The 227,435-nt window shown below is 61.7% G+C and carries 217 protein-coding genes, 1 tRNA gene, 2 pseudogenes and 1 riboswitch (1 of these 221 running past the window's edge); of the genes and pseudogenes, 99 read left to right on the top strand and 121 right to left on the bottom strand.

Annotated features, from left to right (window positions below):
* Positions 1-536 precede the first annotated feature (536 nt).
* From dxs to XH88_RS19935, 4 genes and pseudogenes are all read left to right on the top strand, one after another.
* Complete coding sequence (dxs, locus tag XH88_RS19950) at positions 537-2,465, top strand: 1-deoxy-D-xylulose-5-phosphate synthase (RefSeq protein WP_271669951.1); 1,929 nt, start codon at positions 537-539, stop codon at positions 2,463-2,465.
* Positions 2,466-2,590: 125 nt separating this feature from the next.
* Positions 2,591-3,146, top strand: a pseudogene (locus XH88_RS19945) (nucleoside 2-deoxyribosyltransferase).
* Positions 3,147-3,173: 27 nt separating this feature from the next.
* Positions 3,174-3,908 (top strand): TlyA family RNA methyltransferase, encoded by a 735-nt coding sequence (locus tag XH88_RS19940; protein ID WP_271669950.1) that lies wholly within the window; start codon positions 3,174-3,176, stop codon positions 3,906-3,908.
* A complete protein-coding gene (locus XH88_RS19935) occupies positions 3,901-5,148 on the top strand; it encodes a class I SAM-dependent RNA methyltransferase (RefSeq protein WP_271669949.1) in 1,248 nt (415 codons plus the stop codon). Before XH88_RS19940 ends, XH88_RS19935 begins: the two co-directional genes overlap by 8 nt.
* On the opposite strand, the gene XH88_RS19930 is transcribed toward XH88_RS19935, so the two are convergent.
* Complete coding sequence (locus tag XH88_RS19930) at positions 5,149-5,739, bottom strand: hypothetical protein (protein WP_271669948.1); 591 nt, start codon at positions 5,737-5,739, stop codon at positions 5,149-5,151. It abuts the gene before it with no gap.
* Positions 5,740-6,066: 327 nt separating this feature from the next.
* Here XH88_RS19930 and XH88_RS19925 point away from each other — a divergent pair, with 327 nt between their 5' ends.
* Positions 6,067-6,891, top strand: coding sequence for a nucleotidyltransferase domain-containing protein (locus XH88_RS19925; protein ID WP_271669947.1), 825 nt, complete (start codon positions 6,067-6,069; stop codon positions 6,889-6,891).
* A 4-nt stretch (positions 6,892-6,895) separates the two neighbouring features.
* On the opposite strand, the gene XH88_RS19920 is transcribed toward XH88_RS19925, so the two are convergent.
* Both XH88_RS19920 and XH88_RS19915 read right to left on the bottom strand, forming a co-directional pair.
* Positions 6,896-7,531, bottom strand: coding sequence for a hypothetical protein (locus XH88_RS19920; protein ID WP_271669946.1), 636 nt, complete (start codon positions 7,529-7,531; stop codon positions 6,896-6,898).
* A 173-nt stretch (positions 7,532-7,704) separates the two neighbouring features.
* Positions 7,705-8,580, bottom strand: coding sequence for a DUF1194 domain-containing protein (locus XH88_RS19915; RefSeq protein WP_271669945.1), 876 nt, complete (start codon positions 8,578-8,580; stop codon positions 7,705-7,707).
* Between the two features lie 222 nt (positions 8,581-8,802).
* Positions 8,803-8,881, top strand: a riboswitch (Fluoride riboswitch).
* Between the two features lie 88 nt (positions 8,882-8,969).
* On the opposite strand from XH88_RS19915, the gene XH88_RS19910 reads away from it, so the two are divergent.
* Genes XH88_RS19910 through clpS form a run of 5 tightly spaced genes read left to right on the top strand, consistent with a single transcriptional unit; the run spans position 8,970 to position 11,710 of the window.
* A complete protein-coding gene (locus XH88_RS19910; protein WP_271669944.1) occupies positions 8,970-10,178 on the top strand; it encodes an MFS transporter in 1,209 nt (402 codons plus the stop codon).
* Between the two features lie 16 nt (positions 10,179-10,194).
* A complete protein-coding gene (gene crcB / locus XH88_RS19905) occupies positions 10,195-10,584 on the top strand; it encodes a fluoride efflux transporter CrcB (protein WP_271669943.1) in 390 nt (129 codons plus the stop codon).
* A gap of 6 nt (positions 10,585-10,590) precedes the next feature.
* Positions 10,591-11,016, top strand: a complete 426-nt coding sequence (gene crcB, locus XH88_RS19900) for a fluoride efflux transporter CrcB (RefSeq protein WP_271669942.1) — start codon at positions 10,591-10,593, stop codon at positions 11,014-11,016.
* Between the two features lie 2 nt (positions 11,017-11,018).
* Positions 11,019-11,360, top strand: coding sequence for a DUF190 domain-containing protein (locus XH88_RS19895; RefSeq protein ID WP_271669941.1), 342 nt, complete (start codon positions 11,019-11,021; stop codon positions 11,358-11,360).
* A gap of 44 nt (positions 11,361-11,404) precedes the next feature.
* Positions 11,405-11,710, top strand: a complete 306-nt coding sequence (gene clpS, locus XH88_RS19890) for an ATP-dependent Clp protease adapter ClpS (protein ID WP_271669940.1) — start codon at positions 11,405-11,407, stop codon at positions 11,708-11,710.
* A gap of 31 nt (positions 11,711-11,741) precedes the next feature.
* On the opposite strand, the gene XH88_RS19885 is transcribed toward clpS, so the two are convergent.
* Genes XH88_RS19885 through XH88_RS19875 form a run of 3 tightly spaced genes read right to left on the bottom strand, consistent with a single transcriptional unit; the run spans position 11,742 to position 13,845 of the window.
* Entirely contained in the window at positions 11,742-12,932 is a 1,191-nt protein-coding gene (locus tag XH88_RS19885; protein WP_271669939.1) for an adenylate/guanylate cyclase domain-containing protein, read from the bottom strand.
* Positions 12,893-13,402, bottom strand: coding sequence for a hypothetical protein (locus XH88_RS19880; RefSeq protein ID WP_271669938.1), 510 nt, complete (start codon positions 13,400-13,402; stop codon positions 12,893-12,895). Before XH88_RS19880 ends, XH88_RS19885 begins: the two co-directional genes overlap by 40 nt.
* Before the next feature lie 8 nt (positions 13,403-13,410).
* Positions 13,411-13,845 (bottom strand): nuclear transport factor 2 family protein, encoded by a 435-nt coding sequence (locus tag XH88_RS19875; protein WP_271669937.1) that lies wholly within the window; start codon positions 13,843-13,845, stop codon positions 13,411-13,413.
* A gap of 161 nt (positions 13,846-14,006) precedes the next feature.
* Between XH88_RS19875 and XH88_RS19870 the strand changes: the two genes are divergently transcribed.
* Entirely contained in the window at positions 14,007-14,567 is a 561-nt protein-coding gene (locus XH88_RS19870) for a TetR family transcriptional regulator (protein ID WP_271669936.1), read from the top strand.
* Between the two features lie 38 nt (positions 14,568-14,605).
* On the opposite strand, the gene aroC is transcribed toward XH88_RS19870, so the two are convergent.
* The 3 genes from aroC to fabI form a co-directional block, all read right to left on the bottom strand.
* Positions 14,606-15,694: a chorismate synthase gene (aroC, locus tag XH88_RS19865; RefSeq protein ID WP_271669935.1), complete on the bottom strand. Its 1,089-nt coding sequence runs from the start codon at positions 15,692-15,694 to the stop codon at positions 14,606-14,608.
* A gap of 86 nt (positions 15,695-15,780) precedes the next feature.
* On the bottom strand, positions 15,781-16,380 hold the full coding sequence (locus XH88_RS19860) for a histidine phosphatase family protein (protein ID WP_271669934.1): 600 nt from the start codon (positions 16,378-16,380) through the stop codon (positions 15,781-15,783).
* Positions 16,381-16,392: 12 nt separating this feature from the next.
* On the bottom strand, positions 16,393-17,214 hold the full coding sequence (gene fabI / locus XH88_RS19855) for an enoyl-ACP reductase FabI (RefSeq protein WP_271669933.1): 822 nt from the start codon (positions 17,212-17,214) through the stop codon (positions 16,393-16,395).
* 172 nt (positions 17,215-17,386) lie between these two features.
* Here fabI and XH88_RS19850 point away from each other — a divergent pair, with 172 nt between their 5' ends.
* Both XH88_RS19850 and XH88_RS19845 read left to right on the top strand, forming a co-directional pair.
* Positions 17,387-17,875 carry a sigma-70 family RNA polymerase sigma factor gene (locus XH88_RS19850; RefSeq protein ID WP_271669932.1) on the top strand — a complete coding sequence of 163 codons (489 nt, stop codon included), beginning with the start codon at positions 17,387-17,389 and terminating at the stop codon, positions 17,873-17,875.
* A gap of 106 nt (positions 17,876-17,981) precedes the next feature.
* The gene (locus XH88_RS19845; protein ID WP_271669931.1) at positions 17,982-18,752 is read left to right on the top strand and encodes an anti-sigma factor family protein; all 771 of its coding nucleotides are present in this window, start codon (positions 17,982-17,984) and stop codon (positions 18,750-18,752) included.
* Between the two features lie 425 nt (positions 18,753-19,177).
* On the opposite strand, the gene XH88_RS19840 is transcribed toward XH88_RS19845, so the two are convergent.
* Positions 19,178-20,140 carry a J domain-containing protein gene (locus tag XH88_RS19840; protein ID WP_271669930.1) on the bottom strand — a complete coding sequence of 321 codons (963 nt, stop codon included), beginning with the start codon at positions 20,138-20,140 and terminating at the stop codon, positions 19,178-19,180.
* Between the two features lie 109 nt (positions 20,141-20,249).
* Positions 20,250-20,651 carry an RT0821/Lpp0805 family surface protein gene (locus XH88_RS19835; RefSeq protein ID WP_271669929.1) on the bottom strand — a complete coding sequence of 134 codons (402 nt, stop codon included), beginning with the start codon at positions 20,649-20,651 and terminating at the stop codon, positions 20,250-20,252.
* 113 nt (positions 20,652-20,764) lie between these two features.
* On the opposite strand from XH88_RS19835, the gene pdxH reads away from it, so the two are divergent.
* Together pdxH and XH88_RS19825 are read left to right on the top strand one after the other, a co-directional pair.
* Positions 20,765-21,406: a pyridoxamine 5'-phosphate oxidase gene (gene pdxH, locus XH88_RS19830; protein ID WP_271669928.1), complete on the top strand. Its 642-nt coding sequence runs from the start codon at positions 20,765-20,767 to the stop codon at positions 21,404-21,406.
* A 39-nt stretch (positions 21,407-21,445) separates the two neighbouring features.
* Positions 21,446-22,198 carry an SDR family NAD(P)-dependent oxidoreductase gene (locus tag XH88_RS19825; protein ID WP_271669927.1) on the top strand — a complete coding sequence of 251 codons (753 nt, stop codon included), beginning with the start codon at positions 21,446-21,448 and terminating at the stop codon, positions 22,196-22,198.
* Positions 22,199-23,618: 1,420 nt separating this feature from the next.
* On the opposite strand, the gene XH88_RS19820 is transcribed toward XH88_RS19825, so the two are convergent.
* Positions 23,619-24,596 carry a magnesium transporter CorA family protein gene (locus tag XH88_RS19820; protein WP_271669926.1) on the bottom strand — a complete coding sequence of 326 codons (978 nt, stop codon included), beginning with the start codon at positions 24,594-24,596 and terminating at the stop codon, positions 23,619-23,621.
* Positions 24,597-24,935: 339 nt separating this feature from the next.
* Here XH88_RS19820 and XH88_RS19815 point away from each other — a divergent pair, with 339 nt between their 5' ends.
* The gene (locus XH88_RS19815) at positions 24,936-25,622 is read left to right on the top strand and encodes a L,D-transpeptidase (protein ID WP_271669925.1); all 687 of its coding nucleotides are present in this window, start codon (positions 24,936-24,938) and stop codon (positions 25,620-25,622) included.
* Positions 25,623-25,656: 34 nt separating this feature from the next.
* Here the strand turns inward: XH88_RS19815 and XH88_RS19810 are convergent, their stop codons facing one another.
* Positions 25,657-26,787, bottom strand: coding sequence for an extensin family protein (locus tag XH88_RS19810; protein WP_271669924.1), 1,131 nt, complete (start codon positions 26,785-26,787; stop codon positions 25,657-25,659).
* A gap of 65 nt (positions 26,788-26,852) precedes the next feature.
* On the opposite strand from XH88_RS19810, the gene XH88_RS19805 reads away from it, so the two are divergent.
* From XH88_RS19805 to XH88_RS19795, 3 genes are all read left to right on the top strand, one after another.
* On the top strand, positions 26,853-28,481 hold the full coding sequence (locus XH88_RS19805; RefSeq protein WP_271669923.1) for a fatty-acid--CoA ligase: 1,629 nt from the start codon (positions 26,853-26,855) through the stop codon (positions 28,479-28,481).
* A gap of 151 nt (positions 28,482-28,632) precedes the next feature.
* A complete protein-coding gene (locus XH88_RS19800) occupies positions 28,633-29,841 on the top strand; it encodes an ABC transporter substrate-binding protein (RefSeq protein ID WP_442868456.1) in 1,209 nt (402 codons plus the stop codon).
* Between the two features lie 196 nt (positions 29,842-30,037).
* Positions 30,038-30,892: a DUF1499 domain-containing protein gene (locus XH88_RS19795; protein WP_271669922.1), complete on the top strand. Its 855-nt coding sequence runs from the start codon at positions 30,038-30,040 to the stop codon at positions 30,890-30,892.
* A gap of 7 nt (positions 30,893-30,899) precedes the next feature.
* On the opposite strand, the gene XH88_RS19790 is transcribed toward XH88_RS19795, so the two are convergent.
* The 4 genes from XH88_RS19790 to XH88_RS19775 form a co-directional block, all read right to left on the bottom strand.
* Positions 30,900-31,823 carry an MBL fold metallo-hydrolase gene (locus XH88_RS19790; protein ID WP_271669921.1) on the bottom strand — a complete coding sequence of 308 codons (924 nt, stop codon included), beginning with the start codon at positions 31,821-31,823 and terminating at the stop codon, positions 30,900-30,902.
* 149 nt (positions 31,824-31,972) lie between these two features.
* Positions 31,973-33,187, bottom strand: coding sequence for an acyl-CoA dehydrogenase (locus tag XH88_RS19785; protein WP_092298263.1), 1,215 nt, complete (start codon positions 33,185-33,187; stop codon positions 31,973-31,975).
* Between the two features lie 135 nt (positions 33,188-33,322).
* A complete protein-coding gene (gene ribB, locus XH88_RS19780; RefSeq protein WP_271669920.1) occupies positions 33,323-34,399 on the bottom strand; it encodes a 3,4-dihydroxy-2-butanone-4-phosphate synthase in 1,077 nt (358 codons plus the stop codon).
* Positions 34,400-34,602: 203 nt separating this feature from the next.
* Positions 34,603-36,333 (bottom strand): cation:proton antiporter, encoded by a 1,731-nt coding sequence (locus XH88_RS19775; protein WP_271669919.1) that lies wholly within the window; start codon positions 36,331-36,333, stop codon positions 34,603-34,605.
* Between the two features lie 67 nt (positions 36,334-36,400).
* Between XH88_RS19775 and XH88_RS19770 the strand changes: the two genes are divergently transcribed.
* Together XH88_RS19770 and XH88_RS19765 are read left to right on the top strand one after the other, a co-directional pair.
* Positions 36,401-36,928, top strand: coding sequence for a DUF3124 domain-containing protein (locus XH88_RS19770; protein WP_271669918.1), 528 nt, complete (start codon positions 36,401-36,403; stop codon positions 36,926-36,928).
* A gap of 68 nt (positions 36,929-36,996) precedes the next feature.
* Entirely contained in the window at positions 36,997-38,229 is a 1,233-nt protein-coding gene (locus XH88_RS19765; RefSeq protein WP_271669917.1) for an aminotransferase-like domain-containing protein, read from the top strand.
* Here XH88_RS19765 and XH88_RS19760 read toward each other — a convergent pair.
* On the bottom strand, positions 38,226-38,498 hold the full coding sequence (locus XH88_RS19760; RefSeq protein WP_092298948.1) for a helix-turn-helix domain-containing protein: 273 nt from the start codon (positions 38,496-38,498) through the stop codon (positions 38,226-38,228). The genes XH88_RS19765 and XH88_RS19760 overlap by 4 nt on opposite strands.
* Positions 38,499-38,655: 157 nt before the next feature.
* On the opposite strand from XH88_RS19760, the gene XH88_RS19755 reads away from it, so the two are divergent.
* Positions 38,656-39,120, top strand: coding sequence for a hypothetical protein (locus XH88_RS19755; protein ID WP_271669916.1), 465 nt, complete (start codon positions 38,656-38,658; stop codon positions 39,118-39,120).
* A gap of 194 nt (positions 39,121-39,314) precedes the next feature.
* Here the strand turns inward: XH88_RS19755 and XH88_RS19750 are convergent, their stop codons facing one another.
* A complete protein-coding gene (locus XH88_RS19750) occupies positions 39,315-39,509 on the bottom strand; it encodes a hypothetical protein (RefSeq protein WP_271669915.1) in 195 nt (64 codons plus the stop codon).
* Positions 39,510-39,878: 369 nt separating this feature from the next.
* Here XH88_RS19750 and XH88_RS19745 point away from each other — a divergent pair, with 369 nt between their 5' ends.
* Together XH88_RS19745 and XH88_RS19740 are read left to right on the top strand one after the other, a co-directional pair.
* A complete protein-coding gene (locus tag XH88_RS19745) occupies positions 39,879-40,754 on the top strand; it encodes a tyrosine-type recombinase/integrase (RefSeq protein WP_271669914.1) in 876 nt (291 codons plus the stop codon).
* Positions 40,755-40,761: 7 nt separating this feature from the next.
* On the top strand, positions 40,762-41,961 hold the full coding sequence (locus XH88_RS19740; RefSeq protein ID WP_271669913.1) for an IS91 family transposase: 1,200 nt from the start codon (positions 40,762-40,764) through the stop codon (positions 41,959-41,961).
* A 374-nt stretch (positions 41,962-42,335) separates the two neighbouring features.
* Here the strand turns inward: XH88_RS19740 and XH88_RS19735 are convergent, their stop codons facing one another.
* The gene (locus XH88_RS19735; RefSeq protein WP_271669912.1) at positions 42,336-43,328 is read right to left on the bottom strand and encodes an ABC transporter substrate-binding protein; all 993 of its coding nucleotides are present in this window, start codon (positions 43,326-43,328) and stop codon (positions 42,336-42,338) included.
* 537 nt (positions 43,329-43,865) lie between these two features.
* Between XH88_RS19735 and XH88_RS19730 the strand changes: the two genes are divergently transcribed.
* On the top strand, positions 43,866-44,249 hold the full coding sequence (locus tag XH88_RS19730) for a COG4315 family predicted lipoprotein (RefSeq protein ID WP_271669911.1): 384 nt from the start codon (positions 43,866-43,868) through the stop codon (positions 44,247-44,249).
* 183 nt (positions 44,250-44,432) lie between these two features.
* Here XH88_RS19730 and XH88_RS19725 read toward each other — a convergent pair whose 3' ends face one another.
* From XH88_RS19725 to XH88_RS19700, 6 genes are all read right to left on the bottom strand, one after another.
* Positions 44,433-45,887, bottom strand: coding sequence for a tetratricopeptide repeat protein (locus tag XH88_RS19725; protein WP_271669910.1), 1,455 nt, complete (start codon positions 45,885-45,887; stop codon positions 44,433-44,435).
* Between the two features lie 228 nt (positions 45,888-46,115).
* Positions 46,116-46,934 carry an aldo/keto reductase gene (locus XH88_RS19720; protein WP_271669909.1) on the bottom strand — a complete coding sequence of 273 codons (819 nt, stop codon included), beginning with the start codon at positions 46,932-46,934 and terminating at the stop codon, positions 46,116-46,118.
* Positions 46,935-47,206: 272 nt separating this feature from the next.
* Positions 47,207-48,772 carry an alkaline phosphatase D family protein gene (locus XH88_RS19715; protein ID WP_271669908.1) on the bottom strand — a complete coding sequence of 522 codons (1,566 nt, stop codon included), beginning with the start codon at positions 48,770-48,772 and terminating at the stop codon, positions 47,207-47,209.
* Between the two features lie 118 nt (positions 48,773-48,890).
* The gene (locus XH88_RS19710; protein WP_271669907.1) at positions 48,891-49,310 is read right to left on the bottom strand and encodes a hypothetical protein; all 420 of its coding nucleotides are present in this window, start codon (positions 49,308-49,310) and stop codon (positions 48,891-48,893) included.
* 107 nt (positions 49,311-49,417) lie between these two features.
* Positions 49,418-50,419 carry an NAD(P)H-dependent flavin oxidoreductase gene (locus tag XH88_RS19705; protein WP_271669906.1) on the bottom strand — a complete coding sequence of 334 codons (1,002 nt, stop codon included), beginning with the start codon at positions 50,417-50,419 and terminating at the stop codon, positions 49,418-49,420.
* Positions 50,420-50,475: 56 nt separating this feature from the next.
* On the bottom strand, positions 50,476-51,213 hold the full coding sequence (locus XH88_RS19700; protein ID WP_271669905.1) for an SDR family oxidoreductase: 738 nt from the start codon (positions 51,211-51,213) through the stop codon (positions 50,476-50,478).
* Between the two features lie 150 nt (positions 51,214-51,363).
* Here XH88_RS19700 and XH88_RS19695 point away from each other — a divergent pair, with 150 nt between their 5' ends.
* A complete protein-coding gene (locus tag XH88_RS19695) occupies positions 51,364-51,828 on the top strand; it encodes a winged helix-turn-helix transcriptional regulator (RefSeq protein ID WP_271669904.1) in 465 nt (154 codons plus the stop codon).
* 160 nt (positions 51,829-51,988) lie between these two features.
* On the opposite strand, the gene XH88_RS19690 is transcribed toward XH88_RS19695, so the two are convergent.
* The 4 genes from XH88_RS19690 to XH88_RS19675 form a co-directional block, all read right to left on the bottom strand.
* Positions 51,989-53,608 (bottom strand): DHA2 family efflux MFS transporter permease subunit, encoded by a 1,620-nt coding sequence (locus XH88_RS19690; RefSeq protein WP_271669903.1) that lies wholly within the window; start codon positions 53,606-53,608, stop codon positions 51,989-51,991.
* Complete coding sequence (locus XH88_RS19685; RefSeq protein WP_271670397.1) at positions 53,605-54,762, bottom strand: HlyD family secretion protein; 1,158 nt, start codon at positions 54,760-54,762, stop codon at positions 53,605-53,607. Before XH88_RS19685 ends, XH88_RS19690 begins: the two co-directional genes overlap by 4 nt.
* Positions 54,763-54,947: 185 nt before the next feature.
* On the bottom strand, positions 54,948-55,106 hold the full coding sequence (locus tag XH88_RS19680) for a hypothetical protein (RefSeq protein ID WP_271669902.1): 159 nt from the start codon (positions 55,104-55,106) through the stop codon (positions 54,948-54,950).
* A 39-nt stretch (positions 55,107-55,145) separates the two neighbouring features.
* Positions 55,146-55,520: a PRC-barrel domain-containing protein gene (locus XH88_RS19675; protein WP_271669901.1), complete on the bottom strand. Its 375-nt coding sequence runs from the start codon at positions 55,518-55,520 to the stop codon at positions 55,146-55,148.
* A 153-nt stretch (positions 55,521-55,673) separates the two neighbouring features.
* On the opposite strand from XH88_RS19675, the gene XH88_RS19670 reads away from it, so the two are divergent.
* The 6 genes from XH88_RS19670 (at position 55,674) to XH88_RS19645 (ending at position 59,086) form a co-directional block, all read left to right on the top strand.
* Entirely contained in the window at positions 55,674-55,901 is a 228-nt protein-coding gene (locus XH88_RS19670) for a hypothetical protein (protein ID WP_271669900.1), read from the top strand.
* A gap of 80 nt (positions 55,902-55,981) precedes the next feature.
* On the top strand, positions 55,982-56,533 hold the full coding sequence (locus XH88_RS19665; RefSeq protein ID WP_271669899.1) for a DUF4142 domain-containing protein: 552 nt from the start codon (positions 55,982-55,984) through the stop codon (positions 56,531-56,533).
* 193 nt (positions 56,534-56,726) lie between these two features.
* Complete coding sequence (locus XH88_RS19660; RefSeq protein ID WP_271669898.1) at positions 56,727-57,617, top strand: SDR family oxidoreductase; 891 nt, start codon at positions 56,727-56,729, stop codon at positions 57,615-57,617.
* Positions 57,618-57,717: 100 nt separating this feature from the next.
* Entirely contained in the window at positions 57,718-58,293 is a 576-nt protein-coding gene (locus XH88_RS19655) for a phosphatase PAP2 family protein (RefSeq protein ID WP_271669897.1), read from the top strand.
* On the top strand, positions 58,290-58,637 hold the full coding sequence (locus XH88_RS19650) for a DUF3147 family protein (RefSeq protein WP_271669896.1): 348 nt from the start codon (positions 58,290-58,292) through the stop codon (positions 58,635-58,637). Before XH88_RS19655 ends, XH88_RS19650 begins: the two co-directional genes overlap by 4 nt.
* Complete coding sequence (locus tag XH88_RS19645) at positions 58,637-59,086, top strand: hypothetical protein (protein WP_271670396.1); 450 nt, start codon at positions 58,637-58,639, stop codon at positions 59,084-59,086. The genes XH88_RS19650 and XH88_RS19645 overlap by 1 nt, the downstream gene beginning before the upstream one ends.
* Positions 59,087-59,092: 6 nt before the next feature.
* On the opposite strand, the gene XH88_RS19640 is transcribed toward XH88_RS19645, so the two are convergent.
* Positions 59,093-59,242, bottom strand: coding sequence for a hypothetical protein (locus XH88_RS19640; RefSeq protein ID WP_271669895.1), 150 nt, complete (start codon positions 59,240-59,242; stop codon positions 59,093-59,095).
* Between the two features lie 25 nt (positions 59,243-59,267).
* Positions 59,268-59,426: a hypothetical protein gene (locus XH88_RS19635; RefSeq protein WP_164938826.1), complete on the bottom strand. Its 159-nt coding sequence runs from the start codon at positions 59,424-59,426 to the stop codon at positions 59,268-59,270.
* 173 nt (positions 59,427-59,599) lie between these two features.
* Between XH88_RS19635 and XH88_RS19630 the strand changes: the two genes are divergently transcribed.
* Positions 59,600-59,848, top strand: a complete 249-nt coding sequence (locus XH88_RS19630) for a hypothetical protein (protein ID WP_271669894.1) — start codon at positions 59,600-59,602, stop codon at positions 59,846-59,848.
* Positions 59,849-59,990: 142 nt separating this feature from the next.
* Here XH88_RS19630 and XH88_RS19625 read toward each other — a convergent pair whose 3' ends face one another.
* Positions 59,991-60,197, bottom strand: coding sequence for a hypothetical protein (locus tag XH88_RS19625; RefSeq protein ID WP_271669893.1), 207 nt, complete (start codon positions 60,195-60,197; stop codon positions 59,991-59,993).
* A gap of 336 nt (positions 60,198-60,533) precedes the next feature.
* Positions 60,534-60,728 (bottom strand): hypothetical protein, encoded by a 195-nt coding sequence (locus XH88_RS19620; protein ID WP_271669892.1) that lies wholly within the window; start codon positions 60,726-60,728, stop codon positions 60,534-60,536.
* A 97-nt stretch (positions 60,729-60,825) separates the two neighbouring features.
* On the opposite strand from XH88_RS19620, the gene XH88_RS19615 reads away from it, so the two are divergent.
* Complete coding sequence (locus XH88_RS19615; RefSeq protein WP_271669891.1) at positions 60,826-61,338, top strand: DUF4142 domain-containing protein; 513 nt, start codon at positions 60,826-60,828, stop codon at positions 61,336-61,338.
* A gap of 5 nt (positions 61,339-61,343) precedes the next feature.
* Here XH88_RS19615 and XH88_RS19610 read toward each other — a convergent pair whose 3' ends face one another.
* The gene (locus XH88_RS19610) at positions 61,344-61,637 is read right to left on the bottom strand and encodes a hypothetical protein (protein WP_271669890.1); all 294 of its coding nucleotides are present in this window, start codon (positions 61,635-61,637) and stop codon (positions 61,344-61,346) included.
* Positions 61,638-61,932: 295 nt separating this feature from the next.
* On the opposite strand from XH88_RS19610, the gene XH88_RS19605 reads away from it, so the two are divergent.
* Both XH88_RS19605 and XH88_RS19600 read left to right on the top strand, forming a co-directional pair.
* Entirely contained in the window at positions 61,933-68,223 is a 6,291-nt protein-coding gene (locus tag XH88_RS19605) for a HAMP domain-containing protein (RefSeq protein WP_271669889.1), read from the top strand.
* 13 nt (positions 68,224-68,236) lie between these two features.
* Entirely contained in the window at positions 68,237-69,730 is a 1,494-nt protein-coding gene (locus XH88_RS19600; protein ID WP_271669888.1) for a sensor histidine kinase, read from the top strand.
* Here XH88_RS19600 and XH88_RS19595 read toward each other — a convergent pair.
* Positions 69,727-69,948 carry a hypothetical protein gene (locus XH88_RS19595; RefSeq protein WP_271669887.1) on the bottom strand — a complete coding sequence of 74 codons (222 nt, stop codon included), beginning with the start codon at positions 69,946-69,948 and terminating at the stop codon, positions 69,727-69,729. The two genes, XH88_RS19600 and XH88_RS19595, sit on opposite strands and share 4 nt — an antisense overlap.
* Before the next feature lie 141 nt (positions 69,949-70,089).
* Here XH88_RS19595 and XH88_RS19590 point away from each other — a divergent pair, with 141 nt between their 5' ends.
* Both XH88_RS19590 and XH88_RS19585 read left to right on the top strand, forming a co-directional pair.
* Positions 70,090-70,359 (top strand): hypothetical protein, encoded by a 270-nt coding sequence (locus tag XH88_RS19590; RefSeq protein ID WP_271670395.1) that lies wholly within the window; start codon positions 70,090-70,092, stop codon positions 70,357-70,359.
* Positions 70,360-70,452: 93 nt separating this feature from the next.
* Positions 70,453-70,692, top strand: a complete 240-nt coding sequence (locus tag XH88_RS19585; RefSeq protein WP_271669886.1) for a hypothetical protein — start codon at positions 70,453-70,455, stop codon at positions 70,690-70,692.
* A 38-nt stretch (positions 70,693-70,730) separates the two neighbouring features.
* Here the strand turns inward: XH88_RS19585 and XH88_RS19580 are convergent, their stop codons facing one another.
* From XH88_RS19580 to XH88_RS19570, 3 genes are read right to left on the bottom strand one after another with little or no spacing between them, the layout of a single operon-like run.
* Complete coding sequence (locus XH88_RS19580; protein ID WP_271669885.1) at positions 70,731-70,952, bottom strand: hypothetical protein; 222 nt, start codon at positions 70,950-70,952, stop codon at positions 70,731-70,733.
* 35 nt (positions 70,953-70,987) lie between these two features.
* Entirely contained in the window at positions 70,988-71,197 is a 210-nt protein-coding gene (locus XH88_RS19575) for a hypothetical protein (RefSeq protein ID WP_271670394.1), read from the bottom strand.
* Between the two features lie 33 nt (positions 71,198-71,230).
* Positions 71,231-71,440: a hypothetical protein gene (locus XH88_RS19570; protein WP_271669884.1), complete on the bottom strand. Its 210-nt coding sequence runs from the start codon at positions 71,438-71,440 to the stop codon at positions 71,231-71,233.
* A gap of 115 nt (positions 71,441-71,555) precedes the next feature.
* Between XH88_RS19570 and XH88_RS19565 the strand changes: the two genes are divergently transcribed.
* Positions 71,556-71,750 carry a DUF3072 domain-containing protein gene (locus tag XH88_RS19565; protein ID WP_271669883.1) on the top strand — a complete coding sequence of 65 codons (195 nt, stop codon included), beginning with the start codon at positions 71,556-71,558 and terminating at the stop codon, positions 71,748-71,750.
* Positions 71,751-71,824: 74 nt separating this feature from the next.
* The gene (locus tag XH88_RS19560) at positions 71,825-72,091 is read left to right on the top strand and encodes a DUF6496 domain-containing protein (RefSeq protein ID WP_271669882.1); all 267 of its coding nucleotides are present in this window, start codon (positions 71,825-71,827) and stop codon (positions 72,089-72,091) included.
* 18 nt (positions 72,092-72,109) lie between these two features.
* Here XH88_RS19560 and XH88_RS19555 read toward each other — a convergent pair whose 3' ends face one another.
* Positions 72,110-72,472 carry a hypothetical protein gene (locus XH88_RS19555; RefSeq protein ID WP_271669881.1) on the bottom strand — a complete coding sequence of 121 codons (363 nt, stop codon included), beginning with the start codon at positions 72,470-72,472 and terminating at the stop codon, positions 72,110-72,112.
* A 271-nt stretch (positions 72,473-72,743) separates the two neighbouring features.
* Positions 72,744-74,279 carry a Do family serine endopeptidase gene (locus XH88_RS19550; protein ID WP_271669880.1) on the bottom strand — a complete coding sequence of 512 codons (1,536 nt, stop codon included), beginning with the start codon at positions 74,277-74,279 and terminating at the stop codon, positions 72,744-72,746.
* Positions 74,280-74,489: 210 nt separating this feature from the next.
* Here XH88_RS19550 and XH88_RS19545 point away from each other — a divergent pair, with 210 nt between their 5' ends.
* Positions 74,490-75,326, top strand: coding sequence for a universal stress protein (locus tag XH88_RS19545; protein WP_271669879.1), 837 nt, complete (start codon positions 74,490-74,492; stop codon positions 75,324-75,326).
* Positions 75,327-75,347: 21 nt separating this feature from the next.
* Here the strand turns inward: XH88_RS19545 and XH88_RS19540 are convergent, their stop codons facing one another.
* The 10 genes from XH88_RS19540 to XH88_RS19495 all read right to left on the bottom strand — a co-directional run bounded on the left by XH88_RS19540 (position 75,348) and on the right by XH88_RS19495 (position 86,591).
* A complete protein-coding gene (locus XH88_RS19540) occupies positions 75,348-75,560 on the bottom strand; it encodes a hypothetical protein (protein ID WP_271669878.1) in 213 nt (70 codons plus the stop codon).
* A gap of 169 nt (positions 75,561-75,729) precedes the next feature.
* A complete protein-coding gene (locus XH88_RS19535) occupies positions 75,730-77,583 on the bottom strand; it encodes a putative bifunctional diguanylate cyclase/phosphodiesterase (RefSeq protein WP_271669877.1) in 1,854 nt (617 codons plus the stop codon).
* A 266-nt stretch (positions 77,584-77,849) separates the two neighbouring features.
* Positions 77,850-78,590 carry a ribulose-phosphate 3-epimerase gene (gene rpe / locus XH88_RS19530; RefSeq protein WP_271669876.1) on the bottom strand — a complete coding sequence of 247 codons (741 nt, stop codon included), beginning with the start codon at positions 78,588-78,590 and terminating at the stop codon, positions 77,850-77,852.
* The gene (gene cbbX / locus XH88_RS19525) at positions 78,587-79,516 is read right to left on the bottom strand and encodes a CbbX protein (RefSeq protein WP_271669875.1); all 930 of its coding nucleotides are present in this window, start codon (positions 79,514-79,516) and stop codon (positions 78,587-78,589) included. Before cbbX ends, rpe begins: the two co-directional genes overlap by 4 nt.
* A gap of 99 nt (positions 79,517-79,615) precedes the next feature.
* The gene (locus XH88_RS19520) at positions 79,616-80,023 is read right to left on the bottom strand and encodes a ribulose bisphosphate carboxylase small subunit (RefSeq protein ID WP_271669874.1); all 408 of its coding nucleotides are present in this window, start codon (positions 80,021-80,023) and stop codon (positions 79,616-79,618) included.
* An 11-nt stretch (positions 80,024-80,034) separates the two neighbouring features.
* On the bottom strand, positions 80,035-81,495 hold the full coding sequence (locus XH88_RS19515; protein WP_271669873.1) for a form I ribulose bisphosphate carboxylase large subunit: 1,461 nt from the start codon (positions 81,493-81,495) through the stop codon (positions 80,035-80,037).
* A 32-nt stretch (positions 81,496-81,527) separates the two neighbouring features.
* Complete coding sequence (gene fba / locus XH88_RS19510) at positions 81,528-82,613, bottom strand: class II fructose-bisphosphate aldolase (RefSeq protein ID WP_271669872.1); 1,086 nt, start codon at positions 82,611-82,613, stop codon at positions 81,528-81,530.
* A 14-nt stretch (positions 82,614-82,627) separates the two neighbouring features.
* Positions 82,628-84,649, bottom strand: a complete 2,022-nt coding sequence (gene tkt, locus XH88_RS19505; RefSeq protein WP_271669871.1) for a transketolase — start codon at positions 84,647-84,649, stop codon at positions 82,628-82,630.
* Between the two features lie 16 nt (positions 84,650-84,665).
* Positions 84,666-85,541: a phosphoribulokinase gene (locus tag XH88_RS19500; protein ID WP_271669870.1), complete on the bottom strand. Its 876-nt coding sequence runs from the start codon at positions 85,539-85,541 to the stop codon at positions 84,666-84,668.
* 12 nt (positions 85,542-85,553) lie between these two features.
* Complete coding sequence (locus XH88_RS19495; RefSeq protein ID WP_271669869.1) at positions 85,554-86,591, bottom strand: class 1 fructose-bisphosphatase; 1,038 nt, start codon at positions 86,589-86,591, stop codon at positions 85,554-85,556.
* Between the two features lie 119 nt (positions 86,592-86,710).
* Between XH88_RS19495 and XH88_RS19490 the strand changes: the two genes are divergently transcribed.
* Positions 86,711-87,688 carry a LysR family transcriptional regulator gene (locus XH88_RS19490; protein ID WP_271669868.1) on the top strand — a complete coding sequence of 326 codons (978 nt, stop codon included), beginning with the start codon at positions 86,711-86,713 and terminating at the stop codon, positions 87,686-87,688.
* A 206-nt stretch (positions 87,689-87,894) separates the two neighbouring features.
* Here the strand turns inward: XH88_RS19490 and XH88_RS19485 are convergent, their stop codons facing one another.
* The 5 genes from XH88_RS19485 to XH88_RS19465 all read right to left on the bottom strand — a co-directional run bounded on the left by XH88_RS19485 (position 87,895) and on the right by XH88_RS19465 (position 91,821).
* Complete coding sequence (locus tag XH88_RS19485) at positions 87,895-88,104, bottom strand: hypothetical protein (RefSeq protein WP_271669867.1); 210 nt, start codon at positions 88,102-88,104, stop codon at positions 87,895-87,897.
* Between the two features lie 137 nt (positions 88,105-88,241).
* Positions 88,242-88,661 (bottom strand): DUF4118 domain-containing protein, encoded by a 420-nt coding sequence (locus XH88_RS19480; protein WP_271669866.1) that lies wholly within the window; start codon positions 88,659-88,661, stop codon positions 88,242-88,244.
* A gap of 139 nt (positions 88,662-88,800) precedes the next feature.
* On the bottom strand, positions 88,801-89,994 hold the full coding sequence (locus XH88_RS19475; protein WP_271669865.1) for an MFS transporter: 1,194 nt from the start codon (positions 89,992-89,994) through the stop codon (positions 88,801-88,803).
* Positions 89,995-90,062: 68 nt separating this feature from the next.
* Complete coding sequence (locus tag XH88_RS19470) at positions 90,063-90,683, bottom strand: TetR/AcrR family transcriptional regulator (protein ID WP_271669864.1); 621 nt, start codon at positions 90,681-90,683, stop codon at positions 90,063-90,065.
* 178 nt (positions 90,684-90,861) lie between these two features.
* Positions 90,862-91,821, bottom strand: a complete 960-nt coding sequence (locus XH88_RS19465) for an N-carbamoyl-D-amino-acid hydrolase (protein WP_271669863.1) — start codon at positions 91,819-91,821, stop codon at positions 90,862-90,864.
* Positions 91,822-92,048: 227 nt separating this feature from the next.
* Between XH88_RS19465 and XH88_RS19460 the strand changes: the two genes are divergently transcribed.
* Both XH88_RS19460 and XH88_RS19455 read left to right on the top strand, forming a co-directional pair.
* Complete coding sequence (locus XH88_RS19460) at positions 92,049-92,273, top strand: hypothetical protein (protein WP_271669862.1); 225 nt, start codon at positions 92,049-92,051, stop codon at positions 92,271-92,273.
* 214 nt (positions 92,274-92,487) lie between these two features.
* The gene (locus XH88_RS19455) at positions 92,488-92,814 is read left to right on the top strand and encodes a hypothetical protein (protein WP_271669861.1); all 327 of its coding nucleotides are present in this window, start codon (positions 92,488-92,490) and stop codon (positions 92,812-92,814) included.
* A gap of 356 nt (positions 92,815-93,170) precedes the next feature.
* Here the strand turns inward: XH88_RS19455 and XH88_RS19450 are convergent.
* Positions 93,171-93,239 (bottom strand) — tRNA-OTHER (locus tag XH88_RS19450).
* A gap of 166 nt (positions 93,240-93,405) precedes the next feature.
* Between XH88_RS19450 and XH88_RS19445 the strand changes: the two genes are divergently transcribed.
* From XH88_RS19445 to XH88_RS19430, 4 genes are read left to right on the top strand one after another with little or no spacing between them, the layout of a single operon-like run.
* Entirely contained in the window at positions 93,406-94,023 is a 618-nt protein-coding gene (locus tag XH88_RS19445; RefSeq protein ID WP_271669860.1) for a hypothetical protein, read from the top strand.
* Positions 94,024-94,893, top strand: coding sequence for a hypothetical protein (locus tag XH88_RS19440; RefSeq protein ID WP_271669859.1), 870 nt, complete (start codon positions 94,024-94,026; stop codon positions 94,891-94,893).
* Positions 94,874-95,152: a hypothetical protein gene (locus XH88_RS19435; protein ID WP_271669858.1), complete on the top strand. Its 279-nt coding sequence runs from the start codon at positions 94,874-94,876 to the stop codon at positions 95,150-95,152. Before XH88_RS19440 ends, XH88_RS19435 begins: the two co-directional genes overlap by 20 nt.
* Positions 95,153-95,158: 6 nt before the next feature.
* A complete protein-coding gene (locus XH88_RS19430) occupies positions 95,159-96,211 on the top strand; it encodes a hypothetical protein (protein ID WP_271669857.1) in 1,053 nt (350 codons plus the stop codon).
* 12 nt (positions 96,212-96,223) lie between these two features.
* On the opposite strand, the gene XH88_RS19425 is transcribed toward XH88_RS19430, so the two are convergent.
* A complete protein-coding gene (locus XH88_RS19425) occupies positions 96,224-96,478 on the bottom strand; it encodes a helix-turn-helix transcriptional regulator (protein ID WP_271669856.1) in 255 nt (84 codons plus the stop codon).
* A 182-nt stretch (positions 96,479-96,660) separates the two neighbouring features.
* On the opposite strand from XH88_RS19425, the gene XH88_RS19420 reads away from it, so the two are divergent.
* From XH88_RS19420 to XH88_RS19400, 5 genes are all read left to right on the top strand, one after another.
* The gene (locus tag XH88_RS19420; protein WP_271669855.1) at positions 96,661-97,668 is read left to right on the top strand and encodes a hypothetical protein; all 1,008 of its coding nucleotides are present in this window, start codon (positions 96,661-96,663) and stop codon (positions 97,666-97,668) included.
* Positions 97,665-99,812, top strand: a complete 2,148-nt coding sequence (locus XH88_RS39075; RefSeq protein ID WP_333909258.1) for an AAA family ATPase — start codon at positions 97,665-97,667, stop codon at positions 99,810-99,812. The genes XH88_RS19420 and XH88_RS39075 overlap by 4 nt, the downstream gene beginning before the upstream one ends.
* Positions 99,813-99,819: 7 nt before the next feature.
* Complete coding sequence (locus XH88_RS19410; protein WP_271670392.1) at positions 99,820-100,731, top strand: 3'-5' exonuclease; 912 nt, start codon at positions 99,820-99,822, stop codon at positions 100,729-100,731.
* A 755-nt stretch (positions 100,732-101,486) separates the two neighbouring features.
* Positions 101,487-102,806 carry a hypothetical protein gene (locus tag XH88_RS19405; RefSeq protein ID WP_271669854.1) on the top strand — a complete coding sequence of 440 codons (1,320 nt, stop codon included), beginning with the start codon at positions 101,487-101,489 and terminating at the stop codon, positions 102,804-102,806.
* Positions 102,806-102,982, top strand: coding sequence for a hypothetical protein (locus tag XH88_RS19400; protein WP_271669853.1), 177 nt, complete (start codon positions 102,806-102,808; stop codon positions 102,980-102,982). The genes XH88_RS19405 and XH88_RS19400 overlap by 1 nt, the downstream gene beginning before the upstream one ends.
* A 590-nt stretch (positions 102,983-103,572) precedes the next feature.
* Here the strand turns inward: XH88_RS19400 and XH88_RS19395 are convergent.
* Both XH88_RS19395 and XH88_RS19390 read right to left on the bottom strand, forming a co-directional pair.
* The gene (locus XH88_RS19395) at positions 103,573-104,469 is read right to left on the bottom strand and encodes an NAD(P)-dependent oxidoreductase (RefSeq protein ID WP_271669852.1); all 897 of its coding nucleotides are present in this window, start codon (positions 104,467-104,469) and stop codon (positions 103,573-103,575) included.
* Positions 104,469-104,900 (bottom strand): carboxymuconolactone decarboxylase family protein, encoded by a 432-nt coding sequence (locus XH88_RS19390; protein WP_271669851.1) that lies wholly within the window; start codon positions 104,898-104,900, stop codon positions 104,469-104,471. The genes XH88_RS19395 and XH88_RS19390 overlap by 1 nt, the downstream gene beginning before the upstream one ends.
* 112 nt (positions 104,901-105,012) lie before the next feature.
* Between XH88_RS19390 and XH88_RS19385 the strand changes: the two genes are divergently transcribed.
* Entirely contained in the window at positions 105,013-105,789 is a 777-nt protein-coding gene (locus XH88_RS19385; protein WP_271669850.1) for a GntR family transcriptional regulator, read from the top strand.
* 29 nt (positions 105,790-105,818) lie between these two features.
* Here the strand turns inward: XH88_RS19385 and XH88_RS19380 are convergent, their stop codons facing one another.
* Entirely contained in the window at positions 105,819-106,571 is a 753-nt protein-coding gene (locus XH88_RS19380) for an SDR family NAD(P)-dependent oxidoreductase (RefSeq protein WP_271669849.1), read from the bottom strand.
* A 90-nt stretch (positions 106,572-106,661) separates the two neighbouring features.
* Between XH88_RS19380 and XH88_RS19375 the strand changes: the two genes are divergently transcribed.
* The 6 genes from XH88_RS19375 to XH88_RS19350 all read left to right on the top strand — a co-directional run bounded on the left by XH88_RS19375 (position 106,662) and on the right by XH88_RS19350 (position 113,239).
* Entirely contained in the window at positions 106,662-107,888 is a 1,227-nt protein-coding gene (locus tag XH88_RS19375; RefSeq protein WP_271669848.1) for an ABC transporter substrate-binding protein, read from the top strand.
* A 68-nt stretch (positions 107,889-107,956) separates the two neighbouring features.
* A complete protein-coding gene (locus tag XH88_RS19370) occupies positions 107,957-108,829 on the top strand; it encodes a branched-chain amino acid ABC transporter permease (RefSeq protein ID WP_271669847.1) in 873 nt (290 codons plus the stop codon).
* 18 nt (positions 108,830-108,847) lie between these two features.
* The gene (locus XH88_RS19365) at positions 108,848-109,792 is read left to right on the top strand and encodes a branched-chain amino acid ABC transporter permease (protein ID WP_271669846.1); all 945 of its coding nucleotides are present in this window, start codon (positions 108,848-108,850) and stop codon (positions 109,790-109,792) included.
* Positions 109,792-111,243 carry an ATP-binding cassette domain-containing protein gene (locus XH88_RS19360; protein WP_271669845.1) on the top strand — a complete coding sequence of 484 codons (1,452 nt, stop codon included), beginning with the start codon at positions 109,792-109,794 and terminating at the stop codon, positions 111,241-111,243. Before XH88_RS19365 ends, XH88_RS19360 begins: the two co-directional genes overlap by 1 nt.
* 1 nt (position 111,244) lies before the next feature.
* On the top strand, positions 111,245-112,450 hold the full coding sequence (locus XH88_RS19355) for a serine hydrolase domain-containing protein (protein ID WP_271669844.1): 1,206 nt from the start codon (positions 111,245-111,247) through the stop codon (positions 112,448-112,450).
* Positions 112,451-112,462: 12 nt separating this feature from the next.
* Complete coding sequence (locus tag XH88_RS19350; protein WP_271669843.1) at positions 112,463-113,239, top strand: SDR family NAD(P)-dependent oxidoreductase; 777 nt, start codon at positions 112,463-112,465, stop codon at positions 113,237-113,239.
* A 566-nt stretch (positions 113,240-113,805) separates the two neighbouring features.
* Here the strand turns inward: XH88_RS19350 and XH88_RS19345 are convergent.
* Complete coding sequence (locus XH88_RS19345) at positions 113,806-115,476, bottom strand: tannase/feruloyl esterase family alpha/beta hydrolase (RefSeq protein WP_271669842.1); 1,671 nt, start codon at positions 115,474-115,476, stop codon at positions 113,806-113,808.
* Between the two features lie 308 nt (positions 115,477-115,784).
* On the opposite strand from XH88_RS19345, the gene XH88_RS19340 reads away from it, so the two are divergent.
* The 7 genes from XH88_RS19340 to XH88_RS19310 all read left to right on the top strand — a co-directional run bounded on the left by XH88_RS19340 (position 115,785) and on the right by XH88_RS19310 (position 120,107).
* Positions 115,785-115,985 (top strand): hypothetical protein, encoded by a 201-nt coding sequence (locus XH88_RS19340; RefSeq protein WP_271669841.1) that lies wholly within the window; start codon positions 115,785-115,787, stop codon positions 115,983-115,985.
* 17 nt (positions 115,986-116,002) lie between these two features.
* A complete protein-coding gene (locus XH88_RS19335) occupies positions 116,003-116,425 on the top strand; it encodes a hypothetical protein (protein ID WP_271669840.1) in 423 nt (140 codons plus the stop codon).
* A 77-nt stretch (positions 116,426-116,502) separates the two neighbouring features.
* Positions 116,503-116,823 carry a hypothetical protein gene (locus XH88_RS39260; protein ID WP_271669839.1) on the top strand — a complete coding sequence of 107 codons (321 nt, stop codon included), beginning with the start codon at positions 116,503-116,505 and terminating at the stop codon, positions 116,821-116,823.
* A gap of 24 nt (positions 116,824-116,847) precedes the next feature.
* Positions 116,848-117,696 carry an AlbA family DNA-binding domain-containing protein gene (locus XH88_RS19325; RefSeq protein ID WP_271669838.1) on the top strand — a complete coding sequence of 283 codons (849 nt, stop codon included), beginning with the start codon at positions 116,848-116,850 and terminating at the stop codon, positions 117,694-117,696.
* A 276-nt stretch (positions 117,697-117,972) separates the two neighbouring features.
* A complete protein-coding gene (locus tag XH88_RS19320; protein ID WP_271669837.1) occupies positions 117,973-118,221 on the top strand; it encodes a hypothetical protein in 249 nt (82 codons plus the stop codon).
* An 84-nt stretch (positions 118,222-118,305) separates the two neighbouring features.
* A complete protein-coding gene (locus XH88_RS19315; protein ID WP_271669836.1) occupies positions 118,306-118,818 on the top strand; it encodes a hypothetical protein in 513 nt (170 codons plus the stop codon).
* 260 nt (positions 118,819-119,078) lie between these two features.
* Positions 119,079-120,107 (top strand): LacI family DNA-binding transcriptional regulator, encoded by a 1,029-nt coding sequence (locus tag XH88_RS19310; RefSeq protein WP_271669835.1) that lies wholly within the window; start codon positions 119,079-119,081, stop codon positions 120,105-120,107.
* Here XH88_RS19310 and XH88_RS19305 read toward each other — a convergent pair.
* Genes XH88_RS19305 through XH88_RS19295 form a run of 3 tightly spaced genes read right to left on the bottom strand, consistent with a single transcriptional unit; the run spans position 120,104 to position 124,235 of the window.
* Complete coding sequence (locus tag XH88_RS19305) at positions 120,104-121,546, bottom strand: NAD-dependent succinate-semialdehyde dehydrogenase (RefSeq protein WP_271669834.1); 1,443 nt, start codon at positions 121,544-121,546, stop codon at positions 120,104-120,106. The genes XH88_RS19310 and XH88_RS19305 overlap by 4 nt on opposite strands.
* Positions 121,543-123,135: a GMC family oxidoreductase gene (locus tag XH88_RS19300; protein WP_271669833.1), complete on the bottom strand. Its 1,593-nt coding sequence runs from the start codon at positions 123,133-123,135 to the stop codon at positions 121,543-121,545. Before XH88_RS19300 ends, XH88_RS19305 begins: the two co-directional genes overlap by 4 nt.
* Positions 123,132-124,235, bottom strand: a complete 1,104-nt coding sequence (locus tag XH88_RS19295; protein WP_271670391.1) for an NAD(P)/FAD-dependent oxidoreductase — start codon at positions 124,233-124,235, stop codon at positions 123,132-123,134. Before XH88_RS19295 ends, XH88_RS19300 begins: the two co-directional genes overlap by 4 nt.
* A gap of 83 nt (positions 124,236-124,318) precedes the next feature.
* On the opposite strand from XH88_RS19295, the gene XH88_RS19290 reads away from it, so the two are divergent.
* On the top strand, positions 124,319-124,762 hold the full coding sequence (locus XH88_RS19290) for an acyl-CoA thioesterase (RefSeq protein ID WP_271669832.1): 444 nt from the start codon (positions 124,319-124,321) through the stop codon (positions 124,760-124,762).
* 22 nt (positions 124,763-124,784) lie between these two features.
* On the opposite strand, the gene acpS is transcribed toward XH88_RS19290, so the two are convergent.
* From acpS to XH88_RS19195, 19 genes and pseudogenes are all read right to left on the bottom strand, one after another.
* Positions 124,785-125,225, bottom strand: coding sequence for a holo-ACP synthase (gene acpS, locus XH88_RS19285; protein WP_271669831.1), 441 nt, complete (start codon positions 125,223-125,225; stop codon positions 124,785-124,787).
* Positions 125,226-125,697: 472 nt separating this feature from the next.
* The gene (locus tag XH88_RS19280; protein WP_271669830.1) at positions 125,698-128,724 is read right to left on the bottom strand and encodes an EAL domain-containing protein; all 3,027 of its coding nucleotides are present in this window, start codon (positions 128,722-128,724) and stop codon (positions 125,698-125,700) included.
* Positions 128,725-129,052: 328 nt separating this feature from the next.
* A complete protein-coding gene (locus XH88_RS19275; RefSeq protein WP_271669829.1) occupies positions 129,053-131,146 on the bottom strand; it encodes a methyl-accepting chemotaxis protein in 2,094 nt (697 codons plus the stop codon).
* 176 nt (positions 131,147-131,322) lie between these two features.
* Positions 131,323-131,622 carry a putative quinol monooxygenase gene (locus XH88_RS19270; RefSeq protein WP_271669828.1) on the bottom strand — a complete coding sequence of 100 codons (300 nt, stop codon included), beginning with the start codon at positions 131,620-131,622 and terminating at the stop codon, positions 131,323-131,325.
* Positions 131,623-132,280: 658 nt separating this feature from the next.
* Positions 132,281-132,472 (bottom strand): annotated as a pseudogene (locus tag XH88_RS19265) (MaoC/PaaZ C-terminal domain-containing protein); the annotation flags it as partial.
* Between the two features lie 175 nt (positions 132,473-132,647).
* Positions 132,648-133,508, bottom strand: a complete 861-nt coding sequence (locus XH88_RS19260) for a 3-hydroxyacyl-CoA dehydrogenase family protein (protein ID WP_271669827.1) — start codon at positions 133,506-133,508, stop codon at positions 132,648-132,650.
* A gap of 221 nt (positions 133,509-133,729) precedes the next feature.
* Positions 133,730-133,873, bottom strand: a complete 144-nt coding sequence (locus XH88_RS19255) for a hypothetical protein (RefSeq protein WP_271669826.1) — start codon at positions 133,871-133,873, stop codon at positions 133,730-133,732.
* A gap of 25 nt (positions 133,874-133,898) precedes the next feature.
* The gene (locus XH88_RS19250; protein ID WP_271669825.1) at positions 133,899-135,539 is read right to left on the bottom strand and encodes a long-chain-fatty-acid--CoA ligase; all 1,641 of its coding nucleotides are present in this window, start codon (positions 135,537-135,539) and stop codon (positions 133,899-133,901) included.
* A 788-nt stretch (positions 135,540-136,327) separates the two neighbouring features.
* Positions 136,328-137,527: an IS256 family transposase gene (locus XH88_RS19245; RefSeq protein WP_271669824.1), complete on the bottom strand. Its 1,200-nt coding sequence runs from the start codon at positions 137,525-137,527 to the stop codon at positions 136,328-136,330.
* 448 nt (positions 137,528-137,975) lie between these two features.
* Entirely contained in the window at positions 137,976-139,121 is a 1,146-nt protein-coding gene (locus XH88_RS19240; protein WP_442868455.1) for an IS630 family transposase, read from the bottom strand.
* Between the two features lie 382 nt (positions 139,122-139,503).
* Complete coding sequence (locus tag XH88_RS19235; protein ID WP_271669822.1) at positions 139,504-140,364, bottom strand: alpha/beta fold hydrolase; 861 nt, start codon at positions 140,362-140,364, stop codon at positions 139,504-139,506.
* 437 nt (positions 140,365-140,801) lie between these two features.
* Positions 140,802-142,403, bottom strand: a complete 1,602-nt coding sequence (locus XH88_RS19230) for a sensor histidine kinase (RefSeq protein WP_271669821.1) — start codon at positions 142,401-142,403, stop codon at positions 140,802-140,804.
* Positions 142,404-143,218: 815 nt separating this feature from the next.
* Positions 143,219-144,238: a branched-chain amino acid ABC transporter permease gene (locus tag XH88_RS19225; RefSeq protein WP_271669820.1), complete on the bottom strand. Its 1,020-nt coding sequence runs from the start codon at positions 144,236-144,238 to the stop codon at positions 143,219-143,221.
* A gap of 2 nt (positions 144,239-144,240) precedes the next feature.
* Entirely contained in the window at positions 144,241-145,119 is an 879-nt protein-coding gene (locus XH88_RS19220; RefSeq protein ID WP_271669819.1) for a branched-chain amino acid ABC transporter permease, read from the bottom strand.
* 13 nt (positions 145,120-145,132) lie between these two features.
* Positions 145,133-145,846, bottom strand: coding sequence for an ABC transporter ATP-binding protein (locus XH88_RS19215; protein ID WP_271669818.1), 714 nt, complete (start codon positions 145,844-145,846; stop codon positions 145,133-145,135).
* A complete protein-coding gene (locus XH88_RS19210) occupies positions 145,843-146,640 on the bottom strand; it encodes an ABC transporter ATP-binding protein (protein WP_271669817.1) in 798 nt (265 codons plus the stop codon). The genes XH88_RS19215 and XH88_RS19210 overlap by 4 nt, the downstream gene beginning before the upstream one ends.
* Before the next feature lie 272 nt (positions 146,641-146,912).
* Complete coding sequence (locus XH88_RS19205) at positions 146,913-148,013, bottom strand: NADH:flavin oxidoreductase (protein WP_271669816.1); 1,101 nt, start codon at positions 148,011-148,013, stop codon at positions 146,913-146,915.
* A 343-nt stretch (positions 148,014-148,356) separates the two neighbouring features.
* On the bottom strand, positions 148,357-149,553 hold the full coding sequence (locus XH88_RS19200) for a multidrug effflux MFS transporter (protein WP_271669815.1): 1,197 nt from the start codon (positions 149,551-149,553) through the stop codon (positions 148,357-148,359).
* Complete coding sequence (locus tag XH88_RS19195) at positions 149,553-150,155, bottom strand: TetR/AcrR family transcriptional regulator (protein WP_271669814.1); 603 nt, start codon at positions 150,153-150,155, stop codon at positions 149,553-149,555. Before XH88_RS19195 ends, XH88_RS19200 begins: the two co-directional genes overlap by 1 nt.
* Before the next feature lie 214 nt (positions 150,156-150,369).
* On the opposite strand from XH88_RS19195, the gene XH88_RS19190 reads away from it, so the two are divergent.
* The 4 genes from XH88_RS19190 (at position 150,370) to XH88_RS19180 (ending at position 156,329) form a co-directional block, all read left to right on the top strand.
* Positions 150,370-151,479, top strand: coding sequence for an efflux RND transporter periplasmic adaptor subunit (locus XH88_RS19190; RefSeq protein ID WP_271669813.1), 1,110 nt, complete (start codon positions 150,370-150,372; stop codon positions 151,477-151,479).
* Positions 151,479-154,592, top strand: a complete 3,114-nt coding sequence (locus tag XH88_RS19185) for an efflux RND transporter permease subunit (protein ID WP_271669812.1) — start codon at positions 151,479-151,481, stop codon at positions 154,590-154,592. Before XH88_RS19190 ends, XH88_RS19185 begins: the two co-directional genes overlap by 1 nt.
* Before the next feature lie 192 nt (positions 154,593-154,784).
* On the top strand, positions 154,785-154,994 hold the full coding sequence (locus XH88_RS39255) for a DUF3551 domain-containing protein (RefSeq protein ID WP_442868454.1): 210 nt from the start codon (positions 154,785-154,787) through the stop codon (positions 154,992-154,994).
* Positions 154,995-155,168: 174 nt separating this feature from the next.
* A complete protein-coding gene (locus tag XH88_RS19180; RefSeq protein WP_271669811.1) occupies positions 155,169-156,329 on the top strand; it encodes an iron-containing alcohol dehydrogenase in 1,161 nt (386 codons plus the stop codon).
* Positions 156,330-156,435: 106 nt separating this feature from the next.
* On the opposite strand, the gene XH88_RS19175 is transcribed toward XH88_RS19180, so the two are convergent.
* The 5 genes from XH88_RS19175 to XH88_RS19155 form a co-directional block, all read right to left on the bottom strand.
* Entirely contained in the window at positions 156,436-157,599 is a 1,164-nt protein-coding gene (locus XH88_RS19175; RefSeq protein WP_271669810.1) for a lactate 2-monooxygenase, read from the bottom strand.
* A 234-nt stretch (positions 157,600-157,833) separates the two neighbouring features.
* A complete protein-coding gene (panE, locus tag XH88_RS19170) occupies positions 157,834-158,763 on the bottom strand; it encodes a 2-dehydropantoate 2-reductase (protein WP_271669809.1) in 930 nt (309 codons plus the stop codon).
* 98 nt (positions 158,764-158,861) lie between these two features.
* Positions 158,862-160,070 carry an ABC transporter substrate-binding protein gene (locus tag XH88_RS19165; protein WP_271669808.1) on the bottom strand — a complete coding sequence of 403 codons (1,209 nt, stop codon included), beginning with the start codon at positions 160,068-160,070 and terminating at the stop codon, positions 158,862-158,864.
* A 65-nt stretch (positions 160,071-160,135) separates the two neighbouring features.
* Complete coding sequence (locus tag XH88_RS19160; protein ID WP_271669807.1) at positions 160,136-160,924, bottom strand: class II aldolase/adducin family protein; 789 nt, start codon at positions 160,922-160,924, stop codon at positions 160,136-160,138.
* A gap of 28 nt (positions 160,925-160,952) precedes the next feature.
* Positions 160,953-161,774, bottom strand: a complete 822-nt coding sequence (locus XH88_RS19155; RefSeq protein WP_271669806.1) for a class II aldolase/adducin family protein — start codon at positions 161,772-161,774, stop codon at positions 160,953-160,955.
* 172 nt (positions 161,775-161,946) lie between these two features.
* Here XH88_RS19155 and XH88_RS19150 point away from each other — a divergent pair, with 172 nt between their 5' ends.
* The 4 genes from XH88_RS19150 to XH88_RS19135 all read left to right on the top strand — a co-directional run bounded on the left by XH88_RS19150 (position 161,947) and on the right by XH88_RS19135 (position 165,809).
* The gene (locus tag XH88_RS19150) at positions 161,947-162,879 is read left to right on the top strand and encodes a LysR substrate-binding domain-containing protein (RefSeq protein ID WP_271669805.1); all 933 of its coding nucleotides are present in this window, start codon (positions 161,947-161,949) and stop codon (positions 162,877-162,879) included.
* A gap of 392 nt (positions 162,880-163,271) precedes the next feature.
* A complete protein-coding gene (locus tag XH88_RS19145; RefSeq protein WP_271670412.1) occupies positions 163,272-163,460 on the top strand; it encodes a hypothetical protein in 189 nt (62 codons plus the stop codon).
* A gap of 342 nt (positions 163,461-163,802) precedes the next feature.
* Entirely contained in the window at positions 163,803-164,744 is a 942-nt protein-coding gene (locus tag XH88_RS19140; protein ID WP_271669804.1) for an alpha/beta fold hydrolase, read from the top strand.
* A gap of 81 nt (positions 164,745-164,825) precedes the next feature.
* A complete protein-coding gene (locus tag XH88_RS19135; protein ID WP_271669803.1) occupies positions 164,826-165,809 on the top strand; it encodes an NAD(P)H-binding protein in 984 nt (327 codons plus the stop codon).
* 25 nt (positions 165,810-165,834) lie between these two features.
* Here the strand turns inward: XH88_RS19135 and XH88_RS19130 are convergent, their stop codons facing one another.
* The 4 genes from XH88_RS19130 to XH88_RS19115 all read right to left on the bottom strand — a co-directional run bounded on the left by XH88_RS19130 (position 165,835) and on the right by XH88_RS19115 (position 169,774).
* The gene (locus XH88_RS19130) at positions 165,835-166,206 is read right to left on the bottom strand and encodes a winged helix-turn-helix transcriptional regulator (RefSeq protein WP_271670390.1); all 372 of its coding nucleotides are present in this window, start codon (positions 166,204-166,206) and stop codon (positions 165,835-165,837) included.
* A 309-nt stretch (positions 166,207-166,515) separates the two neighbouring features.
* Positions 166,516-167,253, bottom strand: a complete 738-nt coding sequence (locus XH88_RS19125; protein ID WP_271669802.1) for an NADPH-dependent F420 reductase — start codon at positions 167,251-167,253, stop codon at positions 166,516-166,518.
* A gap of 112 nt (positions 167,254-167,365) precedes the next feature.
* The gene (locus tag XH88_RS19120) at positions 167,366-169,039 is read right to left on the bottom strand and encodes a long-chain-fatty-acid--CoA ligase (protein WP_271669801.1); all 1,674 of its coding nucleotides are present in this window, start codon (positions 169,037-169,039) and stop codon (positions 167,366-167,368) included.
* Positions 169,040-169,180: 141 nt separating this feature from the next.
* Positions 169,181-169,774: a TetR/AcrR family transcriptional regulator gene (locus XH88_RS19115; protein WP_271669800.1), complete on the bottom strand. Its 594-nt coding sequence runs from the start codon at positions 169,772-169,774 to the stop codon at positions 169,181-169,183.
* 116 nt (positions 169,775-169,890) lie between these two features.
* Here XH88_RS19115 and XH88_RS19110 point away from each other — a divergent pair, with 116 nt between their 5' ends.
* Positions 169,891-170,331 carry a tautomerase family protein gene (locus tag XH88_RS19110; protein WP_271669799.1) on the top strand — a complete coding sequence of 147 codons (441 nt, stop codon included), beginning with the start codon at positions 169,891-169,893 and terminating at the stop codon, positions 170,329-170,331.
* Between the two features lie 30 nt (positions 170,332-170,361).
* Positions 170,362-171,168, top strand: a complete 807-nt coding sequence (locus tag XH88_RS19105; protein ID WP_271669798.1) for an SDR family NAD(P)-dependent oxidoreductase — start codon at positions 170,362-170,364, stop codon at positions 171,166-171,168.
* Between the two features lie 127 nt (positions 171,169-171,295).
* Here the strand turns inward: XH88_RS19105 and XH88_RS19100 are convergent, their stop codons facing one another.
* Positions 171,296-173,221 (bottom strand): AMP-binding protein, encoded by a 1,926-nt coding sequence (locus XH88_RS19100; protein WP_271669797.1) that lies wholly within the window; start codon positions 173,219-173,221, stop codon positions 171,296-171,298.
* A 377-nt stretch (positions 173,222-173,598) separates the two neighbouring features.
* On the opposite strand from XH88_RS19100, the gene XH88_RS19095 reads away from it, so the two are divergent.
* The 3 genes from XH88_RS19095 to grxD all read left to right on the top strand — a co-directional run bounded on the left by XH88_RS19095 (position 173,599) and on the right by grxD (position 176,583).
* Positions 173,599-175,281, top strand: coding sequence for a tannase/feruloyl esterase family alpha/beta hydrolase (locus XH88_RS19095; RefSeq protein ID WP_271669796.1), 1,683 nt, complete (start codon positions 173,599-173,601; stop codon positions 175,279-175,281).
* A 96-nt stretch (positions 175,282-175,377) separates the two neighbouring features.
* On the top strand, positions 175,378-175,875 hold the full coding sequence (locus tag XH88_RS19090) for a hypothetical protein (protein WP_271669795.1): 498 nt from the start codon (positions 175,378-175,380) through the stop codon (positions 175,873-175,875).
* Positions 175,876-176,262: 387 nt separating this feature from the next.
* Positions 176,263-176,583, top strand: coding sequence for a Grx4 family monothiol glutaredoxin (gene grxD / locus XH88_RS19085; protein WP_271669794.1), 321 nt, complete (start codon positions 176,263-176,265; stop codon positions 176,581-176,583).
* A 15-nt stretch (positions 176,584-176,598) separates the two neighbouring features.
* Here the strand turns inward: grxD and XH88_RS19080 are convergent, their stop codons facing one another.
* Positions 176,599-177,753: a serine hydrolase domain-containing protein gene (locus XH88_RS19080; RefSeq protein WP_271669793.1), complete on the bottom strand. Its 1,155-nt coding sequence runs from the start codon at positions 177,751-177,753 to the stop codon at positions 176,599-176,601.
* Positions 177,754-178,016: 263 nt separating this feature from the next.
* A complete protein-coding gene (locus tag XH88_RS19075; RefSeq protein ID WP_271669792.1) occupies positions 178,017-178,508 on the bottom strand; it encodes a winged helix-turn-helix transcriptional regulator in 492 nt (163 codons plus the stop codon).
* 149 nt (positions 178,509-178,657) lie between these two features.
* Between XH88_RS19075 and XH88_RS19070 the strand changes: the two genes are divergently transcribed.
* The 3 genes from XH88_RS19070 to XH88_RS19060 are packed head-to-tail and all read left to right on the top strand — an operon-like array spanning position 178,658 to position 182,369.
* Complete coding sequence (locus XH88_RS19070) at positions 178,658-179,149, top strand: (2Fe-2S)-binding protein (protein ID WP_271669791.1); 492 nt, start codon at positions 178,658-178,660, stop codon at positions 179,147-179,149.
* A complete protein-coding gene (locus XH88_RS19065; protein ID WP_271669790.1) occupies positions 179,146-181,518 on the top strand; it encodes a xanthine dehydrogenase family protein molybdopterin-binding subunit in 2,373 nt (790 codons plus the stop codon). The genes XH88_RS19070 and XH88_RS19065 overlap by 4 nt, the downstream gene beginning before the upstream one ends.
* Positions 181,515-182,369 carry an FAD binding domain-containing protein gene (locus tag XH88_RS19060; RefSeq protein ID WP_271669789.1) on the top strand — a complete coding sequence of 285 codons (855 nt, stop codon included), beginning with the start codon at positions 181,515-181,517 and terminating at the stop codon, positions 182,367-182,369. Before XH88_RS19065 ends, XH88_RS19060 begins: the two co-directional genes overlap by 4 nt.
* A gap of 38 nt (positions 182,370-182,407) precedes the next feature.
* Here XH88_RS19060 and XH88_RS19055 read toward each other — a convergent pair whose 3' ends face one another.
* The 4 genes from XH88_RS19055 to XH88_RS19040 all read right to left on the bottom strand — a co-directional run bounded on the left by XH88_RS19055 (position 182,408) and on the right by XH88_RS19040 (position 186,216).
* Positions 182,408-182,980: a winged helix-turn-helix transcriptional regulator gene (locus XH88_RS19055; protein ID WP_271669788.1), complete on the bottom strand. Its 573-nt coding sequence runs from the start codon at positions 182,978-182,980 to the stop codon at positions 182,408-182,410.
* Between the two features lie 79 nt (positions 182,981-183,059).
* Positions 183,060-184,325 carry a CaiB/BaiF CoA transferase family protein gene (locus XH88_RS19050; protein ID WP_271669787.1) on the bottom strand — a complete coding sequence of 422 codons (1,266 nt, stop codon included), beginning with the start codon at positions 184,323-184,325 and terminating at the stop codon, positions 183,060-183,062.
* A 1-nt stretch (position 184,326) separates the two neighbouring features.
* Positions 184,327-185,124 (bottom strand): enoyl-CoA hydratase/isomerase family protein, encoded by a 798-nt coding sequence (locus XH88_RS19045; RefSeq protein WP_271669786.1) that lies wholly within the window; start codon positions 185,122-185,124, stop codon positions 184,327-184,329.
* 90 nt (positions 185,125-185,214) lie between these two features.
* Positions 185,215-186,216, bottom strand: a complete 1,002-nt coding sequence (locus XH88_RS19040; protein WP_271669785.1) for a fumarylacetoacetate hydrolase family protein — start codon at positions 186,214-186,216, stop codon at positions 185,215-185,217.
* A gap of 411 nt (positions 186,217-186,627) precedes the next feature.
* On the opposite strand from XH88_RS19040, the gene XH88_RS19035 reads away from it, so the two are divergent.
* Together XH88_RS19035 and XH88_RS19030 are read left to right on the top strand one after the other, a co-directional pair.
* Positions 186,628-187,530, top strand: a complete 903-nt coding sequence (locus XH88_RS19035; RefSeq protein ID WP_271669784.1) for an NAD(P)H-binding protein — start codon at positions 186,628-186,630, stop codon at positions 187,528-187,530.
* Positions 187,531-187,747: 217 nt separating this feature from the next.
* Positions 187,748-188,044 carry a YciI family protein gene (locus XH88_RS19030; RefSeq protein ID WP_271669783.1) on the top strand — a complete coding sequence of 99 codons (297 nt, stop codon included), beginning with the start codon at positions 187,748-187,750 and terminating at the stop codon, positions 188,042-188,044.
* A gap of 113 nt (positions 188,045-188,157) precedes the next feature.
* On the opposite strand, the gene XH88_RS19025 is transcribed toward XH88_RS19030, so the two are convergent.
* The 6 genes from XH88_RS19025 to XH88_RS19000 form a co-directional block, all read right to left on the bottom strand.
* The gene (locus XH88_RS19025) at positions 188,158-189,171 is read right to left on the bottom strand and encodes an NAD(P)H-dependent flavin oxidoreductase (protein ID WP_271669782.1); all 1,014 of its coding nucleotides are present in this window, start codon (positions 189,169-189,171) and stop codon (positions 188,158-188,160) included.
* A gap of 21 nt (positions 189,172-189,192) precedes the next feature.
* Positions 189,193-190,380: an acetyl-CoA C-acyltransferase gene (locus XH88_RS19020; protein ID WP_271669781.1), complete on the bottom strand. Its 1,188-nt coding sequence runs from the start codon at positions 190,378-190,380 to the stop codon at positions 189,193-189,195.
* A 14-nt stretch (positions 190,381-190,394) separates the two neighbouring features.
* A complete protein-coding gene (locus XH88_RS19015) occupies positions 190,395-191,525 on the bottom strand; it encodes an acyl-CoA dehydrogenase family protein (protein WP_271669780.1) in 1,131 nt (376 codons plus the stop codon).
* A gap of 23 nt (positions 191,526-191,548) precedes the next feature.
* The gene (locus XH88_RS19010) at positions 191,549-192,730 is read right to left on the bottom strand and encodes an acyl-CoA dehydrogenase family protein (protein ID WP_271669779.1); all 1,182 of its coding nucleotides are present in this window, start codon (positions 192,728-192,730) and stop codon (positions 191,549-191,551) included.
* Between the two features lie 12 nt (positions 192,731-192,742).
* Positions 192,743-193,480 (bottom strand): SDR family oxidoreductase, encoded by a 738-nt coding sequence (locus XH88_RS19005; RefSeq protein ID WP_271669778.1) that lies wholly within the window; start codon positions 193,478-193,480, stop codon positions 192,743-192,745.
* 481 nt (positions 193,481-193,961) lie between these two features.
* A complete protein-coding gene (locus XH88_RS19000) occupies positions 193,962-194,594 on the bottom strand; it encodes a 2-hydroxychromene-2-carboxylate isomerase (RefSeq protein WP_271670389.1) in 633 nt (210 codons plus the stop codon).
* Positions 194,595-194,812: 218 nt separating this feature from the next.
* On the opposite strand from XH88_RS19000, the gene XH88_RS18995 reads away from it, so the two are divergent.
* Positions 194,813-195,331 (top strand): winged helix-turn-helix transcriptional regulator, encoded by a 519-nt coding sequence (locus XH88_RS18995; RefSeq protein WP_271669777.1) that lies wholly within the window; start codon positions 194,813-194,815, stop codon positions 195,329-195,331.
* A gap of 105 nt (positions 195,332-195,436) precedes the next feature.
* On the opposite strand, the gene XH88_RS18990 is transcribed toward XH88_RS18995, so the two are convergent.
* From XH88_RS18990 to XH88_RS18970, 5 genes are all read right to left on the bottom strand, one after another.
* A complete protein-coding gene (locus XH88_RS18990; RefSeq protein WP_271669776.1) occupies positions 195,437-197,242 on the bottom strand; it encodes an AMP-binding protein in 1,806 nt (601 codons plus the stop codon).
* A 153-nt stretch (positions 197,243-197,395) separates the two neighbouring features.
* Entirely contained in the window at positions 197,396-198,595 is a 1,200-nt protein-coding gene (locus XH88_RS18985) for an ABC transporter substrate-binding protein (protein WP_271669775.1), read from the bottom strand.
* A gap of 352 nt (positions 198,596-198,947) precedes the next feature.
* Positions 198,948-199,844, bottom strand: a complete 897-nt coding sequence (locus XH88_RS18980; RefSeq protein WP_271669774.1) for an alpha/beta fold hydrolase — start codon at positions 199,842-199,844, stop codon at positions 198,948-198,950.
* A gap of 59 nt (positions 199,845-199,903) precedes the next feature.
* Complete coding sequence (locus tag XH88_RS18975; RefSeq protein WP_271669773.1) at positions 199,904-200,695, bottom strand: crotonase/enoyl-CoA hydratase family protein; 792 nt, start codon at positions 200,693-200,695, stop codon at positions 199,904-199,906.
* Positions 200,696-200,952: 257 nt separating this feature from the next.
* A complete protein-coding gene (locus XH88_RS18970) occupies positions 200,953-203,073 on the bottom strand; it encodes a PQQ-dependent dehydrogenase, methanol/ethanol family (protein ID WP_271669772.1) in 2,121 nt (706 codons plus the stop codon).
* A 1,225-nt stretch (positions 203,074-204,298) separates the two neighbouring features.
* On the opposite strand from XH88_RS18970, the gene XH88_RS18965 reads away from it, so the two are divergent.
* Positions 204,299-205,495: an acetyl-CoA C-acyltransferase gene (locus tag XH88_RS18965; protein WP_271669771.1), complete on the top strand. Its 1,197-nt coding sequence runs from the start codon at positions 204,299-204,301 to the stop codon at positions 205,493-205,495.
* A 310-nt stretch (positions 205,496-205,805) separates the two neighbouring features.
* Positions 205,806-206,189, top strand: a complete 384-nt coding sequence (locus XH88_RS18960; RefSeq protein ID WP_442868453.1) for a hypothetical protein — start codon at positions 205,806-205,808, stop codon at positions 206,187-206,189.
* Positions 206,190-206,317: 128 nt separating this feature from the next.
* On the opposite strand, the gene XH88_RS18955 is transcribed toward XH88_RS18960, so the two are convergent.
* From XH88_RS18955 to XH88_RS18935, 5 genes are all read right to left on the bottom strand, one after another.
* A complete protein-coding gene (locus XH88_RS18955; protein WP_271669770.1) occupies positions 206,318-208,567 on the bottom strand; it encodes a xanthine dehydrogenase family protein molybdopterin-binding subunit in 2,250 nt (749 codons plus the stop codon).
* 1 nt (position 208,568) lies between these two features.
* Complete coding sequence (locus tag XH88_RS18950) at positions 208,569-209,027, bottom strand: (2Fe-2S)-binding protein (protein ID WP_271669769.1); 459 nt, start codon at positions 209,025-209,027, stop codon at positions 208,569-208,571.
* 181 nt (positions 209,028-209,208) lie between these two features.
* Entirely contained in the window at positions 209,209-209,517 is a 309-nt protein-coding gene (locus XH88_RS18945; protein WP_271669768.1) for a hypothetical protein, read from the bottom strand.
* A 148-nt stretch (positions 209,518-209,665) separates the two neighbouring features.
* Positions 209,666-209,830: a rubredoxin gene (gene rd / locus XH88_RS18940; RefSeq protein WP_271669767.1), complete on the bottom strand. Its 165-nt coding sequence runs from the start codon at positions 209,828-209,830 to the stop codon at positions 209,666-209,668.
* Positions 209,831-209,855: 25 nt separating this feature from the next.
* Complete coding sequence (locus tag XH88_RS18935; RefSeq protein ID WP_271669766.1) at positions 209,856-210,815, bottom strand: fatty acid desaturase; 960 nt, start codon at positions 210,813-210,815, stop codon at positions 209,856-209,858.
* 190 nt (positions 210,816-211,005) lie between these two features.
* On the opposite strand from XH88_RS18935, the gene XH88_RS18930 reads away from it, so the two are divergent.
* Positions 211,006-212,028: a helix-turn-helix transcriptional regulator gene (locus XH88_RS18930; RefSeq protein ID WP_271669765.1), complete on the top strand. Its 1,023-nt coding sequence runs from the start codon at positions 211,006-211,008 to the stop codon at positions 212,026-212,028.
* A 69-nt stretch (positions 212,029-212,097) separates the two neighbouring features.
* Here XH88_RS18930 and XH88_RS18925 read toward each other — a convergent pair whose 3' ends face one another.
* Positions 212,098-213,330, bottom strand: coding sequence for an NAD(P)/FAD-dependent oxidoreductase (locus XH88_RS18925; RefSeq protein WP_271669764.1), 1,233 nt, complete (start codon positions 213,328-213,330; stop codon positions 212,098-212,100).
* Positions 213,331-213,555: 225 nt separating this feature from the next.
* Entirely contained in the window at positions 213,556-214,062 is a 507-nt protein-coding gene (locus XH88_RS18920; protein WP_271669763.1) for a MarR family winged helix-turn-helix transcriptional regulator, read from the bottom strand.
* Between the two features lie 499 nt (positions 214,063-214,561).
* Between XH88_RS18920 and XH88_RS18915 the strand changes: the two genes are divergently transcribed.
* The 4 genes from XH88_RS18915 (at position 214,562) to XH88_RS18900 (ending at position 218,620) form a co-directional block, all read left to right on the top strand.
* Positions 214,562-215,584 carry an NmrA family NAD(P)-binding protein gene (locus tag XH88_RS18915; protein ID WP_271669762.1) on the top strand — a complete coding sequence of 341 codons (1,023 nt, stop codon included), beginning with the start codon at positions 214,562-214,564 and terminating at the stop codon, positions 215,582-215,584.
* Between the two features lie 86 nt (positions 215,585-215,670).
* Positions 215,671-215,988 (top strand): 2Fe-2S iron-sulfur cluster-binding protein, encoded by a 318-nt coding sequence (locus XH88_RS18910; protein WP_271669761.1) that lies wholly within the window; start codon positions 215,671-215,673, stop codon positions 215,986-215,988.
* A gap of 48 nt (positions 215,989-216,036) precedes the next feature.
* Complete coding sequence (locus XH88_RS18905; RefSeq protein WP_271669760.1) at positions 216,037-217,365, top strand: SCP2 sterol-binding domain-containing protein; 1,329 nt, start codon at positions 216,037-216,039, stop codon at positions 217,363-217,365.
* Between the two features lie 109 nt (positions 217,366-217,474).
* Positions 217,475-218,620, top strand: a complete 1,146-nt coding sequence (locus tag XH88_RS18900) for an alpha/beta fold hydrolase (protein ID WP_271669759.1) — start codon at positions 217,475-217,477, stop codon at positions 218,618-218,620.
* A gap of 268 nt (positions 218,621-218,888) precedes the next feature.
* On the opposite strand, the gene XH88_RS18895 is transcribed toward XH88_RS18900, so the two are convergent.
* Positions 218,889-220,055 carry a hypothetical protein gene (locus XH88_RS18895; RefSeq protein WP_271669758.1) on the bottom strand — a complete coding sequence of 389 codons (1,167 nt, stop codon included), beginning with the start codon at positions 220,053-220,055 and terminating at the stop codon, positions 218,889-218,891.
* A 407-nt stretch (positions 220,056-220,462) separates the two neighbouring features.
* Here XH88_RS18895 and XH88_RS18890 point away from each other — a divergent pair, with 407 nt between their 5' ends.
* The 3 genes from XH88_RS18890 (at position 220,463) to XH88_RS18880 (ending at position 224,325) form a co-directional block, all read left to right on the top strand.
* Entirely contained in the window at positions 220,463-221,212 is a 750-nt protein-coding gene (locus tag XH88_RS18890; protein WP_271669757.1) for an electron transfer flavoprotein subunit beta/FixA family protein, read from the top strand.
* Entirely contained in the window at positions 221,212-222,147 is a 936-nt protein-coding gene (locus XH88_RS18885) for an electron transfer flavoprotein subunit alpha/FixB family protein (RefSeq protein WP_271669756.1), read from the top strand. Before XH88_RS18890 ends, XH88_RS18885 begins: the two co-directional genes overlap by 1 nt.
* 108 nt (positions 222,148-222,255) lie before the next feature.
* Complete coding sequence (locus tag XH88_RS18880) at positions 222,256-224,325, top strand: 3-hydroxyacyl-CoA dehydrogenase NAD-binding domain-containing protein (protein ID WP_271669755.1); 2,070 nt, start codon at positions 222,256-222,258, stop codon at positions 224,323-224,325.
* Between the two features lie 187 nt (positions 224,326-224,512).
* Here XH88_RS18880 and XH88_RS18875 read toward each other — a convergent pair whose 3' ends face one another.
* On the bottom strand, positions 224,513-225,451 hold the full coding sequence (locus XH88_RS18875; RefSeq protein WP_271669754.1) for a LysR family transcriptional regulator: 939 nt from the start codon (positions 225,449-225,451) through the stop codon (positions 224,513-224,515).
* Positions 225,452-225,609: 158 nt separating this feature from the next.
* On the opposite strand from XH88_RS18875, the gene XH88_RS18870 reads away from it, so the two are divergent.
* The gene (locus XH88_RS18870; RefSeq protein WP_271669753.1) at positions 225,610-226,206 is read left to right on the top strand and encodes a hypothetical protein; all 597 of its coding nucleotides are present in this window, start codon (positions 225,610-225,612) and stop codon (positions 226,204-226,206) included.
* Between the two features lie 125 nt (positions 226,207-226,331).
* Here XH88_RS18870 and XH88_RS18865 read toward each other — a convergent pair whose 3' ends face one another.
* Positions 226,332-226,904 carry a TetR/AcrR family transcriptional regulator gene (locus XH88_RS18865; RefSeq protein ID WP_271669752.1) on the bottom strand — a complete coding sequence of 191 codons (573 nt, stop codon included), beginning with the start codon at positions 226,902-226,904 and terminating at the stop codon, positions 226,332-226,334.
* 138 nt (positions 226,905-227,042) lie between these two features.
* Here XH88_RS18865 and XH88_RS18860 point away from each other — a divergent pair, with 138 nt between their 5' ends.
* On the top strand, positions 227,043-227,435 hold the 5' portion of the coding sequence (locus XH88_RS18860) for an SDR family NAD(P)-dependent oxidoreductase (protein ID WP_271669751.1). Its footprint extends 345 nt past the window's final position; only the first 393 of its 738 coding nucleotides appear in the window; it begins with the start codon at positions 227,043-227,045; its stop codon lies beyond the right edge, outside the window.

Below are 227,435 nucleotides of genomic sequence, written 5' to 3'. Positions count from 1 at the left end.
CAAGATCGCACCCGACCGTCTGCCCTCTTGGAGGCCGGGTGGCGGCACCAGAATTGAAATCGCGTCGACGGCGCCTTCCGGAGCCGCGAATCCGCTAAAATATCTGTTCTTTCACCCGGAATCCTGCCAAGGAACCGGGCAAAAATTGGAACCTCCGCTCCGGGGCCGCGATTAACCAAATTGGCCCGCCGGTTGCACCTGCATACCCCTAATCAGCCCGGCGGGTTGGCTTTGGCCCAAGCTTTGGTGTAAAGCTGCGCGGAGTGTGGCTTTTTGTTAGCCTTGACGTGGGGACCGATTACCAACGACAAGCGCTTCGAATCGCTAATGAAATTGGCTTGGACGGACGAAGCCGATCTACGTGACAGGGATCACAGAGACTGAACCGGAGCGCACTTTGGCTCACCTAAGCTTGAAGACGGGGCATTGCCCCATGCAGGTGGCTCCGACGGTTTAAGGACTCGCGCTGCGCCGATATTGTGCAAACCCATCGCGCACCGGAATGACTTTCCGGCGCTGAAAAATTGGAAATCGCCGTGAACGCATACAGCAAGACGCCGCTTCTCGACACCATCCGGACGCCGGAAGACCTGCGCAAGCTCAAGATCGAGCAGGTTCGCCAGGTCGCTGACGAGCTGCGTCAAGAGACCATCGATGCCGTCTCCGTCACCGGCGGTCACTTCGGTGCGGGTCTTGGCGTGGTCGAGCTCACCACCGCGATCCACTACGTCTTCGATACGCCGCGTGACCGGCTGATCTGGGATGTCGGCCATCAGGCCTATCCGCACAAGATCCTCACGGGACGACGCGACCGCATCCGCACACTGCGCACCGGCGGCGGCCTGTCCGGCTTCACCAAGCGCAGCGAAAGCGATTACGATCCGTTCGGCGCCGCGCACTCGTCGACCTCGATCTCGGCCGGCCTCGGCATGGCCGTGGCGCGCGACCTTTCCGGCGGCAAGAACAATGTGATCGCGGTGATCGGCGACGGCTCGATGTCGGCGGGCATGGCCTATGAGGCGATGAACAATGCCGGCGCGATGAACTCCCGCCTCATCGTCATCCTCAACGACAACGACATGTCGATCGCTCCGCCGGTCGGCGCCATGAGCGCCTATCTGTCGCGGCTCTACTCCGGCAAGACCTACCGCACGCTGCGCGAGGCGGCCAAGCAGATCAACAAGCGCCTGCCCAAGATCATCGCCAACCGCGCCAACCGCGTCGAGGAATATTCCCGCGGCTTCATGATGGACGGTGGCACGCTGTTCGAGGAACTCGGCTTCTACTATGTCGGCCCGATCGACGGCCACAATCTCGACCATCTGCTGCCCGTGCTGAAGAACGTGCGCGACATGGAGACCGGCCCGATCCTGGTCCACGTCGTGACGCAGAAGGGCAAGGGCTACGGCCCGGCGGAGGCCTCCGCCGACAAGTACCACGCCGTCGTCAAGTTCGACGTCGCCACCGGCACCCAGGCCAAGGCCAAGCCGAATGCGCCGGCCTACCAGAACGTGTTCGGCCAGAGCCTCGTCAAGGAAGCCCAGAAGGACGACAAGATCGTCGCCATCACGGCGGCGATGCCGTCGGGCACCGGCGTCGACATCTTCAACAAGGCTTTCCCTGACCGCACCTTCGACGTCGGCATCGCGGAGCAGCACGCCGTGACCTTCGCCGCCGGTCTTGCGACCGAGGGCTACAAGCCGTTCTGCGCGATCTACTCGACTTTCCTGCAGCGCGGCTACGACCAGATCGTGCATGACGTCGCGATCCAGAACCTCCCCGTCCGCTTCGCCATCGACCGTGCCGGCCTCGTCGGCGCCGACGGCGCGACGCATGCCGGCTCGTTCGACAATGCCTATCTCGGCTGTCTGCCGAACATGGTGATCATGGCGGCGGCCGACGAGGCCGAGCTTGTGCACATGGTCGCGACCCAGGTCGCGATCAACGATCGTCCGAGCTCGGTGCGTTATCCGCGCGGCGAAGGCCGCGGCGTCGAGATGCCCGAGGTCGGCATTCCGCTCGAGATCGGAAAAGGCCGCATGATCCGCCAGGGCAACAAGATCGCCCTGCTCTCGTTCGGCACGCGTCTGGCCGAATGCGAGAAGGCGGCCGACGAGCTCGCCGCCCATGGCCTGTCGACCTCGATTGCGGATGCGCGCTTCATGAAGCCGCTCGACACCGAGCTGGTGCTCAAGCTTGCCCGCGACCACGACGTCCTGATCACCATCGAGGAAGGTTCGATCGGCGGCTTCGGCTCGCATGTCGCCCAGTACCTGGCCGATCAGGGCGTGCTCGACACCGGCATGGTCAAGTTCCGTTCCATGGTGCTGCCCGACGTGTTCCTGGACCACGACACGCCCGCTGCGATGTATGCGCGCGCCGGTCTCGACGCCAAGGGCATCGTCGCCAAGGTGTTCGAGGCGCTCGGCAAGGACGTCAAGACCGAGACGGTCAAGCTGGCTTGAAATGTGTTCACCTCTCCTGCTTGCTTGCGGGAGAGGTCGGATCGCCCCTGGCGATGCGAAGCATCGTCCAGGCAGCTCGCCTGAATTTCTCCGAAGCAGTCATCCATGAAAAGAAGCAGTCATCCATGAAAATCTATCTGGCAGGCCCTGACGTGTTCCTGCCGGATGCCATTGAGATCGGCCGGCAGAAGGCCGCGATCTGTGTCGCACACGGCTTGACCGGTCTCTATCCTCTCGACAACGCGGTCGACCTCACGGCGCCCGACGCCTCGCGCCGGATCTTCTGCGGCAACGAGGCGATGATGGATGCGGCCGATGCCATCATCGCCAATCTCACCCCGTTCCGCGGCGCCGGCGCCGATCCCGGCACCGTCTACGAGTTCGGCTACATGGCCGGCCGCCGCAAGTTCTGTCTGGCCTATTCCAACGATGGCACCACTTATGCCGACCGTCTCCGCCGCTTTGTGGCCGTCACCTCCGAAGATGGGGCGGCTGGTCGATGCCCAGGGGCTGACGGTCGAGGATTTCGGCCTTGTCGACAACCTCATGATGATCCATGCGCTGGAACTGCACGGCTGTCCGCTGGTGACGCCGGCAGAGCAGCCGGTCGACGTCTGGCATGATCTCGCCGCGTTCGAGACTTGCGTCCGGATGGCAGCCGCGCGATGGATCGCTACATAAGCACTTCTATCCTCTTTCGGAGATCCGATGTCCCCAGCCCGCAAGCGCGCGGATGTTCTGCTGGTCGAGCGTGGCCTGTTCGAGAGCCGGGCGCGGGCGCGCGCGGCGATCGAAGCCGGGCTCGTCACGGCCGACGAGAAGCGGGTCGCAAAGCCCTCAGAGACAATCGCCGAGGACGCGGTGATCCAGGCCGAGCCGGCGCATCCCTACGTCTCGCGCGGCGGCGTCAAGCTTGCCGGGGCACTCGAGCATTATCCCATCGAGGTTGAGGATCATGTCTGCCTCGACGTCGGCTCGTCCACCGGCGGTTTCACCGAGGTGCTGCTGGCCAATGGGGCGAGCCTGGTGTTCGCGGTCGATGTCGGCACCAGCCAGTTGCACGCCTCGTTACGCGGCCATCCGAAAATCGTGTCGATGGAGGAGACCGACATCCGCAGCTATGAGGGCAAGCGGCTGCCGGCCCGGCCCGATGTCGTCGTCATTGACGTCAGCTTCATCTCGCTCAAGACGGTGCTTCCCGTGGCCCTGTCGCTGGCCGCGGCGCCGATGAGCCTGCTGGCGCTGATCAAGCCGCAATTCGAAGCCGATCGGAAGCACAACAAGAAGGGCATCATCCGCGATGCCGCCGTGCATCAGGAGATCTGCGACGACATCGCGGCGTTCGCGGCATCGCTCGGCTGCACCGACATCGAGGTCTTTCCATCCTCGATCGCCGGGGGCGACGGCAACGTCGAATTCTTCCTGGGCGCGCGCCGTGGTTGAGCGCATCACAATCGATCACGTCGGCCATCGCGGCGATGGCGTCTCGCTCACGACGGACGGTGCGGTCTACGTGCCCTACACGCTTGGCGGCGAGAGCGTCGAGGTTGATCATGTCGCCGGCCATCATCCCGACCGCCGCAAGCTGTTGGCGGTCGACGTCGCCAGTCCCGAACGCATCGAACCGTTCTGTCCGCATTTCGGCGTCTGCGGGGGCTGTGCGATCCAGCACTGGGCAGCGGAGCCGTATCATGCCTGGAAGCGCAACATCGTGGTCGAGACACTGGCGCAGGCGGGCATCGAGTGCGAGGTGGCGCCGCTGGTCGATGCTCACGGCGCAGGTCGCCGGCGCGTCACGCTCCACGGCCGCTTCGGCACGCATGATATTCTGAAGGTCGGCTTCTCGGCCACGAGCTCGCACGACGTCATCCCGATCCATCGCTGCCCGATCCTCGATCCTGCCCTTGAAGGCGCACTCGACGCCGCCTGGGCACTCGCCGAACTCCTGACGTCCAAAATGCCGGTGACGAAGCCGCTCGACATCCAGGTCACCGCGACCGCCAACGGCCTTGACATCGACGTGCGTGGCTCCGGCCCGCTGCCGACACCGCTGGTCACGGCGCTGTCGCGTGTTGCCGAGCAGCACCGTCTGGCGCGGCTGACGCGACATGGCGAGCTCGTGCTGCAACGCCTGCCGTCGACGGTGAAGATGGGCCGTGCCGAAGTGACGCTGCCGCCGGGCTCGTTCCTGCAGGCAACCGTGTCGGGCGAGGAGACGCTGGCCGCCCTGGTTGGCGAACGCGTCGGCAAGGCCAAAGAGGTTGTCGACCTCTTCTGCGGCGTCGGTCCGTTTGCGCTCAGGCTCGCAGAGAAGGCGCGCGTCACCGCCTACGACAACGACTCCGGCGCCATCGCCGCACTGGCAAGGGCTGCGCGCACACCGGGACTGAAGCCGATCAAGGCCGAGCCGCGCGACCTATTCCGCCGTCCGCTGGTCCCCACGGAGCTGCGCGACTTCGACGCAGCGGTGTTCGATCCGCCGCGCCAGGGCGCCCAGGCGCAGGCGCTGAAACTCGCTGCGAGCAAGGTGCCGGTCGTGATCGCAGTGTCCTGCAACGTCGCGACATTTGCCCGCGACGCGCGATTGCTGATCGACGGTGGTTACAAGATCGATGCGGTGGTTCCGGTCGATCAATTCCGCCACACCCCACATGTCGAGCTGGTGGCGAAGTTCACGCGCTAGCTACCGCCGCAGCGCCCCGAGTGCCGGTGACTCGCCGGGCAGCATGTTCGATCGGATATCGCTGTCCATCCGGCCCGAGTCCAGCTGGGTGAAGCCGGCCCCGAAAGAGAGGCTGAGGTTGGACGTCGGCTTGACCTCGACGCCGGCAAACGCGCCGTAGCCGGGCGCGGCGGCGGAGGTCAACGGCGCAACCGAGCTGCCGATCCCGTTGCCGTATTTCAGCGTGTCGAAGCCGGCAAAGAACGTCACAGGCGAGCCGCCCGCCGTCTTCATGTTGTAGCCGAATTGGGTGCTGTCGAAGGACAGCGCGCTGAAACTGCTCGCGGGTCCCGCCTGGGTGAAACCGCTCGGACCGAGACTGCCGCTCTGGCTTCCGACAAAGAAACCGGAGCGAAAGTCGTAGCCACTATTGGCATCACCGGCATTGAAGCCTGGAAAATTGCCGTAGCTGTCGGCGCGGCCGCCATAGCCAAAAGCCCCGCCGGGGATCCAATACCGCAGGGGGGCGACTTGTGCACGAGCCGGCGTTCCACTGACGCAGAGCACAGCCACGAGAGCTGCAAGACCGCTGAAACGAGTAAGGCTGGGCATTCGGGTAACCGTCGGAATGATCGATAGATTATACGCGACGAAGGCGGCAAATTCCAGCCGGTCGGCATGCGCTTCACCCGGTTCCCGAGCCACTCATCCGGAATGTGACCTGGTTGCCGTCGGATGCTCGACGGCCATGGGTTTCTCAATTGGCCAGCGACCTGGTTTCGGCAGCATGATGGATATGATCGGTTTGGTCGGCTATTGAGACCCGGTCTCGATGACATTGGTCGCGAGAGCGCCGAACGAGAGCGTGGCGCCGCTGCCGCCGCGCCCGGCAAACATAGAAGACAACAGACACAGTTCATGCCGCCCGATCCCTTGCTCATGCGCCTGACTTCCGCCTTTGCTGAGGTGCCGGGCATCGAGGCCATCGTGCTAGGCGGCTCACGTGCGCGGGGCAGCGCGCGTCCGGCCTCCGACTACGATATCGGACTCTATTTTACGGCGGCCGTGCCGCTCGATACGGATCGGCTGCTCGCGGCCGCGCGGGCGATTGCCGACAATCCCGCGGCCACTTCGGTGACGCCAATCGGGGAATGGGGGCCTTGGATCGTCGGCGGTGCGTGGCTCTCCGTCGAGGGGCACAAGGTCGATCTACTCTACCGCGACGCCGATGCCGTCAAGGCCGCGATGGACTCCTGCCAGGCCGGCATCGTTACGATGGACTACCAGCCCGGCCATCCGCACGGCTTCTGCTCGGCGATCTGGATGGGCGAGATTGCTTATTGCCAGGCGCTGCACGATCCGCGGGCCCTGATCGCCGGGCTAAAATCGATCGCGCAGCCCTATCCGCGACCGCTGCGCGATGCCTTGATACGGCGCTTTCAATGGGAGGTGCTGTTTAGCATCGAGAACGCCGAGCTTGCGATCACGCGCGGCGAGCAGGCCCATGTCGCCGGATGCATCTACCGATCTCTCGCCTGCACCGCTCAAGTCCTGTTCGCGCTGAACGAGCGCTATCTCATCAACGAAAAGGGAGGGCTGCAGGAAGCGGCGCACTTGCCGCTGACGATTCCGCGTCTGGTAGAGCAGGCAAAACGGGCCTGGCAATTATTGGGCAAGGGCGACCTTGTATCTGCCTGCGGCGCGTTGCGGGAGATCGATCGGAAGCTGCTGAGGCTGACGCAGTCGAGCGGGAAGCAGCCGTAACCGGCTATGCCGTCCGGTCCACCGAAGATGACGAATCCGCCGGCGGATATTTCGTCACAGGCACCATGAAGGATTTGGTTCCGACCTGGTAGATGATCTTGCCGTTCTGCCCGTCGTCCGTCGCAATCTGCGATTGCCCGAACATGATGACGTTCTTGTAAACGATCCCGGTGCCCTGGCGGGTGATGCCGTCGGTGGTGACCACGACCTGCGCTTCATTGCCGCTGACGGAGACCACCTTGAAGCTTGCGCTCTTGCCGATGTCAGCCGCATAGCCGCCCCAGCTTCCCACCAATCGACTGTCGGAAGCCGGCGGAGCCTGCTTTGTCAGCGTCGCGGTCTGCTTGCCGGCACCGCCCACCGAGAACACCAGCGCCAGGTTCTTGCCATCCTTGGTACCGACCGAGACCCCGCCAAAGCTAATGACCCCGCCCTGGACCTCGCCAATGCCCCGCTCGGTGTGGCCGTTATGAGTGTACTCGACCTGCGCGCGGGGACCGCGGATATTCACCACCTTGAATTCGACGGCCTGGTTGTTGCCGACCCAACTGCCTTTCCAATCACCGACAAGGGCGCTCTGGTGATACAGTCGCTCGTTGGCCGGCGAGATCTGGTTGGTACTGGATGGGAGGATGGCCATCGGGCTGCTCGTGAACGGGTGCGACAAACCCCGCTTTCGTTTGCTGGCCAGCGATTCCGAGGCGCCGGACGGAAACAAAGAGAAACGGTCGGATTAGGGCCATGCGTCGGTTAACAGGCGGTTAAGTTCATCATCGGCCGAAACGAGGCGAAAAATCTCGGCTGACGCGCGCCTCAGCGACCCCAGCGGTCCGACCAGATCTTCTCGCCGATCGTGCAACTCACGCGCGGCTCCTTGTCTTTGTCGGCAACGTGCACCACCGGACGATCGGGCGTGCGGCCGGCGACCTCCATCAGCAGCTTGGTGCGAATGGCCTCCTTGAACTTCTCGCGATCCTTGATCGCAATCACGAAGGAGCCGGGACCGCCGATGACGCAATCCTCGTAGTAGTAATCGAGATTGTCGATATCCATGGTCGAATAGGATGGTTCCTTGACCATGATTGGCAGGCCGTTGATGACGATGCCCTTCTCGAGCGCGGCATCGCGCGCCAGGGTGACCGGGCCGCCATTGTTGTTGGGACCGTCGCCGGAAATGTCGATGACGCGACGGAGGCCGTGATAGGGATCCTCGTCAAACAGCGGCATCGCGAATCCGATCGCACCCGATATCGAGGTACGCGAGGCGCGGCGGATCGGCGTCTTCATGATCTCGCCCGCGACCGCATCCGCTGTCTCCGGTCCGTCGATGAGGCGCCAGGGGATGATGATCTTCTGGTCGTTGGACGCCGCCCATTCGAAATAGGTCACCGCGATCCTGCCGGAGGGGCCGGCCTTCAGCGCTTGCAAGAACTCCTTGGATTGGATCGCCAGCGCATAGCCCTCGCGCTGGATTGCGAGTTCGTCCATGTCCATGGAATAGGAGACGTCGACTGCGAGGATCAGCTCGACGTCGACCGACTGGGCATCGCCGTCCGCCGCCTGCCGCTGCCGCGACGATTCAAACTTCGGCGGTCCAGATTTGGGACTTGGTGCCGCGATGCTCGCGACGTCCCCTCCGGCAAGTATACCGGTCACCAGCACAGCCCCGATCGAGAAAAGCAAGCGCATCGCAGCCTCCCGTCGTATGACGCGATGGTGACATGCAAACGTCTTGCCGGAAAGCGCGAAGATCGCTTGTGCTTCACATTCAGGTTAGGGATTTGCAGACTCGAGTTTTCGCGCACCAGCGCGATATCGCCGCCATGTCGCCACGCTTGCGCCGCGACCCCTTCGCGACGAGGAACAGCGTGCCGCCCCACTTGTTCCCTGTGATTTCCATGCTAGGCTGACGACACAGATGGGGATGGAGTCCCCCGACAACCGCCCGGCGGTCGAACAACCGTAGTGGGCTGATGACTCCTGCTCGAGGTGAGGCAATGAGCCTCTGCCTTTGGTGGGAGCATGGAGAGGCCCGCCGATGGCGGGTTTTTTGTTGCCTGAAACACAAGGCCAGGACGTTGACCACGACGACACATCATGAGCGCGCCAAGCTGCCCAGCGGAATCTGGGTGCTCGGCTTCGTCTCGATGCTGATGGACGTCTCCTCCGAGATGATCCACGCGCTGCTGCCGGTCTATCTCGTCACCGTGCTCGGCGCCTCCACGCTCGAGGTCGGCTTCATCGAGGGCATCGCGGAGGCAACCGCCGCGATCACGAAGATCTTCTCCGGAGTGCTGTCGGATTGGCTAGGCCGCCGGAAGCTGCTTGCGGCCCTCGGCTATGGGCTGGCCGCGGTGACCAAGCCGTTGTTCCCGCTCGCGCCCAGCGTCGGCTGGCTGGTCGCGGCGCGCTTCATCGATCGCGTCGGCAAGGGCATTCGCGGCGCGCCCCGCGACGCGCTGATTGCCGATATCGCGCCCGCTGGCCTGCGCGGCGCGAGCTTCGGCCTGCGGCAGTCGCTCGACACGGTCGGCGCCTTCGTCGGACCGCTCGTCGCGATCGGCCTGATGTGGTGGACATCAGATCATTTTGTCGCCGTGTTCTGGGTGGCCGTGGTGCCGGCGTTTCTGTCCTTCGGACTGATCACCTTCGCCGTCGACGAACCAGAGCCGGACCCGAGTCGGGAGCCCGCGAAGAACCCGCTCAGCATCGCCGCGATGCGGCAGCTCGGTCCGGTTTATTGGCGCGTCGTCGCGGTTGGCGTCGTCTTCACGCTTGCCCGTTTCAGCGAGGCCTTTCTGATCCTTCGCGCCCAGAACATCGGGCTCAATGCAATGTGGGTTCCGGCAGTGCTGGTGCTGATGAACATCATCTACGCGCTCTCGGCCTATCCGGCCGGGGCGCTGTCGGACCGGATCAACCGGACCGCCCTGCTCGCGATCGGACTCGTCGTTCTCGCCGGCGCCGACCTCGCCCTCGCGCTGCTGCCGAACCTGGCCGGCCTCGCCCTCGGCGTCGTGCTGTGGGGACTGCATATGGGACTGACCCAAGGCTCACTATCGGCGCTTGTCGCCGATACCGCACCGCCAAGCCTGCGCGGCACCGCATTCGGCTATTTCAATCTGTTCACGGGGCTTGCGATGCTGGCCGCGAGCGTCATCGCCGGTGCGCTTTGGGACGCCTATGGTCCGACAGGGACGTTCCTCGCGGGACTCGGCTTTGCATTGGCCGCACTGGTGGGACTGCTCGCCATCGGCAACGGTCTGGCGGCGGAGGACAAGGGATGACCGGGAGCTATTCATCGTGCTGAGCGGAGTGATCGCAATCGTGGCCGGCAGCGCGCTGGGTGGCTGCGCTCGGTATTTCGTCTCCGGCGCGATCGCGCGGCGACTGGGCGAGACGTTTCCCTGGGGCACAATGACCATCAACGTCACCGGCGCCTTCCTGATCGGCACCTTGGGCGCGCTGGCGACTCATCCCGGCTCGGTGTTCGCGACGCCCAATCCGTGGCTGTTCGCGGTGACCGGCTTCCTCGGCTGTTACACCACGGTGTCCTCGTTCAGCCTGCAAACGCTGACCTTGGCACGCAACGGCGAGCCGCTGCACGCTCTCGGCAATGTCGTGGTCTCTGTCGGGCTGTGCCTCGCGGCAGTGAGCTGCGGCTTCCTGCTTGCGGACAGTCTGGGAGGCTAGCGGCAGATGAAGCCCTCCTCCGCGGACCGCCGGCGCACGGCGCTGCTTTACGCCTGGGTTTCTGCCGGCAGCATGGTCGGCGGACTCACGCGTTATCTGGTCGGGCTCGCTCTCGATACCGGCCCCGGCTTTCCCTTCGCGACGTTGTTCATCAACGCGACAGGCTCGCTCATCATCGGCTTCTACGCCACACTGACCGGCCCCGACGGCCGCATGCTGGCGCGGCCGGAGCACCGGCAGTTCGTGATGACCGGCTTCTGCGGCGGCTACACCACCTTCTCGACCTTCAGTCTCGAGACCTTCCGCCTGATCCATGCCGGCATGAAATATGCCGCGCTCGCCTATATCGCTACGTCCGTCGTCTGCTGGCTGGCATCCGTATGGGCAGGGCATATGATCGCGAGCCGCTACAACCGCTTGACCAGGAGTTGACCATGCAAATCCCCAATCAGGCTGTCTTGCTCCGGATCTTCATCGGCGAAAGCGACCATTACGACGGCAAGCCGCTGTACGAAGCCATCGTGCTGGCAGCGCGCGAGCGACATCTCGCCGGTGCCACCGTACTGCGCGGCCCGATGGGGTTTGGCAAGTCGAGCCGGCTGCACACTTCGAAGATCCTGCGGCTCTCGGAAGACCTGCCGCTGCTGATCGAGATCGTCGACAGCGAGGACAACATCAACGCATTCCTGCCCATCCTGGATGGCATGATGTCGAGCGGCCTGATCACCTTGGAGAAGGTACAGGTCCTGCAATATGGTGCGAAGGCCGCGAGCTGATCGCTCCGGCCGGGAACCCAAGCCCGCCGTGCCCAGGAGGCGGAATGAGCGACACCGTCACCACGCCGAAAACCAGGACCAAGACCAAAGTCGAGCGGCCCAAGCTGCACAAGGTCATCCTGATCAACGATGACTACACGCCGCGCGAATTCGTCACCATGGTCCTCAAGGCCGAATTCCGCATGACCGAGGATCAGGCCTACAAGGTCATGATCACGGCGCACAAGCTGGGCGCCTGCGTCGTCGCCGTATTCACCAAGGACGTCGCCGAAACCAAGGCCACCCGCGCCACCGACGCCGGCCGCGCCAAGGGCTATCCGCTGCTGTTCACAACCGAGCCGGAGGAATAAGGCTCATCTTGCGAAAATAAACTTCAGCTCATCACGCCATCACCACCGGCGTCTCCTCCGCCAGCCCGTACACGCGCTGCGTCTTGGATAATCCCGCGATCGGAAAATCGCCGAGCTCGCGCCAGTCGTGCTGGCAGGCTTTGGCAAAGCCCTCCGACACCACCACTGTCCGCCCCAGGCGGCCCGCGATCTTTTCCATCCGCGCCGCGAGATTGACGGCGGGACCGATACAGGTGAAGTCGAGCCGGTTGCCGCCGCCGATGTTGCCGTAGAGGATGTTACCGACATGCAGCGCGACGCCGAAGCGGAAGCGCTCGATGACATCGCCGACCGGAAACGCCAGCGCCTCGACGCTGGCGCGGGATTCGCGGGCGGCCTCCAGCACGCGCGTGCAGACATGCGCGGCATCGCCGATATATTCATCGATCGGAAACACCGCGAGCAGACCATCGCCCATGAATTTCAAGACCTCACCGCCGTGGCCGCGGATCGCGGCGACCTGGCAATCGAAATAATCGTTGAGGATCTCGACCACGGTCTCGGCCGGTAGCCGGTCCGACAATGCGGTGAAGCCGCGCAGATCCGACAGCCAGATCGCAGCCTGCATGGTATCGTTGTGGCCGCGGCGGATCTGGCCGCCGAGGATGCGTGCGCCGGCGCGGTTGCCGACATAAGTGTCCAGCAGCATCTCGGCGGTGCGGCGCAGGCTGATGATCTCGCTGACGCGGGCGAGCGGAGTCACGATCGAGCGGATCGCCGCGATGTGAGCATCGGTGAAACCGCCGGGATGGCGCGTCGTCCAGCTCGTGGCGTGGACCGAGCCGTCGAGAAACGGCATCGGGACGGCGACGTAGTCGGTCGCGCCTTCGGCACGCAGATCGTCGATGAACGGAAAGCGCTTGCTGTTGGGATCGTCGATGCGACCGCGGACCTCGACGCCCTGCTCGAACACGATCCGAAGGGGACTCTTGGCGAATTCGGGCGAGTCCAGGATTTCGAAATCGACCGTACCGATCTCGACTTCCTGGCCTTGCCGCCAGATGAAGTTGCGTCCGAAAATCTCCGGATGCAACGTGCGGATGAAGATACCGAAGCGCCACAGCGGCAGGCCGGCCTCGACCAGATACTCGCAAACGTCCGCGATCATCTCGGCCGGGTTCCCCGACGACCGCGCACCGTCGATCAGCCAGTTGGTGATGCGCTGGAACTCGGAGCTTTGCATGAGTCCATTTGGGGATGGACGACGGGCCTCGTCAAGCCGGTCGAACGGTGTGCTCGCGCATCGCGGCTATCCTCGCCGATCCGAGTTATGACGAGCCATGCAAACAGCAGCACGCTCGAGCCGACGACAATTGATGCGATACCGAGTACCGGCTCGGCGGCCTCGACACCACGGAGCTTGAGCAGCAGGGCGCCAAACATGACCGGGACACCGATATTGTGCATCCAGAATTGAGCGCCAGCGATGCGCCCCGCGGCGACCGAGGGATAGGCCGTGGCGGTCAGCCCGAACAACGCCATCGAGACCCAGCCGAGCAGGTTGATATGGGCGTGGAGCGGGAACAGCGAATGGTCGCCAGATGCGCCCATCATCACGCCGAGAAGCACTCCGGCGGCGAAATAGAGGGCGGCCAGCCGAAGCCAGATGCGGGCGCGTGGATTGTCCTTCATGACGTTCTCCTCGACGATCAATGGCGTGTTCACGCGTCATGCGGGGCGTTGAGTTGGCCGAGGATCGCCGGGAAATCGAGCCAGACGTTTTCGCGCTTGATCTGGCCGTCGGGCGCCATGTCGAACACGTGCAGCAGACGAAAGCTCAGCTTGCGTCCATGGCCTGGAATCCCGAAGGGCGCGCCAGGCGCCGTCCCTTCCCACATGCTCTCGTCCACCACGAAATCCGGCCCGTAGTAGCGCCGCAACGTGGTGACCTTCTCGCCCGAGAGGTCTGCGAACAGGGCGTCGTAGAAGCCGCGCGCCGCCGCCTTCCCCTGGACCGGGCCGGTGGGATACCCGACGACATCGTGCTCGACGTCGTCGACCATCGTGCTCAACACACCGTCTACGTCGTCCTCGGCTTCGAAACGGAAGTGGCGGTCGATCATGCGATCAAAGGTTTTCTTCAATTCGGCGTTCATGGGTTTCCCTTTGCTGGACAATTGTCTATAATGGGACACAGTCCCTTAATAAGACACGTGTCTCACATATGCCCGACAGAAAGTCAAGCCGAAGCGCGGATCGGAATCCGATCGAGACCGATGGCCGCGCAAACCAGAAGCGCCGCACGCGCCAAGCCCTGATGGACGCTGCAATTGCGCTTCGGGATGAAGGACGCAACCCGACCTTTGCCGAGGTGGCCGAGCGCGCGCTGGTCTCGCGCGCCACCGCATATCGCTATTTTTCCTCGCTCGAAGCTTTGATCAGCGAAACGGCGACCGAGCGCGGCCTTGTGCCCCTGGAGCACATCTGGCGGCCCGGCGATGATCCGGCCGACGGCATCTCGCGGGCCTCACGTGAAATGATGAAGCTGATGCTCGCTGACGAGGTCGGCCTGCATGTGATGGAACGCTCGTTCATGGCCGTATGGCTCGACAACGATCCAGGCGCGCGGCCACCGCGGCCCGGCCGGCGCATGAAGTTCATCTTGCCGATGGTCGAAGCGCTGAAGGGGGAACTGTCATCCGCCGCACGCCGACGCCTCGCGCACGCGCTGTCGATGGTGATGGGCAGCGAGGCCGCCCTGGCGATACGCGACATCGGGGGCGCCAGCATCGACGAGGCACTTGCTGCCGCCGGCTGGGCGGCGAGGGCCCTTGTCAACCAGGCGCGAAGCGACGCTGCGGAGGCGCGGCGCAAGTAGCGGGATGCGCGCCTTGGCGAGAGCCGCCCTAACCTAAATCAGCGCCCGACCTGGCCGCGATCGCGCAGGAAATGATCGGCCAGCACGCAGGCCATCATGGCTTCGCCGACCGGGACGGCGCGGATTCCGACGCAAGGGTCGTGGCGGCCTTTCGTGAAAATCTCGGTGTCGGCGCCTTGGCGATCGACGGTCAGGCGCGGCTGGAGGATCGACGAGGTCGGCTTCACCGCGAAACGCACCACGATCGGCTGCCCGGTGGAGATGCCGCCCAGAATGCCGCCGGCATGGTTGGAGAGAAAGCGTGTGCCGTCATTGCCGGTGCGCATCTCGTCGGCGTTCTCCTCGCCGGTCAATTCGGCTGCACCGAAGCCGGCGCCGATCTCGACGCCCTTCACCGCATTGATGGTCATCATCGCGCCGGCGAGATCGGAATCCAGCTTGGCGTAGATCGGTGCACCGAAGCCTGCCGGCACGCCTTCGGCGACGATCTCGAGCACCGCGCCGATCGACGAGCCGCTCTTGCGGATGCCGTCCAGATAGGTCTCGAAGAACGCCGCCTTGTCCTTGTCAGGACAGAAGAACGGATTTTTGGCGATCTCGTCCCAGTCCCACTTCTCGCGGTCGATCTTGTGCGGCCCGATCTGCACCAACGCGCCGCGCACCCTGACGTCAGGCAGCACCTTTCGCGCGATCGCACCGGCGGCGACGCGCATCGCAGTCTCGCGCGCCGACGAACGGCCGCCGCCGCGATAGTCGCGCAGGCCATACTTTGCTTCATAGGTGAAGTCGGCATGGCCCGGGCGAAACTTGTCCTTGATCTCCGAATAGTCCTTCGAGCGCTGGTCGGTGTTCTCGATCAGGAGCCCGATCGGCGTGCCCGTCGTCACCTGCACGCCGGTCTCCGGATGCGCCATCACGCCGGACAGGATCTTCACCTGGTCCGGCTCCTGGCGCTGGGTGGTGAAGCGCGACTGGCCCGGCTTGCGGCGATCGAGGTCCCGCTGAATGTCGGCCTCGGTGAGCGGGATCATCGGCGGGCAACCGTCGACCACGCAGCCAATCGCCACGCCGTGGCTTTCGCCGAAGGTGGTGACGCGGAACATGTGGCCGAAGGTGTTGAAGGACATTGTTGCTCGCTGGCTCGGTTCCGGCGTGTGGTAACGCGCGGGGGCCCGGGGGTCAAACCCCCGCCGCCACCCGGAGGCCTCGAGGCTTAGCCATACTTGTCTAGGCGGCCGTCGCGGAACACGTAGACGGCGCCCTGCTCGATATAGAGTTCGGCGGCGCTCACCGGCGTCTCCAGGCCGAGCGAGACCATCAGGGCCCGGCAGGTGCCGCCATGGGCAACCGCGACCGTGTCGGTCCGGAGCTGGTCGTACCAGGCACGCACGCGGACCTGGACGTCGGCATAGGTCTCGCCGCCCGCAGGCCCCACGGTCCATTTGTCGGCGAGGCGCCTGGCATAGATCTCCGGATCTTTCGCCTGGCTCTCGGCCAGCGTCAGCCCTTCCCAGACGCCATAACCGATCTCGCGCAGGCGATCATCCAGCGCGTAATCCATAACAGGCAATTCGAGCTTGCCGCGCGCGAGTTCCATGGTCTGGCGCGCCCGGCCCAGCGGGCTCGACACATAGGGCAGCGCCGCCTTGTCGCGGCCGTCGCGCCTGAGCAGGTCGGCGAGAATGAGGCCTGCCTGCACGGCCTGGTCGCGGCCGCGCGCATTCAGCGGAATGTCCTTCGTGCCCTGAAGCCTGCCGAGCGCATTCCACTCGGTCTCGCCGTGGCGGAGATAATAGATCGTGGGCACGGACATTGCGGGTGGTGATCAGTCCTTCGGCGCCGCGCCGGATGTCTCGGGCCGGCCCATCCCCAACACGTTGTAACCGGAATCGACGTGATGGATTTCGCCGGTGACGCCGCGCGACATGTCCGACAGGAAATAAACCGCGCTGTCGCCGACCTCCTCGATCGTGACGTTGCGCCGCAGCGGCGCGTTGACCTCGTTGTACTTCAGCAGCAGGCGGGAGTCCGAGATGCCGGCGAAGGCCAGCGTCTTGATTGGACCGGCGGAAATCGCATTGACGCGGATCGCCTTCTCGCCGAGATCGGCGGCGAGGTAGCGCACGCTCGCTTCGAGCGCCGCCTTGGCCACGCCCATCACGTTATAGCGCGGCATCCATTTCTCGGCGCCGTAATAGCTGAGCGTGAGGATCGAGCCCCCATCGGCCATCAGCTTCTCGGCGCGCTGCGCGAGCGCAGTGAGCGAGTAGCAGGAGATCAGCATCGACTTGGAGAAGTTTTCCGCCGTGGTGTCGACGTAGCGGCCGTCGAGCTGCTCGCCATAAGCGATCGCGTGCACGACGAAATCGATCTTGCCCCACTTTTCCTTGAGGGCGTCGAAGGCCGCATCGATCGTCGCGGCGTCGGTGACGTCGCAATGACCGAGGACAAGCGCGCCGACTTCGGCGGCGAGCGGTTCGACGCGCTTCTTCAACGCATCGCCCTGATAGGTGAAGGCGAGCTCGGCACCGGCGGCCTGGCATGCCTTGGCGATGCCCCAGGCGATCGAGCGGTTGTTGGCAACGCCGAGGATGACCCCGCGCTTGCCTTGCATCAGTCCTTGCATCAGAGCTGAATTCTGCGCCATTTCTTCACGTCCCGTCGAACTGGATCAAGGTCTGGAGGTACACCAGCCCTCCCCGTCGGTACAGTCCTAATACGCGGCGTTAACGCTGTTTGCAGCGCCGGAATAGCCGTTCCGTTCGGGTGTTATGATGGCTATAGGCGCTCGCGCCTGATGTGAAGGACGTCAAGACGGCATGAGCGCGTTTCGCCAGAGCGTGGAAGCCATGATCCCGGCGTTGCGCCGCTACGCCCGCGCGCTCACGCGCGATGCTGATGCGGCCGACGACCTGGTGCAGGACACACTGGTGCGTGCGTTGCGTTCGGAGCGATTGTTTCTGGGAGGCGATGTCAGGAGCTGGCTCTATACGATCCTGACCAACCTCAACAAGAACCGGCGGCGCTCGCTGGCAAGGCGCCCGCAATTCATGCAACTGACGGAGAACAATCCGGATGCCAGCGGGACGGAGGCTGAGGGGCGCGACATCGAGAAGGCGCTCTCGACGCTGGTCGAGGAGCAACGTTCGGTGCTGCTGCTGGTGATGCTGGAGGGCATGAGCTACCGCGAGGTCGCCGACATCCAGAGCGTGCCGATCGGCACCGTGATGTCGCGCCTGGCGCGTGCCCGCGCACACGTCAAAGCGTCGCTGGAGGGTGAGCGGCCGGCGCTCAGGCGGGTAAAATGATGGCAGGATTGATGCATCGCGCGTGCCGCGCCTCCTGCACGGAGCGAGAAGCAGCGCAGTTGAACCGCGTGAGATATTTTGGGCCGCAGAGCCAGAGACGACCGATATGAACGACCGTAAGATTCCAGTCACCGAAGACGAGTTGCACGCCTTTGTCGATGGCGAGCTGCCGCCCGAGCGCCGCGTCGACGTCGAGGCCTGGCTTGCCGCGCACCCAGAGGATGCCGAGCGGGTGCAGTCCTGGCGCATCATGGCCGAGATGCTGCATGCCCGCTACGACGGCGTCGCCCAGGAGGCGGTGCCGGCCCGGCTCGAGCTCGAGCGGCTGGAGCGCCGTCCGCGGCAATGGCTCTACGGGGCGGTGGCGGCCACGCTGGTTGCCTTCGTCGCCGGCGGCACGGCCGGCTGGGTCGCGCATGGCGCCGCCAATGCGCCCTCGACCTTCCAGAGCTTTACAGCGGACGCGCTCGACGCGCACCGCCTTTATGTTGTCGAGGTCCGCCACCCCGTCGAGGTCCCGGGCAATGAGCGTGACCATCTCCAGGCGTGGCTGACCCGTCGCTGCGGCTGGACCGTGTTCGCGCCGAACCTGGAGGCGAGCGGGCTGAAGCTGGTCGGCGGACGGCTGCTGCCGGGACCCAGCGGCCCGGCTTCATTCCTGATGTATGAGGGCACCTCGGGCGAGCGCTACACGATCTACACCGCCAAGACCGAGACCGGCGAAACGCAGATGCGGTACGCGAGGACGAACAAGGACGAGGCGCTGTTCTGGGCCGAGCGTGGCGTTGGCTACGTCGTCAGCGGCGGCACCGACCGCGATCGCCTGACCAAGGTGGCGCAGGCCGTGTACGACCAGACCGAGAAAAACGGCGGCTAAGCAGCCGCGCAACTGCGGTGCCTCGATTCCGTCATTGAAAATCTGGAATCAGGACATCGGCGCGTCTCATTATCGCACCGGGTGTTCACGCGATTATGAGTAGCGTTCGATCCGCCGATCGACGCGGGCGGCCTCGATTGGGGTTTTTGGTACCGCGCTGGTCCCCCTCTCGAGGCCGCACCTTTTTATCGGCTGCCCCGCCGGACAGTCGATACGACAGGCACTTGAAGCGCTACCACGCTTCAGGCGTATGATGGGCATCATCTCCTCGACGACGCCCTAGGCTTTTAGGAGGCCCCCTTCAGTTCCAATCTCTCGCCCTAAAGCGCGATGGCTCGCGCTTTAGCCTGTCACTCGCGCATGATCTCGCCGCAAAACTGCTCCGCACTTTGCGCTAACGCGGTCCTCCGGGTCCGGCTCATGCTTTAGCCAAGCCCGCTACGTGGATTGTAGGGGTGTTGGTCCCGCCACTTCTCCATCAATGCCTCAAGCTCGGCGTCGTTCCCGTCCGGTAGCATAATCCTGATGGTCACGAAGAGATCCCCGGTTCCACCCGATTTCGGCAGACCCTTTCCTTTGAGGCGGAAGGTCCGGCCGCTGGAGGTGTTTTTCGGGACCGATAGTTCCACGGCGTTGCCGAGCGTGGGCACGCGGACCTTGCCGCCGAGCACAGCTTCATAAAGCGTGACCGGCAGGTCGATCCTGAGGTCGGCCCCCTCGATCTTGAAGAACGGGTGCGGCGCGATGTTGATCGTGATCAGGAGATCGCCGGGCGGGTGACCTTGGGCAGTCTCGCCCTGCCCCCGGAGACGAATCTGCTGACCCTCGATGACACCGGCCGGAATCTTGACATTGAGTTCCTTGCCATTCGGCAGCCGGACGCGCTTCTCGCCACCCTTGACGGATTCCTCCAACGAGACGGACATGGCGACGTTGACGTCGAGATCGAGCCCAATCCCGCCGGTGTCGAATTCGAACTGGGCGCCACCGCCGGCACCGGGCCGCGCGCCGCGCATCCCACCGCCGAACATGCTGTTGAGGATGTCCTCGAACGCGCCCGCGCCCTGGCCGGGACCTGCACCGCCGCGGAAGCTATAGCTCTCGAAACCGCCGGGACCGGCGCGACCGCGCGGCCCGCCGCCGCCAGGAAAGCCCTGGAAGCGCGGCTTGCCCTCGGCGTCGATCTCGCCGCGATCGAACTGCTTGCGCTTGTCCTCGTCGCCGATGATCTCGTTGGCCGAATTGATCTCGGAGAAGCGCTCGGCGGCCTTGGGATCACCCTTGTTGCTATCTGGATGATGCTTCTTGGCCAGCTTGCGATAGGCGCTCTTGATCGCGGCAGCGGTAGCGCTCCGCGGCACCCCCAAGACCTCATAGGGGTCGCGCATCCGTCACGTCTCCTCTCGAGAAATCGAAATGTTCAAAGGGCACCCCGCCCCACCTGAGCCTCATGTGGGGGCGAGTGGCATTTTTGCAACTAGTCAGTTCAGCCGAATCCTAGCGACGCCACGGCTTTAGCGTATGAATCTCCCAACGGCCACGGCTGCTTTGGCAACCGGCACCCTGGAGCCAGCTTTCGGTAGCGCCGTTGACGTAGCTCGCCAGGAAGTCGCGGCACTTGCGGCCATCCTCGGCGGCGTAGGATTGCGCGATCGGCGTCACCGAGCCGCGCGCACCGGTCTCCGGATTTTCCCAGTGCTGGCTGGCGTCCTTGTCACCCATGCTCAGCACGTCGGAGGCGGCGTTGCGGGCGAAGGCCAGATCGGTCTCGGTCGGCGGCGCGTCCTTTGCCGGCCGTGTGATCGACCCGGTGAGGTCATTGTCGTCGGCCTTGGCGTAGGCGTCTGGGCGGGACAGGCTGCAGCCGCCAGCGCCCAGTCCGATCAGAATCATTGTCATGGCAAGGCCCGACGGCCGCATCGCCGATAGGCCAACGCGTCCCCATGCCCTATATAGGGCAAGAGCAGACAACAGCGCGCTTTGGGCCGCGGGACGCAATTCGGACTCCAGACATGACCGACACGACCTCGATGAAACACCAGACACCCTTAACATCCGGTGATTTCACCGCCGCCGATGAGCCATTTGCGCTGTTCGAGGCCTGGTTGAACGAGGCGATCAAGAGCGAGCCGAACGATCCGAACGCCATGGCGCTCGCAACGGTCGATCCTGACGGCCTGCCCGACGTGCGCATGGTGCTGATGAAAGGCTTCGATACCGAGGGGTTTGTCTTCTACAGCCACATCGCCAGCCAGAAGGGCCGCGAACTCGCCGCAAATCCTAAGGCAGCGTTACTTTTTCACTGGAAGTCGCTGCGCCGTCAGGTCCGCATCCGCGGCAACGTGACGCCGGTGACCGACGCCGAAGCCGACGCGTATTTCGCCACGCGGCCGAAGCAGGCGCAGATCGGCGCCTGGGCGAGCAAGCAGTCGCAGCCGCTCGAGAGCCGCTTCGCCTTCGAGCAGGCCATCGCCAAGGTCGCCGCCAAGCACGTGATCGGCGAGGTGCCGCGGCCGCCCGGCTGGAGCGGCTGGCGCATCACACCCATACGTATCGAGTTCTGGCACGACCGCCCGTTCCGTTTGCACGACCGCATCGAATTTCGCCGTGACGCGACCGGCCAACCATGGTCCAAGACGCGGATGTATCCCTAGAGTCTTTTCTCGATCTTTGGGCCGACCTGAAAGATGTCCATGCCGCATTCGTCCAATGCGCCGCGCCGCACGCTGCTCCTGACCGGAGCGAGCCGCGGCATTGGCCACGCCACCGTGATCCGCTTCTCCTCGGCGGGCTGGCGCGTCATCACCTGCTCGCGGCATCCCTTCCCCGAGGATTGCCCGTGGGACGCAGGGCCTGAGGATCACATCCAGGTCGACCTCGGCGACCCCGAGGACACCGCGCGCGCCATCACCGAGATCCGCAACCGGCTCGAAGGCGGCACGCTGCATGCGCTCGTCAACAACGCAGCGATCTCGCCGAAGGGCCCCGGCGGTGCCAGGCTCGGCTCCGTCGACACCGACCTCGACACCTGGACCCACGTCTTCAACGTCAACTTCTTTGCACCGATCATGATGGCGCGCGGATTGATCGAGGAGTTGAAGGCGGCCAAGGGCTCCGTCGTGAACGTCACCTCGATCGCGGGCTCGCGGGTGCACCCCTTTGCGGGTGCGGCCTACGCCACCTCGAAAGCGGCGCTCGCCGCGCTGACGCGCGAGATGGCCTCCGATTTCGGCCGCGTCGGCGTCCGCGTCAACGCGATCGCACCGGGCGAGATCGACACCTCGATCCTGTCGCCCGGCACCGAGAAGATCGTCGAGCAGCAGATTCCGATGCATCGGCTCGGCACGCCCGACGAAGTCGCCAAGATCATCTACGTGCTGTGCACGGACACAAGTTCGTACGTGAACGGCGCCGAGATCCATATCAACGGCGGCCAGCACGTCTGATCCGATGCTTCGCATCGCTCGGGGCGCTGCCTCCGCGGCACGAGCGAAGTTTTGACGCACGACCCTTCCGCATCGTCGTTGCGAGCGCAGCGAAGCAATCCAGAGTCTTTCTGTTGAGGGATTCTGGATTGCTTCGCTGCGCAATGACGGAGTAAGGGGTGACGGCATCACTCCTCCAGTGCACATTTTGAATCGCAAGACACACTTTCGCAGCCTCGCGGCGCGTTTCGCCCGAGCTGTGCGTTGTCGTTCCGCCCTCTCGGACCGAGAGGGCGCAGGGAAGACCGGGTGCTGACCTCGCACCCGCGGTCTGCTGCGCAAAAATGTAGCGCAAAAAGACCGCACAGCAGCATACAGGTGTGGCCAAACACTCGGCCTTCCCTGCGCGATGGTTTGACGGCTTATGCCGCGCTCTCCCGGGAGCCGAATTCCTTCTGGCCTCCCTCGCCCCGCGAATTGACGATGCGCTTCACCCGGTTGGGCTCCCCGCACCTCCGCGACAGGCTTGACCGTAGCAACGACGGCCGGGACCACACGGTTTTGCCGTACGCACGGTTCGCTTGATCGCCGCATGATCGTCCGGCTTCGTCGACGTTGCCGGACGCATGATGGCGAGAACGAACCTGACAGCGCCGCTCGTCTGCACGCGGTTTTCGGGCTCACAGGGACTACCCGCCCTGCCCGCTACCCTCTCGTGCCGACGCTGCCGCGTCCACCGCAAACCCGGCTCGCAATCAAGACGACTCGAGACCGCCCCTCAAGGATGAGCCGGGATGGGCGAAACATACGCGATTTCCGAATTTCGGTAAAGTGGAATATTTTCGTCAAGGCCGCTTGACGCCCATGCAGGTGTTTTGCCTGTCGGGCACCCCTCAGCTTTGATGAAGCCATCGGCTTCGCGGAGACAGCGACTGAATTTGAAAGAATGCCGGGAAGCAAGGCGATCCAGACAACGCCGCCGCAAGACTGGATCGCCCGCTCTTCCTTCCGCTCCTTAGTCCAGCCGAATCCGACGCGACCTCTTGCGTGACCGCGGAGCGGCCGTGCTGAACGCAGTCGAGCAGTCGTCGTCGTTCTCGCCATCGAGCAGCGGAGCACCACAGTGCCGGCACATGCGTGCGGACAACGCCGGCGCCTTTCCGCTCGCCACGATCCGACGATAACTCGTCAGGTCGATGACGTTGCGGGGCGTCGTTATGTGTTTTTCAACCATGGTTGTTCCTCGCGGCTAACCCGCTGCTTATCGCAGAGAAGTTTCGCGCAAACGTTCAGCCCACCGCTCAAATTTTACCGGAGGAATTGCAGCACGGCACACGCATCACAGCACAGCCGCAATGGCGATCTATTCTGCGACACCATCAGCCTTGTCTTTGCGACCGGCGTAAGGTCTCGGTCACTATTTCGGAAAGCGCAGGCCGGCTCAGAGCCACTTCTTCCACTTGAAGATCCAGTAAGGGACGATCGCCGCGAACAGCATCATCACGATCGCCATCGGATAGCCGTGCGTCCATTCGAGTTCCGGCATCACCTTGAAATTCATGCCGTAGATCGAGGCGATCAGCGTCGGCGGCATCAGGACAACGGCCATGACCGAAAACAGCTTGATGATGTTGTTCTGCTCGAGATTGACGACGCCGAGCATGGCGTCGAGCACGAAGGTGATCTTGCTGGAGAGATAAGAGGCGTGGTCGGTCAGTGAGGCGACGTCACGCTGCATGGTCTTGAGCTGCTCGCGCATGTCCTTGGACCATTTCACGCCTTCGACCACCGCCGAGAGGAACGTGACGACGCGGCCGATCGACACCAGACTCTCGCGGACCTTGGAGGTCAAGTCGCCCTTGCGGCCGATCGAGATCAGAATCTGCGAGTATTGCTTGGCGTGGCCGTGGCGCTCGCTCTCGGGCTCGAAGATGTCGTGGCTGACCTGGTCGATCTCCATGCCGCAGCGCTCCAGAATATCGGCGCAGCGGTCGATCACGGCGTCCAGGAGCTCCATCAGCACCATCTCGCCGGTGACGGCGGGGGTGCAGGACCGGGCCAGCTTGGCTTCGACCAGCACGAACGGCTTGGGCTGGTCGTAGCGCACCGTCACAAGGCGATGGTCGCCGAGGATGAAAGTCACCGCCGTGGTCCGGGGCATATCGGTATCGGAGTGGCACATCAGCGTTGCGGTCATGTAACGCGCGCCATTCTCGATATAGAGGCGGCTGGAAATCTCGATCTCCTGCATGTCCTCCCGGGTCGGGATCGCGATCCCCAGCAGCCGTTCCACCGCCTTGTCCTCGGCCGCGGTCGGATTGACCAGGTCGACCCACACCGCGTGCTCCGGCACCGCCGCGAGATCGTCGACAACGGCCTTCTTCAGCGAGGAGTCGGAAGGAACGAACACAGAAAACATGAACAACTCCAGCAGGGGCCTGCGACAGAATGACAGCCCCTTAGCGCGATTCTGACAAGTTCATGATGACAACCACATTAACGGACAGTTCGCATTTGTGGCGGCTGCGTGTCACAACTGTGGCGCGAAATCGACAACTGTGCTTTTCGCGCCAAAACACCGGCCGAATGACGCAAAACTTGCGGCAAAAAAGCCACAGGTCAGGTCTCGCAGCGCGGGATAAGCCCCTAAATGCTGGAATTGTGGCAGATTTCAACGATAATGAAATCAACGGAGTCGAAGGCCTCGGGTGCTACGCTTTGAGGACCTGCGCGGTATTGTTTTGATTGGAACCAAACCATGTCGTCGCTGAAAGTTATGTTGGGAGTTTTGGCCGCCGGTTTCATGCTGTCGGGCTGCATGCAGGCCACGCATTACGAAGCCACCAACACTCAGAATTTCAAGCCGAAGGACAAGGAACTGCTTGCCAAGATCCGGTACGAGAATACCCCGGTGGCGGAACCGTTCCGTCGCGCCATCGTCGACTATCACCGCAAGGAGTCGCCGGGCACCATCGTGGTCGATTCCGACAATCACTACCTTTACTACGTGATGGATGGCGGCAAGGCGATCCGCTACGGCATCACTGTCGGCGAAGAGGCCATGGCCTGGTCCGGCATCGCCAAGGTCGGCAGCATGACCGAATGGCCGGCTTGGCACCCGACCCCCGGCGAGATCTCGCGTCTGGGCGTGCCGACCTACGTCGCACCCGGTCCGGACAATCCGATGGGCTCGCGCGCGATGTATCTCTATTCGGGCGGCAAGGACACGCTGTTCCGCATTCACGGCACCAACCAGCCGGAATATATCGGCGCCTCGATCTCCTCGGGCTGCATCCGCCTGACCAACGAGGACGCCATCGACCTCTACAACCGCGTCAAGGTCGGCACCATCGTCGTGGTGCTCGAGCCGAAGCACGGCGACTCGCCCTACAATTCGCGCCTCGCGCTCCAGGGCGGCGGCACCGGCCAGGCCGGCAGCTACTGAACACTGCCGATCTGCTATTTCAAAAGCGCCGATTTCACCGGCGCTTTTTTGTTGCAGGCTTCCGTATCCGGATCTTATCCGTCGACTTGTCCTCAGGCGCGGCCGGCTTCTCTGCCCCTTGCTGATCGGCCTCTTCTTTCGATTCCGGCTCGGCCGCGACATCGCGCGGCGGCGCCTCCTCGGGGCGCTGGGCCGGCAGCAGAGGCGCAACCTGGGGCAAAGGGTCCCAGACGTTCCACTGGCAGATCCGGTAGTCGTTGCGTCGTTGCGCCAGGTCGAGATGGACGTGGTCCTCATGGTACCAGTCCGAGCCCGGGCCGAGCACGGTGGAAAAGCGCGAGCAGACCGAATGCAGCACGCGTTCGCGCACGTCGCGCGCGATGGTGCGGTCGGTCAGGCCGATCGATTGCCCGTTGGCGAGCTTGAGCGCGCGGACGTCGAGTGCGTTGGCCTTGCCGTGCTCGGACAGCATTGCGCCGGCGACGCGGTTGCGGCCGCGGCACTCAAAACTGTCGAAATTGTCGAGGTCGGTGATGGTCGAGCCGAGGCTTGCGGCCAGCGGCACCATGTCGGTGCGGACCCAGTCGGCGATTGCAGTCGCCATGGTGCAGCGGAGAATCGCCGCCGGCTTGACCGCGACCTTGCGCTTGTCCGGCAGCACGATCGCTTCCAGCCGCACCAGATCGACGCCGCCGCAATCCCCTGGGCCGCGGATATCGGGGATGGACGGCGCGATCGCGATCTCCTCGGTCAGCGCGAGACGGCACGCCGAGAGCTGCTTCTCGGGCGGCGGCGCAGCCTCGGCCGGCTTCTCGGGCTTGTCCGGGGAAGCCTTGTCAAGGGAAGGCTTCTCAAGGGAAGGCTTCTCAAGGGAAGGCTTCTCCAGGGAAGGCTTGCCTTCGGCCTGCGGCGCGGCCTCGTCCGTCGCCTTCGGAGCCTCCTGGGGACGCGGCTTTGGTAGCGGTATCTTGGTGGCGTGGACGCTCCGGTGTGGCCGTGGCGCGCCAAAACCAAAGATATCGAACGGCGCACCATGGGTTCGTGCCTCCGCCCGATCCGCGAGAACAAACGCAAGCCCCACCGCAGCGGTAACCATTGCCGCGCCCGCGGACATATTGCCGCGACAAGACCATTTGCGGCGAAAGTCCGGCAGGCTAAAACTCATGACAATTCTTTGGCCCTGCGCTGAGAGCGACAATGCGCCCAGCGACTTCTCGGAGGAACGTCTGAATGCTCGGTTTGATGCAAGATTGGCCCCTGCTCTGCCACCGGATCATCGAACACGCCGCCAAGATTCACGGCAGGCAGGAGGTTGTCACGCGATCGGTCGAGGGACCGATCCATCGCACCACCTACGCCGAAATCCACAAGCGCGCACTCAAGGTCTCGCAGATGCTGGAGCGCGACGGCATCAAGCTCGGCGACCGCGTTGCCACGATCGCCTGGAACACCTGGCGCCACCTCGAAGTCTGGTACGGCATCATGGGCATCGGTGCCATCTGCCACACCGTCAATCCTCGGCTTTTCCCCGAACAGATCGCCTGGATCATCAACCATGCGCAGGATCGCATCGTGATGGTCGACCTCACCTTCGTCCCCGTGCTGGAGAAGCTCGCCGACAAGCTGCCGAGCGTCGAACGGTACGTCATCCTCACCGACAAGGCGCATATGCCCGAGACCGCGTTGAAGAACGTCGTCGCCTACGAGGACTGGATCGCCGAGGCCGACGGCAAATTCAAATGGAAGGACTTTGACGAGAACACGGCGGCCGCGATGTGCTACACGTCGGGCACGACGGGCGATCCGAAGGGTGTGCTGTATTCGCATCGTTCCAACGTGCTGCACGCGCTGATGGCCAACAATGTCGATGCGCTCGGCACCAGCGCCTCCGAGACAATGCTGCCGGTGGTGCCGCTGTTCCATGCCAACAGCTGGGGTATCGCCTTCTCCGCGCCCTCGCAGGGCACCAAGCTGGTGATGCCCGGACCCAAGCTCGACGGCGCCTCGGTCTATGAGCTGCTCGCCACCGAGAAGGTGACGCACACCGCCGGCGTGCCCACGGTGTGGCTGATGCTGCTCCAGCACATGAGCGCCAACAATCTGAAGCTGCCTCACCTGAAGATGGTGATCTGCGGCGGCTCGGCGATGCCGCGCTCCATGATCAAGGCCTTCCTCGATATGGGCTCGAACGTCCGCCATGCCTGGGGCATGACCGAGATGAGCCCGATCGGCAGCGTCTCGGCGCTGAAGCCGCCGTTCAACGACGCGACCGGCGATGCCAGGCTCGACGTGCTCCAGATGCAGGGCTACGCGCCCTTCGGCGTCGAAATGAAGATCACGGACGATGCCGGAGCGGAGCTGCCCTGGGACGGCAAGACTTTTGGCCGCCTCAAGGTCTCCGGCCCCGCGGTCGCCAAAGCCTATTACCAGATCGACACTAACATCCTCGACGAGGACGGCTTCTTCGACACCGGCGATGTCGCGACCATCGACGAGGGCGGCTATATGCGTATCACCGACCGCTCCAAGGACGTGATCAAGTCCGGCGGCGAATGGATCTCCTCGATCGACCTCGAGAACCTCGCGGTCGGCCATCCGGCCGTCGCGGAGGCCGCCGTGATCGGCGTCTTCCATCCCAAATGGGACGAGCGTCCGCTGCTGATCGTGCAGCTCAAGCAGGGTCAGCAGGCCACGCGCGAGGACATCCTGAAATACATGGACGGCAAGATCGCCAAATGGTGGATGCCCGACGACGTGGCCTTTGTCGAAGGCATCCCGCACACCGCGACAGGCAAGATCCTGAAGACCGCACTACGCGACCAGTTCAAGGAATATCGTTTCCCGAACGCGGCGGCGTAAAGCCCACGGCCAGCCCGGTTGACATCGGCCCCTGCCCGATCGCGCAGGGGCCTTTTTCGTTTGCCCTCACGCGACCAAAGACCAATTGGAGCCGACCCGGCGGCTCCCTAACGTCGCGCCGCACTTCAAGCCAATAGAGGGAACGCTCAAAATGAAAATGTCTGCGCTGCGAATGCTGCCGTGGCTGCTGGCCGCGTCGATGGCGGCCACCACAGCCGCAAAGGCGTCTGATAACAAGGTCGTGATCGGCGATATCGATGACATGTCCGGCCTCTACGCCGACGTGATCGGCCCTGGCGGCGTCGAAGCAGCCAAGATGGCGATCGACGATTTCGGCGGCAGCGTCCTCGGCAACAAGATCGAATTCATGGTCTCGGACCATCAGAACAAGCCCGACGTCGGTGCGCAGAAATTCCGGGAATGGGCCGACCGCGATGGTGTCACCATGATCCTCGGCGGCTCGAACACCGGCGTCAGCCTGGCGATGAACAATGTCGCCAAGGAGAAGAAGATCCCCTTCATCGCGATCGGCGCCGCCGGTGCATCGCTGACCGGCAAGGACTGCACACCCTACACCGTGCACTACGTCTACGACACCACGGCGCTGGGCAACGGTACCGCCAAGACGATGGTGAAGCAGGGCGGCAAGACCTGGTTCTTCCTTACGGCAGACTATGCCTTCGGCACGCAGTTGCAGGATTCCGCCTCGAAGGTCGTCGAGGCCAATGGCGGCAAGGTGGTCGGTGCAGTGCGCGTGCCGCTTTCGACCTCCGACTTCTCCAGCTATCTACTTCAGGCCCAGAACTCGGGTGCGCAAGTACTGGGCCTCGCCAATGCCGGCAACGACTTTACCAACTCGATCAAGTCCGCCGACGAATTCGGCATCGGCAAGACGATGAAGCCGGCCGCGCTGCTCGCCTTCGTCAGCGACATCCACAGCCTCGGGCTGAAGACCGCGCAAGGCCTCTATCTCACCACCGGCTGGTACTGGGATCTCAACGACAAGACCCGCGCCTTCGCCAAGCGTTACTATGAGAAGACCAAGCGCGAGCCCACCATGAACCAGGCGGGCTACTATTCGGCCACCATGACCTATCTCAACGCGGTCAAGGCGGCCGGCACGACCAACGCCGACAAGGTGATGGCCGAGCTCAAGAAGATGAAGATCGACGACATGTTCACCAGCAACGGCAAGATCCGCGCCGACGGCCTGATGGAGCATGAGATGTACATCATGCAGGTGAAGAAGCCCGACGAATCCAAGCAGCCCTGGGACTATTACAAGCTGGTGCAGGCCATGTCCGGCGAGGAGGCCTTCGGGAAGCTGTCGGACTCGGCCTGCCCGCTGGTCACGCACTGAGCCTGCCCCCGAAATCAGGCGTCACATGAGAGGCGCACCCACCGGGGCGCCTCTTTCTGCTGGCAGGCTGCCCCGGCCTTTCACGTGTTCAGAACGGGGGATAAACCGCTTTCCAGCCAAGCGGAAAATGCGCTAGGTCAGCTTGCTGCCGTCGGCCCCTGCCCTTGCCGGCGACTCATATCGGTGATGGAACGACATGGCCCGCAGGTTTTCCGCTCCCTATCAGTCGGAGCCCGTGTCCAGCCTCGCGACCTGGGCGCGCAATCTGGCCGTGTTCGCGGTGGTGGCGGTGGTGGTGTCGGTCATCATCGTCCGCTTCGACTTCCTGGAGATGAAACCGGCGCTGGCCACCTTCTTCGGCGGGCTCGCGATCGCTGGACTGTCCATCCTGTTCGGCCTCGCCGGCTTTGCCGCGATCTGGCAGAACGGCTCGCGCGGCATGGCGCGCATCCTGCTCGCCTTCCTGATCGACGGGGCGATCCTCGCCTATCCTGCCTATCAGGCCCTGCTGTACCGCACGCTGCCGCATATCTACGACGTCACCACCGACCCGATCGACCCGCCGCGCTTCGATGCGCTGTCGCGCCTGCGCACCGGGGACGGCACCAACACCGCCGTTTATGCCGGTCTCTATTCGGCCGAGCAGCAGCGCCGGTTCTATCCTGACATCGAGCCGATCGAGCTCGAGATCTCAGTCGACCGCGCTTATGCGATCGCGCGCCAGCTGGTCATCAAGCGCAAATGGACCGTCATCGACGAACGCGAGCCGCAGCCGCCGCGCCGCATCGGCCGCATCGAGGCGGTGGCGCGCACGCCGATCATGGGCTTTCGCGAGGACGTTTCGATCCGGGTCGTGCCCGACGGCGACGATTCCCGCGTCGATATCCGTTCCGCCTCGCGCTATTTCGACAGCGATCTCGGCAGCAATGCCGCGCGCGTGACCAAATTCATCGATGATCTCAACACCGCAGCCGACGCCGATGCCCTCAAACCGGCGAAGAAGACCCCGGTGGCGCCGCCGAAGGCGCCGGCAAAGACGGTGAAGAAGTAGCGGCGCACTAGGCGCTTGCCATCCGGTAGGTCCCGCCGATCACCGGATCGCCGTCCGTCGCGACAACGCCGCGCGCGACGAGGTCTTCCAGATGGGCCAGCACGGAATAACCGGCGGCCTTGGTCAGCCTGGGATCGATGCCGATATAGATGGCGCGCACCATGGTCGGGATGTCGGTCTCGCCCTTGGCGAGGCGGTGCAGGATCGAGGCCTCGCGTGCCTTGCGGTGGCGGATCAGGAAGCGCACGAAGCGCTGGCCCTCCGGAATTTCAGGGCCGTGACCGGAGAAATACAGATCTTCCTCGCGTGCGGCGAGCCGATCGAGCGAGTCCATGTAGTCGATCATCGAGCCGTCGGGTGGGGCCACGATCGAGGTCGACCAGCCCATCACGTGGTCGCCGACGAAGTTGAACTTTCGCTCGGGCCAGGCAAAGGCAAGGTGGTTTGCGGTATGGCCGGGCGTCGCCACGGCCTCGAGCCGCCAGCCTGCGCCTTCGACGACATCGCCATGGGCGATCCTGATGTCGGGTACGAAGTCACGATCAGAACCCGATTCCGGACTGTGCTTCTCGCTCTCGAAGCGCGGCCGCGAGGCGCGATGCGGGCCCTCGGCGTAGACGGCCGCCCCGGTCGCCTGCTTGATGCGCGCCGTGTTGGGCGAGTGATCGCGATGGGTGTGGGTGACGAAGATATGGCTCACCGTCTCGCCGCGGACGGCATCGAGCAGCGCCGCCGCATGGGCCTCGTCATCCGGACCGGGATCGATGATCGCGACGTTGCCCTTGCCGACGATGTAGCTGACCGTGCCGGTGAAGGTGAACGGGCTCGGATTGTTGCAGAGCACGCGTCGCACGCCGGGGCGGACTTCCTCGACAAGGCCGGCCTTCAGCGGAAAGTTGCGGTTGAACGGGACATCGTCGTTGTCGGACATGGCTTGCTCATACCTTGCTGACTTCGTCATGCCCGGCCTTGTGCCGGGCATCCACGTTCTTTCTGGTGGCCAGACGTGGATGGCCGGGACAGAGCCCGGCCATGACGCACTTGGAAAGTTCAGTCGCAACCCGCGCGGCGGTCAGTCACTTAGAAAAACGCCTGAATGCCCGTGATTGCGCGGCCCAGGATCAGGGCGTGGACGTCGTGGGTGCCCTCGTAAGTGTTGACCGTCTCGAGGTTATGGACGTGGCGCATCACGTGGTACTCGATCGAGATGCCGTTGCCGCCATGCATGTCGCGCGCGGTGCGGGCGATGTCGAGCGCCTTGCCGCAATTGTTGCGCTTCATGATCGAGATCATCTCGGGGGCGAACTTGCCCTCATCCATCAGGCGGCCGACGCGAAGCGAGCCCTGCAGGCCGAGCGCGATCTCGGTCTCCATGTCGGCGAGCTTCTTCTGCACCAGCTGGGTCGCCGCGAGCGGCTTGCCGAACTGCTTGCGATCGAGCGTGTACTGGCGGGCGCGATGCATGCAGTCCTCGGCGGCCCCGAGCGCACCCCAGGAGATGCCGTAGCGGGCGCGGTTGAGGCAGCCGAACGGGCCCTTGAGGCCGGAGACGTTGGGCAGCAGCGCGCTTTCGGGCACCACGACGCCGTCCATCACGACCTCTCCGGTGATCGAGGCGCGAAGGGAGAGCTTGCCGCCGATCTTCGGCGCCGAGAGGCCCTTCATGCCCTTCTCCAGCACGAAGCCGCGGATCTGGTTGTCGTGCTCGGCCGACTTGGCCCAAACCACGAACACGTCGGCAATCGGCGCGTTGGAAATCCACATCTTGCTGCCGGTGAGGCGATAGCCGTCCGACACCTTTTCAGCGCGGGTCTTCATCCCGGCCGGATCGGATCCGGCATCGGGCTCGGTCAGGCCGAAGCAGCCGACCCACTCGCCGCTGGCAAGCTTCGGCAGGTATTTCTTGCGCTGGTTTTCGTCGCCATAAGCGTAGATCGGATACATCACCAGCGAGGACTGCACCGAGTTCATCGAACGATAGCCGGAATCGACCCGCTCGATCTCGCGCGCGACGAGGCCATAGGCGACGTAGCTCGCATTGGCGCAGCCATATTCCTCCGGCAGCGTGATGCCGATCAGACCAAGCTCGCCCATCTCGTTGAAGATCTCGCGGTCGGTCTTCTCTTCCAGATAGGCCTTGGTGACGCGCGGCAGCAGCTTGTCCTGGGCGTAGGCGCGCGCCGTGTCGCGCACCATGCGCTCGTCCTCGGTCAGCTGCTCGTCGAGCAGGAACGGATCGTCCCACTGGAAGGATGCCGCAGCCGGCTTGTCCTTGGTCTGAGGGCGCACGCTCATGAAACGTCCTTTCGCGTCTGGTTCCGTCTAAAAATTGCCGGACAAATTAATGCGCCGCGGCAACAAGTGCAATTGCGTCCTGGTTTCGGTCATTCCGGGGCGCGCAAAAGCGCGAACCCGGAATGACACTGCGTGTCAGCTTTCGAGCTGCTCGTTGGCGACGATCTCGATGCCGAAGCCCGACAGGCCCTTGTAGTCGTGCACCGACGAGGTGAGATGGCGGATCGAGGTGACGCCGAGATCGCGCAAGATCTGCGCACCAACACCGACCTCGCGCCACTGGCGGTTGCGGTCCGCTTCCGTCGCGGTCTCATCCGGCAGCGGCGACACGGGAACGCCGGCCGCGCCATCGCGCAAGTACACCAATACACCCCGGCCGGACTTCTTGAAGTGCTCGAGCACGGCCGCCATGCGCTTGTGGCCGGTGAAGGTGTCCTTGACGATGTTCGGCTTGTGGAAGCGCGTCAGCACGTTCTTGCCGTCGCCGACGCCGTTGTAGACGAAAGCGACGTGGGCGATGGAATCGAACGGCGAGCGGTAGGCATAGCCCTGAAGCGGACCGATCGGGCTGTCGGTCGTGAAGGTCGAGACCCGCTCGATCAGCTTCTCGCGGGCCTGCCGGTAGGCGATCATGTCGGCGATGGTGACGTGCTTGAGCTTGTGCCTGGCGGCGAACTGAGAGACCTGCTCGCCCTTCATCACGCTGCCGTCGTCGTTCATGAGCTCGCTGATGACGCCGACCGGCGGCAGGCCGGAGAGCTTGCAGAGATCGACCGCGGCTTCGGTATGGCCGGAGCGCAGCAGCACGCCGCCGTCCTTGGCGATCAGCGGGAAGATGTGGCCGGGCCGGGCGAAGTCGTTGGCGCCCACATTGGGATTGGACAGCGCCCGGCAGCAAGAGGCGCGCTCTTCGGCCGAGATGCCGGTGCCGCCATCGGGCTTGTAGTCGATCGACACCGTAAACGCGGTGGTGTGGGCGGAATCGTTGTGGGCGACCATCGGATCGAGCCGCAGCCGGCGCGCATCCTCGGTCGTGATCGGCGCGCAGACGATGCCGGAGGTGTGGCGGATGATGAAGGCCATCTTTTCCGCCGTGCAGAATGAGGCGGCGACGATCAGATCGCCCTCCCCCTCGCGATCCTCGTCGTCGGTCACTACGACGAGTTCGCCCCGGGCAAAGGCCTGCAAGACTTCCTGGACGGTATCGGGCATGTCCCAATCTCTATCAATTATGGGCCGGAGGCTTCGCCGGACGCCTTAGCCGGACGCCTTAGCCGGACTTGGACCCCAGCGCTAGTGTCCTTGATGCAATCGCATATGCCCGGAGGCCGCTTCCAGGCGAGCTTTCAGGCTTGCACCGAAGATACCAGCGATATAGGCGCGCCTTACCCGGACGGAAGCCGGCTGCACGCCAGTCAGGGCAGCACCTCGCGCCGTTCGCTCAGCCGCAGATCGAGCTCGGCGCGCTTGTCGGCCAACAGGCCCGCCTGGGCGGCCTCGATCACCGTAAACAATTCATGAGCGTCGCTGAGCCGGGTCACGGTGACATAGCTGGCACCAGCCGCATAGAGCTCGCCGACGTCGGACAGGAGATCGGCCGTGGCCACGATCAGGGCCTTGGGGTTGAGGGTTCGGACGTGGCGGACCAGCTTCTCATTGCTGGCGCCCTTCAACAGCGCGTCCGGCACGCTGAGGATGATCATCTCGGATTTGCCGATCCCGGCATGGAGCAGCGTATCGACATTGCTGATGTCGCCATAGATCACGTGCAGGCCGCGCGAAAGCAGGGTCTGGTACACATTGGGGTTGAAGTCGACCACCGTGATCTGCTCCAGCAACACCGGGGTTTGGCGCTCGATCTCGGCGAGCAGCGCGCTCGCCGCACGGAAAAAGCCGAGGATGACGATGCGGCGCGCCTCGCCATGTCCGCCCTCATGCCCCTCATCGGTGTGGCCGTTGTCATGGTCGAGATCGCGCAGGCCGATCCGCTTGAGGGGGCCGATCGCCCAGCGGGTGATCTCGTCGCTTCGGGTCATGACGAAGGTCGAGAGCACCGCCAGGACCACGAAGGCGAAGGAAGCCGCATTCGCCGTCTCCGGCGCGATATGATTGTCGGTGACGCCGGTCTGGATCACCACCAGCGAGAACTCGGATATCTGCGCCAGGTTGATCGCGGGCAGCAGGCTCGCACGCAGGCCCTGCTTCATCAGATAGAGCGGCGTGAAGGTGGTGACGAGGCGACTCACCACCGTGAAGGCTGCAATCATCAGGGCCAGCCCGATCACGGAAAGGCCGGGCACGGGAATGGTCATGCCCAGCGCCACGAAGAACAGCGTGATGAAGAAATCGCGCAGCGTCGTCACCTTGGCCGTGACGTCGAGCGCGTAAGGGAAGGTCGAGAGCGAAACGCCCGCGATCAGAGCGCCCATCTCGCGCGAGAGCGCAAGCTGCTCGGCAGTCTCGGCGACCAGGAAGCACCAGGCAAGCGCACCGAGCAGGATCAACTCGGGACGACGGGCGATCTGGTGGAACAGCCGCGGCAGCACGTAGCGGCTCACGAGCAGCGCGGCCGCGACCAACACCACGGCGCGCCCGATCGAGAGCAGGATGACGCCGACTTGCAGGTTCGCAAGGCTCGGCTGCACCGCCAGGAACAGTATGGCAAAGATGTCCTGGAGCACCAGCACGCCGAGCGTAATGCGACCGGGCAAGGTGTCGAGCTCGCGCTTCTCGTAGAGCACCTTGACGATGATGACGGTCGAGGAGAGCGCGCAGGCGATGCAGAGATAGAGGGCATCGAAATGGCCGCCGCCGAGCGACAGACCGAGCCCCGCAAAGAACAGGATGCCGAGCAAACAGCCGCCGAGGAACTGGCCGCCGGCCGCAAACAGGATCACCTTGCCCGCCCGCACGATCTTCTTCAGGTCGATCTCGAGGCCGATCATGAACAGCATGAAGATCAGGCCGAGCTCGGAGATGACGCTGATCGATTCCTGCGACTTGACCCAGCCGGCGCCGAATGGACCTATGCAGAAGCCGGCGATAAGGTAGGCGAGGATCAGCGGTTGCCGGGAGAAATGGGCGAGCAGGCCCAGCATCCAGGCGAACAGAATACAGAGAGTGATGTCGCGAATGAGCTCGTGCATGCCAGACCGGTCCGTTTTGTCGCACCCTAGAGACCGAGTGCAGCGCGGCAAACGAGCAATTCGTCACATGTCAGCAGGCATCGTTGCCGCAATGCTGCTATGCCCCCTCGCCTTCATTGGGCCGGCGGCCGCGCAGCCCAAGGCGAATCTTGAGCAGACCTTCGCCGATTCGCTTCAAGCAATGCCGAAGGAGGAGCTCGCCGTCTCCGGCGGCTTCTACGTGCCGGCCTATTCGAGCGTCGCGATGAGCCATGGCAAGCTGCGCGTCGATTTCTCGGTGACCTTGAGCGTCCACAACGCTTCCGAGACGCAAGCCCTGGTGGTCAGGCGCATTGCCTATTTCGACACTGCAGGCAAGCAAGTCGAGAGCTATCTGAAGGCGCCGGTCGCGGTGAAGCCGCTCGCCTCCATCTCGGTGTTCATTCCGACAGACGACGTGCGCGGCGGGACCGGAGCCAATTTCATCGTCGACTGGGCCGCAGCGAGCGAAATCGCCGAGCCTGTCGTCGAGGCCCTGATGGTTGGCGGCGTCGCCAATGCGCATTACGCTTTCATCAGCCAGGGACGACCGACCCGGACGGTAGGCAGGAAGTAAGGCAGGCCGGCACCAAGCCGGCCGCTCAATAAGAACAACGCTCAATAAAAACAACGAGGAACGCTCCCATGACGTCCAGCTTCGATTTCGCGCCCCTGTTTCCCGCAGGGCTGCCGGCCCCTTCCGCGCGCTGGACGGGCCTTGCCAAATACAGCTTCGTCGGCGGCAACAACGATTCCGAGCAGGTGCCGCTTGACGAGCTGATCGAGGCCGCCAATCAGGCCCTGCAACGCGAGGGCCGGTCGCTCGCCACCTACGGACTGGCGCATGGCCCTCAGGGTTATGTGCCGCTGCGCGAGTTCCTGGCGACGAAACTGAAACGCGATGCCGGCATCGTCTGCACAGTCGACGATCTCCTGCTCGTCTCCGGCTCGCTCCAGGCGCTCGACCTCGTCAACAACACGCTGCTGACGCGCGGCGACACCGTGATCGTCGAACAGGAGACCTATCAGGGGGCGCTGCAGAGGCTGACGCGGCTGGGCGTCAACACCGTCGGCATTCCGCTCGACCGGGACGGCATGCGGATGGATGTGTTGGCCTCCGCGCTCGCCGACCTCAAGAGCCGTGCTATCCAGCCGAAGTACATCTACACCATTCCGACCGTGCAGAATCCGACCGGCAGCATCATGCCGGAGGACCGTCGCGCCGAATTGCTGCGGCTGTCGGCCGAATATGGCGTGCCCATCTTCGAGGACGATTGCTATGCCGACCTGGTCTGGTCGGGAGAGCGCCCGCCTGCGATCTACGCGATGAGCCAAAATGGCGGCGTCATCCATATCGGCTCGTTCTCGAAGTCGATCGCGCCGGCGCTGCGCGTCGGCTTCATCGTCGCACCCTGGGATGTGATGTCGCGGATGCTGGCGCTGAAGACGGACGCGGGCTCCGGCGCGCTGGAGCAGATGGTGCTCGCCGCCTATTGCCATCAGCATTTCACAAGCCACGTGCCGGCGCTGACCAGGGCGCTGCGCACCAAGCTCGACACACTGATGGAAGCCCTCAACGAGCAGTTCGGGACGGCGGCCGAGTTTAGGGAGCCCAAAGGCGGCATCTTCCTGTGGGTCAAGCTGCCCGACCAGGTCGATACGCTCAAGCTCTACCAGGCTGCGCTTGCCGCCGGTGTTTCGATCAATCCCGGACCGGAATGGTCGACCGACAAGAGCCATTCAGGCTCGCGCCTGCGGCTGTGCTTTGCGAGCCCTTCGCATCAGCAAATCCGCGAGGGCGTCGCCGTTCTCGCCGAAATCTGCCGCAAGGAGTTCGGCGTGCCGGCCCGCAGTGCCAACGTGGAGAAACGGGCCTAAGCGGCCTGGGGCTGGCTGCCATGGATCGCGGAGGCGAGCCGCAGCAGCAGCACGATCGAAACGTTGCCTTTACCGGCTTCGATCTGGGCGATGTAGCGCTCTGAAATCCCGGAACGGCGGGCCAGCTCCCGGCGCGACAGCTCGCAACGGGCGCGCGACGATCGCAACCGCTCGCCCAATTCGGCCAGAAACGCAGTCTCGGAATAAGGCGGTACGGCACAGCTCCCCGGCAGCACCTCGCCCGCGAAATCCATCACTTGATTCAGCATCGCTCTCACCACGTTCGCCTTCGGGAGCGCCATCTTACCCCCGACGCGACCGGCCTCATTGACGCGGATCAAATTCACGCGCGATCGGCGGCTGCCGTGGACGACCGCGACGGGGATGCTTACACTTGGAATTTCTCGAGGCGGGGCCTTTTGAAACATGACGCGTTGTTTGAGCCGCTGGACTGCGGCGGCGGTGCTTTGGATTGCGTTCACGTTCCCCGGGCGTGCCGAGACGCTTGCGGCGACGGTCGCGCAGTGGGGCTTGCTCGGCTCATGGGCGGTCGATTGCGCGGCCAAGCCCGACCGCAACACGGGTGCCCTGCTTACTTACGAAATCCGGAAGGATGGCCGGGTGATGTACCGGCGCGATTTCGGCGACGTCAAGGACGAGAACGAGGTGGTGTCCGCCACCGTCAACGCCGAAGGCCTGCTCAATGTGATGGTCTACTTCCCGTCGCTTCGGCAGACACGCGAATTCGGACTGATGCTTGCCGAGAACGGCAGCCTGCGCGCGATCTACAATCGCAACGAGCGCGGCGAGTACACGATCAAGGACGGCAAGAACGTGAAGACCGGCGCACCAACACCTTCGCAGCAGCGCTGCTCTGAACAATCGTCCTGACCCTGAACATCCATTCAGAATTCTCTTCCCGCTCCTCCGGAACGTTCATGCGGATGCACGGTTTAACTTTGCATTCGCCGCGATGGTGTCAGTGGCGCAATCGCAAATGGCGTGTCGATAGCAAAAGCAGAAGGCCACTTTGTTCGTGGCCTCCTCGACCGTGGCTTACGCCTGAGGAACGCCAGTGTTGGCGCTTACATTCTTGCGCCGGGGACTCCGGCCGTTGTAGCAAACTGGTTCCAGACCTCGGCTCCGCTAAAGACAATTTTGCAGGCTCCGTAATCCTGGCGCTGTGTGCTGCACACTGCCTCGGCGCCGCCCGTGACTGCGCCCAGCTCGGCGTCCGCGAGCTCTGAGATGTTCTCGTCGCAAGTAAGCAACTTGTTCATGGTAACCTCCGTTTGTTGCTGAAATCGAAGGTCCCGCCTTCGATGGACTCATCATATGTGAACGAGAAATGAGAGCAGTGACTCCGATCACAGAAGGATTTTGGTCCGCGAACTCGATGCCGTCCTAAGTGAGGGCGGCCGATCTGGGTCAAAACGCGAAGAACTCAGGTTGAGCAAATCTGGTCCGCTCTGGCGCGATGAGCGGGCCGCCGTCGGACGCAGCGCAACTTCGCAAATGGGCCACAGGACTAAACCGCTCGCGCGGTAGGCCGGTGCGGCAGGCAGCGCGGTCAAGCCGATAGCGCCAAGGGGCGTCCTGTCTTGAGATCGAGGGGTTGCAACAACCTCACTCAAGACAGGAGCATCCCCATGACCGACGAGGCAATGAGCCCGTTGCGCCGGCGCATGATCGAAGACATGACTATCCGCAAGTTGGCCCCGAAGACCCAACATGACTACGTGCAAAGGGTCAAGAACTTCGCGGCGTTTCTCGGTCGCTCGCCCGATACGGCGAGCTTCGAGGACGTGCGGCGCTACCAGCTGCATCTGGCGGCGAGCGGCGTTGGCGTGCCGACCATCAATCAGACCGTCTCGACCCTGCGGTTCTTTTTTAAAGTCACGCTCAGGCGCCACGAGATCGTCGAGCACACCCATGTCATTCACGAGCCGCGCAGGCTGCCGGTGGTGCTCAGCGTCGAGGAGGTGGCGCGGCTGCTCGATGCTCCGCCGGGGCTGAAGTACAAGGCGGCATTGAGTGTGGCTTATGGCGCCGGCCTGCGCGCCAACGAGGTCGTCTCACTCAAGGTCGCCGACATCGACAGCAAGCGGATGATCATCCGCGTCGAGCAGGGCAAGGGCGGCAAGGACCGCAACTTGATGCTGTCCCCATACCTGCTCGAACTGCTGCGCGCCTGGTGGAAGGCGGCGCGGCCGCAGGGCTGGATGTTCCCCGGCCGCGATCCGGCCCAGCCGATGACCACGCGTCAGCTCAATCGCGCCTGTCACGCCGCCGCCCAGATGGCGGAGATCAACAAGCGCGTCTCGCTGCACATCTTGCGGCACAGCTTCGCCACTCACCTCCTGGAGCAGAACATCGACGTCCGCGTCATCCAGGTGCTGCTCGGTCACGCCAAGCTCGACACCACGGCGCTCTATACCCGCGTCGCCACCAAGACCATCAGCGCGGTCATGAGCCCGCTGGAGCACATTGCGCTCAAGCTGAAGGAGATCCGGCCGCCCGGCTGACGCACCCGTGTCGCGCCCGGCCTTGGAGGTTGCGGACATCTTCCGCGACCATGGCCCGGCATGGCGCCAAGCCCACGCCAGCCATGTCAGCCTCGACCAGCTCAAGGTGATGTCGGCGATCGAGCGCTGCCGCACGGCAGCCCTCGGCGGCCATGTCGCGCGCTGTGAGGACTGCGCCTATACGGCCATCGCCTACAACTCCTGCCGCAACCGGCATTGTCCGAAGTGCCAGGGTGCGGCCGCAAAGGAATGGCTTGCCGACCGCGAGGCCGAGCTGTTGCCGGTGCCGTACTATCATGTCGTGTTCACGCTGCCGGCAGCCATCGCCGACATTGCTTACCAGAACAAGGCCATCCTCTACGATCTCCTGTTCAAGGTCTCGGCCGAGACCATGCTGACGATTGCCGCCGATCCGAAGCACCTCGGGGCCAGGATCGACATCACCTCCGTGCTGCACACCTGGGGCTCGGCGATGACCCATCACCCCCACGTGCACATGATCGTGCCAGGCGGCGGCATCTCGCCCGACGGCCTGCGCTGGGTCTCCTGCCGACCAGGGTTCTTCCTCCCCGTGCGCGTGCTCTCCCGCCTGTTCCGGCGAGTGTTCCTGGAGAAGCTCGTCGCGGCCCACCAAGCCGGCCGCCTGAGCTTCTTCGGCGAACACGCCCATCTCGCCGAGGCGCAATCCTTCGCGGCTTATCTCGCACCGCTGCGCAAGGCCGAATGGGTTGTCTACGCCAAGCGGCCGTTCGGCGGGCCAGAGGCAGTGCTGGCTTATCTGTCGCGGTATACTCACCGCGTCGCCATCGCCAACCGCCGCTTGATCGCCTTCGACCAGCACGGCGTCACCTTCAAGTGGAAGGACTATCGTATCGAAGGGCGCGATCGATACAAGCAGATGACGCTCGGGACCTTCGAGTTCATCCGCCGCTTCCTCATCCACGTACTGCCAGAAGACCTGCACCGCATTCGCCACTACGGCCTGTTTGCCAAAGGCTCTTGCGCCGACAATATCGCCCATGCCCGGGAGCTGCTCGCCGCTGCAAAACCTGACGGTCACCCTACCGCTGCAGCCGTCGATCCCAGCAAGCCCGCCTGTCCATGCTGCGGCGGTCGCATGATCATCATCGAGTTGTTCGCGCGCGGCGCAACGCCACGGCATCGGCCGACAAGTCCAGCAACTGTCATCAGGATCGATACCTCATGACCGCGTCACGATCCGGCAAATCTGTTCATTGCGCCTATCGCCTCTCGACCGGCCACGGCAGGGCGCGCTCAGACATCCGCCTGCCTTCGCACATCGTCCGGCAACTTTTGCAGTTCGACGCCATCCGTCGCGCATTCGTCAGCCGCTTCGCTGTCACACAACTCGTTGCGACGGCTCCATCCAAATCAGCCGGCCCGCCCGCGGCGCTTAAATCCCCATAGCTCCTGCCGCACCGCCCCACGTTCCCTCATGCGCGGTTTCCTCCCTTGGAGGCTTTCGGACGCCGGCCGCCGAATGTGCCGCCCCGTCAGTGATGCGGCCGGCATCCGAAACCCTTCACACTTGCGGACTCATGCGCTGCAGCAATTGCGTCCCTATTCGATGACCTCGTCAGCGCGGAGGAGCATCGTGGCTGGCACGTCGATCCCCTGCGCCTTGGCCGTCTTGAGGTTGATGACCAGCTCAAATTTGGTCGGTTGCTGAAACGGAATATCTGCCGGTTTCGCGCCCTTGAGGATGTCGGCGATTTGGCCGGCGAGGCGGCGATAGATGTCCACATAGTCGGCTCCATAAAACATCAGTCCGCCGATATCGACAATAATGGGAAAGGGGAAGATCGCCGGCAACCGACGTTCCGCAACCAATCTGACCAGCGCAGTCCGATGGACGAGGTGCAGGCCATCAAAGGAGACAAGAAGCGCATCCGCCCGATCTTGGTCCATCGATTTGAAGGCGCGCTCGTATGCTGCCTCGTCGAAGGTCGTCAAGAGGACAGGGATCAATGAAATGCCCGCACGTTTCGCTGCTTCTTGGGCTGCAACGCCATATTGGGATTTCCACAGCCGCTCCGATGCCAGACAAAACACGTTGGACAGTTTTGGCTCGAGCTCTTTGAGAAGCTCGATCAACTTACCATAGAGTTCGATGCCAGCATCGGCGCTTGTGCCGGTGATGTTTGCGTCGGGATGAGCGAGGCTTTGGGTGAGTCCCTGAGCAATCGGATCGGCAGCTAGTGTGACGACGGGAATCTCGGTGGCCGGCGTTTTCAAGACCAGCGTCGGCAGGCTCCCCTCGGCAAATATCACGTCGGGGCGCGTGCCCACCACGTCCCGGGCCAGTTCCGCAAGGCGCTCCGGTCGAGCCTCGAAGTAATGCTCGGTCACGAGGTTCTGGCCCTCGAAGTAGCCGCGGCGGTTCAATTCCTCGTAAAAAGCGCGATGGTATCGATCCGCATCCGCCCTTTGGTCGGCGACATTGAATGCTTGGCTTACATACGCGAGGCGCTTCGCCTTTGCGGTCTGCTGCGCCACCGCTGGCCGCATCGCCGTCGCAAGCATTAGGCCGCCAACGAAGTCTCGCCGCTTCATCGATCACCTCGTCGGCTAGCAAGCAGTGCTGACGGTGCGTTTTCGTGCGTACCCAGCACACGCGTATTGAAGCGAACAAAACGAACGGAGACAAGGACCCATGCGTCCGCCTTGGGTCATTCGCGTCGATCGGCTGTGACTGCGGTCGCGTCCGGTCTACCCCAAAGAGCTGACTGTCAACGCGAGTACGGAGGTTCGACGCTAAGGGCATAGTTGCGGACGATGACCGCCTCTTCGGCGCCTCTCTGACGGGTACCGGCGCCCTCGATGGGCGGGCTGAGGGTATCTTGAAGGTTATCTCAGGCGTGGCTAGGCTCCTTGCGGGAGGAGCGATCTGGAAGGAGCTGCGCGATGATTCATTCTCGGCCCCCGTGGCGTTCCCTTCGACCCGCGTGGACTGGAGGGGTTGTTACCCTTCTGGTTCAGCTCTTCCTCGTCGCCACCGTCCACGCCCAGCCGGCCCCCGGCAAAACAGCGCCGGAGAATTGCATTCTGGGACCCGGAGCTCAGCCGCCGAACTGCGTCGCGAATTTGACGGTGACCGCCAACCCCACACTGGGCAATATCCTGACCGACGCCAGGGGCTACACCCTGTACTACTATGACGATCCAACCTCCGCAGCCGCGAAGGACCCCTTAAGCTGCCCCTACGGTCCGCAGCTCGGTCGAGCCCCGACAGGCAAAATCGCGACGTGCATCACGGCTTGGCCGCCCGTTCTTACGTCGGATATGCCGACCACTCCACCGGGAGTAACTGGTACGTTGGGCGTGGTAGTCCGCACTGACCTGCACAACATCAAGCAGGTCACATTTCAGGGCGCCCCCCTGTACTACTTCTGGCGGGACGAGGCGCCTGGCGAGGCCAAGGGCCGGGGCGTAAAAGCCTTCGGCGGTAACTGGCCGGTGGTAACGGTCCCTTGAGAACCCACAAGAACCTGCTTGCCTCTTGAAGAGGAAGGTCTGCAATGGGTCAGACGCGACGGTTTGGCCCGGCCTAAGTTAGGTCCGGTCTCTCCCTGACAGCCGACATGTCCTTGGCCGTGGGATGCGGCAACGGTGAGCCAATTCCCGATGAAGCTCAGCGTTAGGCCTCGCGAACCAAGGTCAGGCTGCGCTCAGGGGAAAGCGCTCAACCTTGCGTCCCTGGCGCAATTCGATTGCAGCGCCGCGGCAGAGCGCATAGTCCGTCAGGACCGGGCGGATCGCATCAAAGAGTGCGCGGGCGTTCGGGCCATAAAGGAAAAGCTGCACATTTTCCGGACCGTGCTCGTGACCGTCGAGTTCGCCCGCATCCGTCTCGTCGAGCCGGCGTTCGAGCCTGACCTCAAGGGTGTGCAGATCGCATTGCGCATAGACCTCGGCGGGAAGGCCAATGCCGTCCAGCGTGACGAGTACGGTGCCATTGGACTTGCGCTTGACGGGTTGCTTGGCGGGTTTCGGAGCCGCGCGCGGGGTCGGCGGTGCCTTGGTCTCGAGCAAGGCGGCTGCGCGTGCGCGCAGCGCGGCGGCCTCGGCGGCGCGGTCCAAGGCCTCGAGCACCTCGGCCTCGTTGCTCAGCTTTTCTGCAAGCTTCTCTCGATTGACGTTTGGAAGCGCCTCCATGACGGCGCGGGCGCGGCCGAACCACTCCAGCGCGGCTTCCTTCTCGCCGGCATCGCGGCGGATTTCACCCTGTGTGCCAAGGGCGTGGGCGAGAAACTCGCCGCCGACCGGGGTCAGGATTTCGACCGCGCGGTCGGCCTCGGCCCGGGCGCGCGCAAAATCGCGTTGGCGGCGGTAGACATTGGCGATGTTGTTGTGCAGGTTGCCTCGCTGCGTCGTCGTCGTTTTCGGGTCGCGCTCGCGCGCCTCGCGCACTTTTTCATACCATGCGAGCGCCTCTTCGAGGCGGTTCGCCCGGCTCGCCAGCACGCCGAGGTTAAGCCATGCGGTCGCGGCCTGGTTGCTATGGTCATTCGCGGCGAAAATGTCCGCGGCCTCACGGAACGCCGGCGATGCATCGTCTGGCTGGGACCTGAGGATAGCGTTGCCGAGATCGAGCAAGGCGTGAGCGAGCAGCAGGTCCGGGCCCGAGCCGCGGATCAGGTCAATCGCCTCGCGTAGCACGACCGCCGCTTCGGCGGAGAAGCCGAGACGCACGAGGCAGCGACCAGCGCGCCAAAGACGACCGGCCACTGCTTCGGGATGACGACGGGTCAGGGCGACGGCTTGCTGGCAATAGGGCAGTGCGCGGCGATGTTCGTTTCGGTCCATGAGCGCGTCAGCGATCACGTCGACGCTCGCCAGCGTCCGGCTCGGCTCAGTGAGGCTCTTGAGCACCGCCATGGCCTTGGCGGCGCGCTTTCCCATCGCCCCGCTTTGCCCGCACGCGGCGTGGCATGTTGCCGCCGCGAAATGCGCGGCGGCTCTCATTTCGCGGGCGTCGGCATCGTCGCGCGTTTCGAGCTGGGTCAGGATCGCGTCGAAGACGTCGATCATCTTCGGATTGCCGGCGCGCGCTTCGCGAAGGCCCAGCTCCAGGGCGGCCGCGCAATCGTCGAACATGGCAACCAGATCCATTCCGCGCGTGCTCCTATTCCTGTGATGGATAAGCTACGCAGCACCAGTTAGTAATGGTTTAGCGGCTTGGCGCTAACGAGGGGATGAGGCTACCTGTGACGTGCGCTCGGGGTCAAAATGCTCCTCTCGGCAGGCATCGTTACCTTGGTTGGGCCATGATGTTGGCTAACGGTTTATGAAAGCAAAGCAGCGAAAGTGCGCTAGTAGTCCCCGATCACTTGCACAACCCTAGTCCCAAGCCGGCGCGAAGCCGGGGTTAACGCAGCGCTTGTCCTTCGGCAGCGCGGCAATCTTCTTGCGATCGGCCTCATCCAGCTCGATCTTCAGCGCATCCAGATTGGCCTGCTGGCTCTCGCGGCGCGAGGCCTTCGGGATCGCGGCGACGCCATCCTGGTCGAGCAGCCATTTCAGCGCGACCTGCGCCGCGCTCGCATTGTGCCTCGCGCCGATCTCGGCGAGCACCGGGTCGGAGGCAAAGCGTCCTTGCGCGAGCGGGCAATAGGCGACCAGCGGGATCGATTTCGCCTTGAGATAGGCCAGCAGCTTCGATTGATCCAGCATCGCGTGATATTCGACCTGGTTGCAGGCAATCGGTGCCCTGACGTCCTCGACCGCAATCTTCAGCAAGGCCGTGGTGAAATTGGCGACGCCGATCGCCCGCGTGCGCCCCTCTTCCTTCAGCTTCATCAAGCTCTCGAACACCGCGCCCCAGTTTGCCGAGCTCGACGGCCAGTGCACCAGATAAAGGTCGACGTGGTCGAGCCTGAGCTTCTTCAGGCTGGCATCGAAGGCGCGGCGGATCGCATCCGGCGCCAGGTTCTCGTGCCAGACCTTGGTCGTGACGTGCAGCTCGCCGCGCGGCACGGAGCTAGCGGCGAGCGCGGCGCCGATCGCCTCCTCGTTGGCATACATTTCGGCGGTGTCGATGTGGCGGTAGCCGATGGACAGCGCGCTCTCGACAGCTTCACGACAGACGTCGCCCTGCATCCGGAAAGTCCCGAGGCCGAGCTTGGGCATGCTGATGCCCTGTGTTTTCAGATGATCCATGGAATGGGCTCCTGAGATATTTCAGCCCGCCGGATACGCGCGGCATGCCGCGAGAGCAGACTCTTCGGTCATGGAAAAGAGGTGGCGGGAGCAGACATCATAGCGCGGCGGGCGCACCGCGGCTAATCAAGATCGGGTTAGCTCGGGACGCACGAGCTATCCCCGGCGTCATGGCCGGGCTTGTCCCGGCCATCCACGCCTTGCGGCACGAAGAACGTGGATGCCCGGGGACAAGCCCGGGCATGACGACTGGGCTAGGAGTTGCCCTTCCCTCACGAATGCTGCGCCACGACCGCGGGGCGCGCCCGCGGCTGGGGCACGATGTCGACTGACCAGAGGTCGCGGTTGTCGACGTCCTTCAAGGTTACGGTCATCACGCCGCTCCGGCCGTCGATATCGACGCGCCCGAAGAACTGCAGCCCGAAGCACGGCGCGAGATTCTCGCCCTGAGCCTCGCTGCAACCGTTCCGGTACATCGCCACCGGGCCAAAGGTGTTGTCGAGCTCGCCGGGGCCCCAGGTGCCGGCGTGGAGTGGACCGGAGACGAACTCCCAGAATGGCTCGAAATCCTGGAATTGCGCCCTGTTCGGATCGTAGTAATGCGCGGCGGTGTAATGCATGTCAGCGGTGAGCCAGACGATGTTGCGGACGCCAGCGCGCTTGATTGAGGCGAGCAGATCAGCGATCTCGTGCTCGCGCCTGTCAGGCGGGCCGTCGCCGAGGGCGATGGCGTCGAGACTGATCAGCCCGATCGGCAGGTCGGCCGCAACCACCTTCCAGGTCGCGCGGGAGGCCGCGAGCTCCCGCTTCAGCCAGGCAAGCTGCTCGGCGCCGAGAATCCAGCCGCGGTGATCGCGGCCCTTGTTCCAGGTCTCGTCGCGATAGCTGCGCATGTCGATCATGAAGACGTCGAGCAGCGGACCATAGCCGATCTTGCGATAGACACGCCCCTGCCGTGCGCCGCGGTCGCGGATCGGCATGAAGTCGAAGAAGGCGCGGCGGGCGCGCGCAACCAGGCGCGGCGTGCCGTCATCCTCATAGCCGGACGCGTCATAGCTGCCGGTCGGCGACCAGTCGTTGGTGACCTCGTGGTCGTCCCATTGCGCAAACATCGGCACTTGCGCATGGAAGGTGCGGAAGTTCTCGTCGAGGTGATTGTATTTGTAGTTGCCGCGGAATTGCGCGAGCGTGTGCGCGACTTGCGCTTTCTCCTCGGTCACGAGATTGCGCCAGATCTCGCCGTTCGGCAGCTCTTGCTCGGAGGGAATCGCGCAGTCGGCATAGATGTGATCGCCGGAATGGATGAAGAAATCCGGATGGCTCTCGAGCATCGTGCGGTAGCTGCGATAACCGCCACGCGAGATGTCGATGCCCCAGCCCTGCCCCGCAACATCACCAGACCACAGGAACGAGATCGACTGCCCTGTAGCCGGCGCGGTACGGAAATGTCCGATGCGGCTTTCGCCGGCGATGCCGGTCGCGATGTCCTCGAAGCCGACGCGATAGAAGATGTCCTGCCCGAGCGGCAGGTCGCCGAGCTGCAGCTTTGCGGTGAAGTCTGTATCGGGCAGCGCATCACGTGACGCCGACGCGATGATGGTCTTGAAACTCTCGACGGTCGAGCATTCGACCTGCATGCGCGCCGGCCGGTCCGCGCGCGCCCATATCACGGCGGAGCCTGCCGAGACGTCTCCGGACTGGATTCCGGCGGCGATCCCCGGGCGATCGGCGGCACGGCTGATGCCGGGCTTTGCGAGCGAGGCGGTCGCCAGAGCAGAGGTGGAGCGAACCAAAAACTGCCGCCGGGTCCATGCGCGCGGGGCGCGGAGCGTTGCCATCAAGGAGACCTTCGTCGAATCGCGACGGAAGGTGCCTGCTCCGTTTGACAGCTAGCTTACGTTTCCTTGACTCCGCGCCGACGCTTTTGCGACGCGATGGTGACGATCTCGAACCAGCTCAGCGCTTCCAGTTGCAGATGCCGCCGGAACGGCACGGCCAGGTCTGGATGCGCGTATCCATGGCCTGCGCATTAAGCGGATTGCCATGGCGATGCGCAAGCTTGGTGCGGGCCGCGCCGCGCGGCTGCACCCTCTTCGTGTGAGCGATCTTCGGCTCGGACTCGTGCACGCGCTCGGCCGCGACTTTCTTCGGCACGTCGATCGGTTCGATACGCGCCTGCGCCTCGCCGCCCCCCTTCGCCTCCAGCGCAACCGGCGCGAAATGCGTTTCGGGTCCGAGCCGCTTCGGCGACAGGACGGCCTTGGAGAGATCGAGACCGAGATACTCGTCGGGCTTGTACTCGTCAGCGCGCGCGATACCACCCACTGCAAGCACGAAGGCAATGGCAACCGCAAATGGAACGCTTTTCAGGACCACGGACGCCTCCTGAAATGGATTAGTTAAGGAGTAATTTACTGCTATTTAGGAGGCGTCGCGCGCAATTCCAGCGGCCAGTTGCCGCCGTGGTTAAGAAGTTGGCGGTGTCAGGCGACCTTTCGCGTCGCACCCGTCCCATCCAGGAACCCGATCAGGCGGCTGCGGATGATATGTTCCGCCTCGGTCATGATGCGATCGACGAGTTCCTTGCAGCTGGGAATGTCATGGATGAGGCCCGCGACCATGCCGCAGCTCCAGGCCCCGGCATCCATCTGCCCGTCCAGCATGATCTTGGGATAGACGCCCGCGACTTGGTCGTGGATGTCGTCGATGCTCAGCTTGGCGCCTTTCTCGCGCTCGATTTCGAGCAGGCGATCGACATTGGCGTTCTTCAGCACGCGCTCGGTGTTGCGCAAGGCACGCATGATCAGCCGGGTGTCGAGCTCGGTCGCCGCGACCAGCGCGTTCTTCACGTTCTGATGGACGGGTGCTTCCCTGGTGGCGATGAAGCGCGTGCCCATGTTCATGCCTGATGCGCCCAGCGACAAGGCTGCGACGAGACTGCGCCCGTCGGCCATGCCGCCGGAGGCCACGAACGGGATCTGCAACTCCTCCGCCGCGCGCGGCAGCAGGATCATGTTGGGAATGTCGTCCTCGCCGGGGTGGCCACCGCATTCGAAGCCGTCGACGCTGACGGCGTCGCAGCCGATGCGCTCGGCCTTCAGCGAATGACGGACCGAGGTGCATTTGTGGATCACCTTGATGCCGGCCGCCTTCAGCGCCGGCATGTATTGCTCCGGGCTACGGCCCGCGGTCTCCACCGCCTTGACGCCGCCCTCGACGATGGCCGCGATGTATTCCGGATAAGGCGGTGCCGAGAAGGTCGGCAGGAAGGTGAGATTCACGCCGAACGGCTTGTCGGTCATGTCGCGGCAGCGCGCGATCTCCTTGGCGAGCAATTCCGGCGTCTTCTGCGTGAGGCCGGTGATGATGCCCAGCCCGCCGGCATTGGAGACGGCGGCCGCCAGCTCGGCAAAGCCGACGAAATGCATGCCGCCCTGGATGATCGGGTGCTCGATGCCGAACAGTTCGGTGATCGCGGTCTTCACTTACATATCCTCCCGGATTTGCTCGAAATCAGTCTAGCCGGACTTTTGCGCCGCAGTCACCACTTCTCGCCGAACGGGCGGATCTCCATCTCGAAGGTCCAGGCGCTCTTGGGCTGCTGATAGAGCTGCCAATATGAATCGGCGACGGCCGACGGCGGCATCAGAAGATCGGGATTGTCCAGCGCGTTGGGCCCGAGCGCCTCGAGCCGGCGCTGCCGCACCCATTCGGTGTCGACGCCGGAATCGATGATGAGATGGGCGACGTGGATGTTCTTCGGTCCGAGCTCGCGCGCCATCGCCTGCGCCACGGCGCGCAAGCCAAACTTGGCGCTGGCAAAGGCGGCAAAGCCGCTGCCGCCGCGCAAGCTCGCGGTCGCGCCGGTGAAGAAGATGTTGCCGCCGCCGCGCGGCAGCATCAGCCGCGCCGCCTCGCGCCCAGCGAGGAAACCGGAATAGCAGGCCATCTCCCAGACCTTGCGAAACACCCGCTCGGTCGTGTCGAGGATCGGAAAATTGACGTTGGCGCCGACATTGAAGATGCAGACCTCCAGCGGAGCGTGCTGATCGGCGTCGTTCAGGAAGGAGATGACCTCTTCCTCTTTGCGCGCGTCCAGCGAGCGCGCGTGGATCTCGCCGCCGGCCGTCTCGATGTCCTTGACCAGCGGCGCGAGCTTGTCGCCGTTGCGTCGGCCCGCGTAGATCGAAAAGCCTTCGGCGGCGAATTTCCTGGCAATCTCGGAGCCGATGAAATCGCCGGCTCCGATCACGGCCGCAGTCGCATTTCGCTTGGGCAAGGCTGCCTCCTCCGGTGAGAGCATCGTTGGTGCCGAAGGCTATAGTTCTAAAATAGAACTGTCAAACGGCGCAGCGAAATGCTATTCGACGGTGAAATATCATTGTCTATTCAAGTCAGTTCCTTTTTTAGACCTAAGACGGAGAGGACCATGAAGTGGGATACGCTGGAGGAAGAGTCGTGCTCACTGTCGCGCACCGTGGCCGTGGTCGGCGACCGCTGGACGCTCCTGATCCTGCGTGAGTGCTTCCTGCGCGTGCGCCGCTTCGAGGCGTTCCAGTCGTCACTCCAGATCACGCGGCATCTGCTGTCGGAGCGTCTGAAGAAGCTGGTCCGCTTCGGCATCCTGCGCCGCGTGCCCTATTCCGAGACGCCGAAGCGCTACGAATACATCCTCACGCAGAAGGGGCTCGACCTCTATCCGGTCATCATGGCGATGGTGCATTGGGGCGACACCCACATGAGCGACGAGCGCGGCCGCCCGCTGCTGCACGAGCACAAGAGTTGCGGCAAGCTGTTCGATCCGGTGATGGTGTGCTCGGAATGCGGCGAGCCGCTGCATGCGAAACAGGTGCACGTGCATCCGGGGCCGGGGCGGATGGAAGCGACGGGGTGAATCAGGCGGGTGCGCCTCTCGACATCGTCATTGCGAGGAGCTCGCGACAAAATCGCGAAGCGATTTTGCGCTGATGCGACGAAGCAATCCAGAGTCCCTCCGCAGAGGCAGTCTGGATTGCTTTGCTGCGCTCGCAATGACGAGAGTGGCGGCGGTTTTGTCAATGGCCCCGCGCAGGTGCACCTAGATCGATCGGACGCAGCACGGCCGCCGCCGGGATCATCAGCACGGCGACGATCGCGAGGGTCCAGAACACATCGATATAAGCGAGGAAGTCGACCTGCTGCTGCAAGGTTTTGCCGACCCAAGCCACCGCTTGCGACGCCGCATCGCTCGCATTCGAGCCCTGGCCCTGGAAGTAGCGCGTCATCGCGTCGATGGTCTGCTGGTAGCCGAGGTCGGATGGCGCGGCGTGCTCGATCAGGCGGCTCTGATGGAACTGCTGGCGCTGGGCGAGAAGCGTCTGCGCCAGCGCTACCCCCATGGAGCCGCCGATATTGCGCCCGACATTGATCAGGGCGGAGGCCTGGTTGGTTTGCTCGGGTGGCAAGCCCTCATAGGATGCCGTCGTCACCGGAAGGAACAGGAAGGGAAGAGCGACCGCGAGATAGATCCGCGCCAGCGCGGCATAGCCATAGGTGATGTCCGCGGTAAGTCCGGTCAGGTGCCACATTGAAAGCGCAGCGACTGCAGCGCCGAACATAATCAGATATTTCGGCTGCACCATCGTGACCAGTCGCCCCGCCACCGGCATCAACATCATTGTCACGACGCCGCTCGGCGACAGCACGAGTCCCGCCAGCATCGCGGTGTAGCCCAACTCGGTCTGCAAGAGCTGCGGCAACAGCTGCGTCGTTGAGATCAGGACTGCAAACGTGCCGAGCATGACCAGGAAACAGGACCCGAACTGCCATCTACCGAGCAGGCGGATGTCGACGATGGGATCATCCCGCGTCAACTCCCATGGGATCAGCGCGAGCAGGCAGAAGGCGGAGAGCAGCGCGAAGGACACGATCATGTTCGAACCGAACCAATCGTTGCGCTGGCCTTCATCGAGCACGAATTCGAGCGCGCCGAGCCCGATCGCGACGAGCAGGAAGCCGATGTAGTCAACGCGCAGCCCCTTGCTCAGCAGCTTCTCCCTCTCCTCTTCCGCGCCCGACGGCTCCTTGACCAGCGTGCCGACCAGGAAGAGCGACAGCAGCCCCATCGGCACGTTGATCAGGAAGACCCAATGCCAGCTATAGGTATCGGTGATCCAGCCACCGAGCGTCGGGCCGATCACCGGCGCGACGACCACGGCAATGCCATAGATGGCAAAGGCCTGGCCGCGCTTCTGCGGCGGGAACGAATCGGCAAGGATCGCCTGCTCGCTGGTGGCCATGCCGCCGCCGCCGAGGCCTTGCAGGATGCGGAACAGCACCAGCGCCTGCAAATTCCAGGCAAAACCGCACAGCAACGAGGCGACCGTGAAGGTGGCTACGCACATCATGTAAAAGCGTTTGCGGCCGATGACGGTCGACAGCCAGCCGGAGATCGACAGCACGATGGCATTGGCGACGAGATAGCTGGTGATGACATAGGTGCTCTCGTCGATGCCGACGGCAAGTCCGCCGGCGATGTGGCGCAGCGCGACATTGGCGATCGTAGTGTCGAGCACCTCCATGAAGGTGGCGATCGAGACCACGAAGGCAATGAGATATGGATTGTGGCCGCCGGCGGCCGAACGCTCCGGCGACCAGCCTCCGGCGGAGGCGCCGTCCTGGGTGGCGTCGGTCATCGCACTTTGACCCAGGGCACGACCGACATGCCGGGACCGACAGGCAGATCAGCCGGCCAGTTGTCGACCACGATCTTCACCGGCACGCGCTGCACCACCTTGACATAGTTGCCGGTGGCGTTCTCGGCCGGCAGCAGGCTGAAGGCGGTGCCCGAGCCCGGCTGCACGGAATCGACATGGCCGGTCAGCTTGCGTCCCGGATAGGCATCGATGCGAATCTCGACCGGCTGACCCGGCCGCATGTCGTCGAGCTGGGTCTCCTTGTAATTGGCGACGATCCAGACATCGTCGGGCACGAACATCATCAGGCTCTGCCCTGCGGTCACGAACGTGCCTTTGGCGCCCGAGAGCTTGACGACGCGGCCGGACTGCGCGGCCACGACGCTCGTGTATTGCAGGTTCAGCCGGGCCTGATCGAGTTGCGCCTGCGACTGCTGGAGCTGCGCCTTGGCGCCTTCGAGCTGGGCCTGCAACGTCTTGATGCCGACCTGCGCGGCGATCACCGCGGTCTTGGCGCGCTCGGTGTTGGCTTGCTGGGCCTGAAGATCGGACCGGGTTTGCTGCTGACGCTGCACGGTGCCGGCGCCCTTCTCGACCAGATCCTGTGCGCGGTTGAACTCCTCCTGCGAGAACTGGAGCTGCGCCTGTGCCTGCTCCAGTTGCGCCTGGGCCTGCTTGATCTGCTCCTGCTGGGAATCGATCTGCGCCTCGACATTGCCGATATTGGCCTTGGAGACTTCGACCTGTGCATTGGCCTGGTCGACGGCGATGCGATAGTCACGCTCGTCGATCCTGGCGAGGAGATCGCCAGCGTTGACATGCTGGTTGTCGGTAACCGGGACATCGGTGACGTAGCCGCCGACTTTCGAGGCCACGGAAAAGCTGCGCGCGGCAACGAAGGCGTCGTCGGTGGACTCATAGTGGCGGACCTCGAGCCAATAGAGCAGACCGCCGGCCAGAGCGACGACCAGCACGATCGCGCCGACGACCGACAGCAGCCAGTGCGCGCGAAGTCGTTCGCGCAGCGACGGCGCCTTGTCCGATTTCCCGGACTGTTCTCTGGTCTGGTGCTTGGGGTCAGGCGAATTCTTTGGAGCTTCCACCTTCTGAGGCTGCTCCGCAGACGGCCCACGCTCCCGGGTTTGAGCATCCACTGCGAACACCTCGATCGGGATTATGGCTGCGGCGAACGGCTTGGCCACGCGCACACGCCGGAGCCTAACCGCAGGCCTGGGGCATGGTTCCGGGTTGCAAAAGCACCGCCGTCATTCGTGAATGCATTGCGCAAAAAGAAACGCGGTGCTTTCTGCGCCGCGCTTCATGAATCGCCCGCACGCGGTCAGTGCGTCTTGGTCTCGTTCCACTTCTCCAGATCCGGCTTTTTGTCGCCGGATTTCTGTTCCTTCTCTGGATTGCCCTTCCAGGGCTTGTCCGTCTGGGCGTGCGATCCCCAGTCATTCTGCTGCCGGGGATCATCGGTGGGCTTTTCCTGGCTCATCGAATTCCCTCTCGCTGACCGTTAAGGTCTGTGCCCCCGTCAAGCGACGGGAACGCCGTAATAGGCGTTGATACCGCGCGTGGCCGCCTCGTCGCCCCAGTTCCAATCGCTGCGCTCGCCATATTTCGGCGCGCCTTCGAGCGCCTTGGCGGTGATGCCGGTGACATAGCCACCAAGCTCGGTGTCGTATTTCAACGACTGCCACGGCAAAGGATAGTGATCGTTGCCGAGGCCCAGAAATCCACCGAAACCAAGCACGGCGTACGATACCTTGCCGCTCACCTTGTCGATCATCACGCGCTCGATCGAACCGATCCGGTTGCGATCGGAACCGTAAACCGATGTTCCCTCGACCTTGTCGCTGCCGATCAGCCGTCCCATCTCGCTGCGGTCCAGCTCACCTTGGTTCAACATCTCAATCCTCCACTCAGCCAATACGTGAACCAACTGGCTCGAAGGGGTGATCGTTCCAGAAAACAGGGGGCGGGATCTTGCGGCTGAACAGGAACATCGCCGGAAACGTACGGTTCTCAGTGTTCGCGTCAGGAAACCGAGATGAGGTGAACCATGAGCGACTTCCGTGACATTCAGCATGGCGTCAACGATCCTGTCGACGGCGTCGATGTGAAGTACCGGATCAACGCCAACCAGACGCCGCATGAGCGGGCACAACATCATGCCGACGTGCGCGCCGATCCCTCGGCCTCGCCTTCCGAGCCGTTCCTGCCGGAACGGTTGCGTCGGAAGCCGACCGATCCGATCAACCCTCGCACCGGCCGCAATCCCAGGGATTAGGAACCTCGGACCCAAGGTTGTGTTGGTCGCCGCGAGGACTGGCGCGGCAAGGCCGCGCGACCACACAGAGGGACCGAACCATGAAACGTGCCGTCATCGTCTTTGCCTGCGTGCTCTTCGCAGGCCCCGCGCTCGCCCAGTCGATTGGGGAGAAGACCGGCGTCAATTCGGCGCTCGGCGTCGCACCCAAGACCGCCGATTTCGTCAAGGAGGTCGCGATCAGCGACATGTTCGAGATCGAGTCGAGCAAGCTTGCCGAGCAGAAGGGCAACGCCCAGGAGAAGAATTTCGCGCAGCAGATGATCACCGACCACACCAGAACCAGCGGCGAGCTCAAAGCCCTTGTCGGTGACGGCAAGGTGCAGGCGACACTGCCGACCGCGGTCGACAGTTCGCACCAGAGCAAGCTGGACAAGCTCAAGAACGCCTCAGGCAGGGATTTCAGCTCGGACTACAATTCCTACCAGGTCAGCGCGCACGAAGCTGCGATCTCGCTGTTCGATCGCTATTCCAAGGGCGGTGACAACGCCGCGCTGAAGGATTGGGCCGACAAGACGCTGCCGGCACTCAGGCATCATCTCGACATGGCCAAGGAACTTGGCAGAGCGCCGAGCGTCGGACAATCGAAGTGAGACTTTCCGAGGACGCCGGTTCTGCCGGCGTCCTCGTTAGCAACGATGCCCCTCTCCGCTGGTTGAGATCGCAAAATCGCGGAGGCCTTCATGGCACATCACGACGAGACTTCAGTAACCCGTCGGCGCATCGTTCACGCGGCAAGCGCAACGCTCGCCGCTGGCACCATCGACGGCGAAAGGAAACACTGATATGGCCGAGCAAGACCTGATCGATCCCGTCGCCCGCCATCCGAAGCCGCCGTTCAAGAAGCAGTCGCAGCCTTGGCCGGGCCTCGCCGGCAAGATGGAGCCGCGCCCCGATCATGGCGAGACCAGCTACGAGGGCTCCGGCCGGCTCGCGGGCCGCAAGGCGCTGATCACTGGCGGCGATTCCGGCATGGGCCGGGCGGCCGCAATCGCCTATGCGCGCGAAGGCGCCGATGTCGCCATCAATTATCTGCCGGCGGAGGAGCCAGACGCGCAGGAGGTCATCGCGCTGATCAAGAAGGAAGGCCGCACGGGCCTTCCGATCCCCGGCGACCTCAAGGACGAAGCGTTCTGCAAGAAGCTGGTCGAGCAGGCCGTGCAAGGCCTCGGCGGGCTCGACATCATCGTCAACAACGCCGCCCGCCAGCAGACACGCGCGTCCATCCTCGATGTCTCCTCGGAAGATTTCGACGCGACCATGAAGACCAACATCTACGCGCCGTTCTGGATCATCAAGGCGGCGCTGCCGCATCTCAAGCCGGGATCCTGCATCGTCGGCACGACGTCCGAGCAGGCTTACGATCCCTCGCCCGATCTCTACGACTACGCACAGACCAAGGCGGCGACGATGAACTACGTGAAGTCACTGGCCAAGCAGCTCGCTTCCAAGGGCATTCGCGTCAACGGCGTCGCGCCCGGACCGATCTGGACGCCGCTCCAGGTCTCCGGCGGCGCCACGATGGAGAAACTTGAAAAGTTCGGCGGCATGACACCGCTTGGCCGCCCCGGTCAGCCTGCAGAGCTCGCCTCGATCTACGTACAACTCGCCGCGGCTGACGCCAGCTATGCGACCGGCCAAGTGTACGGCGCCGCCGGCGGATCAGGCCAGCCTTAAGAACCACCGGACCGGGAGATTCGGAACCGTCGGGCCGGAATATTCGTTGTCATACGAGCGCAACAAAATCGCCAGGAAGATAGCTCGTCAGCAACGGCCCATGGCACTGGTAAGTGTAGAACCGACCCACGCTGATCATGCGATCGCCAACGAGATCGCCAAGCACACCAACGCGCGGCTAGAGCATGCGGCCGAGGCACTGACCTGGGGAGCCGACGAGCATATTCTGATAGGACTTGCCGCAGCAGGATGGATCTACGCCCAGCTGCGGCAGCCGACACATCGCCCGACTGCAAATCACGTGTTGCTGGTATCGCTGGTCACGGCCCTGCTTCCGCACGTCCTAAAATCCGTGTTCGACCAAACGAGACCGGACCGGCTGACGGCCGTCGGCCACTGCCGCGGCATTCCGATATCAGGGCGGTCCCGAGACGCATTTCCGTCCGGCCATGCCGTGCACATGGGCGCCCTCGCCTCCGCCGCAGGTCGGCTTCCAACGAAGCCGCGCCGTGTCGTTCGCGCTCTCGCCGTGGGGCTTTCATTGACACGCATCGTCCTGCTCGCTCATTGGGCGAGTGACGTGCTGGCCGGCTTCACCTTGGGCATTGCCATCGAGAGACTTCTCCGTCCGCTTACGCTCAGCCGGGCGCGCATGGCATCCCGGACGCGGCGATGACGGAATACCTTGTCCGCTTTATCGCAGGTGGCGTTGTCGTCTCTGCCTTCGCGATCCTCGGTGACATGCTAAAGCCGAAGAGCTTTGCCGGACTTCTCGGTGCGGCGCCGTCCGTCGCGCTCGCCACGCTCGGCATCGCCGTGGTTCAGCACGGCACAAAATACGCTGCCGCAGCCAGTTGGACCATGATCTATGGTGCGGCAGCTCTCGCCTGCTACAGCCTCGCGGTCTGCCATCTCCTGATGAGGTTTCGTATCACGGCGCTACCGGCGACCATCATCGCTTTCGTCGTATGGCTTGTGGTCGCCTTTGTCCTGCTCGCGGGTTTCGGAGGTGCCGCATGATGCCGGTCCGGCTATCATGGTCTGCTCTGAAGCAAACGCATTGGTACGAGTTCGGCGTTCGCTTTCTGCTCGGCGGAGCGGCCACGGTGTTCGCGGGCTTCGTGAGCGCGCGCTGCGGCGTCGCCGTCGGCGGGCTCTTCCTCGCGCTCCCTGCCATCTTCTGCGCCAGCGCGACGCTGATCGAAAGCCACGAGCGCCGGACCAAAGAGAAGGCGGGTCTCTCGGGACGAAGGCGCGGACAGCAGGCTGCAGCTCTCGATGCTGCGGGCGCCGGCCTGGGGAGCATCGGTCTTGCGGCGTTCGCCGCTACCTTCTATGCCCTGGTTGCGGCGAGCGTGATCGAGGCATTCGCCGGCGCCATCCTCGTGTGGGCTACGGTGTCGGTATCGGCCTGGTGGCTGAGGCGGAAGCTCCGCAGCACGTCTCATGCCATGCAGACCGAGCGTTGAGGGCGATCAGCGAGAAGCCGTCTCTTCCCGCAGCATCAGGAAACCATACATCTCGGCCGCGGTGTGCAGCTGATCGATGCGGGCAACGACGGAGTCACGCTGATGACCAGCCGGCAGGCGCGATAGCTCATGCTCGAGCCGCCGCTTCTGCTCCATGAGGCGCTGTTCAAAGGTATGGGGCTCAGATCGTTTTCGCATCTTCCGTCCTTGGCGGTTGCAGGCCGGGGCTGTTGGCCCAACGCTCGACCTGATCGATGACCTTCTGGTGGCTGGGGCGCACCGGTTTCGATGCTTCGGGTTCTTCCGACAGTTTGCGGGGTAACCTGACTTCATCGGTCATGGCGGCTCTCCCTTTTCACTCAAATGCGCCAGCGCGGGAGTCGTTTCAATCTTATCTTATTGACTTATTTGAGTATTTTTACTCATTTGGCGATCTTGGCGATTCATGTGGAACTCCCGCCAGCCTCGCTCGTTGAGTAAGCTACTCAACCTACTCAATTTGCGTGATCGACCATGAACGACCTTCGCGCGGAGCGCCTTCAGGTCATGCTCTCACCGGAAGAGCTGGCTGCAATTGACGATTTTCGATTTAAGCATCGCATGCCGACGCGAGCGGCAGCGGTTCGCGAACTGCTCAAATTCGGACTGGCCGCTGCGGGCGTCGATGCGACAGCCGGTGTGAAGTCAAGCAGCTTCGGCGTGTTCGGCCGCGGCCCTGATGGGCACATCCAAGGCGATCCTGACACCGGCAAAGACGACTGATCCGTGCGATCTCTCGGAATGGCAAACGACCCCGGCACGGTGGGTGCCAGGGCCGCTCTTGGAGATTGCTTCCGGAGCACCGGGGGCATGCCAACCGGAAGCAACCTGTCGACTCCTCGTATACGGATTCGTTCCTCGTTTATCAGCCGCTCGGCGCCGCGGCGGAATCGTCCGGGGTCATGCCGGAGCCCGGCGTCTTGCTGTCGTCGTTGAGCTTGGGATCGCGCGTCGCCTCTCGCGACGGCGATCCCTTCTGGTCTGTCTTGTGGACGGTCTGCGCACGCCGCTTGTCACGCGGCTGCTCCTCCGCGCGCTTGTCCCTGACGATGCCTTGGTCGGAATGTACCATGTTGCCTTCTCGCCTCTTCCGATGCCTCGCAGCGCTTACGCTCGGCTGCGTCGAATGTTCCGAAATGGGCGAGAAGAGCGCGGCACTAACTATGCGCCGCATGCATCCCCACTGTTGCGTGTTCCTGATGCATCTGCCGAACTGTCGTCACCGTCGCGAACGCGACCGAGACGCCAAAGGCTAAAACGAGTGAGAGAAGTGCCAGACGTGGAGCCATCGCAAAACCTCCTTCTGGATTCGAAAAATCAGCGCGATCGACTATTCCCGTATGATCGTTGCTTGATCCCGCCGATACCGTGAGCGGTCTCACACGCGGAGTCACGAAAAAGGGAGCGCTCAGGCACCCTTGCTGCGCAGGACGCTGACCTGAACAGGCGGAACTTCGCCGTCGAGCCAATCCTGCTCTTTCGCCAAAGCCGTCCAGGCATCCGCCATGCGCGAATAGCGATTATAGGCGGGTCGCCCTTCCGACCGCTCGGCCAATTGCAGGCAGTTCTCGGCGTTATCCCTGAAGATGTCAGACTGTTTCATAGACCAGACGTGGGCATGGAACCACGGCCCTGCAACCGCCCCTTACAGGATCTTAACCTCTACCGGAACTTCGCTCGCAACAGGCCATTGACCATTCATGCAGATATTCGCCGCAATCCTCCTGGCCTTCATCAGCACCGCGGCGCTCGCCGACAGCACGGGCGAACAAACCGGCGGCGACCGTGCACCCGACGCCGCCGACGTCATCAGCGGCCTCTATGCCTTTAGCCGCTTCCAGCAGGGCCTCCTGGAGAGCTCAGACCTGAAGGGCAATGCGGAGGTCAAGAACCTCGCCGCTTTGCGCGCTGAAGAGGCAGCCAGGCGCGACAAGAGGCTCAAGGAGATTCAGCAAGCCATTGGTGCGGAACCGCGCGTGAGCAAGACTTCGTCAGCCGGCCTCGGCCTCGCCAAGCCCGATGATGCGGACGGGCCAGCTTATGTCAGAAGTTTCTATGCGGCCCAGATTCCCGAATACGAGGCCGCGATCGGCCTGCTGGAGCGCTATCTGAGGACGCCCGACAATCCCGCACTTGCTGCCTTCGCGCGCGATCAACTGCCGGCACTCCGTACGCAGTTGAAAAACGCGGAGCGCACGATGGCCGACAAATAGCAGTCTCACTTGTCCTCTGGATGATGCTGCTGGTCCATCGGGCGGACGGTGCGATCGCTGTCGGGCATCTTGTCCCGTCCAGCATCGCCATTCGCATCCTTGCCGCCCGAGGTCGAGGTGCCGCTGCCGCTGGGATTTGATTTCGTGGCGGCCCCTGTCGTCTGCGACCCCGCATGCGGTGTAGCAGAGCTGGCAGCCGGATCGCCCGTCACAGCGCCGCGCCCACTCGGCGCCCCCTGCGCAAGCGCCGATCCGGTGGCGACCAATGCGGCGGCAAAGATGGCCAATCCAGCTTTCATCTGCACTCTCCCTGTCTCGCCAAGGGCTGACCTTCGAAGCTAACCTCTGGGCCTGCCCCGGCGTTCCTCAGCCCCTTTGCCGTTTCCGGACGGAGACCGGCATCCCCCTCGGGACTTTCTGAAACCGCATTGGAACTCCCGACGAACTTCGCCGTTACCTCGGTTGGGCTGAGCACGGCAGGTTCCAATTCCTCGCGTCGCGACCTTGGCGCTTGATTTCGAATTTGGCTGACGCTCTATTTTGAATAGTCGCGTCGCGCCGTAGGAATCGGCCGACGCCTGCGGGGGAACCAGTATGAGCGACCTCGATCCCGGAACAGCATCACGCTCCGGCCGTCGCATCCCAAAACCAAAACCCAATGGCATGTCAGAGGCAGATTCCCGGGCAGAACTGCTCCTCACGCTCCAAGCCATGCGCAGCGGCGATTTCTCCGTGCGGATGAGCGGCGATTATCTCGGCATGGACGGCAAGATTGCCGACACCTTTAACGAAATCATCGCAGCCAACCAGCGCATGGCACAGCAGCTCGAGCTGGTCGGTCAGGTGGTGGGACGCGAGGGCAAGACCCGCCAGCGCGTGAAATTCGGCCTCGCCTCGGGCTCCTGGGCCGACATGGAAGGCTCCGTCAACACGCTGATCGACGATTTGCTCTGGCCCACGCGCGAGGTGACCCGCGCCGTTGCGGCGGTGGCGCAAGGCGATCTGCTCCAGACCGTCAAGCTTGACGTCGAGGGCCGTCCGTTGCGTGGTGAATTCCTGCAATCGGCGACCATCGTCAACACGATGATCAAGCAGCTCGGCGTGTTCACCTCCGAGGTGACGCGCGTCGCGCGCGAGGTCGGCACCGAAGGCAAGCTTGGCGGTCAGGCCCAGGTGCCCGAGGTGACCGGCGTCTGGAAGGATCTGACCGAGAGCGTCAACTCGATGGCGAACAACCTGACGAACCAGGTTCGCAACATCGCCGAGGTGACGATCGCGGTCGCCAACGGCGACTTGTCCAAGAAGATCACGGTCGACGTCCGCGGCGAGATCCTTCAGCTCAAGGAAGCCATCAACACGATGGTGGACCAGCTCCGCTCCTTCGCCTCCGAAGTGACGCGCGTGGCGCGTGAGGTCGGCACCGACGGCAAGCTGGGCGGCCAGGCGATCGTGCCCGGCGTCGCCGGCACCTGGAAGGACCTCACCGACTCCGTGAACGCAATGTGCGGCAACCTGACTGCGCAGGTCCGCAATATCGCCAACGTCACCACGGCCGTGGCGCGCGGCGACCTCTCGCGCAAGATTACCGTGGACGTGCGCGGCGAAATCCTGGAGCTGAAGGACACCATCAACACCATGGTGGACCAGCTCAACTCCTTCGCCTCCGAAGTGACGCGCGTGGCGCGCGAGGTCGGCACCGAAGGCAAGCTCGGCGGTCAGGCCCAGGTGCCCGGCGTCGCCGGCACCTGGAAGGACCTCACCGACAACGTCAACTTCATGGCCTCGAACCTCACCGCGCAGGTCCGCAACATCGCCGACGTCGCCACCGCGATCGCCGGCGGCGACTTGTCGAAGAAGATCACCGTCAACGTCTCGGGCGAAATCCTTCAGCTGAAGGAAACGCTCAACACCATGGTGGACCAGCTCAATGCCTTTGCCGGCGAAGTCACGCGCGTGGCGCGCGAAGTCGGCACCGAAGGCCGGCTCGGCGGCCAGGCCAACGTGCTCGGCGTCGCCGGCACCTGGAAGGACCTCACCGAGAGCGTCAACTCGATGGCCTCGAACCTGACCGCCCAGGTCCGCAACATCGCCGAGGTGACGACGGCGGTCGCTGGCGGCGACTTATCGAAGAAGATCACCGTGGACGTGCGTGGCGAAATCCTCGAGCTGAAGGACACCATCAACACCATGGTGGACCAGCTCAATGCGTTCGCCGGCGAGGTTACGCGCGTCGCGCGCGAGGTCGGCACCGAAGGCAAGCTGGGCGGCCAGGCCGTCGTGCGTGGTGTCGGCGGCACCTGGAAAGACTTGACCGACTCGGTCAACTCGATGGCCTCGAACCTGACCGGGCAGGTCCGCAACATCGCCGAAGTCGCGACCGCGGTTGCCAAGGGCGACTTGTCAAAGAAGATTACGGTGAACGTCTCCGGCGAAATCCTTCAGCTGAAGGAAACGCTCAACACCATGGTGGACCAGCTCAACGCGTTCGCGGGCGAAGTCACGCGCGTGGCGCGCGAGGTCGGCACCGACGGCAAGCTCGGTGGTCAGGCCGACGTCCCCGGTGTCGCCGGCACCTGGAAGGACTTGACGGATTCCGTGAACTCGATGGCGGGCAACCTCACCGCCCAGGTCCGCAACATCGCCGAAGTCGCGACCGCGATCGCCGGCGGCGACCTGTCGCGCAAGATCACGGTGGACGTGCGCGGCGAGATCCTTCAGCTGAAGGACACTCTCAATACGATGGTCGACCAGCTCAACCGCTTCGCGGGCGAAGTGACGCGCGTGGCGCGCGAGGTCGGCACCGAAGGCCGCCTCGGCGGTCAGGCCAACGTGCCCGGCGTCGCCGGCACCTGGAAGGACCTCACCGACTCCGTCAACTCGATGGCAGGCAACCTCACCGCCCAGGTCCGCAACATCGCCGAAGTGACGACTGCCGTCGCACGCGGAGACTTGTCGCGCAAGATCACCGTCGACGTGAAGGGCGAAATCCTCGAGCTCAAGAACACCATCAACACGATGGTGGACCAGCTCAACGGATTTGCCGGCGAAGTGACGCGCGTCGCACGCGAAGTCGGCACCGAAGGCAAGCTCGGCGGCCAGGCCGAAGTGCCAGGCGTCGCCGGAACCTGGAAGGACCTCACCGACAACGTCAACTTCATGGCCTCGAACCTGACGGCGCAGGTCCGCAACATCGCCGAGGTCGCGACCGCGATCGCCGGCGGCGACCTCTCCAAGAAGATCACGGTGGACGTGCGCGGCGAGATCCTGCTGCTCAAGGACACCCTCAACACCATGGTGGAGCAGCTCCGCTCCTTCGCCGCCGAAGTGACGCGCGTGGCACGCGAGGTCGGCACCGAAGGCCGGCTCGGCGGCCAGGCCGTGGTGCCCGGCGTCGGCGGCACCTGGAAGGATCTCACCGACAACGTCAACCTCCTGGCCGCGAACCTCACCACGCAGGTCCGCAACATCGCCGAGGTCACGACCGCCGTGGCGCGCGGCGACTTGTCCCGCAAGATCACCGTGGACGTGAAGGGCGAAATTCTCGAGCTCAAGAACACCATCAACACCATGGTGGACCAGCTCAACGCGTTCGCCGGCGAAGTCACGCGCGTCGCGCGCGAAGTCGGCACCGAAGGCGAACTCGGCGGTCAGGCCCAGGTGCCAGGCGTCGCCGGCACCTGGAAGGACCTGACCGATACCGTCAACTTCATGGCGGCGAACCTCACCGAGCAGGTCCGCGGCATCGTCAAGGTGGTGACCGCTGTTGCGAACGGTGATTTGAAGCAAAATCTCACCGTGAAGTCGAAGGGCGAAGTCGCCGCGCTCGCCGACACCATCAACAACATGACCGAGACGCTCGCGACCTTCGCCGATCAGGTGACGTCGGTGGCGCGCGAGGTCGGCGTCGAAGGACGTCTCGGCGGTCAGGCCGACGTGCCCGGCGCGGCCGGCACCTGGAAGGACCTCACCGGCAACGTCAACCTGCTCGCGGCGAACCTCACCTCGCAGGTGCGCGCGATCGCGGAAGTCGCGACCGCCGTGACCAAGGGCGATTTGACGCGGTCGATCCAGGTCGACGCCCGCGGCGAGGTGGCCGAGCTGAAAGACAACATCAACACGATGATCACCAATCTCCGGCTGACGACGGAGCTGAATACCGAGCAAGACTGGCTCAAGACCAACCTCGCCAAATTCACCAACATGCTGCAGGGCCAGCGCGATCTCGCCACCGTGGGCCGGCTGCTGCTCACCGAATTGTCGCCGCTGGTGAACGCACATACCGGTGTGATCTACCAGGTGGAGAACGAGGACGATCCGCAGCTCCTGCTGCTCGCCTCCTATGCCGGCGATGGCGTCTACCCGTATCAGCGCGTGCTGCAATTCGGCGAAGGCCTGATCGGCCAATGTGCGGTCGACCGGCGTCCACGCATGGTCGCCGACATTCCCTCCGACGTCGTGCCGATCAATTCCGCGCTGCTCCGCGTCGTACCGAAGAACCTCGTGGTTCTGCCGGTGCTGTTCGAGGGACAGGTGAAGGCGGTCATCGAGCTCGCCTCGCTCACCTCGTTCACGACGTCGCAGATGAACTTCCTGGAGCAGCTCACCGATTCCATCGGCATCGTGCTGAACTCGATCGAAGCGACGATGCAGACCGAAGGCCTGCTCAAGCAGTCGCAGCAGCTCGCGGGTGAGCTCCAGACGCAACAGCGCGAATTGCAGCAGACCAACGACCAGCTCGAGCAGAAGGCGCAGCAGCTCGCCGAACGCAACGTCGAGGTCGAGCGCAAGAACCAGGAAATCGAGCAGGCCCGCCGCGCGCTGGAAGAAAAGGCGACCGAGCTCGCCTTGACCTCGAAGTACAAGTCCGAATTCCTGGCCAATATGAGCCACGAGCTGCGCACGCCGCTGAACTCGATCCTGATCCTGGGACAGCAGCTCACCGACAATCCCGACGGCAACCTCTCCGCCAAGCAGGTCGAATTCGCCCGCACCATCCACGGCGCCGGCACCGACCTCCTCAACCTCATCAGCGACATTCTCGATCTCTCCAAGATCGAGTCCGGTACGGTGACGGTCGATGCCGAGGAAATTCTGACCGCGAACCTGCTCGAAACTGTCGGGCGGCCGTTCCGACATGAGGCAGAAAACCGCAATCTGTCATTCAAGATCGACGTCGATCCGAACCTTGCGCGCAGCATCGTCACCGACTCCAAGCGCCTGCAGCAGGTGCTGAAGAACCTGCTCTCCAACGCCTTCAAGTTCACCGCCGAAGGCGAAGTGCGGTTGAAGGTCGCCGGTGCGCTCGGCGGCTGGAGCACGGATCATCCGGTGCTGAACTCCGCGCCGGCCGTGATCGCCTTCGAGGTCTCCGACACCGGCATCGGCATTCCCCTGGAGAAGCAGAAGCTGATCTTCGAGGCTTTCCAGCAGGCGGATGCCGGCACCAGTCGCAAGTATGGCGGCACCGGTCTTGGCCTGGCCATCAGCCGCGAGCTTGCAAGCCTGCTCGGCGGCGAAATCCACCTGCGTAGCGCGCCCGGCAAGGGCTCGAGCTTCACGCTGTATCTGCCGCTGAAATATTCCGGCCCGACGCTGGCGCCACGCGCCGCACCGGCGCCGCAAAATCAGCCGCCCGCACTCCAGTCGGCCGCACCGGAGCAGCCGCGCATCATCGAGCAGCTGCCCGACGACCGGCTCAATCTCGAGCCCGGTGACAGTATTCTGCTGGTCGTCGAGGACGATCCGCACTATGCCCGGATCCTGGTCGACCTTGCGCGCGACAAGGGTTTCAAGGTCCTGGTCGCAGCGCGCGGCGCCGAAGCACTGGAGCTTGCCAAGCAATACCAGCCGCGCGCCGTGTCGCTCGACGTGTTCCTGCCCGACATGCTCGGCTGGACGGTGCTGAGCCAGCTCAAGCACAATCCGCTGACGCGACACATCCCGGTGCAGATCATCACACTCGACGAGGACCGCCAGCATGCGCTGGCCCGCGGCGCATTCTCCTTCGTCAACAAGCCGACCACGACCGAAGGTGTGGCGGCTGCGCTGGCGCAGATCAAGGAATATGCGCGGCCGCGGCGCAAGCGGCTCCTGATCGTCGAGGACAACGAGGCCGAGCAGCTGTCGATCCGGGAGCTGCTGCATCACGACGACATCGAGATCGTGACCACCGACACCGGTGCCGGCGCGCTCTCGACCCTGCGCGAAGCGCCCTGCGATTGCGTGGTCCTCGATCTCAGGCTGCCGGACATGAGCGGCTTCGAGGTGCTGGATCAGATCCGGCGCGACGAGGCGCTGTCCAATGTTCCCGTGGTGGTGTTCACCGGTCGCGAGCTATCGGCCGAAGAGGATGCTGAGCTCCACACCATGGCGCGCAGCATTGTGGTCAAGGGCGTGGAGTCGCCCGAACGCCTGCTCGACGAAACCGCGCTGTTCCTGCATCGTGTGATCACGGAGCTGCCGGTCGAGAAGCAGCGTATGCTGGAGAAGCTGAACAGTTCCGACGAGGACCTGATCGGCAAGACCGCGCTGCTCGTCGATGATGATGCCCGCAACATCTTCGCGCTGTCGAGCGTATTGGAACGGCGCGGCATGAAGGTGCTGACGGCGACCACCGGCCGCGAGGCGGTCGCACTGGTCGCATCCAACCCGGAAATCGCTATCGTGCTGATGGACATCATGATGCCGCAGATGGATGGCTATCAGACCATCGGCGTGATCCGGGAGAACCCGGCCTTCCTCCGCCTGCCGATCATCGCACTGACGGCGAAGGCGATGAAGGGCGACCGCGAGAAATGCCTGGAGGCAGGCGCATCCGACTATCTCGCCAAGCCCGTCAACACCGATCAATTGCTGCTTGCGATCCGCATGTGGCTGCATCGCTGAGTGGGATCCGCGAATGGACCATGAGAAGGTCAATATCCTCCTCGTAGACGACCAGCCGGCCAAGCTGCTCGCCTACGAAGTGATCCTGAAGGAACTCGGCGAGAACCTCGTGATCGCCTCGTCCGGCCGTGAGGCGCTGGAGGTTCTGCTCAAGACCGAGATCGCGGTGATCCTGGTGGACGTCTGCATGCCCGAGCTCGACGGCTTCGAGCTCGCAGCGATGATCCGCGAGCATCCGCGCTTCCAGAAGACCGCGATGATCTTCATCTCGGCGATTCAAGTCAGCGATATCGACCGGCTGCGCGGCTACGAGATGGGCGCGGTGGATTACGTGCCCGTCCCCGTCGTACCGGAGGTGCTGCGCGCCAAGGTCAAGGTGTTTGCCGAACTCTATCGCAAGACGCGGGAGCTCGAACGGCTCAACCAGGATCTCGAGGATCGTGTCCGCGCCCGCACGGCTGAGCTGGAGAACTCCACCGCGAAGCTGCGCGAGAGCGAGGAGCGGCGCAGCATGGCGATTGCCGCCGGCAAGATGGGATCCTGGGATTGGGACTGGGTCAACGGCGACTGGATGTGGGACGAGGGGCAATATCGCATCTTTGGCGTGAGTCCCGAGAACTTCGAGGTCAACCCGGCCAACGTTCAGGCACTGCTGCATCCAGACGACGTCGATCAGCTGCGCAAGGCCATCGCCGAATTCAACAAAGGCACGCGCGCCTACGAGACGGAATTCCGTATCGTTCGGCCCGACGGCGAGGTGCGGTGGTGCGTGGGCACTGCGGCGGCAACCGCGGATCCGAACGGTCGCGTGGTGCGGGTGAGCGGCGTCACCGTCGATATCACCGAACGCAAGCGCGCCGAGGAGCGGCAGAACCTGCTCGCGCGCGAAGTCGATCACCGCGCCAAGAACGCGCTGGCGCTGGCGCAATCGATCGTGCGTCTCACCCGCGCCGACGAGGTGAAAGCCTATGTCGATGCCGTCGAAGGGCGCATCAATGCGCTCGCTCGCGTCCACACGATCCTATCGCTGTCGAGCTGGCAGGGCGCCGAGCTCTCGAAGCTGATCGACGAAGAGCTTGCGCCCTATTCTCCTGGAGGACAGATCAGGCTGGCGGGTCCCGCGGTACAGTTGGTGCCGGCGACCGCCCAGACTTTGGCGCTGGCGCTGCATGAGCTCTTCACCAATTCGGCGAAGTATGGCGCGCTTTCGACGCGGTCGGGACGGCTCGCGATCGGCTGGCAGGTCGAGAACGATCTTCTGACGCTGACCTGGGAGGAGACCGGCGGGCCGTTGGTCAGGACGCCGAAATCGCGTGGCTTCGGGACCAGAAGCCTGCTGGCCAGCGTCGAATCCCAACTCGGCGGACAGGCCCAATTTGACTGGCGGTCGGAGGGCCTGCTCTGCGTTCTCGAAGTGCCGCTGACGCGCAAGAGCGCGGCGACATCGGCGACGCAGGACAAGTTCGAGGCCAGCACCTCTCCCGAGCTCCAGCGCGCATCCGGTTAGCGCGACGCAGCGACCTTCAGTCGCGGGATCGGCCGCGGTTCATCGGCGACACGCCCTTCGAGCCAGGCCTCCGTTTGCGCGAGATCGCGTAACGCGGTGGCGTAGCGGCGGGCGGCGCTGCGTTCCGCGCCGCGCGGAAGCTTGCGCGCCTTGCGCAACATGTCGGCCGCCGCGTTACGATAGGCCAGCGAGCGATAGAGAAAGACCACTTTACCCATAGCGAACGTTCCGTGTTGACGACACTCATCCTCGCAAATCGGGCATGAACGCCGGATGAAGCGGCGGATAACAATTCCTTCATGCCGGATGGAACCGGCGATTACCGCGCGCGTTGGCATGCCAAATCGATCGGCAGCTCCATGCGCGCAAAGAAATCGCCAAATAAGTCGCAAAACCTGATCTCTCCGACCGGAATGATCAAGCTGATGACGCATGCAATGATGGGCGCGGCGCTCGGTCTGGTCTTCACGTTCGCGCTGATATTGGCCAATCCCGCGGTCGCGGAATTGCTGAATCACGGCGGCCGCTCGGCCGACTTCGTTTTTGTCCTCACGATGGTGACGACATTTGCCATCGGTGCCTCACTGACGGGCGTCGTCTTCATCCTCAACGAGGACAAGCAATCTTGAAGCGCATTAAAGGCGTGCAGCGCTTTGCTGGGAACTCCTGAGGCACATAGCGGTTGGCTGCCTGCGTCAATTCAACCCAGGGAGTTCCCCCACATGAAGACGACCAAGCTCGCTCTCGCCGTGATGTTGGCAACCGGCCTTGCCGCCGCGCCGTTCGCCGCGCAGGCCAAGTTGCACAAGAAGCATCATCACTCGTCCATGTCGCAGACGACGACGGGCGCCAACATGAAATCCAAGGGCAGCGATGCGTCCGGACAGGGTGGCTCCGGCCCAGGCTCTGATCAGGGCGGTACCATGATGAACAACAAGAGCGCCCCGAGCAACACCAAGTAAGGCCGCGGGAAGCTCAGGCCCCGCGAAAGCGGGGCCTTTCACTTCAGGCTCGACTCCTCCCAGGTCCACATGGTCGGCGCGGGGGTCAAAGCATCCCGGCCAACCCGCTTCAATTCCTCGACCGAGCAGCGCCCTGACTGAATGAGATCACACAATCCCGCCGCGACGCGCTCGCGCGTCGAGGTCTCGGACAAAGCAAGGCCGGCACAAACATCATCAAGTACCGCTCGCATCAGGGCGGCCATTTCGGCATCCGACATGGACGAACTCCGGCATGTCGCGTTGCGCGACCGCTTTAGCTGCGTCGGATGTCAGCGACGCTACGACGGCTGCCCGCGGGGCCCGTCCTCACGAGGAGGTCGAGCTGAGCCCGCTTGCGCGCAATCAGGAGCTGGGCTGCAGCATCATCGAGGCCCTCGCGCTGCAATTGCCGGATGGCGGAGCCCAATTCGAGGATCTCGGCGCGCAGCTTCAGAATCCGGTAGGGGTCCGGCTCTTCGTCCACCACCGCCGCCCTCCATCCGTCGTTTCGGGCGCCTCAGCGGCGCGCAATCCTGCCGTCACGCTTCATCGGACGAAGACGCACTCTGTCGCGGATGTCAGGCAGCACCTCGCCTCCCCCCGCAGCCTTCCATTCGCTGATCAGCAGGTTGATTTTCCGGCGCAGATCCATCTGCGCCTGAGCCCGTTCAGTGCAGTCGCGATCGCGATTGACGAGATCGCGCACGGATGCCTCGACGTCGGCCATTTCCAGCCTCAAGGCGCTGATCTTACGTCGAATTTCATTAATTCTGTTGTCCATGGCTTGTTAGAACAAAAAGAGAACATATAGTCAAGTCATGAATTCAGGATGGAGAGCGAACATGCAGGTTCAGGGTAAATACGACGCCAAGGCTTTTCTCATGGAGCAGATGACCCGCGCCCAGGGGCTGCGGCTGAAGCGGCTGAGCGAGGAGGCCTACCAGCCCGCACAATACGATCGAGGTCTTTCCTTTGCCGAAGCCGCGCGCCGCATCCGAGTGCTGGAAGCAGAGATCGAGCTCGCGAACTCCTTCTGAGGAGCCAGTGACCGGCCCGCTTGGAACGTTGCGTCAGGAATACAGTTCTTTCCCAGGGCCAAGGGAGAGACTTGATGGCACGCAAGGCAAAGAAGCGCCGTTATTCGCGCAGCTCCGGCAGTGATGTGGAGCGCGAGATGCGCCGCTACAAGAAGGGCACCGCCAAGAGCGGACGGGGCGGTCGCGGCGGACGCGTGAAGAGCCGCAAGCAGGCAATTGCGATTGGCCTCTCGAAGGCGCGCAAGAAGGGCAAGAAGGTGCCGAAGAAGGCCTCGAAGCGAAAGACCCCCAAGAAGACATCGAGGAAGAAGAGTTCGAAGCGCAAATCCGCCAAGCGGTGATGCTGATGCCGATCGGCGTCAGGTCATGCTGCCGGGCATGAAGCATCGAATCGAAACGCCGAACGCCGTCTTGACCGGCCAGACCATGGTGCGGCCGGCGCGGTTCGGCTCAGTGATCACGGCTTCGTCGGGCACATCCACCCACTCCCCGTCCAGCCGGACGCGGTAATGTCCATTGAGCGAATCCCAGTCCGGGTCGGCCACGGCAACGCCGTCGGCGTCCGAGCAGCACGGACCCAGATGGCTGCGCAGGCTGTCGAACCAGGGTTTCAGCGGCGAGTTGGCGAAGCGGCCATCATCGCGCCCGATAGCACTTCCGGACGCCAGTACGAGAGGCGCCGCGAGCAGCGCAAGCTTCAGCGAGAGCTTCAATCGATCCATGTCGGCACCGATCAAATGTGAACTACCGGCCGGTTCCACAAAGCGGCCGGGCGTCCGAAGTTCCACTCCAGCAGTTTGCCTCGGCGGCTTCGTTGCCGCCAAAGCACAATACACAATTCCAAAGTCTGACGAGCGAACGCGGCTTTTTCGGACGAACCCGTCACTATTGCTGCCGTTGACGAGAATGTTATCGAAGGCCTGCTGGTATCTCGCAGGTGCTCATGAAAAAGGCGGCCCGCGGGCCGCCTTTTGAGCTGCGTCGGCTGAAGAATCAGGCGAGCGGCACTGCGACGAAGCGGGTCGCCTCCGCGCTCTTCACCTGCAACAGCACACTCTTCTTGCCGGACGATTTGGCCTGTGCCAGCTCGGAACGGACCTCGCCGACATTGGCGACCGCCTTGCCGCCGACGTTGAGGATGACGTCGCCGGTCTGGATGCCGCGTTGCGCCGCAGGACCCTGCGGATCGACCTCGGTGACCACGACACCCTTCTGGCCGGCACCCTGGACGTCGCCGGCCGGGGCCAGACTGAGGCCGAGACGCGGCGTGCCGGGGGCCTGCTGGGTCTTGCCGTCGTCAACCTTGGCCTGCCGCTCGTTCGGCAACTCGCCGAGGGCCAGCGTCACGGTCTTGCTGCCGCCCTTGTGAATGACGTCGAGCTTCACGGATGTCCCCGGCGCCAGCCCGGCGATGGTGCGGGCGAGATCGCGGGAGTCCTTGATCGCGGTGCCGTTGACGGCGGTGATGACGTCGCCAGCTTCGATGCCGGCCTTCGCCGCGGGACTGCCGTCCTGCGGGGTGTCGACGATCGCGCCGCGCGCCGCCTTCAGGCCGAGGCTGTCGGCGATCTCTGCGGTCACCGGCTGCACCTGCACGCCGAGCCAACCGCGGGTCACGGACCCCTTGTCCTTCAGCTGGGCAACGACGAGCTTTGCGGTCGAAGCCGGAATGTCGAAGCCGATGCCGACCGATCCGCCCGAAGGCGAGAAGATCGCGGTGTTCACGCCGATCACGTTGCCATTCATGTCGAAGGCGGGACCGCCGGAATTGCCCTTGTTGATCGGCGCATCGATTTGGATGAAGTCGTCATAGGGGCCGTTGCCGATGTCGCGGCCGCTGGCCGAGACGATGCCGGCGGTCACGGTGCCGCCGAGGCCGAAGGGATTGCCGACCGCAACCACCCAGTCGCCGATCCGGGGCTTCTGGTCGGAGAATTTGACGAACGGAAAATCCTTCTTGCCGTCGACCTTGATCAGCGCGAGATCGGTCTTCGGATCGGTGCCGACGACTTTCGCGGTGTAGATCGTGCCGTCGTCCGTCGTCACCTGCACGGATTCGGCGTGGTCGACGACGTGGTTGTTGGTCACGGCATAACCATCAGCCGAGATGAAGAAGCCGGAGCCCTCGCCCGTGATCACCTGGTGACGCTGGCGCGGCATGCCGTTCATGCCATCAGGGAAGCGGAAACCGAACTGCCGCGAGAACTGGTCGAACGGGGAATCCTCGTCCTGGTTCATACGGTTCTGTTGCAGCATCGCGCTCTTGTCATTGTCCTCGTCGATCTTCACCCGTACCGAGATGACGGCGGGCTTGACCTTGCTGACGAGGTCGCCGAAGCCAGCCGGCGTTGCCGCGCTTTCGGTGGCCTGCGCAGGCGAAATCAGGGAGCTCATGCCGATCTGCTTTGATGCAGGAGAAGCCACCAGCACGGCCGCACCAAGCGCGGCCACGGTGCCAAGCAGCGCCAGCCGGCGCGGCTTCAAGATCCTGCGGGATGTCGTGATGTTGGAATTGACGGGATCTTTCATGTCGAAATGTCCATGTTGGTAAGTCGCCTTGCACCCAACATGGTCATTGCCACCTTACGACGTCCCGTCCACCCGATTAAATCTTGGCAAAGTAGGTGCGTCTGGCGGCCGCAGGCAAACTCCTCGCCGCACCTTTGATGCAGCTCAACACGAGCCCTGCGCTTCATGAAAAGCTGCGCCGATCCAATGATGTCCAGCGGAGGCGCCGCCATGTACAAAGACATTCTCGTCCATATCCCGACCGAGCGGCCGATGCGCGCAGTGGTCGATGGCGCGATCTCGCTCGCGGCCACCCTCAACGCCCATGTCGATGCGGTCGCAATCGGCTATGTCGCGAGCAGCACCGCTTATGTGATGGAAGGCGGCGCTGCCGTGGCGGCCGTGTTCGAGATGGAACGCGAGCGCGCGGTGGAGCGGGCCGAGGCCGCGCTCGCAGTCTTCAAGAGCGAAGCGGCACACGCAGATATTTCATGCACCTGCCACGCGCTCGGCGCGATTCCGGTAGATGCGGCCGCCTCGTTCGGCGAGATGGCACGGCTCCACGATCTCAGCGTCGTGCTTCAGCCCGATCCCGAGCAGACGTCGTTCGACAATGATGTGCCCCGCGAGATCCTGTTCCAGGCCGGCGGGCCGGTGCTTTTCCTGCCCTATACCTTTCGCGGGACCTTTGGGGCGAACCGGATCGGCATCTGCTGGGACGGCAGCCGCGTCGCGGCGCGCGCGGTGCGCGATGCAGCACCATTTCTTGCGCGCGCCAAAGAGATCGTGATCATTGCGATCAACGAGGCCGATACCGTTTCCAGCGATGTCTCAGCGAACAATCTTGCCAAGCATCTCGGACGGCGCGGCCTGTCGGCCCGCACCGTCAGCATGTCGGCCACGCGCGCCGATATCCAACCGACCATCCTGTCACTGGCGGCCGATGAGAATCTGGACGTGCTGGTGATGGGCGGCTACGGCCACTCCCGACTGCAGGAGCGCTTCCTCGGCGGCGTCACCCGGGCAATGCTGGAAGCCATGACCACGCCCACGCTGATGTCGCACTAGCGAAGGGGCAAGGGGCACCTCTCAAGCCGCAGCGGGAGTTTCCCAAGTGGTGGCTGCGACGGCATCCTCCTCGCGCTGCGCATTGCACGCGTCGAAATGCGCCTTCAGCGCGATCTCGGCGAGATGTTCGAAATGCTCGGCCTGGCCGAGGAGCTGCCAGTTCTGAAGCGGCCGATAGGCCGCCTGCTGACGACAGAGCGACGCCAGTGCGCGGTAGCGACGTACGTTCTCCATGAGACCTCCCTCGCATTCACTCGGGCTTATTGCCCTGATTTACGTCATGCCGATGGCAGTTCTGCAAAACATTTTCTTGCGGGTAACAACCCCGCTTAACCCAGGTTAATTATTAGAAAATGGACAGGTGAACATTAGTTCCTGTCGGCGAACTTCGCCAGGGAACTTGTTAGGCATAGCGGCGGCGTTCGACGTTGATGCCGATCAAACTGGCATAACGTTCGATCGGTTCGGGGCGCCCAATGAGATAGCCCTGCATCTCCTCGCAAGCCTCGCGTTCCAGGAAGGTGCGCTGCGCCTCCGTCTCCACCCCTTCCGCAACCACCGGAATGTGCAACGCGCGTGCGAGACCGAGGACCGCGCGGACGATCTCGGCCGATTGCGGCGTGGCCCCGAGGTTCAGGACGAAGCTGCGGTCGATCTTGATCTTGTCGAACGGGAACGACTGGAGATAGGACAGCGATGAGTACCCGGTGCCAAAATCGTCCATCGCAATTCGGATGCCGAGCGCCTTCAGCCGCCGCAGCAGATTGAGCGCGCAGGTGAAATCTCCGATCAACACGCCCTCAGTGATCTCGACTTCGAGCCGCGTCGGCGCGAGTCCGGTCTCCAGCAGGATCTGGTGGACGGAGCGTTCGAGGTCGCCGGTCTGGAACTGGACCGGCGACAAATTGACCGCAACCTGCAAGGGCCGCGGCCAGGAGGCTGCTTCGCGGCAAGCCTCACGCAGCACCCACTCGCCGATCTCGATAATCAGCCCGTTCTCCTCGGCAAGCGGGATGAACAGGTCGGGCGGTACAAAGCCCCGCATCGGATGGTTCCAGCGTACCAGCGCCTCGAAGCCGATGATTTCTCCGTCCATCCGGGCCTGCGGCTGGAAGTGGACTTGAAACTGGTTCTGCTCGAGCGCCTGGCGCAGATCGCGCTGCAACAGCCTGCGATCACGCAACTCCCGGTCCATCGCAGTTTCGAAGAAGCAGACCCTGCCCCGGCCCTCGCGCTTGGCGCGATAGAGCGCCGAATCGGCGTTCGCAACCAGCGTCGCCGCATCGACGCCATCGTCCGGATAGATCGCGATGCCGACACTCAGGCCGACATGGGAAAGAAAATCATCGACCTCGAGCTCCCTGCCGATCACCTCGACCAGGCGCTCGGCGAGCGAGAGCACATCGTCACGTCTGATCTCGTCGGCCATCAGGACCATGAACTCGTCGCCGCCGATGCGGGCGACGAAGGCGCCCTCGGCCTCCGCAACAAGACGCTCGGCGGTTGCCCGCATCATCATATCGCCGACGGGGTGACCGAACACGTCGTTGACATCCTTGAAGCGGTCGAGATCCAGGCTGAGGACCGCAAAGCTGGTCGCGGCTTGCTGCGCCCGCTCAAGCCGTTCGTTCAGCGCCGCATTGAAAGCGATGCGGTTCGGCAGGTCGGTCAACGCGTCATGGTGGGCAAGATGGCTGATGCGTTGCTGGATGTTGACGCGTTCGGTCACATCCTCGATCACGCCGACCAGATATTGCGGCTCGCCGGCACCGTCCGTGATCAGCATCTTGCGCGAGTTGACGACGCGATCATGACCTTTGACGCCGACCTCGAGCAGGTGCTCTTCCAAGACCATCGGCATGCCGCTAGCGACCACCCGGCGGTCCTGCTCATTGACCATGCGGGCAACGTCGGCCGGGAAAATCTCCTCGGGAGTCTTGCCCAGCATCTGCTCGCGCGGCATGCCGTAATAGGCCTCGCCCGCACGATTGAGCAGGATATAGCGCGAATCCTTCGCGCATTTCGCAAACACGGCGATCGGTATGTTCTCGACGATGGTATCGAGGAACTCCTGGGTCCGCAGCAGATCCTGCTCGACCTCATCGTGCGTGTGCCCGCGCACGTCCGTCAGCCTTTGACGGTCGCGGTCGCCGGCCTCGTAGGCCGCACTGACAAGCTCGCCAAGCTTGACGAGATCGACCTGTCCGGCGGCATCGGTAGCGCAGCGGACCTGCTCGGCGAACAAGCGATGCATCATGCCACCGCTCGGCGCCACATGCAGGCCTCATGCCCGCAAATATCTTCGATCCCCATCCCCGCGCTCTCGCAGCATTCCTAAACCGCAGATTGAGACGCTTAGCATTGCGCGGGCGTTAATCGAAACCCTGTCTCGGGTGCGTTGGTTACTCCGGCCTGAAAAAGCCGACCGGTTTGCGCGGCATTCTCCGTGAAACCCCGGAGGAAAGTGGCGCGCCTTGGTACAAGTCGAACCACACCAGCATAGCCACGTATCTCATCCGTAATCTACCGGATGAGCGCGCGTTCTCCGGCACGCATCGGCCGCGCGGAACTATCTTGCAATTTCGAAACCCGGCCGGCCTCCGCAGCAACGCGAATGGCCGCGATGTTGCCGGCATAGTCGGCGCTGCTCTTGCCGCGAAACACGGCGGACCCCGCCACCAGCGCATCGGCTCCGGCAGCTGCAACCGCCGCCGCGTTGTCGCGCGTGACGCCGCCATCAACCTCGAGCCGGATCGGCCGCTCGCCGATCATGGTTCGGATGCGAGCGATCTTCTCGAACTGCGATTCGAGAAATGACTGGCCGCCGAATCCGGGATTGACCGTCATCACCAGCACGAGGTCGAGACGGTCGAGCACGTATTCGATCGCGCTCTCGGGCGTTGCCGGGCACAGGCTGACCCCGGCTTTCATGCCCAGCGCGCGGATCGCCTGGAGCGAACGATCGAGATGCGGGCCGGCTTCGGCATGTATTGTAACGATGTCGGCTCCGGCCTTCGCGAACGCTTCGAGGTAAGGATCGACAGGCGCGATCATCAGATGCACGTCGAAGACCTTCTTCGTCAGCGGCCGAAGCGCCTTGATGACGTCGGCACCGAAACTGATGTTCGGCACGAAGTGGCCGTCCATGACGTCGCAGTGGATCCAGTCGGCCCCGGCCGCGTCGATTGCCGTGACCTCCTCGCCGAGACGTGAGAAATCCGCAGCGAGGATCGAGGGAGCGATGATGATCTCTTTGGTCGTCATTGAACACTCCGCGCATCAGCACCGCCACTGAAGACGCGACTCGCCAGGACATCGGCGGGATCGATCGTCTCGAGGTCGGCGACATCGAGCATGCGATCGAGATCAGACATCAGGCGATCGGCCTGCCGCAGGCGAATGCGGTCGACAGCGTTGCGGATCGAACGCGCATTGGAGAAGAACGGCTGTGTGCGGCGCAACGCGATGTAGGCCTCAAACGCCTCGCGGGCCGCAGCCGAGAAGCGATAGCCGCGCTCCCTCAGCATCAACTCGGCAATCATCAGCAGCTCGGCTTCGGCATAATCCGGAAATTCGATGTGATGGGCGATGCGCGAGCGGAAGCCGGGATTGGACGCGAAGAAGCTTGTCATCCGCTCGCCATAGCCGGCGAGGATCACGACGAGGTCCTCGCGCTGGTTCTCCATCACCTGCAGCAGGATCTCGATCGCCTCCTGGCCGTAGTCGCGCTCGTTGTCGGGACGGTGCAGATAATAGGCCTCGTCGATGAACAACACGCCGCCCATCGCCTTCTTCAGGATCTCCTTCGTCTTCGGCGCGGTGTGACCGATATATTGCCCGACCAGATCGTCACGCGTCACCGAGATCACCTGCCCGCGCCGCACGAAACCGAGCCCATGCAGGATCTTTGCCATGCGCAGCGCCACCGTGGTCTTGCCGGTGCCGGGATTTCCGGTGAACGACATGTGCAGCGTCGGCGGCGCTGATGCCAGGCCGGCCCGCTGACGGATGCGTTCGATCAGGAGCAGAGAGGCGATCTGGCGCACGCGGCTCTTGACCGGCTTGAGCCCGATCAATTCCCGCTCGAGCTGTTGCAGCGTGTCGGTGATCCCGGCCGCTTCGGCCTCCTTGCGAAGATCGAAGCTGGTCTCGTTGCTTTCAGCGGTGGTCGCGTGGGGAACGTCGAGCATGGCTACCCTCGAAGAAAAGAGCTTCGCCGCGGGGGAAGCGGCGAAGCAGTGGTCCGCCAAGGATACGGAGCAGGGAGCGCTCCGCGCGGAAAGAAATCGCTATTGCGAGACGTGAGCGGCCGTCTTGCGAACGGTGCTGTAACGGATCGCGCGGCCGCCGACCTCCTGCCGCACCAGTTCGAACTCGGCCTCCTGCTTCGGCCGATTGACCAGGAAAGAGATCCGCACCGATTCCCAGCCATGGCTGGAATCGAAACCGCTGATGCGGATGTATCGGTCGCCATAGACCCGGCGGCATTCCGCTAGCTCCATCATCACGCCGGCAGCGTCCTGGAGATCGAACATCGGCAAGCCCCACATCTCCCAATAGGTGTTACGGGGATGCGGGTCGTCGGTGAACTCGATATTCACCGCCCAGCCATTGGCGAGGCAGTATTGCACCTGCTTGGTGATCTGGTCGTCGGTCAGGTCAGGCAGGAACGAGAAGCAGCCCTGGGTCAGTTTCATATTCTGTCTCCTCAGACGGTTTCCAGCGCCGTCGGCACGAAGTCCGGCGTGTCGGTGGACTGATAGTTGAAGGTGACATCCTTCCAGACCTCGAGCGCCGACTTCAGCGGCGTGCAGGTCTGCGCGGCCTTGGCCAGGATCTCCGGGCCTTCGTGAAGGTAGTCGCGACCCTCGTTGCGGGCGAGGATCATCGCTTCCAGGGCGACGCGGTTGGCGATCGCGCCCGCCGCGATACCCATGGGATGTCCGATGGTGCCGCCGCCGAATTGCAGCACGACGTCCTCGCCGAGGAGATCGATCAGCTGATGCATCTGACCGGCATGGATACCGCCGGAGGCGACCGGCATCATCTTGTTCAGGCTCGCCCAGTGCTGGTCGAAGAACAGGCCGTGCTCGAGCCTCGTCGGATTGAAGTCCTCGCGGCAGACGTCGTAATAGCCGCGCGTGGTGTTGGGATCGCCTTCGAGCTTACCGACCACGGTGCCGGCATGAATGTGGTCGACACCTGCGAGCCGCATCCATTTGGCGATGACGCGGAACGACACGCCATGGCTCTTCTGCCGCGTATAGGTCGAGTGCCCGGCGCGGTGCAGATGCAGGATCATGTCGTTGCGCCGCGCCCATTTGGCCATCGACTGGATCGCGGTGTAGCCGATCACGAGATCGATCATGACGATGCAGGAGCCGAGCTCTTTCGCAAATTCGGCGCGCTCGTACATGTCCTCCATCGTCCCCGCCGTGACGTTCAGGTAGGTACCCTTCACCTCGCCCGAGGCCGCCTGCGCCCGATTCACCGCCTCCATGCAGTAGAGGAAGCGGTCACGCCAGTGCATGAAGGGCTGCGAGTTGATGTTCTCGTCGTCCTTGGTGAAATCGAGCCCGCCCTTCAGCGCCTCGTAGACCACGCGGCCGTAGTTGCGCCCCGAAAGCCCGAGCTTCGGCTTCACGGTGGCACCGAGCAGCGGCCGGCCGAACTTGTCGAGCCGCTCGCGCTCGACCACGATGCCGGTCGCCGGCCCCTGGAAGGTCTTCACATAGGCAACCGGGAAGCGCATATCCTCCAGCCGTAGCGCCTTGAGCGGCTTGAAGCCGAACACGTTACCGATGATGGACGCCGAGAGATTTGCGACCGAGCCCGGCTCAAACAGGTCGAGGTCATAGGCGATGTAGGCGAAATAGGAGCCCGGTGTGCCTGGTACCGGATCGACGCGGTAGCATTTCGCGCGATATTTCTCGGCCGCCGTCAGGCGATCGGTCCACACCACCGTCCAGGTTGCAGTCGAGGATTCGCCGGCGACGGCCGCCGACGCCTCGATCGGGTCGACACCTTCCTGCGGCGTCACACGGAACAGGGCGATGACGTCGGTGTCCTTTGGCGTGTACTCGGGCTCCCAATAGCCCATACGCTTGTATTCCATCACACCCGAGCGATAGCGCTCCTTGCCGCGGACCGTTCCAGCATGTGCGTTCATGGCTCTCTCTCCTGCTTTCTCTCTCTGAATGATCAGGCTGCCACCGGCTCGCGAGCGCCGGTGCGCGGGTCAAGCTCGCCGGTGCGGTAGCGCCGCGCCATCTCGCTCAAGGGAACGACCTTGATCTTGCTGGCGTGCCCCGCGGTGCCGAACTGCTCGAAGCGGTCGCGGCAGAGCTCGCGCATCGCATCCATCGCGGGCTTGAGGAATTTGCGTGGGTCGAACTCGTTGCGGCTTTGCGTAGCAACTTTCCGGAACACCGCGGTCATCGCCAGGCGACAGTCTGTGTCGATGTTGACCTTGCGCACGCCGCTTTTGATGCCCCGGACGATCTCTTCCACTGGCACGCCCCAGGTCTGCGGCATCTCGCCGCCGAACTGATTGAACATGTCCTGGAGCGGCTGCGGCACCGAGGAGGAGCCGTGCATCACCAGATGCGTATTCGGCAACCGGCGATGAATCTCCTCGACCACCCGCATCGCCAGGATATCGCCGTCGGGCTTGCGGCTGAACTTGTAGGCGCCGTGCGACGTGCCCATCGCGATCGCGAGCGCGTCGACCTTGGTGGCCCGGACGAAGTCGACCGCCTGGTCGGGATCGGTCAAGAGCTGGTCGTGACTGACCTTGCCTTCGACGCCGTGCCCGTCCTCCTGCTCGCCGCCGCCATGCTCGAGTGAGCCGAGCACACCGAGCTCGCCTTCAACGGACGCGCCGACCCAATGGGCGAGATCGACGACGCGGCGCGTAATCGCGACGTTGTAATCGTAATCGGCCGCGGTCTTGGCGTCGGCCTTGAGCGAGCCGTCCATCATGACCGAGGTGAAGCCATGGGCGATGGCGGAGGCGCAGGTCGCCTCGTCATTGCCGTGGTCCTGGTGCATGCAGATCGGAATGTCCGGATAGGTCCGCTCCAGCGCATCGATCATGTGCGAGAGCATGAGATCGCCGGCATAACTGCGCGCACCGCGCGAGGCCTGAATGATGACGGGCGCATCGACCTCGGCCGCCGCCTGCATGATCGCGATGCCCTGCTCCATGTTGTTGATGTTGAACGCCGGCACCGCATAGCCGTGACTGGCGGCGTGATCGAGCAGTTGGCGAAGGGTGATACGGGCCACGACGAGTCCTCCTGTTATTGCTTGCGAACGCGGGCGATGGCGCGGCGGGCGGCTTGGGCCACGCTTTGCGGCGTGATGCCGAATTCGCGGTAAAGCACCGGCGCCGGTGCCGAGGCGCCGAAGCCGCGCATGCCGACGAATTCGCCGTCCGCGCCGATCCAGCGATGCCAATCGCCGGCGACGGCTGCCTCGATGCCGACGCGCGGAGCGGTCCCGAGAACCGCCGCGCGATAATCGTCCGGCTGCTCCTCGAACAACGCAAAGCACGGCGCGGAGACCACGGCCGCACGGACGTGCTCGGTCGCGAGCAGGCGGGCGGCTTCCAGCGCGATCGAGACTTCCGAGCCGGTTGCCATCAGCGTCACGTCGCGGCCACCGTCCGGCGATACGATGAGATAGGCGCCGCGGGCGACCCGGTTCTTGCCGCGGACGTCACTGCGGAAGGTCGGCAGCGCCTGACGCGACAGGCAGAGCACGGAGGGCCGGTCTTTTGCCTCGAGCGCGCAGTCCCAGGCTTCCAGCGTCTCGACCGCGTCTGCGGGGCGGAACACCAGCAGGTTGGGAATGACACGGAGCGCCGCAAGGTGCTCGACCGGCTGGTGCGTCGGACCATCCTCGCCGAGACCGATGGAGTCGTGCGTCATCACATGGATGACGCGCAGCCGCATCAGAGCGGCAAGGCGGATCGCCGGCCGGCTGTAGTCCGAGAAGGCGAGGAAGGTGCCGCCATAGGGAATGAAGCCACCATGCAGCGCGAGGCCGTTCATCGCGGCGGCCATGCCGTGCTCGCGGATACCGTAATGGATGTAATCGCCGGCGAACGCATCACGCCGGACGGGAGCCTGCGTCTTGGCATGTGTCAGGTTCGAATGCGTCAGGTCGGCGGAGCCGCCGACAAGACCGGGAATCGTCCCTGCAATGCCGTCGAGCACCTGTTGCGAGGCCTGCCGCGTCGCGAGCTTCGGACGCTCGCCGGCAAATCGCTCGCGCAATTTCGCCGAGGCCTGGGCATAGGCGTCCGGCAGGGCAACCGACTTGCCCTCGATGAACAGCTCGCGCTGCTCGGGCGTGGCGTTTTCGTAACGATCGAGCCAGGCCAGACGCTCGACCTGCCCGCGTTGCCCGATCATCCGCCACGCCTTTGCGACGGTGACAGGCACGACGAAAGGCTGATAGTCCCAGCCCAGCGTCCGCCGCGCCGCCGCGGCCTGCTCGGCCCCGAGCGGCGCACCATGCGCCTTTTCCGTGCCTTGCCGGTCCGGCGCGCCATAGCCGATGATAGTGCGGCAGGCGATCAGCGACGGCTTTGCAGTTTCGCGCTCTTCCGCGATCGCTTGCGCGACAGCTTCGGAATCGTGTCCATCAACGCGGCGCACCGACCAGCCTGACGCGGCGAAGCGCGCGAGCTGGTCATCGGAAGTCGCAAGCGAGGTCGGCCCGTCGATGGAGATGCCGTTGTCGTCGAACAACACGATCAAGCGGCCGAGCCCCAGATGGCCTGCGAGCGAGATCGCCTCCTGGCTGATCCCTTCCATCAAGCAGCCGTCGCCGGCGATCACATAGGTGAAGTGATCGACAAGACCGTCGCCATGCCGCGCATTGGCCATGCGCTCGGCGAGGGCCATGCCGACGGCGGTCGCAATCCCCTGCCCCAGCGGACCGGTGGTGGTCTCGACGCCTGGCGTGTGCCCGTATTCCGGATGCCCCGGCGTCTTCGAGCCCCACTGCCTGAAGGCCTTGATGTCGTCCAGGCTGACGTCGCCGCCGGTGAGATGCAGGAGTGCATAGAGCAGCATCGAACCATGGCCAGCCGACAGCACGAAGCGGTCTCGGTCCGGCCAGTTCGGGTGCGCCGAGTCGAATTTCAGGAAGCGCGAGAACAGCACGGTCGCGACGTCGGCCATGCCCATGGGCAGGCCGGGATGGCCGGACTGCGAGGTCTCGACGGCATCGACCGCGAGGAAGCGCACGGCGTTGGCGAGATCGTTATGCGTAACCGCCGTGAGGTCGGCTTCGGCGTGGACGGAGATGTTCATCGGGTACTCTCCTTGCTCACTTCAAGCTGCGCTTGCGCTCGATCAACTGCATGATCAGCGGCGTCAGAATCAGTTGCATGGCCAGGTCGAGCTTGGCGCCGGGGCACACGATCGAGTTCGCGCGGGACATCCAGCTTTGCGGCAGCATCGACAGCAGATAGGGGAAGTCGATGCCGCGCGGGTTCTTGAAGCGGATCACCACCATCGATTCGTCCGGCGTCGGGATCCAGCGTGCGATGAACGGGTTTGAGGTGTCCACCGTCGGCACACGCTGGAAGTTGATGTCTGTCTCGGTGAATTGCGGGCAGATGTAGTGGATGTAATCAGGCATCCGCCGCAGGATCGTGTCGGTGACGGCCTCGGTCGAATAACCGCGCGCGCTGCGGTCGCGGTGCAGCTTCTGGATCCATTCGAGATTGATCACGGGCACGACACCGATCTTGAGGTCGGCGTAGCGCGCGACATTCACTCTATCGGTGACGACAGCACCATGCAGACCTTCGTAGAACAACAGGTCGGAGTTTTCCGGCAGTTGCTTCCATTCGGTGAAGGTGCCGGGGGCGGCCCCATGCAGCGCGGATTCCTCGGCGTCGTGCACATAGTGCCGCGTCGTCGCCGTGCCGGTCTCGCCGTAGTCGCGGAAGGCCCGCTCCAGCTCCTCGAACAGATTGGTCTCGGGGCTGAAATGGCTGAAGTGCTTGTTACCGCGCTCGGCCTCCGTGGCCATCTGCGCGCGCATCTCAGCGCGGTCGTAACGGTGAAAGGCATCACCCTCGATGTAGACGGCGTTGACCTTCTCGCGGAAGAATATCTGCTCGAACGTCTTCTTCACCGACGTGGTGCCGGCCCCTGAAGAGCCGGTGATCGAGATGATCGGATGCTTCCTGGACATGGATGACCTCCCTCACAGCCGGAAGAAGCCGCGGCGCGCGAACAGCGGCGCGGAGACGCTGGCGACGAGCAGCGGGTCGCAGTGCAGCTCTTCGACGCGCCGCACCTCGTTGCTCGAGCCCATGATCAGGGGCACGCGCTGGTGCAGGTTCTGCGCCGAGAGGTCGAGGATGCGCTCGCGCCCCGTCGTGGCCGAGCCGCCGGCCTGCTCGATGATCATGGCCATGGGGTGCGCCTCGTAGACCAGACGCAGACGCCCGTCGCCATAGCCGGGCCGCGCATCGGAGGGATAGAGGAACACGCCACCGCGAGTTAGGATGCGATAGGCCTCCGCGACGAGCGAGCCGATCCAGCGCATGTTGAAATTGTGGTTCGCGGGCCCGTCGACGCCGGCGAGGCATTCGTCGATGAAGGCGCGCACGGGCACGTCCCAGTGCCGGCGATTCGACGCGTTGATCGCGAATTCCTCGCAGGCCTCGGAGATCTGCACGCCGCTTCGCGAGAGGCGGAAGCAGCCGGCCTTGCGGTCCAAAGTGAAGATGTCGACGCCCTCGCCAAGCGTCAGCACCAGCGAGGTCTGCGGACCGTAAGTGACGAACCCCGCCGCGAGCTGCGCCGAGCCGCGTTGATGGAAAGCGAGCGCGAGATCGTCAGGCGCGGGCAGGATCGAGAAGATCGTGCCGACGGTCATGTTGATGTCGATGTTGGAGGAGCCATCCAGCGGATCGATCGCAACGCAGACCTTTGCTTCGCGATCGCAGATCTGAGGCTCGCGCATTTCCTCGGACGCGAGCGCCGCGATCGGCTGCTTGCCGAGGCAGCGGCGCAGGATGGCATCGGCCTGGACGTCGAGGTCGCGCTGGACGTCGCCATCGCTGTTGCGGCCGGTGGTCAGGCCCGAGGCGTCCGCGAGATCTCCGGTGCCAATGAGGTCAGCGATCTCGATCGCCGCCGCAGCGATGGCGTCAACTGCCGCCACCACGGCCAGCGCATGCGGCGCCGTCTCGGAATAGCGTTGAAGGTGGTCGTCCAGCCTGAGTTGCCCGATCATCTGCGTCCATCCCCTCGTGGGTCCTGCATCCAGTTCCCTCCCCGGCGGAGGTCGGTGCGGTCTGTCCCAGCACGATGAGATTGACAGGGGAGATAAAATAAGGAAAATTTCTATTCATAATGGTAGCCAAAGAATTTTCTTATAATGGCCCTGGCCATGCCGCGGCCCAGCTCCGGCATCTGACGATCCGGCAGCTGCGCTCGCTTGCGGCGCTCTCGGCAAAGGGCAGCGTCACGGCAGCTTCGAACCAGCTCGGACTGACACAACCGGCCGTGACGCAGCAGTTGCGGCAGCTTCAAGACCTTGCCGGTTTGCCGCTGGTGCAGCGGACCGGCGATGGCATGCTGCTGACGGAAGCAGGTCAGGAAGTCCTGGCGCTCGCCGAGCGCGTCGAAGCCGCCATTGCGGACTGCCAGGGCGCACTCGATCTGCTTGCGGGCAGGACCGGCGGCACGGTGAATCTTGGCGCAGTCTCGACCGCAAAGTATTTCGTGCCGCATGCAATCGCGGCCTTCTCCAAGCGCTCACCGAAGATCGAGATCAAGCTGACCATCGGCAACCGCGAGGAGATCCGCGAGGCCATGCATGGTTACGACCTCGATTTCGCCGTGATGGGTCGGCCGCCGGCCGACGTCAGCGTCGACGTCCGCCAGCTCGGGCGCAATCCGCACATCATCGTCGCGCGCAAGGGACATTGGCTGGAGAAGGATTCAGGGCTCAGCCTGACCGATCTCGTGCACGAGACCTTCCTCACCCGCGAGCCGGGATCGGGCACCCGCACGCTGATGGAGGGAATGTTCCAGAAGTCCGATCTCGAGCCGATCATCGGCATGGAGATGAGCAGCAACGAGACCATCAAGCAGGCCGTCATTGCGGGCCTCGGCATCGCCTTTATCTCGGCGCACACGGTCGCGCACGAGCTCGCCGAAGGCCGCCTCATCGCGCTCGACGTCGCGGGGCTGCCGATCGTTCGGCAATGGTATGTGATCCGCCGCAGCGACAAGGTGCTGCTGCCGCCGGCGCAGGCGATGTTCGATTTTCTGGGCTCGGAGGGCTCGAACTATCTGCCCGAAGTGCCCGATTTCGGCAAGCGATAGCGCGGCTAGCGTTCAGGCCATCAGCTTCATCGCGACAGTCGCCGCCAGAACGACGATGATCTGGAGCAGACGCTCTGTCGTGAAAATGCGGTTGAAAGTGGTCATCGCGCGCCCCGGCCGTCGTGAACGAAATCTGGACGAATTGCTAGCACACGCGAGCGACAGGGCAACTCCGTAGTCGCCCCGAGGCCCGCTCTCGACCAGGCTTAGGCCGCGCGCAGGGCGACGTGATCCGCGCGGGCCGCGAAATAGGCTTCCAGCTCCGACAGCGCACGAGCTTCCCACTCGCTGGCCTGCTCCAGCAGCGACCAGCGCTGGGCCGGCCGAAACGCCGCGGTCTGGCGATAGAGCGATGCGATGCCGCGGTAGCGGCGCACGTTCTCGAAGATGGCGTGTCCGTTGATCTGGCCGGTCATGTCGAAAACTCCCTCGTATTCCCGCGGGAGAAATTGCGGCCAAATCTTTTTTGAAAAGTTAGCGGCGCGGTCCAAGCGCACGGATGGTTGCCGGACTGTTGCCGGCGCGCAACGAGCGCTCTCCGTGCAGCACCTGTTTATTGCGAATTCGTTGCCGCGCGCTCGCCCGACGACTTCAATCCGCCGCTCCTGTTGATGGTGATCGTCGCGCGGCAGAGATCGGCAAGGCCGATCACGAGCACGGCCAGGAGGCAGAACAGATTGACGGAATCCGCGCTCGCGCTGGACAGCGCCGTGAATTTGAAGAACGGCGGGATGAACGCCCACCACACCAGGGGAATGGTGAGCAGCGCGGCGAACAGGGCGGCCGGGGCGCCTGCAACAATGCCGAGCACGAACAGGCTGGGCAGGAACGCTGCGAAATAGAGCTTTGCGCCGAGCGCAACGCAGACGCCTTGAAGCACAGCCGACGCTGCAACCACGACAAATCCGAGCAGAAACGCCTGCCACGACCATGGCCGCAACCGCGGTACGCCCACCAGTTCTGCACGCCTCATAGGGCCTCCCTGCCGCCATTAACCAGGCGGCTTGCGACCAAAGTACTACAGCAGCAGGGAATCTGCGAGACGGAAATCGCGCCGTCCCGATCGCCCCACGCGAGGCTGGTAAACGGGACCACGGCACACAATCGTACCTCTATTCGGTTGCTGCGTAGATCAGGCTGGCGACGGGCAGCGCAAGGCCAATGGCCGAGGCCAGCGTCCAGCCGCCTTGCGCGAAGGCCCAGGCGCCGAGCGCGGATCCGGCTGCCCCGGCGGCGAAGAACGTCGCCATATAGAGCCCGTTGAGGCGACTTCGATGCTCGTGTCCGAGCACGAAAATCGCGCGGAAGCCGAGCACCACATTGCCCTGCACGCCAAAATCGATGGCGATCGCAGCGACAACCAGACAGGCGAGGTTGAGCATCGATCCGGCCGCGCCGACATGCGTCACCATGAAACCGAGGGCAACGAACAGCATCGCGGCGAACGTGGCGATCCGGCTGTGGCCGCGATCGGCGAGGCGTCCCGCGATCGGCGCCGCGAACACGCCGGACACACCGGCCAACGCAAACAGCGCGATGCCGCGCTGGGTGAAGCCGAATTGGCCGGCGAGCTGGAGCGGCACCACCGTCCAGAACAGGGTGAACGCACCGAACAGGCCGGCCTGGTAGAGCGCGCGCCGCCTGAGCAGCGGCGTGGTACGCACCAGATGCGGCATCGACAGCAGCAGCGCGCCGTAATGCATGCGCGCCACCGGTGTGCGCTTCGGCAGCGTGATGCGCAGCACGACCGCGAGCGCGACCATCAACGCGGCCGAGCAGAAGAACACCGCGTGCCAGGACAGCGCCGCGGTGACGAAGCTCGACACCGGGCGCGCCAGCATGATGCCGAGCATCAACCCGGTCGAGACGTTGCCGACGACACGGCCGCGAATGGCTTCCGGCGCGAGATGGGCGGCGTAGGGAATGATAATCTGCACCGCGACCGAGCCGAGGCCGATGAACAGCGCCGCGATCAGGAACGGCAGCGCATGGGTGGCGAACGCAGCCGCAAGCAGCGCCGACGCGCCCAGCGCGATCACGGTGCAGATCAGCGCACGGTTCTCGACGAGATCGCCGAGCGGCACGATGAACAGCAGCCCGGTGCCGTAGCCGATCTGCGTCATGGTCACGATCAGGCCAGCGGCTGCATGCGACAGGCCCAGCGCGGCGCTGATCGGAGCGATCAGCGGCTGTGCATAATAGATATTGGCGGCGACCATGCCACAGGCCGCGGCGAGCACGAAGGTCAGTCGTTGCGACACCGCATCCGTCTCCGGCGCGGTCTCGATCGTGGCATTCATCGTCATTCCAGACTCTCCGACATTCCAAATGTCTCCATATATAGGAAACGATCATTTCCTAATTTGACAAAAGCTCAAGCAAGCAGCTTCATCGCGACGCCGATCAGGCGCCCGCCGTCGAGCGGCAGACGCGCTTTGCCGACCACGCGCAGGCCCTGCGTCATGCAGATCATCAGCCGCGCCGTGTCGTCGGCTTCGACATGGCCGGGAATCGAGCCATCGGCCTGCCCTTCGCGAATGAGGCCGGCGATGAAGGCCTCGTTGGTCTTCAGCTGCGCCGTGACGCGGGCCCGCATCACCGCATCGACCGCTGACAGCTCGACCGCAGTGCCGACCACGATACAGCCGCGGCGCCCTTCGCTGCCCTGGGAGTGCTCGACATAGGACATCAGCACATGGCGCACGCGCTCACGACCGTTTGCGCCTCGCGCGGCCGCGGCGCGGGTCTGTTCGCCACGCACCGTGGTGTAGCGCTCGAAGGCCGCGAGGAAGACCGCGTGCTTGTCGCGAAATGCCTTGTAGACGCTGCCCGTGGCCAGCCGCATCGCCGCGGTGAGGTCCCCGATCGAGGTGGCATGATAGCCGCGCTCGCAGAACACCCTGATGGCACCGTCCAGCGCGGTATCGATGTCGAACTCCCGGGGACGGCCGGGAGGATGGGCGGAAGGCTCGGATCGTCGGGCGGCTTTTTGCATCGCGGGATAATAGGGAATGATCGTTTCCGAATAAAGACACGTCGCTGTGATTGGAGAAGGACGGCTGGTGGCCCCGTCCGTCCCGTGGCGCAACGCGCAGCGCACACGGATTGCCCGGCCCGATGGATTCCGGAGCTCGATTGTGCGCATCGCCCCCCGGAATGACGAGGGGGCGCGATCATCCCTTCGGCCGCACCGGCGTGCCGTCCGCCAGGGTCGCCACGCCTTTCCGTTCCACGATCATCCCATACGCCCGCGGCTGGCGGTGAAGGTCGAAATTGAATGTCGTCCGCTTGTAGGAATTGCAGAGATCGAGATCGCAGCGGGCGAACGCGAGCTCGTCGCCCTTGGTCGTGCATCGCGCGATGATCTCGCCCGACGGAGCGATGATGCAGCTGCCGCCGATATGGTCGACGCCCTCTTCGACGCCGGCCTTGGCGACCCCGACGACGAAGGTGCCGTTCTGGTAGGCGCCTGCCTGCATCACCAGATGATTGTGGAACAACGAGAGATCGTCGTGCTCGGGCGCGGGCGGATTGTGCACCGGCGTGTTGTAGCCGATCATCACCATCTCGACGCCCTGCAAGCCCATCACCCGATAGGTCTCGCTCCAGCGGCGGTCGTTGCAGATGGCCATCCCCATCAGGCCGCCGAACGCATCGACCACGCCGAAGCCGCCTCCCGGCTCGAAATAGCGCTTCTCCAGATGTTGAAACTTGCGCCAGGGCTCGTGCTCGGCATGGCCCGGCAGATGGACCTTGCGGTATTTCGCGACGATCGTGCCGCTCCTGTCGACCAGGATCGACGTGTTGTAGCGATGCACGACACCGGCCTCGACCGTCAGCTCGGCATAGCCGAGACAAAATCCGATTCCCGCTTCGCGGGCGAGATCGAACAGCGCTTGCGTCTCCGGCCCCGGCATCTCGCGTTCGAAGAAGCGGTCGATCTCGGCCTGCTCCTCGAAATACCAGCGCGGAAAGAATGTGGTCAGCGCGAGCTCGGGATAGACGATCAGATCGCAGCCATTGGCCTTGGCCTGGCGCATCAAGGCCATCAGCCGCACCACGACGTCCGCCCTGCTCTCGGTCCTCGCAATCGGTCCCAACTGGCCGGCCGCGACAGTCACAAATCTCGCCACGAATTGTCCCTCTTTCGTTTCCCGAATTGATCCGGGCCGATGCGCCTATGCAGGTTCTGCGCCTGACGGGGGCGGCTTCCCAGCGTGGATTGGCGCGCGCAGGCGTTCCAGGAACTTTCGTTGCCAATCTGCAACGGTTCCGAACGTTCTAAGACTGGTCAAAAGAAACGCCCATTGCGGCCACGAACCCTGCTCACAACGCCGTGAGACAAGTCAGGGGAACGACGATGCGTGCACAACGGGTTTGGAACGTGACGGGAGCCGCCAGCATCGGGCAGCTCCAGTCCAGATTGGATGATTTGAACAAGCGTCTTGGCCAGCTCGAGGGCCAGCATCCCGATACCGCGAAAATCGACGAGTTGAAATCGAGCGCACTCAGCCTGTCGCGGGAGATCGACGACATCCGCTGCGCCGAGGCCACGGCCGCCTTGCGGGAATTGCTGCGGAAGTAGCCTGGCCTCGCGGCGCTGGCTGCGGAACCAACGCCCGCGCCCGCCATTTCCATGGTGAGCATGGAGCAAAATCATGAGCAGGCACCTGACGCGAGCCCATTTCGCGCGTGGTGTGGCCGGCGCTGTTTCCACGCTGGTCCTGTGCGCGACGGCAGCTTTCAGCATCGCGCACCACTTCGCGTTGTGAGGAATTTGGCGCTGTGAGGACTTTCGCATGACGTCCGACCCCGAGGAGTCGGTGAGGCTGCAAGGCTTCGGCGAGATGACGTTGCGGACCGCGATCGCAACGGTGATGCAGCTTGCCCCGCGCGAGCGCGCGGAGGCCGCGATCTTCCGTGTCCGGGACGGCGTGCGGCTCGCACAAAGCGAAATCGCCGAGCTCGCATCACATTGGGACATTGCGCCGGCGGCTCGTGTCAGATCACCGAGATTGGTCCCGGAGCAGCACTGGTCCGAGATCGTCCGCGGCATGGTGCGCGAGGCGCCGCTGCCGTCGCTGATGGTGGCATTCATGCTGGGCGTGCTGGTGGCGCGGCGATAGGCGGCATCTGGAGGATCGGCTTCGCTGCGCGTTGCCCGTCTTGCAGGTTCGTTGCTCGCGGAATCGCGATCCTGCTGACGTCCCGCACGCGAAAACCACAACGGCGCAGTCGATCTCGGTCGCGCCGTTTGCGTCGATGAATACCGATCAGGGTGAGAGAAGCCAGGCCGGACGCGATTCTCGGCGGCGCTGCAGACCGCCAGCGCTCAATCTCCGCCAGCCATGCCGTTCCGGTAGCCCCCTCCGCCCCACTCAAATCGGCCGTGGACCCGCCCGCAAAATCGTTGCAAAAAGGCATCCCGAGGCGCTGGCGGCCGGTCCGCCAAGCCTTTGGAAAACGTCAACTTTTGGAAGAATGGTCGGAGTGGCAGGATTCGAACCTGCGACCCCTGCGTCCCGAACGCACCAGCCAGACCACCACTCCCCGCACTTTCAACCACTTAGCACTACTCGGCACGACCCGAGACTCCGGGAAAATCGGGTCTCGAACGCCCCTGCGTGCAGGTTGCGTGCAAAAGTGGATCGAAGGTGCCGGCGCCCCTGTCACCCAGCGGTGTATGGGCCGGCAGACCGTTTCGGCGAGGTCGGGTCATGACCGCGCCGGAGCTTCAAGCGTGCCTCGACGCCCTGCCTCCGGACATCCGGCAGGAGCTCGATGACATTCGAGACATTGGCCGCGGTCCGTTCCGCCACGCTCAGACCCAGCAGATCGTCGACGACCATTTGGGCCTCCTGGTTCGACTCCGGCGCGAGTACCACGCCACCCACGCCGACCTGGTCGCGGTGCTCGGCCATTGCGGCATCACCGGGCCGGGCGGCGCGGCACTGACCGCGGCCACGTTGTCGTCGGCGATCAGCCGGGCCCGGGCCAAGTCCAAGGTCAGCGCCTCCAAGGTCGGCGCCCCCAAGGTCGGGGCCCCCAAGATCGGCGCCTCCAAGTCCCGAGCCCGCACCGCGTCCCCTGCGAGAGCCGCTGCCCCTTCCCCCGTTTCGGAGCGTCCTCGCGGGCATGCCGAAGTCGGCGAGCCGGAGCCCGACCTCGTCTTTGCGAGCCAGGCCGCACCGCCGCCGCGGACCGTCGCGCCGACCGACGCTGACCTGGTGGTCGGCGCGCAAGTCTCCTCTTCGGGCCATGAGGCCCCCGAAGTCCGCCGCTCCGACCACAGAGGGCGGCAGATCGACTTTCTCGCTCGCGCCATGGAGGACTAAATGACCGACACCATCACTCTCAACGCCCCTAAGACTTCGACCGCCGCCGTCACCGAGTTCGTTCCCGCGTATCGCTTCCTCGAGTTCGTCTCCGTCGCCTCCCACGTCGGCAAGTCGACGTTGGCGGACTTCACGAAGCAGCTGCTCGTCCAGTTCGGCATCCCGATCAGGTTCATCCGGATCGAGTCCAAGGCGGCCCGGTCGCGGCAGTCGGGCGACGTCGTCCACATCGACACGGAGAATTTCGCGGCGGCTGCGCGGCTCGCCGGTGCGGAGGCAGCCGTGCTTCGGCCGGTCTTCGAGATCATGGAGGAGGCAGCTCTCGACGAGGCACGTCCGGTGATCGTTCTGGACTGGGGCGGTGGCCTTTCCCAGTTGCGTGCCCAGATCTACGCGGCGACGCAGTTCGACGCTCAGCTCTCGGAACTGGGCATGCGCGGTCTCAGCGTGGTGATGACGAACAGCCTGACGGACCGGATGGCTCAGGCGCGCGAACTGATCGAACTGACCCGAGACATCGTGCCGGGCATGGGCGTCGCGCTGCTGCTCAACCGCCGGAACGGCAATTTCGGCTTCGTGGACGGAACCGAAGAGAAGCGCGTCTTCAGGGATCTCATGAAAGCGGTGAAAGGCCTGCCTGTCATCAAGGTGCCGGCTGTCGCCGGCGAGAGCTGGCAGGCCTGTCAGGCTGCGGGCCTGACCATGCATGAGGTCATCAACATGGAGCCGGCCGCGCTCCGGCGGCGGTTCGGAAGCGAAAACCGCTGCCTCGTACGTGCCTTCCAGTTGCATGTGGCTGCGTTCTGGAAGGTCGCCGAGAGAGAGATGCTGCAGGTTCTGGCGGGCACGGATGCGGACCCGACGAGCTAGATTCCTGAAGCGTCTTGCCGCAATCGAGTCCCAGGCGCCGGCGCTGCGGCGCCGGGCCGAAGCGTGGATCCGCGAACATTACCGCCTCCATCGCAGGCCTCCGCACTCCGCGGTGACCTGCCTACTTCCGCGGCGCCGCGTCTACGCGCTGATCTCCCTCGGCGAGCTCGAGCATCGGCTCGGGCTCGCTCCGCTTCTTCTACGCCTCGTCGCGCTCCGTCGTCATGCCGCCGCCGTGCGCGACCGGCTGCACTGGTAGGTGAATATGTCCAAGTCGAATGGCTCTGTCTCGCCGACGCAATCTCCCGGCACCATGAAGGCTTACGCGCGTCGCTGCCGGCAGCTCGCGGCGGCGGCGCAACGCGAACTCGCCAAAGCGACGGGGCAGCGGGCGGACACCATCGACCTGACGCCGACCATGCTCGTCGACTTCGTCATCGGCAAGAAAGCCAACTATCTCGCGAATTCGTGGCGCGTGGTGCGCAGCGCCGTCATCTGCACGCTGGAGAACAGAGCCACTCTGGTCGACGAGACCGTCGCCACGGAGATCAGGACCGTGGTCGAGCGGCTCAAGCAGGAGAAGCCGGCTCCCGAGAAGGAGAAGAAGCCGGTGACGTCGCGCACCAAGGACAAGTCGCCGACCGAGAAGGACCTGATGCGGATCAGGCACGCAGCGTTGGCCAGGCAGACGGAGGGCGCGATTGACCTGGTCCTATACTTCAAGGCTGCGATGCCTACGGGCCTGCGCCCCTGCGAATGGCCCCGCGCGCACTTCGGCAGGTCGAAGCGTGACGGCTATCGCTGGATGCTCGTCGTCGAGAACGCCAAGGCCACGAACGGCCGCGCCCACGGGCCAACCCGGACCTTGTACTGGGAAGAGTTGGAGCCCGAAGTCGTGCAGGACATCCTCGCCTGGATCAAGATCGCCAAGGACGGCGACTACGATCGCCGTCTCAACACCGTCGGCCACGCGCTTTGGGAGATCACGCGCGAACTGTGGCCTCGCCGCAACGAGTGGCCGACCTTGTACTCGACCCGCCACGTCGCCATCGCCGCCTGGAAGGCGTTCTACGTTCGCAAAGGTCAGAGCCCCACCGAACGGCTTGAGGCCCTGGCGATCATCGCCGCGCTCTCCGGCCACGGAAGCGACGAGACGGCGAGCACGCATTACGCCCGGCCAAATGCGGCTTCCGGCAAGGGCCTCGTGCCGGCAGCCGACCCGGCAGAGGTGCAGAACGTGCGACAAGTCATCAGGCTGGATTGGCGGGAAATCATGCGGGAATCCAAGGCCAAGAAACAAGCACGGCCGCCGGCGTAGTCGGCGGCGGTCTCAATTCTTCATAGCCACGCCTTCGCCGTGCGACTTGGTCGGGTAGAGAAATATGATGCCGCGCTTCTTCAGAACGTCGCGCACCTGCTCATAAGTCCAGACCCGCAACGGATTGCTCGAAGGGTCGGTTTCGGCCTCGAGCCGCGCGATCGTGCGCCGGTCGACGCCGGCCTCACTCGCCAGATCCCGCTGCTCCATTCCCAATAGCCCACGGGCGGCCCTGATCATGCGCCCGCTGGGAATCTTGTCGGCCACGGCCCTCTCCGAATCGAATTGCGAGTAACCATACACCGGCTGCCGGCTAGTGAGCGAGCGAGGAAAAATGTCCCTTAAGTGGCACTTGACACTTATGTGCCAGATAGCCAATATGTGTCAGGTGTCACTTAAGTGATACTTAACATGACGAACATCCACTCCAGCAAGACGAGGCCGATCGCGTGAAACCGCCTGTACAATCTTCTTTTTCGAACGAGACCACCGCCTCCGGGCGAAACGATCCTGCGCCGTACGCTCTCGAGCGGCCGTTCGCCGCCACGACGATCTATCTCGACGGTCCCCCCGCCGGCCTGCGTCGGATCGAGTCCTGGGGGTCGCGGCTGTCGCTGTTCGCCGGCCCGTATACCGACGCCGGCCGGCTGCGCGCGTTCCTCGATTCGGCCGCCTACGTCGTCTACGCGATCGCGGACCCGGCGCCCGGTTCCGACCAGCCCCCCTATTTCGGGCACAGCGACAAGGAGCGCAGGTGGGGCGACAGGCTTCCCCCGGAGATCAAGGGCACGACGCAGATCTACATCCTGACCGCCGACGGGGGGACGCTCGACAAGGTCATGGCGTCGTACATCGAAGCGCGCTTCATCCAAATCTGCACCGACCTGAACATCAAGCTCCTCAACTCGGCAAGGCCCTATGGAGGCGGCCTTCGTGTACGCGCCGAGGCAGAGCAGCTCGTTGGCCATGCGGAGCTGCTGCTGCACGCGGCCGGCTTCACCTGCATCGACGATGCCCGGCGCACCCCTACGACCGTCCGGCACAGGCTGTCGGTGACCGCGGACCTCGACGAGATGGTGGTGATGAGCGAGACGGAAGCCATCGCCGTACCGCGCGAAGGCGATCGCTTCCGCCTCTCGCATCGTGAACTGAAGGCGGACGCCTACCGGTGGAATGGCAGCTTCTACGTGTTGCCGGGCGCCGACTACGCGCGGCGGACGCGGGGCGGTCTCTCGGACGATCATCGGAGGCGGCGCGAGCTGATGGAGGCCGAGAAATGGGTCGGCGCAGTCCCGGGCGCCAAGGACAAGATGACGCTGCAACTCGGATTCCGGTGCAGGAGCGGAGCCTTCGCTGCCAAGTTGCTCTCGGGCGAGCACCTCGACGAAGACGCCTGGCTCGCGGCCGATGCGCCCAGCAACAAGGCCAATCCCGGCACGTGCGAGGATCCGGCATGAGCCTGCAATCCCTCGCCGCTTCCTCTCGTCCCCTCGCCGAGACCTTTCTTGATCAACTGCGCAGCGGTGCCGGCTTCTCCCGGCTCGCCGGCGAACTTCCGGCGGTCGAGGACGACGAAAGTCAATTGCCCGACGAAGACCGCGACGACGCCCAGCGTCGCCGCACGAAATCGCGCCCTCCATCCCCCGATGCAGCGGCGTCGGCCATCCTGCTCGGGCGTGCGTTCGAAAACTCGCGTGACATCCTCGCCAAGCTGACGGCGCCCGATATGGTCGCCATCATTCAGGTGGCCGATCCGGATCTGGTGAAGCCGATCAGGAGCATGCTGCGCATGCTGTTGGCGAGTGATGCGACCCTCATCGACGGCGACGATCTCGCCGACCGCTTTCGCTCCTCGCCGGCGACCAGCTCCGTCGTCGTGTTCACGGATAGCGGCAAATCGAAGGTCACCACGCAGGACGACGAGGCGGTCGCGGCCGCGATGAGGCTGCGATGCGCGGTGATCGGAATCGCGCGGCCCGGCGATCGGCTGCCTCGTGCGCTGCTGCGCATCGCCGAACACCGCATCGTCGTTCCCCCTATCGACGCCGACGTGGTGGCCGGCGTCATCGAGGCCGTGACCGGCAATCGGCCAGCCTCGATCGACGAGTCCACGAGCCGGCGCATCGGCCTCAGCGATCTCGCGATCGCCGTGCGCGAGGACCTCTCCGCGGAACGTTCGCTGGCTCGCCTTGAGCGCCTCGTCGAGATCCCGACCGACGATGGTCCGCGTCTGTCGGAGCTTTCCGGGCTGGGAGAGGCGAAGGTCTATTGCACACAGGTTGTCGAATCGATGCGCGAGTATCTCGCCGGAGCAAGGCCGTGGCACCAATGCCCACGCGGACTGCTGCTCAGCGGGCCCCCCGGCACGGGCAAGACTTCGCTGGCCCGCGCGCTGTGCCGCGAGCTTTCCGGGAGCGTGAGCTTCATAGCGACGTCTTATGCTGCCTGGCAATCACACAAAACCGGGCACCTGGGCGATGTCACCGCTGCGATCCGAGAGACCTTCTTCGAAGCCGCACGGCGTAAACCGTGCATAATCTACCTAGACGAGTGTAACTCTATTCCAGCACGCGGCGGTCGCGACCACGATTCGTGGTGGACGGCGATCGTGAATACGCTCCTGGAAATGATCGATGGGTTCGAAAGGACGGAAGGCGTCTTCTTGATCGCCTCGTGCAACGATCCGGCTCGTCTGGACCCCGCCTTGGTCCGCGCAGGAAGGCTCGACCATCACATCGAGATCGGATTGCCCGATGTGCCGGGCCTTGTCGGCATCTTCCGCACGCATCTCGGATCGGACTGCGCGGGCACAGACCTGCGTGAAGCGGCCGTTGCCGCGCGTGGGCGCACCGGCGCCGACGTGGAGAAGTGGGTGCGCATCGCCCGGGAGGCGGCGCGCAAGGATAAGCGGGCTGTGACCGTGAAGGACCTTGTCGATGCGGTTCGGGACGGAGAGCCCGAGTGGCCCGACGATCTGCGCTGGCGCGTTGCCTATCACGAGAGCGGCCATGCCATCGCACATATGGCCCTGGGGATCGGCATGCCGAAATCGCTCTCGATCGACGGCAACGGCGGCTACGCCGAGACGTCGGCGGCGAAGCCGCAGGTGCCGACCCGGGCGCACCTCGAGGATCTGCTCGCGACCATCCTCGCCGGCCGCGCGGCCGAGCAGTTGAAGTTCGCCGAAACGACGACCGGCTCTGGCGGACCTTCCGATCGGAGCGATCTTGCCAGGGCGACCAACCTGGCGTTGCGGATGGAAACGTCATACGGCTTCGGATGCCTTGGCCTCGTTACGCTCGCCGAAGACCATCTCAACGACGGCTACCTGCTCATGACGGAGCCTCTCCGATCGGCTACGAACGAGACCCTGAAGCGGGCCTACGCGAAAACGCTCGCCCTCCTCGAACGCAATCGGCGTTCGGTGGACGCACTGGCTCAGGCGCTTTTTGCCTCGGGCTATCTCGATCGCGGCGAGATCGATGCCATCGTCGCAAGGCACCCGCTCGAGTCCGCTTTGGTGGCAAGCGTCCTCCCGCGGACCTTCGCATCGTCGATCCAGAACGGCGGCGCCACGGCCTCCGATCCCGCGCTCCGGTGACCAGTCGATGTACAAACGAAGAGAAGAGACGATGCCGACGGATGCGAACGAAGAGCTGGCGAAGCAGCTCGAAGCGACGGGCGACTACAGGGTCCTACGCCGCCTCGTGCCGTATCCCGCGAACCTGCGGCCAGACGGGTGCGCGAGGATCGGCGTCGCCATCGACGTCGAAACGACCGGTCTCGACGTCGCGCGCGACGAGGTCATCGAACTCGCCATGGTCAAGTTCGCCTATTCGGCCGACGACCGGGTCCTCGGTGTCGTCGATGTCTTCCAAGCCTTCCAGCAACCCTCCCACCCGATCGCTCCGGAGATCGTCGAGCTGACCGGCATCACCGACGCCATGGTGGAAGGCAAAGCTATCGACGCAAGGGCGGTCGTTCGATTCGTCGAAAACGCTCAAATAATTGCTGCGCACAACGCCTCTTTCGACAGAAGAATTGCCGAACGGTTCTGGCCGACCTTCGTGCACAAGCCCTGGGCTTGTACCGCAACCGGCGTCGCCTGGAAGGAGCACGGCTTCTCGGGAGCGAAGCTCGAGGACCTTCTGGCGCGATGCGGCCTGTTCTACGACGCCCATCGGGCGACCGACGACTGCGACGCACTCGTGGCGCTGCTCAGCCAAAGCTTGCCGCGCGCGTCTGCGACGGTGCTGTCCGTTCTGCTCGCGCGCGCGCGTCGCAAAACCGTACGGATCTGGGCGCTGCAATCTCCCTTCCAGCTGAAGGATATCCTGAAAAAGCGCAATTACCGTTGGTGCGACGGCGCCGATGGCCGTCCGAAGTCCTGGTACCTGGACATCGACGAGGCGGAACTGGAGGCAGAGTTACGCTTCCTCAGAACCGAGATCTACCAGCGCGACATCGACATCGAACGGCAGGAATTCACCGCGCTGGACCGGTATTCGGGAAGATGGTGAACGACAGATGTTCTTGTCGCCACGCTGCTCGGTCTTGACAGAGACTCGTCCTGACTTCCTTGGTCGAGGATCATCGGTCAATACAATCGTCGAGTTCGCCGAGCGCAATGACCGGCTCTCGACGTCAAGATTATAGAAGTCTGATCGGTGAACTGGAGATTACGGCCTGCCCCAAGGCACAAGTCGATTGCGTCCAGGATCGAGACTTGCCGACATCCCCTAGCCCCATTAGGCAATTAATACCGGCGACGGCCACCAATTGAATTCGCGAATGGATCTGAAATTCTTGATTTCGATGTGACGTATACGTGCCAAGCGCCCTCCGTCGTGAACTAGTTTCTCACGACCTTCGCGATCTGCCAATCTTGAGGCATTGGCAATTGGTACGGTCGAAGAGCATTTCCGCAACACGGGTAAACGTCTGACGATCATCCAATAAGGAAGGGCGCTTGCGCGCATGAAGGCGAGCCCCTATGGCTCACAAGAGCGGGCCCTTCGGCCGGTGAGGGACGGCTTCGAACAACGATCTCCGCTAATCCGTCCCGAACTTCAGCTGAATTTGGCACACCCCGACCCCAGGATTATGATTACCCGACTTTTATGGTCTGGGGGACACGCACAGCGGTTTCGGCCAAAAAAATCTAAATTTTCCCCGCCAAACCTCTCCTGACCCCCTCCCAGTCCTCCGGAATCTTGGACTTCGCTGGTACCACCGTGGTATTTGAGGCCGATCCTTGGTCCGGAAAGGAATCGAAATGGCGTCCGAACGGCTCGACCTCACCCCGGAGGTCGCCAAGAAGGCCCTCAGGTTCGCGCTCGAGGGCCAGAAGGGAATCCATGACTTCTGCGACAGGCTGCAGCCCTACCTGGTGCTGCGGATCCGCGGAAACTCCGCGTCCTGGCTGGTCAAGACGCGCGACCGGACGCTGAAGATCGGCGACGCCATGCCCGAGGCGGTCGCGGCCAAGCTCCCGCAGCGGCGCAAGCGCGGCAGCGCCGCAGGCGAACGAATCCTTGGATTGCGCGAGGCGCGCGAAGCCGCCAAGCGCGAATGGGCCAAGATGGGCAATCCCACGGACGCGGCCGAGGCGCCGGCGGGATGGACCTGGGGCAGACTGGCCGAGGAGTACAAGACCCACATCGCCGGCATGCGCGAGGATTCGTCCGGCCGCCCGATCCATCCCTCGGCGGAGACCCAGAGCGACGTTCGGCAGATCTTCGGCCGCAAGGAGGTCGTCAAGCACGAGACCCGCCTGCTCGCCTCCCTCGACGAGAACTGGTTCGAGGAGGTCCAGGAGGCCCTGCACGAGGAGTACGGCTACGACGCCTACAGAAAATTTCGCGCGTATGCCCAGGCGGCCCTGAATTGGGCGGCGGCGTTCAAGCGGAAGGAGAGCGGCCTCATCGGCCGCAAATGGTGGCTGCTCGCGGAGCGACGCCGGCGCACCAAGGACGAGATCGAAAAGAAGGTCGTGCGCGACAAGGCGCGGGCGAAGAAGAAGGAGGACTTCAAGGTCGAGCACCTCGGCATGCTGCTGGCCGAGCACGAACGCTTCTGCGCCTCGCGCACCGGCAACGAACGCATCTCGCCGGGCGTGCGCTGGGGGCTGTGGTGGGACGCCTTGACCGGCCACCGCCGGGGCTCGGGCACGTGGATCGCCCAGGAGGATCTCGACCACACCGACCCGCGCGGCGAGCCCGGTTGGGGCCTAGCCACGTGGCAGCCCGAAGTCATGAAGACGCAGAACCCGTTCACGCTGCCGATTCCGCAGTTCGGACTGCACATCGCCGATTGCTGCATGCGGGATTGGAAGCGGGCGGCCGAACGGGCCGGCATCTGGAACCGGACCAGCAAATGGGTGTTCGCCTCGCGCGTGATGCAGTCAGAGGCCGGAGACATCGCCGTCTCCGGGTCCGCGATGGCAATCATCTGCGCAACATGCGCGGCCTGCGCGAGGGCAACCATCGCGACGTGCTGCGCGGAATCCCGCCCTTCTCCATGCACATCATCCGCTCGACCATGGGGGACTACATCCTCGACGAGACCGGACTCCCGCCCGGCACGGCATCTCTGATGATCGGGCACGAGATCGCCGGCGACCGCAGGAACGAGCTCGACCGAGTGGGACAGACGGGTAAGCGCTGGTACTTCCAGGCGCAGCGAATCCCCGAGAAGACGGCGGCGATGGCGTTGTGGTCCGAGGCGCTCCTGAAAGCGTTCCGAGCGGCAGGCGGCATCTACCCGGACTAGGACTATCGTTTCCGTCCGCGCGGAGCATTCCGCTCTGGCTGCACGAAGAACGTCGCGAGCGCGTGCGGAGCTCGTCGGCTTTCGACCAAGGTCCCGAGCAAATTATAGGGAATTCCGCTCGCCACCGTCGTTCGGTCCGGAGAGTTTTCGACGCACGGAGGCCCGACAGAAGCGGTCCACTGCTCTAACCGCGCCCGGGACGATTACCGTGTTGGAGCGGGGGACTGAAAACGACCACACGACCTTTGGAAGGTAGTCCAATCAAGAGCCTACATGCTCTTTGAATGCCAGCCTCCATTCGAGTCGATGGACGCGCGGTCCGGGGCGATCATTCGCTTTAGGGCCTCCGTTCCCGTTCGCGGCTTTCGGAAGACTTTTTTTGGGAGGGACCGTCCGAAGTGCCGTTCCTCCATCAGCCGACGGCACGCGCGACCGGGCGACACGTCCACTCAACAGCCCCCAGGCGAGCCGGGAAGCGTCGAATTTGCTGCCCCTCGCCCGGATAGATGTGTCGCCTGTCTCAATAGGTTTTCGCAACGATGTGAAGCGGTGCGCCCTGAGATCGAGTCCGTTGGTAATGGGTTTGGCGTTTAGAGCGGCGGCAGTGACGCATCTTTCAGTTCAAGCGCTTTCACCATCGCGGTGTGATCTTGACCACGGCCGAGCGTCGCCGCAGCTTCTTCCCAGACTTCGATGCAACGATCCGAAAGCGGCGCGCTGAGGCCGTATTCACTCCCGATGGCCTTCGCATTGTTGAGATCCTTAACGAGGAGATCAAGACCAAAGCCGGAATCGAATTTTCGCGACAAAACGAACTGATGCATCTTCTTGAGCGATGAGTTGCTCATACCCGTTGATACGTTGAGGATATCGACCACTCGGCCCGGATCGAGGCCGGCACGCTCTCCGACTCTCACGGCCTCTATCGTCGCGAGCAGCGTCGAGGCCGACACAAGATTGTTGAGCGCCTTCATCGCGTGCCCACTGCCCACCGGCCCGGTCTCCAGCACAGTCGATCCCATCAGCTTCAGGACCGGTTCGGCCCGCCGGATGTCCCTGGCATCGCCGCCGACCATGACCGCCAGCTCTCCTGTTCGGGCCCGCGGCACGCCGCCGGACACCGGTGCATCGATCAGGCTGCAGTCGGCCTCAGCCGCGCGCGAAGCGAACAGTTTCGTCTGCGCCGGCGCGCCAGAACTCATCTCGATGATGAGCGTGTTCTTTCGACAATGTGCCAGTACGCCGGTCGCCCCTGTCAGCACGGCGTCGACCTCGCGACTGGTCGGCAGCATGGTGATGACGATGTCGGAGGCCGCCGCAAGCTCGGCCAAAGATCGAGCGCGCTTACCGCCAATTTGCTCGCTGAAGCTCGCGGCGCGGGCCGCATCGATATCAATGACGCAGAGCGGATACGCCGGCAGAAGCCGCGAGGCCATGGGCCAGCCCATGGCGCCCAGGCCAACAAATCCGATGGATGACGATGACATCATGGCGCCTTCGGAGTTGGTTCGGACGCCTTGGCTGGAAGTGCGCCCATTTCGATCAGCACCTCGTTCGCCGCCTTAAAAGCATCGAGCCCCGCGGGAATTCCGCAGTAGATCGTCGCATGAAGAAGGGCTTCCTTGATCTCGTCGACAGTCAGCCCGTTGTTGATGGCCCCTCTCACGTGCAACTTGATTTCCGGAGCGCGGTTCAGCGCCGTCAGCATCGCAAGATTGAGCAGGCTGCGCGTCCGGCGATCGAGGCCGGGCCTGCCCCAGGCGTAACCCCAGCACCACTCCGTGGTGACGCGCTGGAACGCCATCATGAAGTCGTTGGCATTGGCCAACGACTTGTCGACATAGTCAGCCCCAAGGACTTCCCGTCTGAGCTCCAATCCCTCGTCGAAGAGGTCGTCGAGCGCCGCTTGCGTTGTCATGATCCGGTCCTCCACCAAGTTTTGTCATACAGAATGACAATCATTCAACCGCCTTGCAAGACGGATATGCGTCGACTAGGGTGTTTTTCACGCGACTCTAAGGGTTGAGGGGATGGATCGGTCGACCAGACGCCAAGCGGATCAGGCGACGGACGCAGCTAAGCCGCAACAGCCATCCCTGCGTGTCGCCACGCCCCCGACGCTCCGGCACCAGATCGTCGAACGCCTCAAGGAGGCGATCGAGCTTGGCGAGTTTCCGCCGGGCGCGCGCCTCATCGACCGCGAATTGTGCGAGCGCATGGGCGTGTCGCGCACATCGATCCGCGAAGCGCTGCGAGAGCTGGAAGCGGCCGGGCTGATCACGACCTTGCCCAACAAGGGCTCGATCGTGTCGGTCGTCACGCCGGAAATGGCGCGCTCGATCTACGAGGTTCGCGCCGCGCTCGAGGGACTGGCCGCCCGCCTGTTTGCCCGCCGCGCCAGCCTGGACCAGATCGAAGACCTCAAGAAGGCGGTCGACGAACTCGCTTCCGTGTACACGAACTACACGCCGCAACGCTTAAAGAGCGCAAAATCCGAGTTCTACCGGATCCTGCTCGAAGGATCCGGCAATCCCATTGTCGCGGACATGCTCCGCATCATCCACACCCGGGTCTCGCAGCTTCGCGCCACGTCGCATTCGAATCCCTCGCGGGCTGAGCCATCGATCGCCGAGATTCGCGAGATCGTAGCGGCCCTCGAATCCCGAAACGCCGAGGCAGCCTGGTACAAATGCGTGAGGCATATCGAGAATGCGGCGGAAGCTGCCCTCTCGGTACTGGCGGTCCAGCATCCTTCGAAAGCGGGACAGGACAAGGCCGCGGCCAAACGCAAATCGCGCAAGTCGTAGCGATTCCGGGCTTCTTCTTTCGCGCGCTATTACCCCGCACTCACGGAAATTCCGCCGTCGACGTGCAGGACTTCCCCGGTAATGAAGCTTGCCTCCGGTGTCAGCAGAAAGCGCATCGCCTGCGCGACGTCCTGCTCGGTGCAGAGCCTGCGAAGCGGGGTCTTGTTCTTGCGCATCTCATAGCCCTGCGCGTCGACGACAGCGCGCGCGCCAGGCGTCGGCACCGCTCCGGGGGCTACCGCATTGACCCGAATGCCCTGCGGCCCGAGCTCGACGGCCAACGCGCGCGTCAGCGCGACCACCCCTCCCTTCACCGCAGCATAGATCGCAGTATTTGCGTAGCCCTGATCCGCCGCAGGTGAGGCGAGATTGATCACCGAGGCCAGACGCGCAGCATCGCGGTGACACAACAAGGCCTGGACGCCCCAGACCGGAGCCTTCAATCCGATTGCCAGCATCCGGTCCATGGTTTCGGTCGAGACCTGCTCGATCGGCTCGTAGCGAATCCACATCGCGTTGTTGATCACGGCGTCGATGCGCCCGCAGCAGCGCGCAAGCTCCGAGGCAGCGTCCGCGAACCCTCGCTCGGTCGCGAGATCGGCGGCCAGCGGCACGGCGTTTCCGCCCCGATCGCGGATCTGACGCGCGACGTCCTGCGCGCTGTCTCCCGCGATATCCGCGATCCCGACGGTTGCGCCGGCGGCGGCCAGCAGCTCGCCGGCCGCCTGCCCAATCCCGCGACCTGCCCCGGTCACGAGAACGACCTGGTCAGACAAACTCATGGAAATCCTCCCTCCGCTTTGATCAGTATTGACTGACTATCATACAATATGTTTTTGTTCTTGAAAGTCAGACGACCAGGGGAGGAACACATGAAATCGGCCAAGCTGAAGTTGGCGGCGGTGGGGCTTGCCTTGGGCGGCGTGCTTTCGAGCGCAAACGCTCAGACGCCGCCATCCGTGCGCATCGGCGTCATGGCGAAGTTCGCGCAAATCAACGGGGCTGCCATTCTCAATGGCGCAACCCTCGCGACGGAGGAAATCAACGCCGCCGGCGGCATCAAGGGTCGCAAGATCGAGCTGATCACCTACGATGATCAAGGCTCGGCCAGCGACGCCGTCCTGGCGTTTCAGCGCGCCGTCAAACAGGACAAGGTTCATGCCGTCGTCGGCACGTTCCTCAGCGAGATCGCGATCGCGCTGACCCCATGGGCCGCCCGCCTCAAGGTGCCCTACATCGTCACCGGCGCCGGTGCGGATCAAGTCGGCCTGCTCGTGAAGCAGAATTATCCCGCCTACAAATATGTCTTCCGTTCGATACTTCCGGCGAGTTCAACCGCGCGTGGCGTTTGTGAATCGATCGCCGACGTGGCGGTCAAGCAGCTCGGTTACACCAGCGCAGTGCTGATGACCGAGGATGCGGCCTGGACCAAGAGCTACGACGAATTCCTGAAAAACTGCCTGCCGTTGGTGGGCTTGAAGATCGTGGAGACGGTCAAGGTCGCCACCGATACCAGCGATTTCACGCCGATCTTCCAGAAGATCGAGGCCGCCAAACCCAGCGTCATCGTCACCGGCGTCGGAATCATCGGCAACAAGCCGGTCGTGCAGTGGCACAATCAGCAGGTCCCTCTCCTCATGATGGGATACAACGCCCAGGCGGGTGCGAGCGCCTTCTGGAAGGAAACCAGCGGTGCCACGAACGGCGTCGTCACGTTCACGGCCGCATCGGAGGATTCCCCGCTGACGCCGAAGACCGTCCCCTTTGCAAAGGCCTATCTCGCGCGCTTCAACACCACGGCAGCGGCGCACTCCTTCGCGACCTATGACGCGATTTACCTGCTCAAGGATGCGATCGAGCGCAGCGGCACGACGGATGCCGATCCAGTCGCCGACGCGCTTGAAAAAGCCGACTATGTCGGCGCCAGCGGCCGCATCGTGTTCCAGGGCCCCGATGATCCCCTGACCCACGACATGAAGTACGGCAACGGCTTCGTCACCGGTGTTAACATCCAGTGGCAGGAAGGCAAGCAGGTCACGATCTGGCCGCAGAACGCCGCGACGGGTAAGGTCGTCAGTTCTCCGTTCGCATCGAAATAGCTTTCTCTGCAGGGTTCTGCCCAGCCGCTCGACGAGCGGTTGCGCGCAGATCGTGAAGTAGGCCGCCCATGTTGACTCAACTGCTGATCAGCGGATTTCTCATCAGCGCCATCTACGCGCTGGCGACGACGGGATTCACGCTGCTGTATGGCGTCAGCGGAATTCTCAACCTGGCCCACGGCACCACGCTGGCAACGGCCGGGATCGTCGCCTGGTATGTCGCAGGCCTGACGTCATTCGACCCGGTTCAGGTGATCCTCGCCGGCGTGACGTCGGGAGTCGTTGTGGGCCTGCTCACATATGCCTTGATCGTACGCCCGATCCAGCGCTTGCTGGGACTGTCGGAGACCGACGAGCACGTCTTCATGCTGGTCGGCACCCTGTTGTGGACCATCATTCTTCAGGAAGCACTCGCCAATATCTTCGGCGACGTTCCGGTCAGCGTCCCGCAGTTCGTGAGTGGCGTCGTCAATATCTTTGGCGTCCGGACACCGATCTCGAGCCTGCTGGTTGCCGCCATCTCCTGGGGCCTGCTCGGAGCGCTGTGGCTCTATGTCGGATTCACCAAGTCCGGCCGATCGCTGCTGGCCGCCTCGATCAATCCCCGTGGCCTCGTGTTGTGCGGTTTCAATCTTGCCTTGATCCACAGGGTCGTCTGGACGATCTACGGCCTCCTGGCGGGCGTCGCGGGCGTCCTGATCGCGATGGTACATGGCGTGTCACCCAGCGGCGGTCTCGAGCTGACGGCGACCGCCTTCTCAATCGTCATTCTCGGCGGCCTCGGCAGCGTCACCGGATCGCTGATTGCCGCCAATGTCATCGGCTACATCGAAACGGCGACCGCCTATCTCGTGGGGCCGTCGCTGCGGAGCCTGCCATCCCTGATCATCCTGGTCGCGGTGCTCTATTTCCGCCCCCAGGGGCTGTTCGGCCGCCGGTGACCCATGGATGATCTGACAGTGTCGTCTCCCTCCCCCCTCAGACGTCTTTCGGTCCCCACATCCGGCGTGGCATGGCTCGCCGTGCCGTGCCTGATCGCGCTCCCCTTTGTTGGCATATCCGAATACGCGATCGGCATCTTCACGCTCGGCCTGTTCTTCGCGGTCTACGCAATGGGCTGGGACCTGCTGTTCGGCTACGCGGGCGAACCGAACTTCGGCGCGACGTTCCTGATCGGCGTCGGCGCCTATTCCGCCGCGATGCTCAACAGCAACGGGATTGCGCCACCCTGGATCTGTATCCTCGCAGGAGCGGCGATGTCCGTGGCGGCCGGCGTGCTTCTCGCGCTACCGGCCCTGCGGTTGCGCGGTCCCTATTTCGGCCTGGTCACGCTCGTGGCCGTGCTCATTCTGCGACAGCTGATCATCCTGTTCTCGCATCAGACCGGCGGCGAAATCGGCATCGCGGTGCCCGAGGTACTCGCACTGAGCCCCATCGCCAACTACGAAATCGCCCTCGGCTGCGCCATCGTGAGCGCCGGGGTGTTCATCATCGTGGCGCGGTCGCCATTTGGCCTGATCCTCCAGGCCATCGGGCAAGATCCGTTGAATGCCCAGGCGATGGGTTTCAGCAGCGTCAAATACAAGCTGGCAGCCTTCTGCTACAGCGCGCTGTTTTCCGGGCTGGCCGGCGCGTTGATGACGTTCTACATGGGAACGGCATCGCTCAACATCTTCGTCGATGCGGCTGTCGGGGTTCAGATCATCATCGCTGCAATCATCGGCGGCCGTCGAACCATCATCGGGCCCGCGATCGGCGGCGTCTTCCTCATCGTGCTGGGTGAATATATGCGCCCATTCGGCCGGTTGAGCGAACTGGTCGTTGCCGTGGTCGCCCTGCTCGTCCTGCTGTTCCTTCCGAACGGCCTGCTCGGCCTCGTGAAGCTGAAGAGAAGGGCTCACTGATGCTCCTGGAAGCCAAGGATCTGCGCAAGCGGTTTGGCGGTCTTCACGCCGTGGGCGGGGTTGATCTCGCCGTCGGCGAACGTGAGATCGTCGGCCTGATCGGACCGAACGGATCAGGCAAGTCAACGCTTCTCAGTCTTCTGATGGGTATTCATCGGATGGATGGCGGCACGATACGGATCGGAAAAACGGACATCACGGGCTGGCCGCCGCACAAGATCGCGCGATCGGGCATCAGCATGATGTTCCAGCATTCCCGTCCATTGCTCCAACAGACGGTTCTGGAGAACGTCCTGCTCGCGTTGCTTCCCGACAGGATGTTCAATTTTCGCTTTTCTCCTGAACTGGTGACGCGCGCACGCGGTATCCTGGCACAAGTTCAGCTCGCCGAGGCGGCGGACCGGCTTCCCGGAGAGCTGGCCTTTGCCGATCTCCGCCGGCTGGAGCTCGCCAAGACCCTCGCCGCGCAGCCGAAGCTGATGCTGCTCGACGAACCGTTTGCGGGACTAAGTGCCAAGGAGGTTCGGGAGTTCTCGGTCCTGATCCGCGCGATGCGCGAGGAGGGACGCTCCGTCGTTCTGGTCGATCACAACGTCAAGGGCGTACAGGCGCTCGTCGACCGCATGGTTGCCATGAGCAGCGGGACCAAGATCGCCGACGACCGCCCCGATCACGTGCTCGCGGACGAGCAGGTCCGCAGGGTCTATCTCGGGTCCCGCGAGTCCAGTGCGGCAGTCGCAACGGCCGAAGTCCGTTCCGAACCCATCCTCGAGATCGCGGATCTCTCTGTCCAGTACGGCAAGGCCACGGCGCTCGACAAGGTCGCCTTGACGGCGCAACGGGGGGCGGTCACCGCCATCGTCGGACTCAACGGGGCTGGTAAGTCCACCCTGTTTCACGCCGTCTGCCGGCTGGTCCAAAGCAGTGGAACCATCCGCTTCGGCGGCCAAGCCGTTGCCGACAGGCCCGACCAGATCGCGCGCTCGGGGATCGTCCTGTGCCCGGAGAAACGCGAACTCTTCGGCGACATGACAGTGTTCGAGAATCTGCGGATGGGCGGCAGCCATCTCGCGGCGCCGGATTTTCGGCAGAGGCTTGATTTCGTCGAAACCTTGTTTCCTCGTCTTGCCGAACGCAGCAAGCAGAATGCGCGGACCCTGTCGGGCGGCGAACAGCAACAGCTCGCGATCGGCCGCGCGCTGATGATGAAGCCGAAGCTGCTCCTGATCGACGAACCGACGCTCGGGCTCGCACCCGTCGTCCTTGATCTCATCTCCGAGACGATCGAGAGGCTGCGCGCCTCCGGGGAATTGTCTCTGTTCATTGCCGAGCAGAACGTCACTTTCGCGCTTCGTCACGCCAATTCGATTCACCTGCTCGAACAAGGACAGATCGTCTGGTCGGGCCCCACCCACCGATTTGCCGACGAGGTCGGCCACAAGGTGCTGTAACGTGTCGGAAGGATCGCTCATGGAGATCGAGACCACAACTGTGCAGGCCCGCGGCAAGACGTTCGCAATTCACGGGTTCTGCGCGCCCCGCTTCGCAGGCGTGCGGGACGCGTTCATGGAGAACTACCGTCTCGAGGACGAGGTCGGTTCGGCCTTCAGTGTGGTCGAGAATGGAAAGGCAGTCGTCGATCTCTGGGGCGGTTGGCGTGACGCGTCCTGTACGCGGCCTTGGGAGCGCGACACCATCGTGTGCATGATGTCGGTGGTGAAAGGCCTCAGTGGCATCGCCTTCAACATGATCATCGATCGGGGCCTCGTGGATCCCGATGCGCCTGTTGCGAGATACTGGCCCGAATTCGCGGAGAACGGCAAGGAAGCGCTCCCAGTCCGCTTTGTGCTCGATCATCGGGCCGGACTCCCGGTGGTCACCGCACCCCTTCCGCAGGGCGCGATGTTCGATCGCGAGGCAATGACAAACGCGCTGGCCGCCCAGGCCCCGCTATGGGAGCCCGGGACGCAAGCCGGATATCACATTCACACCCAGGGGTTCCTTCTCAGCGAACTCTGCCGTCGCGTCACCGGCAAGACGATTGCCCGCTTCTTCCGCGATGAGGTCGCGTTGCCGCTCGCAGCCGACTACCAAATCGGCGGCTTGTCGGATGCCGATCAGATGAGATGCGCAGAACTTCAGCCCGTCCTGGAAGGCACGCTGTTCGCCGTCAAGGACAAGCAGCCGGATACGCTCCTCGGCAAGGCATTCGCCCAGAACCCGGACGAACCGTGGCCGGTGACCCTCAACTCGAAAGCCTGGCGCGAAGCCGAGATTTCCAGCGCCAATGGCCACGGAAACGCACGCGCGGTCGCGCGCATCTACGGCGTGGTGGCGAGGGGCGGAGAACTCGATGGCGTTCGCCTGCTCTCGCTTGCGGGGATCGAGCGCATGCGTACCGAACAGCACAACATGACCGAGGTCATGCAACAGCGCCCATATCACCAGGGCCTTGGCGTTCTCCTCAACACCGCGGAGGCGGTTTGGATGGGGCCAAATCCCAAGGCCTTCGGCCATCATGGGATTGGCGGATCAATTGGAATGGCGGACCCCGAAGCAAAACTCGGCATTTCCTACAGCATCAATCGCATGCATGCGCGCGGAGACAATGGCCCGCGCGCACGGCGGCTGATCGAAGCCGTGTACGCATCGCTTTGATGGAGTTTTGACGTGGATCGCTCGACAAGCAAAAACGTAGCCGTAATCACCGGTGGCGCTGGCGGCATCGGCGCCGCCACGGCGGCAATCTTGCAAGAGGACGGCTGGCGCGTGGTCATCGCGGATCTCGATCTGGCCCGCGCCGAGGCAGAGGCAATCCGTATCGGTGCAACAGCCTGCCATATCGACATCTCCAGCAAGCAGTCGATCGAGGAGGCCGCCGCGTGGGTCGAACGTGACGTCGGCCCCTGCGGCGCTCTCGTCGCATGCGCCGCGCATCTCGAGAATCCGCACCGGCCCGAAAATCAGGACATCGCCGAGTTCGATCGCATCATCGCAACCAATATCCGTGGAACGTTCCTGACGGTGACGGCGTTCGGCGCCAGCATGCTGCGACGCGGCCGCGGCTCGATCGTCACCATCGGGTCCATCACGGCGCTCAATTCATCCCCGCTCGTCGCTTACGGACCATCCAAATCCGCCATCCTGGCGATGACGCGCGATTTCGGAGGCGCCTGGGGCCGAAGAGGAATCCGGGTCAACTGCGTGTGTCCGGGTCCAACAAGGACCCCTGCCGTCGAGGCAAGCTACGCCAGAGGTGAACGCGACCCCAATGTCATGACTGCGCAGACGGCGCTCGGGCATCTGGTCGATCCCCGCGACGTCGGCCACGCGGTCGCATTCCTGCTGTCGGAAAAAGCGCGTTCGATTACAGGCAGCATTCTGCCAGTGGATGCAGGCACGCTCGTGGGCCAGCTCTGGGCTCTTTATGGTGGCTTGCCCGCATAGAGCGCCGGCAACTTTTCGAGAGCTATGCAGAAGAGTGGCAACGGCAAACATCAGGAAATGGCCCGGCGGCATTTGGACGAGATCGCGTGGCGTTGCGCGCACCGATACGGCCGTCTGGAGGCCTGTTGACCGCCAGCTCCCAGAGGCCGCCGCCGCGCGACGGCTCTTAAGGGACCACCTCTGCGGACGCCCCCTCAGAAGTCTTGTTTAGCAGCGGGTCGACCTCCCCGCCGCACGAGGAAGTATCTGGGAATTGGTGGGCAGACGACCGCGCTTCACGAAGCCCGGTTCGAAATCGAACCTTTTCCCCAGCCGGGGCCAAGAGCGACGCGTCCGTATCCCCTGGACCTGACCCCGGTCGCATCCGCGTAGTGAAAGCCTTGGCCTGTTAAACGGCGCCAGAGTTCGGCGCCGTTGCGGCAACCAGAATTCATTAATCCACATCAGCGAATGGCTCCGACGCTGCTCGAAGCGAACGCTCAATCGCATCGAGAATTGGCCGGATCAGTTATTACAACGCGTCCGACCTGTCCCCGGACGAAGACTAGACAGGCGCTTCGGCCGCTCTACGGCGCCTTGCAAACGAAGTTGGCGGCGTCCTCGATATTGGCCTGCCCCGAATAAGCGGCATAGGCCGGATACGGACACAGCGGCCGCGTGCGGTTCGGGCTCCATGAGGCCGGGATTTCCTTGTTGGCCGGGTCGATGGAGGCAACGATCCGCTCGGGCGCCTTGCCCTGCTCCACCCAATCGGTCAGCGCCGTCAGCGCATCGAACTTATCGAGCGCAACTCCACCGCCGCAATGTGTCCCGCCCGGTATGGTGAAGAGGCGGACGAAGCCATCTGCATGGCCCTGCGCGTTCTTATTCAACCGGTCATACCACCGGATCGTGTCGTTGACCGAGAACACCGGATCGGCATGACCGTGATAGATGAGCATCTTGCGGCCAGCGGCTTGCAGGCCTGTGAGTTTAGGGTCGTCAATGTCGGGAGGCGTCATGAAGTCCACGGCCGATTCGGTGAACGTACCGTCCTTGGCGAAGATTTTTGGCGCGTCCTTGTCGAAATCATACGCCTTCAGGGCCTCGATCAGCTTGTCATTGCTGCCCTCCACCGCAACCGGCGGCGTCGAGAAGATGTAGTTCAGCGATGCCGCACCCATCGTGGCGATGATCGGGTAGTTGTTCCAAGGCCCCACCGGGCTCTCGACCTTCCAGGCGCGCCAATTGCCGGTGCCGATGCCGCCGTCGAGTGGCCAGTCCGAATAGAGCGCCTCGCCTTTTGAATTTTTTGGCCCGGCGAGGCTAGTCTTCAGCGCCTCGACCTTGGCTTCCGGCAGGCAAGCATTGGTCTGCGCCGATGTGCATACGAGGCTCCTGAAATCAAACGCCTTCTGGCAGGCGGCGAGATTGGCGGTCAGGCCGTCCTTGGCACCGTCCAGCGCGTCGCAGGCCTCCGTGATGCGCGAGGCGACGAGTTGCGCATCCTCTTTGGTGATCGACTTGCGGAGATCCGGATCGGCTTTGAGAAAAGCCTGCACGTCCCATGCGTGTTGGATCGCCGCGCGCGGCAGGTCGAAGCCCGGATTGCCGACGAGGAAGCCGTCGTAATTTTCGGGCATGCGGGAGGCGGCGACCATCGCATGGCGTCCGCCGTTCGAGCACCCGGCCATGTAGGAACGTACCGGCTGGCGGCCGTAGTGCAGCGCGATCACCTTCTTCGCAACGGGTGAGAGCGTCATGTCCGCGGCATAGCCATAGTCGCGTCGCGCTTGCGGATCGAGCCCGAAAGCCGCACCGGCCGCGAGTCCCAAGGGCTTGTTCGCGGGATCTGAGCCCGAATGCCCGCTATCGGACGACAGCACCGCGAACCCTCGCGCCAGCGGCACCGCGCCGTCCGATGCAAGACCGTCGGGCTTGGGACCTAGTGCAGGCACGACCACGCCGTCATTGCCGCCGTTCACCTGATGCAGGAAGCGGCCGTTCCAGTCGACCGGAAGGCGGAGTTCAAACTGGATGGCGTAGGACTTTCCATCCGCGCCGATGCGCTGGTTGGCAAGCCCCGTCACGATGCAATGTTTGGGCAGGCCGTTGGCGGCCTCCTGTAGCTTGGAGGCCGCGATCTCGACGCCGGATGTGGCCAGTGACGCGGAGGTCACCGGCGAGCAGGCTTCGCCATCGGCGCGGACCAATGCCGTCGATCCCAAAAGAGCAGCCAGCGTAACTGCCGATACCAAGCTAGACCTCACGGCGGCCTCCCATTTGATTATATTTTATAATTATTACGCCGGATCCTCAATCTGGCAAGGGCCGTTCTAGCGGAATTGTTGCGGGCCCTGCTCCGAAGATCCTCGCCAATGCCGCACGCAAGCGACGTGCGCCTCCTTCTCGGAGCCTTGGCTTCAGGTCGTCTTCGCATCTCTGGACGCCCGCCGCGCCGCCACTTCCCTAGGTTCGGAGCGTATTCTTCGCAAAGCTTAACATGCCTGAATTGCCCGACCGGGAAACCCCGCTAGAATGAGGCTTTCCCTCATGGGGGCAACTCATGTTCGACACTGCAACCACCGCGATTTTGCGCGCGATTCTCGACGAAGTCTGCGAAAGCGTCTCGCGCCGCGAGATCGGAGCACGTACTCAGGTCGCGTCCAAGATTCTGGAGGCCGCCACGAGAGGCGAACTTTCGACAGATGCTCTCAGTCAGGTCGGCCGTGAAGCCCTGTCCCGCGCCCCCACGATGTGGCGCTGATTAGTCTGGGGCGGAGCGTGAACTTCCAGGTGACGGTCCTGAAGATTCTGGTGAGCTATCCGGATGGCTTCGCCGTCATGGAGGACCTCAAGCGGGACATGGCCATCCTGGCGACCAGCGGCCGCGATTGGGCGGACCGGACCAAGCGCCTGGCGGCGCGGGCGCCGGGCCTCGACATCTTTTCACAAGGACTGGTCGAACGCATAAGCGGAGGGTGGATGATCACGGCCAAGGGACGGGACGTGCTCGAGCTCATGGAAGGCCGCCCGGCCGCGCCCGAACCAATCCAAATGACTTCGGCCGATGAGGCTACCGGGTCGGTGTCCGCGCCAGCGCCGGTTCCTCCGCTTCGGCAGCCCGCTGACCGTGCGAAGCGGCGACGCGAACGCCGCGAACGTCGTCGGGAGGCTCGCGAACGAGCTAGGGCGAACGCTTCCTGAAGATAGACCGGGACGCCAAGAAAGAAGCACAGTTGTGCACCGGTCCTACAGAGGCGGTAAGGCGCGAAAGGCGGAGGATGGAAGTCGAACCCGCGCGGTATCGCCCGCCGCCACCGATCCGCCGGCCCGCACCACGCCTAACACCCGCATTTGAATGGCGGGCCGGTTTCCGCCGACGAGAGCACCTCCCGTTTCATGCCCGTAAGGAAGCGCTCGATGAGGACGCAGGGCGTTCGGAGGCCGGTCAACTCTATGATCGCCGCGGGTCCGAGCTCGATGAGCGTGCCGAGCGGCAATCGCTCAAGGGCCAAGCCGGCAGTGGTGATGTTCTTGCCGAGCTCTCCCGCTCCGACCTTGAAGCCAACAACCTAAAAGACAAGTTGCAAGCAATCCTCTAGAACTTCGTTGGAGGGAGTTCTCAAATGCGGCCCGTCAGCGAATGGACAGAGAAAGATATCGACGACCTTTATCACGGAGAGATCGAGGAAAGCCTCACGCTGGAGTACAAGCGCTCCGACGCGTTGAGTAAAGACAAGGAGCACAGGAGGGAGCTGTTCAAAGACGTGTCGGCCATGGCGAACGGCTCGGGTGGCATCATCATTTACGGGATGAAGGAAATCGATCAGAAGCCTGATGGTACCGACGACGGTCTCGATCCGAACGTGGTGACGAGGGAGCAAATCGAAAACGTCCTGATGTCGAACATCGATCCGCCGATCGAAGGTCTGTTCATCAAGCCCGTAGAACTGACCAGCAAGGGTACTGGCAAGGTCGCCTACGTTCTACAGATACCCGCCGCGAAGTCTCGCGGGCCGCACCAAGCGCCCGACTTCAGATACTACAAGCGGTTCAATTTCAAGTCGGAGCCGATCCGCGACAACGATGTTCGCGACCTCATGCGGCGCGGCATCGAATATGGTCGCAAGTACGGCGCCGCTTTGGACCTCTATGTCGAGATGGCCAGAATATCCTCTGCGGCAGGAGCGAGAGCGACGCCGGGAGCGGGTACATTAGACATTGGCAGGGCCATAATCTCAGTATCTCCCGATTTGCGATCCGCAGGTAGCGCCCTGGTGTTGTTGGCTCCTGATCTGCGGAAAGTCGTGCCGGGAGTTATCATGCGCGTTGATTCATATAACGCGAAGGTAGAAGCCCGAGGGGGCGTCAATATCCTCCTAGACAGTTCTGCGCGCGTCGAATTGGCCAAAATCAAAGAAGCCGCCGATGAAGTTTGTTCGCAGCTCTCAAAAATCTTGGATCAAGAGCCCTAGGTTCTTGACCATGCGGCGCTTGGCCCAATGCTCGGAAACCTGCAGCACCCGTGGTGCCGTCGATGTGGCGAACGTCGTGCCGTCATTCCAAAAGGTTTGGACGCGTTCGTTAACCATCGTTCGCCCAAATATTTTTTCCGATTGAATGCAATCTGTTACGCCCTCGTTGATCGAACGAGTCCTTGAAAGCTCGGTCGTGAACGCTCGGCCCCGTTTGACGCCGCGGGATACGGCTCCCAAATTACCCGCACGGCCAACAACAGTGGGAGAGTGCGAATGAGCGTCGAAGAGAATCTGATCACGAGTTTGCTCGACGGAAGCGTCACGATGGAGACCGCCTGCGGCTCGACCTCGGAGATCGTCGCCGTGTGCCTAGCTCTGGGCCGTTACGACGAACTTCCAGACCCTTACCGCGCCAAGAAGGATGCCTGGGACCGTTTGGACATGCGGCAGCGCAAGATCGTGCGAAACTACAATCCCACGTTCCGAGACGCGAAGTGGGACGGGCCGAGCATGTACGGTTGATTTCGTCCGTACCGCCTACCATCACCAAACTTATCGGAGAGTTCACGAATGACTTCCGTTCAGGATTACAAGGTTCACTCCATCATGCCGGCGACCTGGATCGGCCCCGACGTGTTCTATGTGGCCGCCGACGACGAGCGCGGCGTCCTGCTGCGGCTGGACAACGACGTGTGGCGCGCCTGCTCGTCGGTCACGCAGGTTTTCGAAGGCGGCATCTTCGTCGCGCGCAAGAACATCGATCTGATCGAGGCAGGGGAGCGGGCTCTCGCTTTGGGGCGAGGCTCCGTCCTCCTGAGCCAGCTCGAGGAGGAGCGCACAGCCGCGAAAGTACGAGCTGCGGAGCGTTGGAAGCATCTCATCGAACGCGGCGCCAGCGGAAAGGGCCCCAGAGGGACCGAATCCAAAGGAGAATGGTTTCTCGTCGATCTCGCCGGCACGCTCCTTCCTTGTGGAATGCCGGCTCTGGAATTTCTCGAACGCTTTTCGGCGTCTGAGCTGGAAGGCATCCGCGACGCCATGAGGATCATGGGTCCGGAAGGTTGGTACTGGCCTGTTGTAAGCCGGACGACCGACGGAGCGGCGCCGTCTCCCAAGTGAGCATCTCCTGTCCGCGGGTGGAGGGTGTGACTTCGAGCCACGACCAGCCTTGTCGTCGGCAAAAACGGGGATCACGGCCGCGATCCAAACCCGACGTGCCCCTTTACCTAGAGATCGATATTGGCAGCGCCGACGCCCTCGTTTTCTCCGACGAGCCCTGAGGGAGAGCTGGGAAGGCGCTCCCGGCTCGAAGGCAATTCATTGCCTCCCTCCGTCTTACGCGCTAGGCAAGCTTCGGACAAATCGCCGCATCCGGACCAATGAAGAAAAGCAAGGGCAATTTGGCGTCAAGGCCACGCCTTTCGGACGTCGCAAACGCAGCAGGCGTCTCGTTGGGCGCCGCATCGAAGGCCTTGTCGGCGCCGGACGCCGTCCGTCCAGCCACGCTTCGAGCCGTTCGGCGGGCCGTGGAATCGTTGGGTTACATTCCAAGCGGCGCGGCTCGCGCGCTTGCCAGCCGGTCGACGGGGATGGTGGGCGTCGTGCTTCCGACCATCAACAATCCCGTGTACGCGACCTTCGTGCATGAGCTTCAGAAGACGCTCGCCAGGCAAGGCCTGCATTTGCTTGCGCTGGCGCACGAATACGACCGGGAAAGCGAGATCCGACTCATCGAACGCCTCGTAAGCCGCAGCGTCGACGCTCTCATCATGATCGGGACAGACCACGACGACCGCACGACATCGCTCCTGAAAAAGATCGGCATGCCGCACGTACATTGCTGGTCCAGCGACAAGGCCCCGAGACAGGGTGCACTGGGATTCAACAACCAGGCGGCGATGATCAAGGTGGTCGATCATCTTGCGGACCTTGGCCACAAACGGGTCGCGATGGTCGGCGGCGAGACGTGGAACAACGAGCGCGCTCAGTGGCGCCTGCGAGGAGTCAAGAAGGCGGCAGCCGTCCACAAGATCGAGCTGGTCGAAGTCGCGACCGTGCCGCTCACCATCGCGGGGGGACAAATCGGTTATCGCCAGATCGATCCGGTCCGGAATAAGATCACGGCGTTGATCTGCGGCACCGACCTTCAGGCGGCCGGCGCCTTGCATGCCGCCCGCACGGAGGGAGTGGTTCTTCCCGACCAGCTCTCGATCACCGGGTTCGACGATATCGAGATGGCGGCGCTCCTCTCCCCGGCGCTCACGACCATTCGTGCGCCCATCGCAGAACTGGCGGTCACGACCGGCAATGCGATCATAGGCATGTTGCAGGGCGAAGGCATCCCGAAGTCCCTGTCGCTACCCACAGAATTGATCGTCCGCCAGAGTACGGGCCGAGCGCCGGACTAACCCATCGTGATCAGCTTGGTATCGCTGTACGCCTGAAGCCCCTCGATCCCGCCCTCAGACCCGAAGCCACTTGCCTTGACGCCGCCGAAGGGGGTTTCCGGGGTCGAAACCACAAGCGAATTGATGCCGATCATGCCCGTCTTGATGGAACGGCCTATGTCGCGGATCCGCTTCAAACTCGACGTGAAGGCGTAGCCCGCCAGGCCGGCGTCCACCGCGTTCGCTCGTTCGATTGCTTCGTCGTCGTTGGCGAACGACACGACAGGCGCGATCGGACCGAAACATTCCTCTCGCAACAGAAGAGCATCGTCGGACAAGTCGGAAAGGACGGTCGGCGCGAAGAAATTGCCGACGTTCCCCAGCCGGCGGCCGCAGGTCATCAAACGCGCGCCGCCTTTCTGTGGGTCCTCCACGAACCGCTGCATCGCGTCTACCCGGCGTTCGTTGGCCAGCGGCCCCATATCAGCCTCCGGATCGAGCCCACTCGCGACGCGCATCGACGAAAATCGTTCGGATAGATCCCGGGTAAAGCGCTCGTAGAGGCTCTCGTGCACGAAGAAACGGCCCGGGCTGACGCACACCTGTCCGGCATTTCGAGTCTTTCCGCCGGCGAGAAGCCGAAGGGTCGCATCGTAGTCGGCGTCATCGAAAATAAGGACCGGCGCATTGCCTCCCAATTCCATCGTCACGCGTTTGACGCCGTCCGCAGCAAGCTTCATCAGGTGAATGCCGACGGCCGTGGACCCTGTAAAGCTAATCTTGCGGATCTCGGGTCGGGCTATGAGGTGTCTAGAGATATCGGAAGGCACGCCGAATACCAACTGGGCGCACCCGCGAGGAAGGCCAGCGTCATGCAAGGCGCGCACCAATTCGACGGCGCAACCGGGCGTTTCCTCGGACGCCTTCAGAATGACCGAACATCCCGCCGCCAAAGCGCCGCCCAGTTTGCGAGCCGGAGTCAGGGCCGGAAAATTCCAAGGCGTGAAGGCTGCACACGGACCGACGGGCTCGCTTACGACGAAATGATCCAGGCTCTCGTTGCGAGCCGGTACGATCCGCCCGTAGGCACGTCGCCCCTCTTCGGCATACCAGTCGAAGAGCTCCGCGGAATGGATTATCTCGCTCTTCGATTCTCCTATCGGCTTGCCCTGCTCCAACGTCATGATGGCAGCAATGCGGTCGAGACGCTCGCGGATGAGATCCGCCGCTCGACGCAGGACCTTACTGCGCTCGAAGGGCGAGACTGCACGCCAGGCGGCGAACGCCTTCGCGGCCGCGCGGACCGCTTCGTCCAGCTCGGCGGCGGTCGCATGCGGAAGCTCCGCGAGCACCTGCCCCGTCGCTGGATTGAAGACTGGCTCGCTCGATCGTCCGTGTTCGAGGCCTCGCTCGCGACCATCGATCCAAAGTGATAAGGTGCCATAATCGGCTGTAGTCATATCCTCTCCAAAATCATATCGGCGCCTTTTTCCGCAATGGCGATCACCCCGGCGTTGGTATTGCCTGAAATGACGGCCGGCATGATCGAGGCGTCGACTACGCGCAGGCCATCGATGCCCTTGACGCGCAAGCGATCGTCGACAACGAGTCCCAATGCGGCGGTGCAGCTGGCATGGTACAACGAGCCGCCGGTCCTGCGCGTGTACTCAAGCAGTTCCTCGGCCGACGTGTTCGACGACCCCGGCATCTCCTCTGCGGCGACGAATGGAGCCATTGCAGGCTGGCGCATGATCGATCGGATCAGGCCCAGTCCGCTGACGACCGCTTCGCGGTCCCCCTGCGTTCCTAGATAGTTGGCAGAGATTTCAGGAGCGACCGATGGATCCGGAGAGGTTATCCGCACGTATCCGCGACTTTCCGGCCGCAGTTGACAGGCCGAGGCGGTAAAGCCGGAGAAATCGTGCAGCCGCGTCCCCATCGCGTCTGTACTGAACGTGATGAAATGCACCTGGATGTCCGGTCTTCGGTCGGTAGCTAGTTCCGTGCAGAAGAACCCTCCCGCGTATCCGGCGGAAACGGTCAGCCCTCCCTTTCGTTGCAACAAGTATTTCAGCCCCAGCCGAAGAGTTCGAAGCGGGGATTTGAGATCATCGTTCAAGGTCACGGGCTTGGATGCCCGATAGACGACCCGCGCCTGCAGATGATCCTGGAAATTCTCGCCGACGTGCGGGAGATGATGGACGACGTCGATGCCGAACCTGCTCAACCGACCGCTGTCGCCAACACCGGAGAGCTGGAGAAGTTGCGGCGTGTTGATGGCTCCGGCGCTGATGATGATTTCGCGCCGCGCCGAGGCGATCTCTACGCGGCCCTTTCGCGTCCATTCGACGCCGGTCGCCCTCCTCGCGTTGAAGATAATCCTTCGAGCGAGAGCTCCGGTTACGACCTTGAGATTCTTGCGGCTTCGTATGGGCCTCAGATATGCGACCGCGCTGCTCGCGCGCCGCCCTCTGCGGGCCGTCGCTTGGTAATAGCCGGCACCCTCTTGACTCTCGCCGTTGAAATCCGGATTGACCGGATGCCCGCCCTCCCTCGCTGCGGCGATGAACGCGTCGCACAAAAGATGCGGTTCCGTCGGATCAGACACGCTTAGGGGTCCCCCGACGCCGTGATAGCTGGATGCTCCCCGCTGCTGGTCCTCGGCGCGAATGAAATACGGTAGCAGATCGTCATACCCCCAGCCGACATGGCCGGCCGCTCGCCAGGCGTCGAAGTCCTCCCGCTGACCTCGGACGTACAGCAATCCGTTGATGGAGGAGGATCCGCCGAGCACACGTCCACGTGGCTGAGCGATGCGACGCTCGTGCATCTGCGGTTCGGGCGCCGTTTCATATAGCCAATTGAGGCCAGGATGCTTGAATAGTTTACCGTAGCCGAGAGGCACGTGGATCCATAGATTCCTATCTTCCGGTCCGGCCTCGAGTAGAAGAACACGGTTTTTCGGATTGGCGCTGAGCCGGTTCGCGAGGACACAACCCGCGCTCCCCGCCCCTACGACGATGTAGTCGAACGTTTCCATTTCGCTCATGACAGCTTTTCCAGCACCAACCGAGCGATAGCCATCGAAGCTGTGAGACCCGGGGATTCGATCCCGAACAGATTGACCAAACCGCGACGACCATGTTCGCTTTCCGATGAGATGACGAAATCTCCGGCCGGCTCGCCGCGGCCGGAGATTTTGGGTCTGATGCCCGCATAGGCGGGATGTAGGCGCCCGGGCTCGATATTCGGCCAAATGGCGCGTGCCGCAGCCAAAAACGCTGGTTTGCGGCCGGCATCGACGTCGTAGTCGATCTCGTCGATCCATTCGACATCAGGCCCGAAGCGAGCTTGCCCTGCCATATCGAGGGTAAGGTGCAGGCCTAATCCGCCCGCCTCGGGCACCGGATAGATGAGGCGTGAAAAGGGCACTCGTCCGTCGTAGGCGAAATAAACTCCGCGCGCCAATCGCAATGGAGGCACGTACTTTGCCTCGACCCCCTCGATTGCGGTGGCGAGCTTTTGGGCGCCGAGCCCCGCAGCATTGACGAGGATCGGGGCCGAGACGACCGCATCGTCTTCACCTTGGATCCAAACATCCCAACCGTCGCCTCGCCCGCCGACGCGCTCGACAAGCGTGTTGCGAGCGAAAACTGCTCCCCTTTCTTCCGCCTCTCCCAGCATGGAAAGCATCAGCACGTGAGAATCGACTATTCCGGTCGACGGCGAATGAAGGGCCGCCGCGCATGTCAGCGCGGGCTCCAGCGCCTGCACGCCCATTGGGTCCAGCAGGTGCAAGTCGTCCACCCCGGCAGCCTCGCCTTTGCCTTTCAACTCTTCAAGCACGGCAATCTGCGTCTGAGTGGTCGCGAAGACCAATTTTCCGGACCGACGATGCGGTATGTTTCTCGCCCGGCAATATTCGTAAAGCAGATGCTTGCCTTTGACACACAATTTCGCCTTGTTCGACCCGACCTGATAGTAAAGTCCCGCGTGTACGACCTCGCTGTTGCGGCTGCTCGTCCAACTACCGAAATGACTTTCGCCGTCCAGCAGGATGACCTCTCGACCGCACATGGCTAGTTCATGGGCGATGGCGATTCCCACCACTCCCGCTCCCACCACAATAGCGTCGACTCGATCTGGCATATCTTCGATTTTTCTCGACTTGAAGCGCTTCAAGTTCCATGTATAAGGAGGTAGACCGGAAGGCGCAAGTGGAGGCTTCTGCGATGTCTGAGCGTTTGGCGCGGGACGAGCGCCGCAAAGACTTTCTTTGGTGGACGAAAATCTCCAGCCGATGGGCCGATTGTGACGCCTATGGGCACGTCAACAACGCGACTTATTATAGCTGGTTTGATACGGCCCTTACTCTTCTGGCCATCGAGCGCGGAATTCTACGCGCGCCCCGTCAGACATCCATCGGGCTTTGTATATCCAGCGAATGCGAATTCCTGGCTCCCGTTGGCTTTCCGGAAACCGTCGACATCGGCATTCGATTGGGACGATTGGGAAATAGCTCGATCACGTACGAGCTGGCGATATTCGGCGATGCCGCCGACAAGGCATCAGCTGTCTGCAAATTCACGCATGTCTATGTCGACGCCGACACGCGAGCGAAAGTGTCGCTTACCGAAGAGCAAAGATCCGCGATGAGGGATTTAGTGCGGCGTTAGTGCCCGGTGCGTTGCGGGCTACTTAGGGAGAGATGGAGTACTCGCACGGCCGCTGTGGGCGACCCGCCGAGATGACTACGAAGGCCTGCGCGAGCGGCCAGTCATCGGTAATGGAAAGATCGATCCGGGCCTCGAAGCCAGGCGGGGTCAGCTTCTCCAGCCGGGCCAGCGCTCCGCCGGTCAGCTTCATGGTGGGACGGCCGCCCGGCATGTTCACCACCCCCATATCTCGCCACCACACCCCATGAAGGATCCCGGTGCCGAGCGCCTTGGAACAAGCCTCCTTCGCAGCGAACCGCTTGGCGTAGGTCGCAACCACTATCCTTTCGCTCTTGGCGCGGCGCGCGGCCCGGGCGCGCTCAACGTCGGTGAAGATGCGGTCGAGGAAAAGATCGCCGTGCCGCTGGATCACCTTGGCGACCCTCGTGATGTCGATCAGGTCGGAACCGATGCCGATAATCATTCTTTGCGATCCCCTTGGCATGACTGATTCATCGCTTTGTGGACCAGCGCCCTAACCTTGCATCCTCGCCCGATCAGCATCTCGCAAAACAGCGTGACCAACGGCCCCCGCGGCGTCAGTGACTAGAGTCGAAGATCCCATATCTTCCTCCTCGCGGCCTACGAGCCGAGCTTGCCCGCTAGGAACATCAACACCACAATTAGGGGCATATCAACCTATATAGGAGGTATTGAACACTGAACGGACAACCCAACGGATTTTTGAGAATTCCGTCGCAGCAGTTCTGCAACTATCGACCCAAACGCGAACGCGCGATAATTTGAGCGCCGGACAGGAATTGATGTGCGGAGCAGAACCATATTGGATTCGTTGGCTGCAATCCCACTCGAGTGCGCCCCAACCTCCGATATAGGCAGCGCCCGCATCTTCGTTCAGCTCGCCGGGCGTCGCTCATGACGAGGCGTTTCGATTTTCAGAAGACCGCTTGCATCAAAAGCCTACCGCTCTGCTTTGTCGCCGCGACACTGCCGGGCGGCCCGATCAGATACCCCTGCATTTCATCGCAGCCCTCGTGCAGCAGGAGCGACATCTGAGCCCCGGTTTCGATTCCTTCGGCGAGGACCGGCACGCCAAGCCCGTGGGCGAGGCCGATGACGGCACGCACGATGGCCAACGCCCGCTCGCTCTGCCCTAGCGAGGCCGCGAAGGATCGGTCGATCTTGATGCGGTCGAGGGGAAACGCCTCCAGATAGGACAAGGACGAGTAGCCTGTTCCGAAATCATCGAGTGCAATCAGGATCCCAAGCGCCTTGAGCGATTGCATAGTCTTTTTGGCGCGCGAAAGATCCTCGATCAGGACCCCTTCCGTGATTTCAAGCTCAAGCCGTGAGGCCGAAAGCCCGCTCTGTCGCAGCGCCTTGCGGACCTGCACGTCGAGGTTTTCACGGCGAAATTGCGCCGCGGAGACGTTGACGGCAATCCTGAGGGGCTGGGCCCATGAAGCGGCTTCCTTGCACGCCTCCATCAAGACCCAGTCGTCAATCTCCGCGATGGAGCCGCTCTTTTCCGCAACCGGGATGAACTCTCCGGGAGGAACGATGCCGCGAACCGGATGTCGCCAGCGTACGAGCGCCTCGTAACCGTTGGTCGCTCCATCTCGACCCTGCTGCGGCTGATAATCGAGGTAGAGCTCACCTCTGTCGACGGCAAGCCGCAGGTCGTGCTCCATCGCGCGGCGGTAACGCAACTGCTGGTCCATCGCGCTCGTGAACAGACGGATCGCGCCTCTACCCTCGTGCTTCGCGCGGTAAAGCGCGGCGCCGGCGTTCGCCAGCAGGGTGACGGCATTGTCGGCGTCTCTGGGAAACAGGGCCACCCCGACGCAGAGATCAACCTTGAGAGCGTGGCCGTCAACCTCAATCGGGCGTTCGAAAGCGGCCTGCATTCTCGTGGCTACCAGTTCGGCGCTTGCTGGCAAAGGCGGTTGATCTGTGATGCAAATGAACTCGTCGCCGCCGACGCGGGCAACGTAGGACCCTTGCGCCGCCTCCTGGAGCCGCCGGGACCCTTCCCGCAGGACAGCGTCTCCAATTGCATGGCCGAAGACGTCGTTTATCTCCTTGAAGTGATCCAGATCGATCCAGAGCACCGCAAAGCCGCTGTCGGTGGCCTGCGCTCGCTCGATGGCGTCAACGAGATACCGATCCAGCGCGGCCCTGTTCGGCAGCTCCGTGAGAGCATCGTGGCAAGCCAGATAGCTGATCTTCTCCTGCGTGCGGTTGCGGTCGGTGACGTCGAACGCAACGCTGACCTGGGCTGCGCGTCCATCATAGACGAGCGGCCGGCACTCGATCACGACCTGAATCACCTCGCCGTCTGAGGTCCTGTGCAACTCGAAATCGCGTTCGCTTCGGCTGCATGATTCGACACACTCAAGTTGATGCTGGGACATGCCGAGGAGAGCTTCCCGAGCGTATCCGTAGTGGCGGCACATGGCGCCATTCACCGCAAGCAGTTGCCGCGTCTTCGCGTCGGCCACCCACATTGGTAGCGGATTTTCTTCGAACAGAAGGCGGAAGGAGGCTTCGCGCCGCTTCAGATCCGTAATGTCGATCCGGACGCCGATGCTGCCTCCATCTGCCGTGCGTCGTTCCTCGACACGCACCCACCGGTCACCGGCTAGATGCTGCTCGTGAGAGTGGCGTGGCAACGAATGGTGCGCCATGCGCTCGGCGAGCCACTCTTCCTCTCGTCCAACAGCTTCGGCGTACTGCCCCCGGGCCAATCCTATGCGGAGGATGGTCTCGAATGGTGTTCCCGTCGCGAGTGCCTCCCGGCTGGCGGAGTAAAACTCCGCATATTGCCGATTCCACAGAACCAGCCGATCGTCCTTGTCGTACACGGCCAGCCCTTCCGGGACCACGTCGAGTGCTTCGGTGAGGTGGGTGTGCGCCGCACGCGCGGCGGCTTCGGCCTGCTCGGCCGCGGCCTTTGCAGCTGTGAGCGCGGCTTCGGTCCAGTACCTTTTGGTAACGTCCTCGTGAGTCGCGACCCAACCCTTACCCTCCATGGGCCGATGCCGGATGCGCACGACGCGACCGTTCGTCAGCTCGACGATCGTATCGGAATCTTCGGAAAACACGGGTTCGCTGTTACGCCAGACCAGATACTCCTGCTTCGACATCTTCGGGGCGCTGCCCGCCGAGTAGCGAAGATCCACGATGTCGTTCAGCCTCATGCCCGGCCGGACCACTTCAGGATCGAGATCGTAAATCTCAAGGTACATGCGGTTGCAGACTATTAGGCGCTGGTCTTGGTCAAAAAAACACAGTCCCTGCGACATGTTGTAGAGAGCGGTGTCGAACCGTTCTGCATAGGCTGTTGCGCGTGCGCCTTCTTCAATTAGCCTGCCATGGGTCTGGACCAGTCGGACAAAGGAACGGAAGTTGGTGTTGATCATCCGGCCGAGCAGCACCAGGAGCAGCAGAAGGTTAATGCCCAGCGAAATCATCATGCCATCGCCGGACACAAGCAGCACCGTAGCTATCGGTGCGGCGGCGATCAGCATTGTTAGGCGGGACGCAGGCGGGAAGCTGCCGAGACAGTAGGCGGCGCCGACGCAGCCCATGTAGACGAGCAGAGCGACCGGGGCGCGCAGATTAGGTTCGACGGCCACCAACAGCGCCAGGATCCAGAACACGAATCCTGCGTTGAGTACGACTGCGAGGAGGCGAGTTCTGGTAAGTTGGCGATGCGCCACTTCCGGAGTGAACTGGCTCGGCTTCAGACGTACCCACTGCACCAGCCGGACGACGCAGATTGCAAGGAGCGCGGCCGGCAAGGCGAACCGCAGCCATGGCGACACCGTGGACGGGAGGACCAGCCCGACACTGATAGTATCGACCAGCAGGACCGCGTAGAGAACCGGCACCTGTTTCCGAAGGATGGTGATTTGTTCGACAAGCAACGAACGGCCGAGCGGATCGGCGATGTCGCCCAAGGAAAATGCTTCGCGCGCTCGCGAAAGTAAGCCCATCGATTCAGCCCCACACCTCGCCTGCGGCAGAGCGCCGAAAGGACGCGGAAAGATAAATGGCATTTCACGACTTAACAGCCTCCAGCAACTGCGAAGAGGCTGACGCTATTCAGCCCACCGCAGCGCCGACACTGGCCGAAGCTGCGCATTCCGAGAGAAGTGGTGAGGCTGCCGGGCCGTTTGCAGCCTTCCAAAAGTCTGACCAACGAGCCGCCAGCGATCCGGTCGGCGACCCAAAACGCCCTCCTGACCGGCGGCTCACAAACGGCCGGCTCGGAGTCGAGTGCGTGGACTAGGCGGCGCGGATCCCGCTTAGAAACGTGCTGATCTGTTCCTGAAGCTCGCGCGTTTCCGAATCCAGAACCTTCCCCGCGGCCGTAACATGTTGGGCCGCCTGGCCTGTCGCTTCTGCAGATTCGCTCACACGGGTGATGTTCTGCAGTACTTTTTGAGTTCCTTCCGACGCGAGTTGCGTGTTGGCGCTTATATCGCGAGTAGCTGCTCCCTGCTCCTCGACCGCAGCGGCGATTGAGGAAGCAACTTCGCTCACCTGCCGGATGGTTTCCTCAATCCCCTTGATCGCATGAACGGCTTGAGCCGCTACCTGCTGGACGGCCGAAATCTGTCCGGAGATCTCTTCGGTGGCCTTGGCCGTTTGATTGGCAAGCGATTTCACCTCCGAAGCCACTACGGCAAAGCCTTTTCCCGAGTCACCAGCCCGAGCCGCTTCGATCGTCGCGTTCAGCGCGAGCAGGTTGGTTTGACCGGCGATGGTTGTGATCAGCTCGACCACCTGCCCGATACGACCCGCACTCTCTGCCAGACCCTGAACGGTGGCGTCCGTCTTGTTCGCTTGTTCTACCGCCCGGGCTGCTATACCCGCGGCCTGCGATGCCCTTCGGCTGATCTCGGCAATGGTCGCGCTGAGCTCCTCGGAGGCGGACGCAACACTCTGAACGTTGAGCGAGGCCAGATTTGAGGCCTGTTCCGTCGATTTTACCTGTGCACTTGCATCCTTCGATATCGAGGACATGCTGGCGGAAGTGTCTCGCATCTGATCTGATGCGGCTGCCAGCGAAGCGAAGCTACCCGCCATCTGCCGTTCAAACCGTTGAATCTGCTGCTCCATTTCGCGTTGACGCTCGGCTGTAATCACCCCTTGCTGCCGTTGCTCCTCCTCGATCCGCGCTTTCGCTAGGGCATTTTCTTTGAATATCTGGAGCGCTCCCGCGAGTTGGCCAATTTCGTCCTTGCGAGCTGTGAAGGGAGTTTCGACAGTGTTGTTACCGTTCGCCAGCTCGATTGTGGCGTCCCGTATTCTCCTGAGCGGAAGGATCGTGCTTCCGCGGACTCCGACAACGCATGCGACCGCGAACGCTGTCGCGGCGGCAAGAAGCGCAATTTCCCGCAACAAATTGCGGTGGGCTGATGCCCTCCGCTCTGCAGCGTGATCTTGAGCCGCCTGAAGCGCGCGCTCGGCAAGGGTAACGGCTGTGGAGAGCCGCTTCACACCGAAATTCACCCACTGCGCGACACTCATTTCGGGCTTTTCTCCCTTCGAGGGGGCCTCAAAAAGCCGATCGCGCAGCGCTAGATAATTGCTGTCGAAATAGCCGGATTTGGTCGCGGCAATTGCATCACTTACGGCCGGCGGAAGCGCGGATCCCGAGACTAGGCTGTCGATCGAAGACCATGCCGCCTCGATCTTCCCTTGCAGGCGGGCATAGGTCAGCCTTTGATCCTTACCGGGTGAAATGCCTTCCAGGCTTTGAGACACGAGTACCGTCGCTTCGCCGCCCGCATTACGGAGCAACCAGACCAGCTGTTTTAGCGACATCAACTGGTCGACGACGGGATCTCTGTATCTCGCCTCCGAAACAAGTTCACCTGAGAGGCTCTCAAGGTGGCCCAGCAAAAGAGAGGTCATGTCCGCATACTGCCTTGCGATGGCTTCGGGGCGGCGTTCGGATGGAGGTTTTTTGATCGCATTGAAGGCAGCTTCGTCGAGCTGTACGAAAGCTCCAATCTCGGAACGTACGGCAGCCGCCGAGTTCGGCGCTCCTGATTGGATGGCTTCGAGATCCAGAGGCAACGCGGCTAAGGCTTGCTGAAGACTTAAACGAGTCCTTGCGAGACCAGCTTCCAAGTCCGAATCGACGATATCTCCTGAGTCGAGATACCTTGTCGTTATCGCGCGGACCGTACGCAGGTTGTGCATACTTCTGAAGGCACTAGATGAGGCTTGGGCAACTGCGGAGAGTTGCTCAGCAGTTTTCAGCTTCGTATAAGAATCGTACAGGTCGAACGATAGGACGACTGCGACGAACGCGGATACAACCGAAACTATTGTCATTAGAACGGCCGTTATCGTCACATGCTTTAGCATCGCCCGTGGCTCCTCATTTTCCAGAGCCCACTAGACATCTAACGTTCTAATAAAGAACTAATAGCTTCTATTTTTTAACTATTGACTGGACCTCGAGTTCGACAAGAGTTTGCGGGCCACGACGGGCGGCTCGCAACCGTCGAGAACCGGCCGCGACCTGGCGCTTGCCTGAGATGCTATCGCTTCTCGACTTTTTCTGGAGTGATGATCTGGACCTGCACGGGGGCCGCGAAACACTTCACCGCTACCCGGCCAAATGCTCTCATGTGGTCGCTCTTGGAATGCAGAGGGAGGCACTCGGCCGATTGCCACTCTTCAACGAATATGAGCTTGTTCGGATCAGTGGTGCTTTCAAAGAGCTCGTAGGAAATACATCCCTCTTCCTGACGGGTGGCAGCAATGCACTCCTTTGCCGCAAGGAACAATTCCGCCTTCATTTCCGGCTTCACCGTGAGCGTTGCTATCACGTAGATCATCTTGTTCCTGTCCCTTCGCGACGCGCGCGCGTCCTGTCGTGGCTATCTGAGAGTCTCGAACGTTTCACTGGCCAGGCGACGTGACAGCGTCGCCGGCCGGGTTGTTTCATCCTCGTTAAGTGCGGCCATCTAGGGCCAGCCGCTCGGACACGGGCACGGGCAGCCCCACCTGGTCCGCAAAGAATATCGGGCCGCCGGTCTGATGTGGCCAGCCGTATCCGTGAAGCCAGGCCGGATCGATGTCGCTCGCCCGCTCTGCGATCCCCAGTCTCGAAAATTAGGACGCCCTCATTGATTTCGTCAGCCGCTCCGGAGGCACCGGGGCTGGATTTCGGTTCCGGAGCGGCTGACATCGCCGTCTGCTCAGGCGGCGAAACTGGCGATTCTCCGCGTGCCAGCTCTCGCAGCGCACGGGCAATCGATTCGTCGAGAGAATTCTGGTCGCGTGCGCCGAGCACCTTTACGGCGTCGCTATAGGACGTACCAGTCAGCGTCCGCCCCGCCGAAGCGATGACGCCTCTCATCTGAGATTTCCGGAGCCTGCATTGCTTGTCTCGTTGACGATATTGCTAGTTGGGGCGGCCAACGCTGGCCAGAGCGCTTCTGACGAGCCATTATTCAGAATTGAATTGAGCCTGCGCCCGCAGGTCGGCCCCGCGGGCAAGCCGTGATAGGCGATAACTGTCAGCATGGACAGCGTGAGAAAGCCATGGGCCACGGTGCCACCGAACGCCGTCTTAGCCGCCCGTGCCGAGTCGTCATGGATGAACGGCCAGTCCTCGGTCACATCCGCGAACTTATCAATCCGGGTTTGATCGATCTCGAACCAGCGAGAGACGCCAACTTCCGTCTACAACGGTGGCATGTTCGTTCATATCGATCGCTGCCATAGTCGAACCTTTATGGCTGGCCTTAGGGCCCAGCCTGCCCTGGCAAGCCTCATCCCTTCGCCTGCGAAGTATTTGGCAACAGCCAGCTCCACGAAATCAATAGCGTCAAGATCTCCAGATCTGACGGATCTTACATTACTGGTAGTCGTAGAATCCTCGACCGCTCTTGATGCCAAGACGGCCTTCAGCGATCATCTTCTTCAGCAGGATGCGCGGCCCCTCGGGCAGGCCGAGCCGATGCTGGGCATAGTTTTCTTCAATGCTCAGCACCACGTCCAGTCCCACCGCGTCCATGAGGCGAAAAGGGCCCCGCTGCGAACCGGTGGCCTGGCTGTAGATGGCATCCACCACCTCCGCCGACGCGACACCCTCGGCTACCACGGCAAGCGTCTCACGTTTGATGGCGGCCCAGATTCGGTTGAAGATGAAGCCCATGCTCTCGCGCTGCACCACATAGGGCGTCAGGCCATAGCCGGGCAGTACGTCGACCAGAAGTTGGATCACAGCTGGATTGGTGTGACCACACGACATCAGTTCCACCGGCGTGATCGCCGGCGGCATCAGAAAGTGCATGTTCAGCAGGCGCGCTGGATTCTTCACGCTGTCGGAAAAGGCGCTCGACGAATAGGATGAGGAGTTGCTGGCCAGGATGGCGTCGGGTTCGGAGAGCGCATCGATCTGCTTGAAGATATCTCCCTTCAGTTCAAGATTTTCGGGCACCGACTCCACGACGAGCCACGCATTTTTGAGCGCGGCTGTCACGTCATCAACGGCCACAATGGTACCGGCCTTGCTGCCCGGCAGCGTGGCCAACACGGCAGGCAACTGCTCCTTGGCAAAGGCGACGCCAGCATCGCGCGTCTCGGCGCTGCGGGCATACACGCGAACTTCGGCACCGCGCGTCGCGAGCATCAGTGCGATGCGGCGGCCCAGCGTGCCCGCGCCCAGAATGGCGATGGGACGAGTGGCGATGTTCTCGGGGAGTTTGAACGTCATGGCGGTGCCTCGCGGCTTTAGGTTGGGTTTGTCCGGCAGGTTCGGGCCACTCGCCGGCAGGAAGTGGAAAACTCGATCTCAGCTCTCACCGTCGCATGGAAGTCATCGGAGCCATAGAACGGTAGTGTCGATGGCTTAGCGCAGCATCTCTCGAAGTCACAATCATCGGACAGGTGCCCCGTCTTGGAGTCTTTCGTGCGAAGCGGTACAGTTAGCAGTACCTAGCCGTCGGCTTCTTCAAGGAGCTTGCCGATGTTCCGCGACAGGTCGCCATCGACGAGCTCGATCGGAGGCTGGTCCAGCGTCATGAGACCGCAGTTGCGCCGCCGTTTTAATCCCGTGAACGATACGGTGAAGATGTTCATGGCCTAGAACAGGGTGATCGGCCCCTCAACTATTGCCGGACGAATCCGATGTACCGGGCAGCGAGTGATTTCTGTAGCGTTCACGCAGCTCCGATTTCCTGATCTTTCCTGTCGCTGTATGGGGAATTGAATCTATGACGACGTCATCGGGCATCCACCACTTAGCGATCTTGCCTTCAAGAAATGAAAGAATATCGGTCTTAGTCGCCGCCAAGCCCGGCTTAAGCTGAACGATGAGAAGCGGTCTTTCGCCCCATTTCGGATGCGAAACCGCGATCGCTGCGGCTTCCAGGACCGAAGGATGAGCTGTAACGACATTTTCGATTTCGATGGAAGATATCCACTCGCCGCCCGATTTAATGACGTCTTTAGATCGATCCGCGATGCGCATATAGGCGTGCTCGTCGATCGTAGCGACGTCGCCGGTGTCGAAATAACCCTCCTTGTCCAGGACTCTATCATCCAACCCATAGTAGGCCTTGACAACACTTGCACCACGGACCTTCAGCCTCCCAAAGGCTCTTCCGTCGTGAGGAAGCCGCTCGCCGGAGTCATCAGTGATCTTCATTTCAACGAGGAACGGTGCAACGCCTTGGCTGGAAAGCTGGGCGATTCTCTCCGCACCCGTCAACTTTTCGAAAGGGTGCTTCAGGGCTCCCATCGAGCCGACGGGCCCCATCTCCGTCATACCCCACCCTTGCGTAGCAGCAATGCCCATGCGTTCAAAGGCCTCAATCATGGTAGGTGGTGGCGCCGCGCCGCCGATCCTTAGCTGCCGAAGCGCCGGCAAACGCAAATTGTTTGATTCCATATGCTGTTGAAGCATTAGCCAGACGGTCGGCACACCCGCCGTAAACGTTACCTTCTCGTCCCTCAGAAGTTCGTATACGGATGCGCCATCTAGCTTTGCACCGGGAAAGACGATCTTACTGCCCACCATCGGCGCGTGGAAGGCGAGGCCCCAACTGTTGGCATGAAATAGCGGGACAACTGGCAAGACCGTATCGTTGCAACTAAGGCCAATTACGTCTGCCTGTGCGATCATTAGTGAATGGAGTACATTTGACCGATGCGAGTACAGGACGCCCTTTGGATTTCCGGTAGTGCCTGACGTGTAGCATAGGCCAGCGGCGGTGTTTTCGTCGAAGCTCTTCCAGGCGAAGTCGCCATTCACGCTATCGATCCAGCTCTCGTACGCGATCGCACCCCGTAATGAAGTGATCGGCATTCGGTCGCAATCCGTTAATATGACGAAGCGCTCCACGAACTCGAGTTGCGATGCGAGCTTCTCAAGAAGTGGCACGAAGGAAACATCGGCGAGAAGAACTCTGTCACGAGCATGGTTGATGATCCATGCAATCTGCTCGGGAAATAGGCGAGGGTTTATGGTGTGACAGACAGCGCCGATACCCATAATTCCGTACCAGATCTCTAGGTGTCGCCAAGTATTCCAGGCGAGGGTCGCGACGCGATCGCCAATCAAAATGCCGTCGCCGTCCAACCGCTGGGCAACCTTTAGCGCGCGCTTTCTGATCTGGCCGTAATTGGTTCGATGGATCGGCCCCTCGACAGATCGCGTCACCACCTCGCGGTCCGGATGACACGTTGCCGCGTGATCGATGATGCGGTGGCACAATAACGGCCACTCTTGCATTAAGCCCAGCACGGGATTCCCCGAAACTTAGTGGACGCGTCTGCTACATTCTAATCGGACGACGGTCGGCGCTATTGGACGCGATTGCAGCATGCGGCGATCGTGCCTCAAAACGAAATGTTGAAGAACGCCTATTCAGAGATGAATTCGAGAAGCGATGGATTGCCGGCGTTTCTCAGGCAAATGACAGACCTCGTCCTTGCGCGGAACTTGCTCGTGGCCACTCCACCCGGAGCTTCGCGCTGCGGATTCGGGGTCCCGCCGACCGGCGCGCGACAATTGGGACGGGGGCGGCGTAGCGGGCCCATCGCCAGGCCGCTCGCTCACTCCCGGCCGAAACAAGTCAGTCCGGGAGCTTGTGTTTCCTCGCTTTCGGCGGACCGGAAGCGTCACGCCCTTTCCACACTGTAATCCCGATAGTCGAAGTAGCTGGAAGCAATCGCGCTATATGCATCTAGCACGCACCATAACCAAGCGCGCGCCGTCAGGCCGGCGGGTCTGCGCCAGTTGTCGTTCCCAACTCTTGGACGCGGAGAATGCTCGAGAACGCTCGGCTCAATGAAGCGGACACCACTAGTGATTTGTGGGACAGCGAGTATCATAGATGGCACCGTTCGGCTCAAATGACTTGGAAGCTCGCAAGAGCTCCTATTCGAATTCGCCAGCACTCTTCTCTGAAACACCAAGCGTTGCAAGTAGCTAGTGACTCACAGTTGGCAAGGACAGAACTACTGATCGTGTCCCCTAGCGTGGTGTAGCTGGCGGCGGGTCACCGCGTTCGCCGGCAAGAGCCGGACTGGTCAGCTGGCGATAGCCGGGAGGCTGACGGTTGGATCATCGCTCAACGGCGCGATGGTTTCCAGCGTCATGTAGCGGGCGCGCTGGACGGCCCATTCATCGTTCTGTTCGAGCAGGATCGCGCCGATGAGGCGGACGATGGCGTCCTCATTGGGGAAGATACCGACCACCTCGGTGCGGCGCTTGATCTCGCCGTTGAGACGCTCGATCGGGTTGGTGGAGTGCAGCTTGGTTCGGTGCTGCGGCGGGAACGTCATGTAGGCCAGCACGTCAGTCTCGGCCTCGTCGAGGAAGCAGGCCAACTTGGGCAGCTTGGGACGGAGCTGGTCGGAGACCTTGCGCCACTGCGCTCGTGCAGCCTCAGCATCATCCTGGGCAAAAGCGGTGGCGATGAAGGCGGAGACGACGCGCCGGCCGCTCTTGCCGGCATGGGCCAGTGCGTTGCGCATGAAGTGCACGCGGCAGCGCTGCCAGGAGGCGTTGAGCACCTTGGCGACGGTGGCCTTGATGCCCTCATGGGCGTCGGAGACGACCAGCTTGACGCCGCGCAGGCCACGGCGGGCGAGCTTGCGCAGGAACGCCGTCCAGAACGTCTCGGCTTCGGAGGGACCGATGTCCATGCCGAGAACTTCGCGCCGGCCATCGCTGTTGACGCCGACCGCGACGATCACCGCGACCGACACGATGCGCCCATTCTGGCGTACCTTCACGTAGGTGGCGTCAATCCACAAATACGGCCAGTCGCCCTCGATCGGGCGGCCGAGAAAGGCCTTCACCTTGTCGTCGATCTCCGCGCACAGCCGCGAGACCTGGCTCTTGGAGATGCCGCTCATCCCCATGGCCTGGACCAGATCGTCGACCGAGCGGGTCGAGACGCCTTGCACATAGGCTTCCTGTACCACGGCGGTGAGCGCCTTCTCGGCCATCCGGCGCGGCTCCAGAAAGCCCGGGAAGTAGGAGCCCTTGCGCAGCTTGGGAATGCGCAGCTCGACCGTGCCGGCGCGGGTCTCCCAGGTCCGGTCGCGGTAGCCGTTGCGCTGGGCCAGACGCTCGGGGTTCTTCTCGCCGTAGGCGGCCCCGGTCTGGCCTTCCACTTCCAGCTCCATCAGGCGCTGGGCAGCAAAGCCGATCATCTCGCGCAGTAGATCCGCATCAGGGGTCTTCTCCACGAGCGTGCGCAGGTTCATCATCTCATCGGTCATCGGTGGTTCCTCGAATCAGGTTGGTGTCAGCAACCCGACCCTACCGGCGAACTGCCGGTGACCACCGCAAAGCCGCCCGCCCGCTACGGCGCTATGTGAGAGCGCGCGTCCGGGCGGCTTTGCTCTACCGAGCTACACCACCTCCGGGGACACGACCGAACTACTCTGCAATCGACGCTTGTTCCATCGATTATCGATCGGCAATCGGAGGTCATGCTCAGGCCCTCTGTTCGGCCAACAAGAACGAAGCGAAAAAGCAAACTGGTCGGGAGAACTGGCTGTCTCATCCATTCGGCGCTGCGGGACGCCCACCAGACAGGGCGCCCCGGCAGCGCAGAGAACTCCGAGATTGTAACCAGCCGCGCGCAGCAATGCATCGGACACGAGAGACTGAAAAATCGGCAACCGTGACAGGAACTAGGTCAGCGTTTTCTTGGTTTGAATCATATCAGGCGGCCTCGGCGAGTTTGTAGGACCAGGTATGGACGACGGGATGGCGATTAACGTCGTCGATTCCGGCCATGATGCGCTCTTTGAGTTCGTGCTTTGAGGTCACACGGATGTGACGCAGGACGGAGCGGGCGAACTTGGAGAAGAAGCCCTCGACGAGGTTGAGCCAGGAGCCGTGCTTGGGCGTGAAGGTAAACTGGAAGCGATCTGCTGGTCGCGTGTCGAGCCAGGTTCTGGTTTCTCGCGAGATATGTGCGGAATGATTGTCGAGAATCAACTTGATCGCGGTCCCGGCCGGATAGGCGGCATCGAGAAGCTTGAGGAATTCGACGAACTCTCGGCTGCGGTGGCGGTCTTTAACGAGCGCATGGACCTTTCCAGTGAGCAGATCAATCCCCGCCAGCAGGCTGAGCGTGCCATGACGTTTGTACTCATGATCGCGCGCGAAGGTCGCATGCACGCCCGGCACTGGTGGCAGATCCGGCGCCGTTGTCGCGATGGCCTGGATCCCCGGCTTCTCGTCGTAGGAGACGATCGTCACCGGCTTTGCCCGCCGCTTTCCCTTGGCAGAGGCTTTCTTCAGGACTTGGACTTCACGATAAACGCACAGGACCTCCGCCATCTTCCGTTCGAACTCGGCGTCGCGGTTTTCAAGGTAATAGCTCACCTTGTGCGGCTTGATTTCCTCTTGGCCGAGAATCTTGCACACCGTTCCCTGGACCAAGTTAGCCAAACACGCATGCCCTGCCGCCGGCCCCTGTTCGCGCGCATGGCGCGCCAAGAGCCGCGTCGTCCACAACTCATGCGGATAGCCATGATCCTTGGCCTTGTCGCACGCCAGAGAGACCAGCCACGCCTTGGCCTCCGGCGTAATCACCGGCTCCTTGCCTGGTCGCGGGCGCTCGTCGAGCGCCGCCAATGCACCCTCAGCCGCCGCCCGCTCGACGCAGCGCTGCACCGTTTGATGATGGGCGCCAAGTCTTTGTCCTACCGCGAAGAACGACGGGTTCTCGCGGTAGGCCAGCAGCATCGCGGCCCGCGACACCCGGCGCGCCGGTTCCGTCCTCGACCGCGAAAGAGCCGTCAACGCTTCAATCTCATCATCGGTCATTGCCAACTCGACCGCTTGCCGCCATCCCGCCATGGTGAAACTCCTCGTTCAGTCAATCGCAAACGAGGAATCCACAAACAAACGTCCCGTTCCATCACTGCCAAGTTCATGGAATCGGTCGTCTAGTCAGTACTACAGCTACCGGCTCTGCCGACCGCATGGCTTCCCGGAGCATTGTTCTGCTTCTCGCCGACTGAATCGCCCGGCGGGAAAATGCTGTCGTATATCGCACGCGCTTCTCGAATGAGACGATCTCGCTCGCGCTCCGACTTTGATACAAACTGAATAACTTCGCTCATGCTTGCTCCAGACAGTTTAGTGTGTCGATGCCGCGCTTGGCCGAGCGCTCCGCTACTTTGGCATGGTCATCATTCCGTGAACCGCGCTCGACAACGTTGTACGGTCCCGGGGTCGATTACTGCGACCATTGTGGCCCCAGTATCACGCGAGCCAACTCCGACGGATTCTCAACAGCCGAGAAGTGGCCGGTATTTCTGAGGGTAACGATCTGCGCGGTGGGAATGAGCGACCGTGTGCGTTCGCGCTCGCTTGGCAGCGACCAATCGCTATCTCCATAAATGAGCGTTACAGGAGCCGAGACCTGTCCATAGTAGTCGCGTGCCTTGCTCCAGGATCGCCAGCCTGCCAGCACCCTGCGCGCGATCCGCTTGTATCCCGGGCGACGGGCCGCTTGACCGAACTCAGCAAGCAAATCAGCAGGTAGTTTGCGCGGGTCGTGAAATCCCCCGCCCATGATCTTGCCGAGGACCATCTGGTTTTCGAGCGATGCATTGATCGCGCCAAGCACCGGGATCTGCAAGCTTCCTATGATAAAATTTGCGAACCAGTTGCCGCGTCGAATACCGTCCCCGTAGCGAGTCTCGTAGTCGTACGGGTTGATCGTGTAGACCCGCTTCACCCGCTGGGGAAGGGAGGCCGCCACTGTAAGTGCCAGCGCGCCGCCGATAGACTCGCCAACAACCGTGAGCTCCGACAGGTTTAATTCCTCGATGAAGCGGATGACGGCCTGTCTCAAGTAGGATTCGTCGAACCTCGCACTTAGATCGATGGGGGAGTGTCCGTGGCCTGGGAGATCGATGGTGTACACCGTATGCGACCCCGCGAGCAGCGGCGCCAGACTGCGAAAGTATTCAAGCTGCGTTCGGATCGTATGTATCAGGAGCAACGGAGGCCCATTGCCGATCTTTTGAAAACGTAGGCTAAGCTTCTCCGATATTTTGAGAACACGTGGTTCGGCTACTGTCACACTAAGCATTCGATTTCTCCAGCGATACAATGCGAATCCGATGCCCGCAGACTGTCGCGTGTCTACTTCTCAGACATTCGCCGTTGGGGCCGGCCTCCCTCCTCCCGGACGGGGCGTTTTTGACGGGCACGGTCGCCGGAGATGACGGACTCCGGTTGATCCTTCTCGCGAACTTGCACGAGCTTCAAGGAACTGTCGTTCAGTAGCCACTTGGCCAGCAGGACGCTCAGAGGACCCTGATCGACCCTGCCGATTTTATCAGTCAATTATGTGTTTCATTGGTTTTTGCAAGTGACTAGTAAAATAACAGTCATGGCGCCGGCGCCCGGATCTTGGAGCCGTTCGCAGCTTTGACCGCATTGCGATTGAATTTAGCTAATGATTTCGGCTTCAGGCGGCGTCGACGGTGAGCTGAGTGATCCAGCTGCTCCGGACAATGCCTTCCGTTAACCGAGTTGGCTAAGCGCGCCCTCTGGGGCGCACGGCTCTCCGTCCGGGACAGGCAAGACGAACGAGAAACGCGCCCCTCCCGCGGGGCAGACGTTCTCCGCGTGGATGCATCCGCCATGCGCTTCTACTATCGAGCGGCAGATCGGAAGTCCCATGCCCATGCCCTCTTGCTTCGTCGTAAAGAAGCTGTCGAACAAGTGAGCAAGGTGGTCGGGATCGATACCGGGGCCGCTATCTTCGACGCTGCAGGTAATCTTATCGTTCGCGACATTCGTTTGAATCGTAATTTTACGCAGAGAGCAATCGTTGTGCGCCAGTGCTTGCACTGCATTGATCGTCAAATTGACGATCACCTGTTGAAGTTGCGTTCGGTCCGCAAGGACGATGGGGGGTTCAACAGACGTGTTGTGAACCACGGCAACGGAGCGCGCTTGTAATTCGTGTCGAATGAAAAGGAGCGCCTCCTGGATTATCCCGTCGAGAGATACGAAATTTCGCTCAGGCGCGCGATGCGCGGCCATGGAGCGGATCCGAGCGGTCACGTCGGCAGCCCGATGCGCATCCTCCAAGATCCATCCGATCGATTCTCGCGCTTTATCGATTTGAGGGTGAGCCGCTTCAAGCCAGCGCAAACCAGCGTCTGCATTTGAAGCAATGGCCGCAAGAGGTTGGTTCACTTCGTGAGCAATGGAAGCCGTGAGTTCGCCCAGCATCGAAACGCGGGCTGCATGCGCGAAATCGCTCTGCACACGCTGCAGCATTTCCTGTGCGCGATTGCGCTCCGTAATGTCGATAATGGCGACCATGCTAGTCGCACCGCCCATGTCTTTGGACGGCCAGGCAATCGTAAAGAGCGCATCAAAAATACTGCCATCGATCCTGCGCATCTTACATTCGGTCCAATAATGAGGCTTCCGCGCGATGGCACTCAGCATCGCCTCCACGAAGACGTGAACGCTTTCGTCGGGCCAAACCGGCAAGAGATTGCCGAGCAACTCGGCCTTGTTACCCCTACCGAAAAGTTGCACGGTATGATCGTTGACATCGACCACGCGCGCGACCCTCATCAGCTCGCAGACGACATCAGGGTTGTCAAAGAAGTACTTCCGGAAATCCGAGACACCGGATTTTCTCAGCGCTCGCAATCTCTGATTTACGTTTGAGAAGTCCAGCTCCCAGAACGAAGCCGCCATGGCTTGGAAGATATTCCGATAGCGAGCTTCACTAAGCTTCAACTCCTGCTCGAAACTGGTCGCTTTGACCTCCCTCCCCGTCTCCACGAGATAGATCGGGTTACCCGAGGGGTCGTAGCGCACTGACAGGCAAACCTGCACCAATATCGCGCTACCTTGTGCCGATACCCGCTTGACTTCTCCCCGCCAACGGCCGGCCGCGACGCAACTAGCTAGTAGGTCGGCAGCCGATATAGGATATTCGCTACCGAGAAGGTCATCCGCGAACTGGCCGAGGGCAGCGTCACGAGAGTAGCCGTACAAGGTCTCCGAGGCCTTATTCCAAGCTTGTATGCGACCATGCAGGTCGCGGACGAAGACGGCCTGCTCGACAAGATCAAGTATTTCGAAGGACTCAGATGTCATTTCAACACCATGAGTTCGCTTTGCGCGACTATCGACGGGCTAAAGTCCGAGGACTTAAAGCCGGCACTCCAGCCTAGGGAGCGCATCATCCACGACGAACAGCGGTCTCGCCACTCGAGTTCCGGGGGTCGCCCTCCTATTCATAGCATGTCGGCTGGCCACGACCAATGATGTCGATTTCCACTCCCCAAAGGACGGCGTCGAGCGGATTGCTTGTTGGATAAGGCACGAGGATCGGCTCGCGCTGTCTGCGATGATGAGACCTCCGCAGCAGAACGTCCGAGGAGGATACCGAATTGGAGGGTACGGTATGACCGTCCGGGAAGCCACAGTTCTCCTTTTGTCGAGAATCATCCTTCTAGATGTCTCTTCCCAGTCGTCGTGCGCTTAAGGCAAAAAAGGGACCCGGTCAGGATGTGCAATGTCTATGGTGCCGCCTGAAAGTGGCCCGTGGCAAAGGGCGCCGATCATGATTTCAGGAGTACTAAACCTAGCAAACCCGCCAGCGTCAGCCCTACCTTCCGATCAGCAATATTAGTACGGCCATCAATGCCATGACGCCGATGCCAACTACTGTAATCCAGAGGTTCTCGTTTCTCGATGGTATTGCTGTCAGACGTCGGGACATGTTCTCATATCGACGCTTCAGCCGCTTCTCCAGAAGCTCCGTCGCGTCTGTGACACGCCGGTAAGCCAGGGGCGCTAATACATCGCCCCCTGTGCAACATACGCTATGACCGATGAGATGCTCAGGCCCAAAAGAAGATGTCTGCTTAGGTGCCATATCGACATCCGCGTTCTTAGGAATAGACACCCTAGTTCTTCGTTCGTTTCGGGAGTAGATTGTGAGCAAGGAATGCGACCTGCCGGGCCCCGTGCGGCACGAGGTAGATGACGAGGAACAGGAGCACGCCGAACACCGCCCCGGAGAGGCCCTTCGAGATGCTTTCTGCCATGTTCGGGACGAAGATGATGAAGGCCGCGCCGACGAAGGACCCGGGCAGCCAGCCGACCCCGCCGACGACCATGCCGAGGAACAGCGAGATCGCGAGCGTGATGGTGAAGCTGTCAGGCGCGACAAATTGCACCGTAATGGCGCTTAAGCCTCCAGCAACTCCGGTAATGCCGGCGCTCACTCCGAACGCTAGGGTCTTGTAGAGGGCGACGTCGACGCCCATTGCGGAGGCAGCGATCTCGTTGTCGCGGATCGCCATGAAGGCGCGACCGGAGCGAGAGCGCAACAGGTTCACAGAGAAGATGTAAACAATCATCGCCACAAGGAGGGTGAAATAATAGAGCCACATGTCCTGCGACATCGGCAGGCCTAATGGCGCGTCCGGCTTGGTGACGACAAGGCCCTGCACGCCGCCGGTCCAGTGCTCGAGGAGGTTTAACTTTAGAATTTGCGGCGTGGCCGTGGCGAGTGCGAAGGTTGCGAGCGCCAGATAGACGCCGGACAGCCGCAGCGCCGGATGCCCGAACAGGAAGCCGAAGGCGAAACAGACCACGCCGGCGATCGGCAAGGTCAGGGCGTAGTTGACGTTGAAATGCTCCATCAGCACCGCGGTCGTATAAGCGCCGACCGCGTAGAATGCGCTCTGGCCGAGCGAGAACTGGCCCGAGCCGCCGGTCAGGATGTTCAGCGCCAGCACGGCCAGCCCATAGATCAGGAGCATCGTCATCTGGAAGATGATGAAGTTCTTGGCGAACAGGGGCACGATAAGCAGTATCAAGAGAACCACGAACGAGGTGCGGGCGGCCAGCGTCATGGCCCGCTTCGGAACGGCCTCGACCGCCTGGTGGCCTTCTGCGACGACTTCTTCTGCTGCGCTCATGATCAAACTCGCTTGACGATGTGCCGGCCGAACAGGCCAGCGGGTTTGACGACCAGGACGGAGATGATCAGCGCGAGCGCGATCGGGAGCTTCAGCTCGTTGCCGACGCCGGGGATGTAGGTGCCGGCGAGGTTTTCGAAGATGCCGACCAGGAAGCCGCCGACCACGGCGCCGAACGGGCTGGTGAGGCCGCCGAGCACCGCTGCGGCAAAGCCGTAGATCAGGACGCCGCCCATCATGTTGGGCTCCAGGAACACGACGGGGGCGATCAGCATGCCGGCGATCGAACCGATCGCGGTCGCCATGCCCCAGCCCAGCGCAATCATCCAGCTCGTGTTGATGCCGACGAGCCGCGCCGATTCAGGCACCGAGGCGGCCGCGCGCATCGCAAGGCCGATGCGGGTGTACTGGAAGAAGAAGTAGAGACCCAGCAGCAGCAGCACGGTGACGCCGATCATGCCGGCCTGGTGGGTCGAGATCAGCTGGCTGCCCAGGAACGGCGCGGAGCCGAACGGGGTCGGATACTGCTTGATGGTGAAGTCCCAGATCAGACCGGCGCACGAGTTGAGGATCGCAAACAGCGCGATGAAGCCGGCGACGTTGGTCAATATCGGCGCCTTGGCGAGCGGCTGGAACAGGATGCGCTCGATCGCGATGCCAGCTACGAAGGAGAGTGCCAGTGTAATCACGAAGGCGGCCCAATAGGGCACGCCCCATTGCATCAGCTGCCAGGAAATGAAGGTCGAAAACATCGCCATCTCGCCCTGCGCGAAGTTGAGATGGTCGATCGCCTGGTAGATCATGACCACGGCGAGCGCCATGCAGGCGTAGATCGCGCCCGTGGCGATGCCGGCCAGGACTTGGTTGGTGAACAGCTCCATTGTCCCGGCTCCGTCAGTAGCCCAGATAGGATTTGCGGATTTCTTCGTTGTTCGCGATGTCCTTGGCATTGCCCGACATCACGATGCGGCCGGTCTCGATCACATAGGCCTGGTCGGCGAGCTCGAGCGCGAGCTGGGCGTTCTGCTCGACCACCAGGATCGACACCTTGTCCTCGCGGTTGATCTTGCCGAGGATGCCGAACAGGTCGCGCACCACCAGCGGCGCGAGGCCGAAGGAGGGCTCGTCCAGCAGCATCAGCCGCGGCCGCAGCATCAGGGCGCGAGCGACCGCGAGCATCTGCTGCTCGCCGCCGGAGAGCGTGCCGGCCTGCTGGGTGTGGCGCTGCTTCAGCACCGGGAAATGCGCATACATGCGCTCGATGTCGGAGACGATGCTGGCGCTGTCCTTGCGGGTGATGGCCCCTAACTGGAGATTCTCCTCCACCGTCATGGTGGTGAAGGTGCCGCGGCCCTGCGGCACATGGGCGATGCCGAACCGCACGATGCTCTCGGTGGAGCGGTTGTTCAGCGGCTTGCCGTCGAACTCGATGCCGCCGGTGGAGCGCACCATGTTGCAGATCGCGCGCAGCGTGGTGGTCTTGCCGGCGCCGTTGGCACCGAGCAGCGTCGTCAGCGAGCCCTCGTTGAGCGAGAAGGACAGGCCGTGGAGCGCCTGGACCTGGCCGTAATAGGCGCGCAGGTCCTTGACGTTGAGCAGCATCGTCATTGGTCCTTGCTCCCGAGATAGGCCTTGATGACGTCGGGGTCCGCCTGCACCTGGGCCGGCGTGCCTTCCGCGAGCTTCTTGCCGAAATTGAGCGCGACGACGTGGTCGGCGATCGACATCACGAGGCCCATGTGATGCTCGACCAGCAGCACCGTCATGTGGCGCTCGTCGCGGATTTTGCGGATGAGGTCGCCGAGCACATAGACTTCCTCGTGGTTGAGGCCGCCGGCAGGCTCGTCGAGCAGCAGGATCTTGGGATCGGCAGCCAGCGCGCGCGCCAGCTCGACGCGCTTCTGCGTGCCGAACGGCAGGCCGGACACGGTGGTATGCGCGACGTCCTCGAGGTCGAGATAGGCGAGAATCTCATGCACCTTCTTGTTCACGTCGTTCTCGCTGCGCCGGACCCACGCCAGTCTCAGGGAGTCGCTGATGATGTCGCTGGAGGTCTTCGAATGGGCGCCGACGCGGACATTGTCCATCACCGACAGGTTCGGAAACAGCGCCACGTTCTGGAAGGTGCGGCCGATGCCGATCTCGGCGATGCGGTGCGGCGGGCGCGACAGGATGCTCACGCCTTCCATCAGGATGTCGCCGGACGACGGCTGGTACAGCCGCGAGAGGCAGTTGAAGAGCGTGGTCTTGCCGGCGCCGTTGGGGCCGATCAATCCGAGGATCTGACCCTTATGCATATCGAAGGACACGCGATTGAGCGCGATGATTCCACCGAACACGACACTGACGCCACGCACCGTGAGCAGGGGCGATGCCCCCCGCGCGAGCTGGATCTGCGTCATGTCTTTCCGCCTTTTTCGATCGACGATCGGTTGGGCGTCCGGGCCCAGGCTCCGCAACGGCGATCTACCGCCCTCCGCTTCACGCGCAACTTCCCCTCCCGATTTTGCCCTTGCATTTTGAGATTTGATGCCGCGGCTCGCGCAGCATCTCCTCCGGTCGCAGTATCTTCGACTGCTCTACGGAGCTAGTCAGATGGACATGACTAGCGCCGACAATTCCGTGTCCATTTGGCGCGGCAGGTCTTTTGATCGCGCCCGACACGTTCCGACGTTCAGCTCATGGTGGCGAATGCGGAACGATCGAAAGCCATCAATTCATCGGTTCGGCCATCACGCACCTTCGCAAGCCATTGCGGATCCTGAAGTAGCGCCCGACCAACCGCTACGAGGTCGAATTCCTCCCGATCGAGACGACGGATCAATTCGTCCAACGATGCGGGTTGCGAACTCTCTCCGCCGTAGGCGGCGATGAATTCACCCGTTAGGCCTACCGAGCCCACGGAAATCGTGGGCAAGCCCGTCACCTTTTTCGCCCATCCCGCGAAATTCAGATCGGAGCCCTCGAACTCTGGCTCCCAAAAGCGCCGTTGCGAACAATGCAGAATGTCAACGCCGGCATCGACCAGAGGCTTTAGCCAATCCTCCAATTCGCGCGGTGTTTTAGCCAGCTTCACGGCGAAGTCTTGTTGCTTCCACTGGCTGATGCGAAGCAATATCGGAAATTCCGGGCCAACCGCCGCGCGAACGGCTCGCACGATATCGGCCGCGAATCGCGCTCTGCCAGGCAAGCTCTTGCCGCCGTACGCATCTTCCCTGCGATTGGTGCCCTCCCAGAAAAATTGGTCGATCAGGTAACCGTGCGCGCCGTGCAATTCGACGGCGTCGAACTTCAGGCTCTTCGCCGCCAGCGCGCCGTCGGCGAAGGCCCGGACGGCATCGGCGATAGCCTCGGCGCTCATCGGCTCGCCGAACGTTTTTTCTGGTCGCGACAGTCCCGACGGCGTGTCGTACGCACCTGGCGGCTCCCAGCTTTTTTCCCGAGTGCGTACCGCGCCGACGTGCCATAGCTGAGGCGCCATCAGCCCGCCAGCCGCGTGCACTTCGTCTACTACGTGACGCCAGCCGGCGAGCTCCTTTTCGCCATGGAAACGAGGGACGTTGGGATCGTTCAAGGAAGCCGGGCGATCCACGCCGGTCCCTTCCGAAATTATAAGGCCAACCTGTCCTTCGGACCGGCGCCGATAATACTGCGCCACCTCCTCGCTAACGACGCCATGCGGAGAGAAGGAGCGCGTCATTGGCGCCATGACGACTCGATTTGGGAGGCTCAGCCCCCTGAAATTAAACGGTCGGAAAAGGGCGTCGAAAGCCATGTGCGCTCCAGACTCGCTTCAAGCCAGCGGAAGTCGGTGCGAGCAGTTGATACCGCGGCCGCAATCCGATGTGCGCTCATCAACGATCATTTCCTCACCCTCCCAATGGCGAATTCTTCGCTCGCCTTTTTTGCCTAGGGATACCTCCCCTTAGCCCTTCAACAGGGCGCAAATGATCGTATAGTTCTTAATTAGAACTGTCAACAAACAGATGCCCAACTGTTCGGCTATTTTTCCGACGTATAATTAGTTCTTTTTTGGAATTTATTGTCAACTCGACCTACTGGGCGTGCGCTGGGCTGTGAGGCATCCATCGGAGGGTGATCCGCTGATCTCCTCGCGCTCATTTGGACCGGCGCAGCGCGACCGGAAGAAAGACAAGAAGCGCAAGCATCGAATGGCCACTCAGGATGACAGCAAGAGAAGCGGAAGGCTCAAGAGGCAGAGCGCTTGCGAACGATGCGCCGAGGGCCGCGCACCCCATCTGGAGGAAGCCCAGCAGGGCTGACGCCAATCCGGCCTGACGTCCAAATGGATGAAGCGCGATCGCGGTGCCGAGGGGATTGATCAACCCCATACCAAGCAGATACAGCGTGACGGCGGCAGTGAACGACATGAAGGTCGGTCGAGCCGCGAATACGAACATTGAGAGGCCGCCAGCAAGCGCGAACAAGAGGCCGATCAAGCCGACCGTACGCTGACCAAAGCGTTGAGCGAGGCGCGGGGCCAGAAATCCAGCGGCGAACACGACCAGAACCGTCGTCGCGAAGGATGATCCGAGTTGAAACGCGGTGAGTCCCAGTTCGATCATCAGGATCGCGGGTGCAGTGGCGAAGACGGTGTAAAGCCCGCCGATGATAAGGCTTACCGAGGCGGCGGGAAGGAGGAAGCGGGGATCGGTGGCCAGGCGGCCGTAGGCGGATGCCACGTCCAGAGCTGCCGGCGCGGCCCGGCGGTTCGTCGGATGAGTTTCGTCGACGCGCACCAAGTAATGGAGCGCGAGCACTATCCCAAACGCAGCGACCACAAGGAAACTGAACCGCCAACCCAGTAGACCATCGAGCGCACTTCCCAGCAGAGGAGAGAATCCCGGGGCAGCCGCTCCCGCAATCATCGTCAGCGCCAGAGCGCGCGCGAGCGGCTCGCCGTCGAAGAGATCCCGCGCGATGGCGCGTGACAGGACAGATGCAGTGCAAGCCCCAAGCGCCTGGATCACTCGGCCAAGAACCAGGAAGGAAAGGGTGTCGGCGAGGGCACAAAGGAGGCCTCCCGCGGCGAAGACTGCAAGACCGCCCAAGACCAACCATTTTCGGCCGAAGACGTCGGAGAGCGGCCCGGCCAGAAGCTGTCCAAACGCGAAGGCAACGAAGAAGCTGCTCAACGTGAGCCCTAGTTCGCGTGAAGAAACGCCGAGGCTGGCGCCGATCCGCGGAAAGGCAGGAAGAATGATGTTGGTGGCAAGTGCGCCTAGCGCCGACAAGCCGGCGAGCAGGAACAGAATTCCTCCGGTCAGCCGGCGTTCGGCCCCCTCCAGCGGCATTAGACCGGATTTTCTTGGCTATCGCGTTCGGACGCCTCCTTCAGCACGCTTTCGGCGGCCGCTTGCAGCAAATGTGTCGACAGGCGCTCGTCGTTGACAGCTCGCGAGAGGACAACCGCACCGACCATGGTCGAGAGAATAGCCATTGCCTTGCCGCTATGCTCTTCAACGTCGGTCTCGGCAATGAAGCGGCCGATGACGTCGAGATGCGCCTTGATCCCCTCTTCGAATGCCGCTTTCACCTCGGGACCTTGTCTGGCCGCGTCCGAACCGAGTGCCACGATCGGGCACCCGTCCATCTTTTCCTCGCGATGGTCGGAGCTCAGATAGAATCGGATCACGGCGCCAAGCGGATCATCAGGATTTTTAGCAGCAGCGTCCGACCAGCGGCGGGACGCGCTCTCGAGTGCCCGCCGGGACGCCTGTACCGTCAGATCCTCCTTTGATGCGAACTGCTTATAGAAGGCGCCTTGGGTCAACCCGGCGCCCTCCATCAGATCCTTGAGTCCGATCCCGTCGAAGCCGCGCTCCCGAAATAAGCGACTTGCCACATTGATTACGGTTTCGCGGTTTTCCGCTGCCTGAGTGCGGCTGACACGCATCGATGGAGCTCCCTCTTAGAGTTCGGACGAAAGCTATATGCTATTTAGCGTCCGAACACAATCTATCAAGAGCCCGGCTTTCCTCGACGGAAGGCGCCACGTTACCATGATACCGTTATCACGTTCCCGTCAGCGTCATTTTTTAGATTGCGTTCGAACTCTAAACTGGATTATAGAGTTCGAACGAAATCTAAAGGCTGTAGGAGAGACGGCAATGAAAAAGAGAAAACTTCTGGCTTTGGCCGGTATCGCGGTCGCCGCGCTCGGAGCGGCGGCATTCGTTACTCTTACTATCCCGACCCACGAAGCTTCGGCCGCTCGCGACCCGAGGCAGGCCCCCCCGATCGTCAGCCTGGTGAAGGCGGCTCGGGTGAGCGGATCCGAGCGCGGATTCACAGGCACCATCGGCGCGCGGGTGGAAAGCAACCTTGGCTTTCGCGTCGCCGGCAAGATCGTCGAGCGGCTCGTCAACGTCGGTGAGCAGGTCAAAGCCGGGCAGCCGCTGATGCGGATCGACGAAACCGATCTCCGCCTCGCGCTTGCGGCAAAGCGCAACGCCGTCGCTGCAGCGCGTGCGGTTGTCGTGCAGACCGATGCGGATGAACGTAGATACGCCAATCTGGTCAACGACGGTTGGGCATCCAAACAGCGCTACGAGCAAGCGAAGGCCGCGTCTGATACCGCCAAAGCGCAACTTGCTGCAGCCGAAGCCGACGCCGGTGTCGCCGAGAACCAGGCAACCTATTCCGTCCTGGTGGCGGACGCGGACGGAACGGTCATGCAAACGCTAGGCGAGCCCGGCCAAGTGGTATCCGCCGGTCAGCCTGTGGTCAGGCTTGCTCAGGCCGGTGCCCGCGAAGCTGTGGTCGCGCTTCCCGAAACGATCCGGCCGGCGATCGGTTCGCTCGCCGAGGCCAGCCTGTACGGAAGCGATGGACGCCGCTTCGCAGCGCATCTTCGCCAGTTGTCTGATTCCGCCGATGCCCAGACCCGCACCTACGAAGCCCGCTACGTGCTCGACGGCGAGGCCGCGGCGGCTCCGCTTGGCGCGACGGTCACCATTCGACTTGCAAGCCAAGACAGTCAGCAGGAAACGCAGGTGCCGCTGGGTGCTGTCCTCGATAACGGCACAACGACGGGCGTTTGGGTCTTCGACAGCACCTCCTCGACCGTGCGCTTTCAGTCCATCAAGCTTCTGCGTGTGACCAGCGAAAACGCGGTGGTCTCTGGACTGAGCTCTGGTGCATCTGTTGTTTCGCTCGGTGCTCATCTTCTTCAGGAGGGCGCCAGCGTCAGGACAGCCTCTGAGAACAGGAGCAGCTGATGAAGTTCAATCTTTCCGCGATTGCCGTTCGCGAACGCGCCGTCACCCTGTTCTTCATCCTACTGCTGGCCGCCGCGGGCGCCTACGCCTTCCTCATGCTCGGGCGCGCCGAGGACCCCTCATTCACCATCAAAACCCTGACGGTCACGACCGTCTGGCCCGGCGCTACTGCGCGGGAAATGCAGGACCAGGTCGCCGAACCCTTGGAAAAGCGGATTCAGGAGCTGACCTGGTACGACCGGGTGGAGACGACAACGCGCCCGGGTTATGCCTACATGACGGTCACGCTGAAGGACAGCACACCGCCATCGAGCGTGCAGGAGGAGTTCTATCAGGCGCGCAAGAAGCTGGGCGACGAGGCGCGCAAGTTGCCGGCCGGCGTGCTCGGCCCCTTCGTGAACGACGAATATTCTGACGTGAGCTTCGCTCTGTATGCCCTCAAAGCGAAGGGTATGCCCATGCGCGAGTTGGCCAGGAAAGCCGAGTCCATTCGCCAGGACCTCCTGCACGTGTCGGGCGTTAAGAAGATCAACATCCTCGGCGAACGACCCGAACAGATTTTTGTCGATTTCTCCTATGCCAAACTGGCCACTCTCGGCGTGTCGCCACAGGACATCATTGCCGCCCTGCAACGGCAGAATACAGTGATGCCTGCCGGCTCGATCGACACCCAGGGTCCGCAGGTCTTTATCAGGATCGACGGCGCATACGACAGCCTCCAGACGATCGCCGACACGCCAATTGTCGCTGCGGGGCGGATGCTGAAGCTTTCCGACATCGCCGAAGTCCGTCGCGGTTATGAGGATCCTCCCACTTACCTCATCCGGCACCAGGGCGAGCCCACCATCTTGCTCGGTGTCGTTATGCAGGAAGGCTGGAATGGTCTCGCGCTCGGCAAGGCGCTGGAGGAGAGGTCCGCGGCTATCGCGCAGACGCTGCCGCTTGGCATGACGCTGGATAAAGTGACCGATCAGGCAGTCAATATCAGCTCGGCAGTCGACGAATTCATGCTGAAGTTTGCGATGGCGCTCGGTGTCGTGCTGCTGGTGAGCCTTCTCAGCCTCGGCTGGCGCGTCGGAATCGTTGTTGCGGCTGCCGTCCCTCTGACGCTTGCGGTCGTGTTCCTGATCATGCTGGAAACCGGCCGATTCTTCGATCGCATTACGCTCGGTGCCCTCATCCTGGCACTCGGTCTCCTCGTCGACGACGCCATCATCGCCATCGAGGTGATGGTGGTGAAAATGGAAGAGGGCATGGAGCGCATCCAGGCCGCGGCCTACGCCTGGAGCCACACTGCGGCGCCGATGCTGTCCGGAACGCTCGTGACGATCGCCGGCTTCCTGCCGGTAGGCTTCGCGCGCTCGACTGCGGGCGAATACGCCGGCAACATCTTCTGGGTGGTGGGCTTTGCGCTCATCGTCTCCTGGATCATTGCGGTCGTCTTCACGCCCTATCTCGGCGTCAAGATGCTGCCTGAAATCAAATCGGTCGAGGGCGGTCACCACGCGATCTACGACACACCGAACTATCGGCGCTTGCGCGGGCTCATCACCTTCGCTGTGCGACACAAGTTCGTGACCGTCGGCATCGTCGCCGTCGCTTTCGCACTTTCCGGCGCCGGGATGGCCGCTGTCAAACAGCAGTTCTTCCCGACCTCAGACCGCCCCGAAGTGCTGGTGGAGGTTCGTCTTCCGGAAGGTACCAGCATTGAGACGACGACAGCCACAGTCGAGAAGCTCGAACGCTGGCTGCACGATCAGCCCGAGGCCAAGATCGTCACGAGTTATATCGGCCAAGGCGCTCCCCGCTTCTTCTTCGCGATGGCGCCCGAGCTGCCCGATCCGGCTTTCTCCAAGATCGTCGTACTGACACCGGATGCGGAGGCGCGCGAAGCCCTGAAGCATCGACTCCGAGAAGCCGTATCAAAGGGACTTGCGAGAGAGGCCAATGTGCGTGTCACACAACTGGTGTTTGGGCCCTACACGCCGTTCCCTGTGGAGTTCCGGATCATGGGGCCGGATCCGGCGCAGCTGTACGATATCTCTCAAAAAGCCCTCGGCGTCATGCGTGGCGTGACCGATGTACGCCAGCCGAACCGCGATTGGGGCAATCGGACGCCCGTGCTCCGTTTCATCCCGGATCAGGATAGACTGAACCTCATCGGCCTCTCGCCTACGGAGATGAGCCAGCAACTCCAACTTCTCCTGACCGGCGTCGCCGTTACGCAGGTACGAGAGGACATTCGCAATGTCCCGATCATGATGCGCAGCGGTGGTGGCGAGCGGTTAGACCCCTCCCGCCTGGCGGATTTCTCGCTCATCAGCCGGGCGGGCCGACAGATTCCGCTCGACCAGATCGGCCACTCGGAAATCCGTATGGAGGAGCCGATTCTGAAACGCCGCGATCGCACGCCGGTCATCACGATCCGCTCGGATATCAATGAGGCGACCCAGCCTCCAGAGGTTTCCAAGCAGATCAAGACGGCCCTTCAGCCGCTGATCGCATCTCTGCCGGCGGGCTATCGCATTGAGATGGGTGGCTCGATCGAGGAAGCTACCAAGGCCAATGACGCCTTGGCGACTGTTTTCCCCGCCATGATCGCCGCGACGCTAATCGTCATCATGCTTCAGGTGCGATCCTTCTCGATGATGGCACTCGTCCTGCTGACCGCACCCCTCGGTGTCGTCGGAGTCGTGCCTGCGTTGCTCGCTTTCAACCAGCCTTTCGGGTTCAACGCTATTCTGGGCCTGATCGGACTTGCGGGGATTCTGATGCGCAACACGCTGATCCTGACCGAGCAGATCAAGGAGAACCTCGCTACCGGTCTCGATGACTATCACGCCGTCATCGAGGCGACGGTGCAACGTACAAGGCCCGTGATCCTGACCGCACTTGCTGCCGTGCTGGCCTTCATTCCTCTCACGCATTCCGTGTTCTGGGGATCGATGGCTTACACGCTCATCGGTGGCACGGCGGTCGGAACGCTGCTTATTCTGCTGTTCCTCCCGGCGCTCTATGCCGCGTGGTTCAGGATCAAGCCGACAAAAGACGAGGCGCCTGAGAATTCGGCGACGGCAGAACCTCACGTGCGTGAAGCAATGGCCGCCGAATAGGGCCTCGTTGAACTCATGACTATTCGAATTCGAACCGGAGACTTCCCGCGAAAGCTCTCGTGCACATCCTTGAGATGTCCGAACCTCGCTTTCGCGGTCGTCGACGACGGTGGCCTTGGTGGTGCGCGATCCGTAGGCGCGCCGCCCGTCGACGCAAGAAACGCATGACATCCAGAGTCCACGGAGAACAACTTGAGCAGACTATTCACTCTCCTCTCAATCGTCTGTGCCGGCTTGGCCGGCGCGGATCATTTGAGCGTCGCGCCGACCCGCACAACAAACAACTACGGATACTGCCTAGAGGACTATTCGTCAGGCACGCGAAAATGCAGCTTCGATACGATCGAAAAATGCATCGCCGTAATTTCGGGGCGCGGTGGTAGCTGCGCTCGCAGCTCCTAACCAGCCGAGGTTTTACTGCAACCCGCGAGATCTATCCCCGCAATTGAGCACGTCGGCTGAGCCGGCGCGGCACCAAGCGCATTGTACCAACCTACCGGCGCAGCAAGATGGTTATTGCACCTAGTAACTATAAATTCTAAAGTGACTTCTCAATCAACTGCCTAGGGGAAACAAATGCGCAAGGCTGGTATACATAACTTTCCAGAGATCGATCGAGTAGTCTATGGCAGGTCCGCTGCCGAGGCTTTGAATGATGAAGCGGTGCGGTTGAACGCCAACCGCGTTTTCCTCTTGGTCAGCCGGACCTTGAATACGAAGACCGATGAGATCGAAAAGATTCGTCGTGCGCTCGGCAACAAGCATGTGGCTACCTTCGACGGAATTGCGCAGCACACGACTCGAAAACAGGCTGCGGAAGTCGCGCGTCAAGCAAACGAAGCGCAAGCTGATCTGGTCGTTGCCGTCGGCGGAGGTTCTGCCATCGACCTCGCGAAGATCGTCATCATGGCCATGGAACACGATATCCGCGATGAAGCAGGGTTCGATCCGTTCGTTATGGGGCCTGGCGTGCCCTTCTCTCCATTCCGTGCGCCCACAGTCCGGCAGATCGCAGTGCCGTCGACGCTGAATGGCGGCGAATACAATGCCGGTGCGCTCGTCACGGACGAGCGGACCAAGCTAAAGCAGATATTCTTCCACCCACAGATGTCACCCGTGGCGGTCATTCTCGATCCCGACCTTAGCCTTCATACGCCCATGAACTTATGGATGGGATCCGGGACACGCTCGATGGATCACGGCATCGAGGCACTGTGCTCGCCAGCCGGCACGCCATTGGCCGACGAAGTGGTCTTGGCGGGCATTCGTCTTTTGCGCGAGGGTATGCTCCGCACCTTGCAGCACCCGGATGATTTGGAAGCACGACGTCAATCGCAACAAGGCTCATGGCTCGCCGCTTTCGGTCTACAGGCACGCGTTCCGATGGGGGCAAGCCACGGCATCGGACACGTGCTCGGCGGCACTTTCGATGTTCCCCACTATTACTGCACGCCCGTCATCATGCCGAGTCTTCTTCGGTACAATAAGGCCTTTACAGAAGATGCTCAGAAGCGCTTGGCGGCAGCGCTCGGCAGCCCGGATATGGAAGCTGGAGATGCCTTCGCTGATTTCGTCAAGGCCCTCGGATTACCTACGCGTCTGGCTGACGTCGGCATCGGCGAAGACAAGTTCGAGAAGATCAGCAAAATTGCGATCAATCACCGCTTCGTTCAAGCCAATCCGCGGCCCTTCAAGAGCGAATCCGATATCATCGACCTGCTGCGAATGGCCGCCTAGTCGGTCGAGCTGTCCGTTAATGAGTGCTATCGGGCTCGCAAGCTTAAGCTTGCGGGCCCTATTTCTATGCACCTTCATTCGCCTGGATGTCGGCTTAGTGACGGCCTCAACGGAGAGCAAGCAGCGATGACGGGTCGAGATCGGACAACCGCGGGTACCCGTCCACGGCCATGAGCAAGTCTGCCTCCGCAAGGATGCAGCGAAGCACATGAACGATACCCTCTACGCCATCCAACGCCAGCCCATAAGCATACGGTCGGCCAACACCGATGGCTTTGGCTCCCATGGCCAACGCCTTGATCACATCAGTTCCCGAACGTATCCCGGAGTCGAATAGAACGGGCGTTCTGCCCGAGGCTTTGACAATGCCCGGCAGGAGGTCGATCGCGGCGATGCCGCCGTTCGCCTGGCGGCCCCCATGGTTGGAGCAAAAGATGCCGTCAACCCCCGCATCGATCGCGCGCCGGGCATCATCGGGGTGGCAGATTCCTTTCAGGACGAGCGGAAGTTTGGTCAGCGAGCGCAACCAGGGAAGATCGTTCCAGGTCAAAGGATTTCCGAATATTTTGGCCCATTGCATCACTGCGGCCCGAAGATCCTCCTCGGGAGGGTTTTGCAGCCTACCGCGAAACACGGGATCCGAAAAATAGTTGCTAAGAACATGTCCGTGAAACTGCGGAAAATTCGCCAAATTGAGGTCTCGCGGGCGCCACCCCGTGATCCATGTGTCCAAAGTGACCACGAGAGCCTTGAATCCCGCCGCCTCGGCCCTGCGCACCAGGCTCTCGGCGACCTCCCTATCGGTGGGCGTATAGAGCTGAAAAAAACCTGGCGTATTCCCAAGTTCGGCGGCCACGTTCTCGAGGGGATCGACGCTGAAGGTTGACGCCACCATCGGTACGCCGATTTTTGACGCAGCCTTCGCCGTCGCAATGTCGCCGCGTAAGTCCTGCGCGCATAAGCCAATGACGCCGATTGGGCTCATGAAAAGCGGGGTGGGAAGCTGCATTCCGAAAAGTTCGATCGACAGGTCTCGGCTCGCAGCGCCAACCAACATACGAGGCATCAAACCCCACCGCTCAAATGCCGAGACGTTTGCATTTTGCGTATGCTCGTTGCCGCAACCTCCGGCCACGTAGGCCACAAGACTGGGATTCATCGCAGCATGTGCGCGGGCTTCCAATTCGCGGAAGTCGACCGGCAGTTTCGGCAGCTTTCCGCTGAGGCCGCCAACATAGATTTCTGTCTGGTAGTCGCCGTAGTGACCCAACGTGTCCTCCCGGAGTCCTATTCCTCGCGATAGCTGGGTAGCGCGGCCGCAGCTTTCGCGAGGTGTTTGGCATAGCGCCCGACGTTTTCAGCTCTTTCATTTATGCCGGCAGGCAGACTGAAGACGCCCACGCGCTCGACCGCCCCTCGAAGCGGCTGGAAGACGGGTTTATCCCCCCGGGTCCGAGACGACCGCGAGAACGCGCGAGCTTGCTTCCGGCCTCCAGTTTCGTTCCTACTTACCAGCTTCTCTGGCGCGACGCGCCTCATAAGACTTCACATGCGCATAGGCCGCGTTCAGAAGGACAGGAATTTCTCCTGTTTTGGCCCGGCCGAGGAGGTCGCCCAGAACATGGTCGCCTTCTGTCCGTGATCGTTTCTCGATATCGCGCAGCATGGACGCCATGAGCGGCGAGCCTGGCATTGTAAAGATGGACCGCGTGCGTTCCTTATAGGCAGGACGTGGTTCAAACCCTGCCCCGGCCGCGATCCCGCTGCACTCGTCGAAAAGCTTCATCACAAGGTCTGATGCGTCGGCGGCGACGATATCCCCGATCGACGCTCGCATCAGGCAGGTCGAGCCGGCGGCCGTGGCGATGAACACCCATTTCTCCCACATGTCCTGCAGGATGTTGTCGCTGGCCTCGGCAATAAAATTGGCGCCTGACAATGCCGCGATGATCTCATCGCGGTGTTTCGATCGCGCCCCGTTTTGCTCGCCAAAACTCAGCGTATGCAAATCGACAAGATGGAGGATCTCGCCGTTCGCAGACAGCGTGGCCGAGATGGCGCATTGGCCCCCAAACACCTTCTCCTTCCCGAAGCGGGCGTTCAGCACATCAATATGACGCAGACCATTCAAAAAGGGAATGATGACCGTGTCGTCTCCGACCGCGGGCGCGAAAGACTGAATGGCATCTTCGAGGTCATAGGCCTTGCAGCTCAACAATATCAGATCATACTGGCCTTTCAGCCGTTCGGATGTCACGGTTGGCGGCGACGGCAGATTGAGATCGCCGGCCGGGCTCCTGACGGCAAGCCCATTCTTCTTGAGCGCTTCTGCGCGGGCCGGCCGCACGAGGAACGTGACATCACGCCCGGCAGCCAAGAGCCTCGCCCCGAAATAGCCGCCCAAGGCTCCCGCTCCGATCACCAATATTCGCAATTTCGTTCTCCTGTGGTTACACGATCGGCGGGCGCCAACCATGACACCCGCTCCGTCGAGAAAACGCCCGCATTAGGGCTGCTATCGAGCTTACGACATCAGTCAGCGTTGATGAGGTTGCCTACCGGAACGTAGGTGGTGCCATTGAACTGCTGGAGCTGAAGAGTCGTCCAAGCCTGGTGGTTTTCAGCGCTTGTGTTGATCGAAATTCCAGGCAGAACAAGGGACGGCGAAAAGCTCTTGATGTTGAGTGCCTGCTTGAGAATGTTCTCGCGGGACAGATCGTCTCCGCACTGCTCGAGCACGTGCGCCAGAATTTCCCCTTGAACGTAGCCCACCGTATAGGTCTGCTCAGCGACATCTCCGCCAGGGATATACTTCGCGAGGAAGGCCTTGTAGGCGATGACGTCGGGATCGTTCGCCCAATTCGGGTCCATCGGATCCTTGAAGAAAGTGCTCGAAACGACACCCTTAGCGTTCTCCAGCCCCGCCGGGACGAGTGCGCCGGCGACCGTGCTCGCAGCAAGATTGAGAACGATCAAAGGATTCCAGTTGATCTCCCGAATTCTCCTTAATGCCTGCGCTGCGAATTTCGGAGAGCCGCCGAAGAAGATCACTTCGGCCCCCGTGCTTTTCAAGGTCACGATCTGGGAATCGACCGTCGGGTCGGTGATCTCATAGGACCTGGCCGTCACCAACTTGTCGAAGTCGTCCTTCAGGTAGGAGCGCACTCCCTTCAGCAGGTCCTTTCCCATGTCGTCGTTCTGGTACAGGACGGCAATTCGCGCACCAGGCTTATTCTGACTGATGTACCTCGCGTAGACCTTGCCCTCGACTTCGAAGCTCGGAAGGCCGGTGGTCGTGTAGGGAAATTCGGCGCCGTTCGTGAATTTGTTCGCACCGGATACCACGAAGAGATGCGGTACTTTACGATTGTTCGCGTATTTCAGGACGGCCGAGATGCTCGCGGTACCCAGCGGGCTGAAGAGAAATGCGACTTCGTCACTCTCCACAAGTCTGCGGTTCAGCTCCACCGATTTGCTGGGTGTGTATGCGTCATCTAGCGCGATAAGATTGATTTTTCGGCCGCTAACGCCCCCTCGATCATTGATATAGTTCACGTAACCGATCAGAGCTTTGCCAACGTTTCCCAACACCGAGGCGGGACCACTGAATGGGAACGTCGTTCCGATCTTGATTTCCGTCGGGGTTACTCCGATCGCATCTTCTGCCTGCGCCGCTCTCGAAGTCAGCGACGCCGCGATCGCGAGAAGCAACGTCGCGGCAAACATCCTGTTCAGAAGCATGAGCGTCCCTCCAACGCGGGTTCCATCAAAGCACGCCTTCCAATTTCGCGAGGCGTCGATCGAGCTCAATCCCTGTATCGGGCTCCCCTTGCATCGAGACTGCGCCGATAGGCCGCAAAGGCGTCTTCGCCGAACGCGACGTTATCGTCGAAGCCCTTCGCGATCTCGCTCCTCAACTGCCGAGCGGTACGGCGCAGCACTTCTTCGGACAGCGGCCGCCAGTCCTTCCCGAAGGTCGCCGCTGCGAGCTGTATCTCGCACGCGCGCTGCAGGATCGACATGCGGAACAAGGCCTCCGCAGCTGTCGATCCGCATGCCAACAGCCCATGATGCCTCATGATCATGTAGTTCTTCTCGCCGAGCGCCGTCACAAGACGGTCCCGCTCACCTAGGTCGGTCGAGATTCCCTCGAATTCGTGATACGCGACTTGCTCGTAGAGCATCGCTCCGTAAAAGCTGTCATGACACAGCCCCCGATCGCTGCACGCGACCGCGACCCCGGCGGTCGTATGCGTATGGGCGATGAAGTGGACATCTTCCCGAGCGGCGTGAATCGCGGAATGAATAACGAACCCCGCCTTGTTGACGCGCCCCGGAACATCGATGACCTTGTTACCATCAAGATCGATTTTGATGAGATTGGATGCCGTGACTTCGTCGTAGGTCAAGCCGAACGAATTTATCAGGAACTGTTTGTCCGGGCCCGGAACGCGAGCCGTGATGTGATTATATATGTGCTCGCACCATCCTCTGTCGGAAAAGATATGGTAGAGCGCAGCGAGATCTTCTCGAACGAGCAGCTCGACATTTGTGCCGGCGCCGCTGACGGTATGGGTCGTATTTTGGATATTCATGCGTGGACTCCCCTCCGGCGAAAGCCTCTCACTGGAGTAGATCCGGTTGCTCCTTCACGATCTTCGAATACAGCGTCTGGAATTGGAACCATCCGGCCCTCGGAGAGCCCAGGATCGCGGAAGCCTGTTTTGCGGACTCTTCAGGTATAGTCTTCAGAGCCTGTCCCGTGCGCGCCGCCGCGGCCTCGGCAAGCAACTGCACCTGGCACGACCGCTCCATCGTGATGAACCACCAAACCGCCTCGTCGACCGTTTGTCCGACGGTCAGAAGTCCGTGGTTCTGCAGGATGACTGCCTTCTGTGAGCCGAGAGCCTGAGCAATACGTTGGCCTTCGTCCAATTCGACCGCGACCCCGCCGTAATCCTCATAGAGTCCATGATCCTGGTAAAAAGCGCATGCATCCTGGGTTATCGGTTCGAGCTTCCGCGCAAGCGTCGAGAATGCACGCCCATGCGTGGAGTGCGAATGTGCCGCACCGACGGAATCGGGGCGAGCAGCATGGACGCTCGCGTGGATCGCGAATGCCGCCGCGTTGACAGGATGATCTCCTTCGACAACTTTGCCTTTGTGATTGACCCGGATGAGGTCCGACGCCTTGATCAGACCGAAGCTCATTCCGAAGCCGTTTACCCAGAACGTATCCGTAAATTCCGGATCGCGTACGGTTATGTGACCGGCCACTCCCTCATCGAACCCGAACTTCGCGAAAAGCCTGAGGCCGGCTGCAAGCCGTTCCTTTCGGTGCTGCCTCTCCTCGGCCAAGTTCTTGAAGACGGGGGGCTGCGGCAACCCAACTCCGATCTTCGTCACAGCCTCTGAATGCGAATCCTGTCGCTGGGCAACGTTCATTCTTCCGACCTCCCTATCGATGTGCGTTAGCTTGGCGCTACGCAACATTCCGACGCCGCCCGAAGCCCAAATCGTGCTATGGAGCGTCACTTGCTTCCACTAAGCTGACCAGCAAACGGGAAGAAAACAATTGAAATCGATTGTGGATCGTTGAATCAGGCTCAGGGCAAAGATGTCGAATGCACCATCAACCCTTCCCCCCTTGGCCAGCCTTCGCGCATTCGAAGCTCTCGCACGTTCGGGCAGCGTCAAACTTGCTTCCGAGAGTCTGAACCTCACGCCGTCCGCAATTACGCATCAGATACGCACGCTCGAAGCGCATTTCGGGATTCAGCTCGTTCAGCGCAGCGGCCGGAATATCGAGCTCACCGAAAGTGGCGCGATTTATGCCGCTGCCGTGCTCAGTGCTTTCAACGAACTGTTTCGCGCAAGCGACCTTCTCGAGGACAGAAAGCGAGGCCCCACCGTCAGAGTAAGCGTTACCCCGACGTTCGCCATGCTCGCCGCACTGCCACACATCGAGAAATTCCGGATCGACAATCCGGGCCTCGATTTGAGGCTCGAGGCAAAGAACACTCCGGCCGATTTCGAGAGAGACAACATCGATGCTGCGGTTCAGTTCGGCGACCCTCCCTTCGGCAGCCTCACCTATCATAGGCTGCTCAGGTCACGCGCTGTCCCCTGCGCCGACCAGAAGCTCTTGGATCGGTTCCCTCCCATTCAGCAACCGAATGATTTGACGAAGCTGCCATTGATAAAATTCGCGACCGCACCCGACCTCTGGCAACGATGGTTCGAGGAATACGACCCGAAGGTTCAGTCGAAAGAACCTGAGCTGATCGCGGACAGTCTTTTGACGGCCATACAGATGGCCAGGTCATCGATGGGCGCAATACTGGCGCCGTTTCCCTTGGTCGCGCCGCTGATTGGCAGCGGCGCCTTAACTGTCATACAGAATTGGTCCTCTAAGAGCGTGGCCCTCAGAGACTTCTACTTTACGCATCGAAAACTCGATCATTCGTCCGAGAAGATCAAGGCGGTCCACAAATGGCTTAAGGGGGTTGCCAAGGCCCTGGAAGCCGATGCCACGAAGCTGGGAGCTTGAACCTTCTAGCGCGTTCCCGCCCCGCCCGCGGCAGCTCAGGCTGATTGCTTGGAATTCTTCCGGCTGCGAGCCTGTTTTGACCCTTGTCGGACGGTCCTTTGCGCAGATTTGCGCTGCCTTTCGGACGTTCCGGTCGTTTGCGGATCGGCGCCAAGGACGGACGCGCGCGCCGCACTCAATATATCCGAAGCGAACTCGGGATGATCGACTGCCCGGGCCAAAAGCAGAGCCCCGACCATTTCCGATACGATCGAGATCGCGTTTCGCTTCGAAATGCCGCGCGGGTCTTCGGCCAAGAGCGCAATCATCTCTCGCAAGCCGCTGGAAAACGTTTTCCTTATGGCGGCGCCGGCCCGAGGAACCTCGGCTCCGAGTGATGGTAGAGCGCAACCATGGCCAACGTCTTCCCGGTGTTGCTGCGTCAAGTAGCAATCGACGATCCTCCGAAGGCGCTCGTCGGGGCTCGATCCATCCGCAACCTTCCGCCACCTCTCTACCGATCCGCCCATGGCTTGAGCGAAGGCCTTTTCGATCAGATCACGACGAGACTTGAAATGGAGGTAGAAGCCGCCGTGCGTTAGGCCGGCGGACTTCATGAGTCCGGCCACTTTGATGCTTTCGATTCCCCTCTCGCGGATACGAGCCGAGGCGCACTCGACGATACGAGCCGACGTTCCGGCTCTATGACCTTTCTCGTATCGCATTATGTCTCGCCATTTGCGGACGACCGCCGATCAAAAACTCGCGGAACCATATCTCCCCCTCGGGTCACTCCTTTGGTTCGATCGCGACTCCGTTGGATCGTAGTCCAACCCAAGGCAGCCTGACACGGCAAAGCTGCTGCCACACTTATTCAACATTGAATTACGTAGCTCCGCTTCTGGATGATACTCATCATCTACATTTCACGAGGAGCCTTGGCAATGACGAGAACTGCTGCGCATTTGCCCGATCGCCCCGGCATTCCAGGGCGGATCGGCCAGAACTCCGAATCGCATGAGATCCGCAAACGGGTGGTTTCGGCCAACGGACTGGAGTTTCCGGTCCTCGAAGCCGGGGACGGGCCGCTTGTGCTGTGCTTGCACGGCTTTCCCGATCATTCGCAAAGCTGGGTTCACGTCCTTGGCCGCCTCGCGCAGGAGGGATATCGGGCGGTTGCTCCATCCCTGCGCGGATATTGGGCTGGTGGTGCTGCGCCTGACGGATCCTACCGTGCGGCGGCACTTGGACAAGACGTCCTCGCACTGATCGAAGCTTTGGGCGCCGAACAGGCTCACGTCATCGGTCACGATTTCGGAGCTCGAGCTGCCTATTCCGCAGCAAGCCTCGACGCGTCGCGAATCCGCAAGCTCGTAGGGCTGGCTGTCCCCTATGGGAAAGGCCTGCCGCAGGCGTTCGTCGCCGACGGCGATCAACAGCGACGAAGCTGGTATATGTTCTTCTTTCACTCGCGTTTTGCCGAGCCAGCCGTTCAGCTGAACGATTTCGCCTTCCTCGATCGGCTCTGGCGGGAGTGGTCCCCGGGCTATGAGATGCCGGCTTCGGATCGCATGGCGCTGATCGAAGCGTTCAGCCAACCCGGAGTACTACTTCAGACGCTCTCCTACTATCGGCAATTGTTCACTCCGCCGCCCGAAGCGGAGGCGCAAGCCCTGGAAGCTCGCGCGAACGGCCCGATCGCCGTCCCGACACTCTATCTGCACGGCGAGGAGGACGGCTGCATGTCGGTGCGTCTCAGCGACGATATGGCTGCAGCTTTCACGAAAGGCTTCGAGCGCGTCGTCATGCCGGGCGTCGGTCATTTCCTTCATCTGGAAAAGCCGGAGGCTGTTTTGAGCCACATTCTGCCGTTCCTCAGAAGCTGAGCTGCAACGCGCGGTACTGTCCCGGCGGGCCTGCTGTTCCGTTCAAAGAACGCTCAATCAAGTCAGCAAAAGGATACTTCAATGGCCAAACCGAGTCCCATTCTGATTACCGGCGCCGGTGGAGACGTCGGTTCCATGAGCAAGACGATAATCAATATGCTCATCGAAGCGAAGAAGCCGGTGCGTGCCTTCGTCCGTAAGGACGACGAGCGGGCGCAAGCTCTCCGACAGCTGGGCGTCGAGGTATTCGTTGGCGATCTGCTCAACATCGCCGACGTTGCGGCAGCCCTGAAGGGCTGTCGCCGGGTCTACTTCAGCATGAGCCTGAACCCCTACTACACCGATGCAACCATCTTGATGGCTGCCGCCGCGCGAGCGCAAGGAGACCTGGAAGTATTCGTCAACATTTCGGAGTTCGAGCAGTCTTACATGAACTTCGCGAGAATGACGGCTCACCGTGAGGCGAGGCGTGAATGGTTGGGAGGACTGGTTACGGACTGGTCGCCGCAACAGCGGGCCCATTGGTCATCGGAACAGGCGCTGAATTGGTCCGGACTGCCGGTCGTCCATGTCCGGGCCACCATGTTCATCGAGAACCCGATCCTCGCCTGGTTTCCCCTCAAGCAACTGATGGGCGCGGGCGAGCTTCATCTTCCCTTCGGCAACAAGAAGATCGCGCCGATCGCCGCTTATGACGTGGCGGAGGTCTGCGCCAAGATCCTGGCCGACCCTACGGGCCATGTCTCGAAGACCTACGAACTCACCGGTCCGGTGGCGAAAGACATGAAGGGGTTCGCGGAGGATTACGCCGCGACCTTGGGAAAGCCGGTTTCGTATGTGCCTCAAGACTTGGAGGCTTGGATCGACGCTTACATCAATGGTGCCCTGGCAGCACGTATCCCCCATACCGCAGAGCACTTAGGAATTATCACACGCCTGGCCGCGAGTGGACGGTACGAAGGCGTTACCGGCGAGCTCGAACAGCTTCTCGGGCGCGCTCCCAAGGACTTCAGGTGGGCGCTTGAGCGATCCCCACGGGTCCGCGCAGCGCGGGGCGACGCGTAGACCGCGAGGTTGAGAGTCCGGGCGCTTAAATCGCAGCTCGGGCCTTCCCCCCCACCTTCCGAGAGCCTTTCGCTGCCGACTTGGCAGCGGCCTTCACACGTTGAACTGGACGGCGCATCAGGGCCTCGGAGGCTTGGTTCAGATGGCGAAAGCATTCGTCATGTTGAAGGCCACGGCTCAATTTCCCGCTGACGTGCCGGAGGCCCCACCGACCCAGGGCCAAGACGACGACGCCGAGCTCTTGGCCGGCGTCCGTCAGAGTGTAGGCCGCCCTAGGAGGATGATCGCTATAGAACTCGCGCCGGACGAGGCCGTGTTCTTCGAGTGTTTTGAGGCGATCGGAGAGAACATTGGGCGCCATCCCTGGCAACCGCTCCTGCAGATCCTGGAAACGCATGGTGCCAGGAAGCAGGTCCCGGATTATGAGAAGTGTCCAGCGCGCGCCGACAATATCCAGCGTCCGAGCGACGGGACAAGTTTCATCAAGACTGTTTTTCGCCATCAAAGCATTCCTAGAATCGAGTATCTTGTTCAAATATAGTCAATATTCCGGGAATTGGAACTATGCGCGAATCGCGCAGGGGCATGATTCGATGGCAGCCCGGTTTGACGTGCACCGGGCGCGCCGCGATCCATCAGCGACGGCGCTGCACACCCCGCGGCGAGCGGATGCCTCTTTGCCAACGCAACCCGCTGCGAAAGGCACCTACGAGCCGGTCACCGCCCGATTGCGTCCGATGACGTGGTCATGGGCGAGCTTGCCGCCTCCAGCCATAAACTCCCTCAAGAGCGCGTCCCTGTTCGCCGGTGCCTGGGGCCGGTTGGCCCGCCTGAGGGCAAATTTCAGCTCATCTACCGTCAAGTCCGTGCAGTACGCCGGGGTACCCGGCTGCTGACGCCAGGAATCGTCGAGATCGCCTGCGTCCAGCGCGTCGAACCCCGTGGCATCCACCAAGGCAGCGGTCATGGTCTTGGCCTGAGAGTTGTCGCCGGCAACAGGAATAGCAATACGTCCCGGCGCCCCCCGCGGCTGCCCCTTCTTGGCCAACGTTTCAGCGAGCGCTGCATTCCAGGCCTTGACGACCCTCCGGCCGATCTTCTCGCTCGCCCAGACACTCTCAGGAGTGCCGCCATCGACTGCGGCAATCGCACCATCTCGGAGGGGGTAATAGTTTGCTGTGTCGACTACAGGGACTTCCGGCGGCACGGCGTGAAGGAGAGAGGCCATGTCTGGGTACCTCCCGAATGGGATCGAAAGAATGATCATCTCTGCGCCTCGTACAGCGACGTCCGCGGACACGGCCGTAGCGCCCACCTCGCGGGCAATATCGCGGATGGTCGCTGGATCCTTTGAGTTGGCAATTTTGACATCATGCCCGCTGGCCGCCAGCTTCCGCGCGAGAGTCGAACCTATATTTCCGGCTCCGATAATCCCGATCTTCATGGGTCTTCCTTCTCTCAGTCAATTCGCAGCAACTCGACGACGGTTCGTGACAACCGCACGCACCATCCGCTCGCTCTTGTCCATATCTTCAGCGAGTCGGCGGCCCGCTAAGTTATTGCGCGCCGCTCCTCAGCTCGCGACGCAAGATCTTTCCGACATTGCTCTTCGGAAGTTCAGACCTAAACTCGATCTGCTTAGGAACCTTGTAAGCAGTCAACTGCGTTCCCGCAAAATTGACGAGCTCCCCTGCCGTCAATTGAGGATCATGACGAACCACAAAGACTTTGACTGCTTCGGTGGATTTAGGATCCGGCACGCCGATGGCGGCGCACTCTAGAACGCCGGGGTGGCTCGATATGACCGCCTCGACTTCGTTCGGATACACATTGAAGCCGGAAACGATAATCATGTCCTTCTTGCGGTCCACGATCCTGGTGAAGCCGTCGGCCGACATGACCCCGATATCGCCTGTTCGGAAGAACCCGTCATTCGTCATCACTCGGGCGGTCTCGTCCGGCCTATTCCAGTAGCCAGGCATCACCTGCGGTCCTTTTCCGCAGATCTCTCCGGCTTCGCCAATCGGCAGTTCGTTTCCTTCATCGTCGCGGATAGAAATATAGGTTGATGGAAGGGGCAGACCGATGGTTCCGGAAAACTCCGTCATATTCGGCAATGTGGACGTCAGGGTCGGCGATGTCTCGGACAGCCCGTAGCCTTCGGAAAGAACGCAGCCCGTGACTGCGAGCCACTTGTCCGCTACGACTTTTTGAGTCGCCATGCCACCACCGATGGCCATCCGCAGCTCCGAGAAGTCCACGTGCTTGAAGCCGGGATGGCGGAGCAGGGCATTGAACAAGGTGTTGACGGCAGGAAAACTGTGAATTCTGTGCTTACGGAGCTCTTTGACAAATCCATCAATGTCGCGCGGGTTTACGATCATAAGAATGACTCCGCCGACCCGGACGGAGAACAAGAAGCAAACTGTCAGCGCGAATATATGATAAAGCGGCAGCGCACAGACCGTAAGAAGAGGTTCCCCCGGCGGGTGGTTGCGGAAGGCAGGCTCGCTCCACGCACTGATCTGAAGCACGTTGGCTACTAGATTGCGGTGGAGCAAGGTCGCTCCTTTCGAGACGCCGGTGGTGCCTCCCGTGTATTGTAGAAAGGCCACGTCGTTGGGCCCGATATCAGGTTTCTTCAGTGTCATGTGCCGGCCGGTCGACAAAGCTTCATAGAAGGAGACGGCTTCCGGCAGAGCGTAGGCGGGAACCATCTTCTTCACTTTGCGCACGACAAAGTTGACGAAATGGCCCTTCATGCCGAGCAGCTCCCCCATCGAACCGATGATGATATGCTTGACATTGGTCCTTGGCAGCACCTTCTCCAAAGTGGCCGCGAAGTTCTCAAGTATGAAGATCGCCTCCGCTCCGGAATCGTTCAGTTGATGCTCGAGTTCCCGAGGCGTGTAGAGAGGATTGACATTCACCACCGTGCAGCCCGCCCGCAAAGCGGCTGCGCCGGCGATCGGGTTTTGGAGAACATTCGGCATCATCACCGCAACGCGGCTCCCTTTGGCCAGGCCCTTACTCTGCAGGTAAGCGCCGATCGCAGCCGACATCTCATCGAGCTCGCGGTAGGTGATTGCCTTGTCCATGCAAATGGCAGCTTTGCGACTTCCAAACCTCGCGAAGCTCTCTTCGAACATTTCGATCAATGAAGGAAACTGATCGAAGTCGACATCCGCCGGCACCCCGTGGGGATATTGCCCCAGCCAAAACCGTTCCACGCTACTCCCTCCCCCGATAAGGACCGCTTTAGCGGTCTCGCTCGCCTGATCCGCCGCAGCCTGCATGACGTGCGTGCCTGTCCAGGCCGAATTACAATCAGTCGGCCCGTCCGCGACTGACCCGAGTTCGCCGCCTGCCTGTCATTTCGAAGTACGTCTCTTAGAGCGGGACTTCATCGCCGCCGATCGCTCGTTCCGGCAGCGCTCCGTCGCCGTCTCGAGCAATTCTCGGCCGAGCTCGCTCGACCTCGGCATCGCTCTGGCAAGCGTTAAAGCCCCGACGATGCGACAAGCGATATCCGTCGCGTCGCCGCGTGCAGACTCCTTATCCGGCAAAAGCTTCACGATAGACGAGATCATTCGCTCCAAGCCGTCGGCAAATATGGCCTTTACCGCATCCGGCTGGCGGGCCACTTCCCCCGCGAGCGCAGCTGCAGGACACGTCGAGCCCGGGGCGTCGCGCGCATCCTCGGACAGATACGACGCAACGAACTCGTCAAGATTAGGCATTTGCTCCCGGACACCATCGAGCTGGCGGAAGGCGTGATCCAAGGCCTCTCGGGCCAAGTCGTCCTTCGATGCGAAATGGTTGTAGAATCCCCCGTGTGTGAACCCCGCTGCCTTCATCAGGTCGTTCACCGACGTCCGGTCGAAGCCCTGCTCCCGGAAAAGCCTCGAGGCCCTGGCCACTACCTTTTGCCGGTTCTTGAGAGCTTGCTCCTTCGAAATGCGCACTGCCCGTCTCCGCTCGGTTGGCCTCAACGATGATACATATCATCATTATGGATTGACAACACCCTCATTGATGACGACAATCATTATTATTGAGACTTCGAGCGCCGCGAGAACCCATGCCATTTTGGAAGATTTATCATCCGGCAGGCGCGTTCAGCGCTGCCGACAAGCACGCTCTTTCACAGCGCATCACCGAACTCTATCGGGTGCTGCCGAAGTTCTACGTCATAGTCGTTTTCCAGGAGGTGGCGCCGGACTCGTTCTATATGGGGGGTGAACCGGCGAATAATTTCGTTCGGATCTGGGTAGATCACATCGCAAGATCTTTCCCACCGGACGCCAAAAAGCTGAAATCAAAGTGGTTGGCCCGGGCCGAAAAGGCACTGGCGCCCTTCGTCAAGGACCGCGGGAGAGATTGGGAAATCCATATCGACGAGACGCCTTTCGATCTTTGGCAGGTCCAAGGCATGCCTCCGCCACCACCGAACTCCGAATACGAAAGGATCTGGCTGGAAGAGAACAAGCCAGTGCCCTACCCAATCGAGGAAGCGGATTAATCCAGGCTGATCAGCGGAGGCATCGACTACATGAGCAATGACCATCGTCTCGCAGTCATCACGGGTGCGTCGTCGGGGATCGGCCTCGCGTACGCCGAAAACTTGGCGGAGCGCGGCTACGATTTGATCCTTGTCGCTCGCCGGCGAAATCGCCTGGAGGAGATCGCACGCCAAATACAGACCAAGACAGCGCGATCCGTCGAGGCTTTTGTGGCGGATCTGGCCGATGCTAAGGACCTATCGCGTGTCGAGACATTATTGGCGGAACGCGCCGACGTGGAAGTCCTCATCAACAATGCCGGTCTAGGCGCCCTTGGCCCGACCTCCCACGTGACCGCAGATGCCTTGGAGAATCTCATCAAGATCAACGTTCTCGCGTTGACGCGACTGACCCACGCAGTCCTTCCTGGCCTTCTGAAGCGGAATTCCGGTTCCATCGTCAATATCGCTTCGATGATCGCTGTTATGCCGACACCTTCCGGCGCCGGCTACTCCGCTACGAAAGCTTACGTGTTGAATTTCACGCGCTCGCTTCAGATGGAGCTTTCCAAGACCAACGTACTCGTGCAGGCGGTACTCCCCGGCCCTGTTCGCACGGAATTCTTCGAAGCCTCGGGGCTTACCAAAGCTCCATTTCCCGATGAGTTGTTCATGTCTCCGGAAGAATTGGTAAGATCCGCCCTTCTTTCCCTGGATCGACGCGAGCTCATCTGTTTCCCGTCATTGGAGGACGAAGCGCACTGGTCGGCTTTCGAGGACGCTCGCGTCGCGTTGAGCCGAGCGCTCATGAAATCGGGTCGTCCTGCGACGAGATATGCGGGCAGCAGTCCGATGTAGGCTCGCTCTTCATCTCATGATCTGCGCGAAGTCCCGAGGCGGAGAACGCTAATGTCCCCGGCCAACGAGGCGCCCTTTGCCGAGCATACCGCCGACATCGGCAACTGGTAGCCTAGAAGCGCAAACCTCATTTGCGCCCGGCGACGCCGCTCTCGGTTGGCTGACGAGATTTCCATCCGAGGGCGCTTGGCATTCTTGCGACGAATTCTATCTCAGGCGGCAGCGAATATGGCGGAAGCTGCCCCCGGGCATGCTGGGCGATCTCCTCCGCGACATCAGCTGATGGTCTCCGGCCGGAATTGAGAACAACGAATGCCTTCACGACTTCACCGCGCAGCCTATCGGGCCTTCCGACGACTACGGCCTGCGCCACGGCCGGATGCGACGTCAACGCCGCTTCGAGCTGGCTAGGTACGACCAGATAGCCACTACTGCTGATCGCATTTTCCTTCGTTCCCAGGAAGTAGACATTTCCCTCCGCGTCCATCCGGCCGACATCTCCAGTGAGGTAGTACCTGCGCCCGAAGTTATACCTGACAGACGTGCCTTCGCTTTCGTTGTGGTATCGGTCGAACCAGTGCAAAGGCGATTTTTCGGTATCGATGGCGATTTCGCCTTTCTGGCCTATCGGGCATTCGCGACCTGCAGCGTCCAGGATGACCACCTTGAAGCCCGGGACCTGGTGGCCGATCGAACCGGGCGGGCGGCGGAATTGTAGCGTCACAGCTTGGTGATTGGAGACGAACACGCCCGTTTCAGCTTGCCCATAATGGTCATGAAGCCGTACGCCCAGCCGTTCGGCGGCCCAATTTATCAGCTCGTCCGGGAGGAGTTCGCCGACGCTGGAGGCGACGCGGAGCCGGAGTTCAGCAGATCCGGGCTGTATCTTCTCGAAGCTTCGCATCGCGTTGTACCAATATGGGGACGCCGCTAGGTTCGTGGCCTTGTGCTTCGCCAGCACCCGATAGATCTGACCAGCGTCAAAGGGGCCGTCGCAAAGCACGGTGGCCCGTCCAAGCAGAAGAGGGCCTATGATCGCGTAGTAGAGACCGCCGCCCCAAGCGGGATCACCGAGATTCCAATAGACATCGTCATCGCGCAGATCGAGCCCGAGACGCATGTGTTCCTCGATCCCGGCCAAGGCACTCACCGGAACAGGAATACCCTTCGGGGTGCCGCCGATGCTCAATGTGTAAAGAAGGACGAAGAGATCCTCTCCGCGGAGGGAGGCGACGTTGTCCAGAGGTGTAGCCATATGGAGACTGGACCAGAACGATAGATCCTTGGTGTGCCCAGGCACAGCTCCATAGCCCTCGACAACGACGGCGCGTAAACCACCTGCAACTTCCGCCGACGCGCTGCTCCGGAGCGAACGTGTGGTGATCAGCACCTTGCTTCCGCTATGGTTTAGCCGAAACGATATCGCGGGACTTCCGAAGGCCGTGAAGAGTGGAACGTGAATGGCTCCCAGGCGCCATGTGGCGAGCATCGCTATGAGCAGCTCCGGACCTTTCGGAAGGAGAGTTGCTACGGCGTCGCCCTTTCTTATTCCGAGGCCGCGCAGGACCGCTGCGAAACGCCGCGAATAGTCCGACAACTCCGCATAAGTGAGCCGGGAGGTGTGCCCGGCTGCGCTTTCGTACACGAGGGCCACCGCTGATCCCCGTTCCGAGATCTTGTGCCGATCGCACAGCAGCGCCGCGAGCGGGATCGACTCTCCGACGTATTTGGCGTGCGACAGAGCCGACAGTCGGGCAACTGCGTTCGGACTGAGATTGTGCGTGCCAAATCGTGCCGCAGCGATCGTGCCGAGCACGAAGGTGTCGGCTCCGAGATAATAACGACGCGTGCTTTCGTCCTGCTCCAAGAGACTCTCTCTGATGAGAGCGGCGAGCAGCCTACGAACCGTCGCTTTGCTCAATCCGGAGTCGGCGACGAGATCGGTCAAACGTGCACCACGATTGCCATGAGATGCCACCTCTCGCAGCAGAATGACGGCTCTCTGGAGGCTCTGAGTTCCCGTCCCGCTTTCGGCGGCATCTGCATCAGGCATGTGCACTCCTCCCTGGGCGATCGCTTCATCATTGCGAAGTCCATATGCTGGACCAGCAGAGAATGAAATAGAAGCCCTCAGCCGGCGCGTTGTCTTGCGAGACGTTTTGGCGCTTCGTAGCATCAAGAAGCATTCTATCAAGGTCCATCATATGGACCTCAAAACATCGATCGTACAATCGATCGGGAAGCCTGCTCAACGGCAGGCGTTCGAGGGAGGAACGAGCGTGCGCAGCAGCGCGAGCCACGGGACGACTCTCGCTCGAATGCCAGTTTGTGAAGACAGTGGCGCGACCGGTACGAAGCGCGCTCATGTGCCGCTGTCACGTAGTCGAACTGGCGGCTCCAAATTGATTCCACAGCAAGGGAGGATAAGAAATGACCGAGAGTGAACGACGCGGGCGACTAGCTTCAAGATGCTTGCCGGCCGCCATTGTGATCGCTGTGATCGGGTTCGCGGCGTCACCGGCTTCGGCGACGACGAGTTGCTCGCAGCTGGCGAGCAGCTTTCATCGACCGAATACGACCATAACGACGGCACAGAGTGTTCCGGCCGGAACGTTCGTCACGCCGACGACTCCGTCTCAATCCATCACCGGCCTACCGGACTTCTGTCGCGTCGCAGGCTTTACCACGCCCACGAGCGACTCGCGCATCGGTTTCGAGGTCTGGATCCCCGAGACGGGATGGAATTCGAAGTATCTCCAGGTGGGGTGCGGTGGCTTCTGCGGCGCGATCTCCTATCAGCAAATGGCCGACCCACTGCAGCGGGGTTACGCCGTTGCAGCAACCGATGACGGCCACCAGGCCAGTGTTGTCGACGCGAGCGGGGCGGCCGGGCATCCGGAAAAGCTTATCGACTTCGGCTATCGCGCTCTGAAGGAGACGACGGACGTCTCCAAAGCGATCATCCAAGCCTTCAAATCCGCAGGCGCCAGGCGATCTTATTTCATGGGTTGTTCGGACGGAGGCCGCGAAGCATTGATGGAAGCACAGCGCTTTCCTCGCGATTTCGACGGCATCGTTGCAGGCGCGCCCGCAAACAACTGGACCAACCTTTTCACCGGCTTCTTGTGGAACGAACGAGCCCTGTCCGCCACCAAGGCCGGCGATCTCTCCCAAGCAGATGTTGACCTGGTAAGCAATGCCGTGCTCGCACAATGCGCCGGCCACGACGGCGGCTTAAGCACCGACAAGTTTCTGAACAACCCGTTGGCGTGCAAGTTCAAGCTGGAAAAGCTATCTTGCGGGGCAACCAACACGGTAAGTTGTCTCGCACCCGACAAGCTAGAGGCTATCCAGAAGATCTTCTCGGGTCCGCCGCGAATTTTCCCTGGCTACGGCCCGGGCGGTGAAGCGAACGTTGCAGTCGATTGGCCGCTCTGGATTCTTGGTCCCGGCAATCCGGCTCTAAGTCTGCAGGGCTTGTTCGGAAACAGCTACTTCCAGAACATGGTGTTTCCCAATTCCGGATGGAATCCCAACACCTTCAGCATCGAAGAGAATCTCCGCCAGGCTCACATCCGAACTGGCGCGATCCTGAACTCCGTCGACCCGAACCTGCAGCCTTTTGCGCAAAGCGGTGGCAAACTGATCCAATACACAGGTTGGGCCGACACCGCAATTTCTCCGCAAAGCGACATCGACTACTTCAAGGCAGTCAATGAAGCGATGGGTGGACCGAAGCGCACCAACGAATTCTATCGGCTATTCATGGTCCCGGGCATGGCTCATTGTGGCGGCGGACCAGGCGCGAACGCATTCGGGCAAGGTGGTGCTACCGGGCCAAACCCCTCCGATCCGGAGAGTGATATCCTCTCGGCTCTCGATCGCTGGGTCGAATTCGGTAGAGCTCCGGAAAAGATAATCGCGACAAAGTACCGTAACGACGATCGGACCCAAGGCGTCGCTTTTCAGCGGCCACTGTGCCCCTTCCCGAAGACGGCGAAATATGAAGGGAGTGGCGCAATCACGACCGATGCGTCGAGCTTCGAATGCTCCCGTGACGAAGGCGACCACGAAGGCCATCACGGCCGCGACGAGCGGGCCGACAATCGCTGATCGAGAGCCGGGAGCACGCCATGGGCGCACTCCCGGCCCGTACTTTTGCTCATAAGCTGCGCACACATACCTTATCTGGATCGAGGTTCGGCTAGGATGACCATGGGTGTCCGTCGATGTGTGATGCGACGAAGCCGGATATGCTCGTCTTCGAACGTCCTCCTGACGATATTGGTTCTATCGGGATTGCTGTTGATCAGCAGTAGGCAGGCATTTTGTAACGACCTGCTGATCGAGGGGGACGAGAGTGCGGTGCACCTGGAGGTCCGCGACGTTCCGCTCGGACGGTTGCTCGGTGCCATGCAGAGAAAATTCAATTTGCGCTACCGGGCGGATAGTGGGCTCGACTCGTCCGTGACCGGAACCTACAACGGCCATATGCGCCAAGTCGCCGCGCGCCTTCTCGCAAACTATGATTTCGTCATGAAAACGAGTCCGGAAGGCCTCGATGTCCTGATCTTTCGACGCAATCTGGAACCCGTCCGCCCCTTGCCGCCCCCCAAAGCGGCGACCGTGCCGGCAATACCTAAATTGAGATCAGACCAGATCCTTGGCGTCGTTCTTTCGGGGATCTTGCCAAAGCCGGACCATTGAGGCCGACGTTAAACCCAGCTGACCTTGTAGCGGGCGGGCATCTAGTTCGCACTCTCGTCGGAGAAAACAATGCCTGGATAGCTTCGGTCCAGTTTGCCGAGGCCCAGATGATCCAATCGATCGATACCCTCCGATGCCCCGTGGACGCCGACCGCGAGCGCAGTCCCTAAGTACCGACTGCCGATCGGCACGTTTACGGAGCCTCGCCAATGTTTGGGTCTTCACCACGCCCGCAACGCACTTAGTTCCTTTTTAGTATTGACTTTCTATCAAAATTCAAGTGACCTCGGTCTGTTGTTCGCTTTACCGGACTGAGTTTCCGGCCGACGGCAGAAGCTCGCGCAGCGCTCGTACGATGGCGAGCTGGAATAGCGCCTGGAGGACGATATGAGTATTGCTGAGTTCATCAGAAGCGAAGTCGGTACGAACGAGGTCGTACTGTTCATGAAGGGGTCGCCTCGGTCTCCGGCTTGCGGATTCTCGGCGCAGGTCGTGAGAATCCTCGATCATCTCGGCGTGACGTTCAAGTCGCACGACATCTATCAGTCCGAGGAATTGCGCCGTGGAATTAAGGAATATTCTGACTGGCCGACGATTCCGCAGCTTTATGTACGTGGCGAATTCGTTGGCGGCTGCGACATCGTTGCGGAGATGTTCCAATCTGGCGAACTGCAGCAGTTGCTGTTAGCGGAGCAAGTTTCGCACTAGCGCTTGCACCGCGGGTCACGACGCCAAGGCTGCTGCCATCAGCTCCATTGAGAGCTGACCGTTCATCCCTTCGACGGCAGTATTTGTCATAAGCACGTAGCTCACTTCCCGTTCAGGATCGACGGCCCAGCTATGGCCGTAGACGCCGCCCCAAGACCAAAGCCCGCCTGGAAGCTTCAGGCCGGCGACGGTTGGGTGGGTTAACACCGCGCCGCCGAAGCCGAACCCCCAGCCGGGACCTCGGATGACGATGAGATGCGAGCCCGTTTGGTTCTTCATCATCTCCCGAGCGGTATCGGGGGCAACGACGGCCCCACCACCGTTTCTGATCGCTTCGAGGAAGGCCAGAAAATCAGACGCGGTGCAGGCCATGCCTCCGCCGCCGGAAGCGAACGAGGTTTGATCGAAAATGCGATCGGGCTCGAAGCGAATTCCCGACAGACCAGCAAACGGCAGGAGATGGGTCTTGCCCATTCGAACCGGTGGTCTCCCGTCCGCGTACGGCGTGGCCAAGCGCGACGGGTCCACGACGGCGAAACCGCTGTCGCTCATACCGAGTCTACTGGTAACGCGCTCCGCGACGACTTGCGGCAGGCTTTTTCCGGTGGCCGACTCTATTGCAGCGCCCAGCACGTCCATGCCGACTGAATAGACCCACGCTCGGCCCGGCGGAAAGAACAGGCCGGCTTCGACGATGCGAGCCAGCTCGTCCGCGATGGAAAGGCCAGGCTGATCCACACCGTCCGACACGCCAAGCCGCTGATATGGACCGTCCAGAGGCTGCAAGAAACCATAAGATAGACCGGCGGTGTGGGTCAGAAGCTGCCTGAGAGTGATGGGCAGCGCCTCATTGTTGAACTTCGGAGAGAATGCAGGCAGATAGCGAGCGACGAGGTCGTCCAGGGCCATCGTGCCCTCGTCGACGAGCGAGAGAAAGGCGGCGGTCACGATCGGTTTCGTAAGAGACGCCGCCAGGAAAATCGTATCCAAAGTCATCGGCCGCCTCGCCTCGACGTCCGCAAAGCCGATTGCTCGGGCGTAGCTCAGCACGCCGCGCCTCGAAACCAGAACCACCGCACCGGCCACTCGCCGCTCGGCAATTGCATTGCTCAAAATCGGATTTAAGGCCCGTTCAAGCGCTGGATCATTGCTCTCGGGTAGCTGATTCATCGTAGACTCTCTGTTCAAAAATGAAGTATCCGCTCGTCGGCCAAATCGCAATTCAGGCGCGGCGCAAAATGCCGATCCGAGCGCACGCTCTTGTGCTTTCGTCCCAAGGTGTTGCGCAAGCGTTCCCATCGACGCTCGTCGGAAAACTATTCATCGGAACGAACGAACGCCCTTATCTCATGATGAACGTCCTGCCATATGACGACTCTCTCATGGCATAAGGCCGCCTGCGCACAGGAAGACAGCACTCTCGGTCGGATTCCCTAAGGCGGAAATTTCCCTACCCGCCATCTCACTTTCTCATCTGCACCCGGGCCCGCCTTCGGTCGAACATCCCGCAAGCGGACGGTGGCGTCCGTTTGCTCGTCGATGATCCTCAACCTCACCCGGCCTCCTCCGTGCGTGTTGACGAATTCGAGCGGAGGTCCATTGCTGCTGGCAACCCCCCACTTGTCACCGACTTGAGCCAAGGCCTGAATCACGAGGACCATGTCCCATCCCTTGGCGGATGGAACATATTCGTGGCGCGCGGGACGCGTTCGATAGACGCGGCGCTCGATGAGACCATTCTGCTCGAGATGCTTCAACCGAGCCGACAGCGTGGCATCGGTGATGCCGGTCGATCTCTTCAGATCTTCGTACTTGCTCAGTCCCAACGTTAGATCGCGCAATATTAAGAAAGCCCAGCGGTCACCAACTGCTTCGAGAACGCCGGCGATCGAGCACGTCATGCCCTCAAAACCTTTAAGTCGCATCGGCGATCGCTCCGAGCAAAGCTCTCATAGAAGACTCTCGGGGGGCCGCCGGCTTCGGGAACGATGACGGGCGGCAAAAACAACTTGCTGAAAGTCACTATTATTATTAGAGTTACTATAAGTAAATAAGCACATGCCCGGAGGAGATCATGCCTGCCACAGCAAGCACCCGCGAAGTGACGATCGAAATCAATGGGTTACGTCGGACGGGGACTGTTGAGGCCCGTCGGCTGTTGGTGCATTTCCTTAGGGAGGACCTCGGCCTTACGGGCACGCATGTCGGATGTGACACCTCGCAGTGCGGCGCCTGCACCGTCGAGATCGATGGAGTAGCGGTGAAATCCTGCACGGTTCTCGCCGTCATGGCAGATGGCGCGTCGATCACCACAATCGAAGGGCTGACCGACGGTAGTGGGGAGCTCAGCCGCGTTCAGAAGGCTTTCCACGACCATCACGCGCTTCAGTGCGGTTTCTGCACGCCGGGCATGGTGATGAGTGTGAGGAATTTGTTGAGGGAAAACCCCAATCCCAGCGAGCGTGAGATCCGGCACGGTTTAGCGGGAAATATCTGCCGATGCACGGGTTACCATAACATTGTTCGCGCCGTCGAAAGCCTCGCATCGGAAGGAAGCGTGGCATGACCATCTCTCAGGGCACTCGACACGTAGGCCAACCTCTCAAACGGCGAGAGGACCTCAAACTGCTTGCCGGAAGAGGCCGTTACGTCGACGACTTGAAGCTGCCTGGCATGCTGTACATGGCGATACTCCGGTCGCCGCACGCTCACGCCAAGATCGACAGCATCGATCTGTCGCTCGCAAGGGCCGCTCCCGGGGTTCGGCTGGCTCTCTCGGGCTCGGCGCTCGAGGATAGGATCGGCCCTATTGTGCCCAACTGGATCATTCCCGGCAGTAAGGTCCCGGTACGTCGGGTCGTCGCTACCGACCGAGTGAGGTTTGTCGGCGAGAGCGTCGCCCTCGTGGTGGCGGAGAGCTTGGCGGAAGCCTACGACGCCATCGGCCTGATCGAGGTCGAATATGATGTTCTGCCCGCGGTGACCGAGGAGCAGGACGCCGTCCGGGGCGACGCGCCCCAGCTTCACGAAAACGTACCAGGCAACATCACCACTTTCTACAAGGTCAAGGGGGGCGACTACGAGAAGGCAAATCGGGAAGCCGACCAGGTCGTCAAACTCCGCGTCGTCAATAACCGGCTTATTCCGACGTGCATGGAAACGCGCGCGATCGTCGCGGCACCGGAGCCCGACGGCACGCTCACGGTCTATATCGGCAGCCAGGTCCCCCATATGCACCGCCGCTGGATCGCGGAGACGGTCCGCATTCCGGAACATCAATTGCGCGTAGTAGCACCCGACATCGGCGGGGGGTTCGGTGCCAAGATGCATTTGTATCCGGAAGATCTGCTTTGCCCATACCTCGCTCGCGAGTTGAACGCACCCGTGAAGTGGTGGGAGACGCGCTCCGAGAGCCATCAATCGACCAGCCATGGCCGCGCCCATACCGAGGATCTCGAGATCGCCTTCAATAACGACGGCCGCATCCTGGGCCTCAAGGTCAGCACGTTGGGGAACGTCGGAGCCTATCTTTCCAACATGGCGACCGGCGGGCCCACCGTGAACACGGTCAACTTCGGGACGGGCACCTACAAAATCGAAAACTACGAGGCGCTTTCCAGGGTGGTCGTCACCAACACGGTGCCTGTCGACGCCTATCGCGGTTATGGGCGGCCAGAAGGAGCTTACATCGCGGAGCGGGCCATCGATGCGGTGGCTCGCCATCTGAACCTCGATCAGGTCGAGGTGCGTCGGCGAAACTTCATCCAAGCCTCCGATTTTCCTTATCGGCCCTACGGCAGCACCGGCGTCATGTACGACAGCGGCGACTATCAGGCGTTGCTGGACAAGGCCCTAGAGGCATTCGATTACGAAGGAAGACGTGGAGAATGCGAGGCGTTGCGAGGGAATGGCATCTACCGCGGCATTGGGGTCGCCGCCTACACCCACATGTGCGGCATGGCTCCATCGCGCCGCTTGGCTCCCGGCGGATTTGACCGGGGTGGTTGGGAAAGCGCCCGCGTCAGCATCGATTCGAGCGGGCGAGCCACGATCTACTCGGGTTCTATGAGCCAAGGGCAAGGTCATGCCACGTCTCTCGCGCAAATCGCTGCAGACGTCCTGCAGATTCCCCTCGAGGACATCGAGATCGTCCAGGGCGATACGCGCCAAGTGCAGGCAGGGCATGGGACCTTCAATTCACGTTCGATGGCCGTCGGCGGATCGAGCGTGCACGTGTCCTCCCATCGGGTGATCACGAAGGCCAAGACGATCGCTGCCGGTATGCTGGAGGTGGACGAGAAGGATGTTTCCTACTCTGCGGGTGCGTTCACCGTTCCCGGCACCGATATCGCTCCGCTGACGTTCTCCAAGGTGGCCCGCATGGCGTACGTCGGCCACAAGCTGCCCGATGGCGTTGCCCCCGGTCTCGACGAGACGGTTTTCTACGATCCTACCGGCATGGGGGCACCGTCCGGCGTCCACATGGCCTACGTCGAAGTCGATCCCGAGACAGGAATTGTCGATATTCTGGACTACGTCGCCGTCGACGACGTCGGTACGCTGATCAACCCGCGTCTCGCCGCTGGTCAGATACACGGCGGCGTCGTTCAGGGAATCGCTCAGGCTCTCTTCGAAGAAGTCAGCTACGATTCCGAGAGCGGACAACTTTTGACCGGGTCGTTGCTCGACTATGCCGTTCCCCGCGCGGAGCACGTACCGAACATCCGATCATCATTCCAGCAAACTCCGTCACCGACCAATCCGATCGGCGTGAAAGGCATTGGCGAGAGCGGCTCGATTGCAGCCCCGCCCTGCATGGTGCACGCCGTTCTAGATGCATTGTCGCCGTTCGGGATCAAGCATCTCGATATGCCCCTGACGCCCCCCCGGATATGGGCGGCAATTCGAAGCGTTCGCGAAGGAGACGCCCGATGATCCCCGCGGCTTTTGACTACGTTCGCGCATCTTCACTTACACAGGCGATCGAACTGCTGCGCGATAACCCAGACGGAGCGAAACTGGTGGCCGGTGGGCACACCCTGCTTCCGGCGCTCAAGTTGCGGCTGGCTGCGCCCGAGCTCTTGATCGACATCAGGAGCGTCGCGGAGATCAAGGGGATCGAGATCGGCGAAACTCATGTCAAGATCGGTGCGCTGACGACCCACTCCGAACTGTCCGCTTCCGAACCGTTGAACAACGTATTTCCGATCTTCCGCGAGACGGCCAGGTTGCTCGCCGATCCCCAGGTACGTAACCGCGGTACGATCGGTGGATCACTTGCGAATGCCGATCCCGCGGCAGACTGGCCTGCAGTAGTTCTGGCCCTGGGCGCGCAGTTAGAAATCGTAGGGGCGACAGGACGGCGCACGGTCCCAGCGGAGGATTTCTTTCTCGATATCTTCACCACGACCCTGGCGCCGGATGAGATTCTTGCTTCGATCCAAATACCCAAACCGAAAACCGGCACACGCTACGCTTACCGGAAGATCCGGCACCCGGCCAGCGGGTTCGCCGTGGTCGGAGTCGCGATAGCCGTGCGGATGCTAGATGGCGTCGTCGACGAAGCTTCCATCGGAATCACCGGTGCCACGAACCACGCATTTGTGGGTAAGGAAGCGGCCGAATTTCTGACCGGCAAGGCCTTGACGCGAGACAACATCGACGAGGCTGCGCGAATGCTTAGTGAGAACACCGAGTGTCTCTCGGACCGCTACGCGCCGGCCGAATACCGCGCGAACCTAGTTCGGGTCGAGCTCGGACGAGCTCTGCTTGAGCTTTCTCAATGAGACCGACAGCTTCTTAGACGGCTTCGAAGTGTCGGGCCCTATGGGATCGTTCGACCGGCGCGGCTTGTAATCCCGCTTTTCACTCGAGAACGCACCGGTCCTGCGGCTTTGCGACCTGGCGAAGTACCGCCGAATCGAATCCGATTGAACGGAACGGCGCCGGCGCCGGCGACGACCTCGACATCCTCGAGCCGCAAGGGCTCGCCGTCCGCCCCTCTGATTTCGGGATATTTGATCGGATGTCCCGCTGTGCGGTCGCGAAACACGACCTGCGGTCCCGCCGGGTCCGCAAGCCAGTCGTCTCCCCATTTCTTCAACGCAAGATAAGCTGGAAAGAAATCTCGGCCCTTTTCGGTCAGGACATATTCATATCGTCCTGAATGTTCGGGCAGAGGGACTCGCCTCATAATGCCGGCGCTCACGAGCTTTTTCAGCCTGGCGCTCAGAATGTTGGGAGCGATTCCGACGTACAGCTCGAACTCGTCGAAGCGCTTCACGCCGTAGTACGCCTCACGCAGGATCAGGATAGACCAGCGATCCCCAACGAGCTCCATCGCGCGCGCGACGGAGCACTCTTTGTTGGCCAGCCGGCCTTGCTTCGCACTGGACATAGTTTTCATCTCCAAACCCAGCCCATACCAGATCGAGCGGGATTCGTGTATGTCCAGACCAGCTTTCCGCGTCTATTCGTCAGGCGGCTTGTCCAGGCTCGCCCTTGGTATCAGCAGTCGCCATAAGCTCCGAGGCGCGCTTATGGGACACCAGAACACCTGCTTCGCTGAACCGCTTCAGCTCCTCTGGGCTGATGCCGAGTTCGCCGAAAACCGCGAAGTTATGCTCTCCCTGAAAGGCCGGCGCTCCGATCGGCGACAGTTCGTCGACTGAGAAATGCCATGGCCTGCCAGGCAATCGGTATTCTCCACCGTTTCGATCGGAAACGCGTTGAACCGCACCCCAGTAGTCGCTCCACTCGGAAGCCGCGAGCTCCTTGATGGAACGGACTTCGCCCATCGCGATTTTGGCTTCGTCGAACTGAGCATCGAGCGTCGCCATGTCAGGAAAAGTCAATATCCAAGACTGGATGATCTGGTGCAACAGCCCGAAGTTCAACCGGCGAGCAGCTGCAGTGGCGAATCGCGGATCATCCATCAAATCGACGCGACGCATCGCTCTCAGCCAGGACGGAAATGTCAGGCTCCCGATGATGCTCGTCGCTACGGTGAACTGTTCTCCTTGCGGCCCGATGAAAAACGAGCAGTCAGTGGCTCCCAACACCGCCGGCTCTGCGCCAATGTCATCGTCCGAGAGATCGACATGGGCTCGTTCATTGACCGCCAGCAGCGTCGCAGCCATAGCAACGTCTACGTACTGGCCATGCCCGGTCTTCTGGCGGCTATTGAGAGCCGCTAGGATCGCGATCACCGCCTGCAAGCCCGTGTATACGTCCGCATGCGAAAGACTATCCGTGCGCGGTTCTGTCAGCGCCTCGCCATAGTGACGAATGCTGTTATGAGTAAAGCCGGCCTCGGCCTGCACGGTTGGAGCATACGCCATTCGGCTCCGCCAGGGTCCGCCTTGCCCGTACCCGGTGATGGACGCATAGATCAACTTGGGGTTACGCTTGGAGAGCGTACCGTAGTCGAGACCGAAGAAATTCAGCGTACCCGCCCGAAAATTCTCGACCACGACATCGGCGGTATCGCAGAGCTTGAGGACCAGTTCAAGTGCGCCTGGAAGGTTCAGATTGATACTGACGTTACGCTTTCCGGCATTCTGCTGGGCATAATAGCCGGACATGCCATCCGTCGACGGAAACGCGAACCGGCTCACATCGGGACTCGGCGGCTCGATCTTGATGACCTCGGCGCCGAGATCCTGCAGCGTCCTCGCGCACAAGGGCCCCGCCAGGACGCGGGAGAAATCCACGACTCGAACTCCACTGAGGGGGCCACTCATGTCAGCGTCCCGCGAACTTTGCGAGGCCTGGACCATTCTTGCGATACGACACAAGACCTGTCCTCAGGTCCTCCGACGCCCAAATCGGCGCCTGAACTCTCGCCATAGCTTCGTCGGCGGCCGCGACACCCTCGTTGACCGCGATATATGTGAGCTCCTTGGTCGCCGCATGCGCGATCGTGGGCCCCTGCGCAAACTCTTCCGCGATTGCCATCGTCGCGGCCTCCAGGGATTCTTCCGGGACCGTAAGATTGATCAACCCCCATTTTTCCAGTGTCGGTGCATCGTACCGGCGGGCCAACATGGACATCTCTTTCGCGCGCTGCGCGCCGATCCGCTGCACTTGGCGTTGGATCCCTCCCAGCAAGGGATGCAGCCCTAACGTTGCCTCCACCGAGCCGATCTTGGCCGACGAAGCCGCGATGATGTAGTCGCACGATAGGGCGAGCTCAAGCCCGCCACCGAGGCAGACGCCGTGAATGCTCGCGATCAGCGGAATCGGCAGCAATTCCATGAATCGAAGGAATTCGACGTTGGTACGCCGCAGATTTGCGCCGCTCTCTTCGGCACTGTCAGACGCGACTTGCGTTTCGAAAATATCCAGATCCGCGCCGGCGGAGAAGTGTCGCAACCCGCTTCGGATGACGATCGCACGGCTTCCTGCCTTGTGGGCTGCCTCGACCTGCTGAACGATGGCGCTCAGGAACTTGGGGCCGAGCAGGTTGTACGGCCTGTAGACCATCGTCAACACCGAGATATTTCCGCGCTCGTCGCGCGTCACCAATGCCTCGTCAGACACACGCGGCCTCCCTGCTTTCGACGCCGCTTTGCAACGGCCTTTGTTGTCGGATGAGACGATCTTCACACCGTGACTTGCATTTTGCAAGTATCATTTTTCGGCGAAGGTACTCTGCCGGATGACACGGTTCCTCAGGACCCCAATCTTCTCGACTTCGAGCTCGATAGTGTCAGAGTCCTCGAGATACCATCCGAGCTCGAGACCACAGCCATTGCCTACCGTACCCGAGCCGATAAACTCTCCGGCCATCAACGTTTCGTCTCGAGTTATGTGGGCGATGATTTCCTCGAACGAAAACAGCATGCCTTCGCTGGTGCCTCGCGAACGAGTCTCGCCGTTGATGCGCGCCTCCATAGTGAGCTTGTAGGGATCCCCTATTTCATCAGGCGTCACGATCCACGGCCCGAGCACGTTACCTCCGTCGAAGCTCTTGCCTTTGGCCGGCCCAAGCCTTCCTTCCATCTCCACTCGCTGGGCATCGCGTGCAGAAAAATCGTTGAAGATCGTAAAACCGAATATGTGATTGCCCGCCTTGGATGCTGCGATGTTCGCTCCCTTGTTTTTGGTGACTATGCCGAACTCCAGCTCGTAGTCCATCACCTGGCTGTAACGCGGCCACCTTACGGTCGTATTGGGACCCCCGACGCTGAAACGATTGGTGATGTAGTAGATCGGCTGCTTGCGATAGACCTCCGGCAGCTCGGGCAAAGGCGCGGCCTGAAGGCGCGCGAGCTCGGCCGCGTCTCCAGCCTTCCGCGCTTGTAGTTTTAGGTGACCGATCGGACCTTGAACGATATGCACTGGAAACGACATGCCGTCTCGCATCTGGCGCGGCTCCGGCAGCGGCGCGAGGAGATCGGCTGCCGGGACATCGGACGACAGATCTTGATCCTGACCGTAGCGGCGAAACATGTCCGATGCCGCGTCGAGGGACGCATCTGCTTCGTCGACGAACTCAAGCATCGAATTGAAGGCGGGATTCGGCCGTCCGGCACGCTCTGATGCGGAAGCGAGATCGAATAGCCGTGTATCGCCGGCATGAACCAAGGCGACTTTGTTTCGACCGTTGGATCGGTACGTAGCTAATTTCAAGAGTCCCTCCCCGATCGAGCATGGCAACGCCTGAACCCGAGCTTACCGAATAACTTCTGTTTTGCAAGTCACTATTAATGCGCGCTGCTTGCGTTGCGCAAAGTGGAATCGCGCGTCTCCGAGCGTCATCATTGAAACAGCAGCGAGCACGCCAAGGCAGGCCCCCTCCCGGAGGCTTCGGTGTCGTGCACCGTGCCCGATCGGCAGGCGCTATTGACCCTTGGGAGATGGTTGGGGGCCAAGGCCACTCGCTCAACAGGTTGTGGCGCGGCAAGACCTTCACGATACGCGGAGCTCCGGCGTGACCCACATGGAGAAGGAGCGGAGCCTGATTTACTAACAGAAGAATTGGTCTTATATGCCCCTAGTACCGTCGGCGGTGAGCTCACACGGTCCACGAGGAGTGAAGACATGCAATCTCCCATATTGATAACCGGCGCGTCTGGAACCGTGGGCCATGTAGTATGCAAGCTGTTGATCGAACGTGGCTCGAAGGTACGAGCTCTCGTCCGCAGCGAAGACGCTCGATCGGCCAAGCTCGCTAAATTGGGGGGCGAGATTGCCGTGGGTGACCTTCTCGACCTGCACGCGATGCATCGGGCGATCGAGGGCTGCGAGCGAGTGTACTTCGGTATGGCCGTTTCACCTTCCTACTTGGAGGCGACCGTCAACGCGGCCGCGGTGGCGAAGCACCACGGGGTGAGCGCGTTCGTGAACATCTCTCAGATGACGGTGTCCCAGATGGGCATCAATTCGACCACCGACAGCCCGCAGCAGAAGCTGCACTGGCTCGCGGAACAGGCTCTGAACTGGTCCGGGCTGCCTGTCGTCCATGTCCGTCCAACGGCATTCCTGGATACCTTTTTCCTTCGGCTTTCCGCAGCTTCCATCCGCGACCATGGCCAAATTCGTCTACCTTTCGGAAATGGAAAGACCTCCCCGATCGCGAGCGAAGATGTCGCACGAGTGATTGCAGCCATCCTCGAGGAGCCAGGCCCACATATCGACAAAGTCTACGAGCTGACAGGACCGCGCTCACAGGACATGCACGGAGTCGCCGAAGAGTTTTCCAGGGCTCTTGGAAGCCCCATCACTTACGTGGACGTGCCCTGGGGTCCCTGGCGTAAGCAACTGGAGGATAGCGGGAAATTGCCACCGCACGTGCTTTCGCACCTTGCGACGATGGCTCTTCTCAAACAGCAAAATCGCTATGACCGGCTGACCACAGACGTCGAGGTGATCACCGGCAAGTCGCCGCAAAGCGTGTACGACTTCGTTCTGCGCAACGCTGGGTTCTATACGACTGGAGGTTAGGCAAACCGTTGTGAGGGCCGCATGCAAAGTCGGGCTCGCCCAAGGCGTGGGCACGATCGGCCCGACTAACCTTTCCGGAGCCAGGACCAGAACTGACTTGGTTATTTTTTAATAGTCACTTATATTTTACAATCCATTTGGTCGAGCTATTCCCAGGACACAGGAGTGAGGTCTGGACAGTTGAAGCTCGGCCCGACTTCGAGCATGGAGCCCTTAGATGAAGGCCTACCTCTGCAAGTTCATTCCGCCGCGCGCCGACTTTCTGACGACGATGACGTCTGACGAAGCAAAGTGGATGAAGCAACATGGAGCATTTTTGGATAGGCTGATCGACGATGGCGTGGTCGTTGCCCACGGCCCCGTCATGGATCCGAACGGAGGATATGGTGTGTCGCTGTATCAGATCGCAGACGATCAGGACATCGAGACGATCACGTCCCAAGATCCCATCGTGAAAAACGGCGCCGGACATTATGAGCACTATCCGATGCGCAAGTTGACGGCTCGCGGCTAGAAATTCAACGACCAGGCTGTCACCAGCGCGCTTTAATCAGCGCACACAGAAAAGGCGGACGCTAAATCAAGCGTCCGCCTTTTCGTGAGCCGAGGAGAGGTTGCCAAAAGATATCAGGCGATGGCGCGAGCGGGAACGGAGCCCTTGCCTACGCCGTCGAGGAAGCCCGTGAGCCGTTGCCGGATTATGCGCTCGGCATCATCCATGATGCGATCGATCAGCTCCTTGACGGTCGGGATGTCGTTGATCAGCCCGACCACCATGCCGCAGCTCCAAGCGCCGGCGTCCATGTCTCCATCCACCATCACTTTCGGGTAGACACCGGCGACTTGGTCGAGAATGTCCTCGATCTTCAGGCTCGCGCCCTTCTCGCGCTCGATCTCGAGCAGTTCATCGACCCCTTTGTTTCTCAGCACGCGCTCGGTGTTACGCAGCGCACGCATGACCAGGACGGTGTCGAGTTCAGTTGCCTTGACCAGCGCTTGCTTGACATTCTCATGAACCGGCGCCTCTTTGGTTGCAACGAAGCGAGTGCCCATGTTCATGCCCGCCGCGCCCATGGATAGAGCCGCAACTAGGCTTCGCGCATCCGCCATGCCGCCCGATGCAACGAAGGGGATCTTGAGCTCATCAGCCGCGCGAGGCAGCAGAATCATGTTCGGCATGTCATCTTCGCCAGGATGACCGCCGCACTCGAAGCCGTCGACACTCACCGCGTCGCAGCCGATTCTCTCGGCTTTCAGCGAATGCCGCACCGAAGTGCACTTGTGGATCACTTTGATCCCGGCAGCCTTCAGCGCCGGCATGTACTCCTCCGGGCTACGGCCGGCCGTCTCGACCGCTTTCACACCGCCCTCTTTGATCGCGGCGATGTATTCGGGATAGGGCGGCGCGGTGAAGCTCGGCAGAAACGTAAGATTCACGCCAAACGGCTTGTCGGTCATATCGCGGCAGCGCGCGATTTCCTTGGCCAGGAGCTCGGGCGTCTTCTGGGTAAGGCCGGTAATGACGCCGAGACCGCCGGCGTTCGACACTGCGGCTGCGAGCTCTGCGAACCCGACATAGTGCATGCCGCCCTGAATAATCGGATGTTCGATACCGAACAGTTCAGTGATCGCTGTCTTCACGATGATCTCCCGCAGTTCCGTTCAATGGATGATTTCGAAAAGGCCCGCCGCGCCCATGCCGCCACCGATGCACATGGTAACGACGCCGTACTTTGCCTTTCGTCGACGTCCCTCGATCAGAAGGTGGCCGGTGAGGCGTGAACCGGTCATGCCATAGGGGTGGCCGATCGCGATCGAGCCCCCATTTACGTTGAGCTTGTTCGGGTCGATGCCAAGCTTGTCGCGGCAATAGATCACCTGAACGGCATAGGCCTCGTTGAGCTCCCAGAGATCGATGTCGTCGATCTTCAGGTTGTGGCGCTTCAGCAAGCGTGGGATCGCGACGACCGGACCGATGCCCATCTCGTCCGGTTCGACGCCCGCGGCAACGAAGCCCCGGAAGATGCCGAGCGGCTTGAGCCCCTTCTTGGAGGCGACCTTATCGCTCATGATCACGCAAGCCGAAGCCCCGTCCGAAAGCTGGCTCGCATTCCCCGCGCTGATGGTTTTGCCTTCGAACACGGGCTTGATCTTGGCGAGCCCCTCGGCGGTCGTGTCGGGCCGCGGCCCCTCGTCCTTGGTCAGAGTCACCTGCTCGTAGGTGACCTGCTTGGTTTCCTTATTCACGAGCGCCATTTTGGTCGTGAAGGGGACGATTTCGTCATCGAAGCGACCACTCTGCAAAGCCGCGCCGACACGCCGTTGGCTCTCGAGGCTATATTCATCCTGCTTGTCGCGCCCGATCTTGTAGCGTTCGGCCACGGTCTCGGCGGTCTCGAGCATGGACATGTACATCGCCGGCTTCGCCGCCATCAACTCGTCGTCGACGATGTGGAACTTGTTCATGTGCTCGTTCTGCACCAGGCTGATCGACTCAATGCCGCCGCCGATTGCGATGTCCACGCCGTCGAGCATGACGGAGCGGGCGGCAACCGCGATAGCCTGCAGCCCGGAGGCGCATTGCCGATCGATCGTCGTTCCGGCTACGGACACCGGCATCCCCGCGCGGATTGCCCCCTTGCGGGCCACGTTCATGACCATGGTGCCCTGCTGCATCGCGCAGCCCATGACCACGTCCTCGACCTCTCCGGGCGAAATGCCGGCGCGCTTCACCGCTTCCGCCATCACGTGCCCGGCAAGGGTCGGCCCTTCCGTGTTGTTGAGCGATCCACGGTAGGCCTTGCCGACCGCGGTACGGGCGGTCGAAACGATTACTGCATCATTCGTCATACTTGCCTCTTTTCTTACGCGGCCGCGTCCAGGCGTGCATAGCGAAGCACGTGGAACGCGGGGTCGCCGAACTGGATGTTGATGGAAGAGATCCGCTTGAAATAGTGCCCCACATTGAGCTCGTCGGTCATGCCCATGCCGCCGTGAAGCTGCACCGCCTGGTCGGCGACGAACCTGGCCGCATAGCCGATCTTCGTCTTGGCGCCGGAGGCGAGCCGCGAGAGCCCGGCTTCGCCGCCGCTGATGCTGAGATTGAGGTGCTGCATCAGGGAGAGTGCCTCTTGATGGGCGATGAACATGTCGACCATCCGATGCTGCAGAACCTGGAATGAACCGATGGTGACGCCGAACTGCTTGCGGGTCTTCGAATATTCAAGCGTGGCAGAATTCAGCTCGCCCATCGCACCGACTGCTTCCGCGCAAAGCGCACCGATGGCGCGGTCGCGGCAGGCCTCCAGCACCGCGACGCCCTCGCCTTCATTACCGAGCAACTGGCCGCGAACGTTGCGCATGCTGATCTCGGCGGCTCGACGGGCATCGATCGTCTTGAAGCTCTTCAGATCGACGCCGGCCGCGCGCCGGTCAACCACGAACAGACTGACGCCGCCGTGGTCCCGACGGTTGCCCGAGGTGCGCGCGGAGACGATGAAGTAATCGGCCCATGGTGCCGCGATCACCGCAGTCTTTTCGCCGCTCAGGACATAGTCCTCGCCCTCACGCCGCGCCGTGGTCGCGACGTTTGCTAGGTCGAACCGCCCACCCTTCTCCGTCCAGGCCAGCGTCCAGATCTTCTTGCCGTCGATGATGTCGTGAATGAAGCTTCGCTTCTGCTCGACGGTGCCTAACTGTTCGATCAGACCACCGGCCAAAACGACCGTCTCGACGAACGGCTCGACGACAAGATGCCGGCCGAACTCGTGCGCGATGATCATGGTCGACAGCGGACCGCCACCGAGGCCGCCGGCGTCCTCCGTGAACGGCGCAGCCAACAGGCCGAGCTCCGAGAACGCCTCCCACTGCTTGCGACTGAAGCCCTGTTCGTCGGCGACGATCTTGCGGCGCGCCTCGAAATCATATTGGTCGCGTAGCAGGCGTTGGATGCTGGACCGCAGCAACTCCTGCTCTTCCGTGAATTGGATGTCCATCCGACCCTCTCGATAGGCTTCGATTAGAGACCAAGAACCGCTTTTGCGATGATGTTGCGCTGGATCTCGTTCGACCCGCCGTAGATGCTCAGCTTGCGCGAATTCAGGTACTTTTCCGCTGCTGTGTGCCCATACTCGGGGCCGGGCATGAAGTGATTGGCGCTGACCGGTTGCTCTCGAAGGGCGAGCCCGGAATTGCCGATCGCGCGATGGGTCAATTCGGTGATTTTCTGAAATATCTCGGTGCCGCGGATCTTGAATAGTGATGCCGCCGGTCCCGGATCGATTCCGCGCGCCATCTGCGCCACAACACGCAGCTCGGTCGCCTCAAGCGCCAGGACATCGAGCTCCACGTGGGCGATTTCGCGCACGAAGTCGAGATGGGCCGGATCGTCGGAAGGAATCTCGGCCTTTACGATTTGCTTCAGCTTGTTGATGTAGCGCGTCGACCGGCCGATGCCGGCCATGCTCGTGCGCTCATTGCCGAGCAGGAACTTGGCGTAGGTCCATCCCTTGTTCTCCTCTCCGATCAGATTTTCGACGGGAACACGAACGTTCTCCAGAAAGACGTCGTTGACTTCGTGGCTTCCGTCGATCGTGATGATCGGTCGCACGGTTACGCCGGGGGACTTCATATCGATCAGCAAGAAGGAGATGCCCGACTGAGGTTTCGCATTCGGATCAGTCCGCACCAGGCAGAAAATCCAATCCGCATGCTGAGCGAGCGTCGTCCACGTCTTGTGGCCGTTGACGATATAGTGATCTCCCTCACGCACGGCCTTGGTACGAACGGTTGCAAGATCCGAACCGGAGCCCGGTTCGGAGTAGCCTTGGCACCACCAGTCCTCGCCGGACAGAATGCGCGGAAGAAACTTCTTCTTCTGCGCCTCGTTGCCGAAGGTATAGATGACTGGACCCACCATGGTGACGCTGAATGCCAATGGCGGCAGGGTGCCGGCGCGGCTGGTCTCCTGTTCGAAGATGAAGCGGCGGGTAATCGACCAACCGGGCCCACCATACTCCTTGGGCCAGAGAGGCGCGATCCAACCCTTCTTGTGCAGAATGCGATGCCAGAGCAGTGATTGCTCCTTCGTCAGGTCGGTCTCCGGGTTCGGGACGCGCATTTCCGCCGGATAGTTTTCCGCGATGAAAGCGCGCACTTCGTCACGAAATGCAGCATCCTCTGGAGAAAGCGCCAGCTCCATCCTACTTGCTCCTCACCACTTCTCGCCGAAGGGACGAATCTCAAGCTCGAACGTCCATGCGCTTTTCGGCTGCTGGTAGAGCTGCCAGTAGGACGCTGCGACGGAAGACGGAGGCATCAAGGCGTCCGGATCATCCAGCGCATTCGGCCCCAGAGCCTCCAGCCGCCGCTGCCGCACCCATTCGGTATCCACCCCGGAATCGATGATGAGATGCGCGACGTGGATATTTTTCGGGCCGAGCTCGCGCGCCATCGCCTGCGCAACCGCGCGAAGGCCGAACTTGGCACTTGCGAAGGCGGCATAGCCGCTGCCGCCGCGGAGCGAAGCGGTCGCCCCGGTAAAGAAGATATTGCCGCCCCCGCGCGGCAGCATCAACCTGGCGGCCTCGCGGCCTGCCAAAAAGCCGGAATAGCAGGCCATTTCCCAGACCTTCCGGAAAACACGCTCGGTGGTTTCCAGAATAGGGAAGTTGACGTTCGCGCCGATGTTGAAGATGCAGACTTCCAGCGGCGCGTGCTTGTCGGCATCGTTGAGGAAGGAGATGATCTCATCTTCCTTGCGGGCGTCGAGCGAACGGGCATGAACCTCTCCCCCGGCGGCCTCGATGTCCTTGACGAGCGGTGCCAACTTTTCGCCGTTGCGACGGCCCGCGAAGACCGTGAATCCTTCCGAGGCGAACTTTTTGGCGATCTCGCCGCCGATGTAATCGCCGGCGCCGATGACAGCCACGGTTGCGTTTCTTTTCTGCACGGGCTTGCTCCCTGTGAGGTTATTACGTCGCTTGCGAACTATTCTGCCGCGCACCGATGGACGATCGGCGACGCGGCCTCAGCACCACGGAAAACACATAACGTTCTTTTTTAGAACTCGTCAATTGATATTTGAAGTAGCCTCGACGGCCCGAGGCAAGAGACGGTCCGATGCGTTGAATTTCGATGCGAGCCGGACAGCCTAGCAAAGTAGAATTCGCAGCCTGGATGCCACGACCGGCCGCTGCCACGCGCGAATTCAAAGGACATCAACGCTGTCCCTCTGTCCTGTATTGAAGGCGAGCTTCGACGAATTCGGCCTGGCCAGCGCAAGCGTCGCCGGCTGACTTGGGCAATTTTTGCTGTCGGACGCAATCGGCGATCGCCGTCGGGATCAACCTACACGACCCCAACGACCTCGCTGCCGAGCCTCGCCGAGCGGCGGGGGGCGACATTGGTGTCGCCGCCCTTCGACGCAGTTATCATTTGGTCTTCGAAGTGACCCCGCCGGATTGTTCGACGATGGATTCCTCCACGTCACGCAGTTGGTCCTTACCGAAGAACATTTCCTTACCGACGAAGAAGGTGGGCGATCCGAACGCGCCGCGGCTTACGGCGTCGTTCGTCAGGTCGATGAGTCGCTTCTTTACGTCGTCTTCCTGGGCACGCTTCGCGATGCGATCGATATCGATGCCCGAGGAAGCGAATGCACTCCGGAAAACCTCCGGATCATCCATCTTCTTCGGTTCTTCCCACATATGATGATAGGCGGCCCTGAAATAGGGCTCGAACACCCCCTCGGACTGGGCCGCGACTGCGCAGCGCATCAGCATGAGAGTGTTCACAGGGAAGAAGGGATTGAGGCGGAATTTCGTCACGCCATGCCGGCGGATGAATCGCTGCGTCTCGAGCGCCTGGTACTCGGGCTTATTCTTGATCCCTCGGAGAGAATCGAAGGGCGACATGTTGCCGGTAGCCTTGTAGATGCCGCCGAGAAGGATCGGAACATACTCGAACTTGGCTCCGGTGCGCTGTTCGATGCCTGGGATCGCGACCTCGGCCAAGTAGGCGTTCGGGCTGCCGAAATCGAACAGGAATTCTACTTTCGGTGTCATATCGGCGATCTCCGGAAACAACTCGATGATGGGTGACGTTCGGTAAGCGTAGCCGTTTCTTATAGTTCTATTTTTGAACTGTCAAACTTAAGCGCCTCGTTTTGGCAGATTTTCCGGAGGGTGGTATTGTTTGGGGCTCAGTACCTATCTAGAATGGTAAGACTTATCGTCCCCCGGCGGATTCGTGGGAGAATGGTTGGGCCAGTTGGAGACCGCGGATGAAGTGGAAAGAACTTGAAGAAGAGCCATGTTCGATGGCCCGGACCATCGGGGTAATCGGCGACCGATGGACATTGCTTATCCTGCGCGAATGTTTCCTGCGTACTCGTCGCTTCGAGGGATTCCAGTCTGCTCTCGGCATCACTCGCCATCTACTTGCCGAGCGACTGAAGAAGCTTGTCCGGCAAGGCATCCTCCGTCGCGTGCCCTATCAGGAATCGCCGAAGCGGCACGAGTACATCCTGACCCAGAAAGGCCTCGACCTCTATCCGATCATGATGGCGATCGTCCATTGGGGCGATACCCACATGGTGGACGAGCGCGGACGACCGCTTCTGCATCAGCATCGCAACTGCGGCAAGGACTTCGACCCCGTCATGGTCTGCTCCGAGTGCGGCGAGCCGGTTCTGGCCAAAGAGGTTCATACGCATCCCGGACCGGGCGCCAGGCGCACACTGACGAAGAAAGAGACGCCGGAGCCAGCACCGAAAGCTAAGCCACGGCGTAAAGCGGCCTGATCGCCTGGGCTGCGACACGCCCACGTTGCCTGCACGGGGACATGGAGCAGCCGGCTGTCCCGCCGCGATTAGCTACCGCATCGATGAGCGCTTGAGCAGAGGTTCTCAAACCCGGATCACGCTCGACGCCGGTGCGGAGCTGTAGAGAGATTCGACCTGGTCCGATCGACACCTCAAGACAGCACGCTGGTTGACATATGCCTTGTCGGTGATTTCCCCGGCGGCGATCGATGGCGGCTCCTTGAGCAGCACGAACGAATGCACACTCTCGCTGCTTCCGACGGTCCGATTGTATTCTTGGAAGCGATCCTTAAGGAACTGCACGACAACGGGATCGCTGTTCGAGTCGGAGGGCGGCTGCGACGAAAGCCGAGCCGCTTCCGTCGGGTTCAGCCAGCAAAGGAGACCGCACCATTCTCGGTTCTCACCTGCGATGACGACGTCCGACAACACGCCCCGAGCGGCTGCCAAGACCGCGGCCCGCATGTTCCCGATCGATACCCAGGTCCCGTTGGCGAGCTTGAAGTTTTCGGAAATTCGGCCCGTAAAGCGGAGTCCAGCTTCTGGCTTCTCGGGATCCATGAACGAGACCGTATCCCCGATGCGATAGAAGCCTTCTTCATCGAAGGCGTTTTCTGTCAAATCCGGTCTTCCGAGATAACCCGGGGTGACGTTGGGACCTTTGACTCTCACCTCGTACGTATCCGAAACGGGAAGCAGCTTGAGCTGCAAGCCCGGCGCTGGAAGGCCAATTTCCCCCGGGCGGTCGGTGGCCCAATGGGTCGTACTGATCGTTGGGGCGGTTTCCGTAGTACCGTAGCCCGACATGACGGGAATTCGCCGGCCGGTGATAGATGACGTCAAACGATACAGACGCTCGAGCGTGTTCTGAGAGATGGCAGCGCCGGCATAGCTCATCCTATCCACCCGCTTCAGTATGCCCGCGCCCAGCTCGGCATCCTTCTCGATCGCGTCGCAAAGGAAAGTATAGCCGGCAGGAACGTTGAACATGGCGGTCGGCGAGACCTCCTTGAGATTGCGGAGCGTTTTGTGGAAGAGCTGCGGTAACGGCCGACCATCGTCTATGTAGAGCGTTCCTCCGTTCTTGAGGATGCCATGCAAAATGACGTTGCTTCCCATGGTGTGGTGCCATGGCATCCACTCGACCTGGACAGGCGCCTCGGACGGGGCCACCAGCAAGCTGCCCATTTGTAGAGAGCTCGCCATCATTCGGTGAGTATTCAGAACGCCCTTGGGAAGGCCCGTCGAGCCGGACGTGAAGAGGACTTTCGCAACGGCATCGCACGACACACAACGGGACGCTTGTTCGAAGCCTTCATAACCGCTCCGCTTCCTCGTGAGGTCAGCATAGCGGACCGTTTCGGGGGCACCGTCCACGCTGATCCAGGTTGCCGCCTTCAGTTCCGGGATGGACCGGCCTGCGGAGAATTCGCGTCCGCTTTGCACGAACACGAACTTAGGACGCAGCACCTCCGCGATATCCTTCAGCCGCGCCAGGCCGCCGGGCATCAAAGTGTAGTTCGGCGAGATTGGCGCAAAAGTTACGCCAATGGACATTGCGGCAAATGAAATCACCGCATTCTCTATGGAATTCCCTGAAAGGATGGCGAGGCTGTCCGAAGGCTTCGCATTCATTTCGATCAGACTTTGACCAACCGCCTGCACCAAAGCCCAGGCTTGGCTGTACGTGATTTGGTCCCAGCCTCCGTCTGAATTGCGTTGTGCCAAGAAGACGCGATCTGGAGCTGCGTTCGCCCACGTCGGCAGAAAGTCAGTGATGCGCCAATCGCACTTTCCGAGCTCGAGCGGCGAACTCAAGATAAGCGAACCGTCGCTCCGCCGCTGCAGAGAGACCTCCTTGGGCGCGAAGACCGGAGCGTTCGTTGACATCGACCGTGATCCCATGACTTGCCGCGGAGCGATCTCAGAGGCTCGCGCGTGAACTAGCTTCTAATTGCCGGCCTCGCGATCCGCGCGGCCACTGAACTGAGGTTTCGGCGGCGCCTTCGATCATGCGCTGCCCTGCCTTTTCCAGCGAGACGGCTATTCGGACTTCGCGTCGAGCACGTCTCCGAATAACTGCCAATTGGTACCTGTCCAGCGCTGGAGCCGCATTTGAGACCACATCATGTTCACGCTTTCGCTGGTATTGACCTCGACTCCCGGCAGCGCAATGGGGACCATTACGTGTTGGAGATTCCTTGCTTGCGCCAGGATATTCTTGCGGGAAAGATCATTGCCGCATTGCTTCAAGATTCGCTCGAGCAGAATTCCCTGCTGATATCCTACTGCGTAGCTCCCGTTCGTGATGTCGGCGCCGGACAAATACTTCTCGAAAAACTTCCTATAGTCCTGCAGACCAGGATCGTCCTTCCACGTCTCGTCTGCGATGTCTTTGGTGATCGTGCCGGCGATCACGCCAACGGATTTGTCTAGCCCGGCCGGCGTCAGCGTTCCGCCGACCGAATTCGATGGGAAGTTGATGATCACGGTCGCCTTCCAACCGATGACAGACGCCTGGCGGATCGCCTGCGCCGCAAACTTTGGCGTCCCAGCCACGACCAGCGCTTCGGCCCCCGAACTCTTCAGGTTTGTGATTTGCGAGTCTATGGTTGGCTCGGTGACTTCGTAGGCCGCAGTCACCACCTTCCGATCGAAATCGCTCCCAAGATACGACCTGAAGGCATTGACGTAGTCTTTGCCGAGGTCGTCGTTCTGATAGAGGATTGCGTATTTCGCGTTGGGAAGCGTCTTCATCAGATACTTGGCATAGATCTTCCCTTCGGTATCGTAGCTGACGAGACCGGTCGTGATCAGCGGGTAATTTGCGATATCCGTGAACTTTGACGCGCCGCTGATGATTGCGACGCTGGGCACCCCCTTCGCCCTGAGATATTTTGCCGTAGCCGAGATGCCGGGCGTACCGAGCTGGCCGTACATGAAGGCTACTTCGTCGCTCTCGACCAGCTTGCGCACGTGCTCCACGGCCTTGGGCGGACTGTACGAGTCGTCGTAGGCGATGTAGTTGATCTTGCGGCCGTTGACGCCTCCCCGATCGTTCAGCGATTGGATGTAGGCAATGAGGCCCTTGCCCACGAGTCCGATCGAAGATGCCGGTCCACTGAAGGGGAAAACACCGCCGATCTTGATTTCGGTATCGGAAACGCCGGGCTCTTCCGCCGCGTACGCGGGACCGCCCAGAAGGACAGCTAGGGCTATCGCGATTTTCCATTTCGCTAACATCGATATCCTCCCCGCGCGCCTTCCCTGGCGCGCAACTAAGTTTAGTTGACCTTCGCTTCGCTTTGCGCGCTCGCTTGTCAGTCCTCGGCAGAACTCCGACGACTGCAGGTCTAACCATGACAATCTATTCCCACCCTAACGTTCTTTTTTGGAACTAGTCAAGCGCTTCGCTCGCACGATCGTCTGCGACATCATTGCTGACAACTACGGAAGCCTACGACAGACGCCCAACGGACAGCACATATCCATCCGCGCCTCTTCATTTCATTTTAGTACTTATATCGACACATCATGGCGCGTTATCCTGGCGAACCGAAGGCGCTCCGCGCATGGAGTCCGAGGCGAGGACGCGTCATTTAGTACTGCTAATGAATAGCTCGATAAGCGCGATCACTGTGTCGGGTGCATCTTCTTGGCTGAAGTGTCCTGCATGCGGGAGCTTGATGATCGGCCTACCCGGCCACACCGCGCTGAAATCCGCGATCTGTGTGTCGGGCAAGATGGCGCGATCCTTCATGCCAACCGCAAGCATCGCCGGCTTGGACTTGAGATTCTGGATGAGCGGAAAACCCTCCGCGAGATAGGGCTGGATCCTTCCGAGCAGCGCATCGAGCGGAAATTCGATCGCCCCGATACACTCCTCCTTCGTCGTAAATGGAGAGCCGTAAGCCGCAAGCCAATCCGAATTCACAGCCGAGAGGTTTTCTAGGCCTTGGATCTTCATGACGCTCAGGATGTTAACGTTCAGATGTCCCAAGACTTCGCCGAGCGTGCCACCTTTGTGATGATTAAGGACGAATTGGAACCATGGGGTCAGACCCGGCGGCGCATTGCCGTACCCACTGACCGTATTGAGGAGAAAGAGCCGTTTGACTCGATCGGGGTGTCGCAGTGCGAACGCAGACCCGATGAGCCCTCCCCAATCCTGCACGACGAGCGTGATGTTCGTGAGATCGAGGGCTTCGACCAGCTTGGTGAAGTTCTCGACGTGGCTTCTGAGCGAATATTCGCGGCCGGAAGGTGTTTCACTCTTGCCGAAGCCCATATGGTCAGGGACGATCACTCTGTGCGAAGCGGCGAGCGGCGGAATGAAGCGACGATAGAGGTAGCCCCAGGTGGGCTCACCATGCAGGCAGACGATAGGGTCACCACTGCCTTCGTCGACGTAGTGCATCCGAAAGCCATTGCCCTCGAAATAGCGAGGCTGGAAGGGCCATGAGCCGTTGAAGGTTTCGCGAGCATCGATCATTACGTGCATTCCATTCAGGGGGCGACTTCAGGCTTCTCCCGGGCGCATTGCCAGGCGGGCTACTTACCTTTGAACACGGCCGGGCGACGCTCCACGAACGATCGAATCCCCTCCATCATGTCTTCGCTGTTGAGAACCCGATCCTTGATTTTGGGTATGAAGTCGATCGCATCTCGCTCGGCCGCTTCGATATACTTTAGCGCAGCGTGCTTCGTGACCTGGATTCCGAGCGGCGCATTGTTGGCGATGGTCTGCGCCAGCTCCATGGCTCGCTCAATCTGCCTGCCGGGCTGGGTGACTTCCTGCACTAGACCGATGGCGCGAGCCCGCTCTGCATCGAACTCGTCGCAAAGGAAGAGGTGGTACATCGCATCTCCCCAACCTGCTCGCGTCAAGAATCGGAAGTGAGCGCCCCCGAGAGGTGCAATTCCCCGCTTTGCTTCCATCTGGCAGAAGCGGCTATCCCAAGCGGCTACGACGATGTCTCCGGCAAGCATCATCTCGATCCCGATCGTATAGACAATGCCCTGCACGGCTGTCACGATCGGTTTGCGGCAACGTCCTTTGAGCGCGAACGCATCGATGTTGCTCGGAGAAATCTCGGTTTTTTCGGCGTTCGGGCCGAAGAACCTTGGCATGTCGAGACCCGACGTGAAATCAGCGCCTTCGGCACAAAGGACGCCGACCCAATATTCGTCGTTGTTGTCCAAGAGCGTGATGGCGTTCGACATCTCCACCATCATTGAGGGCGTGAACGAATTCTTCTTCGCGGGATTGTCGATAATGATCTTGAATACTCGGCCATGAACCTCTGTGCGGATCCGGCCGGGTGAGGCCTTGCGGTCGCTCATTTGCATCCTCCAGTCGCAGAAACGGCGGCGGCCTCGTCGCCGAAGAGCGTTCTCTTTTCGACGAGTTGACAATGGGCGTCGGGAACCGGCTACAACAATCTTGTGCCGAGCCTATTCAGCAGTGAATGCCGCCGTTCCAGAATTGCACCTGCCCGCCATGCATTGGGGGGTAATTTGAGCCGCTGCAGAGGCGGTCTGAGTTATTGCATTCGGCGTCGGTCCGCCCGAACTCCAGGCGGACCGACCGATGGATGCTACTATTGAACTTCCTCGGGAATGGGATTGTGCGCCCGATCGATCACGTAGGCTCTAATCGCTTCGGTTTGACTATCGGAAAGCACAGCTGCGAAAGGCGCCATGCCCCTGGATTTCAGTGCGCCTTCTCTGACGACTGAATTGAACGCGTCCCGGCTTCCAACCAGTTCGGAATGACGCAGATCAGGGAGTACGCCGCCGCTGATCGCACCGATACCATGACAGGCTCCGCAGTAGAGGTGGTATAGCTCGTTGCCATTTGCGACCGTTTGCACGTCGCCGATCTTCGGCGGCACGGAGGTGGTGGTAACCGCCGTCCTTTCGGCCCCGACTGCCAGCACGTCTTTACCGCCAATCTTGAAGGCCAGCAGACGGGGTTTGTTGGGTTGTGGGAAAGTACCGAGCGCAGCTTCGCCTCCAGTAAGGGCGATTGACCCACCGAATCCGACAAGAACCGCGACGTACTGTTCCCCATTCACCGCATACGAGATCGGCGGCGCGATCACTCCGGACAGTGTCTTGCGCGACCAAAGCTTGGTGCCGTCGGCCGCGCTGTAGGCCACGAGCTCGCCCTGCTGCGTTCCTTGGAAGACGAGGTCCGCGGCCGTCGAAAGAACGCCACCGTTCCAAACTCCAGGATGACGGACAGCCCAAGCTGCCTTTTGACGGATCGGATCCCAGGCCAGTAGTTGGCCAAAAACATTGGCCTTCATTTCGTCTCGGGTCCTTTTATCGGTCGGCAGGAGCCCTACTCCCATCCGCACTCCAGCGTTCCATCCCTGTTCGCGGTCGGCCGTCATGCTGGTATCGGCCAAGAACGGAAATCCGAGCGTAAGCGCGGGGATGTAGACCAAACCAGTGCGCGGACTGAAGGACATCGGATGCCAGTTGTGGGCTCCGCTTGGCCCAGGTAGAGCGATGAAGAGGCCGTTTGGATTGTTCGCGTACCGAGCTTCGGGGTTCTCTATCGGTCTGCCTGTCTCTTTGTCGACGCCGGTTGCCCAGTTCATCGCCGCGTACTTCTCCGCCGAAATCAATTTCCCATTGGTTCGATCCAAGACGTAGAAGAAACCGTTCTTCGGTGCCTGCATCAGCACCTTGCGCTCTTGTCCCTCAATCTGCATGTCCGCAAGAATCATGTGCTGAGTAGCGGTGTAATCCCAGGAATCGCCGGGGGTCGTTTGGTAGTGCCAGACGTACTCCCCGGTATCCGGACGAAGTGCAACGATCGAGGATAGAAAGAGGTTGTCGCCCTTTCCTTCCGAGCGGATCTTGTGATTCCAAGGGCTGCCGTTGCCCACGCCGATGTAGAGCAAGTCGAGCTCGGGATCGTAGGACATCGAATCCCAGACGGTCCCTCCCCCGCCGAACTTCCACCATTCACCCGACCAAGTCTTTGCGGCGGATGCGAGGATCGGACTCTCGAACGGTTTCGAAGGATCGCCCGGGACCGTGTAGAAGCGCCACACTTGCTTGCCGGTCTCGGAGTCGTAGGCGGTAACGTAGCCGCGGACGCCCATCTCGGCGCCGCCGTTTCCGATGATGACCTTCCCTTTGACGACACGCGGCGCACCTGTAATCGTGTAGGGATATTTCCGATCGATCGTCAGCGTCTCCCAGACCGGCATCCCGGTCCTGGAATCGAGGGCGACCAGCCGGCCATCGAGCGTCCCGACGAAGACCTTCCCTTCCCAAACCGCCACTCCGCGATTGACGACGTCGCAGCATGCGTGCACGGCCCATTCACCGGGAACCTTAGGATCATATGACCACAGTTGCTTGCCGCTGGCCGCATCCAACGCGAACACTTTGCTCCACGCCGTACTGACGTACATGATGCCGTCGACGACGATCGGCGTGGCCTCTTGACCACGCTCCGAATCCAGATCGGCGTGCCAAGCGAGGTTCAGCTGCTCGAGATTTTCCCGCTTGATTTGATCGAGAGGGCTGAACCTTTCCTCCTTGTATGTTCGCCCGTGTAGCATCCAATTGCCGTTCTCGGCGGTTGCCTTGGAAAGCCGTTCGGCGGAGACGTTGGCGGCCAACGGCTCGGCGCCGACACCCGGCCGCGCCGCTAGGACTGCCAGGCACGAGACGGCCAAGATCGCTCCAATTTTCTTCATCGAATTCTCCGGAGTAGCTGATCGACTATGATTGTGGGTGCTCCCACGCGGCAACTTGCGCGAAAAAGCGGTGGCAACTCGGCGCTTCGCGCCAGGCGGCAAGTCCCTTGCTGCTGTAGATCACGACGGGCTGTCGCCGACCGTCACTTGTGGAATTTGGGTAGGGTCGGTGAGGGAGTCTCGGGCGCGTATGCGTTCGCGCTGGAGATTGCGGACATAGTTGCGATGAGCGCGGCGATGCCCGCCGTTGCTGACCTTGCAATCATCTTTCCCCCTAGGATGTCCGCCAACGATTGTCTGTTGTTGCTGGCTTGTGCGCCGAAATCGGCTCACCTGATCAAAATGGAGAAATATCCTGCTGACAATGTACCAGCGATAATAAACGCAAGTATTTCATCGATCGTGATGAAACGGGTACATGGATATTACCGCTGATCTCTCAGATATTAAATGCGATATACCTTGACTCATTACTGATTGCCTCGCTCGCCATCCGTTGTACTTCGGACGCAATCTAATCGCACACAGACGCCAGGCTTCGGTTCGCCGATGAATTCGACACCCGCACTCTCGAGCGCGCGCCTGATCTTCGCGATTGTCTCAAAATGCGCATTGATGGGTCCGCTCATCCGCTCGAGTCGGCGGATCGTTGCAATGCCCACACCAGCTTTCAACGCGAGTTGAAATTGCTCCCAGCCGATAAGAGAGCGTCCGGCCTTGATTTGACGCGCCCACACTAGCATTCGGCAAGCTCCGTCAGTTGCGAGCTGTATTTTGCGCCCAGACCATCGGCCCGCGGATGCATCCAGCATCTCACCGATGAGATTTGCGAGCGACGCACCGTGGGAAATCGCGAGTTTTGTTTCTCGTCAGCGAGATGGATGATTGCGAAAACCCATCCGACGTTCTGACATTCCATCCGACCGTCGCGGGAATTGTCTCTCCTCCTTTCTTTGGCCTTCGCGCCCCCCCGTCCCGCCGAAGCATATGGACGGCGAAACGCTGTCCCTCGATCGTGTCCTTGCTCCCTTGAGTAGACCGACAAATGTCGCGGCACGTATGGCCCCATTTCACGCATCCGAGCTCCGATTACCCGCAAAAGCGCGCCATCAGGATGCGTGGCGCACCTCAACCGGCGGAGGGCACCAAAGGTCGGCGCATTGCAATTCGAGCAACAAATAATATGATGACCATCAGCCAACATCGAATAGCGAGGAGCTTCTCCATGGCCGAAGTTACTGATCCAATCGTCATCGTCTCCGCCGCCCGTACCCCGCTCGGCCGCTTCATGGGCGAATTGTCGCCGCTGGCCGCACACAAGCTCGGATCGCATGTGATCGGGGCGGCGCTCGAGCGCGCCAAGCTTGCGCCCGAGAAGGTCGACGAGGTCTTCATGGGCTGCGTGCTGCCGGCTGCCCAGGGGCAGGCACCGGCACGCCAGGCCGCGCGCGCGGCGGGGCTGCCTGATGCGACCGGCGCGACCACGGTGAACAAGGTCTGCGGCTCCGGCATGAAGGCGACCATGCTGGCGCACGACATCATTCGCGCCGGGTCGGCCGAGATCGTGGTCTCCGGCGGCATGGAGAGCATGAGCAATGCGCCCTATCTTCTCGCCAAGGCGCGCGGCGGCTATCGCGCCGGCCACGATCGCATCATCGACCACATGATGATGGACGGACTCGAGGACGCCTACGAGACCGGCCGCTCGATGGGCGATTTCGGTGAGGCCACTGCGGAAGCCTATCAATTCGCGCGCAAGGACCAGGACGCCTATGCCATGGAAACGCTCAGCCGCGCCCGCAAGGCGGTCGAGAACGGCGCGTTCAAGGCCGAGATCGCGCCGATCACGCTGACCGAGAAGGCCGGTCCGCGCATCATTGCGAATGACGAGCATCCGTTGAAGGTAGATCCCGCAAAGATCCCAGGACTGAAGCCGGCATTTCGTGCCAACGGCACTATCACGCCGGCGGCCTCCTCTGCCAATGCCGACGGCGCTGCGGCGCTGGTGCTGACGAAGCGTTCGCTCGCGGATCGCAATGGCCTGCCTGCCATCGCGGAGATCAGGGGGCACGCCACCCACAGCCAGGAGCCGCAGTGGTTCACGACGGCGCCGATCCCGGCGATCCGCAAGCTGCTCGACAAGGTCGGCTGGAGCGCCGGCGACGTCGACCTGTTCGAGATCAACGAGGCTTTTGCTGTGGTGGCGATGGCGGCGCAGCGCGACCTCGGCATTCCCCGCGACAAGCTCAACATCAATGGTGGAGCCTGCGCGCTGGGCCATCCTATTGGCGCCACCGGCGCGCGGCTGATCGTGACGCTGCTGCACGCGCTCGAGGCGAACAATCTGAAGCGTGGGGTGGCGGCGCTCTGCATCGGAGGCGGCGAAGCTACCGCCATTGCCGTCGAGCGCCGTTCCAATTGAAGGTCTAAGTACCGGCCGCGGCCCGGGAGCGTCGCGGAATAGGATGCACAGCCGAAATCTGGACGGACGCCGCCCTGGGAGACCAGGGCGGCAAGAGGCGCTTTTGGGTCCCTGTCGCTGCTTCGCTCGCCGAGCGCGGTTCCATTCCATTTGCCTGTTCGCTAAGGCATTCGTCCCCACCATTGAAAAACTCCACGTAACTTCTAAATTACAAGTCACTAGCTGCTGCGCCGATCAGAGGCTGCGAGCACGCGCGTCCGGCACCGTTTCGCTTCGCGATCTGAACGTTCTGCTTCTGAAAGGCGGCGTGATGAGGAATGCTCTCAATGCGGCTATCGGCACCTTCGCGACGGCGGGTCTTCTCGCGGCACTTGTGTTCAGCATGAGTTTCGCGCACGCCCGCGACCCGGACGGGCGCTACGCCAACTCTCCTCTCCATGACTGGTTCGAGAGCCTGCATTCAGAGAAGGGCCCTTGTTGTTCAGATGCGGATGGACGCGTACTGAAGGACGTGGAATGGAAGACGAGCTCGGACGGCAAGCACTACAGGGTCTACATCGACGGGGAGTGGGTCGACGTCCCGGACGGTGCAGTGCTCACGCAGCCGAATCTTTTCGGAAAGACCATGGTATGGCCCTACTATCTCGACGGGCATCCAATCATTCGCTGCTTCATTCCGGGCACGATGACGTAAGCTATCGTAGGACATGCCGGAGAAGCGCGCCCGAAATCCGCTGCTCGGCCCTTCATACGGCCGCAAGTTCGGCGAAGCGACGGCCGACGCGCGGCCGTCGTGGCAACTTATTCTTGTCAATCGCGCAATCAAGCGAACTTGACGCTTTTGTTCAGAGGCAATTCGCGCACTCGCTTTCCGGTGAGAGCAAAGATCGCATTGGCCAGGGCGGGTGCCGCCGGCGGGACGGGAGGCTCACCGAGCCCTCGCACTTCTTTCCCGAGTTCCAAGCCTTTGATGATGATTTCCGGCACCTGACGGAATCTCATGGCCTCGAAAACGTGGAAGTTCGTCTGGTTGGGCGCAAAGTTCTCATATGTCAGCTCGCAGTTCATGGCATGTCCTAGGGCCCATATGATGCCGCCCTGAACCTGCGCTTCGAAATTGATAGGATCGAGAATGCGCCCCACGTCGCAAACCGCGAAGACTTTCTCGATCTTTATTCCTTGAGCGGTGTCGCTGATCTCTACGACCTGCGCCATCGGCACACCGAACGACAACGTAAGCGCAACGCCGCGAGCTCGCCGATCGTCTAAGCGGACACCTTTCCAATCGGAAATATCTCGCAATGTATGCAAAACGGCCTTCGACGGCTCGTGATTGCACAGACGAATTAATTCGGACATCGGGTCCGCGCCGGCGGCATATATCAGTTCGTCCAGGAAGGACGCGTGATGGAAGCCATTGCCGGAGGCTCCGACCGACCGCCAGGGGCTGACCGGCACCATTTCTTTCGTCCGGTAACCTGTCACGCGATAGTTCGGAATTGAGAAGGGTTGGTCCCAAATACCGTTGACACTTGTGGTGTCGGGACCGGGAGGAACGGGCGCCTGCAGACGATTGAACCAGGATGCTCCCATCGATTGGCCGGCGATATCGATGCTCATGCTCTCCACTTTGCCGTCGCGAACGCTTCCCTTGGCGCGGGAGAGCTGGATCGGGCGGGGGTAGTCGTGCGCCATGTTTTCTTCACGGCTCCACGTCATCTTGACTGGAACGCCCTCCATGGCCATCGCAAGCTCGATGGCTTGCAGCGCATACGTATCGTCGAGGCGTGCTCCGAAGCTGCCGCCGATCGGCTGAGCATGCACATAAACCTTTTCTTCGGGCAGTTGCGTCAACTTCGCAGCATGGGCTCGTAAGAAAACCGGGATCTGCGTCCCCGTCCAGATGTCGATCCTTTGCTTCGTGTAGAGGACCACCGCATTCATCGGCTCAAGCGGCGCGTGTGCCAGATACGGTGTCCGATATTCCGCTTCAATCGACTTGGAAGCGCCGGCGAACGCCTTTTCGACATCCCCGTCGTTGCGAAGCCGACTGTCCTGCTGGTCTTTCGAGAACGAACCCTCGAGCACCTTCCACATGCCCGCCGAGTCGGCTGGATAGGGCGGATCGTTCCATTCGATTTTGATAGCTTCTGCAGCGTGGAAGGCTCTCCAGGTGTTGTCGGCGATTACGCCAACACCGTCCTTGATCGGAACGATCTTTTTGACGCCTCTCATTTTTTCCGCATTTGAGGCGTCATATCGTTTGATTGTCCCGCCCATGCCCGGGTTTGTCCGCACGGTCGCGTAAACCATGCCGTCCAGACGAACATCGATTCCATAACGCTGAGTACCGGTAGATTTCGCGACGATATCGATCCGCCGCATGTTCTTGCCGATGTAGCGCCATTCTTTCTCCGGTCGGAGCGCGACATCCGTGATCGGAGCAATCTGAGCCGCTTCGGCGGCCAGTTCTGCGTATGAGACCGACTTCCCGTCGGGCAGGATGACCCTGCCGTCGCTGGTCTTGAGTTGCGACCGGGGAACGCCCGACCTTCTGGCTGCCGCCTCCTTCAAGGTCTCGCGCGCAACGGCACCCGCCACGCGCAGCTTATGATAGCCGTCGGGGACGGTAGACGAGCCGCCAGTGATCTGCATGCCGAGTAGGCGACTCAGCACTTCGCCGCCGCCCCGCGCCCCCCGAGCCATGACGCCTTCGTCGATGGTCGCGAATGGCAGGCTATCATCCATGATCCGGCTGTTGAAGTAGGCTGTATCTGGCGGACCGGGATCGATGCGGACCTTGTGCGGATCCACATCGAGTTCTTCCGCGATCAGATGAGCCTGAATCGAGTATGCGCCTTGCCCTTTGTCGGCGCGGGGAGTGATCAGCGTGACGCCCTCAGAGTCTACTCGTACGTAGGGCGTGATCGCCGCTTGGCCCGACTTCAGACCTTTCAGAAGCGGGTTCGGAGGCTCCTTGCGCAAGCTGTAATAGCCGAAGGCGACCCCGCCGACGACCGCAGCAGAGCCGACCAAAAATGTGCGCCTTGCAATTGTCTTGAGACGAGCCACGCTACTTCCCCTTCGTCATCTGAGCTGCAGTTTTTACGGCGCTATGGATGCGGGTATAGGTTCCGCATCGGCAGAGATTCCCACTCATCGCATCGGAGATCTGAGACTCGGAGGGCTCCGGCGTCTTCGACAGAAAGGCGGCTGCTGTCATCATCTGTCCTGATTGACAGTAGCCGCATTGCGCTACTTGATGGTCGATCCAGGCCTGCTGAACAATGTGCGGGTTCGACGGCGTTCCGAGGCCTTCGATCGTGGTGACGTTGCCGCGAACTTCTCCCGCGGTGATCGAGCAAGAGCGCACCGCAGAACCGTCGACATGAACGGTGCATGCGCCACAAAGGCCCGCGCCGCAGCCGTACTTCGGCCCCAAGATGCCAAGCTCGTCCCGGAGCACCCAAAGGAGCGGCATTTCAGGTTCGACGTCCAGATCATGATTCTTGCCGTTGACGGTCAACTGCATTGCGAGTGCTCCTGTGATAAAGAAAGACGCCGAGACCTATCTGCTCCTCCCGGCATCGCAACCGACCAAATGAGATGCCCGAACTTGGCAGGCAGCCGACGTTCGTCGCGTGGAAATGGAAGGCGGTCCCCTCGATCGACGGCTGGATTGCTGAGGTTGCTGTCTAGAGATGCGCGGAGATTCAAGAATCCTCCCGTACGTCTCTCAACGAGAGACCACCAGTCGATGTCGCGGCGCCCTTCTCGGATAGGCTTTGCTTGAATTCGGCGAAATCGCGTTCAAGCCGGGAGACACGCTCGAGAATGTAGTCCGCCTCCGAGTAGTCGGGCTCGAGGTTTCGCAGGAAGTCGATGAGAGCCGTCCAACTTCGTCGGATGAAGCTGGGCGGCGGCACTTCGTTTCGGCTATCGATATTCATTGCGACCATCCGCCCTCTTGTCCGGTTCTGTCGAAATCGAGTCGCCGCCGGCGCGACGGCGAATTTCGACAAGGTGAGTTCCACAAGCCCGACCTAATCATTTTTTGTGCAATGATTAGAGCCTTGCGAAGGCTACCGCCAATTCAGATTCGAATGACCTCACCGCATTCGTGAATAACAGCGAGCAATCGGACTCTGCCGAAGGCGACCTCTTACGAGTTCAATCTTCGATGAGGTGGTAGTCGCCTTTGGCCGCCCCGCATTCGGGACATTGCCAATCGTCGGGAATATCCTCGAAGCGGGTACCGGGGGCGATCCCGGAGTCCGGATCGCCCTGGGCTTCGTCGTAGACGTGGGCACAGTAGGCGCAGCGATACTTTCTCATGGCATATCTTCCGCCAATGCGGGGCCTACTGCGCGCCTACGGCAGTAGTGCCGCCGATGTGCAGGGTGGGAACCAGCTCGAAGTCCTTCTGGATCCGCAGGTCTCGCTCGCGCAGCTCCGGCTCCATGAGCTTCCAGACCTTGGCGTGATTGTACGACGGCGTGGTCGGCCACAGATGGTGGATCAGATGATAGTTGTGCCATTGCATTAGCGGAGCAAGGATCCTTTCGAAGCCGAGCCGCATGGTGGTGCCCGCCGTCAGATTGTCACCGCTAGACGCGGAAGGGGTGCCAACCCTGATGTGCGCAAGCTCGCCGTTCTCGTCGCCGTCCAGATGCGGCAGCCACAGGAATACACAGCAGATCAGTCCCCAAGTGAGGCGGTTGGGCAGATACCAAAGCATCAGGAGCTCCCATCCGTAACCCATAGAGAACAATGCCACTACGGCCGCAGTGGTGCCGATCGTATACGGAAGCGTTCCCTTCATGACCTTCCACGCACGAGGGTCTTTGCTTTGGAGGTTGTACCAAACGTAGTAGTAGTCGATGGTCATCCATCGGAACGGCAGCGTCCACCAGCTGCCATGGAAGTAGTGGTCGGGATCCTGAGGACCGTTGGTGAAACGATGGTGCATCATATGCCCGTAGCGCGAGGCCTCCAGGGTGGCGTGGGAGCCGATTGCGAACAGGACAATCCTGCCGATCCAGTCGTTGAGCTTGACGTTCGATGATGCAGCGCGATGAAACGCGTCGTGCATCACATGGAAGAACGGGTACATGGCCACGATGTTCAGGATCGTTCCGCCCCAGAGAGGAATAATCCCCCATATCGCGGCGACATCGACCGCGACGACTCCTCCGACGACGTAGATCAAAAGCATCACGGTCGGCCAGGCGACTTTCGGCGGGTTGGTGAGACGATAGAGTTCGGCCTGTTTCTCCGGCGGCACTCTGACCGGGTATCGGGCGGAAGCGTTAGAGGACATTGCTGATTACCTCCAAGCGCGTACGTTCTCCCTGAAGCATCATGCTGCCGTCTCCTCTTGTCATTTATGGTCGCGGATTCATCGAGCGATCCGGTACGATCTGCTTAGAGAAGCGGTCAACAGTGGGCCATTGTTGAAGTTGCCAATTATTTGTCTTAGGATGCCATCTCCAAGCGGGGCATGACCGTCCATGGCCGGAATCAGTAGGGCAATACGCAGCACCTGCCGCGAGCTATCTCCGTCTTGGTTTGAGCCGTGCCTCCACTCCGCGTACTTCCACGTCTCTGCCAGTTTCTTATCCGCGAGCGCGGCTGCCGCACCGGTAACACCCCGCCTGCTGCCTATCTCTGATTTTCTATCCATGCTCGAGGAGTGTCATGCCGCCGACGAGCCGGAGATCGGTATCGATATGGGCTTGGCGATTCCGGCGGCCGCACACGGATCGATGGGGCTTTCCGCCATGTCGAGCGAAACCTTATGGGACGCTATGGTCGCGATGGTGCGCTATGCACCCGTCCGAAACGCGATGTTCACTCACCGATGTTTACAGCAGGGCGACCAGGCGATCATCGAAATGAAGCCGCGCCTGCAATTGGGCGAATTTGACCAGTTCATGGGGTACGCCACTGTCCTCGCCGTCTACAACGTCCTAAAGGCAATCTCGGGAAACGCGTTGGAAGATCGGATCCGGCTCACCTTTCCATGGACAGCGCCTACTCGGTCGCCGGTTTCGGACGTAGCGGCGATGTTCGACTTCGATAGTCGTTGCCTGGGCGTTCGGGTGCCGTTGGACCTCGCGATGAGGCCATCCCATAGCGCAGATTCCGACCTGTGCGACCGGCTCAAGATGGCGGGAGAGGACGAACTGTCCAAACATATGGGCAGCACAGCAGCCAAGGTTCGCCACTTGCTGCGGCAGAAGACGGCGACGTGGCCTTCTCTCCAGGACGTGGCCGACAAGCTCGCGATGTCGAAGCGAAGCGTGATCAGACGCCTCGAATCCGAGCAACTAAGCTATCAGTTCCTGCTCGACGAGGTACGCACAGAGTTGGCCTGCTGGTTCCTACGCCGATCGGATATGCAGCTTTCGGAGATAGCTGAGCAGATCGGCTTCAGCGATCAGGCCGGATTCACCCGAAGCTTCCGGCGAGTTCGAGGCTGTACTCCGTCTCAATACCGGTTCGATTTCCGGCACGCGGCGGATTCGACTTGAAGCGGAAACTTCGACGGATCTACGCCGGCCGAAATCCGCACTGATGAGGATGAGCAAGCGTTTGGCGTCTTACGAAGCGATGTCCTTCATCGGGATCGTTGGGTCTCCAAGCTTGGTCTTGTTTATCGGCTGACGGGAGAGAATGAGCCGCTTTCCCACCATGAATTCCTGTGGCGCGTTGATCGCCTCCACCGATTGCAGACGTTCGCCATTCAGGTGAAATATTGCGAACTTCGCTGCCGCAGGATCGCCGCGGACTAGGATCTCCGTCGCATCGAAGGCGTAGCCCGCGATTTGTAGCTTCAGATCATACTGGTCCGACCATTGCCAAGGGCATTCTTCCGGCGGTCGTGCGCGGCCGGTGATCGCGCTGGCAGCCTGCTTGGCCTGTTCGAGCGCATTGGGCACGCTCTCCATTCGGAACATGCGATCGTAGATCGGCATCGGTCGGTGAGTAACGTCGCCGATGGCGAAGATGTCCTGATCGCTCACGGAGCGTGCGTCGAGGTCGACAACTACGCCCCGAGCGCATTCCAGGCCAGCTTGCTTTGCGAGTTCGTCGTTCGGTTGGGCACCCACACCCACGACCACAACATCGGCTTCGACGGTTCGACCATCCCCGAGCTTCACGCCAGTGACGCGGCCGTCATGGCCCTCGAAGCTCGTCACGGAGCACCCCAGTTCGAAGCTGACACCCTGCTTCTGATGGTAGCTGGTGAAAAAGTCGGAGAGCTCCTGACAAGCGACGCGCGCGAGTATCCGCGTCTCGCGTTCGAGCACGACAACCTCTGCACCGAGAGCGCGGCCTGAGGCCGCGACTTCCAATCCAATGTACCCACCGCCGACGACGGCGAGCTTCTTTCCGCGGCCGAGATGGGCCTTCAGTTTCTCGGCATCCTCGGCACTGCGCAGAGAAACGATACCTGATAGGTCATTGCCTTCGATTGGAAGCTCGATGGCGCGGGCACCCGTAGCAAGAATCAATATATCGTAGTTGAGGTGCGTACCGTCCGAGAGTGTTACTGCCCTGTCGTTGCGGTTCAGGCTCGTTGCTGTCGCGCTTGACCGAAAGTCGATTCCGCTCTCGGCGTAGAATTCTAGCGGCCTGAGCGCCAGAGAAGCTGCATCGGCCTCGCCCTTTAGCCAGGCTTTCGACAAAGGCGGCCTATGGTATGGCGGGATTGGCTCTTCGCCGACGAGCGTGATTGGACCTTTCCAACCATACTGGCGCAGGAGCGCAGCCACTGTACCGCCGCCGTGACCTGCCCCCACGATCACTACGCGAGGAGAAGCCGCGTGCATGAGCTCATCATGGTCTCTCATCGACCGCCTCGTATGCCGCGATAGCCAGCCTGAAAATGACAAGGAGCCACTTAGTGCGTTCTTTTTTGGAATTCGTCAAGGTTGGTTGGCGATCGCGGCGCAGCGACGATCGAGCGTCACACGGCGTTCACCGCCGCCCCCCGTCTAAGAGAAAGCGCTCCGGAAGGAAGGAGGGCTTTCGCGCTGGGAGCGCCCGGATGGACCCTACTTCTGTTTTCGGCGGCCTTGGCCCGAAGAAGATTGAGTCGGTTCGAAATCCACTCTCGGCAGCGGCGCCTCAATAACGCGGGTCATGAGATCTCTCAGGTGCCTCGCCTCGCGTGCGCCGAATGCCGACTCGAACCCCGACCGTGCACGCTGCCAGGCCGGGTAGGCAGCCAGCAGAGCCGACTCGCCGCGATCGGTGATCGTAACCTGGCGTACCCGGCGATCTTCCTCGCTGATCCTGATCCTGACCAGCCCGTCGCGTTCCAAGGGCCGTAGATTGTGCCCAATGGTCGCTCGGTCCATCGTCATAGCGTTCGCTAGACTTGCCATCGTCATCGGGCCTTCCGAACCGAGGAATCCAAGCAGCGTATATTGAGTGGATTTTAGCCCCGTAGCAGCAAGGCAAAGGTCGTAATAGCGAGACACGCGTCGCGCAGCCCTCCTCAACTGACTGCAGGTGCAGTTTTCGGGGAAATCCCTGATATCGATGGTTCGACGTACCACGAATATATCCCTTGAATTGTCCAGGCTTCCTTACGAGCTTTAGCACCAAATCGTGCAAAGTGAACCGTCGCTAAAACAGCGTTGCTCGGCAGCATGTCGGATGATAGTCTCATATGCCCCTATTTCGAAGGGCGACGCCGGCGCGATCGAGGTTCGGCGTCAGGTGTCGTCGCACACAGAGGGCCAGGTCTGGATAAAATGGCGTCTGAAAAGGCTGAGAATGCGAGTTCGTTTAAGCGGCACGCCGCTGCGCGGGCGATGAACTACGCCGGCAATACCGGAGTGGATCTCGTCGGCGACCTGTTCCGCGATCGCTCACTTTTCACCTCGATCCGGCCTGCGCGCCCTCGCTCTCGGCTTTCGAGCCCGCCGCGCGAACGTGGCGATAGCCCCACGGCCGACAACCCTATCCGACGACCCATCGAACGCAATGCATGGGCACCGAAGGGCACCCAGCCACCGCAAGAATTTTCACCGTCAAAGGGGAAAGACTGAACCTATGAGCGACGAACCGATCCTCGTAACGAGCGCCGCCGGTCACACCGGCTCTATCGGGCGAAGCATCGTGCGCGGCCTTCGTGAGCGAAATTTGCCGGTCCGCGCGTTCGTTCGTACTGACGACCAACGCGCCCAGGACCTGCGGGAAATGGGCGCTGACGTATTCGTCGGCGATCTTTTGAATCCACGCGACGTGACCCGAGCTGTCCAAGGGGCAAGGCGCATCTACTTCAGCATGAGCCTAAATCCCTACTACGCAGACGCGACTATTCTCGTAGCGGCCGCGGCGAAGCGCGAAGGACGCTGTGAGATCTTCGTGAATATGTCGGACGTCGAGCAAAGCTACATGACGCTGGACAACATGTCCTTACCCGATGCCAAACGGATCAATATCCTAGGAGCTGACGTCCAATGGTCGCCGCAGCAGTTCGTGCACTGGGCGGCGGAGCGTGCCCTTGATTGGTCCGGCCTTCCCGTCTGCCACATTCAGGCTGCGATGTTCGTCGAGAACCCGATCACGCTATGGATGCCGGCGGTGACCATCAAGGAAGATGGTACGATCCGGTTGCCGTTCGGCGACGCCAAGACTGCTCCGGTCGCGACCGTCGACGTCGCCGAGGTCTGTGTCGCCGTCCTAGCCGACCCCAAGGACCACAAGAACAAGTCCTACAGGCTCACCGGTCCCACCCGGAGGAACTGGTACGAGTTCGCCGAGGATTTCTCGGCAGCTCTCGGCCGCAAGATTACGTATGTGCCCTCAACGATCGAAGATTTTCGCAGCCGACTGCGGACGCTGGCGCCCGGTCTTCCCGAGCATATCGCACTACACCTTGAGAACCTCGCCCTTCAGAATGGCGGAGACAAGTACATCACCGAGGTCACCGAAGACGTAGAGCGTTTGCTCAAGCGGCCCGCGACTTCATTGCGGGCCGTCATCGAGACAGAGGCCTGGCGCTTCGAGCAGGATGCGCCGAACCAACTTCAGCATCGCGACCTGAAGGACTTCAAGCGACGGCGTGCCTGAGGCCCGACCACCGCAGGAGCGGAGGCGAGGCTCGAAGACGCGCGGCCCTCCGCGTTCCCATGCTTTTTTCTGAGAGGAACGGTTTAATGCCACAAATCACCTACGTCGAACATGACGGAAAGCAGCACACGCTCGATATTTCGTCCGGCCTCAGCGTCATGGAAGGAGCCGTGAAAAACGGAGTTCCGGGCATTGATGCCGATTGCGGCGGAGCCTGCGCTTGCGCCACCTGCCACGTCTACGTGGACGCCGGTTGGCTCGGCGTATTGCCTCCCAAGTCGCCTATCGAAAAGCAGATGTTGGAGTGCGCGAGCAATACGGCCTCCAACAGCCGTCTATCCTGCCAGATCAAGGTCACGGTCGCACTCGACGGCCTTCGCGTCAGTCTACCGGAAAGCCAGTAATGCCGGCGCGCGGGCCGGCGGTACGCACCCAAACAACAGGAGGCCAATATGGCGGGACTGAATGACCATCCGATTGCCGAACGCATTCGGCTCAATCCGCCGGCGCCGCCGGCCAAGTTGAGCCTCGATGCCCTCAAGGCGCTGGTGATGGAGTGCGGCGCCGACGATTGCGGCGTCGTCAGCCTTGACGATCCCCGCCTGCAGGACGAAGCGGTCCATGCTCGCCGCGCTTTTGCGGGAGCTAAGCTGGCGGTAAGCATCGTGGGCCGAACACATCGAGCCCCGATTCGCTCGCCTACACGTTCGGCGGCCAACAACGAATTCCACCAAGTCAGCCACGACGTGGACGACATCGCCCGTGAATTGGTTCGTCGGCTGGAGGATATGGGCATCTCGGCGTTGAACCCGCCGATGGCCTTTCCGATGGAGTTCGATCGCTATCCTGAACGGGCCTGGGTCGTCTCGCACAAGCTGGTCGCCGAGGCGGCCGGAATGGGCAAGCGTGGGATCCATCGTAGCGTCATTCATCCAAAGTTCGGTAGCTTCATCCTGTTGGGCACGGTCCTAGTCGACCTAGAGATCGAAGCTCCTGCGGTGACGCTCGACTACAATCCGTGCTTCGAGTGCAAGCTATGCGTCGTGGCCTGTCCGGTCGGCGCGATCAAACCGGATGGATACTTCGATTTCTCGTCCTGTCTAAACCACAACTATCAGCAATTCATGGGCGGATTCGCCCACTGGATCGAGGACATCGCCGACGCGAAATCGGCCAAAGACTACCAGAATCGTCAACCGCTGGCGGAGACCGTGAAGCGTTGGCAGAGTCTCTCGTACGGCCCCAACTACAACGCCGCCTATTGCGTTGCAGTCTGCCCCGCGGGCGAGCACGTCATGGCGGACTACCTGGCAGATCGGAAGGCCCACGTGGAAACCATTCTCAAACCGCTACAGGAGAAAGTCGAGCCCCTCTACGTCGTCCGTGACTCAGACGCAGCCGGCCATGCCGCGAAAATGTTCCCGCACAAGACTCTCCGGTTCGTGCGAACGAGCGCCCGAGCCACGAGTATCGGCGCGTTTCTTTTTGGGATGGGTCTCAGCTTCCAGCGGGGCAAGTCCAAAGGTTTGAACGCCACCTATCACTTCGTGTTCACGGGCGAACAGCCTGCAGAAGCCACAGTGGTCATAAAGAATCAGAAGCTCACTGTCACTAACGGCCTGATTGGGACTGCCGACCTGCGAATCCAAGCCGACTCAACGGCATGGTTACAGACGCTCACCGGGCGGCTGTCCGTCGTGTTGGCACTCGCTCAACGGAAGATACGGCTAAAGGGCCCGCTGAAACTGCTCAAGGCGTTCGGCGCCTGCTTTCCCAGTTGAGTGAATCCATCTGGCCGCCCCATTCGCTTGTCGGGCTTTGCCGTCCGCCACGCGAGGGGCAACGTTCCCGGCTGACCGCTCTGAACACCAACAAAAGAGGAAGAATGTCATGAAGCCCCAAACTGTTCGCGCAGCAGCCAGCCTGCTGCTCGGACTTCTATTGTCCAGCACAATGTTCTTAGGTTCGGGGTCCGCGCAATCGGACTCCCAGCTCGCGGCGCGCGCCGGCGATGCGACAAATTCGGCCGCGGTGTCGGCTGATGTGTGGCTCGACGACTATAAATTCCGCGGCGGCGAGACGTTGGCTCGCCTCAAACTCCACTATTCGACGCTCGGCACACCGCACCTCAATGCCAAGGGTGAAATCGATAATGCCGTCCTTGTTCTGCATTGGACAGGCGCGGATAGCCGCGTGCTGCTGAGCCCGACTTTTCACGACGCACTGTTCGCCGACGGACGTCCGCTCGACGCGAGCCGATACTACCTCGTGTTTCCGGACAGCTTCGGTCACGGCCAGTCGAGCAAACCGAGCGACGGATTGAAAACGAAATTCCCCAAGTACGATTATGGAGACATCGTCGATCTCCAGCACAAGATCGTAACCGAGACTCTCGGCATAAAACACCTTCACGCAATTCTGGGCATATCGATGGGAGGCATGAACGCCTGGCAATGGGCCGAGGCCTATCCCGATATGATGGACGGCGTGATGCCTGTAGTTTCGCTGCCGATTGCCGTTTCGGGCCGAAACTTGCTCTGGAGGCGCATGGTAATTGACGCAATACGTTCCGACCCCGAATGGAACAACGGAAACTATACGGCCACTCCGCGCGGATGGATCTTGGGCTACAACGTTCTGCGCCTAATGATCGACAGCGCCTCCGCTCTTCAGCATGAAGTCCCGACGGGGCAAGCGGTGGATAAGTTTTTTAGAACCAACCAAGTTGCCGCCGAGCATGTCGACGCGAACGACATGCTCTATTCGCTCGGATCATCATTCAGCTACGATCCTGAGCCAGAACTATCGAAGATCAAGACGAAGCTCTTCGCCCTCAACTTTTCCGACGACGAGTTCAATCCCTCCGAGTTGCGCGTTCTCGAAAAGTCGGTGCCAAAGCTCGAACAAGGGCGTTACCTGGTTCAAGAGGGCACAACATCATCGCCGGGCCATTTAACCATGACACGGCCCAGTTTCTGGGCCCAGCATGTCGCCGAGTTCATGCACTGGCTCGGAGATAAACCAACGACGGATTGACCGTCAGTGCGCAGATGACCGCGCATCGGCAGTGCCGGGCGATTCCGCCCATCAGAAAAGCATGTCGCAAAGGAGACTTTCATCAAGTTCTTTTTTCGAATTGACTGCCAGCTGCTAAAGATGTTCTATCGTGCAACCTCCCGGTCCGGTCCAGGTTGGCGAGGCTATGGACACGGACTACTAGACCGGCTGCTAAAAAAGCAGCCGGTTCTTTTTTGGTGAGACTCTCGCAAGATCCCTAAACCAAAAGCTTCCGTTGACGCGCGGTTTATGATGAAGGCCAGGCTCGTCTCATTATTCGGGACAGCTCTTTTTCGCTGAGCTTGAGGCGAAATACGCGCGACTTCGATCGGGGATAATGCTGGCCAGGCGAAGCGCTCAGCATCGAAGGCAGCACGCTGAAACCGAGCATTTTTCCGTCCGGGCCGACTTCCATCGGATCGAGGCGGAACGCTTCCGGCGAAGCGAGTCCATCTCCCTCGTTGTCACCTTTCCAACCTACTCGAGCGAGCGCCGCCGTGACCTGGCGATCACGCGGGGGACACTTAAGGATATCGATTGCTGATCGATAGGCGAGAGCTGCCGCTGCCACATCGTCGACAAGTTGACGGGCAGATATCTCAGCGTGGGATATGACGGCTCTCAGTACCCTTTCTCGAACATCCTCATGTCTGAGAGCGATGGCAGCCAAGCCGAACAGCGCATCGAATATCCTTATCGCATGTCTGGACGCGCCGAGCGCGCGCACATAGGACTCGATCATGGCGGGCCCGAACGCGGCCGCTGATTTTGCCCCGGCCGCCGCCAGCCAAACCGTGCGCTCTCGCGTGAATCCGAGGCTCGGGGTCCATTCTTCTTGGCAAGCCCCGGGCGCGGCCATCTCGGGCATGGCAGTGGCGTCGCTGCTCATGAGCGTGAGATGTGCCATGATATGACTTATCTCGTAGTACCGTTGCACGACTTTGCTTGAATAGAGGTCATCGTAAGCCTCCACTCTTGCTGGTTCCCGCAGTTGGTCCAGGCTCGCGAGCAAGCCGGCACCGAGCGCGTATGAAAGCCCTTCGACAAGAGCGGACCATCGGAAGACGGACTGAAATTCGGATCTCGAGGGGTATGCGCCCGGAGTTATCATTGGCGCGAGTAGTTCTGCGGCGTGATCTCGGCTCTTCACCGTCAGGAGCTGCACTTGGCGCATGAGGTCCGCAGGTAGCAGGGCGTCCATGTCCTCGCCATTCGCAGCATCGTACATGCGGACCGGACGTAATCTTCCGGATGGTTGGATCTCGATGCCGGCCGTAGCGTTCGGAAGCTTCATGATAAGAGGCTGCTCGTGTCGGCCCGCTGCAGCTCGGATGTTTTCAACGACCGTCGGATCGATCTCGATAGCAAGTCCGATCGCCAATGCGTCGACCATTCGCGTCAGATCGAGCGACATGTGTGCCGCGATTGGCGACGTGGCAATGTAACGACTTGCCTCTTTCTTTCGATCTCGCCGCAAGATTTTCTGATCTCACCTCCGTCATCGAGCAAAGAGCGACCGTGCCTTTGCCTCGGAATGAAGACTTCCAGGATATAGGTGCGCGGGTTCTCACGATAATTGATGCTCTCCGGCGGCTAAGCGCAGCTGCGAATTTGAACCACCACCTCTTCAATAATGAATAGGCGCCGACGAGTGACGGATCGGGACGGGTCCGTTCGCGATGAAGACAAGTTCGAGCCGGCCCGGCCCGAAATCAAGATACCTGGCCGATCCTCCGCGGAGTGCGTTCCACAGTCGTGCTTGACTTGACAAGTTCAATTTTAGAACTTACCGAACACTTCTCACAAGGGGTAGTAAAGTCGATGAAAATTCTTGTGCCGGTAAAGCGGGTCGTCGACTACAACGTCAAGGTCCGCGTCAAGGGCGATGGATCGGGCGTTGAACTCGCCAACGTCAAGATGTCGATGAACCCATTCGACGAAATCGCGGTTGAGGAAGCGCTGCGCCTGAAGGAAGGCGGCAAGGCCACAGAGGTCGTGGTCGTCTCCATCGGTCCGGCGCAAGCGTCGGAAACGATCCGCACCGGTCTCGCCATGGGCGCCGATCGCGGCATACTGGTGAAGGCCGACGGCAATGTCGAACCGCTCGCGGTCGCCAAGATCCTGAAGAAGGTTGCTGACGAAGAGCAGCCGGGCCTGATCATCCTGGGCAAGCAGGCGATCGACGACGACTCGAACCAGACCGGCCAGATGCTGGCCGCGCTGCTCGGCTGGTCGCAGGCGACCTTCGCCTCCAAGCTCGAGGTCGAAGGTTCTGACTTTAAGGTCACCCGCGAAGTCGACGGCGGCCTGCAGACCGTGAAGCTCAAGGGACCGGCGATCGTCACCACCGATCTGCGTCTCAACGAGCCGCGCTACGCCTCGCTGCCGAACATCATGAAGGCGAAGAAGAAGCCGATCGCGGAGAAGGCCGTCGCCGACTACGGCGTCGACGTCGCCGCGCGCCTCGAAATTCTCAAGACATCGGAGCCACCGGGCCGCAAGGCGGGCGTCAAGGTCAAGGACGTCGCCGAGCTGGTGTCGAAGCTCAAGAACGAAGCCGGGGTGATCTGATGACGACGCTGCTCATTGCTGAACACGACAACGCGTCGCTGAAGGACGCCACCAACAAGGCGCTGACGGCGGCCGCCGCGCTCGGCGCCGACGTCCATGTGCTGGTCGCCGGCCAGAGCGCCAAGCAAGCGGCGGACGCCGCCTCCAAGCTCACCGGCGTGACCAAGGTGCTGCTGGCCGAGGGCGATGCTTACGCCCACGACCTCGCCGAGCCGCTCGCCGCTCTGGTCGTGTCGCTGGCCTCCGGCTACGACGCCTTCGTGGCGCCCGCGACCTCGCGCTTCAAGAACGTGATGCCGCGCGTCGCGGCTTTGCTCGACGTCATGCAGGTCTCGGAGATCATCAAGGTGGTGGCGTCCGATACCTTCGAGCGTCCGATCTACGCCGGCAACGCCATCCAGACGGTGAAGTCGAAGGACGCCAAGAAGGTCATCACGGTCCGCACCTCCACCTTCGCGGCTGCGGCCGCGGGCGGCAGCGCACCGGTCGAGAACGCCTCGGCCGCGGCCGATCCGGGCCTGTCGACCTTCCTCAGTGAGGAAGTCGCCAAGAGCGACCGTCCCGAGCTGACCTCGGCCAAGATCATCGTTTCCGGTGGTCGCGCCATGCAGAGCCGGGAGAACTTCGCCAAGTACATCGAGCCGCTGGCCGACAAGCTGGGTGCCGGCGTCGGCGCCTCGCGCGCGGCGGTGGACGCTGGCTATGCACCGAACGACTGGCAGGTCGGCCAGACCGGCAAAGTCGTGGCCCCCGAGCTCTATGTCGCGGTCGGCATTTCCGGCGCGATCCAGCATCTGGCCGGCATGAAGGACTCCAAGGTGATCGTCGCGATCAACAAGGACAAGGACGCGCCGATCTTCCAGGTCGCCGATTACGGGCTGGTCGCGGACCTCTACCAGGCGGTTCCGGAGCTGACGGCCGAACTCGGCAAGTAGTGGAGTGGCGGAGGCCATACCGCCTGTCCGGCGCGCCAAATGTGACCCGTACCTACTCGGCAATTTCAACCGCAAGCGCCGTCCAGGGCGGCGACATGGAGGAGATCGATGAGCACTGTCGTAAGCCTGAAGTCCCACGACGCCGTAGGCATCGTCACGATTGATAGCCCTCCAGTCAATGCGCTCAGTGCAGCTGTACGCGGCGGCATTTTGGACTGTGTCCGACAGGCTATCGCCGACCCCACCATTCAGGCGATCGTGTTGACCTGCGCCGGACGGACCTTCATTGCCGGAGCCGACATCACCGAGTTCGGCAAGCCTCCGAAGAAGCCGGGCCTCGATGAGGTCCTGACCGCGATAGAGAGCAGCCCTAAGCCCGTAATCGCTGCAATCCGCGGGACTGCTCTCGGTGGGGGCCTCGAGGTCGCCTTGGCATGTCATTTCCGGGTAGCGGACAGGAATTCGAAGCTTGGACTGCCGGAAGTCAAACTGGGGCTCTTGCCCGGTGCCGGCGGAACGCAGCGTCTACCGCGAGCCGTAGGCCCCGAGCTTGCCGCCAAAATGATCATCGGAGGCGCCCCCATTGGAGCCGTCGAAGCGTTTCAGAACGGATTGATAGAGGAAGTGGTCGAGGAGGCGTCGTCCGGCGGCAAAGCTTTTGCTCGAAAGATTCTCGCGGAAGGACGTCCGGTCCGGAGGCTGCGCGACGACGACACCAAACTCGCCGCGGCACGAGCGGACCGCTCCGTATTTACGGGAGCCGTGGCCGCGATCACCAAGAAAATGCGGGGAGTGGAAGCCCCATTTGTCGCTGCCGACGCGATCGGTCATGCACTGGATCTCCCGTTCGATCAGGGCCTGAAAAAAGAACGAGAATTGTTTCTGCAATTGATGGCGAGCGATCAATCCAAGGCTCAACGGTACGCGTTCTTCGCTGAACGAGAAGCGGCGAAGATCGCGGGCGTCGACGCCGGGACCAAGCCTCGGTCGATCGACCGCGTGGCGATCGTTGGAGCCGGCACCATGGGTGGGGGAATCGCGATGTCTTTCGCGAACGCCGGCATCCCCGTCATACTGGTCGAAACCGGGAAGGAACAGCTCGATCGCGGCTTGGGCATTATCGGAAAGAATTATGAGGCGACCGCTGCTCGCGGCGGCATTCCTGCGGATGCCCCCGCCAAGCGCATGTCGCTCATCAGCGGAACTGTCGGCCTCGAGGGTATCGGGCAAGCAGACCTCATCATTGAAGCCGTGTTCGAAACCATGGCGGTCAAGAAGGAGGTCTTCCGACAGTTGGATAAATTCGCAAAGCCAGGCGCCATCCTGGCCACCAATACGTCCTTCCTAGACATCAATGAAATCGCCAAGGAAACCACACGCCCCCAGGACGTGCTGGGCATGCATTTCTTCAGCCCGGCCAATGTCATGAAGCTCTGTGAGATCGTTCGGGCCTCGGCCACAGCGCCCGACGCGCTCGTAACCGCCGTTTCACTGGCGCGAAAGATCGGAAAGGTGCCCGTAGTCGTCGGCGTGTGCGATGGCTTCGTAGGCAACCGCATGCTCATGGCCAGGCAGCGGCAGGCCAGTCAGCTGCTATTCGATGGAGTACTTCCACAGCAGGCCGATGCTGCTCTTACCAAGTTCGGAATGCCGATGGGGCCCTTTGCCATGGGAGACCTCGCGGGCCTGGATATCGGCTGGCGTTCGCGGAAGGACCGTGGCATCAAGTCGGAGATCGAGGACGCCCTTTGCGAGGCCGGTCGTTTCGGGCAAAAGACGGGAAAGGGCTTCTTCCGTTACGAGGACGGCTCGCGGGCTCCCCTGCCCGATCCCGAGGTCGAAAAGCTTATCGATCAGACCTTGAAGCGTCTTGGGCGGAAGCGCCGCTCGGTAAGCGATGAGGAAATCCTTGAGCGAACGACCTATTCGATGATCAACGAAGGTGCTCGGATCCTTGAAGAAGGAATTGCGGCTCGGGCAAGCGATATCGACGTTGTGTGGCTCTATGGCTACGGATGGCCCGTCTATCGCGGAGGTCCGATGTACTACGCCGACCACGTCGGGTTGAAGAAGATCGTCGATAGGCTTTCGTACTATGCGAGAGAAGCAAACGATCCTTCGCTCGAGCCTTCTCCGCTGCTGAAGTCATTGGCCGATCAGAACGCGAAATTCACCTGATCTAACCATCCGAGGAGCGAGCTTACGGGCCCATCTCGCCTTAACTCTGTCGTCGGCTAGGCCCCGATCGTGTTTCATAAAGAGAAACGCGCGTTCGGGGCCAACCCGACCTGATAGGCACGGCGCGAACCGGCGACCGGGCACGAGGATAAACGCATACTGCCGTGTCTTGTCGGTTTGGAATGTCTTATTCCACCGTGTTGGGCGTTCGGCGCGTGCCAGCCGACGTTTTTTTGCGCCAATTCTTTATGAACCCGACGAACACTTGAAGCGGCAATGGAGTTTGGCGACGGCTCGGATGATAAAGGAAGATGCCCGGTAACGTGTAATCCCAGCCGGGAAGTACGCGCACCATCCGTCCGTCGGCGAGATATGGCTCGACTATAGGTTGGGGCAGGTACGCCAGTCCGACGCCATCCAGCGCCGCCTCGAGCAAGAAGTCGAGATCGTTCGCAATCAGCGAGCCCTCCACCGGGACTTCGACGCGTTGGCGATCCTTGTTCAACGTCCATTGCTGTATAGAATTGTCCCCCGGCAACCTGTACTTGAGACAGTTATGACTGTGGAGATCGTTAGGAGTCGATAGCGGAGAATGGCGTCCCAAATACTCGGGAGCGGCGACGACAAGCAACGGGAAGTCATCAAGGACACGCACGATCTTCATGTCGCGCTCTACTCTGTGCCCCGCTCGAATACCAGCATCAAATCGGTGTTTCACGATGTCGAGGTTCGCATCATCGAGAGCCAATTCGAGTCGAACGTCCGGATACTCGGCTAGGAATGGCCTTATCAGGGGCGCCAATCCCCTCATGCCGAAAGATCGCGATACCACCAGACGTAGGGTACCCATCGGCTTCTCGCGAAATAGATTGATACTTTCGAGCGCTTGGTCGACGCCTTCGAGGACCGGCAGTACTTCGGCCAACAGCCGTTCTCCAGCCTGCGTAAGCGCAACGCTGCGGGTCGTGCGGTTGAAAAGTCTGACTTCCAAATTCTCTTCCAGCGACTTTATCGTCTGGCTGATGGTTGGCAGGGCCATCCCGAGTTGGAGCGCCGCTTTCGTGAAGCTGAGATGCTCAGCCACTGTGACGAATGCAGTGAGTTCTGCGAGCTGAACGCGAGCCATTGTTTGTAAAAGCCAAATACCCCGTTTCTACTGACCTATATTATCAAAGCGGAAACATCCACCCAAATGCATGAGCATCAGAGCTCGGCATGCCGGCGCTTCGCGCAGCTCGGCTCCGGACGTCAGGGCGATATTTGTTCATCCGAATGCAGGCTTCCATGTCCGAAACGCAAACATTTCATCTCACCGGCAATCGGAAGCGGACCGCCGCCCGCATCGCATCCGGTCTGAATTCCAATCGACGCTGGATTCGCGCGGCGAGCACTGCCACGGTTCTCTTGCTGGCGGGAACCTGGATTTGGATGGAATCCGGGATGGGCTCCTCCCATCTGGTTTCGACGGTAAACGCTCGCATCAATGTCGAAACGACTTCCGGTACGGCTTACGCAATCGCCTACTTCGAAGATCAACAACCCGGCAAAATCAATGTTGGACAGCCCGCTACCGTCGACATCGACTTGTTGGCGGATCATACGTTTCATGGTCACATTGTCGAGGTATCGGAGAAGCGTTCTGAGGCAAGAACGCTGATTTCCGGGCAGGACAGCGCAAGCATCGGAAAGACGGTTGTCGCGGTAAAGATCGCGTTCGATGAAGCCGTGGACTCGGTGGCGTTGCTCCCCGACGCATCGGTGCTTCTGACCATCGATACAGAAGCGAAACACGAAGGGTTCGCCACTAACCTCTCCCACCGTTGCGCATGCCTCAGCAGGCCCCCTATTGACGCCTTTAGGGCGACAAATCCGGTGGATTGAAATAGGCGCCTACATACGGACGGTCTTGCTGCTCACGTTCGCCGATCGGCAGCGCGGCAGCAAACCGATTCAGCTTTAGTCATGCCATGAGTCCCTAGCCGAGGTGGCATGCCACGTTTGTCGTGCTATGGCGAGCCCAAGAGCCGTTGTAGCTGCCGACGAACTACGCCAAGCATCGTTTCAGAAGCCGTCGGCTTCGCGTCTCTCAAAGCTCGCGAAATAGCGAGTGCTCCGACCATCGCTGCGGCAGCGAAAAGTGAGAGATCCCGAGTGTCCGAGTTCGATCTGCCGGTAGCTTTCAGCCCATTTCTGATTAGGACCACGAATCCATCGAACCCATTGGCGAACTCCTCTTGGATAGTTTCATCTTGCTGAGAGATCTGCGAGACCAGCGCAGCCATGGGGCAGCCGCTCTCCGGGTAATCCCGGTGCTGCATTGATAGATATTGGCTCAACAAGTCATCAAGGCTCAACTTGGAGAAGTCCGAATGACATTGGCGGAAGCTCTCCGCGAGAGCTTCCGACGACAGCGCCTCTTTCGAAGGAAAATGACTGTAGAGCGCACCATGAGTAAGGCCTGCGGCTTTAGCGACCTCTCCCACGGTCATGGCCCCGAAACCGCCTTTGCGCATCCGCCTGGATGCGACCTCGACGATTGAAGCTCGGTTTTCGGCCGCTTGGGCTTTCGACACTTTCATTTTTGCTGGCTCGGCCGTTCATCGGGTCCTTGACATCCAAAGATTACGTACGCAATTAAAGCATTCATTGCAAATGCAATGATTAACGGCGCTTGCCTAAGTGCTTGTCGGCGCTTGCGCGGAATTTGGAGATCGAAAATGAAGGTTGAAGGTTCAGTCGCCCTGGTGACCGGTGCGAACGGCGGAATCGGGCGAGCTATCGTCGAGGAGTTGCTCAAACGTGGCGCCTCGAAAATCTACGCGGGAGTGCGCGATACGAGTTCGGCAGAGGCGCTGTTCAAGGGCCAGCCGCGTGTGATTCCGGTCCAACTGGACGTAAGCAAGCCCGACCAGATCGCCAAGGCGGCAGCGACGGCACCCGATGTGACCTTGCTCGTGAACAATGCAGGATTTTTCGGAGGCCACGGCGCATTGTCTGTGAACGACCTTGCGATGGCGCGCCAAGAGATGGAAGTAAACTATTTCGGCCCCTTGGCTCTCGCTCAAGCATTCAAGAACACGCCCGCGCTGAGAGGAGGCGCAGTGATCAAC

This window comes from Bradyrhizobium sp. CCBAU 51627 (assembly GCF_028128765.1).
Classification (GTDB): Bacteria; Pseudomonadota; Alphaproteobacteria; order Rhizobiales; family Xanthobacteraceae; genus Bradyrhizobium.
This window is presented reverse-complemented; position numbering and strand designations above follow the sequence as displayed.

Excerpts from the sequence above, each read along its gene's own strand:
- fabI (WP_271669933.1), bottom strand. The coding sequence starts at position 17,214 with ATGGCGCAGAATTCAGCTCTGATGCAAGGACTGATGCAAGGCAAGCGC.
- XH88_RS18875 (WP_271669754.1), bottom strand. The coding sequence starts at position 225,451 with ATGGCTCGCGTTCAGCTCGCAGAACTCACTGCATTCGTCACAGTGGCT.
- XH88_RS19105 (WP_271669798.1), top strand. The coding sequence starts at position 170,362 with ATGAGCAATGACCATCGTCTCGCAGTCATCACGGGTGCGTCGTCGGGG.
- XH88_RS18950 (WP_271669769.1), bottom strand. The coding sequence starts at position 209,027 with ATGCAGTTGACCGTCAACGGCAAGAATCATGATCTGGACGTCGAACCT.
- XH88_RS19605 (WP_271669889.1), top strand. The coding sequence starts at position 61,933 with ATGAGCGACCTCGATCCCGGAACAGCATCACGCTCCGGCCGTCGCATC.
- XH88_RS19110 (WP_271669799.1), top strand. The coding sequence starts at position 169,891 with ATGCCATTTTGGAAGATTTATCATCCGGCAGGCGCGTTCAGCGCTGCC.
- XH88_RS19770 (WP_271669918.1), top strand. The coding sequence starts at position 36,401 with ATGTCAGCAGGCATCGTTGCCGCAATGCTGCTATGCCCCCTCGCCTTC.
- XH88_RS19915 (WP_271669945.1), bottom strand. The coding sequence starts at position 8,580 with ATGCGCTTGCTTTTCTCGATCGGGGCTGTGCTGGTGACCGGTATACTT.
- XH88_RS19315 (WP_271669836.1), top strand. The coding sequence starts at position 118,306 with ATGCCGGCGACCTGGATCGGCCCCGACGTGTTCTATGTGGCCGCCGAC.
- XH88_RS19305 (WP_271669834.1), bottom strand. The coding sequence starts at position 121,546 with ATGACTACAGCCGATTATGGCACCTTATCACTTTGGATCGATGGTCGC.
- XH88_RS19380 (WP_271669849.1), bottom strand. The coding sequence starts at position 106,571 with ATGAGTTTGTCTGACCAGGTCGTTCTCGTGACCGGGGCAGGTCGCGGG.
- XH88_RS19610 (WP_271669890.1), bottom strand. The coding sequence starts at position 61,637 with ATGAAAGCTGGATTGGCCATCTTTGCCGCCGCATTGGTCGCCACCGGA.
- XH88_RS19185 (WP_271669812.1), top strand. The coding sequence starts at position 151,479 with ATGAAGTTCAATCTTTCCGCGATTGCCGTTCGCGAACGCGCCGTCACC.
- grxD (WP_271669794.1), top strand. The coding sequence starts at position 176,263 with ATGAGTATTGCTGAGTTCATCAGAAGCGAAGTCGGTACGAACGAGGTC.
- XH88_RS19080 (WP_271669793.1), bottom strand. The coding sequence starts at position 177,753 with ATGAATCAGCTACCCGAGAGCAATGATCCAGCGCTTGAACGGGCCTTA.
- XH88_RS19180 (WP_271669811.1), top strand. The coding sequence starts at position 155,169 with ATGCGCAAGGCTGGTATACATAACTTTCCAGAGATCGATCGAGTAGTC.
- XH88_RS19375 (WP_271669848.1), top strand. The coding sequence starts at position 106,662 with ATGAAATCGGCCAAGCTGAAGTTGGCGGCGGTGGGGCTTGCCTTGGGC.
- XH88_RS19570 (WP_271669884.1), bottom strand. The coding sequence starts at position 71,440 with ATGGCCGACGTCGAGGCATCCGTGCGCGATCTCGTCAATCGCGATCGC.
- XH88_RS19390 (WP_271669851.1), bottom strand. The coding sequence starts at position 104,900 with ATGACAACGCAAGCGGCGCTCGACGACCTCTTCGACGAGGGATTGGAG.
- XH88_RS19405 (WP_271669854.1), top strand. The coding sequence starts at position 101,487 with ATGGCGTCCGAACGGCTCGACCTCACCCCGGAGGTCGCCAAGAAGGCC.
- XH88_RS19255 (WP_271669826.1), bottom strand. The coding sequence starts at position 133,873 with ATGAACATCTTCACCGTATCGTTCACGGGATTAAAACGGCGGCGCAAC.
- XH88_RS19895 (WP_271669941.1), top strand. The coding sequence starts at position 11,019 with ATGCAAATCCCCAATCAGGCTGTCTTGCTCCGGATCTTCATCGGCGAA.
- XH88_RS19195 (WP_271669814.1), bottom strand. The coding sequence starts at position 150,155 with ATGCGTGTCAGCCGCACTCAGGCAGCGGAAAACCGCGAAACCGTAATC.
- XH88_RS18990 (WP_271669776.1), bottom strand. The coding sequence starts at position 197,242 with ATGTCAACGAACGCTCCGGTCTTCGCGCCCAAGGAGGTCTCTCTGCAG.
- XH88_RS19555 (WP_271669881.1), bottom strand. The coding sequence starts at position 72,472 with ATGGATCGATTGAAGCTCTCGCTGAAGCTTGCGCTGCTCGCGGCGCCT.
- XH88_RS19000 (WP_271670389.1), bottom strand. The coding sequence starts at position 194,594 with ATGACACCGAAAGTAGAATTCCTGTTCGATTTCGGCAGCCCGAACGCC.
- XH88_RS19010 (WP_271669779.1), bottom strand. The coding sequence starts at position 192,730 with ATGGAGCTGGCGCTTTCTCCAGAGGATGCTGCATTTCGTGACGAAGTG.
- XH88_RS18890 (WP_271669757.1), top strand. The coding sequence starts at position 220,463 with ATGAAAATTCTTGTGCCGGTAAAGCGGGTCGTCGACTACAACGTCAAG.
- ribB (WP_271669920.1), bottom strand. The coding sequence starts at position 34,399 with ATGCCCGATACCGTCCAGGAAGTCTTGCAGGCCTTTGCCCGGGGCGAA.
- XH88_RS19775 (WP_271669919.1), bottom strand. The coding sequence starts at position 36,333 with ATGCACGAGCTCATTCGCGACATCACTCTCTGTATTCTGTTCGCCTGG.
- XH88_RS19690 (WP_271669903.1), bottom strand. The coding sequence starts at position 53,608 with ATGACCGACGCCACCCAGGACGGCGCCTCCGCCGGAGGCTGGTCGCCG.
- XH88_RS19145 (WP_271670412.1), top strand. The coding sequence starts at position 163,272 with ATGGCCAACGTCTTCCCGGTGTTGCTGCGTCAAGTAGCAATCGACGAT.
- pdxH (WP_271669928.1), top strand. The coding sequence starts at position 20,765 with ATGACCGACACGACCTCGATGAAACACCAGACACCCTTAACATCCGGT.
- XH88_RS19015 (WP_271669780.1), bottom strand. The coding sequence starts at position 191,525 with ATGGACATCCAATTCACGGAAGAGCAGGAGTTGCTGCGGTCCAGCATC.
- XH88_RS19095 (WP_271669796.1), top strand. The coding sequence starts at position 173,599 with ATGACCGAGAGTGAACGACGCGGGCGACTAGCTTCAAGATGCTTGCCG.
- XH88_RS19800 (WP_442868456.1), top strand. The coding sequence starts at position 28,633 with ATGAAAATGTCTGCGCTGCGAATGCTGCCGTGGCTGCTGGCCGCGTCG.
- XH88_RS19620 (WP_271669892.1), bottom strand. The coding sequence starts at position 60,728 with ATGAAACAGTCTGACATCTTCAGGGATAACGCCGAGAACTGCCTGCAA.
- XH88_RS19430 (WP_271669857.1), top strand. The coding sequence starts at position 95,159 with ATGTCCAAGTCGAATGGCTCTGTCTCGCCGACGCAATCTCCCGGCACC.
- rpe (WP_271669876.1), bottom strand. The coding sequence starts at position 78,590 with ATGACGACCAAAGAGATCATCATCGCTCCCTCGATCCTCGCTGCGGAT.
- XH88_RS19640 (WP_271669895.1), bottom strand. The coding sequence starts at position 59,242 with ATGGAGCAGAAGCGGCGGCTCGAGCATGAGCTATCGCGCCTGCCGGCT.
- XH88_RS19325 (WP_271669838.1), top strand. The coding sequence starts at position 116,848 with ATGCGGCCCGTCAGCGAATGGACAGAGAAAGATATCGACGACCTTTAT.
- XH88_RS19840 (WP_271669930.1), bottom strand. The coding sequence starts at position 20,140 with ATGCGCGACCCCTATGAGGTCTTGGGGGTGCCGCGGAGCGCTACCGCT.
- XH88_RS19435 (WP_271669858.1), top strand. The coding sequence starts at position 94,874 with ATGCGGACCCGACGAGCTAGATTCCTGAAGCGTCTTGCCGCAATCGAG.
- XH88_RS19720 (WP_271669909.1), bottom strand. The coding sequence starts at position 46,934 with ATGGATCATCTGAAAACACAGGGCATCAGCATGCCCAAGCTCGGCCTC.
- XH88_RS19790 (WP_271669921.1), bottom strand. The coding sequence starts at position 31,823 with ATGTCCGACAACGACGATGTCCCGTTCAACCGCAACTTTCCGCTGAAG.
- XH88_RS19760 (WP_092298948.1), bottom strand. The coding sequence starts at position 38,498 with ATGCTGAATCAAGTGATGGATTTCGCGGGCGAGGTGCTGCCGGGGAGC.
- XH88_RS19715 (WP_271669908.1), bottom strand. The coding sequence starts at position 48,772 with ATGGCAACGCTCCGCGCCCCGCGCGCATGGACCCGGCGGCAGTTTTTG.
- clpS (WP_271669940.1), top strand. The coding sequence starts at position 11,405 with ATGAGCGACACCGTCACCACGCCGAAAACCAGGACCAAGACCAAAGTC.
- XH88_RS19300 (WP_271669833.1), bottom strand. The coding sequence starts at position 123,135 with ATGAGCGAAATGGAAACGTTCGACTACATCGTCGTAGGGGCGGGGAGC.
- XH88_RS19565 (WP_271669883.1), top strand. The coding sequence starts at position 71,556 with ATGCAGGTTCAGGGTAAATACGACGCCAAGGCTTTTCTCATGGAGCAG.
- XH88_RS39260 (WP_271669839.1), top strand. The coding sequence starts at position 116,503 with ATGGAAGTCGAACCCGCGCGGTATCGCCCGCCGCCACCGATCCGCCGG.
- XH88_RS19480 (WP_271669866.1), bottom strand. The coding sequence starts at position 88,661 with ATGAGGCGTGCAGAACTGGTGGGCGTACCGCGGTTGCGGCCATGGTCG.
- XH88_RS19850 (WP_271669932.1), top strand. The coding sequence starts at position 17,387 with ATGAGCGCGTTTCGCCAGAGCGTGGAAGCCATGATCCCGGCGTTGCGC.
- XH88_RS19090 (WP_271669795.1), top strand. The coding sequence starts at position 175,378 with ATGACCATGGGTGTCCGTCGATGTGTGATGCGACGAAGCCGGATATGC.
- XH88_RS19870 (WP_271669936.1), top strand. The coding sequence starts at position 14,007 with ATGGACGCTGCAATTGCGCTTCGGGATGAAGGACGCAACCCGACCTTT.
- XH88_RS19600 (WP_271669888.1), top strand. The coding sequence starts at position 68,237 with ATGGACCATGAGAAGGTCAATATCCTCCTCGTAGACGACCAGCCGGCC.
- XH88_RS19160 (WP_271669807.1), bottom strand. The coding sequence starts at position 160,924 with ATGAATATCCAAAATACGACCCATACCGTCAGCGGCGCCGGCACAAAT.
- XH88_RS19395 (WP_271669852.1), bottom strand. The coding sequence starts at position 104,469 with ATGTCATCGTCATCCATCGGATTTGTTGGCCTGGGCGCCATGGGCTGG.
- XH88_RS19205 (WP_271669816.1), bottom strand. The coding sequence starts at position 148,013 with ATGGCTTTCGACGCCCTTTTCCGACCGTTTAATTTCAGGGGGCTGAGC.
- XH88_RS19615 (WP_271669891.1), top strand. The coding sequence starts at position 60,826 with ATGCAGATATTCGCCGCAATCCTCCTGGCCTTCATCAGCACCGCGGCG.
- XH88_RS19540 (WP_271669878.1), bottom strand. The coding sequence starts at position 75,560 with ATGGAGAACGTACGTCGCTACCGCGCACTGGCGTCGCTCTGTCGTCAG.
- XH88_RS19275 (WP_271669829.1), bottom strand. The coding sequence starts at position 131,146 with ATGCTAAAGCATGTGACGATAACGGCCGTTCTAATGACAATAGTTTCG.
- XH88_RS19460 (WP_271669862.1), top strand. The coding sequence starts at position 92,049 with ATGCGTGCACAACGGGTTTGGAACGTGACGGGAGCCGCCAGCATCGGG.
- XH88_RS19260 (WP_271669827.1), bottom strand. The coding sequence starts at position 133,508 with ATGACGTTCAAACTCCCCGAGAACATCGCCACTCGTCCCATCGCCATT.
- XH88_RS18960 (WP_442868453.1), top strand. The coding sequence starts at position 205,806 with ATGAGGAATGCTCTCAATGCGGCTATCGGCACCTTCGCGACGGCGGGT.
- XH88_RS19535 (WP_271669877.1), bottom strand. The coding sequence starts at position 77,583 with ATGATGCATCGCTTGTTCGCCGAGCAGGTCCGCTGCGCTACCGATGCC.
- XH88_RS39075 (WP_333909258.1), top strand. The coding sequence starts at position 97,665 with ATGAGCCTGCAATCCCTCGCCGCTTCCTCTCGTCCCCTCGCCGAGACC.
- XH88_RS19215 (WP_271669818.1), bottom strand. The coding sequence starts at position 145,846 with ATGACGATGCTGCTCAACGTCAAGGACCTGCGCGCCTATTACGGCCAG.
- XH88_RS19470 (WP_271669864.1), bottom strand. The coding sequence starts at position 90,683 with ATGCAAAAAGCCGCCCGACGATCCGAGCCTTCCGCCCATCCTCCCGGC.
- XH88_RS19100 (WP_271669797.1), bottom strand. The coding sequence starts at position 173,221 with ATGCCTGATGCAGATGCCGCCGAAAGCGGGACGGGAACTCAGAGCCTC.
- XH88_RS19520 (WP_271669874.1), bottom strand. The coding sequence starts at position 80,023 with ATGAAACTGACCCAGGGCTGCTTCTCGTTCCTGCCTGACCTGACCGAC.
- XH88_RS19495 (WP_271669869.1), bottom strand. The coding sequence starts at position 86,591 with ATGATCGGGCAACTCAGGCTGGACGACCACCTTCAACGCTATTCCGAG.
- XH88_RS18895 (WP_271669758.1), bottom strand. The coding sequence starts at position 220,055 with ATGTCGCTCGATCTGACGCGAATGGTCGACGCATTGGCGATCGGACTT.
- XH88_RS19940 (WP_271669950.1), top strand. The coding sequence starts at position 3,174 with ATGTCCCCAGCCCGCAAGCGCGCGGATGTTCTGCTGGTCGAGCGTGGC.
- XH88_RS19220 (WP_271669819.1), bottom strand. The coding sequence starts at position 145,119 with ATGGAGCTGTTCACCAACCAAGTCCTGGCCGGCATCGCCACGGGCGCG.
- XH88_RS19885 (WP_271669939.1), bottom strand. The coding sequence starts at position 12,932 with ATGCAAAGCTCCGAGTTCCAGCGCATCACCAACTGGCTGATCGACGGT.
- XH88_RS19030 (WP_271669783.1), top strand. The coding sequence starts at position 187,748 with ATGAAGGCCTACCTCTGCAAGTTCATTCCGCCGCGCGCCGACTTTCTG.
- XH88_RS19670 (WP_271669900.1), top strand. The coding sequence starts at position 55,674 with ATGAGCGACTTCCGTGACATTCAGCATGGCGTCAACGATCCTGTCGAC.
- XH88_RS19070 (WP_271669791.1), top strand. The coding sequence starts at position 178,658 with ATGCCTGCCACAGCAAGCACCCGCGAAGTGACGATCGAAATCAATGGG.
- XH88_RS19475 (WP_271669865.1), bottom strand. The coding sequence starts at position 89,994 with ATGACGATGAATGCCACGATCGAGACCGCGCCGGAGACGGATGCGGTG.
- XH88_RS18935 (WP_271669766.1), bottom strand. The coding sequence starts at position 210,815 with ATGTCCTCTAACGCTTCCGCCCGATACCCGGTCAGAGTGCCGCCGGAG.
- XH88_RS19825 (WP_271669927.1), top strand. The coding sequence starts at position 21,446 with ATGCCGCATTCGTCCAATGCGCCGCGCCGCACGCTGCTCCTGACCGGA.
- XH88_RS19645 (WP_271670396.1), top strand. The coding sequence starts at position 58,637 with ATGCCGGTCCGGCTATCATGGTCTGCTCTGAAGCAAACGCATTGGTAC.
- XH88_RS19155 (WP_271669806.1), bottom strand. The coding sequence starts at position 161,774 with ATGAACGTTGCCCAGCGACAGGATTCGCATTCAGAGGCTGTGACGAAG.
- XH88_RS18970 (WP_271669772.1), bottom strand. The coding sequence starts at position 203,073 with ATGAAGAAAATTGGAGCGATCTTGGCCGTCTCGTGCCTGGCAGTCCTA.
- XH88_RS19295 (WP_271670391.1), bottom strand. The coding sequence starts at position 124,235 with ATGCCAGATCGAGTCGACGCTATTGTGGTGGGAGCGGGAGTGGTGGGA.
- XH88_RS19745 (WP_271669914.1), top strand. The coding sequence starts at position 39,879 with ATGACCGACGAGGCAATGAGCCCGTTGCGCCGGCGCATGATCGAAGAC.
- XH88_RS19400 (WP_271669853.1), top strand. The coding sequence starts at position 102,806 with ATGATCGGGCACGAGATCGCCGGCGACCGCAGGAACGAGCTCGACCGA.
- XH88_RS19140 (WP_271669804.1), top strand. The coding sequence starts at position 163,803 with ATGACGAGAACTGCTGCGCATTTGCCCGATCGCCCCGGCATTCCAGGG.
- XH88_RS19820 (WP_271669926.1), bottom strand. The coding sequence starts at position 24,596 with ATGTTTTCTGTGTTCGTTCCTTCCGACTCCTCGCTGAAGAAGGCCGTT.
- XH88_RS18925 (WP_271669764.1), bottom strand. The coding sequence starts at position 213,330 with ATGCACGCGGCTTCTCCTCGCGTAGTGATCGTGGGGGCAGGTCACGGC.
- XH88_RS19485 (WP_271669867.1), bottom strand. The coding sequence starts at position 88,104 with ATGACCGGCCAGATCAACGGACACGCCATCTTCGAGAACGTGCGCCGC.
- XH88_RS19795 (WP_271669922.1), top strand. The coding sequence starts at position 30,038 with ATGGCCCGCAGGTTTTCCGCTCCCTATCAGTCGGAGCCCGTGTCCAGC.
- XH88_RS19490 (WP_271669868.1), top strand. The coding sequence starts at position 86,711 with ATGGTAGCCAAAGAATTTTCTTATAATGGCCCTGGCCATGCCGCGGCC.
- XH88_RS18930 (WP_271669765.1), top strand. The coding sequence starts at position 211,006 with ATGGCCGGAATCAGTAGGGCAATACGCAGCACCTGCCGCGAGCTATCT.
- XH88_RS19810 (WP_271669924.1), bottom strand. The coding sequence starts at position 26,787 with ATGAGTTTTAGCCTGCCGGACTTTCGCCGCAAATGGTCTTGTCGCGGC.
- XH88_RS19310 (WP_271669835.1), top strand. The coding sequence starts at position 119,079 with ATGAAGAAAAGCAAGGGCAATTTGGCGTCAAGGCCACGCCTTTCGGAC.
- acpS (WP_271669831.1), bottom strand. The coding sequence starts at position 125,225 with ATGATTATCGGCATCGGTTCCGACCTGATCGACATCACGAGGGTCGCC.
- XH88_RS19735 (WP_271669912.1), bottom strand. The coding sequence starts at position 43,328 with ATGAAGCGGCGAGACTTCGTTGGCGGCCTAATGCTTGCGACGGCGATG.
- XH88_RS19595 (WP_271669887.1), bottom strand. The coding sequence starts at position 69,948 with ATGGGTAAAGTGGTCTTTCTCTATCGCTCGCTGGCCTATCGTAACGCG.
- XH88_RS19135 (WP_271669803.1), top strand. The coding sequence starts at position 164,826 with ATGGCCAAACCGAGTCCCATTCTGATTACCGGCGCCGGTGGAGACGTC.
- XH88_RS18965 (WP_271669771.1), top strand. The coding sequence starts at position 204,299 with ATGGCCGAAGTTACTGATCCAATCGTCATCGTCTCCGCCGCCCGTACC.
- XH88_RS19320 (WP_271669837.1), top strand. The coding sequence starts at position 117,973 with ATGAGCGTCGAAGAGAATCTGATCACGAGTTTGCTCGACGGAAGCGTC.
- XH88_RS19020 (WP_271669781.1), bottom strand. The coding sequence starts at position 190,380 with ATGACGAATGATGCAGTAATCGTTTCGACCGCCCGTACCGCGGTCGGC.
- XH88_RS19060 (WP_271669789.1), top strand. The coding sequence starts at position 181,515 with ATGATCCCCGCGGCTTTTGACTACGTTCGCGCATCTTCACTTACACAG.
- XH88_RS19130 (WP_271670390.1), bottom strand. The coding sequence starts at position 166,206 with ATGCGTTTCCAGGATCTGCAGGAGCGGTTGCCAGGGATGGCGCCCAAT.
- XH88_RS19075 (WP_271669792.1), bottom strand. The coding sequence starts at position 178,508 with ATGCGACTTAAAGGTTTTGAGGGCATGACGTGCTCGATCGCCGGCGTT.
- XH88_RS19580 (WP_271669885.1), bottom strand. The coding sequence starts at position 70,952 with ATGTCGGATGCCGAAATGGCCGCCCTGATGCGAGCGGTACTTGATGAT.
- XH88_RS19695 (WP_271669904.1), top strand. The coding sequence starts at position 51,364 with ATGAAGTGGGATACGCTGGAGGAAGAGTCGTGCTCACTGTCGCGCACC.
- XH88_RS19410 (WP_271670392.1), top strand. The coding sequence starts at position 99,820 with ATGTACAAACGAAGAGAAGAGACGATGCCGACGGATGCGAACGAAGAG.
- XH88_RS19190 (WP_271669813.1), top strand. The coding sequence starts at position 150,370 with ATGAAAAAGAGAAAACTTCTGGCTTTGGCCGGTATCGCGGTCGCCGCG.
- XH88_RS18900 (WP_271669759.1), top strand. The coding sequence starts at position 217,475 with ATGAAGCCCCAAACTGTTCGCGCAGCAGCCAGCCTGCTGCTCGGACTT.
- XH88_RS19815 (WP_271669925.1), top strand. The coding sequence starts at position 24,936 with ATGTCGTCGCTGAAAGTTATGTTGGGAGTTTTGGCCGCCGGTTTCATG.
- XH88_RS18910 (WP_271669761.1), top strand. The coding sequence starts at position 215,671 with ATGCCACAAATCACCTACGTCGAACATGACGGAAAGCAGCACACGCTC.
- XH88_RS19225 (WP_271669820.1), bottom strand. The coding sequence starts at position 144,238 with ATGAGCGCAGCAGAAGAAGTCGTCGCAGAAGGCCACCAGGCGGTCGAG.
- tkt (WP_271669871.1), bottom strand. The coding sequence starts at position 84,649 with ATGAACATCTCCGTCCACGCCGAAGCCGACCTCACGGCGGTTACGCAT.
- XH88_RS19560 (WP_271669882.1), top strand. The coding sequence starts at position 71,825 with ATGGCACGCAAGGCAAAGAAGCGCCGTTATTCGCGCAGCTCCGGCAGT.
- XH88_RS19725 (WP_271669910.1), bottom strand. The coding sequence starts at position 45,887 with ATGGATCTGGTTGCCATGTTCGACGATTGCGCGGCCGCCCTGGAGCTG.
- XH88_RS19290 (WP_271669832.1), top strand. The coding sequence starts at position 124,319 with ATGTCTGAGCGTTTGGCGCGGGACGAGCGCCGCAAAGACTTTCTTTGG.
- XH88_RS19655 (WP_271669897.1), top strand. The coding sequence starts at position 57,718 with ATGGCACTGGTAAGTGTAGAACCGACCCACGCTGATCATGCGATCGCC.
- XH88_RS19545 (WP_271669879.1), top strand. The coding sequence starts at position 74,490 with ATGTACAAAGACATTCTCGTCCATATCCCGACCGAGCGGCCGATGCGC.
- XH88_RS19765 (WP_271669917.1), top strand. The coding sequence starts at position 36,997 with ATGACGTCCAGCTTCGATTTCGCGCCCCTGTTTCCCGCAGGGCTGCCG.
- XH88_RS19625 (WP_271669893.1), bottom strand. The coding sequence starts at position 60,197 with ATGGTACATTCCGACCAAGGCATCGTCAGGGACAAGCGCGCGGAGGAG.
- XH88_RS18985 (WP_271669775.1), bottom strand. The coding sequence starts at position 198,595 with ATGTTAGCGAAATGGAAAATCGCGATAGCCCTAGCTGTCCTTCTGGGC.
- XH88_RS19930 (WP_271669948.1), bottom strand. The coding sequence starts at position 5,739 with ATGCCCAGCCTTACTCGTTTCAGCGGTCTTGCAGCTCTCGTGGCTGTG.
- XH88_RS19650 (WP_271669896.1), top strand. The coding sequence starts at position 58,290 with ATGACGGAATACCTTGTCCGCTTTATCGCAGGTGGCGTTGTCGTCTCT.
- cbbX (WP_271669875.1), bottom strand. The coding sequence starts at position 79,516 with ATGCTCGACGTTCCCCACGCGACCACCGCTGAAAGCAACGAGACCAGC.
- XH88_RS19370 (WP_271669847.1), top strand. The coding sequence starts at position 107,957 with ATGTTGACTCAACTGCTGATCAGCGGATTTCTCATCAGCGCCATCTAC.
- XH88_RS18880 (WP_271669755.1), top strand. The coding sequence starts at position 222,256 with ATGAGCACTGTCGTAAGCCTGAAGTCCCACGACGCCGTAGGCATCGTC.
- XH88_RS19050 (WP_271669787.1), bottom strand. The coding sequence starts at position 184,325 with ATGAGTGGCCCCCTCAGTGGAGTTCGAGTCGTGGATTTCTCCCGCGTC.
- XH88_RS19360 (WP_271669845.1), top strand. The coding sequence starts at position 109,792 with ATGCTCCTGGAAGCCAAGGATCTGCGCAAGCGGTTTGGCGGTCTTCAC.
- XH88_RS19750 (WP_271669915.1), bottom strand. The coding sequence starts at position 39,509 with ATGAACAAGTTGCTTACTTGCGACGAGAACATCTCAGAGCTCGCGGAC.
- crcB (WP_271669942.1), top strand. The coding sequence starts at position 10,591 with ATGAAGCCCTCCTCCGCGGACCGCCGGCGCACGGCGCTGCTTTACGCC.
- XH88_RS18905 (WP_271669760.1), top strand. The coding sequence starts at position 216,037 with ATGGCGGGACTGAATGACCATCCGATTGCCGAACGCATTCGGCTCAAT.
- XH88_RS19680 (WP_271669902.1), bottom strand. The coding sequence starts at position 55,106 with ATGAGCCAGGAAAAGCCCACCGATGATCCCCGGCAGCAGAATGACTGG.
- XH88_RS19230 (WP_271669821.1), bottom strand. The coding sequence starts at position 142,403 with ATGACATCTGAGTCCTTCGAAATACTTGATCTTGTCGAGCAGGCCGTC.
- XH88_RS19235 (WP_271669822.1), bottom strand. The coding sequence starts at position 140,364 with ATGCTTAGTGTGACAGTAGCCGAACCACGTGTTCTCAAAATATCGGAG.
- XH88_RS19210 (WP_271669817.1), bottom strand. The coding sequence starts at position 146,640 with ATGACGCAGATCCAGCTCGCGCGGGGGGCATCGCCCCTGCTCACGGTG.
- XH88_RS19385 (WP_271669850.1), top strand. The coding sequence starts at position 105,013 with ATGGATCGGTCGACCAGACGCCAAGCGGATCAGGCGACGGACGCAGCT.
- XH88_RS18975 (WP_271669773.1), bottom strand. The coding sequence starts at position 200,695 with ATGAGCGACCGCAAGGCCTCACCCGGCCGGATCCGCACAGAGGTTCAT.
- XH88_RS19445 (WP_271669860.1), top strand. The coding sequence starts at position 93,406 with ATGACCGCGCCGGAGCTTCAAGCGTGCCTCGACGCCCTGCCTCCGGAC.
- XH88_RS19785 (WP_092298263.1), bottom strand. The coding sequence starts at position 33,187 with ATGAGCGTGCGCCCTCAGACCAAGGACAAGCCGGCTGCGGCATCCTTC.
- XH88_RS19835 (WP_271669929.1), bottom strand. The coding sequence starts at position 20,651 with ATGACAATGATTCTGATCGGACTGGGCGCTGGCGGCTGCAGCCTGTCC.
- XH88_RS19630 (WP_271669894.1), top strand. The coding sequence starts at position 59,600 with ATGAACGACCTTCGCGCGGAGCGCCTTCAGGTCATGCTCTCACCGGAA.
- XH88_RS19055 (WP_271669788.1), bottom strand. The coding sequence starts at position 182,980 with ATGTCCAGTGCGAAGCAAGGCCGGCTGGCCAACAAAGAGTGCTCCGTC.
- XH88_RS19245 (WP_271669824.1), bottom strand. The coding sequence starts at position 137,527 with ATGACCGATGAGATGATGAACCTGCGCACGCTCGTGGAGAAGACCCCT.
- XH88_RS19635 (WP_164938826.1), bottom strand. The coding sequence starts at position 59,426 with ATGACCGATGAAGTCAGGTTACCCCGCAAACTGTCGGAAGAACCCGAA.
- XH88_RS19455 (WP_271669861.1), top strand. The coding sequence starts at position 92,488 with ATGACGTCCGACCCCGAGGAGTCGGTGAGGCTGCAAGGCTTCGGCGAG.
- XH88_RS19035 (WP_271669784.1), top strand. The coding sequence starts at position 186,628 with ATGCAATCTCCCATATTGATAACCGGCGCGTCTGGAACCGTGGGCCAT.
- XH88_RS18915 (WP_271669762.1), top strand. The coding sequence starts at position 214,562 with ATGAGCGACGAACCGATCCTCGTAACGAGCGCCGCCGGTCACACCGGC.
- XH88_RS19165 (WP_271669808.1), bottom strand. The coding sequence starts at position 160,070 with ATGCTTCTGAACAGGATGTTTGCCGCGACGTTGCTTCTCGCGATCGCG.
- XH88_RS19500 (WP_271669870.1), bottom strand. The coding sequence starts at position 85,541 with ATGTCCAGGAAGCATCCGATCATCTCGATCACCGGCTCTTCAGGGGCC.
- XH88_RS19550 (WP_271669880.1), bottom strand. The coding sequence starts at position 74,279 with ATGAAAGATCCCGTCAATTCCAACATCACGACATCCCGCAGGATCTTG.
- XH88_RS18995 (WP_271669777.1), top strand. The coding sequence starts at position 194,813 with ATGAAGTGGAAAGAACTTGAAGAAGAGCCATGTTCGATGGCCCGGACC.
- XH88_RS18865 (WP_271669752.1), bottom strand. The coding sequence starts at position 226,904 with ATGAAAGTGTCGAAAGCCCAAGCGGCCGAAAACCGAGCTTCAATCGTC.
- XH88_RS19125 (WP_271669802.1), bottom strand. The coding sequence starts at position 167,253 with ATGAAGATCGGGATTATCGGAGCCGGAAATATAGGTTCGACTCTCGCG.
- XH88_RS19875 (WP_271669937.1), bottom strand. The coding sequence starts at position 13,845 with ATGAACGCCGAATTGAAGAAAACCTTTGATCGCATGATCGACCGCCAC.
- XH88_RS19240 (WP_442868455.1), bottom strand. The coding sequence starts at position 139,121 with ATGGCGGGATGGCGGCAAGCGGTCGAGTTGGCAATGACCGATGATGAG.
- rd (WP_271669767.1), bottom strand. The coding sequence starts at position 209,830 with ATGAGAAAGTATCGCTGCGCCTACTGTGCCCACGTCTACGACGAAGCC.
- XH88_RS19925 (WP_271669947.1), top strand. The coding sequence starts at position 6,067 with ATGCGCCTGACTTCCGCCTTTGCTGAGGTGCCGGGCATCGAGGCCATC.
- aroC (WP_271669935.1), bottom strand. The coding sequence starts at position 15,694 with ATGTCCTTCAACACCTTCGGCCACATGTTCCGCGTCACCACCTTCGGC.
- XH88_RS19150 (WP_271669805.1), top strand. The coding sequence starts at position 161,947 with ATGTCGAATGCACCATCAACCCTTCCCCCCTTGGCCAGCCTTCGCGCA.
- XH88_RS19340 (WP_271669841.1), top strand. The coding sequence starts at position 115,785 with ATGTTCGACACTGCAACCACCGCGATTTTGCGCGCGATTCTCGACGAA.
- XH88_RS19805 (WP_271669923.1), top strand. The coding sequence starts at position 26,853 with ATGCTCGGTTTGATGCAAGATTGGCCCCTGCTCTGCCACCGGATCATC.
- XH88_RS19515 (WP_271669873.1), bottom strand. The coding sequence starts at position 81,495 with ATGAACGCACATGCTGGAACGGTCCGCGGCAAGGAGCGCTATCGCTCG.
- XH88_RS19200 (WP_271669815.1), bottom strand. The coding sequence starts at position 149,553 with ATGCCGCTGGAGGGGGCCGAACGCCGGCTGACCGGAGGAATTCTGTTC.
- XH88_RS18980 (WP_271669774.1), bottom strand. The coding sequence starts at position 199,844 with ATGATCGATGCTCGCGAAACCTTCAACGGCTCATGGCCCTTCCAGCCT.
- XH88_RS19590 (WP_271670395.1), top strand. The coding sequence starts at position 70,090 with ATGCGCGCAAAGAAATCGCCAAATAAGTCGCAAAACCTGATCTCTCCG.
- XH88_RS19860 (WP_271669934.1), bottom strand. The coding sequence starts at position 16,380 with ATGTCCGTGCCCACGATCTATTATCTCCGCCACGGCGAGACCGAGTGG.
- XH88_RS19660 (WP_271669898.1), top strand. The coding sequence starts at position 56,727 with ATGGCCGAGCAAGACCTGATCGATCCCGTCGCCCGCCATCCGAAGCCG.
- XH88_RS19675 (WP_271669901.1), bottom strand. The coding sequence starts at position 55,520 with ATGTTGAACCAAGGTGAGCTGGACCGCAGCGAGATGGGACGGCTGATC.
- XH88_RS19665 (WP_271669899.1), top strand. The coding sequence starts at position 55,982 with ATGAAACGTGCCGTCATCGTCTTTGCCTGCGTGCTCTTCGCAGGCCCC.
- XH88_RS19270 (WP_271669828.1), bottom strand. The coding sequence starts at position 131,622 with ATGATCTACGTGATAGCAACGCTCACGGTGAAGCCGGAAATGAAGGCG.
- XH88_RS19755 (WP_271669916.1), top strand. The coding sequence starts at position 38,656 with ATGACGCGTTGTTTGAGCCGCTGGACTGCGGCGGCGGTGCTTTGGATT.
- XH88_RS19920 (WP_271669946.1), bottom strand. The coding sequence starts at position 7,531 with ATGGCCATCCTCCCATCCAGTACCAACCAGATCTCGCCGGCCAACGAG.
- XH88_RS19065 (WP_271669790.1), top strand. The coding sequence starts at position 179,146 with ATGACCATCTCTCAGGGCACTCGACACGTAGGCCAACCTCTCAAACGG.
- XH88_RS19845 (WP_271669931.1), top strand. The coding sequence starts at position 17,982 with ATGAACGACCGTAAGATTCCAGTCACCGAAGACGAGTTGCACGCCTTT.
- XH88_RS18870 (WP_271669753.1), top strand. The coding sequence starts at position 225,610 with ATGTCCGAAACGCAAACATTTCATCTCACCGGCAATCGGAAGCGGACC.
- XH88_RS18885 (WP_271669756.1), top strand. The coding sequence starts at position 221,212 with ATGACGACGCTGCTCATTGCTGAACACGACAACGCGTCGCTGAAGGAC.
- XH88_RS19440 (WP_271669859.1), top strand. The coding sequence starts at position 94,024 with ATGACCGACACCATCACTCTCAACGCCCCTAAGACTTCGACCGCCGCC.
- XH88_RS19585 (WP_271669886.1), top strand. The coding sequence starts at position 70,453 with ATGAAGACGACCAAGCTCGCTCTCGCCGTGATGTTGGCAACCGGCCTT.